Origin of the sequence: Exiguobacterium sp. H66 (assembly GCF_018618705.1) — a bacterium.
Classification (GTDB): Bacteria; Bacillota; Bacilli; order Exiguobacteriales; family Exiguobacteriaceae; genus Exiguobacterium_A; species Exiguobacterium_A oxidotolerans.
Genome location: NZ_JACSMQ010000004.1, coordinates 57,672 through 265,030 on the forward strand (window position 1 = coordinate 57,672; position 207,359 = coordinate 265,030).

Here is a 207,359-nt window from a genome sequence, read left to right on the forward strand (position 1 = left end):
GGTCATTACGATTTTAGGTTTAATTGGTGTCGGGATCGTCTTACTGATCATCGGTTTCCAAACCGATTCAGGTCCTGTAACCGTCAGTAATTTGTGGCAACACGGCGGAATGTTCCCGAACGGTGTGACCGGCTTCCTGTTGTCCTTCCAGATGGTCGTCTTCGCCTATGTCGGAGTTGAATTAATCGGGGTCTCAGCAGCGGAAACAGCCGATCCGAAAAAGAACATTCCATCTGCCATTAACAAGATTCCGTTACGGATTCTGTTCTTCTACGTCGGGGCGTTACTGGTTCTCCTGATGATCAATCCGTGGACGGGACTAAATGCGACGGAAAGTCCGTTCGTCAAAACGTTCAGCTTGATTGGAATCCCGCTTGCTGCCGGCGTCATCAACTTCGTTGTCTTGACGTCTGCTGCCTCGGCCTGTAACAGCGGAATGTTCTCGACGAGTCGGATTCTGTACAACTTAGGGAATCAAAAACAAGCACCCGCTAATTTTTCGAAGCTCAACAAAAACCATGTCCCGGCAAACGCCTTGTTCATCTCGACACTCGTCGTGTCGGGCGGAGCGTTACTCAGTAAATTGATTCCGGGACAGGCCTTCAGCATCGTCACGACGATCAGCGCAATCTGTTTCATCTGGGTCTGGGGTGTGATTCTCGTCTGTCACTTGAAATATAAGAAAACACAACCGGAACTGCATGCGGCGTCAACGTTCAAGGCACCGTGGACACCGCTCGTCAACTACCTCGTCCTCGGATTGTTCGGACTGATCCTCGTCGTTATGCTCGTCGCGGATGAAACCCGTCCGGCCTTACTCCTGACACCGGTTTGGTTTATCGGATTGTTTGTCCTGTATCAGTTGAGGATGAAAAAGCATCAAAAAGCAGAACGGCATAGTGCGTAAAAATGAGGCGCTTTTCTTCTATATAGGAAGAGAGGCGCCTTTCTTTTTCGTTGCAGCAATTCGGATGATTTTTTTAGGGACAAACACCCAATATTTTAATATATGAACGACCTGTGATAGGGTTATAATGGAAAGGTAAGTTGTCGTCATGAGAGCGCTCTATTTTTCATGGCAGGTCCATAATATCAACGGGGATAGGAAGGATATCATGAGCAGTATGCCTAAACAAACAGACGTAATATTGATTGGTGCAGGAGTCATGAGTGCGACGCTAGGGGTCTTATTAAAAGAGCTTGCGCCTGACATGACAATTAAAGTGTTCGAGAAGTTACCGAGCGCAGGGGAAGAAAGTTCGAATGAGTGGAACAATGCGGGCACGGGTCATGCCGCGTTATGTGAACTCAACTATACGACAGAGAATGCAGATGGAACGATCGATATCAGTAAAGCCGTGAAAGTAAATGAACAATTCCAACTGTCACGCCAGTTTTGGTCGCATCTCGTCAAAGAAAACGTCTTACCGAATCCGGAAGAATTCATCATGCCGATTCCGCATATGAGTATGGTTGAAGGAGCGGAAAACGTCGAGTTTCTGAAAAAACGATTGGAAGCGCTATCAGCGAATCCACTCTTTAAAGGGATGGAATTTTCCGATGATCCGGAGCAGTTGAAGCAATGGATTCCGCTCATCATGGAAGGGCGGACGTCACCGGAACCGATCGCTGCAACAAAAATTGATTCGGGGACAGACGTCAACTTCGGTGCGCTGACACGGATTTTATTCACGCACCTCGCAGGACAGGGCGTTGAAATCAATTATGGGCACGGCGTCGAAGACTTGAAACGAGTCGACGGTGGCTGGGAAGTCAAAGTCAAAAACGAACAGGACAACCGGATTGAACATCATACGGCGAAATTCCTCTTTATCGGCGGCGGTGGCGGCAGTCTGCCATTGCTCCAAAAAACAGGGATTCCCGAATCAAAACAAATCGGCGGATTCCCGGTCAGCGGTCTGTTCCTCGTCTGTAAAAATCCGGACATCGCGGAACGGCACCATGCAAAAGTGTACGGGAAGGCGAAAGTCGGAGCACCTCCGATGTCGGTCCCGCATTTGGATACACGGTACATCGATGGGCAGAAATCACTGTTATTCGGACCGTTCGCCGGGTTCTCACCGAAATTCCTTAAGACCGGTTCGAATCTCGATTTGCTCGCGTCCGTCAAACCGAACAATGTCCTGACGATGCTTGCTGCCGGAGCAAAAGAAATGGGCTTAACGAAATATTTGATTGAACAAGTGCTGCTTTCGACAGAACAACGGATGAACGAGCTACGTGAATTCATTCCGAACGCAAAAACTGAAGACTGGGATGTCGTCGTCGCGGGACAACGCGTTCAGGTCATCAAAGATACACCACAAGGAAAAGGGACGCTCCAGTTCGGAACGGAAGTTGTCAGTGCGGCGGATGGGTCCGTTGCGGCCTTACTCGGTGCGTCACCGGGAGCTTCGACCGCTGTACCGGTCATGCTCGAAGTGCTCGAGAAATGTTTCTCGGATCAAATCGACGGTTGGACTGCTAAAATCAAAGAGATGATTCCGTCATACGGAACATCGCTTGTTGCACACCCCGATCTGTTTGACGAAATCCATGCGGAAACGACCGAGACACTTAAATTAACAGCCGCACAACCGATTCATTAAAAACGACAAATGAAAAAGCCCTGTTTCCTAATGTGTTAGGAGACAGGGCTTTTGCTGTCGATTATCCGCGTTGGCGGAAGTAACGTGTTTTCTTCAAAGCGATACCGACCGGAATCGCAACAAGAATTCCGACTACATTCTGAATGAGGTTCCCCGTGATTGAACCGAATGGAGCGACCCAGCTGCTAAAGGCAATTCCTTCGTGAACAAAGTAAACAGCCACCATGACAGGAACCGAAGCGAGCATCCCGATCAAATTGAATGCGACATTCGTTCCTTTTCGACCACCGGACCAAGCGATGTAACCAACGATCAATCCTTGAAGTCCACGAGCGATAATGGTACCAGGGGCCCAAATCGTATAGCCCATCAAAATATCAAATAATCCCATTCCGACGGCGCCGGCAATAAGTGCTGTACGTGGACCGAATAAAATCGCAATCAGGAATAACATGGCTGTTCCCATATGGATCAGTCCACCGTTCGCTGCGATTGGCAATTTGATATTGATGAACATTGTTGCGACAAGAACAAGTGCAATCGACATCGAAGTGATGACGAGTTGCCGGGTACGAGTGCTCGAATACGGTGTTGCGTTTTGCATGAGTCAGACCTTCTTTATGATAGATTTTGAATAGCTTAAATCTATCAAAATACTGGACTAGCTAAAAGTGTCAATATCGAACAATTTATAGGGGTCAGTTTGAATCTTAATCTTTACTAACGAAAGTATAGACGTAAAAGAGGAGTTCCCGTGACTTCTACGGGAAAAGCGTGTTTACACGCTGTCAGAGGCAGGTGAGACCCGGCTTTAAGACCTGTTGGTCGTAAAAGCCGCGGCTTGCGCCTCGCCCGAGAAAAGCACGGGAAAAATCCTCTTTAGTTGATGGAGCTTCTGTTCATACTAGATTTTGCAATCAAAAAACGCCTTGCCGAAGCAAGACGTTTAAACGATTAATTGCGAATCATATGATCGAAGGCACCAAGTGCAGCTGTCGCGCCTGAGCCCATCGAGATGATGATTTGTTTATACACACTGTCGGTACAGTCACCTGCTGCGAATACACCAGGGACATTCGTCGCACCATGACGGTCGACGAGGATTTCACCGAATTTGTTGCGTTCCACCGTATCACCGAGCCAGTCCGTGTTCGGCACGAGACCGATTTGGACGAAGACGCCTTCCAGCTCAACGTGTTGTTCAACGCCTGTTTCACGCTCGACATAGGTGATGCCGTTTACTTTATCCGTCCCCGTGATTTCCTTCGTCTGGGCGTTTGCGACGACCGTGACGTTCGGAAGACTTGCGAGACGTTGCTGTAAAACTGCATCTGCCTTCAGTTCAGGTGCGAACTCAAGGACCGTGACGTGTTTGACGAGACCTGCGAGGTCGATTGCCGCTTCGACACCGGAATTACCGCCGCCGATGACCGCAACGCGTTTTCCTTCGAAGAGTGGACCATCACAGTGTGGGCAGTACGCGACACCTTTGTTCTTAAACTCAAGTTCGCCTGGGACACCGACGTTACGCCAGCGTGCACCTGTCGACAAAATCAACGTTTTCGTTTTGAGGACCGCACCATTCTCAAGTTCCAGCTCAACGAGGTCTTTTTTCTCGAGGCGAGTAGCCCGTTGTAGGTTCATGACATCGATGCCATACTCCTTGACGTGTTCTTCAAGACTCGCGACGAGTTTCGGACCTTCCGTGTACTTCATGCTGATGAAGTTCTCGATGCTCATCGTATCCATGACTTGTCCACCGAAACGTTCTGCGACGATCCCGGTCCGGATGCCTTTACGTGCTGCGTAAATCGCAGCACTTGAACCGGCAGGACCACCACCGACGACAAGGACGTCGTACGGATCTTTGTCAGCAAAATCGGCTGCATCTGTACCCGTACCGAGCTTCGCCAGAATCTCTTCGAGTGACATCCGTCCGTTCCCGAATGCTTCGCCGTTGACGAAGACCGTCGGGACCGCCATGATTTCTTTTTGCTCGACTTCTTCTTTGAACGCGCCACCGTCAATCATCGTGTGACTGATGTTCGGGTTGAGGACGCTCATGACGTTCAAGGCTTGGACGACATCCGGACAGTTGTGACAGCTGAGGCTGATGTACGATTCGAAGTGATACGTCTCTTTGATGCCTTTGATTTGTTCGATGACAGGCGCATCAATCTTCGGCGCACGACCACTGACTTGGAGCAAAGCCAAGACGAGTGACGTGAACTCGTGACCGAGCGGAATTCCTGCGAACGTAATTCCACTTACTTCACCAGCGCGGTTAACGCTGAAGCTCGGTGTCCGGGCAAGCGTCGCCTGTTCGATGCTGATGCGTGGTGACATACTCGCGATTTCTTCGACGAGTTCGCTCATCTCGAGTGAGACGGAGTCCGTCCCGGCGCTGACGGCGAGGACGATGTCTCCTTCTAACAAATCGAGGTATTGAGCGAGTTGTGCTTTAATATCTGCTGCTAAAGCCATCTCAAATCCGCTCCTTAAATTTTCCCTACGAGGTCAAGGCTAGGTGTGAGTGTTGCAGAACCCTCTTCCCATTTCGCCGGGCAAACTTCACCTGGGTTGTTGCGCACGTATTGTGCTGCTTTGATTTTGTTGACGAGTGTACTTGCATCACGGCCGATTCCACCCGCGTTGATTTCAACAGTCTGGATGACGCCGTCCGGATCGATGATGAACGTTCCGCGATCAGCAAGTCCGTCTTGCTCGTTTAAGACTTCGAAGTTACGTGAGATGACGTGTGACGGGTCACCAATCATGACGTACTCGATTTTACCGATTGTTTCTGAAGTTTCGTGCCAAGCTTTATGTGTAAAGTGCGTATCTGTTGAAACGGAGTACACTTCAACGTCAAGCGCTTTGAGTGCTGCGTATTGGTTTTGAAGATCTTCGAGCTCAGTCGGGCAAACGAATGTAAAGTCTGCTGGGTAGAAACAAACGACACTCCATTTTCCACGAAGGTTAGCGTCTGTAAGATCGACGAACTCTCCGTTGTGGAATGCTGATGCACTAAATGGTTTTACTTCACTTCCGATTAAAGACATGATAAAAATCCTCCTGTTGGGTTCTATTTAAGAATCTGTTCTAGTCGTTAAGAATAACTGTACTTATCACACTAGAATAATTCTAATCTAATACTAATTTCATATAAAGCGTCTGTTTTGTCAAGGTATAACCTGTAAATTCTTATTTCAAGAAATGAATTGTGAACAAAAAAAGAGCTCTATCTCCCTAAATGTAACAGGGAGATAGAGCTGTATAAGTCATTGCCACTCAGTATGGAACATTCCTTCGCGATCGGTCCGGGCATACGTATGGGCTCCGAAATAATCACGTTGTGCTTGCAGGATGTTGGCATTTGAATTCGCTGTCCGGTAACTGTCGTAATACGTCAGTGACGTGCTGAGACACGGTGACGCAAGACCTGTGAGCGCACCTTCTGCGACGACTTGGCGGAGCGACGTTTGATACGCCTGTACCTTGTCTGCGAAGTACGGTGCGAGCATCAAGTTGTCGAGAGCTGCGTCCGTTGCAAAAGCCTCGCTGATGACATTGAGGAACTCAGCGCGGATGATACAACCGCCACGGAAAATCAAGGCAATCTCTTCAAGACGTAAGTTCCAGTCATACAGTTCGGATGAAGTCCGGTACTGGGTGAAGCCTTGTGCGTAAGCCGCGATTTTACCCATGTAGAGTGCTTGGCGGATGCGTTCGATCCAGACGTCTTTGTCGAGCGCTGCACGGGCTTCCGGTCCACCGAGGACAGAGGCGGCAGCGACACGTTCTGCTTTGACGGCAGAGAGATAACGGGCGAAGAGTGCCTCCGTAATGATAGAGGAAGCAATCCCATTATCAATGGACTGCAAGCTCGTCCATTTGCCCGTTCCTTTTTGACCGGCTTGATCGAGAATGACGTCGATCAAGGGAAGACCCGTCTCGTCATCTTTTTTCCGTAAAATCTCAGCCGTGATTTCAATCAGATAACTTTTTAACTCGCCGTCGTTCCATGAGGAGAAGATGTCTGCGATTTCTTCGACATCGAGTCCGAGACGGACACGGAGGAAACTGTAAGCTTCTGCAATCAACTGCATGTCAGCGTACTCGATTCCGTTATGGACCATCTTGACGAAGTGTCCGGCCCCTTTAGGTCCGATGTAGACACAACATGGGTCGCCGTTCACTTGTGCTGCAATTTTTGTCAAAATCGGCGCAACTTGATCGTACGCTTCTTTTGTTCCGCCCGGCATGATGGCAGGACCGGTCCGGGCCCCGACTTCCCCACCCGAGACACCGACACCGATGTACTCGATGCCATGCTCGTTTAGTTGGTCGAAGCGACGTTCCGTATCGAGGAAGTGGGAGTTCCCACCGTCCATGATGATATCGCCCGTCTCAAGATGCGGGATAAGCGAATCGATGACGGAATCGATGGCACTTCCCGCCGTGACCATGACGAAAATCTTGCGTGGACGCTCGAGTGAGCGGACGAAGGCTTCGACGTCATAGTACGGATGAAGCGGTAACCCTTCGCGGTTCGCGACGAGTTGTTCCGTTAAGTCTGGCGTGTAGTTATAGATAGCGACGTTTTCATCATGGCTCGCCATGTTCATGGCGATGTTGCGTCCCATGACACCAAGGCCGATGACTCCGATTGAATTTAGCATAGTGTAACGACTCCTTTTTTTAGACGACGAGACTGAGGAGGAGGACGAATCCAAGTCCGAAGACGGAAATGATTGTCTCAAGCAGCGTCCACGTCGCGAAAGTTTCTTTCATAGTTAAACCAAAGTATTCTTTGAACATCCAGAACCCGGCATCGTTGACGTGCGAAGCGATTAAGCTACCAGCACCAGTCGCAAGCACGACGAGGGCGAGGTTGACGTCTGATTGACCGAGGAGCGGGATGACGAGTCCAGCTGTCGTCAGTGAAGCGACCGTCGCCGAACCGAGTGAAATCCGTAAGATCGCGGCAATCAACCACGCGAGTAAAATCGGTGAAAGTGTTGTGTCAGCAAAGAGTTCAGCGACATATTTACCGACGCCTCCATCGATTAAGACTTGTTTGAAGGCACCGCCACCACCGATGATGAGTAACATCATTCCAATTTGTGTGATCGCTGTCGTACATGAATCCATGACGGTTTTGATTGGGATATTACGTGCAAGTCCCATCGTATAGACTGCGACGAGTAACGAAATCAACATTGCTGTGGAAGCATTCCCGATGAACTGGATGGCAGAAAGGACCGCATTGCCGTCCCAGCCGAGTGTTTTTTGTAACAATGTCAAAATCGTGGCGATTGACATCAAGAGTACCGGAAGCATTGCTGTGAACACACTGATTCCGAATCCAGGTGTTTCGCTTAAATCAAATTCTTTTTGTTCGCCGAGTGAGGCGATGTTACCTGTTTTTTTGAATGATTCCGGCACAAGACGTTTTGCTACTTTCGTAAAGAGCGGTCCGGCGATGATGACCGTCGGAACAGCGACTAAGAAACCGTAAAGTAAGACTTGCCCTAAATCTGCCCCGTATTCACCCGCGATGACGGTTGGACCGGGGTGAGGTGGTAAAAAGCCGTGTGTAACAGAAAGTGCTGCGACCATCGGAATCCCGAGATAGAGAATCGAGACGCGAAGCTGACGTGAAATCGCAAAGACGATTGGAATTAATAGAACGAGTCCGACTTCGAAGAATAACGCGATCCCGATGATGAATGAAGCGACGACGACTGCCCATTGAATGTTCTTTTCCCCGAATTTCGCGACGAGTGTCATCGCGATCCGCTGTGCACCACCGGCGTCAGCAATTAATTTCCCGAGCATTGCACCGAGTCCGAAGATCAGCGCAAGGTGACCGAGTGTTCCGCCGAGACCGGCTTCAATCGTCGTGACGATTTGGTCGAGCGGCATTCCAAGTAGTATAGCGACGACGAACGAGACGATGATTAATGAAACGAACGTGTTTAATTTCAACCCCATGATTAAAACGAGTAATGTGATGATCCCAATGGCAACAATGACTAACGGCATGTGACTTCCCCCATAAGATAAATTAGTTTTCTTGCTGAATCAAGCTACGTTGATACTCTGCGATCCGCCGATGATCGGCTGAAAGCGTCCGTGCCAGGCTGATGAAGATCGGTAGCAATTGACGGTATTCGTGCATCGCTTCTTCGTTCGGTACATGACGATGTGTTTCCCCAATCATCTCAGCAGCTACTTCGAATGAATCGACTTCCCCAGTCGCATACAATCCGAGAATACAAGCCCCGAGACATGAACTTTCAAAACTTTCTGGAATGACGACTTCCGATTCAAAGATGTCGGCCATCATCTGACGCCACACTTCAGATCGCGCGAACCCCCCAGTTGCTTGAATCCGTGTGACAGGACCATCCATACATTCAATCAATGCCAGGAAGACGGTGTACAGGTTGTAGATGACACCTTCTAACGCGGCACGAATCATATGTTCTTTTTTATGTGACAACGTCAATCCGAAGAATGAGCCACTGACGTCCGGATTCCAAAGAGGTGCCCGTTCACCCGACAGGTACGGATGGAACAACAGTCCGTCTGAACCCGGACGGACCCGTTCAGCGATTTTCGTCAACACCGCATACGGATCAATCCCGAGTCGTTTCGCCGTCTCAACTTCAGCAGATGCGAGCTCATCGCGAATCCAGCGTAAGACCATCCCGCCGTTGTTGACCGGACCACCGATGACCCAGTGCTTTTCAGTCAGTGCGTAACAGAACGTCCGTCCCTTTTCGTCCGTCTGCGGCCGGTCAATGATCGTCCGGATCGCACCGCTCGTCCCGATCGTGATGGCAATCTCGCCCTTACGGATGGCGTTGACACCGAGGTTTGACAGGACCCCGTCACTGGCACCGATCATGAAAGGTGTTGCCGGATCAAGTCCGATTTGTTTTGAGTATTCCGGATTAATGTCCGAATACTGTGTCGTCGTCGAGACAGGTTCCGACAATTTTGAAGCATCGATGCCGGCGATCTCTAAGGCTTTCGAGTCCCACTTCATGTCGTGGATATTGAACAATCCTGTCGCCGATGCGAGCGAATGATCAATCACGTAACGTCCGAACAGACGCTGGAAGACGAATTCCTTGATTCCGATGTATTTTTTCGTCCGCTCGGCAATCTCCGGCCGGTCTTCGACGAGCCAAAAGATTTTCGCGAGAGGGGACATCGGGTGAATCGGTGTACCGGTCCGGTGGTAGACATCATTTCCGTACTCTTCCTTAATCCGGTTCGACCAGGCTTCGCTCCGACTGTCCGCCCAGGTGATGCAGGCAGTCAAGGGCTGGTCGTCCTCATCGATGGCAATCAAGCTGTGCATCGCACTACTGAAAGCAACGAATTTTAGTTTTTGGTTCGGGTACTGCTTCGTCAGCAGACGAATCGTTTCGAGGACGGCGTGGAAAATTTCTTCCGGATCCTGTTGAGCAGTCGAGCGGTTTGGCGTGTGGAGTGGATAGCCGACGTTCGTCTGACCGACGACTTCTCCTTTTGTCGTAAAGAGGACGGCTTTCGTGCTCGTCGTCCCGATATCGATTCCTAGCATGTATTCAGTCATGTGGTTCGACTCCTTTCGTCATCATCTGTTGCGATTGCCATAAATCTTCGACTTCTTGGACATCGTCGAAGTTCTGGTGTAGAGACGTGACCATCCGTTCACGGTCTCCTGTTTCGATGGCTTCGATATAAAGTGCGTGATTGGCGATGATCCGGTCGAAATCCTCCATCTGTCCTTCGAAGCGAGTCCGCATCGATAAGAGGATGAAGCTTTCCATGACCGGTTTTAAGTTTTGCCAAATCATGCTGACATAACTGTGATCAATCGACCGGATGATCGTCTCGTGGAACAAAACATCTTGATACGAAAATTCGTCGGCATCATTAAACTTGATCGCGACTTTCATCATCTCAAGGATCTTGCTCAGTTCACGGACGAGTTCTTGACGGTCCATCCGGACGATCCGTTCGAAGACGAACGTTTCGATTAACAGGCGGACGTCATAAATCTCGCGGATGTCTTTTTCCGACAAACCAACGACGACGGCACCCATCCGCTCAAGCCGGATGATCCGTTCAGCAGCGAGAACTTTTAGAGCGTCGCGAACGGGCGAGCGACTGACGGAAAAATCCGTCGCTAATTTATTTTCAGAAAGGACGGTCCCTTGCTCAATCTTTCCGGAAATGATACGCATCCGGAGTTCGTGGGCGACACGATCTCCAGTTGATGCTTTTGATAACCATTTAATCGGGTATAAAAAATCAGACATAAAAATCACCTGCTTTGTTTTATGAGTATACTTGTATACAAGTAGTATAAACGACTGAATATAAAATGCAAGCGCTTTAATGAAAACGCTTTATTTCGTTTGGTTTACATTCGCATTACCTTCAGTATGATAGGATGTAGAAAACAATTTTCTGAGAAAAACATGTTGATCTTTAAGACAAAGGAGGATATATGATGAAGATTTTAGTCGTGGGTGCAGGAGCTGTCGGAGGGTACTTCGGGGGACGCCTAGCAGAAAAAGGGGAAGACGTGACGTTTCTTGTCCGTGAGCGTCGGGCAAAGGAGTTAGAGCGAACAGGTCTTGAGATTGACAGTCCGCACGGAGACGTGTCGTTGACGCCGCGTTTAATCCAAGTTGGAACAAAAGAGACGTTTGACCTAGTCATCGTGTCGACGAAAGCGTACCACCTGGAGCATGTCATCGGGGATCTCGAAGGGTTCGTCGGACCTGATACATATGTGTTACCTGTCTTGAACGGGATGCGGCATATCGAACAACTCGTCGCTAAATTTGGCGAGACGCGTGTCCTCGGAGGCTTATGCTTCATTGAATCGACGCTTGACACGAATGGACGCGTCATTCAGACGAGTCCTGCCCATCAACTCGTGTTTGGTCCAAGAACAGGGGACTGGACGGATCGCTTGTTTGAGGTGAAGGAAGCACTTGCAGGGACGAAAGCATCGATTAAAGCATCAGACCACATCATGCAAGATATGTGGCAAAAGTATCTCTTCATTACGACTTTTTCCGGAGTGACTTCGCTATTTCGGGCACCGATCGGTCCGATTCGCGACGACGCAGCCGGGGATCGTGTCATCCGGAATGTCTTACAAGAAGCAAAACAAGCCATGGAAAGTCAAGGGGCAACGTTCGTGCAACATATCGAACAGGAGCAGGAAAAACGGATTCACCAAATGGCACCGGATATGAAGTCGTCGTTGCAACGGGACATGGAAAAACAAGGCATGGTCGAAGCAGACCATCTGTTTGGCAGTTTAATAGAAGGAGCGGAGCCAGCGGTGTACCCGACGTTACGGACGATTCATACGAATTTAAAGATATATGAACGATTGCGGAGTGGAGTTTCCGAATAAGGAATTAGTACGCTGTTTACTATACTGGTAAAATTAAGCGGAGAGAGTAGACTGGAGAGCACAAACGTTCTAGCTGAACTTTAGCTGAATCTCGCGGACATAGCATTGACTTCCTTACTAGAATTCATCTATTCTTAGTAAGATTGAAAAAACCATCAATATATTGTGTAGTACCATTTGGATATAAAACTGAACAACAGATGTGAGAGGGGATTTAATTTACATGAAACGTATTATCATTCGCGCCGGTATGACACCGTTTGAGCAGTTCGACGCTGAGTACATGATGAAAGAAAACTCAATCGGAGGGAACGTCGGGAACTTGATCTATCAGTACAGTATCTTCCGTACATTGATGACAGAAGGAACGACGATCACACCTGACTATTACTACTACGATGAAGAGCGTGCAGACGAGATCAACGAAAACTTCGATCTTTACGTCATTCCACTTGCGGATGCATTCCGTCAAGAGTTCGCACCATCACTTCGTAAGTACACACGTTTGATTAAGAAATTGAAAATTCCGGTCGTCGTCATCGGTGTTGGTCTACGCGCACCATTCGAGCCGGACTTAAAAGGCGGATTCCCGTTCGACGAGGATGTTAAAGCATTCGTCAGCGCAGTCCTCGAACGTTCAAGCATCATCGGACTTCGTGGTGAAATCACATCGAAATACCTGACACGCCTCGGTTTCCGTGAAGGCATCGATCACAAAGTCATCGGTTGCCCATCGATGTATGCATTCGGTCGTGATCTTCACATCCGTGAGACAAACATCACGAAAGATTCGATGATCAGTGTTAACTCGTCACGTCTTTCGCCGAAAAACGTCCTTGATTTCATCACACGTGGAATGGAAGAGTATCCAAATCACTACTTCATCCCGCAATGGATGAAAGAATTGAAATTGACGTACACAGGAACGCATCCGATCGCGGACCTTTCTGTCACGAACTACCCGGTTAAAATGTCTGACCCGATATATATGAACGACCGTGTTCGTTTCTTCTTGAACGCTCAAACTTGGTTCGACTTCCTCAAAGAAGCTGACTTGAGCTTTGGTGCGCGTCTCCACGGAAACATCACAGCGACGCTCGCTGGAACACCAAGTATTTTGATTCCGAAAGATGCACGGATGCGTGAATTGACGGATTACCACCAATTGACGCACATCTGGGCGAACGATATCACGGCAGACACACGTCTTTCAGACATCGTCGAAACAGCTGACTTCCAAAGCCCGGCTCGGATTCAAGCGAAAAACTTCGACAACTTCGTCGATTTCTTGAACACAAACGAATTGGAGCACATCTACCAAGACACGAACTACCCAGAGAACGTGCCGTTTGACCGTGAAATGGCGAAAACAGAACTTCTCCCAGCGGTTAAACCGATCACAGGAATCAGCATGGAAGAAGCAATCGCTCGTTTTGAATCATTCTTCCCGGAAGAAGAGAAAAAAATCGCTGCGATCCAAAAACGCGATAAAGATAAAGATAAAAAGATTAAAACATTACAAGGTAAACTCAACAAGCAGACGAAGATGGTTAAACATCAAGAAGGTACATTGAACCGTAAAGCGGTTCGGATGGCACTTAAGACAGCCGATCTCTTCGCGAAGAAATAAAAATAAGACGTCTCATGCCAATGCGGTGTGAGACGTTTTTTATTGCATAGAAAAAGCTTCATCTCCTAAAAAAGAAGAGATGAAGCTTTTTAATTAACGTTCCCGTAGTTCACGATTAAATTGTTGGAGCAGGCGTCCAAATGCTTCCGTATCATCGCCTGACCAGTCTGTCAGTAAGCGTTCGATGCTCGCGAGGCGTGCCGTCCGGTAAATCGTCAATTCTTCCTGTCCGAATGAAGTGATGTGATAGAAGAAGGCACGGCCATCTGCTTCATCGCGTACTTTTTCGACCAATTTCTTTTGATCGAGCGCTGCCGCTTGCCGGCTGACGGTAGAGACGTCAAGTTGCAATTCGCGTGCCAATGTCTTCACCCCGACTGGACCAGACTCGGACAGTTGACGCAGTAACAAATACGACGCGCGATCTAAATTTCGGTTATCGGCCGTCGCTGTCGTCAAACGACGAATCAGAATCGCAAGTTCTAGTTCAATCACTTCGAGTGCCTGATCAGACATGTTAATCCCCTCTTTTCCTAAGTGCTTCATGTTTCCCATCATTACGCAAGGACTTAGCCCCTGTCAATGAGAGGTCAGGAAACTTGACAGTCCATTAGTTGTATTATACAATCATTTCTGTTATTTAATTGCATCATACAACTTATTTATTCAGAACACACACAAAAGGAGAATTCCGATGAAAGCTTATGAATCGATGAAACAAGAAGTGATCACAGTCCACGAAACAGACGTCATCCGCCATGTCGTCGAACGTTTCATCCAATCCGGAATCAGCGGTGTTCCCGTCATCAATGACGAGAGCGAAGTCGTTGGGTACATCAGTGATGGTGACATCATGCGGGCGATTGGAAAGCACAAAGACATCATCGTCGATACGTTTTTATATGTAGATGTCATCAAAGGGGATGAAGAAGATTATGACGCGCGGGTGCGTCACATTCTGAACCGTCCGGTCATGGAGATGGCACGCCGGAAAGTCGTCACGGCAGATGTTGAAACGGAGATGGAAGAAATCGCAGCGACGCTCGGTTCGAAACGGATTAAAAAATTACCGATTTTAAAACAAGGAAAGCTTGTCGGAATCATCAGTCGGGGCGACGTCATCCGTCACTCCTTTAAACGGTTCTTATAAGAGAAAGAAGGGACAATATGGCACTTGCCAATAAAACAACGACGCTTGCGCCGGAAACGGTGTTAGAAGAAAGCAAGCATGGATTATTCCACCAACCGATTGCCGTGTGGGCAGTATTTTTTGCGAGTATCACGGCATTCATGGGGATGGGGCTCGTCAACCCGGTTTTACCAACGATCGCCGATAATTTAGAAGCCTCAAAAAGTGAAGTCACGCTCTTATTTACAAGTTATAATGCCGTCATGGCATTCGCGATGCTGATCACAGGTGCGATTTCATCACGGATCGGTCAAAAGGGAACATTGATGTTAGGAATTGCCGTCATCGCGCTCGTCGCTGGATTTGCAGCGCAAGCCGATAGCATTTGGACGCTTGTCGCCTTACGTGGCGGCTGGGGGCTTGGGAATGCCTTGTTCGTCGCAACGGCACTTGCGGCCATCGTCTCCCTTTCGTCAGGCGGGACAGCAAAAGCAATCATCTTATATGAAGCAGCTGTCGGTCTCGGGATTTCAATTGGGCCGCTTCTCGGAGGGACACTCGGTTCGATCACATGGCGTGCACCATTCATGGGTGTCGCGACAATCATGGTCATCGCCTTCCTTGTCCTGTTGTTCTTGATGCCGAAACCGGTCGCAACAACGACGGCACCACGGCAAAAAATTTCCTTGCTCGCGCCTTTCCAAGCGATGAAACACCGGTCGCTCTTGACACTCGGGATTGTCGCGGCCTTCTATAACGTCGGTTTCTTTACAATCATGGCCTATGCGCCGTTCGTCATGAAACTGCCGGCACAAGGTCTCGGGTTCGTCTTCCTGGGATGGGGGATGTTGCTCGCCATCACGTCTGTCTTGACGGCACCGAAATTAAAACAATGGCTCGGGACGATTAAAGCGATGGTGTTGATGCTGTTACTGTTCGCCGTTCTCTTATTATTGATGGGGATCTTTACGGAAACACCAGCTGTTGTCATCGTCTGTGTGATTCTTGCCGGGGCGGTACTCGGTAATAACAACACGCTCATTACGACAGCCGTCATGGACGCGGCACCGGTCGAACGTTCGACTGCATCTGCTGCATACAGCTTTTTACGTTTCCTCGGGGCAGCCATCGCGCCATTCATGGCCGGTAAATTGGCTGAAATCTTTAACGAAAACTTGCCGTTTTACGTCGGGAGCGGATTTGTCTTACTCTCTGTCGTCATCATCGGGGTCAATCTCAAACACATCCGTCACATCGATACAATCGATAGCGGTCACTAAACAATCCGCTCTTCTTTCAATTGCTTAAGAAAGAAGAGCGGATTGTTTTTCTTAATCAGGATACGTAGTACGTAAAAAAGTCATAGACTCGACGATAAGGGATTCGATGACAGCCAGATCGACATCTGCTACCGTATTGATATAGACGCATGCCTTTCCACTTTTGTGTTTACCTAACTTGGCGAGCAATGCCTCACGATCAGCCCCGGGAGCGAAATAAAGACTAATGTTTGCTTTGCGAGGTGAAAAACCGACGAGAAAGGCATCTCCTTCATGTCCGGAGGCGTATTTATAATGATAGTGACCAAATCCGATCATTGATTCTCCCCACATGACAGGTGGAGCGTTCGTCGTTTTTTCAAATAGCTGAAGTAATACCTGACAATCTGCGCGCCTTGCAGGGGATTCGATTTGATTTAAAAATTCAGTCACACTGTTTGTGTTGGGTTGCGTTTTTTGTTTGTAAGTCATATGGCGGCTCCTTTCTGAAAACACCTATTGATATTTATGATTTTAGTTCTTCTTTTCCCGATTTTATGTCGATCCACTCAATAAGAATCGAGGTGAGCGTGATGAAGGTCCATAGTATTTACTTTATTGGTTATGAAGGGAAGGTCGAATGGCGTATTTTACGGGTCAATCGTCTGGAAGAAATACTGGAAATCGATGTCGTCCTATCGCAATCGGACAACCAGACCAGTCATCGATTAAATATGTCGTTCGCTGAGTATGATTCCTTTGCGCATGATTTTTTAACGGTCCATGAGCAACTTCGTGGATCTGCGACCTATACGCAAGCAGATTTTCACATGACTTTGACCTATCATCGTCTCGGTCACGTCTCGATTGAACTCGGATGGAAGAGTCAACATACAATGACGTTGCAAAGTGATCAGAGTTATCTCGGACGAGCGCTTGCGAGTATCGGGGTCTATACGTAAAAACCGCTCGAGTCTTCGAAAGAGAAGGCTTGAGCGGTTTTTTTCGTTCAGGCTAGGGGTTCCAGTGCGAGTTGCTTACATAACGCAATCGTCTGGAAATACTCCGACAGGGGAATCGATTCATCGACTTGGTGGGCGAGACGGAAGTCGTGGAACGAAGCGACGGCAATCGGGAAGGTCCGGTTGGCTTGGCTGAACATGGCTCCGTCCGTCCCACCAGGAATCGCAACGCGCCGCGCCGGATGACCCGTGATGGTTTCCATGTGTCGTGCAACCGTTTCGAGGAACGGTGCATTCGCATCCGTCTCACATGAAGGAATCTCTTTGATGACACGCACGGTCATCGCGAACGTCGGATCTTCCTTACGCAGCCGTTGTTCGATCTGCGCAAAAGCTTCTAAAATCTCGAGGCGTCCGAATCCGGGAATCGTCCGGATGTCCATGTAAAAGGAAGCGTTACTCGGGATGACATTCGGACCTTCTCCGCCTTGGATCGACGTGATCGAGGCGACGACAGGTCCGAGTTGCGGGTGGCGATTGTCGGTGATCGTGAAACGGTCCGACTTCACTTCCTGAATGACACGATACAGATCATCGATGGCATTTTTTCCGAGTTGCGGCGCGGAACTATGAGCCCCTTTACCGACGCACGTCACTTCGATTCCGACGACACCTTTTTGAGCATACCCAATCATTCCGCTTGTCGGCTCCGTGATCAACAGCGCATCTAAATCGTCGGCGTCACCACGTTCCGTCAAATGTTTCGCACCGGTCATACCGTTTTCTTCATCAGATGTAATAAGCAGTTTGAGATGATTCGGGCGGTCCGCACAGTCCTTTAACTCAATCATCGCATTGACCATTGCCATCACACCAGACTTCATATCGGACGCCCCGCGACCGTAAATCCGTCCGTCGCTGATTTCACCACCAAAAGGTTGTTTTGTCCAACCGGTCGTTTGGACAGGTACGGTATCAAGATGACCCGAGAAACTGATTGTTTTTGGTTCGGCGGCTACCTCGCTTGCCGGAAGGGTCGCGACGAGACAGATTCGTTTTGGCGCGACCTCAATCCATTCGGTTTCGATTTCGTGAGTGGTCAAGTAGTCATAGACAAAAGTCGCGACGTCTCGTTCCCCGTCGAGCGGATTGACACTCGGAATTTGCAGGCAGTGTTGCAGTGATTCGATTTGTTGTTGTTGCGTCATGCTGATTCCTCCTTGATTTACATTCACTAGAGTATTCCCCGAAAAAAAGCTATCCGAGAGATAAACAAGCGAGGAGAAAATTTAAAATCGCGGTATTTCTTAGAATCAAATGGTCCGTTTTTAAGAGGATGCGTCAAAGGACTGTGGTCAAAAGGCGCAGATTGTTGATTTAATAAGTCGAAGGACATACGAAAAAGAGGAGGACGATTCGAAATCGTCCTCCTCTTTATTTAGATGTTGCGATGTTTCATGCGTCAAATGGATCGTTATTCAGCATCCGTCTTCCATTTATCATCAATCAACATCTCGCCAGGCCATGTGTAGGCCATGATCCCGCCGTCTGCTGTGATGTCTTCACCTGTCACGTAAGAGCTGTCGTCGGAAGCGAGGAAGAGGGCAACCGTTGCCATCTCACGTGGTTTCCCGAGACGACCCATTGGTGTGATCCATGCATTGGCATCACGGAATTGTTTTCCTTGGTCTTCGTCTTTTCCGCCGACGAGCGTGTCGATGAGTGGTGTTTCGATCGTACCTGGTGAGAGCGAGTTGACACGAATGCGGTCACGCGCATAATCGATTGCCATCGCCCGTGTAAAGTTCGTGATCCCGCCTTTTGCTGCGTTGTAACCTGAGCGGTTTAAGTCGGCAGCGCGACCTGACATCGATGACGTATTGATGATCGATCCGCCCTTCTCAAGCATTAAAGGAATCAAGAATTTACTCGTCAAGAATGTACCACGTAAGTCGACCGCGATGATTTGGTCAAACAGTTCAATCGGATATTCATGGACTTTTCCGCCTTGCTGATCAATGCCGGCATTGTTGAACAGGACATCAATCGATCCGTATGTTTCTTTCAGGTGTGTTGAAAGATTTTCGACACTATCGACTTGCGTGACGTCGACGTGAATCGCTTCCGCTTGTCCACCAGCCTGTTTGATTTTTTCGACCGTCTCCTGTGCTTTTTCAAGATTGACGTCAGCACAGACGACTTTCGCCCCTTGTTCGGCAAAGACGAGTGCCGTTGCTTGACCAATTCCTGTTGCTGAACCTGTAATGACTGCTACTTTATTCTCTAATCGACCCATGTGTAATTTCCTCCTTCTAAGTACTCTTGCTCCGAATGTTGTTCACCTTATGAATCATTCCCTCGACTTTGGAGGATAAACCTACTGAACTGTCTAGCAATCCATGAGAACGGGAACAGATGAAAAGTGAAAACCCGACAGGAAAGGAATGAGAACGCTGACATCCGAACAACGTGAATATGCAAAAAAATTACTCGATGAAGCGATTCTGTACCAAATCGAGTTAGAGAAAGATGTATTTAAGGATGAGTTGATTGACCGGACGACACCGGTCTTATGGTTTGGTGACGTAAGCGAGCGTAGCTGGCTTACGATTGCGACGAATCCGTCGGCAGGCCAGTTTTTGAACCGGGATGGCACGTTACGCTATGAGACGACAGGACCATTCGTCCTAAGAGAAGTCGATGCGCCGCTTACGGAGTACCGGACGGACCAACGATTTAATCAAATGATTGATTCCTATAATCGTTATTTCAAACAGCCGGACATTTATAAATCGTGGTTCGGACGGGAGGGGGGAGGAAAATTGGAAGGTTTTCTGAATGGATTCGAAGCTTCTTTTTACGGAACCGGAGAGCCGGTCATCCATGCGGATTTTTTTCCATTTCCGACGAAACGTTACATGGGAACGATCGCTCAGCGACATGAACTGGAAGAAACCGTATTTGGTCAGACGTTCCTTTTGAAATTGATTCGTCTCTTTTCGTTACGCGGCATCATTCTCCTCGGACGGGAACATACGGAACGTTACCGGACAATCGATCAGACGGCTACATGGCAAGCGCCCGAGCCGGTCCCGGGGTATCCGGATGCCGTCTTCGAACTCGGGTATTCGGAACAATTTTCCGTTCCAATCATCGGTCTTCACTTTAAACCGAGTGAGCAGTTCATCGGACTCGGGAATCGGCCGGACTGCCATGGTGTCAGTCATGGCACATACGGGTCAGCGGAAAGCTTACGTAAAATCGGAAAATATATCCGCAGCCGACTCGAAGAAGGGGATTGACACTATTTTTCCAATCCGTAATAATAGATTTGTATTAGCACTCTTATTGTTAGAGTGCTAAAAAAGAACTAGGGGGCATCGGAAATGGAAACGAAACAGTTCAAGGCAGAGTCGAAACGTTTACTCGAAATGATGATTCATTCCATCTACACACATAAGGAAATCTTTTTACGTGAGTTGATTTCGAACGCTAGTGATGCGATAGACAAGATTTATTACAAAGCATTGACGGACGAGACACTGACGTTCGAAAAGGATGCCTATAAGATTACGATTGAACCAAACCAAACGACACGACAGCTCGTCATTCGTGATACGGGAATCGGGATGACGAAAGAGGAGCTCGAAGCGAATCTCGGGACAATCGCGAAGAGTGGGTCACTTGCCTTTAAGGCGGAGAATGCCGCGCAAGACGGACACGATATCATCGGACAGTTCGGTGTCGGCTTTTATTCGGCATTCATGGTCGCGGACGTGGTCACGGTCATCACGAAACCATTCGGTAGCGAAACAGCGTACAAGTGGGAGTCGCACGGTGTCGACGGTTATACGATTGAAGAAGTCGAAAAAGCTGCAGTCGGGACGGAAATCACGCTGCACATCAAAGCGAACGAAGAAGATGAAAATTATGATGAGTATTTAGATACGCATCGTTTGCGGACGATCGTCAAAAAGTATTCCGACTTCATCCGCTATCCGATTGAGATGGAAGAGACGGAACGTCAACCGATCGAAGGATCGGACGAGATGGAAGAAGTGAAGGTCGTCAAGACAATCAACAGCATGGTGCCGATTTGGCGGAAAAATAAACGAGAGTTGACGGACGAGGATTATACGAACTTCTATCAAGAAAAACGATATGGATTTGATACACCAGTCAAGCACATCCATATTAGTGCAGATGGTGCCGTCCGTTATCAATCGATTTTATTCATTCCGGAGCAACCGTCCTTCGACTATTATTCGAAAGAGTTCGAGAAAGGTCTTGAACTGTATGCGAACGGCGTCTTGATCATGGAAAAATGCAGTGACCTCTTGCCGGACCACTTTAGCTTCGTCAAAGGGATGGTCGACTCGGAAGACTTGTCACTCAATATTTCACGTGAGTTGTTGCAGCACGACCGCCAACTCAAATTGATTGCGAAAAACATTCAAAGTAAGATTAAGACGCAACTTGAAGGACTGCTTCGTGACGATCGCGAGAAGTATGAAACCTTTTATCAAGCCTTTGGTCGTCAATTGAAGTTTGGAATTTACAATGATTACGGCATGCATAAAGAGACGGTCAAAGATCTTGTCCTGTTCCACTCGGCAAAAGAGAAGAAGCTGGTCACGCTCGCTGAATACGTCGCGGCGATGCCGGAAGATCAAAAATACATCTACTATGCTTCAGGTGAAAGTACGGACCGTTTAGATAAGTTACCACAGTCGGAGCTTGTCAAAGACAAAGGGTTCGACATTCTGTACTTTACGGAAGAAATCGATGAGTTCGCGATTCAAATGTTGCTCAACTATGAAGGAAAAGAATTTAAATCGGTTACGAGCAGTGATCTTGGGATCGAGCAAGCGGATCAAGCAGAAACGACCGAAACACAAGTCGAGATGTTTACAGCAATGCAGGAAGCGCTCGCTGGGCAAGTCAAAGAAGTCAAAGCTTCGTCACGCTTAAAATCACATCCGGTCTGCTTCGCGACGGATGGTGCCGTTTCGATTGAAATGGAGAAAATTCTTAAGTCGATGCCGAACAACCAAGATGTTTCAGCCGTGAAAATTTTAGAGTTGAACACGTCACATGACGTCTTCGAAGCCATTGAAACGGCCTTTAAAGAAGACCGTCCGAAATTTGAACGCTATACGAAATTAATGTACCAACAAGCGTTGCTCATGGAAGGCTTGCCAATCGAAGATCCAGTTGCGTTTGCAAATGAAGTGTGTGCCTTGATGGTGTAAGAATGATCGCTTCAGCGTGTAGACAAACTCTTATGAAGCGTGAACATGCGATATCGAATTGCAATTCGTTCGTGCTTTCCTGGATTTCTCTCACGGTATTACCTAAAAAGCATCACGTTTCGTTGACTCCTACGGGGAAAAGTGCGTTTTTAACGCACTGTCAGAGGCAGGCAAGACCCTGCTCGTTGTCCGTGAGGATCAAGGAGCAACGGCTTGCGCCTCGCCCGAGGAAAGCAACGAAACAAGACGCTTTTTATTTCTTCATACCATGTTGTCTACAACTTAAAAGAAGGGATTGCACATCACGGTAGATGGCAATCCCTTCTTTTTTTCTCGTCTCGGCTAAGCTGAGCGTTATTTTTTTGTTATTCAGCGCGAAGTTCAGTTGGTACTTTACCGCGTTTCGAGACGACATTCAGGACGACGAGTGCGAGTAAGAAGGCGATGAGTGCACCGATGAAGCCGATGATTGATGAATCGGTTAAACCGAGCACAAGGTAGCCGACTGCCGATGTCGCTGCACCAACCAACGCATACGGAAGTTGTGTCGTGACGTGATCGATATGATGCGAACCGGCACCTGTCGAACTGAGAATCGTCGTATCGGAAATTGGTGAACAGTGGTCTCCGAAGACGGATCCGGCAAGAACGGCAGCGAGCGTCGGAAGTAAGAGATTCGGTTCGACCGCCATGATGAGGTCAGCACCGATCGGCAGCATGATACCGAATGTTCCCCAACTTGTACCTGTCGAGAATGCCATTAAGCTTGCAATCAAGAACAATAAGAAGGGGAGGTACGAAGCAGAAATCGACTTACTGACGAAGCTTGCTAAGTACTCACCTGTTTTCATGTCACCGATAACAGCGATGATTGTCCAAGCGAATAATAAGATGACGACAGCAGGCCACATGGATTTCATCCCAGCCCAGATGCTGTGTCCGTATTCGCGCGCCGGGATTTTCCGACCAATCAACATCAGGAAAGCAACGACTAAACTGATGACGACACCAGCAACGAGTGAACGTGTTACGTCTGTCGCTTCAAATGCACCAATCAACGTAAATGCACGATTGTCAGCAGCGAGTGCCTGAGCACCGGTAAAGAGTAATGCGGAAACTGTTGCAATGACGAGAACGATAATCGGAACGACGAGGTCACGTACTTTTCCACCTTCGTGTTCTTTGACTTCCTCTGCCATCCCCATCGGTGTTCCTTTACTTGCGTCGAAAAGTTCACCTTTTAATGCACGAAGTTCATGCGTCCGCATCGGTCCGACCGCAATCCCTGTGTACGCGATGTAAAGCGTCAGCAATAGAGCGAAAATCGCATAGAAGTTGAGGGGCACGATCATCATGAAAGCACTGAATGCGGAATACTCCGTAATCGAATGTGTCGTTAAGATACCAGCGATGATCGAGATGATGAACGCTCCCCAACTTGAAAGCGGGCTGATGACACAGACTGGAGCAGCCGTCGAGTCAATAATATACGCAAGTTTTGCACGCGAGACGCCACGACGGTCCGTTAACGGACGACTGACATTCCCGACAGCAAGACTGTTGAAATAATCATCGATGAAGATTAAAATACCTAAACCAAATGCTGCGAGGCGAGCGCCGCGCGCTGTCTTGACGTGTGTTGTTGCCCATTCACCGAAGGCATGTGCACCGCCCGATGTTTGGATAAGCGTCGATAGAACACCGAGTAATAGTAAGAAGATGAGTAATAAGACGTTCCATTCATTTAACGCCCCATCCGCCCAAAATAGACTAAAGATGTTTTTGCCGAGATAGACGACCGTATCGATTGGATTAAAGCTATGCAGCAATAAAGCACCAATCAAAATACCGACACCAAGTGAAATAACGACTTTGCGCGTCACGATTGCAAGTGCGATTGCAATGACAGCTGGAATGAGCGCAACGATTGAATCTGAATAATTGACCATTGTGTGGTTCCTCCTCTTTTTTTAGAAGATGAGACCCATTGCATACAAAAAAGCAAGGGCACCGGCAACAAAGCCGACACCCTTGCTGGATGCGTCTTTCTTAGCCGAATTGGAGCGCTCCATACAAAATACGTATGGCAATCGAACGGGTATTTCCCAATTCGACCAGTACCATCAAGTCAGACACTTGACGATACTTCGGCAGCATTACCTTTCCTTGATCGTCCTCGTTGTCATCCTCAGATCAAATACTCATTAAGACCGCGCCTCTACCTCATCGATAGAATAGTCATATTCTTTTAATAAGAAAACCTTATCATATTTCAGAAAAAAGTTTCAAGTCTGTTTTTAAAAAAAAGTAGTAAAGTCTGTTCAAAAGGAACAATGAAGTTATTCGGCGTTCATCCGATTTAAATGGGCAGCACCGATGACACCGGCATTTCCTTCCAATGCAGCTAAGCGGATGATTGTTTTTTGACGTAACGTCGGGTAGAGACGGGCATTGACGGCTTGTAAGAGCTCCTCCCAAAATAAATCGGCGGAAGCCGTAACACCGCCGCCGATGATGACAGCTTCCGGATCAAGTGTATGAATGATGTTCGCGATGCCTGTTGCTAAATGGTTAACGAAGCGAAGTCTTTCCAGTGGATTGCGAAGAAGTGTTGCGACAGAACGCTCGTTCAACAAATCAGCACGTGTCTGAAGTGCCGTCCCGCTTGCTAATCCTTCGAGTGAGCCTTTGTTCAAGACAGGGTGTTCCGGTCCAGAAGCATCGATGATCGTATTTCCGATTTCACCAGCATATCCGTGTGCGCCTCGAATCAACGTCTTTTGATAGACATATCCACCACCGATTCCTGTACTGACTGTCATGTAATAGATGGATGCATAGTCTTGGCCTGCCCCGAACAATGCTTCGCCGAGCGCGGCGGCATTTGCATCATTTTCAAGGGAAACCGGGATGTTAAAGAACTCTTCTAACGGGCGAACCAAATTTACATCGTCCCAACCCGGCAGGTTCGGAGGTGACAATAGCCGACCCGTTGCTGCATCAAGCGGACCAGGCGCTGCGATACCAATTCGTTCGACTTCAAATTCTTCAAGTAGCTTTTGGATGGCTTGTCTTAAATGATTAATTGTATAGTCCGGGCCAGCAGCCGCCTCTGTCAAAAATCGATATTGTTTTACGACATGGTGCTGATTGATTGCGGCAACACGCGTGTGAGTCCCACCAAGATCAATTCCGATGTGAAGTCGTTGTTTCGGTGTTGGATTTGGACCAGTCAATAGAAGTTTCCCCTTTCCAGAAACGGTACAAGTTACTTTTGCCGGAATCAGAACCGTGTCTCCGGCGGTATAACGCAATTGGTTGATGATCAGCGTGCCACTGATGATAGTGATGACTTGGAAGGAAGTTCGTGGTGCAATCGTAATCATGTCATGGATGGCCCATTCCTCGACAAAAAAATAGGCGTTGGTTGTCAGTAGTCTTGAACAAAAAGAGGTCGGTACATAAGGCTCCTCGTACTGGAAATGAGGAAATTGAATGACTTCGAGTGCTTCTTTAAGGTGGAGTTGACGCGGTTTGTTGGTCGAATGGTCAATTCGATCGTAATCGTACAACCGGTACGTGGTATCAGAGTTCTGCTGGATTTCGATGACAAGACACCCTTCGGTTAAAGCATGAACAGTACCTGCTGGAACGTAAAAAAAATCGCCGGGTGAAACAGGCAAATCAATTAAGCCGGAAGTTAAATCGTCTTCACGGACAGCGCGCAACAAATCAGCTTTTGTTTTGAAGTCATGCCCATAAATAATGGTGGCGTCTGCCGGACAATCGACGATATACCAGCATTCATTTTTCCCGTAAGGCTGTCCTTCTAGGCGACAGGCATCATGATCGTCAGGATGGACTTGAACGGACAAATCATCCGCAGCGTCAATCCACTTAATGAGTAAAGGAAAAGCTTCCGTTGTGTCCACCCCAAAGATTTCAGGGTGATTTGACCATAAATCCCGTAGTGCATCACCGGAAAAACGTCCGGCATTCACCTTGGTTTGCCCGTTTTGGTGATCAGCCAAAGTCCAAGCTTCACCGATGTTGTGTTTGCCTAACGTATCAAATCCATATGCACCAAGCTTACATCCACCCCATATCCGCTCCTGTAAAATCGGCTCAAAACAAATCAGTTCTTCCATGATTGTTCCTCCTCCAAGTTGTTTTCGATTACAACACTACACTTTTTAAAAATAAAAATAAACAAAATAAAAATCAAGTATAGACATGAATGTTAAAATCCGTATAATCAAAGTTGTAAGCGATTCCAAAACGCGGAAGGAATGGTTGAAATGAAAAAAATCATGTTGGCGTGTAGTTCAGGAATGTCGACGAGTATTCTCGTCACTAAGATGCAGGAACATGCCCAATCACTTGGTGAAGAGGCGACAATTTGGGCAGTCGGTCAAGACCAAGCTTTAAAAGAAATGGATGGAGCAGATGTTGTATTGATTGGTCCACAAATGCGCTTTTTATTATCAAAATTTCAACAAGCGACAGATAAACCAGTCGAAGTCATCGATATGATGGCGTACGGAATGGCCGACGGAAAAGCGGCCTATGAACAAGCCGTTAAGTTGATGGGGTGAAGAAATGAAAACAAATGAACAGACGATGGAACAAGTAGCGTTCATGATGATTTTGCATAGTGGAAATGCGCGAAGTACGATTCGTGAAGCAATCGAAGTGTACAAGGAAGAATCATTTGAGGCATTTGAGCGGTTATTAACAGATGCCCGAGAACAGTTGCAAGAAGCGCACCAGATTCATTTCGGTCAAGTCCAAAAAGAAGCGAGCGGTGAGGCGACGACATTGTCTTTACTGCTTTTGCATGCAGAAGATCATTTGATGTCGACACAAACGATGCTTGATTTGACGTCAGGATTAGTTGAAATGATGGAACATAAATTTTCTCAAAAATAAGAGGAGGGATTGAAATGGCTGGTAATAGTAAGTGGTTCGATTTGTTGAGTCGTTTCCTGATGCCGATTGCGGCATATTTAAACAATAGCCGCTATCTTCAGACGTTACGTGACGCGTTCATGCTCGCTTTTCCGATTACGATGTTCGGTTCATTAATCGTTGTTATTGCGAATTTACCATTCTTAGATAAATTTATGTCGCCTGGAGTATTGGATGCTTTTAAAACTTCATTAGGAAACGCCCCTTCGGCGACGATGGGAATCATGTCACTATTCGTCGTCTTCGGTATCGGATATTATCTCTCGAAAAGCTATGATGTAGAAGCTGTTTTTGGTGGTGTAATCGCCCTTGTTTCTTTTTTACTTTTAACACCTTTTTTTGTAGCAGTCGAAAATGTTGCTGATCCTGTCGGTAATGTCATTCCACTTGACCGTCTCGGTGCAAAAGGCATGTTCCTTGCAATGATGACAGGGTTCTTAGCAGGAGAAATTTATCGATTTGTCGTTCAAAAAAACTGGACGATTAAAATGCCGGCTGGCGTGCCGACTGCTGTGGCTAAATCATTTTCAGCTCTTGTGCCTGCACTTTTGACACTTTCCATTTTCCTTGGCATTAACATCGCTATCACCTCGCTTTTAGACACGAATCTCCACGATTTAATCTTTAATTTAGTTCAAAAACCACTCGTGAATCTTGGGAACGGTTTAGTTCCGACATTAATCGCCATCTTTTTTGTTCAATTGTTTTGGTTCTTCGGCCTGCATGGTCAAGTTATCGTCAATTCGGTCATGGATCCGATCTGGAACACTCTGTCACTTGAAAACTTAAACGCCTATACGGCGAATGGAGAACTCCCGAATATCATCAGTAAACAGTTCATTGAAATTTATACAGTTGGAATTGGTGGTTCCGGTTCGACACTGGCTGTCGTCGTCGCAATCCTCCTCTTCATGCGCTCAAAACAGTTGAAGCAAATCGGTAAGTTATCAATCGGACCCGGAATCTTTAACGTCAATGAACCAATCATTTTCGGATTACCGATCGTCATGAACCCTCTCATCATGATTCCCTGGATTTTTGCACCGTTGATTACCGTAACCGTTACTTATTTTGCGATGTCGACAGGAATCGTTCCGCCGCCAACAGGAGTTGCTGTGCCTTGGACGGTGCCGATGTTTATCAGTGGCATGATGGCAACGAATTCACTGGCGGGCGGATTGTTACAACTCGTCAACTTCGCCATTATCATGGCAGTGTGGTTCCCTTTCCTAGTCTTCATTGACCGCTTGAATATGAAAAAAGAACGAGAAGAAGCGAATGTTGCCGGAGATGAAAATCAACATGTAGGTTGAATTCAAAAATAGAGATAGGACGTGGATGAGATGAATCAAACGGAAGTTACGACGGCAAAAGAGCAAAAGTATACGTTCCCTGCAGATTTTTGGTGGGGAACAGCAGCTTCAGCGACACAAACGGAAGGTGCAGCATTTGAGGGGGGAAAAGGACCGAACATTTGGGATCATTGGTACGAACAAGAACCGAATCGCTTTTTCGATGGTGTAAGTGCAACGGTAGCCTCTGATTTTTATTATCGTTATGAAGAAGATATTGCGTTGATGAAAGAACTCGGACACAACTCGTTTCGAATATCGATTTCCTGGTCACGTCTTTTTCCTGAGGGGCAGGGGAAAATGAATCCGATTGCCATTGATTTCTATAATCGTGTGATTGACGAATTGATTGCAGCGGACATCGAACCGTTCGTAAATCTATATCACTTTGATATGCCGCTTGCACTGCAAAACATCGGTGGCTGGGAAAGTCGTGCCGTCGTCACCGCCTATACAGAATATGCTAAAACGTGCTTTTCACTATTCGGAGATCGTGTCAGTAAATGGTTTACGCATAATGAGCCAATCGTCCCGGTAGAAGGTGGCTATTTATACGACTTCCACTACCCGAACGTTGTTGATTTCAAGCGTGCCGTTCAAGTGGCCTATCATTCGATTTTATCGAGTGCACTTGCAATACAGGCCTATAAAGAAACAGAGCAGACGGGTGAAATTGGCATCATCTTGAATTTAACGCCATCTTATCCTCGAAGCCAAAATGCTGGGGATGTGAAAGCGGCCCAAGTAGCCGACGTATTGTTCAATCGTTCTTTCTTGGATCCTTCCGTACTCGGAACGTTCCCGGCCGAATTGGTCGATTTATTGGAACAACAAGGTGCTTTGCCCGAGGTCGTTCAAGGTGACCTGGAACTTATCGCGAAAAATACCGTTGATTTACTCGGAATTAATTACTATCAACCACGACGCATCAAAGTAAAAGAGCACCTTCCGCATCCAGATGCACCTTTCATGCCGGAGCATCTGTTCGATTATTACGAGATGCCGGGAAGAAAAATGAATCCATATCGTGGCTGGGAAATCTACGAAAAGGGAATTTACGATATTTTGACGAACCTGCGAGAGAATTACGGGAACATCAAGTGTTTTGTTTCTGAAAATGGAATGGGTGTAGAAGGGGAGGAACGTTACCGGGACGAGGACGGCAGTGTTCAGGACGATTATCGCATCGATTTCATCGCCTCTCACTTGCAATGGATGCATCGTGCGCTGGAGGAAGGATCAAACGTCAAAGGTTATCACTTATGGACGTTCATGGATAACTGGTCTTGGAGCAATGCCTATAAAAACCGTTACGGTTTTGTCGGACTCGATCTCGCGACCCAAAAACGAACGGTCAAGAAAAGCGGCCATTGGTTCAAACAATTGATTGAAGAGCAAGGATTTACGAAATAATTGAAAAGATGATTAGGATGTCTAGTCCTGATCATCTTTTTTTGTTATATTATTTTTATATGTCTATACATGGGGTGAAGTCATGTCTATAAAGAAACAACCGAAATATGAGAAAATTGCTGATGAACTTCGCAAACGAATCCTAAATGGGGGATATGATGTCGATCAGGCGATGCCGGACGAAATCAACTTAGCAGAAGAATTCGAAGTCAGCCGGATGACGATGAAGAGAGCACTTGAGATTCTCGTCTTAGAAGGAATTATTTACCGACAACGGGGACAAGGGACGTTTATTTTACCATCGAATTTTTCACAAGGACGTATTAACGTTCTGAACAAAGAATCGCAAGGATTGACCAAATTGCTTGGGGAACGGGCTGTTAAAAGCGAAGTACTTCAATTTGAGGTGCGCTTTCCGGAGAAGGAAGTCGCACGGCATTTGATGATTGAGCAAACGGATCCGGTCTATGAAATTAGACGTGTCCGCTACGTCGAAGGAGAGGCTTACGTGATTGAGCATACATTCATGCCTTCCTCCTTGATTACAGGTTTAACGAAGGCGATTCTCGATCAATCGATTTACCGCTATATTCAAGAAGAACTTGGTTATACGATTACGAGCTCGCACAAAATGATCCGTGCAGATAAACCGAATGAATGGGATCAAAAATATCTTGGAAATCTCGAAACCGATCCTGTCATCGAAGTGGAACAAGTCGTTTTTTTAGGGAACGGAAAACCATTTGAATATTCATTTTCGCGGCACCGGTATGACAAATTCGTGTTCACATCTGTGCATATCGGCCGATAAGAAGTCCCTGACGTCTCAGCGCGAAGCTGGTACGACAGGGACTCTTTTTTTGATTTAATCCGAACGCGTGAAGTAGTGAATCAATTGTTGGTTGAGGTAGGAACGGTTGTCTTCGAATTGACGTTTACGATGGCCATTGGCACCAGAGGGATGAGGAAAACCCGATAAAAGAAAATGTTTTCGAATCCGTCCTTGATGAAGTAAGGTCCGGACCGTCGCCTCAACGATTCGGCCGAGCGGAATAATCAGGGCAGGTTCATTTAATTGATTCAATTCTGCTGCGAAGTGTTCATACGCATAGTGTCGGAGTAAAGGGATACGATCTATCTTCGGTTGATGACCACTGTAGTTTTTCCCGCGATAGAAAACAGGATGTTTTAAGATGGAGGTCGCATGGAGTAATTCCTGGTGTTCATTAAATAAAGTAGCGGTCGTCGGAATCGACAGCATTGTCGCAAAATCAAGTTCGTCCAGCATCGTTACGAGATTTCGACGCATCACACCGGAAAAGCTAGCTGAATAATTGGCGTTTTTTGCCGCTTCCTCTAACGAAACGCCATGGTGTAAGGCATCGGCCATCTCTTCGAACGCGATTCGCATCTGTTCAAGTCCTGGCGTAATTCCGACGATAATGACTTTTGCGAAAGGATTGATGTAGTCACCGATTGGGGAATAATAGACCGATAACTCATGTTCCGTTTGCAATAAAAAATCTTCTGTACAAATATCTTCTCGTGTCAACGACCGGTCGACAGGCAAATCTCGAATGACTTGTTCAAAAATCGTTAAGGAATCAATCATAATATGTCCTCTCTCTCTAGTATTGGACATATAATAACAATAAATGGAACAATATACAATTTAACCCTTGTTAAATATTGTGAGAGGTTAATTGCAAAATAACGTTTGAAAAATTAAATCCCCGAATCGATTTAAGGATTCGGGGATTTAAGTCGTATCGATTAACGTGTACTTTCTTTTACAGAAGCGACTTCATAGGTGACGATTTCACTGCCGAGCATCGGTGACTCCTGTGCCTCGCCTTCTTGCTGCGCAGGACGCTTATGCGATTCCTTGAAGTCATCACTGTTCCGCCATGCTTCGAAGTGCTTCATGTCTTCCCAGTACATGTTGACGTTCATTTCGTCATGTTCTTCGATATTTTGCGTTAAGAGAACTTCGACACGAATGAATCCGTCCATCGAGTCGAGACCACTCGGGCGTGTGAAGCGAGGTGCTAGTGCAGCAGCCATCCCTTTTTTGACTTTAATCCGGTTCGTTACGACGATCATAAAAACATCCCCTTTTATCGAATTACGTACCTCTTTAGTATAGTACGATGGAGAAAACAATGCTTGAAAGAAGGAAGTTGAACTATGAATGAACAAGAATATGAAACGCGGCTCCACATTAAAACGATTGATGTCCAGCACCTCTACAATGCCTTCAGTCACTATAACCGTTATGAACCGACCCCATATGCAGCCCTGGATGAGCTATGCGCGGTCTATCCGTTTCATTCTGAGGATACGGTGATTGATTTTGGGTGCGGGAAGGGACGCTTGAACTTTTATCTCCACGATCGGTTTGACTGTTCCGTCATCGGAATCGAGATGAACGGTCAGTTTTATGAGGATGCACTGACGAATCAGATGAATTACTTAAAAAAAGTTAAAAAACGGCGCGGGAGTCTTCAATTTGAACATGTCTATGCAGAAAGTTATCCGATTCCGGTAGAAGCGACAAAGTTTTATTTTTTTAACCCTTTTTCCGTTCAAATTTTTATCAAGGTCGTCAACCACATCTTACAGTCGGTCGAGCAGGCGCCACGGACCATCGATTTGATTCTTTATTATCCGGCAGATGAATACCGGTATTTTTTAGAGAACCAGACGGCGTTCGAACAAATCGAGGAAGTCCGGTTACGCGATTTATTCGAAAAAAATCATGATGAACGGTTTGTGATTTATCGATTCGCTACGTCCGACACGATGACAGAACGGGTATAACTAACTGTAGCCATTTCCTAAAAAAGAAATGAGGCGGTTGAAGTGATTCATCTCGAACATGTCACGAAAGCGTTCGCGTCGGGTAAAGGAATATTCGATGTCAGTTTTTCTGTCGAGCCGGGAATGGTCTTTGGTTTCATTGGTCCGAATGGGGCAGGGAAATCAACGGCACTTCGTCAATTGATGGGCTTGATTGCTGCTGACTCCGGTCATGCGACGATTGGTGGATTTGATTGCTGGGTTGAAACAAAAGAAGTGAAACGACTCGTCGGTTATCTGCCGGGAGAAATCAGTTTGCCGGGAGACTTTACGGGAGACCACATCTTACAGTTGATGCAACAATTGCATGGTGGGGACCGGAAGCGTCAAGCGGATTTACTTGAGCGCTTTCCGTTCGATCCGAAAACGAAGGTGCGGAAGATGTCTAAAGGTACAAAACAAAAACTCGCACTCGTCGGATGTTTCATGAAGGACGCACCGGTCTATCTCCTTGATGAGCCGACGAGCGGACTTGATCCATTGATGCAGGAACGATTTCTGACGTGGTTAGAGGAAGAACGTCGCCTCGGAAAAGCAATCTTGATGAGTTCGCACCACTTCCCGGAGATGGAGAAGTCGTGCGACCGGGCAGCGTTGATAAAAGACGGACGAATCATCGTTGAATCCGATATCCATGAACTGATCCGGTCGAGCCGGAAACAGTATACGGTCGAATTCGGTCTTGCTGCACAGGCGGAACAATTTGCGATTCAAGTTGGGGCGACGCAAAAACAACAACGTGTCTCCTTTTTGACAAGTGACCAATTGACACTGAATCAAGTTCTCCGTCTTCTGACTGCGTACGATATTCGCTCGATTCAGACGACGGCTGATGATTTGGAGCATGTCTTTTTGCACTATTACGGGGAGGGTGACGAATCATGAGCGTGGTCGTCTGGTCTTTACTCAAGCAGAACGTCAAACCGATCGTTGCCTATTCACTTGGTACCAGTTTGTACTTATTGTTGCTCGCCGCCTTGTATCCATCGATGATGAAGACCGGTCTGCTCGAGGCAAAACTCGAAGCTCTCCCAAAAGAATTGTTACAGGCATTCCAATATGACAAGGTGACGTTCAATAATTTGCTCGATCTCTTAGCCGGCAATTATTACGGCTTGATTTTTCAAGTTATTGCGACGTTTTATATGTTGTCCCTCGCGGCACGGTTACTTGCCCGTCCGATCGACAATGGCGAATTGATTTTATATATCGCAGCCCCGATCACGCGGATTCAATATACGGCAGCAGCGCTCATCGTCATGCTGATTGCGAGTACCTGTCTCATTCTATTGAATGGGCTCGTTTTACTGATGGCGGACTGGACGATGTCTGGTATCTCGATTGATGGTATGACTTTATTGCGACTGCAAGTCAATGCCTTATTTTTGCTGTATGCGGTTGCTGGTTTCACGTTGTTTATCGCGACACTCTTTGACGATGAGCGTCGTGCCTTTTCCGTCGCTGCCGGTGTCCTCGTCTTCTCGATTGTCTTGACGATTGGAGCGGGCTTAAGTGAAAAAACGGACTGGATGCGTTATGGATCGATCTTCAGTTTGTTTGATACGGGACGATTGCGGCGGGGACAGAACATTTACTGTTGCACATCCTTCTACTTGTGCTAATCTGTCTGATGTTCAGTAGTTTTGCTTTTATCAGTTTTCGAAAACGGAATTTATCGATTTGAGGCATTTTTTTGACAAAACAAAGCGAAACAGCCTTTCGAAATCTACAGAAAGTGAACATTTAGGATTTGAACGTTGCGTAAGTGCCCGATTTTTACTAAGATAAAGGAATGTTATAGTTCTGGAAAAAGAAATGAGGTCTCACTAATGAATAAACCATCCATTTATGGATTAACAATTGAGCAGATGACAGACTGGTTATCGCATCAAGGTCACAAGCCGTTCCGTGCGAAGCAGGTTTGGGATTGGCTTTATCGTAAACGTGTCACTACTTTCGCTGAAATGACGAATGTCAACAAGGATTGCCTTGAGTTGTTAGATCAGAGTTTTGCGATTGGCTCGATGACAGAATCAGTTAAACAAGAATCAGCAGACGGAACAATCAAGTTCCTCTTCAAGTTGTATGACGGCAGTTTGATTGAAACAGTCCTCATGCGTCACAAATACGGACTCTCTGTCTGTGTGACGACACAAGTCGGTTGTAACATCGGCTGCAGCTTCTGCGCGAGTGGATTGATTAAGAAGAGCCGCGATTTGTCAGCTGGTGAAATCGTCGAACAAATCATGAACGTCCAACATCACCTCGATGCTGTCGGTAAAGAAGAACGTGTCAGCCACGTCGTCGTCATGGGTATCGGTGAGCCGTTTGATAACTTCGACAACATGGTCGACTTCTTGAACGTCATCAAAGATCACAACGGTCTTGCGATCGGTGCACGTCACATCACTGTTTCGACAAGTGGTCTTGCTGATAAAATCTACAAATTCGCAGATTTAAAACTTCAAGTGAACTTGGCGATTTCATTGCACGCACCAAACAACGAGTTGCGCACACAAATCATGAAAATCAACCGTGCGATTCCACTTGAAAAATTGATGCCTGCCATCGATTATTACGTGAAGACGACGAATCGTAAAATTACGATCGAGTACATCTTACTTCGTGGAGTCAATGACCAAAAAGCACAAGCAATCGAACTTGCGAAATTATTCGAAGACAAACGTCACTTGACGTATGTCAACTTGATTCCGTACAACCCGGTTGATGAGCATGGTCAATATCAACGGAGTACGTCAGAAGATATCTCGACATTCTACGATACGTTGAAAAAGAACGGTCTCAACTGTGGTGTTCGTCTCGAGCACGGGACAGACATCGACGCAGCATGTGGACAGTTACGCAGTAAACAAATCAAAAAAGATAAAGTCGCAGCAAAATAAGCAAGTGGAGCTTCCTGTCACTCTGACGGGAAGCTCTTTTGACGTCCTGCGGAAAGTAGCGCATAATGAGAGGTCATGAGATGTACGGTCAATTCGAAACTATATAATAAATGAGGGATTCACATGCCAAAAAAACCATTCACTGATTTTCAACTCAGTTCACCAATTTTAGAAGCGATTGAACAACTTGGTTACCATACGCCGACGGATGTCCAACAAGCCGTCATTCCGGTCGCCTTGTCTGAAAAAGATATCATCGTCAAATCACGCACAGGAAGCGGGAAAACGGCATCGTTCGGCATTCCACTCTGTGAACTCGTCGAGTGGGAAGAAAATAAACCACAAGCGCTAATTTTGACACCGACGCGTGAACTGGCGCTGCAAGTCACGGAAGACGTGATGAACATCGGGCGTTACAAGCGGATTAAAGCGACAGCCGTTTTCGGAAAACAGCCGTTCCGTGGTCAGGTCACGGAATTAAAACAGAAGACCCATATCGTCGTCGGAACACCAGGTCGTGTGCTCGATCACCTCGAGCGAGGGACACTTTCGCTTGAAAAGGTCAAATACCTTGTCCTGGATGAAGCGGATGAGATGCTGAACATGGGCTTCCTCGAGCAAGTCGATACGATTTTAAAACAACTGCCGACACAACGGACGACGATGTTGTTCTCAGCGACGTTCCCGCAAGACATCCACAAGCTGAGCGAACGTTACATGCAGTCGCCGAAAGAAGTCGAAATCACGACAAATGCAACCGAAATCGCTCAAATCGATCACAGTTATATTTCTGTAACCGATAAGACGAAATTCGCAATCCTGAAAGACGTCACGGTCGTCGAAAATCCGGACCGTTGTATGATTTTCTGCCGGACGAAAGAACATGTCGATTTCGTCGCCCAAGGACTGACGGCGATGGAGTATCCGGTCGAGAAAATTCACGGCGGGATGGAACAGGACGAGCGCCTTGCGGTCATGAAGGCATTCCGTGCAGGCGAATTCCGTTACTTGGTCGCGACAGACGTCGCAGCACGTGGAATTGACATCGAAAATATCACCCACGTCATCCAGTACGACATGCCGGTCGAAAAAGAAAGTTATGTGCACCGGACGGGTCGGACAGGGCGTGCGGGCGCAATGGGGAAAGCAATCAGCCTCGTGACGGAAGCGGATATGCGCCGTCTTCGTGAAGTCGAACAGTACCGTGGCGAAGCAATCGAAAAACGTCAAGCACCGACGGAACGTGAATTGATTCGGACGGCAGATGCGTTCGAAGAGAAAATCACGACGACGGATGTCCGCACATCAAAAACACAACAACTGAACGCTGACATCATGAAGCTCTATTTCAATGGCGGGAAGAAAAAGAAACTTCGGGCCGTTGATTTTGTCGGAACGATTGCGAAAATCGAAGGGATGACTGCTCAGGATATCGGGATCATCACGATTCAAGATACGGTAACGTATGTCGAGATTCTGAACGGTAAAGGGCCACTCGTCTTACGCGCGATGAAGACGACGAAGGTCAAAGGGAAACAACTGAAAGTATATGAAGCATTTAAAAAATAAGAACTGAATGAAAAACAGCCGTTTTGAGAGAGCTTTACTCTCCCGAAACGGCTGTTTTTTGCTGTAAGACTTGTCCGAGGTGGAGACCGCTCGCCGCTGCTTGCGAAAGCGAATGGGTCGCGCCGGAACAATCCCCGATTGCATACAGTCCCGTGATGTCTGTTTCGAAGTCGCGGGAGGTCGCGAGGACCGGAGCGTAAAACTTCCCGTCCATTCCGTAAAGCAATGTATCAGGGGAGAGCGGAGTTTCGAGCAAACGTTCGAGCCGCTCGAAAAATCCGAGTAACACGGTGAGATCTGTGTCCGGGACCTCGTCGAGCAGGTTTCCTGGTGTTGCTTCGAGCGTCGGGACGACTTGATTGTGAGCGATTCCGGTTGCTGTAGAAGCTACACCGGCAAGCAAGTCACCGAGACGTTGGACGACAATCCGGTCCGACCCCTGGTTGATTTGTCCGATGACTGAAGTCGCAAATTGATTCGCTGCGGTCAACGTATCGAAATAGCGTGGTAAAAACAACGTGAAGTTTAAATTTGCCGTCCCCGTCGTCTGTTCGCGGAAATTTTGTCCGTCCGGCATGACGAGACCTTCTTGATATTTGCGGATGATCCGACCGGTCGGATTCATGCAGTAGGTGACGGCCGTTCCAGCGTCAGATGCGTATGCCAGCTTCGTTTCGAACGTGTCCTGTAATACAGTCCGAAAAGGCGCTTCATCCATTTCAATCCGAATCCCGAGGTCGAGTCGTGTTTTCGTTTGCACCAGACCGAGCTGCTTTAGCTGCTGGCGCATCCAGTCCGTTCCGGAACGTCCGGTCGCAAGCACGACTCGTCGGCTCGAGAACGTCTCTGACGCTGTTTTGAGTGTGAATGTAGTATCCGCTTGTTTCTGTATCTGTTCGACTTGCGTCGAAAAGCGGAACGTGACCGTCTGCATCAACATGTCCTCCAGTCGGGCGAGCACCTGTTTCGTAAGTGAAGTTCCGAGATGACGGACGGACGTCTCGATTGTATGTAAACCAGCGTCTTCAGCACGCGCCGCAAATGACGCATTATGAGTGGAATACAAAGGGACCTCCAGTGCTCCGTACTGACACAGGACGGCATCGACTTGTTGCATTAAGCGAAGTGTCGTTTCCGGACCTAACTTTTGTTCGAGTTCGCCCCCGAACTCTGTTGAATAATTGTATTTTCCTTCTGATTTACCGAGTCCGCCAAAGCCGAGGTAAGCGTCTGTCACGGTTCTTTCGGCTAACGGTTTTCCGGCGTCAATCACTAAGACGGATTGTCCGTCCTGTACGAGTTCGTGTGCCAGAAAAATTCCGGCGACACCTGCGCCGATGATCGTTACGTCATACACCTGCATCCGCTCCTTTTTCGTTCAGTATACAAAAGGATTGAGCCGAACTGAATTTAAATGCAAAGGAGGGACAGGAAATGCAGCAAAAAAAGTACCCCGTAAAACGGGATGCTCCAGGCTGTAGACAACGTGCTATCGGGAGATCAAGCGTCTTTTTTCGTTGCTTTCCTCGGGCGAGGCACAAGCCGTTGCTCCTTGGTCCTCACGGACAATGAGCAGGGTCTTGCCTGCCTCTGACAGCGCGTTAAAAACGCACTTTTCCCCGTAGGAGTCAACGAAAACGACGCTTTTTAGGCAATAGCGTAGGAAAAGACAAGTCGTACAGCCGCTCTTTGAAGACGGGACAGGGAAGCGAAGCGGCGCGATGTTTGCCACAGGAAGACGATTAGGAAGGAAAGAGCAAAAAAAGATGGAAAATCACATTTACGTGACCTTCCATCTAGTTTGTCTACAGTCGGAGCACCCCGTTAAAACGAGGTGCTCTCTTCATCGTGCGGATTGCTTACTTCCAATCTGTGATGTCGTTGATTGGAAGACGGACTGATGGATATCCTGCGTCAACGGCTTTCCCGATTGAAAGGAGCATGACAGGGAGGTAACGGTCTTTATCCATACCGAATGCTTCCGCGATTTGGTCTTTTTCGTAACCACCGATTGGGTTCGTATCGTAACCATGTGCACGGGCGACGAGCATCAATTGCATCGAAACAAGACCGGAGTCGATCAAGATGCTGTCACGAAGTGTGTCTGTATCTTCTGGGCGGTAGAATCCTTTGATTGCCGGAACTTGGCGATCGCGGACTTCTTGCGGCATAAGCCCTTTTTCAACAGCCATGTCGTAGATTGTATCGATGCTATCGACCGCATTCATGTCGCCGAACACAGCGATGACAGCAGATGATGTCTCGACTTGGACTTGGTTGAACTTCGCGAGTGGAGCGAGTGTCGCTTTTCCTTCTTCGCTGTCGATGACGAGGAAACGCCATGGTTGCATGTTGACGGAAGATGGTGCGAGTGTTGCTTCTTCAAGAATTTGTGTCATTTCTTCTTTTGAGATTTTTACATCCGTGTCGTAGTTGCGGATTGAGCGACGGCCTTTTACGATTTCCATAAAGTCAGTAGTTGTTTGTGTTGTCATAGTATTCAATCTCCCTTGTTGTGTTCTCTATTTTTTGATGAAGCGAATCGAACTTATTTCCAGTCTGCGATATCGTTGATTGGAAGACGGACTGATGGATATCCTGCGTCAACGGCTTTCCCGATTGAAAGGAGCATGACTGGTACATAACGATTTTTATCCATGCCGAAAGCTTCAGCGATTTGATCTTTTTCGTATCCACCGATCGGATTCGTATCGTAACCGTGTGCACGAGCGACGAGCATCAATTGCATGGAAACAAGACCTGAATCGATCAAGATGCTGTCTTTAAGTGCGCTAGCAGGAACGTTTTCATACATACCTTTGATTGCCGGAACTTGACGGTCGCGGACTTCTTGCGGCATAAGTCCTTGTGCGACAGCTGTATCGTAAATGTTTTCAAGTTGATCGATCGCATTCATGTCACCGAAGACCGCGATGACAGCAGATGATGTCTCGACTTGGACTTGGTTGAACTTCGCGAGTGGAGCGAGTGTCGCTTTTCCTTCTTCGCTGTCGATAACGAGGAAACGCCATGGTTGCATGTTGACGGAAGACGGTGCGAGTGTTGCTTCTTCAAGAATTTGTGTCATTTCTTCTTTTGAGATTTTTACGTCCGTGTCGTAGTTGCGGATTGAACGACGGCCTTTTACGATTTCCATAAAGTCAGTAGATGTTTGTGTTGTCATGAGTAAGCTCTCCTTTTTTTATCAAAAATAGACGAGAATACGCCCACTTCTAAACGTTCAGGGTGAAGCCCTAGTCCAAGTGGGGGATGAATCGTCTTCGGACAAGGCGTGTCTTCCGACACGTAAATTGTCCGACGCTCTTAGTTTGAAGACAATTAAAATCAGGAATAATTAAAATGTCACGTTCTTTGGAAACTGAAGATATAGGGTTGTGACAGGAAGTTCGTCTGTCACGTAAAATCTTCAACGTCCACCTTGCGGATGACCGAAGTAGCGAAAACCAAGCAGAGTAGGCATCCGCGCAAAAGAAACGGGCAAGATTAACGTTCAACCGTCGGGACGACGGGGTTAGCCTGATAAATTTTCGGCCGTTAGGTCGAATAACTCAGGAATCCTCCACCTCTTAGCGAAGCGTAGGTGGAGGTAGTTCAACGTGCAGTAGTTTTAGGTAATGTTAACGCGTTATCTTCAATACGCTGAATCATTTGTGCGAGTTGATCTTGTTCTTCTTCAGTAAAGCCGGTTAACAGCCTTTCCAAGAAGTCATCTTTTTGCTGGCGCAATTGTGTGATACGTGTGGCACCCTCTGCAGTTAATGAGACGAGGATGACACGGTTATCGCTCTCAGAACGGACACGTTGAATCATTCCGTTCGTTTCGAGATGTTTTAAATGTCGCGTCACGGCAGCGTTGTCGACATTGACGCGTTGTTGCAATTCTTTTTGACTAATCGTCTTTCCGACCTCGAGTTGGGCTAGTAAGTCCATCCGAGTCTGACTGAAGCCATCTGTACATAAATCAAATTTTTGCGCGATCGTCTTATTGACCGAGACGAGTGCATAAATGAGGCGTCCTTTTTCCGTACAAGAAATACTCAAATCATCACATCCTTCCCTTCGTTCCAAGAAACCTTTGACGTATCAAAGATTGATATGTAAACGAATATAACGTGTATTTTTTCTAGGTGCAACTAATCTGCTTCATCCACGAAAAAAAGATACCATTTCTTTCGAAACGATATCGAGTCAGGCGGCTCAGCTGATTTTTTGTTCGTTCGGTCGAACGACCCCAGCATCGATTGCGGCAATCATCCGCCGGAAATAGACTAACCAAAATTGAAGAAACGGTCCAATCAAAAAGATTGAGAGGATGGTCCCGAAAAAGACGGGGCCACCGAGTAACCAACCAAGACCACATGCCGTTATCTCCATGATTGTCCGCATCATCCGGATTGAGGTTCCGAAACGATCCGCTAACGTCAAGGTCAATCCGTCACGTGGACCGGCGCCGTATCCGACGGCGACGTATAGCCCTGCCCCCATGCCGATGATGAAAATACCGAAGATGAGCCATAAGGCGTTTAGCCAGACAGCTGAGAACGATGGAAGCAAATGAGAACCAAGTACGAGGTTCATGAAGACACCGACGAAAATTGCATTGACGAGTGTCCCGACTTGCGGTCGAATCCGGTCGAGTAAGTATTTGACGAGGACGAGCAGCAGACCGACGAGAAGAATGACCGTCCCGACTGACAAAGGTGTTTTGTTTTGAAGACCGAGATGCAGGACATCCCACGTCGAGACACCGAGGTTAGCGGTGATCATGATGGAGGAACCGACGGCGAGTAAAAAGAGACCGCTTAAAAATAAGAACCACTTCAACGTTGCGCGCAGCAACCAGGACGTATGGAAACGTTTGAACATCGTTGCGTGTCACCTCGATTCAATAAGATACGTATTCGTTAACTGTATCACGTTCGTGGACTAAAGCAGAAGCAACAAATTGTCGAATGTCCAACTTGAGAAGGAGGGAGGTACGGCGAACGTCTCGTATACTTAAAGAAAGAAGAGGAGGGACGTCGATGCGATTGATCCGCCATCTCATCCGTTTTACATATCTTGAAGCACTCTGTTGTGTCTTTCCAGTCGCCATCTTTGCTGCACTCGCCTTATCACGTTATTTGCCGAGTGAACCGATTGCCCGTTATGACATCCTGTTACTGTGGTGTCTGTTCGTCCAAGTCGCCTTACTCGTGACCCGTTATGAAACGAAAGAAGAGTTCAAGCTGATTCTTATTTTTCACGTCATTGGATTAGGACTTGAGCTGTTTAAAGTCCACGTCGGTTCATGGAGTTATCCGGAAGACGCATTTTCGAAGGTGCTGGGTGTTCCGCTCTATGCGGGCTTCATGTATGCCAGTGTCGCGAGTTACATCTGTCAGGCATTTCGGCGACTTGATCTTCGGTTTACGTCCTTTCCACGTCCGACCCTCGCACTTGCTGTCGGGAGTTTGATTTACTTAAACTTTTTTACGCACCACTGGATGCTCGATTTACGGTGGTTCTTGATGGGACTCGTCATCGTCGTCTTCTTTAAATCGTGGGTCTACTTCCGACTAGAGGATACGGTTTACCGTCTCCCGCTTGTCTTATCATTTTTACTAATTGCCTGGTTCATTTGGCTGGCGGAAAACATCGTCACCTTTTTTAAGGGCTGGGTCTATCCGCATCAGCAAGAGGGGTGGGCACTTGTCGATTTTGGCAAATTATCGTCTTGGTTCTTACTCGTCATCATTACCGTCTTGATTGTCGTCGTCGAAAAATACCGAAGTGACGACTCCGCAGTCGAAGTTAAATCGTAACCCATAACAAAAAAATACCAGGTTGTTTTTTTGCGCGGGTGAAGCATCATGACCTTGCTATAGTTGGAAAAAATAGCAAAGGGGTTTTTAACATGATGCATCACGTAATCGAACGAGCGAAGGAGTTAGTTACAAGCAAACTGAACATCGTCGAGACAGCAGACGACTGGGGTTTGTTACTTGAAGAAATCAACGGAATCGATGAATGGGTCCAGCTGTCGCAGTACTACGCGCCACGTCAAACAACGACGAAACTAGTAGAACGTCCGGAAACACCATCTAGCCTCCCGATCAAAATGATTCAGGAACGGAAGGAAGAAGTTGAACGGACTGTCGAACAACGGTATTCCTATACGTTTGAACGGCAATTAAAGGGTGGCTCGTTACGGGAATGGCCAAACAGTCATGTCTCAGAAAAAGAAATCCGTGACTGGAACCTGGAGCATGGGATGGAAGTCCGTGTCCAAGTCCTACATCAAGATGAGCGCCGGACGTCGCTTGAAATCTTAGCCGTCGTCGCGACGGATCAAGTAAAACCACTTGCAGAGCGAATCGTTTTTGAAAAGTGTATCGTCAAGAACCATGGCATCATCGAAGCGACGATTGACGGTCCACTGCAAGAGGAGACGGGAAAACCGTTCTATTACACGACACCACTCGAAGACATGCGGTTCTTCCAACTGAAAGCAGGTCAACTCGTCGACCTCGTCATGTGGAAAGGTCATCCGGAGACATTGACGATTGTCTGGAAACACGCATTTCATTACGAAGTACCGACCATGACGGAATTACCGGCACGCGACGTATCGAGTGGTTCGCCCGAGTCCGTCACTGCGTCACCTGCAAACAAACAGACGAAAACAGGACGCTACGACAAGATGATGCAACGGAAACCGAAGGCGAAGAAAGTCAAAAAAGAGCGGCGCCTCCGGGAAAAGAAAGTCCAGCAACTCGAACGTCTCGATACGACGACATTACCCGGTCAACCAATCGAATTCGTCGATAAAACGGCACTCGATTTTGCTTCCTACGACGGCATGCGTCTCGTCATCGTCGGTAATGAGCAACAGCGCGCCGTCTACCGCGACTTCTTTGCGGAGACAGGGATTGAATTAATCCATCTTGGCGGTGACGCCCAAGCTGCGAAAAAAATTGCCTGTCTCGCGAAAAAGACAGATGCGATCGTCGTCATCAAAAGTCGCGTCTCCCACGCAGCAGCGGCACATGTTCTCGTGCAAGCAAAAAAGCACGATATTCCGTTTGCGATTGAACGACTCGATGGACGACGCTCTTTGTATACGGCGTGCCAGCAACAACTTGAGAAAGCAATGGTCCAACGTTTACTAAAAGACAAGCGTTAAAAAGTGAAACCTCCTCAAAAATAAACCGTAAAGAAAGGTAGCACTTATTTTTGAGGAGGATCTTTCGATGTCAAAACAATTAAAATTAGCAGCGCGCGAGTCGTTGCAGGGACGATGGGGCTTCATGGCATTAATGATGTTGTTGTTCTTAATCATTCAAGGCGTTCCGAACGGATTTGCGTCCTCACCCGAAGAGGATTTCCAATTTATCGACCTGATTGGTATGCTCTTGACGGTGTTGACCTTACCGGTTGCAATGGGATGGTCATGGCTCGCCCTATCCGTTGCCCGAGACGAGCAGACGAAAGTCGCAGATTTGTTTGAGCCGTACAAAATGTTCTTGAAAGCCATTGGAGTGTCAATCGTCCAAACCTTTTTCTTAGGGCTATGGTTCTTACTTTTCATCATTCCAGGAATCATTAAGTCATTCTCTTACATGTTGACGTATTACATCATTCGGGACGAACCATCGATTGGCATCCTTGATGCCATTACGCGTTCACGCCAAATGATGGATGGACACAAAAAAGAGGCGTTTTTCCTCGTCCTTTCGTTCATCGGTTGGTTCTTGCTCGGAATCATTACGCTCGGAATCGGTTTCCTCTGGATTGGCCCGTACTTCAGCGTCACAATCGCGAAGTTCTATGATCGCGTGCGTGGGGAAGAAGTTTCGACGACTGGTCACCGGACAGCCATGATGGATGCAAATCACAATGACTCACCGTTCGTATCACCAGAATGAATTGATTTTGAACAGCACCATACAAAACAGGGATTGCCATCTTAAACCGATGCGCAATCCCTGTTTTTAGCTTCTAGACAAAGAAGTATCAAGAAACAGAGTGATTTTCCAAATGTTTTTTTAATTCCGATAGGAAAAGAAGGTTTAAAGGTTGCTTTACTCTGCTAAAAGATGTACGCTAATTTCAATTATTCTTATCACGAGAAGTCGAGGGACTGGCCCGACGACACTTCAGCAACCCCGCATGAGCGGAAGGTGCTACTTCCAAGAGGAATTTATTCCTTTGAAGATAAGAGCCGACAGTAGACATTCGTCGCTCTTTTCTAAACGAAAAGAGCGATTTTTTATGCAAAAAGGGGGCAAAGGGGATGGAATACGGATTTTGGTTACCAATCTTCGGAGGTTGGTTACGAAACGTCGAGGATGAACAAATGCCAGCGACATTCGATTATGCGAAACAAGTCGCACAGACGGCAGAACGGATTGGCTTTTCTACGACATTGATTGCAGAATTGAATTTAAACGACATTAAAGGAATAGCCGAACCGAGTCTTGAGGCGTGGACGACGGCAGCGGCGATTGCGGCGACAACGGAACGTTTGGAAATCATGACAGCCGTCCGGCCCGGTTTTCATAATCCGGCGACGACAGCGAAAATGGCGGCGAACCTCGATCAGTTGAGTAACGGACGTTTTACGCTCAACGTCGTTTCGGCCTGGTGGGAGGAAGAAGCCCGTCAATACAATGGGATATTTACAGCCCATGACGAACGATATGCCCGGACGGAAGAATTCGTGACGGTCATGAAAGGATTATGGGCGGACGCATCACCCTACAGTTTTGACGGAGACTACTATCAGCTGGAACGGGCAGAGCTTCACCCGAAACCCGTTCAGCGTCCCGGAATCAAGCTCTACGCTGGTGGTGAGAGTGAGACGGGGAAACAGACGATCGTCAATCACTGTGATGCCTATGTCATGCATGGGGGAACGGTTGATGAAGTCGCGACGAAAATTACGGATATGAAAATCCGCCGCGCGGCGACCGGGAAGCAGCCGCTTGCGAGTTTCGGACTGGCAGCCTATATCATCTGTCGCGAGACGGAAGAAGCAGCGCTCGAAGAATGGCGCCGGATTACGAACGTCAAAGAAGATGGTGCCGGATATGCCGGATATGACGACTTCGTCAGTAAATCGCAACTCGAACAACAGGTCAAACGAAATGATTACTCCGTCTCAAACCGTGGACTGCGTCCGAATCTGATTGGGACGCCGGATCAAATCGCAGAACGGATTCTTGAATTTGAAGCGGTCGGGGTGACGTTGCTCTTGCTCCAATTTTCTCCGCAACTCGAAGAAATGGAACGCTTTGCCCGCGAGGTCATGCCACGCGTCGAAGCGAAACGAAAGGTAGGTCAACTAAAATGACGAAAATTCATATTTTACACGAAAATCAGGAATGGACGGATCATTTAATCAAGCGACTCGAGGAACTCAACTTACCGTATGAACAGTGGCACCTCAACGAAGGGGTCGTCCCGCTCGACGAAACACCACCGGAAGGCGTTTTTTACAGCCGGATGAGTGCCTCGTCCCATACACGCGGACACCGGTATGCACCAGAATTGACGGAAGGGGTCCTCGCTTGGCTCGAAGAACATGATCGGACCGTTTTCAACGGAACCCGTGCGTTACGACTCGAGGTCAGTAAGATCAACCAATACACCGCCTTACGCAAAGCAGGTATCCGTGTTCCGAAAACGACGGCAGCCGTCGGACGTGATCAAATCGTCCAAGCCGCTCAAAACATCGGAGTGTCGTCGTTCATCACGAAACACAATCGTGCCGGTAAAGGACTCGGCGTTCAATTGTTCCACTCGATTGAAGCACTCGAGACGTATCTTGACGGACCGACATTCGATGAGCCGGTCGACGGCATCACGTTGATTCAAGAGTACATTCAAGCACCTGAACCGTATATTACGCGTTGTGAATTCGTTGGTGGTAAGTTCGTCTATGCGGTCCGTGTCGATACGTCGGAAGGATTCGAGCTCTGCCCCGCGGATGCTTGTGTCATCGATGATTTGTTCTGCCCGGTTGGGGAAGAGGCGGCAGAGACACCGATGAAATTCCAAGTTGTCGATGGGTTCGATGACCCAATCATCGCTCAGTATGAAGCGTTCTTGCAGGAAAATAAAATTGCGGTCGCCGGGATTGAGTTCATCAAGGATGCGGACGGGACGATTTATACGTATGACGTCAACACGAATACGAATTACAATTCGGACGCTGAAGCGGCAGCTGGGAAGTTTGGGATGCTGGAACTCGCCAAATTCCTCGGTCATGTGTTAGAACGTCAAACCGTGAAGTGAACATCAAAATCCACTTGAAGTAAGAAAAATACCCTGATTGTGCCGTAGTCGAGCGTTAGAACGACGGACATCAGGGTATTTTTAAACTAAAAGGAGGTGGTGTCATGGTGACGTGGCGTGAAGAAAAAGTACTTGCGATTCCAATCGAACAGGCGTGGCATTTGTTTGATCACGATCGACTGCAACGACTCATTCCGGGGGTAGTCCAACATGAGGTGATTGAACGTAAGCCGGGCGTCGTCGGATCGACGTACCGCCAAACCTACATGCAAGGGAATCGTCTTGAAACCTACATCGTGACCGATCTCGCTTATACGAATGAACCGGACTATAAACAAAATACGATTGGTTTTACGTTAGCGAAGATGTTTCGCCTTGAGATGTCGTTTGCGCTGAAGCGAATCGATGCGACGAACTGTCGTTTGATTTACACGGGGAAAAATGAAGGCGTCAACTTCGTCGGTCGCAGTCTCTTATCGTTAGGCGGAGAACGTGAAAACGAGAAAATTGTCAAAGGATTTCTCGAGCGGCTCGAAACAGAGGTTAAACAAATCCAAAACTAAAAACAGGTGTCTTCCCTTCCGGTCATGACGGAAACGGGGAGACACCTGTTTTAGTGAAGAACGACGCAGTCGGTCATTGTTCTACTTAATGGTGGTGCGAGTATGATTTTGTGCCTGTCGGAAGACCGGAGAGGTAGCCGACACCACCTGTTTTTTGGATGCCGATGCCATCTTGCATCGCTTGTTCAAGTTCTTTCGGGTCAACTGCTGTGATCTGCTTGCCGTCAAGACCTTCACCTGGGTGTTGGTAGTTGCTGAGCAAGTAGCTATAGCCACCGACACGATCGAGCGAACGGAGTCCAGTTGCTTCTGCACCGACGGGAACCGATAGGATACGTGAGAGTTTCTTCGTTTTCAAGTCGTATGCCCAGACGAAGTTATTCGTGTGCAGTGAGCTGTCCTCACCGATGAACAACGTATTCGATGCAGCAGAGTAAGCGAGGTTATCCGGGTTTGCGACGAGGTTCGGATTCGCTGTGTTTCCGTAAGCATCCGGTTGCGCTAAATCTTCACCGATGACAAGGGCGTTCATCCGTGTTGGAACATAAGAGCTGTCGATTTTTTTAGCACGACCGAGATTGAGTTCATACGTCACGCCAGATTCACGTTTTTCGAACTGGATGTCATCTTGGACGGCACCGGCTTGTTTTTCTGTGCTACCTGACACGTATGACAGCGCGATGTATGCTTTCTTGTCTTTTTCGTTGACCGTGATGCCTTCCATCTTGTTGAACTCAGATGTCGCACCGAGTATCACACCATAACGACGTGATTCGAGGAAAGCAGCTGCTTTCTCCATGCCTGGTTTCACTTTCAAGTACTCGACGTTTTTGCTTGCTGCCGTTTTGACTGCTGTGAAACCTGGTGTCGGTTCAGTCGCCGTTTCGAAGATGTCGCTGAACGTCGTCCCGTTGTCGATGATCTTTTTGACAGCAGCATCTGACGAATGGCCGAGTTTAATCCATTCGAGTTTACCGGCGCCGCCTTCAGTTGCCTTCGTCTGGTTGAACTTCGCTGCGTAAAGTGTTCCTTTTGAGAAGTCTTTTTTCTTATCCGCGACGTACATGAACATCATCGTGTTATTGCCGTCATCTCCGAAGATTGCCGTTTTTTGGTCAGGTAAGACTTGCATCATCTCGTGTGAGAAACGACCTGTACTGTAGTGCTTGACGACAGACGATTGTCCTTTACGGTCGACTGAAATTTCAGGTGTGAAACCGTAGAAGTATGGGTTGGCTTTACTTGCGTCACCGAAGTAACGTTCTGCGAATGCAGAGACTTCTTTATACGCGGATGAATTTGAATCGGCTTCGAACGCACGCGCATCCGGCTCGTATTCTTCAGAACCAAGGTGTGTTCCCCATGGCGTCGTTGATCCGTTACATGGTGTCCACAGTCCATTGACGTTTTTGAAGTCGATTTTGCTCGATTTTTTGACCGCCAGTTTACCGGTCTTTTTATCCTGTGTGACTTCTGTCAATGTCATCGACGCCGGGAGTCCGCGGACGGCGTTGCCTGCATTGTCGATTGAATCGTATTCGAAGTGCGAGACCAAGTACTTCTTACCGTGGACTTCGAGTAAGCTGTTCGAGTCCGGTGCGTCCGAGACGAATGCTTCCGGCTTATCAGGAACACTGCGATCGATGATTGGATCACCATTGACATCGATCGGTGTACCGGCTGCGATTTTTTGTCCTTTGTTGTCGACGATTTTATCTTGCGACAAGAACAATTGGTTGTAATCGAGTGCTTTTACTTCTGTTTTACCATTCTTATATGTGATTTTAACTTTAGCATCTGTATATGTTTTAACCATTTGATCAATCGTCTTTGGTGCATGCATCGATAAAAATTCAATGTGTTTGATGGCTTGATGTGAACGATGTTCGTTTGATTTAGCATCTGCGAGTGTTGGAATCAGACTCGATGATAAAAGTGCTGCCGATAGACCGACCATAAGTGTACGTTTCATGTATGTTTCCCCCCATGTTGTTTTAAACTCGTGTTGTGGCTACGTTCTTAATTAAAACAAGCGATTGTGTAGGCGGTGTAAAGGAAGCGAGACAGTCTGGTGTCGGAAGGTTAAGAATGGATTTACAAAAAAAGACTGTCCTTTATGTAAAGGACAGTCGGCAGATCAATGTGCGTATAACGCAGTCAATTGTTGTTGAATCGAGTCGTTGTTGAGGTACTCGTCGTACGTCGTTTCTTTATCGACGATTCCGTTTGGTGTGAGTTCGATGATCCGGTTCGCAATTGTTTCGACGAACTGATGGTCATGCGAGCTGAAGAGCATCGCACCTTTGTAAGCAATCAAGCCATCGTTGAGTGCTGTGATTGATTCGAGGTCTAAGTGATTCGTCGGATCGTCAAGGACGAGGACGTTTGAACCACTGAGCATCGCTTTCGATAACATACAACGGACTTTTTCTCCCCCAGAGAGGACTGACGCTTTTTTCATGACTTCTTCTCCGGAGAAGAGCATCCGACCGAGGAAACCACGGAGGAATGTGTCACTTTCATCAGCTGGTGAGTATTGGCGCAACCAATCGAGAATCGTTTTGTCAGACCCTTCGAAGAACTCCGAGTTGTCTTTTGGCAAGTACGATTGTGACGTCGTAACACCCCATTTGAATGTCCCGCTGTCTGCTTCCATTTCACCCATTAAAATTTTAAACAGTGTTGTGATGGCGATATCGCTTTGGCTGATGAATGCCACTTTGTCTGTTTTATTTAATGAGAAACGGACGTTGTCAAGGACTTTGACGCCATCGATTGTCTTCGAGAGACCTTCAACCGTCAACAAATCGTTTCCGATTTCACGTTCCGGTGAGAAACCGACGAACGGATAGCGGCGTGATGACGGACGGATGTCGTCAAGTGTGATTTTATCGAGCAACTTCTTCCGTGACGTCGCTTGTTTCGCTTTTGAAGCATTCGAGCTGAAACGCGCGATGAAGGCTTGAAGTTCTTTAATTTTTTCTTCTTTTTTCTTGTTTTGGTCGCCAGCCATCCGTGAAGCGAGTTGGCTTGACTCATACCAGAAATCATAGTTCCCGATATAGAGTTGAATTTTCCCGTAGTCGAGATCGGCCATGTGCGTACAGACGTTGTTGAGGAAGTGACGGTCGTGGGAAATAACGATGACCGTGTTCTCAAACCCGATCAGGAATTCTTCGAGCCATTTGACGGCTTTCAAATCAAGACCATTGGTCGGCTCATCGAGTAACAGAATATCCGGCTTACCGAACAACGCTTGCGCGAGCAAGACTTTAACTTTTTCTCCACCTGTTAATTCAGCCATTGTTTTTGTGTGCAGGCTTTCTTTGATTCCGAGACCTTGAAGGAGCATCGCAGCTTCAGACTCAGCTTCCCAACCATTCATTTCTGCGAATTCTCCTTCGAGTTCAGCGGCACGCATGCCGTCTTCATCCGAGAAGTTTTCTTTCATATAAATTGCATCTTTTTCTTTCATGACTTCATACAGACGTTTGTGTCCCATCATGACGGTTTCGATGACTTGGAACTCTTCATATTCATAATGATTCTGACGGAGTACGCCAAGACGCTCACCCGGTGTGATGATGACATCGCCTTGTTGTGCTTCGATGTCTCCTGCAAGAATTTTGAGGAAAGTCGATTTACCGGCGCCGTTCGCACCAATCAGACCGTAACAGTTACCTGGTGTGAACTTGATGTTGACGTCTTCGAATAATTTGCGGTCCGCAAAGCGGAGGCCGACGTTTTGTACTGTAATCATATAGAGATGAACCCTCGTTTCTAGTGTGTGATGTGCTGTTACGAGTGTACCACAAAATGATACGGCTCGTTTCAAGGACAAAGTTTTTTACATGTTAAGACAGATTCTAAAAATAAGCAACCATGGTCATGAAACATTTTCTGAAATCAACCGTATAAGTTAAAGAGACAGGATGAAGGAGGGATGAGAAATCATGGCAACATTGTTTACCTTACTGTTTTTCGCACTCATCGCCTTGTTAGGAATCGAACTGTATAAATATATCCAAGACAAAATTGACAAAGGGGACTCATAATGAGAAAAATCAAACCAAAGAAAAGAATTAACCCAGCGATGATCATCGCCGGTGTCATCGTCGTTGCACTCCTTGCCATGACACCGTTCATCGTCGAACAGATTGAACCGGGGCAAGTCGGTGTCGTCTACAAACCGTCAAGCGGTGTCCAGGACGAAACACTTTCGCAAGGGTGGCACGTCGTTTCACCGATCACACGTGTGACAGAGTATCCGATTCGGACACAAACGAAGTCGCTCGACAACATGACACTCGCGACAAAAGACGGGAAGAACATCGTTGTCGACTTTACGTACAGTTTTGCAGTCTCTCCCGATCAAGTCACGAAAGTATTCAATAAGTTCGGACCGATCGAAATCGATGAAATCGCAGATGGCTATTTGAAACAACGTTTATATGATGCGTCACGAGAGCAAATTTCGAAAGTAACTGTACTCGAATTGTTCGGTGAAGAGTCAGGAAATGTTTCAACGAGCATCCAAACGCAATTTGCAGAAGACGTTAAAAAAATCGGTTTCATCATTGAGGACGTTGCACTCGGTGCTCCGAAACCAGATGAAAAAACACAAGAAGCCATCGATTCTCGTGTTAAAGCCTCACAAGAGCTAGATAAGAAGAAAACGGATCTCGCGATTGCCAAAGCTGAAGCAGAACGACTTCGTGTCGAAGCACAAGGGGAAGCAGATGCGCGTTTGATTGAGGCGCAAGGTCTGGCGAAAGCACAGAAGGAACTTCAAAAAACGTTGACTGCCGAAATGATTCAATATGAAGCTGTCAAGAAGTGGGACGGGAAGTCACCACTTGTGAGCGGGTCGGGCAGCATGGTTCAGTTACCACTTCCAGATCAAGAAACAGAGAAGAAATAAGTAATGAAAGTACACCTTCAGACGAGAAGGTGTATTTTTTTATGGTTTTTTTAAGTAGTAAATTATAATTTTGATAAAATGAAACGATCTAATAAATGAGTTATATCAAGCAAATAAACATATTTCAGGAAAAAAATAAGAAAGATACCTCTTTTTAATTGTAAAATAATTGGTTTATTTTAGTATTTATAAGGTAATTATTGAAGTGAGTCATGAATGAGTTAATTGTAATCGGTCGTTAGGAGGGGGAGGTAGTGGTTGATAAAAAAATCTCCAATCCAATCTATCCCAACAATACTAGTGCTTAGTATTTTCTTGTCAGGCACACACGCTTTAGCGAATGCAACTTCGACTACGATTAAAGGTAATCTGACGTTAAAAGAATGTGTAAGCATTCTCGAAGCACAACCGTCACCTGACCAAAATGCAATCGATTATTGTGAAAACACCTTGAAGGAAGCAGAAAATGAATTTATCGAAGAAACAAAAAAGGAAGGAGACGATAGGGCAAAAGATGAGGATCAAGCGGTCGTGCCACCAGAAAACGACGAACTTGATCACATGGAGCCTGCGTCACCGGAAGCATCTTCAACACCCGAGACTGAAATACCCCCGACACCAGAACCTCAAGCACCAGAAGAGGAAGAGTCCCCAACACCCGAGACTGACATACCCCTGACACCAGAACCTCAAGCACCAGAAGAGGAAGAGTCCCCAACATCCGAGACTGAAATACCCCCGACACTAGAACCTCAAGTACCTGAAGAGAAAGAATCACTAGTATCCGAGGATGAATCATCAACTGCACCAAAGTCACAAAATCCTGCATTAGAGGATAAGGAAATACTTGTCGACGAAGGAGCGGAAAAAGCAGAACAAAGAGGAGCACTCGATGTCGCGTTGGTAGGATCGGTCAACCTGACCGCCGCCTATGAAGCAGCGCAAAGGAAAATTACGTTGACTGCGGATATGCAATCCGTTTTGAGTTTAGGATTAGGAAGCAAATACGTGATTTTTCAACTCCCACAGGAAGTGATGCAATCGATTCAGGCAGGGACAATCAGTTTGAGCTATTCCTATACAGGAGTGCTGGGCGCGAAGGTTGCAAATGTACCGGCCAGTTCGATTCAACAAAACGGCAATCAAATTTATGCAGAAGTCGGTTCTTTGCTTGCACTCTCACTTTTATCAAAAGATATCTTTACGTTAAGTTTCAAAGTCAATCCACTTCCGGTCGGAACAAATTCAGTTTATACATTTGAAAGTTCATTGACGAGTAGTGTAGTCGATTTGGATGTTTTAAATAGTGGTCTTGGAACGGCGACTTTAACAATCGGTCCCGTATTTCACCTTAAAGTACCTGAAGTCCTCGATTTTGGAACACAGGAAATCGAAGGGAGAGAGGGTGTAATCAATCGAAAAACAACGATGACGATTGAAATCTCGCATCAAAATGCTTTGAATTATGATTGGAAACTTCGCGCTAGGTTGACGGCACCACTCTCGAGCGAGGGAGGTGATGTACTAGATGACGTGCTGCTTTTTAAAGTCGGTGCGACAAATCAAACGTTACAAACCATTGATAGCGAAATTGCATCCGGGAAAATGGGAGCGACATCAACGATTTTGACGTATGGACCAAGTGAAGGAATCATTCTCGATTTGACAGGGAAACGACCACGAGCTACTACGTATCAGACGCAAATTCAATGGACATTAGTCAATGCACCATGAGAAGGGGAGATTTGAATGAAAAAACAGTCAATCGTTACTTCATTGTTTGCTAGTGCACTACTACTAGGTGGACCGTCCCTCGTATTTGCAGAAACGTCTTCAGGAAGTTCAACCGCGACCATCACTTTTGAGACGAATAAAGCACCCGACATTCTGGATCCAGCCAATCCCGATGATTCGTACACACCTGATCCAGGTAAGGGTGAAAACACACCGACCGGTAATACAGGACCGTTGACACTAGATTATGCCCCGAACTTTAACTTTGGGACACATGAAATTCTTGGAAGTGATGCTATTTTTGAATCGATTGACGAAAAACCCTTTCTACAAGTGACAGACCGGCGTGTCGTGTTGTCTGAATGGACGGTTACTGCCAAGCTGAATACGTTCACGAGTGGAGGGGAAAACACATTGCCTGGAGCATCATTATCGATAGCGGAAGGCATCGTGAATACGCCTACCTATAACGTCGGGGCGGCGGCACCCGTGACAAGCGCGATTGAATTGCTTGCGGGTGGTGAAGCAGTAGATATTTTAACGTCGACAGCTGGATCGCCTTACTCTTGGTTACTATCTTGGTTGGGTACTGATGTATCACCTGAGACGGACGGATCACTTTGGTCGAATGCCAACATTACATTGAATGTTCCATTGAATCAGCAAATCAAAGGAACGCACGTCGCGACAATCGACTGGGTATTAACGGATTCGATTCCTTGATTAAGGAGGGGATGGGTTGATTAAACGTGGTATACAGTATCTTGTTGGAGTAAGTGGAGTCATCTATCTACTCATGACCGGAGTAGTTGTCAGTGCCGAGAGTAACGTCAATTTTTCGGTTGAAGCGATACCGAATGAATTTCAAGTGGATTCCGGTGTCACGTATTTCGATTTAAGGATACCTCCGGAACAACGAACTGATATGAAAATTCGGATTTATAATCACGGATCAGACGATCAGTCCTATCTTGTCTCGCTCCGAAATGCGACGACGAACGGGAACGGATTGATTGTATATGAAGAGAAAGAACCATTGAGGCTCGCGGAAGTGTCGCTATCCGAGTTAGCTCGCGTCTCGGAAAAGCCGATTACAATTAAAGCAGGGGAGTCGAAAATCGTTTCGTTGAAGCTGAATTTGCCGAAACGAGCGATTGAAGGGGTCCTGCTCGCAGGTATTGAAATCAAGAAACAGGACAAACCCGAAGAGGCATCCGCAGAAGTCGGTGTTCAAAGTCGCCAAGCGTACGTCATTGGTGTAAAGGTTCGATCATCAATCCGGGAGATTGAACCGGATTTGCTGTTCGAGGGAGTAAAAGCAACTTCCTATCTGTCTCGTCCGAGCGTCCTCGTCACCCTCGCGAACCAAGCACCTGCCATCAGTGAAAAATTTCAGGTGGAAGCTGTCGTCAAAAAAGGTGGAAAGGTCATCGTTCGTAAAGAAATGACGGCTCAATTCGCTCCGACGACATACATGACGTTCCCACTTACATCAATGGGAATTTTGAAGCCGGGAACATATCAACTCGATGTTAAAGTGATTGGGAAAGAAAAAAACTGGACGTGGCAGGATGATTTTACAATTAGTGAAAAACAAGTGGAACGGATGAAAAAAACGGTTCCTGACGTCGAACAACATCCGAATTCGTTCCTTGGAGAAACATCGAAAATGTTGATGATTGTTTCGCTTTCCATCATCGTTCTTTTACTCGGTTACATTTATCACTTGAAACGAAAAGCATCTTCCGAATGATAAACAAGCGGCCCTGCTGAATCAGCAGGGCCGCACGTGTGAAGGTACTTATTTTTTTTCGGCGAACCCGTTTGCGATGGCGACGATGACTTCTGTCGCCTTCACCATGTTGTCGACAGAAATGAATTCGAATTTCCCGTGATAATTTTCGCCACCTGTGAAGATGTTCGGTGTCGGTAATCCCATGTAGGACAGCTGCGAACCGTCCGTTCCGCCACGGATCGGCTTGATGATTGGTGTGATACCACGCGACTCCATTGCAGCATGCGCGATGTCAATGATGTGCATGTGCGGTTCGATTTTCTCCCGCATGTTGTAGTATTGATCATTTAATTCCATTTCGACACTACCGGCGCCGTACTTTTTGTTCCATTCCTCGACGAGCGCCGTTAAGAAGTGTTTTCGTGCCTCGAAGTTATGGCGATCAAAGTCACGGACGATGTAGTGGACGATCGTCTTTTCGACGGATCCATCAAAGGAAATTAAATGATAGAAACCCTCGAACCCTTCCGTGAACTCGGGCGCTTCATCACCCGGTAAGCGATTTTGGAAGGCCATCGCGTGTTTTTGTGAATTGACCATCTTATCTTTTGCTGTACCTGGATGGACGTTCGTTCCATGGAACGTGATTTTAGCACCTGCCGCGTTGAAACTCTCATATTCGAGTTCACCGAGTGGTCCACCGTCGACGGTATAAGCAAACTGGGCATCAAATGCTTCGACATCAAAATGATGCGGTCCGCGACCGATTTCTTCGTCAGGCGTGAAGGCGACACGAATCCGTCCGTGTTTTACTTCCGGATGGGCAATCAAGTAAGCCATCGCCGTCATGATTTCGGCAATCCCGGCTTTATTGTCGGCGCCGAGTAATGTTGTCCCGTCCGTTGTCATCAGAGTATGCCCGACGTAGTTCGTCAAGGATGGGAAATCGCTCGGTGACAGTACGACGGGAATCGCGTCATTTAAGACAATCGGTCCTCCGTCATATGCATCGACGAGCTGCGGATTGACGTTCGTTCCTGTAAAATCCGTCGCCGTATCGAGATGGGCGAGAAAACCGATCGTCGGAATGTCGGCGTCTGTATTCGCAGGGAGTGTCGCCATGACGTAACCATTGGCGTCGACCGTGACATCCGTCATGCCGATTTCTTTTAATTCTTCGACGAGAAGACGAGCGAGTGTCCACTGTCCTTCCGTCGTCGGGACGGTCGTGCTTTCATAGCTGGATTGTGTGTCGATTTTTGCATATGTAGTCAATCGACGAATCAAATCTTGTTTCAATGAAAAAACGTCCTTTCTGAGTTGAGTTACGTTCATCATATCATGAAGCGATAATATTCGAGTATTCTGAACCATGATAAAATGGGAAAGAAAAAAGGGGGAGTACAGATGAAAGCATTTGTTGTCGATCAGTATGGGACAGACGCTACGTTAACAGAAAAAGACGTCACACTCGCTGAAACGGGGGAAAACGAATTACGTGTACGTGTTACGGGGACGAGCTTAAATCCACTTGATACGAAGATGTTTTTCGGTCATGTGGCAGCAGCTCCGACAACTGGAATTCTCCAGGGCGATGTAACGGGGGAAATCATCGAAATTGGATCGAGTGTGACGACTTTTTCTGTCGGCGATCACGTCATCGCCTTCGGAGGCGGATTAGGCGAACGATCCGGTGCACTCGCGGAAGAGATGCTTGTCCCGGAAAGCATGGCCGTCTTAAAACCAGCAGCACTGCGTTCGGAAATTGCCGGATGCCTGCCCGTGATTGGTTTAACGGCGATGGAGGCTTTAAAAGAACGGGCTATGGTTCAACCCGGTATGTGCCTGTATGTCGTCGGTGGAACAGGTGGGGTTGGTCATCTCGTCGTTCAGCTTGCAAAACATTATGGATGCGACGTGACGGCGAGTGCCGCGAACGATGAAAAAGCGAACTGGCTAGAAGGACATGGGATACAAGTCCATCGGTATCGCGACGAAACGAGTGAAGCGCTACTCGAACGTGTTGCGCCTGACGGTTTCGACGTCGTCATCGATACGGTGGGCGGTGATCATTTACAAGAGTCGTTCGTCTTAGCGAAGGAACGCGGGAAAATCATCTCAATCGCGACACGGACGACACAAGATTTGACGCAAATGCATAGTAAGGCATTGACGCTTGAAGCCTTATTCGTCGCATTGCCGTTGTTAAAAGGAAAAGCAGATGAGATGCGCCGCCAACAAGAACACCTTACGGAAGTCGCCGGTTTAGTCGCCGACGGAACGATTGAACTTCGAATCGATTCGCGTGTCCCGCGCCAAGTAGAAGCGTTAAACGAAGCGTATAAAACCTTCGACCAACACTCGCATTTCGGAAAGGTTAGCGTATATGATGTTTAATCAGAATATCGATTAACCTAAAAGATTCGGCGTTTGGTTTATTTTTCCTTTTAATACAAAAAATAATTCTGCTAATCGATAGAAGATTAGCAGAATTATTTATTTTGAGCTTATTTACGGCGGACAAGAACGGCTTTACGTTCCGCTTCTTTCATCGAAGGATGCTCTGGAAAGTCTTCAAGCGAGGAACTTTCCCAAATGATTTCGTACGTTTGACGAAGTTTTTTGAAAGCTTGTTCGACCATTTTCATGAAGCGCTGTTGATCAAATAGCTGACAATCCGTCGTAATCAACAACAGTCCACCGCGATGCGTCATATGAATCGTTTGTTGGATTAAAGCGGGCAAATCGACTTCGGCACGGAAGTGGCGTGCTTGTGTTTTGACGAGTGCCGGTGGATGGACGATGACAAAATCAAAACGTGTTTTCTTATCAGCTTGATCGATATAATCAAACGCATCTTGGACGAGGATCGTTTGCGCCGCTGGATCAAGCTGATGCAGTTCAAGTTGTTCAATCGTCTTGTTCCGGCTCCGGGTCGAGAAATCGACGCTCGTCGTCTCAAGTGCCCCACCAAGTAGCGCAGCGGCTGTCAACGTCCCTGTATCGGAAAACAGGTTCAAGACAGTTCGCCCTGTCGCATGTTGTTTGACGATGGCACGAAGGTCGCGTTGGTTAATGTCGAGACCCGTCCGCATGCCGGTGTCCAGGTGATAGAGAAGCGGAAGACTGTTCTCCTCGAGGACTTCCGGGAAATCTCCCCGTTCACCGGCTAAGAAATCATCGCCTTTGACGGGTTGACCATCAATTTGGAAGGCACGTTTTTCGTAGATGCTCTTAAAGTGGATTAACGACTCAAGGGCAGAGACGATTTCCTGCTTAAATGAATAGATGCCTTCATTTTCGAACGTGATCAAGTAGTGGTGATCAAAACAATCGATTGTCAAACCACCGATGCCGTCACCTGAACCATTGAAGACACGGAACGTATCGATGAGTTCGTTCTCAAAAAAAGCATCGCGCCGGTCGAGAGCAACCTCGATTTTTTCTTTAAAGAAGACGTCATCGATTTCTTGAATCTCGTCCGTCGAGAGCAACCAGCCGAGTCCTTTTTCTTGCTTGCCAAAATAGCCGGTCGCAAGGTATTCTTTATCTTCTGTAGTCAGCCGGAGTAACGCACCGGCTTCTTTGAGGTGGTTACTTTTTTGGAACAGTTCTTTATAAAGTAAAGGCTGACTATTTTTGATTTGTTCGATAGCCGTCGCTTTGACGACGACAGGATAGATTTCGCGTGGCACGTGAGTTCCTCATTTCTAGTTGTGGATAAGTAGTCAAATTATAGCATAGGAAAAGTTGTCCACATGTGGATAATTCAAATTGATAGATATTTAACATGTCCTTCGTCGGTTTCTGTGGATAAGTCAAGATGATTCAGGTGGAGATAATTTAAGTGAACGTTCTTCAATCGAACCATCTCTTTCCATGCGTGTCGAGTGAAGGAAAGGTTCTTCTTTGAAAACAAACTTTTTACTTGAATTCGCGATAGATTTCTAAATTCAAAAAACAGTTCTGGCCTTTTCGATAAGAGTCCGATATAGTGAGAATAGGTACTTTAACCGTGAGGTGAAATCGATGAAAATTAATGAACGTGGAAGAGGGAAATTTCGTCCTCTTAAGAGTTATGAAAACAGTGATGTGAAGAATATTCTGTTTGAAAAAATCTACGAAGAAACAAACTTAATCATTGAAAACAATGAAGAAGAAACTTTTTTTAATACAATCAAGCGATCAACGACTTCCCATAGTGTGATTAGTCTTTTTTCAGGTGCTGGTGGTTTAGATTTAGGTCTTGAACTAGCCAGTTTAGTGAGTCTTCATGGAGAGGATGTTGTTCAAAAGGCATTTCACTCTAAAGAAAAATTTAAGCAGTTGATTGCTAAAGGAACAGTTACAGAAACTATCTATTCCAATGATATTTTTAAGGAATCTGCTATCACATATAAGACTAATTTTTCGAATCATGTGATTCAGGATGAACGTGATATTCGAAAAATCAAATATTTTCCTGATTGTGATTTGATATTAGGGGGATTCCCATGTCCGGGTTTTAGTTCAGCAGGTCCGAGATTGATTGATGATGAACGAAATTTTTTATATATCCACTTTATTCGTGCAATCATTCAAACAAGACCAAAAGTATTTGTTGCAGAAAATGTTAAAGGATTATTGACCTTAGGAAACGGTGAAGTGGCCAAGCAAATCATCGAGGACTTTGCTTCTGCTGGATATAACATCAAATATCAATTAGTAAACGCCCGAGATTATGGTGTACCGCAATTACGAGAACGAGTTTTTATCGTTGGAGTACGCGAGGATATTGATTTTGAATATGAATTTCCAGAGCCTACACATGGTCCTTCACGCCAGTATGAATATGTTACCTTAGCAGATGCGATTTCCGATTTGCATCCCAATCCTTCTGATGTCTACAGCGGTGGATTCTCTTCGATGTATTTATCGAGAAATCGTAAAAAAGAATGGGGAGATCAAGCTTTTACGATTCAAGCTTCGGGAAGACAAGCCCAACTTTGGCCTGGCGGAGACAGAATGATGAAAATCGGAAAAGATGAATGGAAATTGGTTGGCGAAAATCGAAGAATGAGTGTGAGGGAATCAGCTAGAATTCAAACGTTCCCTGATTGGTGGGAATTTTATGATGGTGGCAATATGAGTACACAATTAAATAATCGTTTGGATAAACAATATAAGCAGATTGGGAATGCGGTACCTGTATTACTTGCACTTCGAATTCTTCAACCGATTACAGACTGGTTAAAAAACGAAGATATCATTAAAATGGAGTCTAACAAACAACTTGAATTGTTTTGACGATAAGCAAGAAGTTGATACACAACGTAGCTTCGCACATGTCGTCACGCTTCCTTCACTCGCTTTCCTCAGGCGAGACACAAGCCAACCGCTCTGTCCGAGGGGACAAAGCGGTTGGTCTTGTTCGTCTCTGACAGCGCAAGTAATCTTGCGCTTTTTCCTGTAGGAGTCGCGTGAAGCGCGTGACTTTGTCTAGAAGGTCAAGGAAGGGATTGCCGTCTTAAATCGATGGCAATCCCTTCTTTTTTAGCGTTGCGTTCAAAATTAACTAGACGTACCCTAAGTTCTTTTTTGATAATACGAAATTTAAAAAATAGGTCGTTCACAAGCTAGCTTTAAGGAAGACCAACCGTGAGTCGCACCTTCACTAAATTTGACACGTAGTCGAATTTCTTCTTGATTGTCATCCCAAGATAACCGTGTTGTTGTAGGCGTTTTTTGTTCGACACAAATCTGTCCATTCACTTGGATATGCGAATGAATGCTGCAGGTATTTTGTTGGTAAAACGATATGACAGAAGTGTTTGTACCAATCATATTCTTTAGACCAAGTTCGAGTGAGTGTTGGTTTGCATTCATGAGATGCGCTGTGACTTGACTTGACACGATAGTGAGTACTTCTTTTCTAGTCAACCTTCCAGCAGAATAATCTTCTTTTATACGAGCGATAAATAACTGCATATCGTCATAAATATCGAAGTAACTATAGGATAAGATGCTTCCGATTCCAGGATTCTTCAAAGTCATCATCGTATTTTTCTTTTTTAATGCTTTTAAAGAGAATGGAATTTCAACATAGTTATCTGAATGAAGAACAGTTATGACGATATCGGCCGTTTCAAGATTATTAAAAATGTAATTCCCGGCAACAAGTTGAATTTGTTGGATGTCGTAGTGTGTATCAAAGTGTTGGTCTAAGAATTCTAAGATCGTGAAGTATGTGGTACTTGAGCAAATGAACAATTCGTTGAGAGTAGTGGGACTGACATCATGAAAGTACTTATCGAAGGTCTCTCTTACTAAGTCGGCATCTACGATATCAATCGAGGGGCGATGCTTAACGAATTGATAAATGAGAAGTGTCTCATTACATCTTCCGATTGCATTACTACTATTTTTTTTGGGTCGAGATGCGTGTGTTGCAATTAAATTCTCAAATGAATCTAGCCAGAAAGAATTCGAACGCATCCGTTGCTTTTGGAGATCCTTAGGTGAATGCTCGTTTTCAACTAATTTGGTTGCCAATTTAATCGATGAAAATAGTGAAGACTCAAACTTAAATCGTAATTCTAAATCAAAGTCATCGATGGTTAGATGAATGGAAGAATTATTTTTCTTTAAGATATTGATTGTTTTAAATGTATCGAGAAAAGTCTGTTGAAGAACGATATCGGCGACATCCATTTTGTCTTGAGTCAAGACGACTTTGTATTCTTCAATCATCGAGAGTTGCTTGAATCCTTCGAAAATCGAAGTTTGGTTATGATTCATCGCCTCAAGAAGGATGGAGTAACAATGATCGCGAATACGTTCTAAGAACATTAACCGATATTGTTTGATATCGTTTTCTTCGAGCGTTAGCCCACGAACTACTTTTTTTAATTCCGCATCCGACAAATACAAATGAGGGAATCTATTTTGTAAAAGAATATGTTCATATAAAAATCGTTGTTCTTGAGAGATGAGAGAATTTAACTGTTCTTGCGCTTCGGGAAAAGCAAAGTACTTATGTAAAAATGATTTGGCACCCGGATTTTTCAGTTGAATTTTTCCGTTTTTTTTGATGGAGAATAGATGAACGGGAACAGTTTTATTTTCAAGATAAAGGTACAAATCTGGATGATGATCTGGGCGTGAGAAATCGAACTTCGATTTTACGTCTTTTAGATTAGGAAAATTCATGTATAGAAATTTAGCGACCATCAAATCAGGATCATTATGATGTTGTGCTTGAGGATGTTCTTGAATTAATTCTTTTAAGTAAAGGGAAGTATTCCTGGTATGTGTATTACCAGATGACTTCTGTTTATTAGCCATGAGTAGTTATCCTCCATTTTTAAAGAAAGTAGGTAAGGTATAGATGACTCAACAAGATAATGTACAAAAAATGAAAAAAATGATGAGAGAATGGCTTATTGAATTTACTAATGAACATAACATACCACTAAAAAAAGAACGTAATAAATTAATTCTAAGTGAAGTAAAGTTTGGGATACGAGGATCCGCAGGTGGAACAACAAACAATCATTATGGACTACGCGATACAAAGGAAAGTGAATATGATTACTTGATCTTTTGTGTAACAAATGTTGATAATCTAACTTCAAGTAAAGATATCCAATTTGTATTATTAGATAGTCAACAACTAGTAAAGTTAAAATTAATTTTAGGTACTTCAGATAAATCGTTCAAAATGAACAAATATCATACTTTTATCGATTTTTTTGAATTTGAAAGTGAAATGAAAAAAATATTACAACTGAAAAAAGAATATTTTGTCGATGAAATTGACCGATTAAATTCAGTAATCGAAGAAGAATTGATGAAGTATGAGAGTGAAGGATACGACGAAGGTACCAAAAAAATGATGGTACATTATTTAGCAGAACGAAATGCGACTGTTGTAAGAAAAGCCAAAGAACTATTTGAACTTAAAAATGGTCACTTATTCTGTGACATCTGCAAATTTGATTACTTCGAAGCTTACGGAACGCTTGGGAATGGTTACATAGAAGCACATCACAAAAAGCCGTTAAGTTTAAATGGCCAAACTACTACTGAAATAGAAGACCTTGCATTATTATGTGCAAGCTGCCACCGCATGATACACAAACTTATGAAAATACAGCTAAATGATTCATATGAAGAGTTGAAGAGATCTTTAAAGGAACGCATGGATGCTAAGTAAGAAAAGAAGATAGAGCAAGGTCTCGCAGGGGATAGACACATTGAATCTTTAAAGTGTATAGAGACTTCTCATTTTAAATGAGCAGAAGTGAGTAATAAAATTATTCTATGTTCAGTCGCTATTTTCAATCGAATCGCTTCCTAGTGGAAAGCAAGCAAGAGCGACCCTGCAACGAAGTGAAGCGGCGCGATGCTTGCCACAGGAAGACGATTCGAGAAGGAAAATAGCGACTAGAAGAATGAACATCAGATTCATATGATCTACTATTAAGGTTTATCTGCAGTTAACTTCCTATCATTTTTCGACTTCAATCATCGCTTCAAGCGAGACTTTTACATTTCCTGCAAGCGCACGGGTAATCATGCACGAACCTTCCGCTTTTTCCGCGAGGCGACGTGCCATCTTGACCATTGCCTCTGTCGTATCGGCAGGTAAAATCAATGTGGGACGATGAATGATTTGATCATACGTAAAGACGCCGTTCGTCACATCGACGATGCCTTCAGACTCCATCGTCAGCGATACTTTTTTGATGTTGCTGCGCTCGAGCATCGCGGCAAGCGTGATGATGTAGCAGGTCGCGGCTGCGCCAAGTAACATTTCGTCCGGATTCGTTCCGACGCCAGGACCGTCCATCGCTTCCGGAATCGAAATCTTCGTTTTTAAGTCACCGGTCTCGATGTCGCCGATGTCATTTCGGTTTCCCGGCCAGTCTGCTGTTAAGTGAAAATGATGTTTCATTTCAAAATCGCCTCCTCTGTTGTTATCATACGTGTTGTCTTTTTGATTTTCGCGCTATTTGCTCATGAACAAGCCCCCGGTCATCTTGCGACCGAGGGCTTGCATGGCGTTAACTAAAGATTTGATCGATTTTTTTAATGTCTGCATCCGTCAGCTCGACTTCAATCGTTCGGAGCGTATCCGTTACTTGATCGGCACGTTTTGCACCGGGAATGATGGCATCGATGCCATCTTGCGCAAGGTACCAAGCGAGGACGACATGCGCGACGTCAACCTCTTTTTCTTTTGCAATCGGGCGAAGTAGCTCGACTTTTGCTAAGTTGTCTTTGAAGACATCTTCTTGGAAAAGGGGATCCTTCGCACGTAAATCATCGAACTTCGTATTTTCATCATATTTTCCGGCAAGTAATCCGGCAGCGAGCGGGAAGTACGGAACAAATGAAATCCCGTGTTCGCGGATATAAGGCAGGATTTCTTTTTCTGCATCCCGCTTGAACAAGTTGTACTCGCCTTGATAGACGTCGACGTGCCCGTCTTTATTGGCTTCTTTTAATTGTTCGAGTGAGAAGTTCGAGACACCGATCGCTCGGATTTTTCCTTGTTCCTTTAATTCGGCAAGTGCAGCGACCGCTTGATCTTTCGGTGTCGCTTCATCTGGGAAGTGGATGTAGAACAAGTCGATGTAATCCGTTTTTAAACGCTTCAGGCTCTCTTCGACCGACTGTTTCAAAAACTCGGGTGAGTTATCGATGACGACCTCGTCGTCGACGATTTTGTGCGCGCCTTTCGTTGCGAGGATGACGTCTTTGCGTTCGACCGTATCGCTCCACGTTTCACCAACGAGTTCTTCTGAACGTTCTGGTCCGTAAATAAAGGCCGTATCTAAAAAGTTGATGCCGTTCATCAAGGCGACACGGACTAAATCGCGTCCTGCTTGTTCATCGAGATTCGGGTAAAGGTTATGCCCCCCGACGGCATTTGTTCCGAGACCGATCGGGTGAACCATGAGATCTGATTTTCCGAGTTTGACTTTCGTATCCATAAGCAAATTCCTCCTTAGACGATATCGAGCGATTCTTTTTTAGTTGGAGCAGGGAATGCTTCATCAAGTGCTGCGAATTCTTCGTCAGTTAGTTGTAAGAGTGCGGCGCGACCATTTTCTTCGACGTGCTTCGCCTGACCGGCTTTCGGAATGGCGATGACATCACCACTCCGCACGACGAAGGCGAGTAAGATTTGTGCCGGGTCGACACCATGTATTTCAGCAAGGCGTTCAACGGTCGGGTGATCAAGCAGCTTCTCCCGGAGACTCCCGCCTTCTGCTAATGGGCAGTACGCCATGACTGGAATGCCGTGCTCTTTTAAGAGCGGCATCAATTCGTATTCAATCCCGCGTGAGCCAAGGTGATAAAGTACTTGGTTGACGGCACATTGATCACCGTTTTCTAACGCGAGTAACTCTTTCATATCTGCGACGTCAAAGTTCGACACACCCCAGCGGCGAATTTTTCCTTCTGCCTTCAACTGCTCGAGACCATCGATCGTCTCTTGAAGCGGGATGTCACCGCGCCAGTGGAGTAAGTAAAGATCGAGATAATCCGTCTTCAGGTTACGTAACGAACGTTCACATGCTTCGCGTAACTTGTCTCCGCCAGCATTATGAGGATAAACCTTCGAGACGAGAAACACTTCTTCACGTCGTCCTTCGATTGCTTCACCGATTAATTGTTCTGATGCCCCTTCACCGTACATTTCTGCGGTATCAATTAATTCCATTCCACTGTCGAGTCCGACGTTCAAAGCTTCGATTTCCGCTTGTCGTTTTGTCGGTTCTTCACCCATGTGCCACGTTCCTTGACCGAATGCCCGAACGTGTGTTGAATCGGGAAATGCTACCGTCTGTTGTTTTAACGCGGCAAGTAGAATCGTCCGTTCTGTCTCATTCATTCTCGCTTCCTCCTCCAAAATTCACAATAATAGGCTTTACCACGGATGGATAAGAAAAAAACGTCAATCGTTTGTTTACCAATGCTCAAGCAAAGGACCTGACTGGCCATAAACGGGGTCGGTCGATGGACGCTCGACGCGTTCAATCCGCTCGAGATTACCCGGTCGTTCGCAGGATTCACCTGTCAACGTATCGTAGTCTTGACCATTTGGATAGGCACCAACCACTTTGAAGCGACGACTCGTATCAAGCGCTTTATGTCCGGTTCCGGCAGGTAAGACGATGACATCCCCAGCAGTCAGCGTAAACGTTTTCCCGAGCGGTCCTCCAATCTGAATGCTGGCGTGTCCCTCGAGAATACCGATGACTTCATGAGCGACACTATGGTAATGATGGAAATCAAAAATACCGTCGACCCAGCTGTTTTGCCAATTGTTCGCACGGAAGGTTTTTTCGATGGCAGAAGGGTCTTCGAAGACATGACGATAAATCAAAACCGGGTAACGTGGATTATTTGGAATCACACCATCGTCCTCGAAACGAAAAAGCTCGATACTCATCATGTGTGCTCCTCTCTGGTGTCAAAAAAGATACATTTTTTTACCCGAAATCGAATTAAATTAATCTTCTAAGCATCTTTATAGCACTTGCATAATCGAGGTGCTAAACTATGTAAGTTAACGAAAGTTGAAGGAGGAATTTACATGATCGCAATCGAAGCAAAATTAGAAGTTCAACCAGCAAAACGTACTGAATTTTTGGAGGCTACTAAAGCATTGATCGACGGTTCACGCTTAGAAGCAGGAAACGTCAGCTATGACCTGTTCCAAAGCACAGAAGACGTAAATGTCTTCATGATGATTGAGAAATGGGAAGATCAAGCAGCAATCGAATCACACAACACGAGTGCGCATTTCGGACAGTTCGTTGCATTTGCACAAACTGCTCTTGCTAAACCACTTGATGTTCAAACATTCACTGCATAAGTAGGAGGAAAGTCTGGCAATTGTCAGGCTTTTTTTTTATGTTTAAATCGAACGAAAGTTCTCTTTTTTGTTACAAAAAAATTAAAAGACCTCGAATGCCTGTTATTTTTTCCAAAAATAGGGCATTATCTTAAGAGTAGCTAGATTCAGACTTAAGAGGAGGCAACTAAATGAACGAACGTAAAGTCCAGGAAGATCCGTCTTCACGCTCTTTCTTTAAAATGCCTCATACATATGCCATTATCATGGGGATTTTACTGATTTCAGTTATCTTGACGTATACGTTACCAGCAGGTCAATTTGATCGTGAGAAACAAGATGGACAGACGGTCGTCATCGATGGTACATACCGGGCAGTCGAGTCGGCACCCGTTAATTTGTTTGGATTGTTTGAAGCGATACCAAAAGGCATGGAAGCGGGTGCTGGCATCATCTTCTATATCTTTCTCGTCGGTGGTGTCTTCGGCATTATCCGTGAGACGGGAGCGATCGAATCCGGAATCAATCAATTGATTAATCGATTTGGTCAAAAGGGTCATATCATGATTCCGATGACGATGTTTGTCTTTTCGGTTGCTGGAGCGACGATCGGCATGGCAGAAGAAACGATTATTTTCGTCCCGATCGGTATCATGCTCGCCCGGGCACTCGGTTACGATGCGATGACGGGCGCAGCCATCGTCAGTCTCGGGGCAGCGGTCGGTTTTGCCGGCGGGATGCTCAATCCGTTTACGGTTGGTGTTGCACAGTCGATTGCCGAAGTGCCATTGTTCAGTGGGATTGGTTACCGGACCGCAATCTACTTAGCCTTTTTACTCGTGACGATTTTATATGTCATGAACTATGCCCAAAAGGTTAAAAAAAACCCGGAGCGCAGCTTAGTCTATGACTTAGAGAAACATCGGAAAGAAGAAGTAACGACAACATTTTCGCGGTTTTCGAAGAAGCATGCGTTCGTCCTCATCGTTTTGATTGGTGGCATCACACTGAACGTTATTGGAATCTTTGAGTGGGGTTGGTACTTAACGGAGTTGACGGCATCGTTCCTCATCATCGGAATGCTTGCCGGAATCGCGACGCTCGGTGTCAATCGGACGTTCGAAAGTTTGATTGACGGGGCGAAAGCGGTGACGTTCGGTGCGTTAATCGTCGGCTTCGCACGTGCGATCGTCGTCATCTTGGAAGACGGCCGTGTCATCGACACAGTCATCTATGGTTTATCGAACGCGGTCGGACATTTACCGACGTCGCTTGCCGTCATCGGCATGTACATCGTCCAGTTGATTACGAACTTCTTCATTCCATCCGGGAGTGGACAAGCAGCGACGACGATGCCAATCATGGCTCCGCTCGCTGATCTATTAGGGATCGAACGACAAGTCGCAGTCCTCGCCTTCCAGTATGGGGATGGGTTGACGAATATGATTTTCCCGACGAGTGCCCATTTGATGGCGTTCCTTGCAATTGCCGGCATCCCGTATGAAAAATGGTTACGATTCGTCTGGAAGTTGTTTGCGATTTGGGTGACACTTGCTTGCGTCGCCTTGCTTCTCGCCGTCACATTAGGGATTCAATGAACGTCGACCTTCCGTGCAATGGGCGCGGAAGGTTTTTCCCGTGCAGGAATCGGGAACTTCTAAGACGAACGTTAGTTATAAGTTCATAAGGGGGATTTCAACATGACATATTCAATCGTTGGCTATTGTGAAAAAGAACAAGCATGGGGAGTCGCTGTTCAATCGAAGTTTCTCGCGGTCGGGAGCGCCGTCCCGTTTGCAAAAGCAGGTGTCGGGGCAATCGCGACCCAATCATTTGCGAATACGACATATGGTCCGGAAGGGTTACGGATGATTTCTGAAGGGAAGTCGGCGGAAGAAGTCTTAAAATTGTTGACCGAGGCGGACGAAGGACGGGCAGAGCGGCAAGTCGGAATCGTTGACGCAGCTGGGCGGAGCGCAACTTTCACAGGAGACGCCTGTAACGACTGGGCAGGTGGAATCGCCGGTAAACATTTTGCCGCGCAAGGGAATATTTTAGTCGACGGCAACACGGTCAAAGAGATGGCCCGTGTGTTCGAGGCGACGGACGGACCGCTCGGTGAACGGTTGTTACGTGCCCTCGCTGCCGGACAAGCAGCAGGCGGTGACTCACGCGGAATGCAGTCGGCTGCGCTCCTCGTCGTCAAGGAAAACGGTGGATATGGTGGTTTCAATGACCGCTACATCGATTTGCGTGTCGACGATCACCCGAGTCCGATTCAAGAGCTCGAGCGGATTTATCAACTTCACACCCTTTACCTGCAACCAAGTAAACCGGAAGAAATCAAGCCGATTGATGATGCGCTTGAATCGGAAGTGATGGATAAATTACTCGAACTCGGTTACCGGGGATCGTTCGAAGAAGCTTTCCGGACGTACCTGCATACGGAGAATTTCGAGATGCGTGAGCATCAGGACCGTACAATCGATACACGTGTCCTTGCTTATCTCCGCGCCCAATGAGAAAAAGCTCTGCACTGACCGAGGTCAGGCAGAGCTTCTTTTATGCGGACGGATGGGTCCGGACAGGCACTTGATAACCGGTTGCGATGAAGCGTTCAAGCTCCGGTTCGGATTTAGCATTCAATCCGACCGTCCCGTTCCCTTTGATCGCGACGTTCATCAAACGGATGCGCTCAATGTGGGGGCCGATCGTAATCCCGTGGCGTGCGGAATCTTCAATCCGGACATCGACGAGCCGGACGTCGTCTGCCCCATTTTCACCACCGAAGACTTGAATGTCCGTTTTAGCCTGACGGAATCCCGTCATCTTGACTTGGCTCAAGGTGACGTTTTTCGCCTTGTACTGGATTCCGATCACCGGCTGTTCCTGGTAATCATAGTTCGGGTCACCGAGGACGGTGAAGTCGTGAATGACGACGTTCCGATACGCCGAGACGACGAGTGCCCGCGGTTTTGAGTTTGCATAGAGCGGTGTGTATTGAGGCGTCTGCGCGACGAGCCGTGTCGCGATGATGTTATAGGCAGTTTGTGACGTCGGGTCCGTTGCTTGATGATGGCCGATATGGCGGAAGTTGAACGAGCGATGATCATCGATTGAGAGGTGCCCGACGATTTTGACGGTCGAAGCAGCGGACGATGTCGCATGTGCCTTGATTTCAAGCCCACCGAAACAACGGGACGTCGCATTGTTGAACAACCAGACATCGCGCGAGCCATCATCGATTTCAATCCCATTCGAATTCGAAAAACCGACGGCGTGGGCTCGCCCGCTCGGGTCATGCATGAAGCAGTTCGAGATGAATAAGTGATCGCTATGATGCGTCGTGATGCCATCGTCGCCGAATCCGGATCCTGTCAAGCCGTCGAACCAAATGAAGGAACTACTTAAATTCGCCCGTGCGCCGTCCCCGTTGTAATTGTAGTAAGGTGTCGAAATGTCGAAACAATGGAGCCCGGGATCGACTGCCTCGACGTCGAAGACCCAGCCGTACGTCACATGGGCGTAGGTCAGACAACTCGAATGGTTGCCCCATGTACTGCTCTTTTTAGCATCACCGATTCGTGCGATGTTCCAGTCGAGGGTCATCTTCTCGACAAGGAGATGATGATTACCGAGTAAGTAGTTCTGATTCGTGATCAACCGGCGTCCTTTTGGGGCATCATCATGTAATTTTATAATCGTCCGGCCTTTCCCGTCGCCCGTCAAAATCGTAAAGTTCGGGAGCCGGATCCCGCGGACGATGTATGTGCCCGCAGGGACGTGGACTTGCCGATGTCCGTCAGCAAGTGCTTCCTTGAAAGCAAGCGTATCATCGGTCTTTCCGTCACCGACAGCCCCGTACGTCCGGACATCGACTTTTTCGACCTGACAGGCCAGTTGTTCGAATTCATAGGTGAGTCGACCGAACCAGCTCGGCCGGACCTCATCCTGTTCACTGACGAATGCTTTTGTCAGAGGCAAGATATGTTTAGCGCGGTCCGTTAAAAAAAGCGGCGAAATCAACGACCGTAAGTAGCGGCTCGGATGCGGCGCACGCCGAGGCGCGACGAACGGACTTTCGTTCATCAATTGTTCAGCATGGGTAATGGCAGCGAGGTTCGTGTTACTTTCCGTATATTCAGCAATCAATCGCCCGTTTTGATAGGGATCGTGTGTAGTTTCTAATATGACCATGATTGAACTCCTCTCTAAAAATCACTACATTCCTTTTCCCATCCCGTCTGTTGTTCAAGCTCTTTTAAAGTAAAATCAAAAAATTCCGTTAATTAGGCTTGAATCATTATATAATGGATAAAAATGACATTAAAGAGGTGGGAGCATGCGATTTCGAAGTCGATTACTGTTGATGATGGGTATAGTTTTGTTGGCACTTGGGATCATGAAACCGTTAGTCGAGACGGGTTATCAAGCACTGCGTGATGTCGAGGTTTTTCCGGCGACGGCGACGGCGCAACAGTGCAGAGAAGATTGTGAAAGCAAGCCGCTCGACTGGTGGTGGCTGAAGTTACTTTGGAAGAAAGAACCGAAACCTGAGGGTGTGATTTATGGTTACGAGACGGATGAAAAAGGTGAAATGGGAGGAAAACTCAACGATAAATTAAAATTCATCTCACTTGGATTTAAACATGCTGAAAAAGGTGTGGGAATCGAAGAGGACGGAGGCTTTCCTTACTTCTTACTCGGGTTTAGTGGAGCGGCTGTCCTCTTGCTTGTCCTGCTCGTCCGTCGCTTCCGAAAACGCCGTGGTCGGCCAAAAGATGCGCTCGAAGACGAAGTGACGCCACCGCAGCAATATCGACAGACTAAGGTGAATTCAGAGGAAACGTTCCCGCCATTGCCGGTCGAACAAGTTCGGCAACAGGTCGTTTTGTTCAATCGTCAGTTGCCGGCGCGGCTGAAACGCCGAGAGACGGAGTCGTTCAGCGAGTGGTTCGGACGGATCGGTTTTCATCCGTCAACCGAACTGCAGCATCTATATGAGGTAATCCGGTATGATTCAAAACAATCAATTCAAGTGCCATCGACCGCGCTGACAGACATCAAACATGATTTTTCAAATTATCTCAACCGATTCCGATGAAACCTTTTAGAAAGTCCCGACGTATCATGGAACAGAAGGTCAGGAAACGGGGGACTGAAGAATGTACTTAGCAGACGCAGTGAAACTAAAAAGTATCTTACGGAAACAATTGGAGCAACTAGTCGAAGAGATGGAGCGTATTGCATTCATCGACCTTGAAAAAGGGGATGCCCTACCGACTGGTCAAGAACGGACGTTACTCGATGTCGAGTCGGCGATGGATGCAGTCAGGCGTGATATGCGGACACTCGATCGGCTGGTCTATGCAGCAAACTTGTCAACGACCATCGAGACGACAGAAGGAGCAATTCCGCTCGTCGAAGCGATTGAACTGGCGACTCAATTACGGGCAAAAGCGACACAGTTCCAAGAACTCGCCGCACGTCCGAAACGCGAATTCCAGTATGGATTTGAAGGAACGACGGTCATCCGGCATGCTTTGTACGATCCTGAGGCATACCGGATCAAGGCACAAGAGATGGAGCGGGCTGCTCACCGAATCTCGAATGCGATCAATGCCGCGAATTACCGAACGGAAATTGATTTTGACGGTCACCGTTATATGTAAGCCTTGATCAGGTGAGACTCCTGATCAAGGATGGCATTTCTGACTCTCAAACGCTTCCACAAGGGAATCACAACGGCCACGGCACACCTATGACCACGGACCGATGACATGTTTACCTGTCACTTTTGACTACCTGCGGAAAAGACTTTTTCCGTCAGATGCCAAAAAACCGCGATTGCTTCGGCATCGCGGTTTTTTATGCATAACATCTTGTTATTCCTTAAAAAAAGGTAGACCACTACTTTAGTTCGGGTATAGGCTAGGGGAATAGTAAATCTTGAAGGAGGAATTGATATGAAAAATTCATTTAAAGCATTCGTCGTACGTGAGGAAGAAGGACAATTCGTCGGGGCACTCGAACAAAAACAAGTCGACGACTTACCAGCAGGTGATGTGTTGATTCGTGTCGCCTATTCGTGCATCAACTATAAAGATGCGTTATCGGTCACAGGAAATCGAGGGGTGACGAAAAATTACCCACATACACCAGGCGTCGACGCGGCAGGTCATGTCGTAACATCATCTGATGAACGCTTCAGCGAAGGACAAGCGGTCGTCGTCAACGGCTTTGATTTCGGAATGAATACATCGGGTGGTTTCCAGGAGTATATCCGCGTGCCGGCGGACTGGATTACGCCGCTACCGAACGGCATCACGACGCTTGAAGCGATGAGTTACGGAACAGCTGGTCTGACAGCTGCCCAGTCGATTGATGAACTCGTTCAACGTGTCGCACCGCAAGATGGTCCGGTCCTCGTGACGGGAGCGACGGGCGGCGTCGGCAGTGTCGCGGTCGCGCTCCTCGTGAAACTCGGGTTTACAGTCCATGCCGTGACCGGGAAAGAAGCCGAGCATGATCGCTTGAAGCAAGCAGGTGTCGCAGAAGTCATCTCACGCCAGTCACTTCTGGAAGAAACAACGCGACCTTTGAAAAAAGGACTGTATGCCGGTATTATCGACACGGTCGGTGGTCCGCTACTTGCTTCAGTCATCCGTTACGTGCAATATGGGGGTCTCGTCACGACGTGTGGTAACGTCGGTGGTGCTGAACTGACGATGACCGTCTATCCGTTCATCTTACGTGGTGTTCGTTTGATTGGAATCGATGCTGTTCAGTTACCAATCACAGAGCGTGAGCGTTTATGGAATCATCTCGCGAACGACTGGCATTTATCGATTGCCGAGATGGTCCAAATGAAAGCGTTGAGTGATGTTCCGGCAGTCGTCAAGTCGTTGCTTGAAGGGACACATCAAGGCAGAACTGTCATCGAAATTTAAACAATTTGGTTCTGGATTAGATGGTATAGTGAATGAAACATCACTCGGTCAATTCAGGAGGAACCAAATATGAGTCAACAGGAACAAGAGCACGATCAGGCACGGCAATCGCGTCACATGCGTCGGAAACAAAAGCGCAACCGGCGTGGCATTGCGTTCGGTGGTCTATTGGCGACGGCTTTGATCGTCGGCGGATGGGGCTATATGGTCGCGCATAACGATCCTTCGCAAGCGACGTCGACGGTCGAAACACCGAAAACAGATGCTTCGGCCAAAGAAACGTCAAAGGATAAAGAAAAAGATTCGGCCGATCAAGCGAAGAAAAAAGAGTCGAAGAAATCGAAAAAAGAAGCAGCACCTGAGATTAGTTCAGCAGCATGGATCAAACGACCGTTTGCGGATGTCTATCAAGATGCAAATCGGACCAGTGTCATCTATAAGGCGGACTTAGGGGATGTCTATGAAGTACTCGACGCGAAGGATGGGATGGTTCACTTGAAGTTGAGTGATGCAGTCGAAGGGTACATTCCGGAAGCGGACGTTCAGATGGAGGCACCGGCTGGTTTAAAGGATGAGAAACTCCTTTCGACACTCGGACAAGTCGTCGCGAATCAGCCGATTGACAAGCCGGAACAATACCTCGGGAAACCGCTTGAAACGTTTGAGGCGAAGTATGGCAAGCTCGGCAACACACAAAAAGATGCCGTCAATACGTACCATTTCTCGAACGCCGGGTACTTGCTCGTCGTATCAGATGGAGTAGTCGAAGCAATTGACTGGATGAATGTCTCAGCGTCAGGTTTAACAGCACTTGGTGATCCGGTCGTAAAGACGGATTACGGCACATGGTACGAGGGTGAGAAATTACAGCTCAAGGCATTCCCGGATAACGGTTCGACGCGCTTGCGTCTCGCACGTGATCTTGGGAAATGAATCGATTGAGACTGAAGCTAGTCAGGTTCTCTAGTCAAAAGCCGGACATGGCGAGTTGGATTTGAACGCAACGGCAAAAAAGACAGGATCGTCATCTCACAAAGATGCACAGTCCTATCTTTCATTTTATCTAAAGTCTGAAGCACGTTCATTCCGTCAAGTGAACGTGCTTTTTTGCGTTGGATCCACAATAAAAAACCTCCCGAGTCATCGACTCGAGAGGAAAGAGAAAATCCTTGGGAGGAGGTTTTCTTAGTAGACGCCAACTGCATCAAATGATTTTGCTGCAGCGGCTGCTTCAGCACTTGAAGAACCGTAAAGGTCTTTTGCCGATTGAACGACTGCTGCGCGGAGGTAGCTGAAGTTCGAAGTCGGAGTCAAGTAGACGTTAAGGGCACGGTAGTAGATGGCACCAAGTTTCGGTACGCCGACGCCTGGTACAGTGACACCGTAATGTGTACCACCGTTACCTAAGAGGTAAGCGGCTTTGTTGACGATACCAGAGTTCGTGTGGACACCACCGTTATCAGCCGTACCTGTGTAACGTTTTGAGTAGTGGTCTGGATCACCGTAAGCGGCAGGGTTAGACATTGAACGAAGAGCATCGCCACTTACACCTGGTGTGTAGATGTCTTCACCGACGAGCCAGTCGAAGTTTGATCCGACTGAGTACTCTGCAACTGTTCCCATGATATCCGAAACAGCCTCATTGATCGCACCCGATTCGTTTTGGTAAACGAGTCCTGCTGTGTATTCCGTGACAGCGTGCGTCAATTCGTGAGCGACTACATCAAGTGCGCCAGAAAGGTATGTGAATGTCGAACCGTCTCCGTCACCGTAGACCATTTTTGATCCATCCCAGAACGCATTGTTGTAGCGTGAAGAATAGTGAACCGTTGAATTGAGTGCTGCACCCGCATTATCGTAACTGTTGCGGCCATATGTGTTTTTGTAGAAGTCATATGTTTTCACTGCATTGACTTGTGCGCTGACAGCGGCACGGTCATAAGTAGCATTGAGAACGTTGTCGGCATCCGCCCAAAGTGATCCTGGAAGTGATGTCCGGTTTTTTGCATCGTACGTCGAGATGCCTTTACCGCGTGTTGAATCTTGAAGGTAGTAGTAAGAACCATTTTTCGTTGTGTTGAATGTAGCACTTGTTCCAAGAACCGTCGTACCTGAACCGACTGTCGTTGTTCCGGTGATTGTCGTAACTGGTTTCGCATGTGCCAGTTGGTCATATTTGTTGATGACCTTACCAGAGTTTGCATCGATGAAGTATGTCCAGCGTGACGGCTCGTCGCCGGCTAAGACAGTCGATGTGATTTTATAAGCATAGACAGCATCGTCTTTGACTGGATAGACAACGAGTTCACTCGTTGGAGCCACTTCGAATTCTGTTGCTTTGATTGATTTTTTATACAACTTTAAAGCTTTCTTTTCAGAGATTGCAATTTTCTTATCAAGACCTGGTTTCCCTTTGACCTTGACTGCATCATTGACGATTGCTTTTAAAGTACCGTCTTTCGCAACGTTACCGACGACGACACTACCGAAGACCGGGACGCCATCCACTTCTTGTTGGAGACGTACGATGTGAGATGATCCATCTTTTTGAACATCTTGTACAGAGAAGTCACCTTTACCTTCGACATACTCTTTAACGATTGATGCAGCTGGCTCGGACGATGCTTTCGTCAACTTACCAGATTGAAGACCTTCTGCGCCTACGACTGTAGGAACGACAAGTACACTTGCGACAAGCGATGTAGCGAGAAACTTTTTCAAAATAAATCGCCTCCTTGTTTGGGTTGAGTCTAACTATGCCAAACAAAATAGAGAACGAGAATAAGGCATTCGGATTAAATAGAATTTTCTGAAAATAGGTATTTAGTACCCGTACTGAACAATTTAGTCATTGAGACAAATCGAGTGAAGAAATACTCTTCTAGCACTCCCATCCCTGAAGCAACGGGCTTTCTGGCCTTAAATTCTGTGAGTAGTCCTCAAACTGTAGACAACGAACTATCGGTAGATGAAGCGTCTTTTCCCGTAGCAGTCAACGAAACGTGACGCTTTGTAGGTAATACCAGGAGGGAAAAGTCGGGCATGCAGACGGTTTAGAGCACAATCCGTCTCGATATCGTAAGTTCACGCTAGAGTTTGTCTACACGCGGAAAAGACTACTCATTTGAGTAGTCCTTAGAGAATTCGTTGATATAAGTGATGCGTGCCTTCGCGTGTCTCATCGATTTTAAAATCAAGCGGATCAAGTTCAATCCCTTGTTTGTGTGCAAAACGTTGAATCTTTTCAAACGACTTCCAAATCTCGATGTCTGGTCCTTCATGTCTCCAAAAGACATAGCGAGCGGGAGGAAGATGGTATCCTTTCATTCCCTTAGGAACCCGTTCGAGTGAAGAGACAGGTAAGCCGACGCATTGCGTATAGGTCGTTCCGCGATGGGCAAGCGAAACATCTAACGGAAAACTGTCCGGTACGACTGCCGGAATTTCATGCGCCCGACGTGAAAATTCACGCCATAGTTCAGGCATCAATGTATGGAGTTCATTTTCTTCGCACGTCATGCTGAGTCCGATTACATAAAGCTCGTGACGTTCAACAATTTTAGGATGCATTTGAGACTCCTTTCGTCAGAAATCAAGAAGCAGTAGTCAAGTTCCGTCGTTTTAAGTCTAAGAAAAGTTTAGTAAAAGTTGCGTCCCACTGCGTGCCGCTTCCTTCTTCAAGAATCGACAATGCTCGTTCAGCGGGCATCCCCTTTCGATAGGGGCGATCGGAAGTCATGGCATCATAGGCGTCGGCAATTGCCATGATTCGTCCGAAAAGCGGAATCGCGTCGCCGGTCAAGCCTTCCGGATAGCCTTTGCCATCATAACGCTCGTGATGGTACTTTACCCCAGGAAGAATCGGTTGTAACGTCTCTGGTAAATCAACTTGCGATAAAATATGGACACCGATTACCGGATGGCGTTTGATTTCATCGAATTCTTCTTCCGTTAACCGTCCTTCCTTCAAAAGAACGGCATCTCGGATACCGATTTTACCGATATCGTGAAGAAGAGCAGACTTTCGTAATAACTCGATTTGTTCATCAGGTAAGTCAGCGGCACGGGCGATTTCAACGGAATATTCCGCTACCCGTAAAGAATGCCCTGCCGTATAAGGATCGCGAGCATCTAAAGTCGCGGCAAACAACGTAAATAAACTATTTAAAAGGCGTTCATTTTCTAAATCGCGTCCTTCGATTCCTTCAACCATCAAATTAAATCCGCCAATCAAGTGTGCGAATTCATCGGAGTAGGGATTGGAAATCGTATTCAATTGACCCGACTCGATTTGAGCAACTCCTTCTTGCAAAGCAAGAATCGGTTTTTTGATGTTTTCATATAGTAGAAGACTGCAAAATGTCGCAAGGCAGAGGATGACAATCAAAATTAACGTTGCCCAACTCCAATAAGACTGAAGACTTTCGTTTTCCGTTAACTGAACGGCAGAAGCGAGGACGAACAGTAAGATTGGAAATACACCGATGACGAGTGTACTAATCAACATTTTTTGGCGCAAGCTGACCATATGTTGTTTCTTTAAGACGATGTCGCCGTAACCTGCCGCCTGAGATCGTTTCGTCAACTCGAGCAACATCGGTTCCGTGACCCGGTAAGTGAGGAAAAATTCAATCAGAGCATGAAGAATCGCGACGAGAATCGCCCCGAAACAAGCGAGACCAATCAAATAGTAGGGCATGTCGAGCCAACCACGGTATATGGCGAAAGCTGTCAAGGTAGAAGAAGGAAGTGATAATCCGAGAAAGTGTGGACCGAGAATACGTTGCATCGTCAAAACCGGGAAGCGATGCGTCGTCTGAAAAGCAATTGTCAATTCGTCAGCAGTGGGCTGTTTTGATTGAAATACTATATAAAGGGACCGAACGTGTCGGCGATAGATTGTATATTCCAAGCTGAACATCAGGGTGACAGATCCTGCCATGATACCAAGCAAGAGCATCCGCTCTTGTGGACTGAAGGTCAGTGTTTCGAAGATGAACAAACTGCCGACACCGAAAACGGCAACGAATGAGCCGATTAAATAGTTCGTTAAGACTTGTCGCTCAAAACGTTTTAAAGGTTGCATGGAATTCCTCCTCTTCTTAATCAAAGCGTGCAGCAAAGAATTTTTCTAGTACTATATAATGGTCTATCTTATTAATATCGGCACGATGTAAGAATATTAAACTAAATTCCAAAAATAGGTATAGTTATAAAGTCCTAATTATACAAAAACTAATTGATTAACGAACTAAAATAACATATGATTTGAATATTCAGAAAAGTATATTAAAAGTGTGCTTTTCACTACTACATAGGGGGTAAGTTCACGTGGGGAAAAAGAAACAGCTTAGCTTAGCCGTTTTATCTGGAATCACGGCAGCTGCATTCGCAGTTAGTCCGGTTTTACCTGGTGGGAAGGTAAAATCTGTTGATGCTGCTGAAAAAGCAGCAGTAGGAGCGCCGATGGACTTGAACACAGTTGATCAGGAACGTCTCTTAAAAGTATTGCAGGATCGTGGGGTCGTCTCAAAAGCATCATCTGCAGCTGAGAAACAAAAGGCTGTCCAAAAGTATTTGGATAAAAAGTCGAATGGTAAACCAGCAGCTGAACATGAGTCAGAAAAAGCGAAAGAATTCGATCAAAAAACAAAAGACTTTTTGACGAAACAAAAAGATCAACTCGCAAAACAGTTGAACAAGAAGCACAATAATTATAAAAAAGGTAAAAAAGATGGGTTTGTCAAAGTCGACAAAGCTAAACAAGCAAAATACAACGGTGATACACGGACAGATAAAGTCCTTGTTTTACTCGTTGAGTACAGTGACTTTAAGCATAACAATGTTGTGCAAGAAGATGGATACATGTATTCGAATGACTTCAACCAAAAGCATTATCAAGATTTAATGTTTGGTAATAAAGAGTTCGAACTCTTTAACGGAGACAAGGTCAAGACGTTTAAACAGTATTATGAAGAACAGTCGGGCGGAAGCTACACGGTTGATGGTAAGGTCTCGAACTGGTTAACAGTTCCAGGTACAGCCAAAGACTACGGTTCGGATAATCCAGCGGGCGGAAACGATAACCTTCCAGGCGCTAAGGGTCCACGTGGTCTCGTCAAAGATTCGTTGAATGCTGCAGTAAAATCAGGCATCAACTTAGCAGAGTACGATCAATTCGACCAATACGATATGGATGGAGACGGCGACTTGAACGAGCCGGACGGCCTCGTCGATCACTTGATGATCATCCATGCAGGAACAGGACAAGAAGCTGGGGGCGGAACGCTCGGAGATGACGCAATCTGGTCACACCGTTGGACACTCGGCAACGTATATCCTGTTGCTGACTCGGTAGCGAAAGTAAACTATTGGGGCGGTAAAATGGCTGCCTACGATTACACGGTTCAACCTGAAGACGGCGCGGTCGGTGTTTTCGCACACGAATTCGGTCATGACTTAGGTCTTCCAGATGAGTACGACACACAGTACACAGGTCAAGGCGAGCCGGTCGCATCATGGTCAATCATGAGTGGCGGTAGCTGGAACGGGAAAGTTGCCGGAACAGAACCAACAAGTTTCTCACCACAAAATAAAGAATTCTTCCAAAACGTGATGGGTGGAAACTGGGCGAATATCGAGACAATCGATTTTGATTCGTTATCAAAAGCAGGAACTGCTTCTTATATCGATCAAAGTGTTACAAAATCGAAAAACCCAGGAATCATCAAAGTAGACTTACCGAAAAAACCGGTCAAAGGAATTTCACCGGCGTTCGGTAAAAAATACTACTACAGCACAAAAGGAAACGATCTTCATACGTCAATGACGTCACCAGAATTCGATTTGACAGCTGCTAAAGCTGCTAAATTTGATTACAAAGCGTACTTTGATGTCGAGTTCGATTATGACTTCTTGACAGTTACGGCAACAGCTGGTGGAGTAGAAAAAGTCATCGACGTCATCGGTGACGAAGATACTGATGGTGATCAACGTGCTGAGTCTTCAAAAGGTGCATGGGTCGATAAATCATACGACCTCAGCGAATTTGCAGGCAAAAAAGTAACACTTAAATTTGATTACACAGCTGATGCTGGTCTTGCACTCGACGGTTTCGCACTTGATAACGCGAAATTGACAGTCGACGGTAAAGTCGTCTTCGAAGATGATGCAGAAGGTACACCGAAGTTTAAACTCGACGGTTTCATCGCGTCTGACGGCTTCAGCTATGCAGACAATGCGTACTACCTCGAATGGCGTAACTACGCAGGCTCAGATAAAGCACTTGAGCATGCGCGTGGTGTGAAATACAACACAGGTCTCGTCGTTTGGTACGCAGATTCTAGCTTCACAGATAACTGGGTCGGTGTTCACCCGGGTGAAGGATTCCTCGGTGTCGTCGATTCACACCCTGAGGCAATCGTTGGTACGCTTAAAGGCAAGCCAGTCGTATCAGGTAGCACACGTTACCAAGTTGCGGATGCTGCATTCAGCTACGATAAAGCACCTTCTTGGTTGATCGATTCACCAACACGTGGTCTTTACGACTACAAAGGTCTCTCAGGTGTAACGAAATTCGATGATTCTAAATCGTATATCAACCAATTGATTCCGGATGCAGGGAAACTTCTTCCGAACAATGGTCTTAAAATTCAAGTCATCGGTGAAGCGAAAGATAACTCTGCTGGAGCTGTCTGGATCCACCGTTAAGAACAAAACAGATCTGGGAAACCAGGTCTGTTTTTCTTTTGAAAAGTGGAATCAATTGGAAAAAATATTGGTCAGACAACTTGACTTTTAAAGCGCATCCATACTATACTGACGTTAGCTTAATATTGTTATTGTCACTACTGATTCACATTGCGTCACGAACAATCTTTTCGTCGCTCCATGTATTTCGGGACAATAATGAATTTCTTTCATATGCATCGTCATATGTATTAAGTAATTTATTTTTGGAGGTTGTTCCCATGAACACAGGTAAAGTAAAATGGTTTAACGCAGAAAAAGGTTTCGGTTTCATCGAAGTTGAAGGCGGAGAAGACGTATTCGTACATTTCTCAGCAATCACTGGTGAAGGTTTCAAATCACTTGACGAAGGTCAAGAAGTTGAATTCGAAATCACTGAAGGCGCACGTGGAGCACAAGCTGCTAACGTCGTAAAACTTTAATTTCAACTATTCAATCGCTCTTCTTCAGAAGAGCGGTTTTTTTATTGTCTTAATATCTTGAATTTAAGATATCTGTGCGCTATGCTTTGCATATAATCAAATTCAAAAGGGAGTGGCAAAGATGGAATTACTCGGTATTCATCATGTTTCAATTTTGACCGGGATGGCGGAACGGAACTATCAATTTTACACGCAAGTCCTTGGAATGCGCTTAATTAAGAAAACAGTGAACCAAGACGACACGACGTCGTATCATTTATTTTATGGGGACGCGGAAGGAAATCCGGGGACTGATCTGACGTTCTTCGACATTCCGCATCTTGGGACAGGTGTACCGGGAGCCTCGAGCATCTCTTCGACATCCCTGCGTGTGAAAACAACAGCATCGCTCAAGTTTTGGGAACAGCGATTTGAGCAAAAAGAGATTGATCATGATTCAATCATCGAACGGGCAGGGCGACAAACGCTTGCCTTTCGTGATCAAGAAGGAACACGTCTGATTCTCGTCGCAGAAGATGGGGAACTAGGCGTCCCGGGTGGCGTGCCGTGGAAACACGACGAGATTCCAGCAGAACATGCAATCGTCGGCTTAGGTGCCGTGACATTGACCGTTAACGACCCGGGACCAACAGCGCTCGTTTTGACGGAAGTCCTCGGTTTTAAAAAAATCGGCAGTTATCCGTCGCTTGCGGGTGAGTTTGCGGATATTGAAGTGTATGCAACGGGTCAAGGAGGAATCGGAGCCGAAGTCCACCTCGAAGCGCGACCGGATCTCGATCGAGAACGTCTTGGTCGCGGCGGTGTCCACCATGTCGCGTTCCGCGTACCGAACAGTGCGGAATATGATCTATGGGTCGAGCGTTTAAACCACTACCGTCTTCCGAACTCCGGAAAAGTTGATCGCCATTACTTCCAAGCCTTGTATTTTCGGGAACCGAATCATATTTTATTCGAGCTTTCGACGGATACACCGGGATTTGCGACAGATGAATCGATTGAGGAGTTAGGCGAGACACTCGCACTACCACCATTTTTAGAACCACAACGTGAGCAGATTGAAGCACGTCTTCGTCCACTCGAAATCTGACAATCCTGTGACACGGGTCACAGATACGTCGACGTCCCGTATACTAAAAGAAGGAATCACGAAAAGGAGTGACGGGATGTTAAGAACTACGTTAGGTCAATTTCGGTTAATTGCGATTGTAGAAGGAATTTCATTTTTAGTATTGTTGCTGATTGCGATGCCGTTAAAATATATGGCAGGAATTCCTGAGGCAGTCTCGGTCGTTGGAGCCATGCACGGTGTGTTGTTTGTCATGTATGCGTTATGGCTTGTCGTCGTTAAATTTAAATACCGCTGGTCGTTTGTCAAAGCAGGTATCGCCTTTATCGCATCCTTCATTCCGTTTGGTACGTTTGTACTCGATCGAAAGCTAAAACAGGAAGCAACAAACGCGTAAATTGTGTATACTAGTAAAAGCACGGCTGTGGATAACTGTTTTTGTCTATGCGAAGCAGGTTATCCACAGCTTTTTTCTGTGGATAATTTTTAGGAGGATACTATGTCAACATTCGAAACATTAAACATTCAAGAACTGTGGATAAAAAAACTACAAAAACAAGGCATCAAACAACCGACACCGATTCAAGAACAAGCTATTCCGCATTTGCTTGCGGGACGTGATTTAATAGGAAAAGCACAAACAGGTACAGGGAAGACACTTGCCTTCTTGTTACCGATTCTCGAGCAAATCGATTTAGAGAGTAAAACGGTTCAAGCATTGATCGTCGCACCGACACGTGAACTTGCGCGTCAGATTGCCGACGAAACACATAAGTTGATTCGGAATATGGAAGACATTCGGGCACTTGCTGTATACGGCGGACAAGATGTCTTTAAACAAATCCAACGTCTCGGACGGATGCCGCAAATCATCATCGGGACACCTGGACGAATTTTAGACCATGTCGGACGGGGAACACTCGATTTGAGCGCGCTGAAGACACTCGTCTTAGATGAAGCCGATCAGATGCTTCAAATTGGTTTCTTACCGGAAATCGAAGATATCATCGCAGCAGCACCGGTCGATCGTCAATTCGTCATGTTATCTGCGACGATGCCACCAAAAGTCGAGCAACTCGCGAAAACGTACCTTCGTGACCCGATTGAAATTCAAGTCGAAGCTGAAAAAGTAACGGTCGATGCGATTGAACAATTCGTCGTCGAAACGACGGATCGTCGTAAGCAAGCGACACTTCGGACGATGCTCGACGAAATGCGCCCGTATGCCGCAATCATTTTCTGTCGGACGCAACGTCGCGTAACGAAATTAAACGAAGAATTGCAAATGCAAGGTTATCCGACGGACGAGTTACACGGTGGATTGACGCAAGGAAAACGTGAAAAGGCGATGTCGAAGTTCTATCAAGGGAAAACACCATTCTTGATTGCGACCGATGTTGCGTCACGCGGACTGGATGTCACAGGTGTCACACACGTCTTCAACTATGACTTGCCGGACGATGCAGAAAGCTATGTCCACCGGATTGGGCGGACGGGACGTGCCGGGAACGACGGCGTCGCGATTTCAATCGTCACACCGAAAGACGGTCGGAGTTTCCGTGACATGGAACGCGAACTTGGGGTCGAAGTTACACCAATCGTCGTCGAATTGTCAGATGAAATGATTCGGGCACAGCATGACCAGAGTAAAGGCACGAAAAAGCCGACAACGGAAGGCCGTGGCAATACACGCCGGTCGAATAATCGTCGCCCAGGACGGACACACCGGAAGTAAGCAAATCAATCTACAGAAAAATCCCGTTTCCATTCATCGGAAACGGGATTTTTTATCGTTGAAGAGACGCTTTACTGGTCTGTGTTATTTATAGACTATCTGTCCGCCGAGATGACCGGCATAAGCAAGTAATCCACTACCAATCACAGCGACGATTAGACTGAAGATAAGAAGCATTTTTTTATTTGATCGATAATTGAAAATCAACAATACAAAGGAAATACCGAAAGCAATCAGACTGTAAAGCGCAAAGTGTTCATGATCTTCAATCGCAGCCCGTGTCGCATTGAACGTCGAACGGGCATAGTCTTTTGTCTCATCTCCGGATAGATACGCAGCGACCCCTGCGAGGAGACCGGTGAATAGGGTAATTAGAGCAAACAATTTCAATTGAACCCATTTTAAACTAAAGAATAGTAGTAGTGTAGCGAACAGTAACAGACCGATTGGAGCATGGACGAGTAAGGGGTGGAGCGGAACACCGAATAGCATGATAAATCCTCCTTAAGTAATGAGTGTATGACTATTCATTACTTTACCCCTGCTACCTGATAGTTAGCTGACGGCTTTACTTAATGAGGGAAATGAATCGTAAACCGTGTTCCTTCATTTGGACTGGAGTCGACCTCGATGCTCGCGTTATGGGCATCAGCAATCGAGCTAGCGATTGCGAGGCCGAGACCGGTCCCTGTTCCGTGGCGAGCGTGGTCCCCGCGATAGAAGCGTTCGAAGATTTTTGCCTGATCACTTTTCGGGATACCGATTCCCTCATCAGCGATTGTCAGCTGAACTTCGCCAGGGGCTTTTGACAAGCGGACCTTGATTGGTCCGTCACTGTAGACGGAAGCATTTTCTAGAAAGACCATTAATAAGCGCGTCAATTGGTTAGCGTCCCCTTTAATTAAGAGGTTCGGTTCAATCTCGATTCGCAGTGTCCGGTTGGATAATGTATGGGCGAACCGTTCAGCGGTCTTTGAGACGAGCGTACTGAAATCAACGGATTGCAGGGTCATGGATTGACCCCCGCGGGCAAGCAACAGCAAGTCCGCGACGAGTAATTGCATCGAAGTCGTCTCGGCTTTCAAATCGTCGAGAATCGTCTGTCCCTCACGACTGAGCGGTTCAGCTTCAAGCAATTCGATTCCGCTATATAAAATCGTCAGCGGTGTGCGTAGTTCATGGGAGGCGTCCGACGTGAAGCGACGTTGCCGGTCGAAAGCTTGTTGGACGGGCTGGACGGCTCGACCGGCGAGAACATAACTGAGTCCCATCAAAATCAACGTCGATAAGACGGCGATTCCAGATAAGACAGCGATTAAACGTTGGAGTGTATCGCGTGTAGCGGACGTTTCTTTTAAAAGAACGATGGAGCCTTCGTTCGTGTCGCGTTTGTACAATAAAAAATGGTGATCCTCGACAGTCACTTTTTCAGTTTCTTGAGCAGAGGATACGAAACGCTGAACGGTCTCTTCCGTTAAATCATCCGGAAGACTCGAATACTGTTCTTCACCCGTTTCGTCCAGCACTTGAAAATAAATCGGATTAGGTGTCAAGCGATCTTCACCATGTTCGATTCGTTCGAAGACGTCACGGTTCGAGATGTTTTTTAATTGATTGAGCTCTGTCTGGTCGAGTAACCGTGCCGTCGTAAAATAGACGCCAACGAGTATGAGGATTAATAACAGTAAGAAGGTCCCACTGAATAAAAGGGTCAGCCGTTTTCGGATCACTTCAAGCATGGTGGTCACCAAGACGATACCCGAAACCGCGGACGGTCTTGATGAGTGGTGGAGCGCCAACCGCCTCTAATTTTTTGCGGACGAGACGGACCAAGGCATCGAGAGCGTTGTCCGTAACGTCGGCACCAATTCCCCAGACGACTTCGATGATCAGTTCGCGACCCATCACTTGTTCCGGTCGACGTAATAAGAGTGATAGAAATTCAAATTCACGACGTGTCAATTCAAGTGGATGATGATTATAGGAAATCATTTGCGATGAAACATCGAGTTCAAGTCCTTGAAAAGATACCGTATCGACGAAGGCCTTTTTTTGTCGACGACTTAATGCGCGGAGACGGGCAAGCAATTCATTCGATTGAAACGGTTTGACGAGATAGTCGTCGGCACCACTATCGAGACCATGGACGAGGTCGATTTCTGTATCACGTGCCGTCAACATTAAAATACCACCTTCAAAACGATTTTTTCTAAGTTCAGCTGCGACCTCAACCCCACTTTTATGAGGCATCATCCAATCAAGAACAAGCAAATCGTAACGAAATGTCTGGCATTGATTGAGTGCATCGACACCATCGTGTGCGACATCGACTTGGTAGCCGGCACGTTCGAGATGGAGTCGAAGCATTTTTGCGAGCCGCTGATCGTCTTCTGCAATCAATACACGCATGAATTTTCCCCCCCGCGTTCATTTTTTCTTATTATCCCATAGTTGCCGTCAGCTAGTTATCAGTTTTTAGCGCTACAGTAAAGATAACAACAAACGAGAGAGGATGAAGGAAGATGAAACCAAAGCCGTTTGCAAAATGGATGGTCGGTTTAAGTAGTACGGTGTTTATCGGTCTAGCGATTGGTCAATTAAGTGTCAGCTCAGATGGACAATCGACAACACCGGTCAGTACAGGGGATACGTATTCGAATGAAACGAATTTCCCGAGTCAACCGACGCAAGGGGATTCTTATGGTGACGAGGAGTCAGACGATGATGGCGGATATTATGATGATGATGAGGGATGGTCAGGAGAGGATTCTTCCGGATTCAGCCAGCCGAGCGGAAATAGCGACGGACGCTCGAGTCACTCGAAATAGGAGGTCAAGTGATGGAACGACAACTCTATTCGATGCATAATACGATTCGATTCGTGACGGAAAATCAGATTCCTGAAGAAGAATGGCAGGAGATTGAACGATTTTTCAGCTACGTTGATCGAGAGTGGTCACGGTTTGCTGAAGCGAGTGAAGTGAATCGGTTGAATCGCCTTCGAATCGGTGAAACCTTATCGATTTCGTTACCACTCGCTCGGTTACTAAAGCGTTCGATTCGTTATTTTGAACAGACGGAGCACTATTTTTCTCCGTTTCTTCTTGAACAACAACAGGCGAACGGATACCGGGATTCCTTTCCGTTTCACTATGCGACTGAGTCGGAGCGGGTTGTTCCCCCAGAGATTACACCCTTCATTCTCGAAGGACTTGAAGTGACACGTGTCGGTGGAGGAGCAATTGACTTAGGTGGAATCGGGAAAGGTGCAGCAGCAATGATGGTGGCGCAACGGCTTCGGAAAGAACGACGACGCGGATTGATTGAAGCTGGCGGTGATGTCGTCGTCTGGTCGGACGAAACACCATGGAAGATTGGCATTACACATCCGCATACAGACGAAGAAATCGCGGAAATCAGCCTTCGACAAGGGGCAATCGCAACCTCGAATCGAATTTATCGCTCCTGGCATGTCGGCGAACGGATGAATCATCACTTACTTGACGGTAAAACGGGGCGACCGATTGAGACACCGCTCATTCAAGTGACGGCTTCTGCTCCACAGCTGTATGAAGCAGAAGTAATGACGAAACTTGCTTTTCAGATGACAGAACAGGAACGGCAAGAGAAGTTATTCAAATGGTTTCCGAATGGACGATTATTGTTACTCGACGCGTCAGGTGAAATCCTATCCGAGAAGAAAGGGGAGTGTGCACTATGGACTGGTTGAAATGGATGTTTTCGACCTGGACGATGATTCGTCTCAGTGGGCTAGCGGGTCACTTTTTGATGACATTATCCGTATTAGCTGGATTACTAGGCTCGTTTCTGAATCTCCGAAAACAAAAAGCACGACTTCATAACATCCACCTCTATGGCGGATGGGCCGGACTGCTCGCGATTGTCCTCCACGCGACGTTGATTATCGTGGATACGTATGCACCGCTATCCATCCTCGAGATTTTGATACCGGGCAACGCTTCTTACGAACCACTGTGGAATGCCTTTGGAACAATCAGTCTTTATCTCTTCGGTTTTGTCCTGATCACGTCGGACTTCCTAAAAGAGACGCTCGGAAAAACCTTATGGAAATTAACGCACTGGCTTGTCTTACCGGCTTGGGGGTTGATGACGCTCCATGGTCTCTTCATCGGGACAGATACGGGAACGTTGTTTACGACAATCTGGTACGCGACTTCGACACTGACATTCATCGTACTGATTCTTTACCGGATGCGTCTGCGTCCTAAAACAAAAGTTCAAATAAAACCGGAATCCTCGACGTCTTAAGAGGATTCCGGTTTTATTCATTGTTGCTCGAGCCACTTCGTCCACGCGACAAAAGCGTCTTCCCGATTTTCGATGTAGTTGTGATCACTGTCGACGACCAGTTCTTCGAAATAACCGGCGTTTTGAAGGAGGTCGTGGTGGAGCGCTTTGACAGATGTTTCATCCCGTTCAGATGTGACGAGCAATGCCGAGCGGTTCTTTAGTTCTTCCTTGAGCGCAAGAAGGTTCCAACTCGCATGGTTAGCTTTTAACTCCTCGAGTAACGTGTCACCGTCAGTCGCTGTAAGGAAAGACGCACCGCGGCTGAGAACACCGCGTAAGGCGTCCTCGTGTTCCGGGTAGTCGAGGATCAGTTGACCGATTAGACCGAAGTTGAACGGAGAAATTCCGATGTAGTGTTTGATGTGCGGAACAGCAGCAAACGCGTGTAGACCAGCAAATCCACCCATGCTGTGACCGACAATCGTAATTTGGTCGCCGAGCACATCATGCTGTTCTGTAAAGGTCGGAGAAGCGACGTGCTCCATGATCGCTGTCGCATCTTCCAGGACATGACGAAAACGGAACGCACCCGGGCTGCCGATGCTGCCGCGGTAAGAGGTCACGAGGACATGGTAGCCGATTTCTTGGAGACGGACCGCCCAGTCCATGTTCAATTGTTTCCCGGGAAACCCGTGGAAGAGGACGATTAACGGAGCGGGACCTGTACTTGCCGGAGAATATAGACGACAAAATAGCGCTTCGTTCCCTCCGCTCGGTATGGCAATTAAAGAAAGACTAGCTTTGTTCGTGATTGTTTCCATCTCATTCGCTCCTTTAAAAAGTTTCGTATGTTTCATAGTGTGATACAAGTTAGGAAGCAAAGCAATCGTTAAGTCTATGAACAAAAAATAAAGTAAGAAAAGAACGTTTTGCGCTCCGCCGTTTGAGAGCTGGGATAGAGGTGTGCTTGAAATCGACTAGCTTGTAGTCTGCCGCGCGTCTCCACCTTGTCTCGTCTCCGAGCGGCGGGCGTCCACGCCGCTTCACTGCGTTGCAGGGTCGCGGACGCCCGCTGTTCGCTGCGGAAGCGATCCAAGTCGGCATGCGCTTCAAGATATTCGCGTTACATGTCGTGCTTCTTAGGGAAATCTTAAAAAAGCTTCGCTTTTCCGTTGACTCCTACGGGATAAGGCGCGTTTTAACGCGCTGTCAGAGGCAGGCGAGACCCTGCTTCTTGTCCTTACGGGACAAGAAGCAACGGCTTGCGCCTCGCCCGAGGAAAGCAATGGAAAGGAAGAAGCTTTGAATCACGTACCACTGTGCCGTTCATCCAAGGGACCTGACAAGTCATGCGCTTGAGGAAAGCAACGGAAAGAAAGAAGCTTTGAATCACTACCGTTCACCCAAAGGAGCTGACAAGTCATGCGCTTGAGAAAAGCAACGGAAAGGAAGAAGCTTTGAATCACGTACAACTGCGCCGTTCATCCAAAGGACCTGACAAAATCCGCATTACTGCCATTCTCTTTTTCGATAAAAAACAAAAAGAGCCGCCCCAATCAACAGGGCGGCTCAAATCATCGTTCTTAAAAGAGTAAGAGGCAATCAATCAAAAGACTTTTGTCGTCCATGATTCACAGTTCCATAAGTCAGTTGCGACTGCTTCATAAAATTCAGGTTCGTGTGAAATCAAGAGGACCGTTCCTTTATATTCTTGCAAGGCCCGTTTCAATTCCTCTTTCGCTTCGACGTCCAAGTGGTTCGTCGGCTCATCGAGAACCAGAATGTTTGATTCCGTGTTCATCAGCTTACAAAGACGGACTTTCGCCTTCTCTCCACCGCTGAGTACTTCGATTTTAGATTCGATGTGTTTTGTCATCAAACCACATTTCGCGAGCATCGCCCGGACTTGTTGTTGCGTCAAGGATGGGAACGTCCCCCAAATTTCTTCGATACACGTGTTCGAATTCTTCTCTTTGATTTCTTGTTCGAAATAGCCGATGTGCAAGTTTTCACCGCGATCGACCATCCCTGAAACAGCGGGAATCTCACCGAGTAAGCTTTTCAGTAATGTCGACTTCCCGATTCCGTTCGCACCATGCAAGGCAATCTTTTGACCCCGTTCGATCGTTAAATCAAGCGGGCGTGAGAGCGGTTCGTCGTAGCCGATGACAAGACCTTTTGCTTCGAACATCAGCTTGCTTGGTGTCCGAGCCGTCTGGAAATGGAATTCCGGTTGCGGACGTTCTTGTGCAAGCTCGATGACATCCATCTTGTCGAGTTTTTTCTGACGGGACATCGCCATGTTTCGTGTCGAGACACGCGCCTTGTTACGGGCGACGAAATCTTTAAGTTCAGAAATTTCTTGCTGTTGGCGCTTAAAGGCAGACTCCAGCTGTTTCTTTTTCGCTTCATGGACCGTCAAGAAATTATCATAGTCACCAACATAACGGCTCAAGCCTTGATTTTCCATATGGTAAATCAAGTTGATGACGCTGTTTAAGAATGGAATATCATGCGAAATCAAAATGAATGCATTCTCGTAATCGTTGAGATACCGTTTCAGCCATTCGATGTGTTGCACATCAAGATAGTTGGTCGGCTCATCCAGTAACAAGATATCTGGTTTTTCAAGTAAGAGCTTCGCAAGTAAGATTTTTGTACGCTGACCGCCACTCAATTCATGGACATCACGGTCTAAGCCGATTTCATCGAGACCAAGTCCGCGGGCGATTTCTTCGACTTTTGCGTCGATCGTATAAAAATCATTATTCGTTAAAATGTCTTGTAAGACACCGACTTCCTCAAGCATCTTTTCGAGTTCTTCGGGCTCGACTTCACCCATCTTCGCATACAGGTCATTGATTTCTTGTTCGATATCGAACAAGTATTGGAATGCCCCTTTTAGCGCATCACGAATCGATAAACCTTTTGCAAGGACGGCATGTTGATCGAGATAACCGACACGAACGTGTTTCGCCCATTCGACTTTCCCTTCATCCGGTTCGAGCTGAGAAGTGATGATGTTCATGAAGGTTGATTTTCCTTCGCCGTTTGCTCCGACGAGGCCGATGTGTTCACCCTTTAACAGGCGGAACGAGACATCTTCGAAAATCGCACGATCACCAAAGCCGTGGCTTAAGTTTGATACCGTTAAAATACTCATAACTACTCCCTTATTTCATGAATTCAACGCTGTGATTAGACACCTGTACGTTTTTTCTGGTTGTTCGTCTTTTTCGTCTTCTGGCTCGTCATTTGTTTCGTTTCCGTTCCACGAAGACCAGTCGGACGTTTTGTTTGTGATTGTTTTTTTGCTTTCAATTGTTCAATCATCGCTTCTTGAAGTGATAATTTTTTTGGTTGTTCGCTCATGTGTGTTCACCTCGATTAATTCGTTCTTATCTTATAGTATGCCAAAAAAAACGCTTTTTGAAAACGAACTCTACTTAATTCATCCTTTTAACGGACAACCTGACCGAGATAAATGACATAACAATTCCGGTCGATGTCGATTTCGCAGCTGTCACGTTCAAAGGTTCCATGCTCTGGCACAGTCACCTTATCCTTAATTAAATAGCGCATCGCTTGGACGTGGTTCGGGACGGTCATCGTTTTGATAAGTGGTGATGTACTGCTTGGCATGTACCGGCGAAACTCGATGTGAATTTGATGAGGCGGATAAATCCGGTCCTCTGCATCGAGCGGAGAGGCTTCGACGTGATTGACAATCAGCTGATCGTACTCGCCCTCCATTTCGTTGGAGCGTAATTCATACAGTTGGCCTTCGATGATATGAAATTCACATAATTGATGAGCGATGATTTCATCCGGTTCGATTGCGAAACGACTGTATTGATAAATCGACTTATATTCATCTTGATCTTCGACATAATAAGCAAGTGACATCGTGATTCCTCCTTGTAACGGCATGATATGTTCTACTCGGACGATCAGAAAAAAGTTCCGGTACGACAAGGAAACTTTTTTAAGAGAAAAAGCGTATACTTAGAATAACAAATTGTTAAGAAAGGGGTATGAATCGTGAGATGGATGAAACAAGCATCACTTGCGGCGACGCTTTTGATTGGAACGACACTCAGTGGTTGCGGTGCAGACGATGCGCAAGCCGAACGTCCGGATGATCCGGATTGTGACGATTATGAATATGATAATGAAGAAGGCGTCTGGTATTGTGATGATGCAACATCGACCCATTCTGGTTTTTATTACTGGGGAGGCAGTTATTTTGCATCCCGTGCCCTGATGCATAGTGCGATGCGGACGAAAGGCTATACGCCGAAGTCGAACGCAGTCAAAAGTTATAATGCGAAGACAAAAGGATTCGGGACGGGATCGTCGTCTGGTTTCTTTGGCGGATGAGTGAACGAGAGGATTTATATGGTGACATTGAGTCGTTTTGGGATGAATTGGATGGTGAAATCTATGCGTTGACTGATGTTTTAACGGTTTCGTCGCGGACGCTGGAGCGCTTACGGGTAGCTGCCCGAGACGTGTATCTGATTTTTGAGAAAGTCGCACCGATTCTACGAACGATGGAAGACGATGCGTTACTCGAGCTCGGGTATCCAAAACAAGCACTTCCCTTTCTCCGTCTAGAGACGATGCGCCCCTTATCAATCATCAGTCGGCTCGACTTCATCGTGACGGATGATCGGATTTCCGTCATGGAGTGGAATGCCGATACGCCGACGTTCATTAAAGAATCGTTTGACGTCAATGACCGGATTGCACAAAAACGCCACATGATGGCAGTGAACCCGGATGAAGCGGCGAAATTAGCGACAAGCGTCCGTCGCGCCGTTGCAGCAGCGACACATCGAACGAAGCAACGCCCGCATATCGTCTTTACGTCACATGGGGACAATATCGAGGATCGTCTGACGACAGAATACTTGCAAGGGTTCGTGGACGGGGCAGCGTATTGCCCGCTTAACGCCCTTGAAATTCGACCGGAAGATGGATTGTACGACCAGGACGGACGACGGATTGATATTTTATACCGTCAGACCTTTCCGATTGAAATGGCGCTTCTCGATCGCGATGACACGGGACGTGAACTCGGTGTCTTATTGTTACAACTCGTCGAACAAGGATTGCTCGAGATCATCAATCCACCATCGGCGTTTCTGATGCAGGCAAAGTCCGTTCTTGCAGTGATTTGGGCACTGCATGAAGCAGACCACGCTTATTTAACAGGACGTGATCGTCAAATCATAGACCGTTATTTTTTACCAACGTATCTTGAACCAGATGTATTTCTTGAACAGCGACACGCCTTTGTCGAGAAACCGGTTTTTGGCAGAGAAGGTGATACGGTAACAATCTATCAAGCAGATGGTCGTATCCTGTTATCGAATGAACAGCGTTCCTTTAGTGACCAAGCATCGGTTTATCAGCAGTATCAAGAATTGCCGACGCATGTACTTAGTAATGGAGTGGAAGTGGCCTATATGTTTGGCGTGTTCGTTCTCGGTGGTCGGGCAAGTGCGATTGCTGTCCGAGCAGGCGAACGAATCACCGGAAATCGTTCTTACTTTTTACCGATTGGGCGATTGCAAGATTGAGAGGAGGAGACAAGATGAAAGCAGCCATTTTAGGAGCAAGCGGTTTAGTTGGACAAGAGTTAGTCGATCAATTATTAGCGAATGATGCGTATGAGGAAGTTCATGTGCTCGTTCGTCGACCCATGAACCGGTTTCATCAAAAGCTGGAAGAATGGGTGATTGACTTTGATCGCGTGACGGAAATCGAATTGCCGACAGTGGATCACGTCTATTGCGCGCTCGGAACGACGATTAAACAAGCAGGATCGCAAGAGGCATTTCGTCAGGTCGACTACACGTATCCGATTGAAGTCGGACGTGAATTGCTCGATTTAGGCGCGACACGCTTCGCGCTCATTTCAGCGCTCGGCGCACATCCGAATGCAAAAACGTTCTACAATCGTGTCAAAGGAGACACAGAGAACGGACTACGGGTTCTTGGCTACGAAGCTTTATTGATTTTCCGTCCATCGCTCTTGTTAGGGGAGCGAGAAGAGTTCCGGTTTGGCGAACAGGCGGCGGCTCGTGTCTCGACGGTTCTTCGCCCGTTATTAAAACGGAGTCCTTATGCCCCGATTGAAGCGAGTAAAGTCGCGAAAGCGATGATGGAGCAAACACTCCATGCGCCCCCGGGTATTACCATCGTTGAATCAAAAGACATGCAAAAATGAGCGAACGGATTCCGTTACGCTCTTTTTTTTGCTTAAAATTAATATTTGACTAGTCAAATGATTTGCGGTTGAATGATAAGGTGCTGTCTCCTATATAAAAAGAAGTGAGACAATTCAGTTAAAAACGTGTAAATCTTTTAATCGGTTACGAGACGCTTATCATTTGGGGAAAGCGGGAAAAAAGGTTTTAGATTATGCACGAATACAATGGTAGACGAAAGGAGCCTTCATTATGGCAGATTTTGATCGCGATCAGGTCTACAAGACTGTTCCGCAAAAAGGGTTCTTCGGAAACCCGAAAGGATTGTTCACACTCTTCTTCACAGAGTTCTGGGAACGATTCTCCTACTACGGGATGCGCGCCATCCTTATATTCTACATGTACGACTCTGTTGCGAACGGTGGACTCGGAATTGATAAAACGACTGCCGCTTCCATCATGGCCGTATATGGTTCACTTGTCTACATGTCTGGAATCATCGGAGGATGGGTCTCCGACCGTCTGTTAGGGACATCACGGACCGTCTTTTATGGTGGTATTCTCATCATGCTCGGACATATCGTGTTAGCTCTACCAGCCGGAATCACGGCATTATTCATCTCGATGGGCTTAATCGTCATCGGGACGGGATTCTTAAAACCGAACGTATCGAACATCGTCGGAGATTTGTACAGCAAAACGGATAACCGCCGTGATGCTGGATTCAGTATCTTCTATATGGGAATCAATGCCGGTGCATTTTTAGCACCACTCGTCGTCGGTAAAGTTTCAGATACGGCAGGATACCATGCTGGTTTCGCACTCGCTGCGGTCGGGATGTTCGCCGGTCTTGTTGTGTTCATATTGACGAAGAAAAAGAATTTAGGTCAAGCCGGAACATACGTCTTGAATCCGCTAGAAGGCGAGGAACGGAAACGTTTCTTTAAAATTGCGACAGTTGTCGTCATTGCGCTAGCAGTTCTCGGAACGATTGCCGCATTGACAGGTTTACTAACGATCGACCGCTTTACGTTGATGGTGACGTTCCTCGGAATCTTGATTCCGATTGCGTATTTCACATTCATGTTACGCAGTCCGAAAATTACAGATGATGAGCGTTCGCGTTTATTCGCCTACATCCCACTCTTTATCGCAGCAGCTGTTTTCTGGGCGATTCAAGAGCAAGGGTCATATGTCTTATCAATCTTTGCAGATGAACGGACAGACTTATCTTTCTTAGGCTTTGAGATTCAGCCTGCGTTCTTCCAGTCATTGAATCCATTGTTCATCATCGTGCTTGCACCAGTCTTTGCAAGCTTTTGGGTCCGACTCGGTGATCGTCAGCCGACGACGATGCAAAAATTCTCGTTCGGTCTGATTTTCGCAGGACTTTCGTTCATCGTCATGATGTTGCCTGGACTATTGTTTGGTACAGACACAATCGTTAGTCCGCTCTGGCTCGCACTCAGTTTCTTCCTCGTCGTGATTGGTGAGTTGTTACTATCACCAGTCGGTTTATCGGCAACGACGAAACTGGCGCCAGCGGCTTTCTCGGCACAGACAATGAGTCTTTGGTTCTTAACGAATGCAACGGGACAAGCCGTCAATGCACAGATCGTTAAATACTACGGGAAAGAAACAGAAGTCGCGTACTTCGGAATTACAGGTGTCGTCGCGATTGCACTCGGACTTCTCTTGTTTGCTTTTGCACCAAGGCTCCAAAAATATATGCGTGGTATTCGCTAAGCTCGAATCCACAAAAAAAAGGCAGGAACTCGGATTCTTTTTCCGAGTTACCTGTCTTTTTGTTAGTCATTTGTCCGAATATGGCGTAATGATTCTGCAAACAGGGCAACAAGCGTCCCGAGCACCAGTCCATTCGACATCAGTGTCGTGACGAGTGGAGGGAGATCGGCTGTTGCACCTTTCGGTAAGAGTAAGGCACCGATTCCGACGAGGACCGGTAACCCGACCGTAATCATTGCCGTTTGCCGATTTAAGTCGCGTGCTGCTTCCGTGACGCCGATGATGGCCATTCCGGCAACAATCGGGGCAACCATCGCATAACCGACGGCAACCGGAATTTTTGCAATCAAACCGACGAATGGCGTGACGATACTTAAGAATAAGCAAATGACGTTCGCAATCGCAAACGATTTACGATCCGTGTTATCCGTCGAAGCGATGAATCCGGCTGTTCCGGAAATCGCGACGGGACCAACCGTACCGAACATACCGGCAAAAATCTGTCCGACACCAGCAGTGACACCGGCTGTTCCGACTTGTCCTTTGACGTGTTCGCCACGTTTCGCACTGATGATGCGCTCGATGACTTTGATGTTCGCGAGCACGTTCGTCATCAACAGTAAAGAGATGATTAAGGCTGTCGGGAGTAATGTCCAGTCCAGATGAATGCCGCCGAACGGGAATAAATCAGGAAGTGTAAAGAATGGACCATCGAAGCTCGGCATCTCGGCGCGTCCAATCAAGGCAAACATGCTCCAACCGACGAGCAGCGTGATGAGTAAGGCATACTGACGCAACCGATCGCTACGTTCGAGATAAAGTGAGATGATGACGGTCAATACGGAAATGACGGCAGGTAACACTTGAATCTTACCGTTTTCCAGGTTGAGTAGCCCTTTCATAACGGAGCCTGACAGTTGGGCAGACAACAGGAGCATATAAACGCCGATGACTTGTGGCGTGAACAAGGGAACGAGTCGTCGTAAAATACCCGTTACTGTCAAAATGATACAGATGATGCCACTTAAGATGAGGAGAAAACCAAGTGATTGGAGTGTGTTCGAGTAACTCCCGTACAATGTAATGCCGATTGAGGAGTAGAGGGCGAAGACACCCCACCAAATCCCGGCCGGTCCTTCCATGATCGGTAGACGGTGACCGAGGAACACTTGGAATAAACTTAAAATCGCAAAAACGAACAGACAACGAGATAGGAAAGCCAATGTGTCCGCGCTCGATAGTTCAAACGATGCGGCAATGGCGAGTGGCGGGGCGATGTTAGTACAGATAATAAACAAAAACCACTGAATCGTGGAGACTACGGTACGTGGCAAAACAAATGATTCCCCTTTCAAAAGAAACGATACTTTTTTCATCTTAAACCAATTATTGAAAAAGCGATAGATACGCTTACATTGACTGAAAATTTAGAAAATAATTTTCATATGTGATTTTTCACATGAGATGGGGTAGGAGTTAAGAGGGAGGAATGAATATGAAAAAGTGGCTCAAGCGAATCAGCATCGGTTTCATCATACTCATCGGGCTTGTCATCGGAGCCTTCATGGTCTGGGCGCAATTTGATTATGATCCGTCAAAAGAAGCAAACACATATGTTGAACAACAGATCGGACAGGATTATCAGTTTGGTGACCCGGAGAGTGAAGTCGGATTTGTGTTTTATCAAGGGGCGAAGGTCGATCCGGGTGCCTACAGTTATATCGGGAGTCAGTTAGCGAAGAACGGACATTTCGTCGTCATCCCGAAATTACCGTTTAATATCGCATTACTCGACGCAAACGCGGCCTTACCGATCATCGATGCGAATCCGAAAATCAAACGATGGTATGTGATGGGACATTCGTTAGGTGGAAGTGCCGCTTCGACAGTCCTTGAGGAGAATTCGAAGATTAAAGGAATCATCTTTCTCGCGTCCTATCCGATTGATGCCATCGATACACCGTCCTTGACGGTCTACGGCGGACGGGATGGCGTCTTACCTGTAGCGGACATCGAAGCAAGTAAAAAAAATCTTCGATCGGACGCGACATTCCATTTCATCGAAGAGGGCAATCACGCGAATTTCGGGATGTACGGCGCACAAAAGGGCGACAACACGAGCCCGTTAACACCAAAAGCACAACAAGATGAGACGATTGAAGCAATTGAGTCATTCCTTTCATCGAATTAAAAAAGCCTTTCCGTCTAGCCATTTTACAAAGCTAGACGGAAAGGTTTTTTACGTTTTAGTCGAGACGACGTGATACCTCGTCGAGTGTCGGTAAAGCAGCCATCGCCCCTTTGACGGACGCGGCAAGCCCGCCGGAAATCGCGGCAAATCGCCCGATGTCCTGCAGTTCATCTTCATCCCAATCGAATGCAAAGGACCGCGTCGCACACTGGTGTAGCAAACCAGACATAAAGGCGTCACCTGCTCCGGTCGTATCGACGGCATCCACCGAAATCGCGTTGATTTCTGCCATCGCACGATTCGTATAGAGTAAGGATCCCTCGCTGCCCCGTGTAACGGCGAGCAACTGGATCGGGTATTCAGCGAGCAGTTCGGCTGCCCCTTCATCCAGGTTCGTTTGGCCGGTCAAGAAGGTCAATTCCTCTTCTGCTAACTTAACGATTTGCGCGTCAGGCAGGACGGACTGAATCGTCGTCCGGGCGACATCGAGATTCGACCATAACGATTCGCGGAGGTTCGGGTCGTAAGAAATCGGGACCTGATGTTCTTTTGCGAGCGCGATGGCACGACGTGTTGCTGCGACGGCATCACCGGAGATTAAGGAAATCGAACCGATGTGAAGTAAATCGGCTTCCGCCAGTGCGTCCGGAACATCTTGTTCATGAAAGCTCATATCGGCACGATACGTATTGATGAATTCAAAGGACCGTTCGCCGTTTTTAGCATTTGTGACGAGGACAAGCCCCGTTTTATTCGTTGCGTCAAGAACGATGTGATCCGTCTTGACCCCATAGTGGTGGAGTGTATCTTTCAAGAAATGTCCCATCGAGTCATCCCCGACAGCACCGAGAAAATAACTGTCGGCGCCAAGGCGGGCAAGTCCGACGGCGACATTGGCGGGAGCACCGCCGGGATTTTTTTGGAACGTCGTATTGCTGTCGTCGAGTGGAATCAAATCGATTAATGCTTCTCCAAGACTAAAAATTTTCATCATAGTTCGCTCCTTTCTAAATCCGGTCGAATCCGTTCGACATGAAGTGCCATATAGCCGACTTCAGAGTCGGGGACGGTCGTTTTTAATTCCTGTTCGAGCCAAGCGGCCATACTTTCTGCACAACGAAACGCATCCGCATAACGTGTTTTGACAGCAGATAAAATGACATCATCCATATCGTGGAGTGTCTGCCCCTGCTCAATCCGGGCGAGGACAAGTTTCATATGTGTGAAGAATCGGTAATACGTCATGGAAGTCGTTTCGATCGTTTGACCAAAGAAACTCTCGATTTGTTCACGTAATTCGTTCAACAGAGTAGCAGTTTGTAGTGCCGTCGCCATATTCGGATGCTGTTGGCGGGCGTTAAAGAGGTGAAGTGCGATGTTCGCGGCTTCCTCCTTTGGTAATACAACAGCAAGTGTCTGTTCGATTTGCGCAACCGCCCATTCACCGATTTTGTACTCGGCTGTATATAACAAGCGAATTTCTTCCGCGAGCCGATTGTGGACGACAAGATTTTCACGTGCTAAGCGAACGGCGTGGGCGAGGTGATCCGTCAGACTGACATGGATATAATCATGAAAGGGTGTCTGAAGTTCGCCTTCCGCATAAGAAATGATTTGTTCGGACAAATCAATGATTTCTAATGGGGTCGTCGTTAAGATTTCTTTAAACAGTTCAGCATTTTCGAACGAGGGAATGAACATCTTTTCGATTTTCGAGGGATCGACGGGGTCTTTTTTCTTTTTACCGAAAGCGATCCCCGGTCCCATGATGATGCGTTCTTGTCCTTGTTCTTTTGTGACGATGGCATTGTTGTTGAGTACTTTATGAATAATCAGTCTGACTCCTCCCTTCTCCCTTTATTATACGGGTAACGGTGCTCAGAACAAAACCGACAAATGCGACCCGACGAGTATACTCGAGAGGGTCGCATGTCTTTTTTACTTAAGCGGCTAAATCGGTTTGTTTTTGTTTTCGTGCATCAATACGCATGAGGATGACAGTCGCGATGAACGCTGTCGAGACAGCAATCGCAAAACCGACAAGGTAGTTGATTAAGTTCGAAGCACCAAGTGGAGCGACGATTGCAATCATCGGTATGCCCGTCAAACCATAAGCGTTTGCAGCGACTTGCGTCAAGACGACGTAGCCACCGCCGATTGCGCCACCGATCGCACCACCGATGAACGGTTTACCGAGTCGGAGATTCACCCCGTAGATGATCGGTTCCGTAATACCGAGAAATGCCGAGAAGGCAGAGGGTAAAGCGAGCGTTTTTAATTTAACGTTTTTCGTCATGAAGTAGACAGCAAGACCTGCTCCGCCTTGAGCAACGTTCGCCATCGACCAGATGGGTAACAGGAAGTTTTTCCCGATGCTCTTATCAGCAATAAGTCCCGCTTCAATCGCATGGAAACTATGGTGCATTCCTGTGATGACAATCGTTGAGTAGAGACCACCGAACAAGAGACCGGCGACGACCGAGAATTGTTCATAGAAGAAGACGAGTACGAATGAAATTCCTTTACCGAGCAATGTACCAAGTGGTCCGATGACGATGAGGGCAAGGAATCCTGTGACGAGAATCGTCACGAACGGTGTGACTAACAAATCAAGTGTTTCCGGTGTCCGTTTACGTACTTGCTGCTCAATTTTCGCCATGACCCAAACTGTTAAGAGGACAGGGAAGACCGTCCCCTGATAACCAATCAGTTCGATGTTCATCCCAAGGAAGTGCATCACTTCCGGTTCACTGTTTCCGAGTGTCCAAGGGTTGAGCAGAGAAGGGTGCGTCATGATTCCACCGATGACCGCACCGAGATATGGATTGGCACCGAACTCACGCGCGGCAGAGAAACCGATCAAAATCGGTAAGATGATGAAAGCGGAAGACGAGAACATGTCAAGCAGTTGGACGATCGGTGAAGCCCCGTCGACCCAACCGAAGGCTTTAATCATTCCGAGTAAGCCCATCAAAAGACCGGCGGCGACAATTGCCGGAATCAATGGTACGAAGACATTTGAAAGCGACCGGGCAAGGCGCGCGAACGGATTTAATTTTTGGGAAGCTGCTTTCTTCACGTCGACTGATTCTTCACCATTGACGTTGACACCAGCGAGGGGAGCGAACTCCGCGAATACTTTGTTGACGGTCCCGGTCCCAAAAATGATTTGATATTGACCTGAACTCGAGAAAGCACCACTGACGCCGTCAAGATCTTCGAGTGCCGCTTGATCGACCTTCGATTCGTCATGAAGGACGAGACGGAGACGTGTCGCACAATGCGCTGCTGTGATAATATTTTCACGACCACCGACAAGGGTAAGGACCTGCGCAGCTGTTTTTTTGTAATCCATTTGAATTCCTCCTTTTAGGAAAGGTGTGCGACTGGTCAGCCCACAAAAAAAGGCAAGACCGAACAACACCTAAACGTTCTAGGTGTTGCATCGGTCTTGCCAGCCGTACTGTCACAATCCGCACTATTTGCTTGTTGGCTTTATCATAAAGCAAAAAAGAAAGCGTTATCAACAGTCAAATTGGATCTTTTTGAATCGCGATATCGAATTCGACACCAAAGTGATCGGAAACGATTGGCGCCAGTACTCCGTCAAACGTCACACCGACACGCGCGACATCAATTTTGCGATTCGAGAGCACTAAATCAATCCGTAAGCCATGCTGGTTCTCTTCCCAACCGTCAATCTTACCTTCGACGGTTTCGACACCAACCGTCTCTTCCGCTAGAAGGAACAGGTCATGGAGACCTCGTTCAACCATATAATCGTAACCGGTCTCCCGTTCAAAGGCATCATTGTTGAAGTCACCTAAGAAGAGGGTCCATTCGAGTGGATCCATCCGAGCAATCAAATGATTGAACTGCTCGCTGAACGGTTCGTCGGCATCTTCCCACCAACCGAGATGACAAGAGTTGAACGTAATTTGGGTTCCATCGACATCAATCGTCGCGCGGACGATTTTGCGTGACTTCCAGTCCATCGTATCTTGGCTTCGGCTGACATAGTACGAATCGGATTTCAAAATCGGATGTTTCGTCAAGAGGGCGAGTCCCTCTTCGTACGCATCGTATCCGATGTGCGAGAAGTCCCAAACGAATTCATAGTCATGCCCACGTTCTTTAAGTGCTTGTTGAATCATGTAGACGAAATTATCTTCACGGATTGCACCATAAACGATTGGTGTATCCATTAATTGGCTTACTTCTTGTAAGGCGACGACATCATAATCCTGTTGGATGATTTGAGCGACGATTTGATTAATTTTTTCAAGCTGCTGTTCTTCTTGCCAGGAATGGCAATTGAGTGTGAGTAGGCGCATCTGTCGTTCCTCCTGAGTGTTGATTCTGAATAAAGAAAGGTGAAACTCACGGATGAGCTCCACCTTTTTTTATTTACCCTAATTCGTCTGGTTTATGCGCCAATCCGGTCTTGGATATCAGACTTCAAGACATCCGCTTTCGGACCATAGATGGCTTGCACGCCGTTATTTTTTAGGATAAGACCAAGTGCGCCATTCGCTTTCCAGTCTTGTTCTTTCGCGACGAGGCTTGAATCTTTGACCGTGACGCGTAAACGTGTCATGCAGGCATCGACGTCTTCGATGTTTTGTTGACCACCGAGCAGTTCGATGATGCGTGCTGCTTGCGAACCGTCAGCGACGACAGTTGCAGCGACTTCACTTGTCCCGTCCTCTTTGACGACGATGTCATCGAGGTAGTTTCCGTTACGACCTGGTGTCGCGTAGTTAAACTTCTTGATGACGAAGCGGAACGTAAAGAAGTTGAGGAAGAAGAAGAACACGCAGACTCCGATGAAACGTAACAAATCACCGATCAGACCAGCTTTCGCGATCAATGGAATCCGAGTCAAGAGTTCAATTGCCCCGAATGCATGGATCCGAAGGTGCATGACGTCAGCAAGTGCGAACGCGACACCCGTCAAGACAGCGTAGACGACGTACAGGACAGGTGCGATGAACATGAACATGAATTCGATTGGCTCCGTGACGCCTGTCAAGAACACAGCGAGACCGGCAGACAGGAAGACGGGTTTGTATGCTTTCTTTTTATCTTCGTCAACCGACATATACATCGCGACTGCGACACCAATCAAAGAAGCAAGTGACGTGACGACCTGTCCTTCTTTGAAGCGGGCAGGCACGACGCTGTTGAGTAAGTCGTTATAGCCTTGTGTGTTACCGGCTTGCTTTAAGTTGACGAGATCGGTCACCCAGGCGAGCCAAAGTGGATCTTGCCCGGCTACTGTCGAGCCTTGTGCAGCACCCGTCAGAATTTTATACGTTCCGCCGAGTTCCGTATAGTTCATCGGCACAGTCAACATATGGTGAAGACCGAATGGCAGTAGGAGACGTTCGAGCGTTCCGTAAACGAATGGGGCGATGATTGGGGCTGTATCACGTGACGTTGCAATCCAACGACCGAAATCGTTTAGGAGACCTTGGACGAACGGCCAGACGAGCGATAAAACAAATGCTGCGACGACGGAACCACCGATGACGACGAATGGGACGAACCGTTTTCCGTTGAAAAAGGCCAGTGCATCCGGTAATTTGCTGAAGTTATAAAACTTATTAAAAAGAACGGCACCGAGGAAACCAGAAATGATTCCGACGAAAACGCCCATATTGAGAGCGGGTGCACCGAGTACAGAAGTGAAATAATCTTTTACGATTAAGTCTGATCCGAGTAATGAACTGACCGTTGCTTTCGGGTCAGCGAGCATCGTTGAATTGACACCGAAGATTGCACCCGTTACGCGGTTGACTAAAATGAACGCGAGTAATGCGGCAAAGGCACCACCGGCACGTTCTTTAGCCCATGAACCACCGATCGCGACGGCGAAGAGGACGTGGAGATTCGTAATGATGGCCCAACCGAGATCTTCAACGATTCTTGCAATCGTTTGCACAATTGTGATATCGCCACCGTACATCCCGATTAATTTTCCGATTGAAATCATGATTCCGGCAGCTGGCATAACTGCAATGACAACCATTAAAGCTTTTCCGAGCTTTTGCCAAAAGTCGAATGAAATTGTTTTACGCATGTTTTCTCACTCCTCAGACAAACTATTTTCTCTTTGTTGTGCAAATATGTAAGCGATTAATGCAACCGCTTGCATTTAAAATTGTAAGCGATAACCTTTTAAAAAGCTAGTCTTTTTTAGTGAATAATTTGAAATTATATTTCACATGGTGAAAATCATTAAACTAAAATGTGTTTTGAAAATGAAAAGCGGGAATAAACTAAAAGTAGCATCGGGTAGGAGTAGCTGGGAGACGATAAAGGAGACTGAAAACTCATGAATCAAGCGATGAATCCACTTGCGAATTATGGAGAGCGTATCCAAACATTACGTGAGCGACAGAACATCGACCAAGAAAAACTTGCGCTTATGACGGAAACAACGTTTGAGATGATTCAACGGATTGAGTCAAGTATCGCACATCCGTCCGTTTCGATGATTGATCGCTTAGCGAAGGCGCTAGGCGTTCCTTATGAGCACCTCTTACGACATATTTGGTCAGCAGAAGCGATTCATGCTCAGGCAGAACGACAAAAAATCGTGGATTTACCGTCGAGCTGACGTTCATACACAGTCGATTAGATAGAAGAAAAGCCAAATTCCCGTGAAATGATCACGTCAGGAATTCGGCTTTTTTTGATGGTTTTCGGATTAACGGTTATCGACCGTTTCTGGATAAAGATCATGGTTGAACAAACGGTGTTCTGCCATTCTTTCATATTTTGTACCGGGTTTTCCGTAGTTATAGTACGGATCAATCGAGATGCCACCGCGTGGTGTAAATTTCCCCCAGACTTCAAGGTAGCGCGGCTCCATCAACTTAACGAGGTCTTTTCCGATGACATTGATGCAGTTCTCATGGAAATCCCCGTGATTACGATAGCTGAAGAGATAAAGCTTCAATGATTTCGACTCGACAAGTTTTTCGTCAGGAATGTACGAAATATAGATGGTCGCAAAGTCCGGTTGATTCGTGATCGGGCAAAGGCTCGTGAATTCCGGTGCATTGAACTTAACGAAGTAGTCATTCTCCGGGTGACGGTTCGGGAACGCTTCGAGCACTTCCGGTTGATATTCAAAAATATAAGGGACGGCCTTTTGACCGAGTAAAGATAAGTCGTTTAAATCTTCTGGACGCATGAATAGGACTCCTTCTTAAACGCCACGGTCGTTCGCGAAAACGAGGGCGTGCAGTTGTGGTAGAACACGGGCATGGTTAAAGCGTTCATCTTGCGCGACGCGTTCCCATAAAGTTTTTAAGTCGGACAACATCCGCGGAGCAATCGTGCCTTCTTCCGCCGGGTCCGGATTACCGAGTGATAGATACAGTGTTTTTAACGCATATCGTTCAGAAATCGCTGCTGCGAAGTCGAGGTCCGCTTCGTCGAAGATGACGATTTTGACAGCACGTTGCAGTTCAGGGAGTCGTTTGAAGAAGACGTCGAGCCGATCGTAATCGACCGTCATGCCGCTTGACGGCGGCTTCGGACTGATGGTGACGTCTTCGATATCGAGTAACCAGTTTTGCCAATACGAACCCTGTGTTTCGACGGACATCGTGATGCCACGTGCCTTCAAGGCGTCGACGAGCGTACCGATCGATGCGTGGAGCAACGGATTCCCCCCGGAGATCGTCACGTGCCCATATGAACCGAGCGCATCGAGACGCGTCAGGATATCTTCTGCCGTCAGGAGGTCTGGTTTTTCTGATCCGTCCCAGGTAAAGGCAGAATCACACCAGGCACATGAATAGTCGCATCCGCCTGTCCGGACGAACATTGTTTTTTGTCCGATCGAACGACCTTCTCCTTGAAACGTTGGACCAAAAATTTCAAGAACGGGAATCTTTGGTATTTTTTTCAGTTGACTCATGCTTCATTCATCCATTCGCGACGGACTTCAGCGAATGCAGTCGGTGTCTCATATAATTTGACGAATTCGACACGAAGACCGCGTTCGTCCGGTAGATGCTGTCCGAGCGTTTCAAAAATCCATGCCGACATGTTTTCAGCCGTCGTATTCATATAGGGAAGCGATTCGTTTAAATAACGGTGATCGAGCAACGGTTCGAGATGTTCTTTGAAAATTTTTTTCAAATCGCCAAAGTCGAGTGTCATCCCGCGGTGGTCCAGGAATCCACTGATTCCGAGATCGACGTGATACGTATGACCGTGTAAGGCACGACATTTTCCATCGTAGTCATACAGGTGATGGGCAGCATCAAACGTCAATTTTTTGACGATCATGACGCGTGATTTTGTATAGATGAGCGAGTCGCCGGTCGGGCGCTCGACAGTTTCAGGTGCTTCATAGTTGAATTTCATGGGTAGTCCCCTCCTCGATGTAGGCGTCTAAGCCTTTTTTCCGTAATTCACAAGCTGGGCAGTCGCCGCAACCATCTCCGATAATGCCGTTGTAACACGTCAGTGTCCGTTCACGGACGAAATCAAAAGCATCTAGCGAATCGGCTAGCGCCCATGTTTCTTTTTTATCGAGCCACATCAGTGGCGTGTGAATGACGAATGGATAATCCATCGCGAGGTTGAGTGTCACGTTGAGTGACTTGATGAAGGAGTCACGACAATCCGGGTATCCGGAGAAATCGGTTTCGCATACACCCGTGATGATATGGCGGATGCCACGTCCCTTAGCAAGGACGGCTGCGAAAGATAAGAACAGATGGTTCCGACCATCTACGAATGTAGAGGGGAGTCCATCTTCGTTCGTCGTGATTGTTTGAGTATGATCGGTCAACGAATTGCTTGTGAGTTGACTGAGGAGTGAGAGATCGAGCTCATGGTGTTTGACACCAAGTTCTGCTGCAATCGTTCGCGCGACTTCGAGTTCCTCGGCATGACGCTGTCCGTAGTTGAAGGTAACGACTTCGACTTCGGAATAGTTCGCGAGTGCCTGAAACAGACAAGTCGTCGAGTCTTGGCCGCCGCTGAAGACGACAAGAGCACGTTCATTTTTCATAGTTTACACTTCCATTCCTAGTTTTTGTGACGGAGGAGGTTACGAACTCCGGAGACACAGTCTCAACTATTCACACTAGCAGACGGGAGAAAAAAAGTCGACTGTTTCTCGCGTCGATCGTTGCGGGCTTCAAAAGATTCAGCCTCCTGTGACGCCTGCAGGGAAAAGTGCGCAGAGTCAACGTCGTGCGAATCATTTAATCTACGAAAAAAAAACCTCGAACGACGTCGGAGTCGTTTCGAGGTTCTTCATCATAATGGATAGTGGTAATAGCGTTCTTTGACAAGGAGATCCCGGATGTTCGAGTCTTCCGAGATGACCTTCATCAGTCCACCTGTTTGAGAAGCGTGGGCTTCAAGTGCGGCAACTTTTTGATCCGTATATGCACTGACGTCATGAATGAACGTACCTTCGCCAAGTTCGTCTTTTGTGTTGTTCGCAAAAGCGACGGCAAGAAATTCAGGACGATCGGCTTCGTCGATTGCGCGAAGGGCACGAACGACAGCACGTGCTGTTGCTTCGTGGTCCGGATGGACGGCATAGCCCGGATAAAATGAAATCACGCGAGTCGGACGTGTTTTTTGAATCAACTGTCCAATCCGTTCAGCGAGTGCTGCTTCATCTTCGAATTCGACCGTCTTATCCCGTAATCCCCACATTTGAAGATCGGTAATCTGCATTTTTTCAGCTGCTGCGATTAATTCACGTTTGCGGATCGTTGCGAGTTGTTCCCGGTTCGTAAAGACGGGACGTCCCATGTTGCGTCCCATTTCACCGAGCGTCAAACAGGCGTACGTGACAGGTCCGCGGTTCGTTGCATGCTCGATGATTGTCCCGGCCGAGCTGAATGCTTCATCGTCCGGGTGAGGGAAGATGACGAGCAGGTGATCGTGTTCATTGTAAGCCATCATTCTACCTCCTCTGCGCCTTGAGCGAATGGTGTCGGGCTGAGCTCGAAAGCAATCGCGAGACGTCCTTCGATATCATGTCCCGCGATCAAGAGTTGCTCTCCCGCGAATTCATAATCGGTTAATCCTTCACCGTATAGCCATCCGTGGGCAAGTTTAAGACCAATCCGGTATGGACCGTTTCCTGTGATCAAGCCGCGTTCGTATGTGATTTCCGCATTGCGGAAAAACATCCCCGCACTGTGGAACGTCGGGTCTTGGTGCGTCGCATAGGCACCGTTCGTTGTTTCGACGTGGACGTAGAGTGGTGTGTTCGCATGATCGTCAATGTACTGTTGAACGACCTTTAAATCAAGTGTTTGCAATAGTATCTCTCCCTTCGAATACAGAAAGAAGCCCGCGAATCACTGCGCGGACTTCCTGAACGTGTTAAGACTTAACTGTACGATGTGCAGCATGATCAGTCGGCCCGACGTATTCATTCAAACGGAATGAGTTACGAATCGCCGCTGTGATAAACGATTTGGCAGTTCGGACGGCTTCTTCGACCGAAGCGCCTTTAGCGAGTTCTGCTGTAATCGCTGCAGAATACGTACATCCTGCCCCGTGCGTATATGGTGTCTCAATGCGTTCATCCTCAATTAGGATAAACTCTTTTCCATCATAAAGCACGTCAACTGCTCGAGGGTGATCAATCTTGCTGCCACCCTTAACGAGGACATATTGTGCACCTTTTTCATGAATCCGTGCTGCTGCAAGTTTCATCTCGTCAATCGTCGAAGGTGTTTTTCCAAGACCAGACAATTGTCCCGCTTCGAAAACGTTTGGTGTGACGACTGTCGCGAGCGGTGTCAAAATGTCGCGTAAGGCATTCGCTGTATCCGGGTTGAGGACTTCATCTTCACCCTTACAGACCATGACCGGATCGATGACGACGTTTTTAACGCCTGATGCTTTAATTTTTTCAGCAATGACTTCGATGATTTCGACAGTCGGAAGCATCCCCGTCTTCATTGCATCAACACCGATTCCTCCAAGGACGGTATGGATTTGTGTCCGGACGAGTTCTGCATCGATTGGATAGACCGCATGGTGCCAAGCTTGGTCAGGGTCTTGCGCGACGATGACCGTCAGCGCGTTCATACCGTAGACTTCAAGCTCTTGGAACGTTTTTAAGTCTGCTTGAATACCGGCTCCACCACTCGTGTCAGAACCAGCAATCGTTAATGCTTTACGTTTTGTCATTTGGAATTCCTCCTAATAAATTAGCGCTACTTCTTTTCATCATCATAGCGAATTATAGACAAGGCGACAACTGCGGCAACTTATGGAGTGTAAGCAAAACCCCCACCTCAAATGAACGAGTGGGGGACGAGATTATTTGACGAGATTATTTAATGAAAAGAAAATCAAGAATCGTATAAATCAGAGCGGCGAATGCCATTGAAATTGGTAATGTGATGACCCATGTGATCAACATTCGTTTAGCCGTACCCCATTTAACACCTTTTTTACGATGCGATGTTCCGACACCCATGATGGCAGAGGAAATCACATGCGTTGTTGATACAGGAAGGTGAATCGCTGTCGCACCAAAGATGATCGCAGCAGATGTCAAGTCAGCCGCTACGCCGTTGACAGGACGAATTTTCATGATTTGACCACCAACTGTTTTGATGATCCGCCATCCACCGACAGATGTCCCGAGTCCCATCGCGATGGCACAAGAGAGTTTTACCCAAAGAGCCACATCATGATCGGTCTGGAAACCGGAAGAAATCAAGGCGAGGGTGATGATCCCCATCGCTTTTTGTGCATCATTCGTTCCGTGTGTATATGATTGAAGGGCTGCAGTCGCAATCTGCATATGACGGAAGCGACGATTCGTCTTCGCCAAGTTCCCTTTTTTGAAAACTACTTTAAAAATGCCGTAGACGAGAAAACCGAGTGTAAAAGCAAGGATTGGCGAAATCAATAAGGCTTGGACGATTTTTAAGAAGCCTTTTGTTTCAATACCGCCGAATCCGACTGAAGCAACCGCAGCACCGGCAATCGAACCAATCAACGTATGCGAAGAACTGGACGGAATACCGAAGTACCACGTCAATAGATTCCAAGCAATCGCAGAGAGGAGAGCAGCGATGACGACATAACTTCCGTGTTCTAGTGTCGACGGGTCAACAATGTCCCCGGAAATCGTCTTAGCGACTCCAGTAAATGTGATTGCCCCTAAAAAGTTCATCGTCGCAGCAAGGACAATGGCGTGACGTGGTTTCAATGCACGAGTCGACACTGAAGTCGCAATCGAGTTCGCCGTATCGTGGAAACCATTAATGAAATCGAAGCCAAGTGCGAGAATCACGATTATAGCGGTGATGATAAACAGACTATCCATCTCGTTAGCTCCTCACTTATGCGTTTTTCATGATGATCGTTTCAATGACGTTTGCTGCGTCTTGGCAGTAATCGGCGATTGATTCGAGCGATTCATAGATTTCTTTATATTGAATGATTTTAATTGGATCAGTTTCAGTCGCGAACAATGCTTTGATTGATTTACGACGTAAGTCATCACAAATCGTTTCTTGTTCTTTTACTTTGATGACATGTTCACGCATCGGTTGAAGCTTACGTGCGACAAGAAGGTCCATCGCTAAAGCGAGTTCGTTGACGGCGATATGAATCTCATCGACGAATTTAATCATATGTTCGTCGGCAAGGACGATGTTATAAATCTCAAAAATCGCGGAACATTCTTCAAATCCATCGAGTACATCATCCAGTGAGTTCGCGAGTGCAAGCAAGTCTTCGCGATCAATCGGTGTGATGAACGCATTGTTCAAGTCGATAATCAGTTGGTGCATCAAGTCGTCACCAGCGGTTTCAAAGTCTTTGACTTTATGCGCGAATTCTTTAACGTCCGCAATACCATTGATTTTAAAATCAACGAAAAACTGTGACGTCTGTTGCAAGTGTCCTGCAATCTCGGATAATTTCACTGCGAATGGATCTTGTTTTTTACTAAACATTTCTTCTGCCTCCATATTAAGAACAAGAATAGAATAGTGAAGTAACTTCACGAGTTCGATTGTATCAGACGTTATTGTAAAAGAATACAACTATGTACCGCGTTTACGAAAACTTAATAAAACTTAAAATTAATAGGGTTGATAAATTAATAAATAGTCTGAATAAACATTTTTTAAGGTTATTTTCTTTGGATTCAATGGGTTTCACCTTTGTTTTTGTTATTGTAATAGTAGGGAATAGAAGAGAAGCAGGAAAAATGGATAACAGAACGAATAAGTACAAAAGATGAAGAAGTAGGTTACAACACAAAGTGAAATAGAGGAGGACGTTTTGTATGCTCGTGCAAAGTTTATGTATACCAAAACACCAATGTATCAAGATTTCAGAGACGGCAACGCTTCGTGAAGCGTTAAAGACGTTAGAAGATACAGGATATCGTTGCGTACCTGTACTCGACCAGTCAGGTCAAGAATTTAAAGGGAATATCTATAAAATGCATATTTATCGCCATGGGATGAATGGTGGCAGTTTAGATGACAATGTCATGACACTCATTAAGAACACATCAAAATTCATCTATACAGCAAGCAATTTCTTTGAAGTCTTCTTTTCGATCAAAGAATTACCATACATCGCCGTACTAAATGATGACGGTCAATTCTTTGGTATTTTACCGCACGGGAAAATGCTTGGGATGTTAGAAGAGGCATGGAATCGTGATTCAGGAAGCTACGTGTTGACGGTCGCACTGAGTGAACAAAAAGGTGCTCTTGAAAAAATCGCAAAAATCGTCAACAAGTACTCGACGGTTGCTAGTCTTATGACACTTGATGCCAAAAGTAGTGTCATGCGTCGTGTTCTCATTACCCTTCCGCTTGATTGTGATGAGAAAACAAAAAATAAAATCGTGAAGAAATTGAACGAAAAAGGGCTTCGTGTCGTCGCTGTCGAAGACTTGGAACTTCGTGTATAATTAAAAAGGAAAATACGAAAAGGACCTGGCACAACAGGTCCTTTTTTGTTGTGGGAGGAACGGTATGAACATTTTAATGGTTGGTGCAGGATCGATGAGTGAATCGTTGGTCAAAGGATGGATTGATTCGGGAATTGCGCCCGAATCAATTACGATGACGAATCGTGCAGATCGTAAGCGTTTATCAGAGCTCGCTAATGAACATGGTGTTCAAATCATTGAAGAAGAGAATATCGAGTCATTCGATATCGTCGTCTTAGCCATGCAACCTGACGGCGTACTGGAATACGTAGAGCGTCATGAGTGGACGAATCAACTGCTTGTTTCTGTCGCAGCACATATCACACCGGATGAAATTGAACAGATATCAGGTTGCGGTGCGGTCTGTGCGATGCCGAATACACCGGTTGCTTTTCGGACAGGGATGACAGGACTTTGGTTCGGTCATCAAGTAGTGATGGAACACAAACAATTGGCGAAGGAACTTTTTCTACGCGTCGGTGAGGTAGTAGAAACGGATGAAACGACTATGCCGTTTTTAATGGCAGCAGCTGGCTGCAGTCCGGCTTTCTTCTATGAAATTGTGGGCGCAATGACTCCTGTTTTGACGGAAGCCGGATTTGAAACACAACAGGCGCGTCGTATCATCGCCCAAGCAATGAAAGGGTCGGCCGAACTTTTGCTTCAAGACGATCGACCGACTGAGGCATTGATTGATGATGTCGCTGCGGAGGGTGGACCAACTGATCGTGGGGTTCAAGTGTTACGTACGCATGAATTGAAGAAAATAATGCGAGCGGCACTAAGTGAGAGTGCACGCGAAGCGTAAATCGAACGACTTTAGGCATATTCCGTCACGGTTCAGACGAGAATGTGTCTTTTTTCGTAAAAATTGAAAACGTTTCACGTGAAACATGCATTGACGGTTGCATTATTAAATGAAAATTCGTATAGTGAAGAAAGAAACCGTCTGGACGGTACAGTAAAAAGGGAGGAGGTAACATATGGTTAGTGCGAAAGCGTTAGAAACGAGACGACGAATCACTGACGCGACTGTTCAAGTCATGATGAGCCGTGGGTTTCCGCAATTGACGTTAGAAGAAGTCGCGAAACAAGCGAATGTTTCTAAGGGTGGCTTATTGTACCATTTTGCTTCTAAAGAAGAGCTGCTGATGGGTGTGATTGAAGAGCAAGAAGCCCGTCAGTTTAAGCAGTATCAAGAATATCTGGATCAAGGTTTAGGTCAGATGGAAGCGTTCGTCACGTTACAAGCGAATCACGAGGAAGAGTTTCACTTGGATATCGATACAGTCTTGTTTTTGTTATCGTTCTTGAAAGAAAATGAAGCGTTTGTCGAAGAACGAAAAAAGCAAGTTAATCAGTTCTTTAATCAATTGATGGAGAGCGCTGATCCGGTCGAAGCGATGATGATTCGATTCGTATTAGATGGATTGAAAATGTCGGAGCACTTTAAGTTCGCTCAGCCGTCAAAAGCAGAGCGTCAACAATTGGTCGAGCGTCTATTAAAGCGGGCGCGCGAAATCGACCAAGCTTCAGATAAAGAGTAAACATGAAATAAAAAACAGAGAGAAGGCGAATAATTACCATGAAGCGTATCATTCAATTTTCAGTGAATAATAAATTTGCTCTTTGGTTGCTGACGATCATCATCACCGTCGCTGGGATTTATGCAGGAACGACGATGAAACTCGAAACGCTACCAGACATTACGACACCGACTGTTTCGGTAACGACGATTTATCCAGGGGCGACGCCTGAACAAGTCCTTGATGAAGTCAGTCGAGAACTCGAAAGTAAGGTCGAAAATCTAGGAGGCGTCGAGACGGTCCGATCGACATCTTTCCAAAACGCCTCAAATCTACAAATCGACTACAGCTTCAGTACGGATATGGATGAAGCAGAACAACAAGTCAAAGAAGCATTAGCGAATGTTGAATTACCAGAAGGCGCGCAAGAACCAAATGTCTCACGGATTTCATTCGATGCTTTCCCCGTTGTCGGTTTCGCAGTATCAGATGAAAAACGTTCACTCTCCGAGTTGACGAAGCTCGTCGAGACAGAACTTCAACCGAAACTTGAAGGAATCGAAGGCGCTCAAACGGTTCAAATCGCTGGACAAGAGATTCGTCGGATTGAAATTCGATTCGATGATGAAAAGCTACAGCAATATGGATTGACAGAAGATAACGTCAAGCAACTGATTCAAGCGAATGATTCGCGTTTAGCACTCGGCTTATACGAGCTTGGTGATAAAGAGCAAGCTGTTGTGCTTGATGGAAAAGCTACGACGGTCACAGAATTAAAAAATCTTCGTTTGCCTTATACGCCGCAACAGGCAGCGAGCGATACACCGGCAGCTCCTTCACAAGCTCCGACGATGCCTCAAGCGCCAACAGAAGGACAAGCACCAACAGAAGGACAAGCGCCAACACCAACACAAGTCCCGACTGTTAAATTGTCTGAGCTCGCAAAAGTAGAAGATAAAGGAATCGAAGAATCGATTTCGCGGTCAAACGGTGAACGTTCAATCGGAATTCAAGTGACGAAATCACAGGATGCGAATACCGTCGATGTCGTCACTGCCGTCAAAGAAACGATTCAAGATTTTGAAAAAGAAAACGGATCGGTCAAAACGTCAGTCACACTCGACCAAGGAAAACCGATTGAAGAGTCTGTCTCAACGATGATCAGTAAAGCGTTGATTGGTGCATTATTTGCGATCATCATCATCCTTTTATTCTTACGCAACTTTAAATCGACAATCATCGCAGTCATTTCGATTCCGTTGTCGTTACTGATGGCGATTCTTGTCTTGAAACAGATGGACATCTCGTTGAACATCATGACACTTGGTGCGATGACGGTCGCAATCGGTCGTGTCGTCGATGATTCGATTGTCGTCATCGAAAATATTTACCGTCGCTTAACGGATCCCGGCGAAAAACTTAAAGGTAAAGCCTTAATCATCGATGCAACCCGTGAAGTGTTCATTCCGGTCGCATCATCGACAATCGTGACGATTGCTGTTTTCTTACCACTCGGGTTCGTAACAGGATTTGTTGGTGAATTGTTCCTGCCGTTCGCACTGACAGTTGTCTTTGCATTATTCGCATCGCTGATTGTTGCCGTAACAGTCGTACCGATGTTTGCTGACTCACTGTTCAAACGTGGGAAAGCACCGAAACCGGAAAAAGAAGATGGCGGGAAATTAGCGAGCTGGTACCGTGGCGTGTTGAACTGGTCCTTGAACCATAAATTAATCGTCTTCGGTCTTGCAGTCTTGATGCTTGTCGGAAGCTTTGCTCTCGTACCGGCGATTGGGGTCAACTTCTTGAATCAAGAGAGTGAAAAAACGTTTTATGTGACGTATAATCCGAAGCCAGGTCAAACACTTGATGACTCGCTCGAGGCAGCGGATCAAGCAGAAGCTTATTTCGATAAACAAAAGAATATCGACAATCTCCAGTTCACGGTCGGAGGCGAAAATCCACTTAATCCGGGAAATACGAAACAAGCGGTCTTCATCGCCCAGTATGATCCAGATACAGAGGACTTCGCAGACGTGAAGCAACAGGCAGTGAAAGACTTGAATGAAGCCATCCCGACTGGAGAATGGAAAGAACAAGACTTCAGTGGTGGTGCCGGTTCATCGGGTGTTTCGTATTCAGTCTTCGCGAATTCAATCGAAGATCTAGAAACGATCACACCGAAGTTCGTTAAAGCAATCGAAGGTGAATCAAAATACGTTCGGAAGGTAACGACCGACTTAAAAGATTCATATACGCAGTACACGTTTGAAGTCGACCAACAAAAAGCTGCCGAGTTCGGTGTGTCGACAGCTCAGCTCGCGCAAGGAATCGCTAACGTGCAAGGTGTCGAAAAACCACTTTCTACTATAAAAGTAGATGGTAAAGAATTGGACGTCATCGTACCGAACGAACAAACGACGTACGACTCGATTGATGACTTAGAAGCAGCTGATATCACGACGCCGCTCGGTGTTAAAAAGTTATCTGATTTCGTTTCTGCCAAAAAAGGCACGACACCGGACTCGTTAAATGAACGAGACGGGAAACTCGTCACAACCGTGACAGCAGAACTGAAAACAGATAAAGCGACGGAAGCATCACAAGCAATTGACGATGCAGTCAAAAAAATTGACCTTCCGACAGGTGTTTCTTACAAAGTCGGCGGGGTGACGGAGCAGATTCAAGAATCGTTCACACAACTTGGTCTTGCGATGGCAGCAGCAGTCGCAATCGTCTATCTCGTTCTTGTCGTGACATTCGGTGGAGCATTGACGCCGCTCGTCATCTTGTTCTCACTTCCGTTCGCAATCATCGGTGGTTTACTCGCCCTCTTGATTACTGGCGAAACGATCTCGGTTTCATCACTAATCGGAGCCTTGATGTTGATCGGAATCGTTGTCACGAATGCAATCGTCCTGATTGACCGTGTCATTCATAAGGAAAATGAAGGTCTGGCGACACGTGAGGCCCTGCTCGATGCAGCAGGCACACGACTTCGTCCTATCTTGATGACGGCACTCGCAACAATTGGTGCCTTATCACCACTCGCCCTCGGTCTAGAAGGAGGCGCGTTGATTTCGAAAGGACTTGGGGTCACGGTCATTGGTGGATTAACGAGTTCGACGTTACTCACACTTCTCATCGTCCCGATTGTCTATGAGTTCTTAGCACGTTTTCGGAAAAAGAAGTCAATCGATTAATTGATTTCAAGCAAAAATCTCTCTGAAACAGGAATTATAGAATGGCTTCATAAAGCCGTTCTATAACCTGTTTTTTTATTTTATTACAAAAGTATTACAGGAAGGTGTTCCTGTCAATAAACTGTAACACGAGCGATGGAATCAAAATGATAGGATAAAAACAGAAATTATCTGACAATTTAATTCGTTTTACATAACCGTCAACTTTACTTAGAAGGGGATTAGTAAAAGATGAAAGTATCGCTCTGGATCCGTTTATTTATACTCGTGACATTAGTCGTTAGCAGTTGGAGTGCCGTCCCACAAGCAACCAAAGCAGCATCGGCAAAAAAAGTAGTCGTCTCAGTCGATGTGTTGAATATCCGTTCGAAAGCCACGGTCAGTGGGAAGAAACTCGGTCAGCTGAAGCTCGGCCAGTCAGTCACTGTCACGAGCAAAACCTCAAACAACTGGTATCGGTTGCGTTATCAAGGTAAGACAGCGTACATCGCTGCGATGTACACGAAGAGCTACAATAAAAAAGCAACAGCGGGACTCTCAAAAACAGGTGCGACGATTGTATCTGTCGCTGAAGGGTTGAAAGGACGTCCATATGTCTTTGGTGCAACAGGTCCGACGAGCTTTGATTGTTCTGGATTCACAAGTTACGTTTACCGTGCGCTCGGTAAATCTTTACCACGTACGGCAGCCTCACAATATGCAGCAACGAAACGGACGGCACCAGCAGCCGGAGATCTCGTGTTCTTCACGCATGGCGGTGGCATCCAGCACGTCGGTATTGCAATCGATGGTTCGACGATGATCAATGCTAACTCGTATTATGGTCAAGTCGTCAAAGAATCATTCCGCGGTGGGTATTGGGGATCGCGTTACGTCGCGGCAGGAACTTTATAAGAACAAGACAAACACCCGCTCTTGTGCGAGACAAGAAGCGGGTGTTTTAGTTCTCATTCTCAATCAGCAAAGGGAAGCTGTGCCGCAGTATTCCCCATCCGAAGGGTTGCCGGGATTTCGATTTGTAACGGTTGTTTCGTGACATCACGCGTTACGAGCGAAAAAGCTTGTTGACCAATTAACGTATAAGGAATCGCGATCGTTGTCAAATCGAGCACTTCTGCGAGGTCACTGCCATCGAACCCGATAACAGATAGGTCCTCCGGGATACGGTACCCTCGTTTTCTGAGCGCGATGATCAGTCCGGCAGCGACGTGGTCACTCGTCGTCATGATAGCGGAAGGGCGCTGTTTCTGACTGAGCCAATGTTCGGCGACACGGGTGCCATCTTCAATCGTCAACGTTTGCTCATATACCCAATCATTCGAATTAGGTTCGACGAGATCATGATAGGCTTGCTTGCGGGCGCGGCTATTCGTACTATCAGCCCGTCCAAGGCAAATACCAATCTGGTGGTGACCGAGTTGCTGGAGTACCGTCAAGCCTTTACAAAACGCAGTGTAATGATTGATATAGACGGATGAGACATATTCATGCAACTCGCAAAAGACAATTGGACCGTATTGTTCGTACGAAAGAATTTCAGAGACGGCAAGACTGTGTGAGACGATGATTAAACCATCGACTTCCCGTTGCGCAAGCGCGCGTAAAACAGTTCGTTCATGTTCTTCGAAATAGTTCGTTTGCCACGTTAAAAAACGATAGGCGTCCTCGAAGGCACTTTTAGCGATTCCTTGAAGAATCGCGGCATGATAGGGATGGTCGACGAACGGTAGCATGACGCCAATCGTTTTCGTCCGTCCAGTCGAGAGATGGACAGCTGTCTGATTTCTGATGTAGCCGAGCTTTAAAATGGCTTCTTTGACGGCACGCCGCTTTTCTTCAGCGACATAAGGATGATCGTTGAGGACGCGTGAAACCGTCGTCACGGAAACGTTTGCTTCGTGAGCCAAGTCACGAATGTTCGTCATTCAAAATCCCTCCCATCCTTAGCTAGATAGTTGTTGTTCGAGTTGAATCCAGTGTTGCTTCGTGATCGGTCCAGACGACGAATCAGAGCGTTCGATTTGCTCCGTAATTCTTTCGAGAAGCTTCATTTTTTCAGCCGGTGTTAAATGGGGATATTGTTCAATCAAGGTATGTTTGCAAAGGTAATAACCGGTCGGCGTCCCGAGCTGCTCAATCGCAAGTTCGAAGGCGACGTTCCATTTGTAGAGACGTTTTAGTCGTGTATGAAGCGACATATAGAAGACCTCCTTAGTAGTGTATACCATGACGATAGACTATGGAACGCGTTCCACGGCAAGAACAATTTCAAGAAGAAGAAGTCATGAGAATTTCGACCGCAATTGACCAATGTAAAAAAGAGGACTATGATTATTTGCGAATCAAGATAAAGAGGGGCGAACGTAAAATGGAAGCGACAGATTCGAAACTAGCACTAAAATTGCTCGTAGTCTTATCGCGAACGATGCATGCTGTGACGGAACAAGTAAAAGCAGACATCAAGACCCATCAATTGAATCCTTCAGAGTTTGGTGTGCTTGAGTTGTTGTATCATAAAGGCGATACACCGCTCCAGCAAATCGGCGACAAGATTTTATTGACGAGTGGAAGTGTCACTTACGTAGTAGATAAACTTGAAAATCGTGGACTACTAGCACGAAAATCTTGCCCGACAGACCGTCGCGTCACATTCGGTACGTTGACTGAGGCAGGTCAAGCATTGATGGAAGAAACGTTCCCGAAACATGAAGCATTTTTGACGGACTTATTCAGCGACTTGACGGTTAGCGAAAAAGAACAATTGATCGATCAACTCAAACGAATCGGGTACCGGGCAGATAATTATACGCATTCTGAAAAAGCGTAATGCCAGCCGATCCATTCAATCTAGATGGAATGTCACCGAAAGGTGGGATTGCATCTTTTTTGTTTATCTTTGATCCGTTAATACTTTGAAATCAAACTAATTGACAAATGAAAATGATGTTGGTATGTTTAGTTACAGAAATTACTTTAAATAAAAAGGGGAAATAAAAATGACTAAATTACTTTATGTAACTGTAAACCCGAAATCTACGGAACACTCGTTCAGTCTTCAAACAGGTGAAGCGTTCCTTGAAAGCTATAAAGCAGCAAACCCGAATGCAGAAGTAGAAGTACTTAACCTCTACAGCGAAGACGTCCAAGAAATCGATACAGACGTATTAAGCGCATGGGGCAAATTCGCGACAGGCGAAGAGCTTTCAGAAGTTGAAATCGCTAAAGTCGGGACAATGACGAAACACCTCGAGCAGTTCATGGCAGCTGACGAGTATGTTTTCGTTACACCAATGTGGAACTTCTCATTCCCGGCACGACTCAAAATGTACATCGACAGCGTCCTTCTTGCTGGAAAAACATTTGCCTACACAGCTGAAGGTCCAAAAGGATTGATGGAAGGCAAAAAAGCACTCCACATCCAAGCAACAGGCGGCGTTTACACAGGTTCTGGTTTGAACTTCGGTGACGATTATCTCCGTCAAGCACTCGCATTCACAGGTGTGACTGAATACGACGCGCTCTTCATCGAAGGTATGGCGATGAACCCAGAAAAAGCAGAAGAAATCAAAGAAGAAGCAATCGCAAAAGCGAAAGAACTAGGTCGTTCGTTCTCAACGGTCAACGCGTAAGTTTCAAAAAATCCCTTCGTCCGAATGACTGGACGAAGGGATTTTTTTGATTAGATGTGTGATTTTTTACGTAGAACAAGCAATGCAAACAAAACGAGGTCCTTTAGTTTCTCGAAACCGCGAGGGTGTGTCGAAATACGGTAAAGCCATTCTAGTTTTAGTTTGCGGAACACTTTAGGGGCTCGTTTGCTATGACCGGACCAAACATCGAAGGCACCACCGACCCCGATGAAGATGCCGCGATCGACGAGATCATAAACGGAAGCAATCCATTGCTCCTGCTTGGGTGCTCCGAGCGCGACAAGGATTAAATCAGCCTGTGCAGAGCGAATGGCGTCAGCAGCTTCCTGATCCTTACCGAATCCATGAAACGTCCCGACGAACTGGATATTCGGAAAACGAATCGCTAATTGTTTAATCAACGATTTCATGACTTCCGGGCGACCTCCGAGTAAGAAGACACGTTTGTGTAAATTGTCAGCCGTTCGCAACAATTCCCGTGCCGTTTCAATTCCAGGAAGCGTCGCCTGCAATGGGTTGCCTAGACGTTTACTGGCTGCAGTCACACCGATGCCGTCTGGTGTGATGAACGTCGCCCTCTTCAGGATGGCGTTGTATTCCGGATCACGCAAAGAGCGGAGAACGAGCTCGGGATTTGCCGTCACAAGAAAAGCTTTTTCATTGTCGTGTAAGACTGTTTTAATATGGGTATACCATGTCGATGGTGTGGCATTGACGAACGGTAACCCGAAGAGTTCTGTTGTTTGAATCATTGTTAATCCACCTCATTTTCCATCATAGCAGAACCCATCTAAACAAACAGGGTCCTAAGACCGAAAAAGGAGTGAAGTTGCATGCATCCTGCTTGGCAAACGATTTTAAAAGAAGAAAAAGAAAAAGAATATTTTCAACAACTTTGGTCGTTCGTTCAATCGGCCTATCAAGAGACAACGGTTTATCCGGAGAAGGATCGGATTTTTCATGCGTTTGATGCGGTCGCACCGTCAGCCGTTCGATGCGTCATTTTAGGACAGGACCCTTATCATGGACCTAATCAAGCGAACGGATTAAGCTTTTCCGTGAACGACGGGGTCAAGATTCCACCGTCGTTACGAAACATGTATAAAGAACTTGTAACCGATTTAGGATGCACGCAACCAACGACTGGAAATCTCGAAAAGTGGTCGGATCAAGGGGTGTTCCTCTTGAATACATCGTTGACGGTCGAAGATGGGAAGGCCGGATCCCATGCTAAAAAGGGCTGGGAGGCCTTTACTGACCGAGTGATCGAAGTACTCAGTGCACAGGAGGAACCGATTGCGTTTATTCTTTGGGGAAATCATGCAAAAAGTAAGAAAGTATTAATTGATACCTCGCGTCATCTGATAGTGGAGTCGGTCCATCCGAGCCCGTTATCGGCGAACCGTGGTTTTTTTGGGAGTCGGCCTTACTCGCGTGTCAATCGGTGGCTCGAAGAACAAGGGCGCCAACCGATTGATTGGTGTATCTCATGAAACAGAGAATATTCTAAACGGGATTAGACGGTTGACAAACGAACAGGAAATTCTGTTTTAGGTAGGAGGTTCACTACAAAAAGCCGAATGATTTCCCCTTTTTAAGTGCGGGAAGACATTCGGCTTTTTGTAGTTAGCGCATCGTCATTTGAAAACTCAATCCATCATGAATTGTTCGATGACGAGTGCGATGCCGTCTTCATCGTTTGAAGCCGTCATATGCTGAGCGCGCTCTTTGACGGTATCGGCAGCATTTGCCATCGCAACACCGAGACCTGCCCATTCAATCATCGATAAGTCGTTGTTGCCGTCCCCGCAGGCGATGACGTCTGCTTGTTTAATACCGAGGTGACGAGCGAGAAGTTCCAAACTCGTACCTTTCGTCACACCAGCTTCTGTGAACTCAAGGAAGAAAGGTTTAGAACGTGCGACTGCGAGTTGACCCGCAAGTTCGACTTGGAGTTGTTGTTCGACTTCCGCTAAGCGTTGTTCTTCAGCAAGCATCAGACATTTGACGACCGGCTCTGTTACGGAAGCTTTAAAGTCCGGTACCGTAATGACGTCCATTCCCGTCAATTGACCTTCGAGCGTCGTATACTCGTTCGGTGTCTCCGTAAAAATTTCGTGACCGACGTACGTATGGATATAGATGCCTTCACGACGACTTAAATCGTAAAGCCCATGAACCGTTTCCGGGCTGAGTGTGCTCGAAAACAGTGATTCGTTTGTCTGACAGTTGATGATGGATGCACCGTTGAAACTAAGGATGAAACTTCCGTAACGTTCGAGTTCAAGTTCCTTCGCTAAATCAGTCATCGCATAAGTAGGTCGTCCGCTCGCGAGGACGACTTTTTTTCCGCGACGTTGTACGTCGAGTAGTGCCTGTTTCGTTTTTTTGGAAATCGTATGGTCGCTCGTCAACAATGTATCATCAAGATCGAGCACAATCATTTCGTAAGCCATTCAGTGTAAGCCCCTTTCAATTATCTGTTCTATCGTATCAAGTTGCCTCCTATTCGACAATATACTCTCCTTAGGAAGAGTATGATACAGTTTGATTAGAGCACGAATGGAAAGGATTCAACCACTATGAGATATGTTGCCATTATTTTATCGACCCTATATTTAGCAGGATGTGGCCTGAGCCTGCCGCACCCTGCGACCTTACTACAGCATCCGGCCCTACCGAAATGGGAGACTGCATTAAAGGAAAAAATTGAGCACGACCTCCCGGAACGAGCAGAAATCATCGCCCCCCGAAACCAGTCGATATCACGGTTATATGAATTGATCGACCTGAATCAGGACGGTCATCAAGAAGCGGTCACCTTTTATCGGACTGAAGTGAACGGAGACTTCCAAATTCATTTATTGGTTCACGAGCGTAAACAAGAGAGTTGGTCATTAAAGGTACGACGACCGATTGCAGAAGGAAAGGCAATCGACCAACTGCATGTTGTGTTGAATCCGATGAAAACGTCTAATCAATTAGTGATTGGTATATCGAATCTTGAGACGAACACGGTTTATCTCTTAAAAAATCTCCTTCAACCAACGGCAGACATTACGAAGGTAGATACATACGATCGAGTCACGATTGCTGACTTAAATCAAGATCAGCAACAAGATATGCTTCTTTTGAAAAAAGGGCGACCGGCAAAAGTGATGTACTACAAGGATGTGTTAAATCCATCTGACCGCCAAGCGATGTCTTTGACGACAAAAGAGGGTGACTTGTTCGCGGATCATGATTTGTTTGAAGTTGATTCGATTGATGTGTCTAAAAAAAGAGGATTGCTCATTTCTTTTACACGTGATGCCGCGATGCATGTAGCGCTGTTTCAACTGGACGAAGGTCGGCTTGTGCAGCATACATTCGGCGATCAAGCAGAAATCATCGAACCGATGTATACGTATCCGAAAGACGTTGATAAAGATGGAATCGTAGAGTTTGCACACCAGTACACACCAAAAAACAGCAGTGGTCCGATTGGTGAGGATAAACCGCGTATCACGGCCTATTACACATGGAACGGCTTGGACGTGGCGCCTTTTCTCGAATCGGGATTTGAACTCCGAGAAGAACAATACATCGATTTAGAATACAATTTCGTCATGCGCTTCCCGGCGCGCTGGGCGACGCGAGAGACGATTGATAAAAAAGATAATCGAATCCGCTTCATCAATCAGGAGACGAACGGGATCGATTTCGAAATCGAAGTGATTCCGAAAAATCAGTACATTGCCAGTCCACAAAAAAAGAAAATCAAAGAAGGCATTGACTACGTTTATGTCGTGGATGTCACAAAATCATATGAAGAGTACGCAGCGAACGTAACGCTCGTCGAATAGAGTCGAAGTAGGAGGAAGCGAACATGACAAAAATATTAGTGGCTGAGGATGAACACGCGATTCGAAGTTTCATCGTCATTAATTTAAAACGGGCAGGGTATGAAGTGAGTGAAGCGGAAAATGGCCGAGAAGCGTTAGAACAATTTAAACAAGAGACATTCGATATTATGTTACTCGATATCATGATGCCTGAAGTCGATGGATTTGCTGTATGCGAGCAAGCACGGGCGCAAGATGAAGTCGTCGGGATCATCATGTTGACAGCACGGACACGTGAGGAAGACAAAGTCATGGGGCTCAGTGTCGGGGCGGACGATTACATCGCGAAGCCGTTTAGCCCGGCCGAATTACTGGCTCGGATTCAATCGTTGTTACGACGCGTCGAAACGTTACGTCGTCGGAAGCAACCACGCGAGCTGATTTCAGGACCATTCCGGATTGATCTTGGCGCGAAACGTGTCCAAAAAGGAGGCGTCGATGTCGAAGTGACGCCGACAGAGTACGATTTACTTTGTCATTTCATTAAAAATGAAGATCAAGTCATGTCACGGGATGAATTGCTTGATGCCGTCTGGGGAGAAAACTATTTCGGCGATCGAAAAACCGTCGATGTCAACATTCGTCGTCTTCGTCAAAAAATTGAAGAAAACCCGGCTGAACCACAGTTTATCGAAACGTTGTGGGGACATGGCTACAAGTGGCGTAACGAAAAATGAAACGACAGATATTGATGCGGTTCATGACGATTATTACGGTGACCGTTCTGCTCGTCATCGGGATTTTATCGTTTGTGACCTATAACTATTATTATGTGACGGCGACAGACGTCTTGAAGCGGCATGCGAATGCGAGCGCTGTCCTATTCGCAAATAGTGGCTTGGCATATGACTACATGGATTCAGATGCGACGATTCATGACGTCCTCGATTCCTATGCGTATGAAGATGCTGAGATTGAGGTGCTGGATGCGAAGGGCGTCCCCCGCTATTCGTCGACCGGCTTCATCTCAAAACGAAAATTAGTGAACGAAGAGATTACACAACTCCAAGCTGGGGAAACAATAACGAAGCGTTATGATGATGCTGCAACGGATGAACATCTGCTTGAAGTGACAGAACCCGTCGTCTCGTTCGGACAGACGACAGGGGCGTTACGTTATACGACGTCACTCAATCAAATCGATCAACGGGTGATGGAGATTTGTTTAGCAATCCTTTTGCTCGGAATCCTCATTTGGGGGCTCGCCTATATTTATTCTTCCCGACTCGTCTCCTCGATCGTCCGACCGATTCAAGAAGTCATCGGGGCGTCAGATCAAATCGCGAAGCAACATTACGACGTTAAAGTGAATGAGGCCTACACGTTCGAACTGGGAGAACTTGCGCGGACGATCAACTACATGGGACAACAGATCAAGCAACAAGAAACGTTGAAAGATGAATTTATTTCTGGGATATCACATGAGTTACGGACACCGCTGACTTCAATCAAAGGATGGAGTGAGACATTGCTCGCAGAGAAAGAGCGTCTACCGGAAGAAGCCTCGCTCGGTATGGGCATCATCCACTCGGAGACGGAACGACTGATTTCACTCGTTGAACAGTTACTCGACTTTTCGAAGCTTGAGACGAGTCGCCTCGTCTTATACCGTCAGGAAGTCAACTTGACGGAAATCATCGAAGCCGTCACGGCCCAACTGCGTCAAAAGGTCGAAGAAAAAGAAGTCACCATCGTGCGGAAGTTACCAGCACAAGTCATCGGTCTCTACGACGAGAATCGACTGAAACAAGTCTTCTTGAACCTCTTAGATAATGCGATTCGTTTTTCACCCGTAGGTGGCGAAATTACAATCCGTCTCGTCCGTTCAGAACGCGTGCTCTTTTTATCCTTTAGTGACGAAGGACCAGGAATCCCGAAAGAACATTTACGTCATGTCACGGAGAAATTTTATCAAGTCCAAAAAGGAAAAGGTGGGACCGGGCTGGGTCTATCGATTTGCCGTGAACTCGTTGAAGCACATGAAGGAAAACTATTTATCGATAATCAACCAGAAGGTGGTGCTATCGCGACAATCTTGCTTCCGGTGACGAAAGCATAACGGGGGAGTCGAATGAGAAGCGCTTTCGAAATCGAACTGGTAAAGTAAAATGGGAATAGTATTTATTTTTTTCAAGAAATGAAACGGAGGAATCAGACATGGCACTTGGCGTCTCAAATGGAGCATTAAGTCCGCTAAACGGAAAACCGAACGCGGTATCGACACAAACGGATCAACAAGCGTTAAAGATGGACCCATTACCGTTCAAAGGTACGATGAAAGATTCGAAATTCCAAGTCATGCGGATTTTACAAAGTCTCGACCGAGTTAAAATCGTGAAAGAAACACCAGACTATATCCATGCTGTCTTCTCGAGTAAGTTTTTCCACTTCAAGGATGATGTCGAATTTTATTTGGATCAGTCGACTCATCTCGTCCATTTCCGGTCTGCCTCACGCGTCGGTTACTCCGACTGGGGCGTCAATCGAAAGCGGATGGAAGATATCGCTAACCGTTATCAGAAGGAGGAGACACAATGAAAAGTTATCAACTCGTCGTTATCGGTGGTGGAGCAGCAGGCATGACTATTGCAGCTGGTGCTGCAAGTCTTGGTGCGCACGTCGCTTTGATTGAACGTCATACGCATCTCGGTGGAGATTGTTTACACTACGGGTGTGTCCCGTCAAAAGCGTTGATTGAAGCAGCACACGATGTCTATGTCATGAAGCAGACTGCTGAAAAATATAATGTCACATTAAATGGTGACGCGGTCTACTCGAAAACGAAAGCAAGCGTCGACCGGGCACGAAACATCATTCAATCCCATGACGGAACAAAACGGTTCGAAGACTTAGGCGTAGATGTCTATATCGGTGAAGCGAGTTTCCTCAGTGCAAACGAAGTCGAGGTAGCAGGACAACTTGTTGTCGGGGAAAAATTTGCAATTTCGACAGGCTCGCAACCAATCATTCCGCCAATCGATGGTCTTGATACGGTTCCGTATTTGACGAACGAAACGATTTTTGAACAGACGGAGCGTCCGGAACGTCTGCTCGTCATCGGGGGCGGCGCAATCGGGATGGAGCTGTCACAAGCCTACGCGCATCTCGGAACAGAAGTGACGGTCATTGAAGGTGCAAAATCACTGATGCCGAAAGAAGATAAAGGCATGGTTGAAGTCTTGCAACGTCAAATTGAGCAAGAGCTTGTGTTGCATCTGAACACGACGGTGACGCAAGTTCGAAAAGCGTCAGGTGGGATTGAAGTCACGGTCGAAACGGATGGAGAATCACGTGTCATCGAAACGGATGCCGTACTCGTCGCTGTCGGACGTAAACCGCGGATTGAAGCCTTACGCCTCGATCGCGCCGGTGTTGATGTGCAAAAAGGGTACGTGCAAGTCGACGCATCACTTCGGACGAGTCAACGGCACATCTTTGCTGTCGGTGATACGATTCAATCGTTACCATTCACACACGTCGCAGGTCTTGAAGGTAAGACGGTCGTTACGAACGCCTTATTCGGTTTACGGACGAAGCCCGATTACCGTGCCGTCCCGTGGGTCACATTCACGACGCCTGAGCTGTTCCATCTTGGATTGACCGAAGAAGAAGCACGCGAAAAATATGACGAAATCAAGGTTTATCAAACAGGCCTCGATGAAGTCGATCGTTTCGTCATCAATGGTCGGACAGAAGGACGCGTCAAATTGATTGCGAACAAACGTGGTAAACTAATTGGTGCTCATGCGATTGGGGAGCAAGCTGGCGAGTGGATGCAAGAAGTCGTTTATGCGATGGCTCGTAAAGATAAAGTCGGTCAATTGTCACGTGTCGTCCACCCGTATCCGATTCGTGGTGCGGCTGTGCAACGTGCGGCTGATCTTTACTGGCGTGAGCGTCTCTTTGATGGTCCATTGCCGAAATGGTTGAAACGATACTTTGACTGGAAACAAGGAGAATGATTCATGCAAGAACCTGCTAAACGGCGTAATTTTGTGCCGGTCGTCATTATTTTGACGCTCGTCATCAACTTACTTGTCGCCTTACTTTTTTTCGCGCCACCGCTTCAGGTGAGTGATGGCTTTGATTGGACGTTGTTACCGTTTTTCAATGCGATTTTTAACAGTTTTACGTTCATGCTCCTACTTGGAGCATGGATTTCGATTCGTCGTGGAAACCGGATCAATCACCGCCGTTTCATCGGTGGTGCCATGACGACGACGACACTCTTTTTAGTTTCTTACGTGACGTATCACGCCGTGAGTGAGTCGACGAAGTTTGGCGGCGAAGGATTCGTTCGCCCGGTCTATTTCTTTATTTTGATTTCGCATATCATTTTGGCAGCGGTCATTGTCCCGCTCGTCTTGATGTCGCTCGCACATGCGCTCAATCAAAATTTCGAGAAACATAAAAAATGGACACGTTTTACGATGCCGCTCTGGCTGTATGTCAGTCTGACGGGTGTCATCGTCTACATCATGATTCGTCCATATTACTAAAAATGAATGTTCGAGTTAAGTGGGTCTTCACGCAGCTTGTCTGTGTTTGGGGACTCACTTTTTTGTTTCGCACTTAGTGCAATGTGAATTGCTTCTTTGAAGACAAGGCGAGAAAATTGACATTATTCCTGCAGCATGTTCACGCTTCATAAAAAGGTTTTTACAGTCTAAAGGGATTGCGCATCAATGTTAGATGGCAATCCCTTCGTGTGTATCTTCATCTTCGAAATTAGTTGTTTCTTACGGTTTGACCGTTGTTTCGTCTAGCAAATTCGCTGCTTTGATATCAAGTAACGGGCGGACGAGGACTTCGACGCGCCGATTTTGACTTCGTCCGCTTTCTGTTTGATTCGAAGCGATGGGTTGGTATTCGCCGTATCCTGTGACGGTGAACCGTTTTGGTTCTAACTTTGGATTTTTTTGCAACGCACGCATGAAACTGATGGCGCGTTCCGTACTGAGTTCCCAGTTCGACGGGTATTGTGCCGTACGAATGGGGATGTTATCTGTATGACCAGACACTTGAATTTGGCGTTGTCCAGATTTGACGAGTAAGTTACTCATCCCTTGAGCAATTTGGATGGCGTCGCCTTTGACTTCAGCTTGCGCAGGAGAAAATAGAGCGCGATCTCGAATCGTGAAGACGAGACCTTCATTCGTGATTTCGACTTTAATATCTTTTTCGAGCTTTTCTTTTTTGATATAGTCGGATGCTTGGGCTTTAATTTTTTCGAGCTCTGAGATTTCAAAACTTTGTGCTTTCGTCCGAGCATCCGTCTTTTTTTCGTCCTCTTCTTCTTGTGAAGTCGCGAGCGAGCTATTGGTAATCATGCCGGAGCCGCCATTGAAGACGGAACTGAATGATTGAGACATCGCTTTTAGTTTGACGGCATCGACGTTACTCGAAGCAAAAAGGACGATGAAAAGCGCAAGTAACAGAGTCAAAAGATCGGCATACGGAATCAGCCAACCTTCCGAGATGTGTTCATCATGCGGCTTCTTTTTCCGCTTCATAAGTTTCACGCTCCTTCGGCGTCAGATACACGAGTAGCTTATCCTCCAAGTTTTTTGGGGATTCCCCGTTTTGAATCGAAAGAATTCCTTCAATGATCATTTCATAGAGTTGAATTTCACTTGCTGATTTTTGTTTGAGTTTCGTCGCGAATGGAAACCATAAAACATACCCGGTGAAAATCCCGAATAATGTGGCGATGAAGGCACCCGAGATTGCGTGTCCGAGCTTCTCGATATCCGACAGGTCGGATAGGGCGGCGACTAGACCGATGACGGCCCCTAAAACACCGAGGGTCGGAGCATATGTACCAGCTTGTGTGAAAATGTTCGCGTTCGCATGGTGGCGTTCTGTCATGTTTTCGAGGTCGCGTGTCATGACATCTTCCACATATTCAGAAGGTTGACCATCAATGACCATCATGACACCACGTTTCATGAACGCGTTGTCGACTTCTTCAATCGCTGTTTCGAGCGATAAGAGACCTTCTTTACGCGCTTGCGTCGATAGTGTCAAAAATTGAAGCATGAGATTTTGTTTGGTCATTAAATTTTGTTCGAAGAAGATGACTTTGAACAGGGCTGGAATCAATTTGAGCCGTTCCTTCGGGAAGGAAATCATGATGGCTGCTGCTGTACCTGCAAAGATGATGACGAGTGCTGCAGGGTTCAGTAAGGCGATTGGAGGAGCACCTTTTAGAATCATTCCTCCGACGAGCGTGATGAGTCCAAGAATAATACCGATTATCGACACGATATCCATTGTTAATTGTGCCACCTTTCCACATGTTGTTAGGGTCGTGAACGAAAAAATAAAAAGAGCAGAAGACGCATCTTCTGCTCGGAAATCCAAAAACCGAGAATTAAGCGCCGTTTTCGTCGATCAGCAATTGAATGCTTTCGTTTCGTTCGTCACGCTCTATATCGGTTAATACGTCGTATTTTTTTAATACATTATACAATTCATTTAGAATCGGTTGTTCCAGATGTAACGATAATAATTCCTCGAATTGATAATATAACTGTGCGGGCATCCATTGTGATTGTCGTTCTAGCCTTCGCGAGACATCCTCAATCGAATGGTCAGCCGTCCTAGGGTCCACTGTTTCCCTCAACCTCCTTTAAAGTTAACACGTCTGCTTTTATCTATTTTACCAAAAAAAAACGAAAACGTTTAGTTGATTGCAAATTTCGATAGAACTAATGTTTTCGAGAGAGTATGATAGATGCAATTGAGTAATCTCATCTAGGAGGAGTCAACGCATGTTTTCGCATAAAAGACATACACGTTTAGCGAAATTTGGAGATTTTGGAGAACGAACGTATCATCAATTATTTGATAAACCAGCCCGTTTCATCGCGACTGGATTCACATTGACGATTTTGCTCGGAGGATTATTGTTGTGGATTCCCTGGTTTCAACAAAGCGATAGCCACGTTGCATTAATTGATTGTCTGTTCGTCGCGACATCGGCTGCGACGGTGACGGGGCTTTCGCCGATTAACATCGCAGAGTCCTATAATTTGTGGGGGCAACTGATTTTAATGATTTTAATTCAAATCGGTGGTCTCGGATTCATGACGATTGCACTTGTTCTACTTAGTGTCACAGGTCGAAAAATCGGGATTCGTCAACGGATCATCATTCAAGAGATGTTCAACTTAGATAGTCCGGGAGGAACGATTCGACTCGTCCGGAACATTCTCTTGACGACCGTCATCCTGGAGTTGATTGGGATGATCTTACTTGCTCTCGATCTGTTCATCCAATACAAATATACGCTCTCAAAATCACTGTATTATGGTCTGTTCCATGCGGTCTCCGCCTTTAATAATGCCGGTTTTGCGTTATGGGGAGACAGTTTGACGTCCTTCCAACAAGATACGACATTCATTTTTACGATTTCTGCTCTATTGATGATTGGGGGATTGGGCTTCACGGTCATCGCTGATGTTTCGGCTAACCGCAGCTTCAAGAAAATTTCATTACATTCGAAATTAATGATTTTATCATTACTCGTCATCAACGGTATCGGGACGGTCGCGATGATGGTCTATGAGTGGGTCTCCCATCTCGGTTCCCTTCAAAATTATTCGTTCTTTCAAGCACTACATATCGTTTTCTTCCAAGTCGTGACGACCCGGACGGCAGGGTTCCAGACGATTGATTTGACGACGATGGTGCCACTTTCGATCGGTTTGATGATGGTTTTGATGTATATCGGAGCGGGGTCGGCGTCGACGGGATCAGGCATTAAAGTCACGACAGCAGCCGTCATCTTAAAAAACGTCTGGACGTATCTACGGGGACAACGAGAAACGGTCCTGATGCGTCGGACCGTCCAGGCGCAGGCCGTATCAAAAGCTTATGCGATTGCTATTTTCAGTATTTTATTCATCGGTGTCATCACAACACTCTTGGCACTGTCGCAACCGAATATCTCGTTTACGGGGCTCTTCTTCGAAACGGTTTCCGCATTCGGGACGGTCGGACTTTCATTAAATGTGACATCGGAGTTGAATGGTTTTGGGAAAGGGTTAATCATGTTCATGATGTTGCTTGGACGTGTCGGTTCCTTAACGATTCTCTTCACCGTCGCGACACAACACAATCGCTTGATTCGTTATCCGAAAGAAAATATGCTGATTGGTTGATTGACTGTCAGTAGCAGATGTCTCCTAAAAAGTGCCTCACCGTTCGATAACGTATCGAATGGTGAGGCACTTTTTTTACATAAATGATAATCGGTCTGAGATTGGGGCAATGGTCACCCGAGGATCCTTCATTCGATCATCACGCTGGATTGTATTATCTTCTTCGATTTTCCATTTCGAACCGTGGTATACATTTAATGCTGTAGCGATTTCAAAAAAGGAATGGGTCGGATTTCCATTGGCAAGATAAAGGCCAGGTGTTTGAGTCGTCAAGATTGTATAGAGCGTTTGCGCCGTATCTTCCAAAAAAGAGCAAGCGGGATACCAGTTTTTACTTGCCAGAATGGGACCCGTTGAGGCATGCCGTTCTAAATAATCAATCATATTATTTGATCCAGCAACCTGACCGATTTGCCAGCCGATCCGGACGATGTAGGCGTCAGGATTGACTGCTTGGATAAGTCGTTCGCATGTTCGTTTATAAAAACCGTAGTCATCGTCTGCTTCCGGAAGTACAGATGGATCATGCGGTCCCTGTTGATGATTTGCGTAGACAGAAGCCGTGCTCGTAAAGAGAAAGGGAATGTTACGCTCAAAAGATAGCCGTGCCAACGATTCTGCAAATTCAGCAGAACCCATTCCGATGTGTAAGAGTAGATCAGGTTGGACCTGATCAATAAAAGCTTCCATGATTGCGGAATCAGTCGTCGAGACAACCGATCGATCCCAAGCTGTAACTTCATACTGATGCACGCGTAAGACGTCTGCGAGTACAGGTGCGACTGTACCATTCATACCGGTAACAAGAGCATTCATTGTGTTTTCTCCATTTCGGGATGTTGAATTTTATAGTAATCGACAAGTCGTGGAAGAAACTCAGCAAGATCAGGACACACAATACCAGTTCCGTCTAAATCACGAAGTGTGTTCGTCGTATCGTAGTGAACAGGGTGAACAAAGTAATCAAGCGTCTGCCGCTGCATCTGTAAGCGCGTAGCGATACGCGGGGTCAACAGGGACGTCACGAGGCGAAACGGGACGACGCCCCGCGGAGCGCAATTGTAGTAGGCGCTGTGTAACATTTTATAAATCGTCCGTGCGCCGTGTGGAAATGGATCGGTCAGGTGATACGTTTGACGGACGCCGCTTGGTGCATGACTTAAATAAGTCGTCGCAGCGATGGCGTAATCGTATGGGACGAGATTGACGAGGGCATTGGCTCTGCCGGCATACGGAAGCGGAGCAACGTTGTTTAGCAGACGCAGGGCGTTTAAGACGAAATAGACCCCATCCCACTTAGGGGTCTCACCCGTCTCGGAATGCCCGACGACGATTCCCGGACGAATGATCGTGTAAGGAAGCGAACCGACTTCTTCGTGCAAGCGAACTTCTGCCAGGTACTTCGTTTCTTCGTACGCATTTTTGAATGATGCGGCATGTTTGAGGTCCTGTTCAAGAACCGTCCCGGTCCGGAGCCCGGATACATAGGCGGTGCTGAAGTAGATATAGCGTTCAAGATAATGCAACGTATGAGCAAACTGCGTCACGTTCGATGTTCCGATGACGTTAATTCGAAAAGCGGCATCAAACGGCGTCGCCAAGTCATACAGAGCTGCCAGGTGAAAGAGATGCGTCACTTCAGTCGACAGTCGTTGCTTCATCTCTGTGTTCAATCCTAATCCGGGTGTTGTGATATCACCTTCTAATAAAACGAGTTGTGCTTCTTCGAGACGCGTGTGGTCGAGCAACGATTCCTTTTTTGCTAAGGCACTTGTTCGTTCGCTCGGTAGATGGAGCAAATAAAACCGGTCAATTTGCTCCGGCACAAGAGCGAGACGTTCAATTAATTTGGTGGCAAGGAATCCGGGGAATCCTGTCATGAAATAAGTCCGTTTCATTTTGCGTAATCCTTTCTTGAATCTAAATCGAGTACAACCGTGAAAGTCGACCCTTGATGGAGCTCCGACTCGACGGAAATCGCCCCACCATGTGATTCGATGATTTCTTTACAGATTGCAAGACCGAGGCCGGTTCCGCCAATCTTACGGACGGCTGAATTATCGACACGGTAAAATTTCGTGAAGAGCTTATCGAATGCATTTTGAGGAATTCCGAGACCATGATCGGTCACAGTAATGATGGCTTGCTCGCCTTGTGTGTGTAGACTGACCGTGATGTGGTCGGCGGATGGTGAATATTTGATTGCATTCGAGAGTAAGTTCAAAACGACTTGTTTAATTTTATTTTCATCGGCAACGATCATGACAGGATCTTCCTTTACATCAAGCACGATGCGATGGGTTTCGGCCGTTTCACCAAAAGCGTCCGTTGTATCGAGGAGCAGTTGACGTAAAGAGAATGATTTAAAATCGTACGGTTGTTTGCCGCCTTCCATCCGTTGAATGTCTAAAAATTCATTGAGGAGCGTCGTTAACCGCTTGGCTTCTTCGTGCATGATTTCGACATAGCGTTGTGTTTTTTCAGGTGTGAGCTGACGATAGCGCAACAACTCCAAATAACCGAGGATCGATGAGAGGGGTGTTCGGAGCTCATGCGATACGGTACTGATGAGTTCATCTTTGACTTGGTCCATTTTTTGCTCCTCTGTCCGGTCGCGGAAGACGAACAAAAAACCATGACGGGAGATGCGACTACGTTCCTTCTTAATTGAAGTCGCATAAAACTCGAAGTAAAGATGATTGGATTCATTCGGACGTTGTAGCGTAAACCGAAATGACAGTTCAGAATGCTTGCCGGCAAGGAGTTCTTCGACTTGTTGTAGCATCTCATAGCGGGTCGCGAGATCGAGATTCGGAATCATACTGATCCGCTCTTGAATCTTGCTCGGTGCAATCCCTGGAACATCGAGCAGTTTTCGGGCTTTGACGTTCATGAAGATGAAGCTGCCATCTTCTTCTGTCAGTAAAAACCCTTCGTTTGAAGCTTGCAGAATCGATTGGGTGATATCGCGTTGACGCATGATGGCATTTTTTTCACGTTCTAACATGCTCTCGATTTTTTTACGCTCACTGATATCCCGAATGACGGCGACACGCATCCGTGTTTTTTCGTACATGATTTCGCGCGGGAAAATTTCAATTTCGACAGGTGTCCCGTCTGCCCGTCGCCCGGTGACCTCGTACGGATCATTACGGTGGAGTTCGATACGCCGGCTGACCTCTTCATGAAAGTCAGGATGGATGAAATCCAAGGCATTGCGTCCCTTGATCTGCTCAAGTTTTGTACGGAAAATCACTTCAGCTGCTCGGTTCGCGTCGAGAATGGTACCACGGTCGTGGAAGATGACCGCTTCGACGATTGATTCGGAAAACAGACGGAAACGGCGTTCACTTTTCGTCAGATGTGACTCGATTTGTTTTTGGGCACTCATATCAACGATGAACAAGAAAAATTGTCCGTCTGCTAAACGGGTCATATACAACCGACCATGGAAGGTCGAGCCGTCTTTACGGTGATACACCCATTCGTTTTCCGCATCACGCCCGTGCAACAACAAGATCTCGGCTGGAGACAAGTCTTTTAAATTCAACTGCTCCAAGTGTCGCTTCCGCTCATCAAACTCTGCGTGATCGTGTAAGTCATCAGGACATCTTCCGATCAGCTCGTGTTCTTCGTAACCGAACAAGGTACCCGCTGTTTCATTAAACGCGGTAATATGGAAGTCTGCGTCTGTGACGAGTAGGGCAGCATCTAATGTCGATTCGAGCAAGCGGTCGATTGCGAGCGATTTAACGGAAACGACGAAAAGGGAAGTCTGCGCAATCGGTGAGACGATGAGTTCGTAAGGGATTACCCGGAAGTGGACCGAATCAGATAATGGAAGAGACTGTTCGTCGAGTGAGAAAAGTGAAAACAGTGACTTGTCATTGGAGTGGGTAGGGAATTGGGCGTGAAAGGTATCATTCACAAAGTCAATTCGGCCCATCCGATCCACTAAAGCGAGCGGTTCTGAGACGGCACGTAAGGTCGCACGGATAAGTGCTTCTGCGGATGTGGATGAGTGTTCAGTCATAAGCGACCTCCTTTCAAAAAATAAAGTCCGGTGCATAGTGATTATTAAAAAACGTAATCTGCTCTCAACACTTATTCTCCATCTGCGTTGTTCGTTCCTTTCGAGGAAGCGAACCGAAAGAGAATTTAGTATATTAATTTTAAAGAAACCGATTGAATTCGAGTCAACTCAGAGTGAAGGAGAATCAAGTCATGCAAATACGTACGAAACGCAGAATAATCGCACTACTGTTCGCAGTGCTCGGAGTCGGCGGAACTTATTTTTTTTCGAGTTCCTGGGAACTTTTAATTGTCGGAATCAGTATAGTAGGATGTATCGTTTTTTTATTACTTTCCTTCTTTACCCCGTCACTTGCGAATCGAATTGACCGGATGGAAGGCAGGGAGTTTGAAGAGTGGCTCGTCGAACTATTTGAAGGTGCCGGCTATCGTGTTGAACTGACACCGGCCTCAAGAGATTTTGGGGCGGATTTATTGATTGAAGACGCACAAGGGTATAGAATAGCGATTCAAGCAAAACGTTATGGTGGACCGGTTGGATTAGAAGCGGTCCAACAAGTCGCCGCGGCAGTACCTTTTTACGACATGGATGAAGGATGGGTCGTGACGAATTCGACGTATACGGACGCCGCATTTCGCTTGGCAGAACCGAATCGGGTGCGCTTGATTGATCGAGCAGAATTGCTTGAGTTTGCACGAGAAATTGGCTTTCGCTGATGTTGTCGAATGATTGTCGACAAAAGGGGGTTGTCAATTTGTTCAAACGGTGCAATAATCATTTTCGTTAACGAAATATCATAGAGATAAAGAAAGTTAAACTATTCAGGATGTCTAAATATACTGGGGACGAAATACCAGCACTTTTTAGCAGTGAGAGGAGAATTTCTGTTGCGCAAAGTTGTCTATGTGCAGGGTTGCGTTTTTTCGCAAGGTCATGCCGCGATTTATGATGAAGCACACCAAATGATCGGTGCGGTTCAACACGACGAGACAGGTCGTGTTCAAGTAATGAATGGTGAAGGTAGAGGGGTAGCGTTTGGAAAGTTCATCCCGACATGTAAGAAATGGGTCGTGATGAACCATGATGGTCAAGAGGTAGGTCAAATGCGTGAGAAGTTTTCACTCTTCTCGAAGAAATGTGAATATAACGTGTACGAACGAGGCACGTATGTCATTTCCTTCGACCTGACAAAAGGGAAATTCTCAGTCCGAAGTGCGGCAGGCGAAGTCGTCGCAGAATTGCTGCAAGACGGCGATGAATATCGTCTCGTAAAAGATGCCGACAAACTCTCGATGTACGAACTGCTGTCCGTCTTAAAAAGCTTGACGAACTCCGTCAACTATAAATCACTTACAGCTGTATAAAAAAAGATGTCCTTCAGTTTATTCTGGAGGGCATCTTTTTACTTCAAGATTGTAAAACTTGCTGGAGACGCTGTTTTGCTTCATGCGTCAGGTGCGAAATACGACGGGCGTACAGACAGAGCTGTAAGACGTGGACCGTCTCAGGGCGATAGGCATGGATACGCTCTAAAGAGCGTCTCAGACGCTTCTCCGTCAGTTCGATGGGTCCGCTCGTCTCTGCATGCTGTGTATAGACGAGATAAAAGTCGAGCGGACTGATTAAATCATCTTCATCGATATTCGGGTTCTTAAAAACGATCGTCAATAATTCACGTGTTTCTTCTAAAGAAAAGAGATGCTTTAAGTCATCAAGTAAGTAGATGATGGCTGCCTGATTGATCGAATATTTTTTCCCGCGATGCGGAACACCGATGATGTCGCGGACTTCACGCTTCGTCCAATTTTGAATCGTCGTCGCAGACATGTGTTCTCCAATCAAGGCATTCGCGAGATGGACGATTTCGTTAATCGATAAACCATTTTTCGTCGCATCAAATTGTTTGAGGCGATGGATGACTTTCGGAAGGTCCGATTCATCCTCGGAAACGAGTGTGCCAATCCCTTTTCCTTCTTTCAAATGTGATAGGCAGTTAGATAACGTTTGCACGGCTTGAGCATCATACATTCAGAATACTTCCTCTCTAGGACGTCATTTGACCTTATGTTATCAAATGAAGGTTCGAAAGAGCAAACGGCAATCAGACAAAGTACAATAGAATGGAGCAAAAGAAGGAGGATTCATATGGAATGGGTTGCTGCTGTTGGAACAATCGTCATCATTGGACTCATCTTGTTCTTGTTGGAAGCGATTGGTCGACGCGTGGGAGCAGAGCCGGAAACGGTTCGGAAATGGATTCATATCGCAGTCGGGCATTGGGTCTTTCTAGCGCTTGCCTGGATCGATCATTGGTACATTGCAATCGTCCCGTTATTATTTTTCACGGTCGTTAATCTGCTGACCTTAAAACGCGGGACGGGTCAAATGAATCAAGTGGAACGCATATCTTACGGGACGGTCTACTACCCGATTTCTTTACTGATTCTAGTCGGACTCTTTTTTGAACGAGAACCAATGGCACTCGTCGCCGGAAGCATGGTGCTCGCGTGGGGCGACGGAATGGCTGCTTTAGTAGGTCGACGCTACGGAAAGACGTTCTATACACGTGGGGCGATTAAACGATCATTTGAAGGAAGCATCGCGATGTTTTTATTCTCGTTCCTCGTCCTGACTTCCACATTTCTTATATATGCATTACCGGCTTGGATTGCAATCAGTTACGGTTTTTTGCTTGCGAATATTGCTGCCTTGATTGAAGCCGTGTCCTATCGCGATTTAGATAATGTTTTCATCCCGCTTTCAATCGGTGCACTCGTTGCGTTTGCGCTTTAATAGATGTTGCTACTTGCCAGGTAAAAACAAAAAAGCAGCAGGTTTCTTCTATAAAGAAGAAACCTGCTGCTTTTTCGCTGTTTTCTATTAAGCGTGAAGGTGCAATACATCTTCAACGGATTTATACGTGTAACCGAGGTCGCGCGCGACTGCTTCGTACGTCACGAATCCTTGCGCGACGTTGAGACCTTTTTCAAGCGAAGTATTTTCAGCAAGTGCACGGTGTGTGCCTTTGTTCGCGAGTTCGAGAACGTAAGGAAGTGTTGCGTTCGTAAGCGCGAGTGTCGACGTCCGTGGAACAGCACCCGGCATATTCGCGACGGCATAGTGAACGACACCGAATTTTTCATACGTTGGATCATCATGTGTCGAAATACGGTCAACGGTTTCGAAAATTCCGCCTTGGTCAATCGCGACATCGACGATGACAGCACCTGGCTTCATTCGTTCAACCATCTCTGCTGTCACGAGCTTCGGTGCTTTCGCTCCTGGAATCAAGACGGCACCAATAACGAGGTCACTTTCAGCGACGGCTTCTGCAATCGTATACGGATTCGAAATCAACGTGTTGATTGAGTTACCAAAAATATCATCAAGTTGACGAAGGCGCTCAGGACTGACGTCGATGATCGTCACGTCAGCACCAAGACCGACTGCGAGTTTTGCTGCGTTCGTCCCAACGACACCACCACCGATGACAGTAACTTTTCCGCGGCGCACACCAGGGACGCCTGCAAGTAGAATCCCCATTCCACCATGCGGTTTTTCAAGGAACTGTGCACCGATTTGTGAAGCCATCCGACCAGCGACTTCACTCATTGGTGTCAGAAGTGGCAATGTCCGATTTTTTTCGACCGTTTCATAAGCGATTGCCGTAATCTTCGAGTCAACAAGTGCCCGTGTAAGTTCTGGCTCCGCTGCAAGGTGTAGATAAGTGAACAAGGTTAAGTCGGGACGGAAGTATTGATATTCTGAAGCGATGGGTTCTTTGACCTTCAACGCAAGCTCAGCAGTCGCCCAAACTTCTGCCGCTGTTTCGATGATTTGTGCACCAACTTCGATATACTCTTCGTTTGTAAAGCCGCTCCCCATACCAGCAGATGTTTCGACGATGACTTGATGTCCATGAATCGTTAACGCTGCTACCCCGGCAGGTGTTAACGCAACACGGTTTTCGTTGTTTTTAATTTCTTTTAATACTCCAATGATCATAAGAGCGATCCCCTTTCGCAAATGAACAACCAATAACCCTTTAACTACTTACTTCTCCCTCAGTATACGAGAAATGAAAGCGTACGACTTTATCGGTGTTTTCAAAAAATAAGAGGATTGTTTGTGAGAAATCACAAAAGGTAACGGTCGGCTTTCAAGTAAAGATAAAGTAACGAACGTTCAGGTAATGATTCCATCCGAATGCCGGCTTCTTCTTCGATGCGCCGCATGCGGTATAAGATCGTATTCGGATGGACGTGAAGGTGGGCGGCGACTTGTTTGACATTTCCGTCGTAATGCAAAAACCACTCGAGCGTTTCGCATAAAGAAGCTGTGTGTTTCAAATCGTAAGCGCGAAGACGTTCGATTTCTTCCAGTCGAACCGTCCGTCTCCGTAAGCGTTCTGAAAAGATGGGTAATAATTGGAATAGTCCGAGTCGCTCGTATCGCGTCACATTTTGAAGTTCGAAAGGATAGGCGTCTTTGAGACGTAAGACGATCCCTGCTTCTTCGTAACGTTCTGGAATCGACTGCACACCGGTGAAAACTTCACTGCTCGATACAACAAATTCTGTATAAGAAAACCGTTCGGCGAGTAGTTGGCGGAATGACTGGATGAAAGCATCGAACTGAATGCGTTCATGCTGAATGTCACGATCGTTTGTGCTGATCCACAAAATAAAATCTGTCGTGTCGTATGCATACAGCAGGGGGCGTACCGTCTGTTGAATTGTCAATAAATAACGGAGGCGATCGGCTAGACGCGGCGTAATGGCTTCCGGGAAACGGATGACCATTAAGCGACTGATTCCCGGCGGAGCGAGATGAAGTTTTGAGAACGTCTTTAGGATTTCGCTTTCGGGTAACTCTTCATGGAGTAACTCAAAAAAGAATTGCTCCGTCTGTTCTTCTTGCCGTTTTTTTTGCATGTCGATTGCAAGCAACTGTCGTTGTGCAAGCATGGCACCTTTTTTTAAATCGCCTAGCTCTGAAGCCGTGAAGGGAGTGTTGCGAGCGATTGACCAAATGTAACCGAGAATCTCCATATCTTGTTTAATGGCAATGGCGACGCGGTCGTTCAAACCAACGCTCGTCCGGGCAGTGATGACGAGTGGATCATCTTGAGCCGCTAAGCTTTGGATGACCTCATCTTTCCAAAGTTGATCGATGACGGATTCAGGGACACGGCGGCCGATGATGGTAGCGACACGGGCAGGATCTGTATCAGTCGTATGCGTACTGTAGGCGAGCAGACGATGATTGCGGTCTTCAATCGTTATCGGTGCATTGAGTGCGAGGCCGATCGCTTCTGCTAAATCATCGAGGGAATGGTACGTTGCTTCTAACATAAATGAAGTTCCTTCTTTCTCTATCGTATTCCTTATATTTAGTATACAACCGTTTGTGTATAACCACAAAAACAATCGATTCATATTGTAGGAATAAACAAAAATATGCTAAGGTGAGCGGCAGAGTCAACTGAGATAGAGATAGAGAGGATTTGGAGTGCGATGGAAGTGTTACAAATGATTTCATCATGGATTTGGGGAATCCCGAGCATGGTGTTATTGGTCGGGACGGGCTTATATTTTACGGTTCGTCTTCGAGGATTACAGTTTCGCCGGTTAAAACAAGCGTTTCAACTTGCATTGACGAAAACGGGGCATGGTGAAGGGGAAATCAGTAGCTTTCAAATGCTGATGACGTCACTTGCTGCGACAATCGGGAATGGGAACATCGCCGGAATTGCCGTCGCTTTGACGATGGGGGGGCCAGGTGCAATCTTTTGGATGTGGGTGATTGGTCTCGTCGGGATGGCGACGAAGTATGCTGAGAGTTTGTTAGCGATTTTATTTCGTCAGCGAAACGATCGTGGTGAAATTGTCAGTGGACCGATGTACTACATCGAGAAAGGTCTTGGAAAAAGTTTTAAGCCGTTAGCGGTTGCGTTTGCCTTGTTTGGTCTGATTGCTTCTTTTGGCGTCGGAAATACGGTCCAGGCGAATGCGATGTCGACGGTATTGAAGCAGACGTTTCACATTCCGTTACTTGCTTTTGGAGTTGTACTAGCCGTCGCTGTCTATTTCTCGATTCGTGGTGGGCTTGAGCGTGTCAGTTCAATCTCGACGATTTTTGTACCGGTGATGAGTTTGCTCTACATCGTGGCGGCACTCATTATTTTAGTTCTTCAAGCGAACCAAATCATTCCCGCGTTAGGGCTGATTGTACAATATGCGTTTCAGCCGTTGGCACCAGTCGGCGCATTTGCGGGTGTTTCCATCATGGTTGCCATGCAGGTTGGTGTCGCACGTGGTATTTTTACGAACGAAGCCGGACTGGGAACAGCTGCTTTAATTGCCGGGTCTGCTAAAAGTGAACGACCTGCAGAACAAGGATTGATTTCGATGACGAGTACGTTTATCGTGACGTTAATCGTTTGTACGATGACGGCACTCGTTTTAATGACGACTGGATTTTGGGATCCGACGGGAGGAACGTTATCAGGTGTCACACATGACGGCTCATTGACAGGAGCGGCACTTACATCGGCCGCATTTGCCAGTGTACTTGGACCACTGGGTCAATGGACGGTTGCCTTCTCAGTTTTCTTTTTTGGGTATTCGACGATTATCGGGTGGTATGTCTATGGTGAGAAATGTCTTGAATATTTAAGTGGTGCGACGAAATTCAACCGCCTCTACCAAGTCATCTTTGCATTAGCAGCCTGTTATGGAGCAATCGCAAATTTAGAATTGTTGTGGCTGGTCGCTGATATTGCGAACGGTCTGATGATGATTCCGAATTTAATCGGAATGTTATTATTATCGAAAATCGTCATTGATCATACAAAAGAGTACGAAGCCGGTACGATTCGAAAAGTTGCTTAACAAGAAACAGAAAAAAATAGCCGTCCCCTTTTTAACGGGGGACGGCTATTACAGACTGTAGACAACTTGCTGTCGGGAGAGAAAGCGTCTTTTTTCGTTGCTTTCCTCGGGCGAGGCGCAAGCCGTTACTCCTTGGTCCTCACGGACAACGAGCAGGGTCTTGCTTGCTTCTGGAAAGCCGCGTTAAAAACGCACTTTTTCCTGTAGGAGTCAACGAAACGTGACGCTTTTTAGGTGATATCGTGACAGAAATCCGCGCATGCAGGCGGTTTAGAGCACAATCCGTCTCGATATCACATGTGTACGCTTCGTAAGAGTGTGTCTACACGCTGAAATAGCCGTCTCCTTTAGCAGGGGACGGCTATTAATATGAGAAACAGTTAAGAGGATGCTGAACGTTTACGGCTGTACACGAGTAACGTCACTAAGAAGACGAGGCTAAGGGTCACTAAGACGATTAACGAAGCTGTATTAAAGCCTAACACTTCAAGCAGCACACTTGTCGCGACCGTTAAGTAAAAAATCCCTAAATACTTTTTGACGAACGGACTTTCGAAGTGTCCCAATTGTTTTGCGCCGATCGGTGCACCGAGTAAGGCGCCGATAATTAACATGACACCGACGAGCAAATCGACATCCGTACTCGCCACCGTATAGTTGACGAGTCCAGATAGGACAATCAATAAGGCAGAGGCGATACTTGTCCCGACCGCTCGTTTCAGTTCATAACCGACGATTCCGACGAGTAGTGGCGTGATGATGAAGCCCCCGCTGACACCGAGTAGCGACGATACGAAACCAGCGAACAGACCGGTAAAGGCGAGAGCGACGTAACGATTACGCCATCCGTCTTGCGAACCGTTCGTCGACTTTGGACGAAGGAACTTATTCGCGAAATAGAGTAATAAAGCAATGTAAACAATCGAGATGACGAGGTGTGCCCCGTTGACTTCTTCGAGTCGAAGGACGAGGGGCGTTGCAATCGTCGAACCGATAATCCCGACACCACCGATGACGAGGCTATCACGCCAAACAACGTTTTTTAGACGAAGATGAGAGAGTGTTCCGGAAACGGTTGAACCAAGTGTCAACATGAGGCTTGTCGCGATGGCGACACTCGGGGTAAATCCAAGAATCAACAAGAGGGGCGTCAAAATGATTCCGCCCCCGATTCCGAAGAAGCCAGAGATAATGCCAATAAAAAATCCAAGCGGTAAAAAATAATAAAATTCCATGCAGGTCCATCCCTTCACAATCCATAGTACGTTAAGTATCGCAAGGGCGGAGTGGAAAGTAAAAGGGAACGGCTCCTTCAAGGGGGTTGAAGGAGCCGTTAAGGGGATTATTCTGTTGATGGAGTGACAGGTGCCGCTCCATCGATTCCGGTACAAAAACTACGTACGCTCAATGATACCGGTGACATTGAACGAGGGCGCAAGAGAGACGATGCTCGGACTTGCTGACGAGAGGAATACCCGTCTTAGGGAGTCGATGAATCGTAAATATAGATTCATTATAGGAATGAAGAAGTTGGAAAATCCATCCTATTTTATTGAGTCGAAACGTGAACATTATTCTGATATTGGTCTTACCAATTAAATGTAAGCGTTATCAATAATGTCTAATGTGTGATCGGTATTTTTATATAATTATAGCAAATAAAAATGGTTCAAAAGACCTAGTATTAATCGTAAGTCGATTTAGGCGTAGTTCAGGTATCGTTCTTTCATGAACTAAAATAACATCTGATTCATAAAGAAGGGTGGCATAACCAAAAAAAGATGGAACATCACATGTAAGCGATCTTCCATCCGGATAGTGAAATAAATTAAACACTTGGGTCAGTCATGTGTTTTTGAGAGAATTGTTTATTTGTTCTTACCTTCAATTACATTTTCTAGTTCACGTAAGTTTTTCGTACGACGTGCGAGTGCCCGGCGTTTAATCCATTCTTCCATACCGCGACTGATTCCCCAAATCGCAAGTAGGATCAGGAAAAGAAACAGTAGACGAATAGGTCTTTCTAAAAAACTTGACCACTCTTTGCCGATCAAAGAAAACAAAATGACGACAATCAGGCGGCCGGCGCCAGCCGCGATTAAATACGTACGGAGTGATAACTGAATCATCGCCGAGATGGATGTAATGATAAAGGCCGGCATGAACGGGAGCGAAAAGAAAAATCCGAGTGAAATCGGACTCATGTGACGAACGCGTTCAATCCAGTGTTGTGCTGCCTTATGATTTTCAAGCCACCGGGTGACTGGACGGCGAAATAAATAGCGGATACAAGCAAACACGACGAGTGAACCTAACATGCTGCCGACCCAAGATACGAGCACTCCCATCCAAAAACCATAGGTCGCCGCGTTCGCGGAGATGATCAGGACGAGTGGGAGGAATGGGAATAGTGATTCTAAGAAGGGTGCAATCAATCCGGTCGAAGCTCCACCCGGAAGATCTTGTAGAAATACAATCATGTGCTCGATCCATTGACGGATAGTTTGGAGCATTCGGAATCCTCCTTACAAATTAAACTGCTAATTTCTATTTTACCTCTTTCCTCATCAGAAAGGGAATTGAATTACGACGTAAGTGTCATGGATTTGTCGATTGTACAATTGAATCGGAGTTGGTATTATACTTAAATGGGTGCGTTTTGCAGGCGTTCCCAGCTAGCTATTAGCTATGACGCTTCGTTCGCCAACGTTCGTTTTACTGCAAAAAACTGACATGGGGGCCAATGAGGATTATGAAACCTTATCGCGTACTATTATTTTATAAGTATGTTCCGATTGAAAATGCGGAACAGGTAACAAAAGAGCACCTTGCCTACTGTAAGGAACTCGGAATCAAAGGAAGAATCTTGATTGCACCAGAAGGCATCAACGGAACACTTTCTGGAACGATCGAACAAACAGAACAGTATATGCAAGATTTATTAGCGGATCCGCGCTTTAGCGACATCGAATTTAAAATCGATGAAGTCGAAGAGCATACATTCAAAAAAATCTTCGTCCGTTACAAGAAAGAGCTCGTCACATGGCGTTTTGAAGATGAGTTTAATGTCCCGAAAGAAAATGCAGCCTACCTTGAGCCTGCTGAGTGGAAAGAGATGATGCAAAATGAAGACGTCGTCATCTTAGACGTCCGAAACAACTACGAATACGATCTCGGTCATTTCAAGAATGCCGTCAAGGTCGACGTTGCGGCGTCACGTGATTTCCCAGAGTGGCTCGATGAAAATGAGCATTTGTTCGAAGGGAAAAAAGTCTTGACGTATTGTACGGGTGGCGTACGTTGTGAGAAGTTCACGGCTTATTTCCGTAAACGTCAAAACAGCGACGACATCTTCCATCTGAAAGGTGGCGTCGTCATGTACGGAAAAGATGAAGTCACGCGTGGAGAAGACTGGGAAGGGGAGCTGTACGTGTTCGATGAACGCGTTCAAGTACCTGTCAATGAAGTCAATCCGACTGTCGTATCCGAGTGTTACTACTGTGGTAAGGCAGAAACACGTTATGTTAATTGTGCGAACCCGGAATGTAATCGTCAGCATTTCTGCTGTGAAGAATGTGAACCAAAAGTGATGCGTTCATGTTCCGACGAATGCCGGGAACACCCGCGGAATCGTTATGAAAAAGAACTGACTGAAGAGCTCGTGAAATAAGATGAAAAAGGATGATGTGTGCTCGTTAGAGCGTACATCATCCTTTTTAGGTTGTACCACTGAAAAAGACGTGTCACGCAGATGATTCAAATGCGTTAACACTTAATTCTTATGAAAAGAGAAATCGGAGCACGTCCGGCATACGTTTCGCCCACGCTGTCTCATGGTGAATACCGTCTGCGATGACGGTGTATCGCATCTGCTCGACTTTTTGACGTACTGCCGCCGAGATGACATCATTCGTGTGCAAATAATCTTCTTCTGTCATCGGACCGCTGACTTCTTTTGTCCCGATATCCATGTAGCAACGGTGCGCGTCAGACAGTGGGAGACTTCGCTCGATGAATTCAAGTAAAGAAGAGAAGTTCGCCCATCCGGCTGTCGATAAGGCGGCGGCACGCGTGATCACTTCCGGATAAGCAAATAGGCCATATAAGGAAATCACGCCGCCCATCGAGCTGCCAATCATCGTTGTATCAGTCGGAATCGTCGCATAGTGCGAATCGATGTACGGTTTCAAGTCATAAATAATCCATTCCATATACGCTTTCCCGTTTCCGCCGATCGTCGTCCGGTGTGACGGATATGCGGTTCGCATCAATAACGCGTCATCCGTCCAAGGCGCATATTCATCGTACCGGTCCATCGGGTCATCCGGGCTATCGATGGCGACGATCATTGCCTGTAGACCGACTTCGTGGAGGGCGAGATGAACATCCCACCCTTTACCGAAGGAAGCACTCGCACCACTGAAGACATTTTGTCCGTCATGCATATAGATGACGGGTAATGCAACATCCGTCGCGACCTCAGGGGGACGATAAATCCGCAATGTCCGCCGTTGTTGATTCATCGGAAGCGATAACTCAATTTCAGTAATAGACACGTTAAACACAACCTTTCAAAGATTAGCGTAGTGGGCTGTACAATTTCGACCATTGTGTTTTCCGCCGACATACAGTGCGTGATCTGCCTGACGTAATGATTCTTCAAATGTGCGTTGGTAAGGATGTTCTACTGTATCGACGCCAAGACTGACGGTAATAGAGAGATGGTGATCGTCGACAATGAAGGGGCGATCGAGAACGGCGTGACGAATTTCTTCAGCAATGGAGATTGCTTGGTCTTGTAAGCAATCCGCAATCAAAACAACGAATTCCTCCCCCCCATAACGTGCCGCGAAGACGGAATCGTTTCGGTGGATGACGTATTTAATCCGTCTTCCGAGCTCACGTAAGACGAGATCCCCGACTTTATGTCCGTACGTATCATTGACGTGTTTAAAGTGGTCGATATCAAACAGGATGATCGACAGCGGAAAGTGTTCGGAAGCAAACTGGCGTGCTCCCTCTTCATAAAAAGCACGACTGTTCGGGAGTTCGGTCAAGGCATCCGTCCGGCTTTCGGCATACAATTGAAAGTTTTCTTGGGAACGCTCGAGTACGCGGCAAAATGTCCGAAGCAGGCGAGAAATTTCATCCGCTTTTGCTTCATCATAAGCATCAGCGATTTGATGAAATAAAACGATTGAGACATCGACTTCTCCACTTGTGATGGAAGGAATCGCGAGCATCGAATGCCGATCGACGGGAAGCGAGAGTTGGACATCATTTCCCCAGTCGAACCGAAGGCCATAGAGAATCGGAGTCCGCAGATCATTCGCTGATAGCGTATGAAATAAAGGTAAGACATCAACTGTCTTTTTTGTCCGAATGTCATAGATGATTTGTTTTCGTTGCTGCTGAATAGAAAGCCAGCCGTCGGAGAAATCAATTAGATGAGGTAAATCAATCAGTAAGGATTCAATCGCTTCCCGTTCAAAGCGTGAAACGAGCAACCGTTCCTTCGCATCGTCGAACCGTTTAGCGTTGTGTGTAGCTTGTAAGGATGCGCCACGCTGTTGTAGGAGTTGCTTGAATAAGAATAAAATTAAAGTCGAGACAGTCGCAGCAACTAACGGGTTTTCATCATAAAACCAAATCCCGAGAAGCGCGCTTAAAATACTGATTCCGTAAACGAGTGTCTGAAGTCGGATGAGGCGGGTCCAGTCATACTTTAAGTTTAAGAAACGATTGACGAATCGGCATTGAAGATAGGAAATAAGAAAGACACCCACCAGATAACCGACAAACGGGATAAGTGATTCGGTATAAGTAAAGCCCGGGCCGGTCGGACCTCCAAGTAGCAAGTAAGCGGAGGCGGGAACTGAGATATAGACGATGTCGAATAAGACGTTGACGGGGTACAGGTAGATGAATCGTTTTATCCGAATTTCTTTTTTATGCGAAAATAATTGGAAAATCAGGACGCCGAGTTGACTCAAAATGACGGCAATCAATAAACCGTAATTAAGAAAAATGAATAAAATAATACCTTCTTGAAATGTATAATAAATCCCACCACGGCGGATGTTATCGAATTGGAAGAGGAGGACTAAAATGAGAAGATAACTTGCATTTCCAAGCGATATCGCTGGGTTCATATGGACGGGAAAGGCAAGCGATGCAAGAAACAGCAAAACAACAGTAAGTGCTAAAGTGATCCAGCTCATACGTGCTACTTTTCGATAGTAAACCATAGCGGAATAGACCCCTCTCTGTGGCGATCCTTCTGTATCTATACCCGATTTGTGGAAATTATGATAAGTGATTTACAAAAAAATAAGGTTGAGAGAAATCGAGTCATTGCGTATAATGTGAAAGATATCAAATCGTCGATGACGAAGAAAGTAACGGTTTTATCTTGTCAGCCAGCGAATCAGGAAACGGTGGAAGCCTGAATGGACAAAGAAATCGTGAAACGCACTTCAGAGACGCTATCCGAATCGTAACGATCAGGCGTAGCCGGGGGAACCCCGTTATCCCCAATTAAGGTGGGTGTCGAAAACGACACCAAGAAGAGTGGTACCGCGGTCATTCCGTCTCTTTGCGAGTTGCGCAAAGGGCGTTTTTTATTGGAAAAAATAAACTGTTGGAGGTAATACAATGAGCTACAAACAACAATATGCTGAAGTTTTACAAGGAGTCATCGGAGACGCATTGACACTTGAACAAATTGAGCAACTGATTGAACAACCGAAACATGAAGACCACGGAGATCTCGCATTCCCTTGCTTCTTGTTGGCGAAAGCATTCCGCAAAGCACCCAACATGATTGCAGTAGATGTCGCTGAAAAAATCGATAATCCACTCTTTGCGAACGTTCAACCAGTCGGACCATATGTCAACGTCTTCTTGAACCGTGAGGTCGTCTCGCAAGAAATCGTCAATCGTGTCTTAAACGAAAAAGCGGACTACGGATCAAGTGAGTCGAATGGGAAGACGATTGTCACTGACTTCTCTTCACCAAACATCGCAAAACCGTTCTCGATGGGACATTTGCGTTCGACGGTCATTGGAAATGCATTAAACCAAATTTCACGTAAAAAAGGATATGAGGTCGTTGGGATCAACCACTTAGGTGATTGGGGCACGCAGTTTGGTAAATTGATGGTGGCTTACAACATGTGGGGTAAAGAAGAAGATGTCCGGGCTGAGCCAATCAAAGAACTATTGAAACTCTATGTCCGGTTCCATGAAGAAGCAGAAAGTAAGCCGGAACTTGAAGATGAAGGTCGGGCCTGGTTCAAAAAACTCGAGCAAGGTGACGAACAGGCAACCGTTCTTTGGAAATGGTTCCGTGAAGTCTCACTCGTCGAATTCAGCCGTGTTTACGACATGCTTGGTGTACAGTTCGACAGCCTGAACGGAGAAGCCTTCTATAATGACAAAATGCAGCATGTCATTGACTTATTAGAAGAAAAAGAACTGCTCGTCGAGTCTGAAGGCGCGATGGTCGTTGATCTTGAAGCAGAAGGTATGCCACCCGCGCTGATCAAGAAAAAAGATGGCGCGACGCTTTACGCGACACGCGACTTGGCAGCGGCTGTCTATCGCCTCGAAACGTATCGTTTCGAACAAGCATTTTATGTCGTCGGCGGAGAACAAGCGCTCCATTTCAAACAGTTGTTTGCAGTTTTGAAAAAGCTTGGTTTTGATAATGTTGACGGCATGCACCATGTACCATTCGGGCTTATCATGAAAGATGGCAAAAAGATGTCGACGCGTAAAGGGCGGATCGTCTTGCTTGAGGAAGTCCTTCAAGATGCAATCAACGTCGCAAAACAAAATATCGCCGAGAAAAATCCGAACCTTGCGAATGCCGACCAAACAGCACAACAAGTCGGCGTCGGCGCAGTCATCTTCCATGACCTTAAAAATGAACGCATGAACAATATCGAGTTCGATCTCGAGCAGATGTTGAAATTCGAAGGGGAGACGGGTCCATACGTTCAGTACACAAATGCCCGTGCCAACTCGTTACTCCGTAAAGGCGGCTATGATGGTGCAGCCTTCGACGGAAGTGCTGACGATTATGCCTGGGGGGTCGTCTCGATGCTTAACCAATTCTCGGCAGTCATTGACCGGGCGTTCGTGCGTCGTGAACCATCCATCATCAGCCGTTATGTCCTCGATCTCGCGCAAAGCTTTAATAAATATTATGGTCAAGTACGTGTCCTTGAAGAGGATGCGGCAAAACAATCTCGCCTTGCACTCGTGAAATCGGTTACGATTGTATTGACGGAAGGTCTACGCCTCCTAGGTGTCGGCGCTCCAGAAGAAATGTAATAAAATCAAATTAAAGATGGGGTTAGCATATGAATAAAGAAACAAACGAACGGTTGCAGCAGGCAGCAGAACGAATCAAGAACGAAGACATGAAAGAAGCGATTGCGTTCATCGCTGATTTTCACGGGAGAGTGGCAACGTGGTTGCCTGGAGAGTCTGTCGACTTCATCTTTGATGTCGTGACAGCACCAGGTGCGGATTTAATCGCACCTGTTAGTGGAGATGCACTCGAAACGAAAGTGAACTTCGAATTTTTCATGGGTAAAAAACAAACGCGTAAAAAATTAGGTGAACTTTTAGCGCTTTGGAAAGCACCACGTTCGAAGGAAACACTCAGTGAAATCGATGCGATTGGTCTTAAAAAATGGTTGGCCCGGAATGAATTCCGGTCGGAAGACAAGCCATGGGACTATCTCAACCGTCTCCACGTCTTATTGTTCCTCGATTCGATGACAACCGTCATCGATGATCATCAATTGACGACGTTATACGAACAACTTGTCGGCAAAACACCGGTCCCGACAAGCTTCGTCCGTCGTCAAGGAGAAGTACGTCGTGTCGTCGATAAATTCGTCGAGAAACATGAATTAACGCAGGTCGATTTAGTGAAAGCTTCACTCGTCCGTTACCTGTAATCAGAAAAGACCCTCGGATGAAAGCATGGAGATGACTCCAGCTTTTAACCCGAGGGTCTTTTTATCATGCTTGGTGGTAGACGATGGATTCTTCCTGTGTGTCGTAGAGCAACCATTCTCGCTCGACGAGAACAGGACCGACATTGACAGCATACCGTTCTTGTTTGATGGAAATCGGAACGTCCAGTTGCGTCGACAACCGGCGTCCGTCGCGAAACAAACCACGTTGATGACTATGACCGAAAAACAATAGTCGTTGTTCGAATTGGGAGGTGTTCGGTATTAACGTATAACTCCACTCGAACTGATCACCGTGTAAAAACAGGACATCGTGACCCACTTGCTTTGTCCGGGGGACCGACCGGAGTCGGTCAAGCAGTCCGGATACGCCGGTTGGGACGATTGAAAAAATCCGTTCTTCTTGGTTCCCGAGTAATGTTTCGAAATCAAGTAGCGCAACATAGTCGAAATCAAGCGTCACGACATCAGAGATGGACTCAAAAATATGACGACGCGCTCTCTTTTTGCCGATATGGCACTCATGGACGTCGCCGAGCGAAAAAATCGTCGCTTGTGGAGCACGTTTACGGATATCCTGTAGCACGGCGCGCGTATCTGAAAATGAACTATGCAAATCGGCAATCAGTGCATATTGCATCTAGCATCTCTCCCTTGTAATAGGATTATACCCTGCCAGATGCATCGTTCATCCTCCGTTCGCTTAGTCCGTTTCGACAGTGATACCACGTTCTGCGAAAACAGTTTTTGCGACTTCAAGGGCATTTAAGACACGCGGGAAACCTGTATAGGGCACGAGGTGCATGATGGCTTCGACGATTTCATTTCCTGAGAGACCGGCTGTTAACCCCGTGTTGATGTGTAAGGCAAGTTGCGGTTCTGTTCCTTGTGTGACGAGCGTCGAGATTGTGACGAGTGCACGGTCACGGTTCCCGAGTCCAGTGCGACTATACACTTCACCGTAAGCAAAATCTGTAATCCATTCGCCGACGGCAGGTGCGATGTCTTTTAATGACTCTGAGATTTTATCATGTGTGGATTGAGCTGAATTCGCATCTGTGAACTCACTTAATTTTTTGAGACCGACTTCGTGACGTGTTTCATGCGTTGACATAGTAAATAACTTCCTTTCTGAAGTAACGATACATCCCATCATAACGAAAGAAAAACCATGCTACAAATACATGGTTTTTATACATATCATTCTTTTTGTGAATAAGAATCTTGGACGAAACGAATCCACTCCCGTGTGACATACGACTGATAACGTCCGGTCGGGACAGCGACACCTAATTGCCAGGGTACGCGTGTTTCTAACGGAACTGTTTTGACCCCGTTGACTTGAATCCGGTTTGCGAGCGAACGGGGGAGAAGTGTCACGGCATTTTCTTCTGCGACGAGCAGACAAAGGAAATCCCACTGCGAACTGACATGTGTAACAGTCGGTTCAAAACCAGCCGTTCGGCAGGCGTTTAAAACGACGTTATGGAGAGAGAAGGTTTCATTAAACAAAACGAACGGCATCTGTGAAACTTCTTCTAACGCGATGGAAGCGCGTGAAGCGAGCGGATGGTGTTCCGGTAAAAAAAGGTGCAGCTCTTCTTCCATAAAGGGGTAAACGGTTAAGTTTTCATCTGCAGGAAAGACGGTCGCAATTAAATCGACGTCACCCGCGACGACGGCTTTCTCTAAGGCGTGACCGCCGGCCTCGACGATGTCGATTGTTACCATCGGGTACTGTTCTGAAAATTGATGCAACAGACGGGGGAAAAAGAGTGAACCGATTAACGGAGGAAGGCCAATCCGGATGGTTCCTTTTGTTAAGTGCATTACGTCATAGAGATGAGAGGGGAGATCAGAAAGTTGACGTAAGATTTTTTCACCTTCAAGAAGGAGTGTTTCACCAGCGTCTGTCAACACGATTTGTCGTTTACTGCGATCAAATAGTGCAATATCGAGTTCTTCTTCAAGGCTGCGGACCATCTTACTTAAAGTCGGTTGCGTGACATGAAGATAATCGGCAGCACGCGTGAAACTTTTAAACCGGGCGACTTCAGTAAAATATTCGAGTTGTCGAAAATCCATCGTATTTCCTCCTATTCCTAATGGTTATACATAGCATAATAAGGATTCATTTTTATTATTGTTTTTGCAAGCGTACAGTAAAAGAAGTGAAACCGTAAAGAAGGAGTAGATAACAATGAAACAACTTGAAGGAAAAGTAGCGTTAATTACTGGAGCAGCAAGTGGAATCGGTCTTGAAATTGCTGAAGAATTTGCGGCGGAAGGTGCCAAAGTCGTCATCGTCGACTTGCAGGAGCAGGCAGCAAAAAGTGCAGCAGAAGCACTGACGAATAAAGGTTTTGACGCTTTTGCGGTCGCGGGTGACGTAACGAGTGAAGCGGCGATTAAATCGAGTATCGAACAGACGATGGCGCATTACGGAAAAATTGATATCGTCATCAATAACGCCGGCATGCAACACGTCTCACCCATCGAAGACTTCTCGACAGAGACGTTTGATTTGATGCAGAGCATCATGTTACGGGCACCATTTCTCTATACGAAATACGTGTTCCCGATTATGAAAAAACAAGAATTCGGACGGATTCTTAACATGTCATCCATTAATGGTTTGATTGGCTTCGCCGGGAAAGCTGCATACAACAGTGCGAAACATGGCGTGATTGGCTTAACGAAAGTAGCAGCACTTGAAGGTGCGACATCCGGTATTACGGTCAATGCGATTTGCCCGGGTTACGTCGATACACCACTCGTCCAAAAACAATTGTCTTCACTCGCTGAAACGCGGAACGTACCACTTGAGTCTGTCTTAGAAGAAGTCATCTACCCGCTCGTCCCACAACAGCGTTTGTTGCAAGTGAAAGAAATCGCAGATTATGCAATTTTCTTATCAAGTGATAAAGCAGCTGGCGTGACAGGTCAAGCCGTCGTCCTTGATGGTGGATATACAGCGCAATGAGCATAAGTAAATCCCTTCCTCCGACTTGGAGAAAGGGATTTTTGCTGCTTAACGGAAATTGATGAACTGGACGTCGACAGATAATGGTAACTCACGGACGATCTGCATGACTTGTTGCAAGTCATCACGCGATTTAGCCGTGACACGGATTTGGTCATCTTGAATTTGCGTTTTGACTTTTAATTTGGATTCTTTGACGGCATTGTTGATTTTTTTCGCATCATCACGGTCGATTCCACTCTTTAGGATGACACGTTGACGGACTGTGTTCCCGGCTGCCTGTTCGACTTTTTCATACTGTAAGTTCTTTGTCGGGACTTCGCGTTTAATCAACTTCGTCGTCAAGACGTCTTTGACTTGATCGAGTTTAAAGTCGTCATCCGAGATGAGGATTAAATCCTCTTTCTCAAGTTTCATGTCACTCTTCGAACCTTTAAAATCAAAGCGGTTCGTAATTTCCTTCAGTGCGACTTGCATCGCGTTTTTGACTTCCTCGATGTTGATTTGTGACACGATATCAAATGAATTATCTTTTGCTGCCATATGGCATCTCCCCTTTCGTTCTATTCTCTATTTTAGAGAGGAACAGCGGAAGCGTCCACCACTTTGAAATTTTGTTATAATGAATACCATGAAATGAAAGGGGTGCATGGCTTTGAAACAAACAGCAGATATGTTGACGCTCACGCCAAAGGAGATGGATGAGCGTTATGCCTATAGAGGAATGGACTTGGGTGCGACTTTTGAAGAGACGACGATTCGTGTTCGATTGTGGGCACCGACGGCGGAACGTGTGGTCATCCGTCTGTACCGGACGCTGCGTGCAAGAAAAGTAGAGGAAGTCGAACTGTCAGCCGCTGAACGGGGGACATTCGTCGCAGAACTCGATCGTGCTGTGTATGAAGGTTATTTTTATACATTTCAAGCCATCGTCGACGGTCAGAAAGTCGAAGCGGTCGACCCTTATGCAAAAGCAGTCGGAACGAACGGAAAGCGTGGTGCATTAATCGATCCGTCCAACGTACAACCGGACCGTTGGATTGAGGAGCGACCGATGTTCCATTCGTCACAAGATGCTGTCATTTATGAGTTGCACGTTCGCGACGCGACAAGTCATCCGGCGAGTGGTGTGGTCGAACGAGGTACGTTCCGCGGATTGACGGAAGCAGGTACGCGGACGAAAAATGGTGGATTGACGGGACTCGACTACTTAGCTGATTTAGGTGTGACGCACGTTCAATTACTTCCTATCTATGATTTCGGTTCGGTCAACGAAGCAGCACCAAACGATCCGGATAATTACAATTGGGGATACGATCCGGTCAATTTCTTTGCACCGGAAGGTTCCTATTCATCAAACGCAGATGATCCGAAAGCACGCATCCGTGAGCTCAAAGAATTGGTCCAGGCGCTGCATGACCGTGGCATCCGAGTCATCATGGATGTCGTCTTCAACCATACCTATGAAGCAGAAAAGGTTCCGCTTGGTCAGTTCGTTCCGGGTTATTTTTACCGTCAAGCGGCAGACGGAACGCTTTCGAATGGTAGTTTCTGTGGCAATGACACAGCTTCTGAGCGTTTCATGATGCGGAAATTCATCATCGATTGCGTGACGTACTGGGCAAAAGAGTATCATCTCGACGGATTCCGGTTCGACTTGATGGGACTCCACGATATCGAAACGATGAACCAAGTTCGTCATGCACTCGATCGAATCGACCCGTCGATTTTAATCATCGGTGAAGGCTGGGATCTTGATACACCGTTACCGCTCGACCAAAAAGCGAACTATTTCAATGCCCCGCAGATGCCGGGGATTGCACACTTCAATAACGGCTTGCGTGACGGGTTAAAAGGTGATGTCCAAACACCGGAGAACCGCGGCTTTATCAGTGGGGCGTTCGATCGGACGAATGAAGTCAAGCGCGGGATTGCTGGGAACGTTTCATCGCAAGGCTTTGCGGATGAGCCGAACCAAGTCGTCTCCTATGTCGAAGCGCATGACGACTTAACAGTTTGGGACAAGCTCTCTGTCTCACGCCCGGAGGATACGGATGAAGTACGACGCAAGCGCCAAATGCTTGCCAATGCAATCATTTTGACGGGACAAGGGATTCCGTTCCTCCACGCGGGTCAAGAGTTCTTCCGGACGAAGGATGGGATTCGTGATAGTTTCAATGCGGGAGAAGTCGTGAATCGGCTTGATTATGAACGGGCAGAGACATTCAGTTCTTCCGTTGAATATGTCAAAGGGTTGATAGCGATGCGTCGTCAATATCCGATGTTCCGCCTTGAAAATACAGCGATGATTCGCAAACATCTCCGCTTCCTAGAAGAAGGGGAAGGCATCATTGCATATGAGCTGAAGCGGACATATGAAGGTTACGTCGAGCGGCAACGCGTCTATCATAATGCGACAGATGAAGACGTAACGATTGAATTGCCAAGTGGTGAGTTCGAAGTGCTTGTCGAAAACGGATCAGTCAAAATTCATGCGCCTCGTCTGCACGAGGAACGGGAATTATTAGTTCCGGCACTGACGACGACCGTAGTGGCCGAGCGAAAAGCTGACTATAAAAAGTACGCGGTCGCGGGTGGTGCGGCATTGACGATCATCGGTCTCTTATATGCAGCAAACAAACGTCGAAAAAAAGAGTAACCTAGTATGGCAGTCGCGTTGCGGCTGTCATCTTTTCGTATTAATTCTTTTTAGATAATCCAGTTTTAATTCATCTGATGCGGGAAAATAGATTAAGTAGTATTTAGAGGATTAGTTTTCTGAAAGGGAGCGTCAGCATGTTTGGATTTGATGATATCTGGAAATTTTTCTTATCGTTTTTTCTGTTATTACCGATTGTGACATTAATTCATGAAATGGGGCATTATTTCTTCGCACGATTGTTCGGAGGAAATATGGAAATCAATATTGGGTCAGGCAAGTCATTGGTACGTGTCGGACCGATTCGTTTGAATCGAATTTACTTTTGGGATGGCTGGTGCCAGTATGAGGCACTCCGGCATGAAAATAAATTTACGAACATCATGGTGTACTTGGGTGGTTCGTTAGCGAACGTTGCAGGTATTTTAATCGTCAACGGATTGATTTATGCCGGAGTGTTCGAAGCATCGATCTTTACGTATCAGTTCGCTTATTTCTCCTTCTACTTTGTTTTCTTTTCACTCTTTCCGATTGATCATCCGAATGGATATCCGAGTGATGGGAAAGCAATCGTCAATGTCTTTCGGTACGGCAAGTCGGAGTATAATCCGCAAGCGTAAAAAAAGAGGCCTAGTGCCTCTTTTTTCGTAGGGATTGGAGTGCTGCTTGTCAGAAGTGGAGCTTAGTTTGTCTCCTCATCACTTGATTCAGTTGCAGCATCCGCTTGTTCGCTCTCGAGTTCGACTAACTTTTGGATTAAGATGTGACGCGGCATATGCATCAATTGTTCGAGTGGTACATTCAGACGCTTCGCGAGCTCGACTGCCGTGTCAGCAGAAAGTTGTAATGGTTTCATGAAAGATCCTCCTTTTGATGATTGGTTCTAGTATACAAGACATACAACGCGAGCGCATCGACAGTAGCTAGAAATCAAGAAGGTTGATACCGTAGGAGGTAGGAAGTGATGTATATGTATAAACCAGCGGCTGAGCTGTTGCTCCATGAATCGGTATCGTTATTTGAACGAGTAGGAGAGGAATTCGTCTTGTTTCGAGAGCAAGGAGGATTTACGAAATGCGATGCAGATTTAAAAATAGTTTGGGAAACAGCCTGTGCTTATGTTCCATTCACGTGGTACCTCGAACCGAATGGAAGTCGTGCGTTCATCGTCTTCGAAGAAACGATTGTCTTCGGATTACTTGATTTAAAGAATGGTCAGATAACATATATGAATCGCCCGGATATCTGGGCGGATGCTTGGTTTAGTAACCTGTATGAGTGGAGTGGCAATCAACTGTTCTTATACGCAGCGGAAACGGATATCGTCCGCTTTGATTTGATGACGGAAGCAGGAACTTTTTCAGACTATGACGAAGCCCCTTTATTAGGGCGCATCGTCGAGCGTGGATACAATGAACAGTTGACGTTCGAACGATTTATTGCGCCGGCGACGATCATCTCATACGATCCCGATCAGACGCGATACGTCATTTGGGATGCGGTCAAGCAAGAAGAACAAGTCATCCCGTTCTCGGACTATGAAGAATATTCACTCGTCGATAGTCAGAAACAATTGTTTTCTGTCACGGATGCGACACGATTTTACCTCTATGAGGACAAACAATTAAAGTTTAAATTTGAAGGGTGTCAGTCGTCCGTATTGTTAAAAAGTCTGTTGCTTGACGAACAGGCAAGACGACTAGCAATCGTTTCGACGTCACCGAATTTCGGAAACACGTGGGTTCAAATTTTTCACAAGACGTAAACACATCCTTTGTCGATCGTACGAAGGATGTTTTTGCTGTCTAAGTAGAAAAAAGGAGGAGTCGACAGATGGAACGTCTTGGTCAGAAGATTGTTCGTTTTCGAAAAAGCATCAGTCTCGTCTGGTTGATTGCACTGATTGTCCTTGGGTATTTCGCCCTTCAATTACCCGATCAATTGAAAGGGAACGGCTTCACCCGTGACGGGGAATTTCAACAAGTGGAGCAGGTGTTAGAACAAGAATTTAAGCAAGACCCCCATCAAATCATCGTCTTGTTTGAAGGGGATGAACAAACGATTCGCAAAGAAATGACGCGGCATGTCACGGTGTTTCGTGACATCGAGGGAATCGGTCAAGTCGTTGGACCCGTCGAAAACAAGCAAGCGATTCGCGACGGAAAAGGATATCTTTCGGTCGGGACTCCGGATATTGAGCAGAAGTGGACGAACGCCATCGAAAATAAACTAGATGTTCCGGAGGACGTGTCTGTCCGGTTGACCGGCGAACCACTGATCGTCGACGACTTGAACACGGCCTCGAAAAACGACTTGGTTCGTGCTGAATTGATTGGTGTTCCAGCGGCTTTACTTGTCTTACTTATCGTCTTCGGGACACCCTTGGCAGCTGTCTTACCGCTCATCATGGGACTCGTTACGTTCATCTTCGGTGCCGGGATTCTCTATTTTGTCGCGGGACAACAAGAGTTATCCATTTTCGTTCTAAACGCCGTCGCGATGATCTCACTCGCGCTCGGAATCGATTTTTCACTGCTTTACGTCAATCGTTTTCGAGAGGAACAGGGCAAAGGGTATTCGATTGCGCGGGCAGCAGAAGTCTCTGTCGCGACAGCCGGTCGTTCGATTTTATTTTCTGGGATTTGCGTCTTTGTCGGGCTCGCTGGTCTGTTAGTCATCGATGTCGATGTCTTTCAAGCGGTCGCAATCGGGACGCTCGTCTCGGTACTGGGTGCCGTCATTAGTGCCATCACGTTACTACCCGCCTTACTCGCACTGTTCGGTGCAGGATTAGAAAAAGGACGGATCTTTAAGTCCGGCTCGGATCGTGGTGAGCAACGCTGGCGGAATCTGGCGCGCTTCGTCATGAAGCGTCCTGTGGCGATTACGATTTTTTCGCTGATGTTACTCGTCCCGTGCTTGATTCCTTTACGTGACTTGGAGTTGAACATTCCGCAAGCGAGTGCCCTGCCGGAAGATTATGCATCAAGGCTTGCTTTTGAGTCATGGGAAAAAACGTTTGGGGATGACGGGACCGACGCAGTCGTGTTAGTCGAGGGGGACTTTTCGTCTGAAGCAGGACTCAGTCGTCTCGAGGACGCGACACGACAGTTTCAAGCAGATAGCGGTGTGAAAGAAGTAATTTCCGGCGCGACCTTAGCCGAGCAGAACGGACTCGATTTGCAGCAAGCCGTTCAAATCGAGCAGGCGAAACAACAGTTGATCCCTTGGATTGCGTTTGACGCGGACGTCGCCCGGGTGAACGTCAATTTAGCCGGTGACCCCGGTGATCAAGCCTCGCAGGACTGGGTCAGGAAAGTCCGGGAAATGGGCTTTACGATTGGTGGTCCTGCCGCATTCAATCAAGAAATCTACGATGAGATTTATGACAAGATGCCGCTTGCGCTCAGTGTCGTGTTACTCGCGACGTTCTTGATTTTATTGATTGCGTTTCGCTCGATCTTAATTCCGATTAAAGCGATTTTGATGAACTTACTCAGTCTCGGTGCGACATTCGGATTGCTCGTCATTTTATTTGAATCAGGACTCGTTTTTCCGGCAGAAACGATTGGCATTTTGACGCCGGTCTTTATCTTCTCGCTCGTATTCGGTCTATCGATGGACTATGAAGTATTCTTAGTTTCACGGATGGAAGAATATTATGACGAGACGGGTGACAATGACGTCGCGACGGAAATGGGGCTTGCGAAGACAAGTAAAATCATCACATCGGCTGCCTTGATCATGATCGTCGTCACGGGAGCGTTTGCCTTCACGGGTGTCAGCCCGATTAAGCAACTCGGTGTCGGGATTGCGCTCGCGATCTTCATCGATGCGACGATTGTTCGGATGCTGTTAGTTCCAGCCTTGATGAAGTTATTCGGACACTGGAACTGGTGGTGGCCGGGCGGTCGACGGAAACGTCAAACGAAGCTCCACTAAACAAGCGAGCAGATTGGCTAGGCACATCATTAGGCATTTTGAAAAGTCCGAGCGTATACTGACGATATTCAAGTTAAGATTTCAGAGGAGGATATGTTTCAATGGCTAATGAAAAGATGTTTGATACGTTTACACTTCCAAACGGAGTGACACTGAAAAACCGTGTCATGATGGCGCCGATGACAAACTATGCGGCAGAAGAGAATGGTGAAGTTTCGGAAGCGGAACTCGCTTATTATGCAGCACGTTCAGGTGGCGTCGGTGCAGTCATCACAGCTTGTGCCAACGTCACAGCGGATGGACAAGGTTTCCCGAATGAATTCGGCGCAGAGCGTGATGAACTCATTCCAAGCTTAAAACGTCTTGCAACAACGATCCAAGACAAAGGCGCAAAAGCCATTCTTCAAATTTTCCACGCAGGCCGGATGGCACCACCAGAACTCGTCGGCGGACAGACAGTCAGCGCGAGTGCTGTAGCGCCAGAACGTGAAGGTGCCATGACACCACGTGCACTCGAAGCAGAAGAAGTCGAAGCCATCATCGAAGCATTCGGTCAAGCGACGCGTCGTGCGATGGAAGCTGGATTTGATGGTGTTGAAATTCATGGTGCAAATACGTACCTGATTCAACAATTCGTCTCACCACACTCAAACCGTCGTGATGACAAATGGGGTGGCAGCCTTGAAAAACGTTTGGCATTCCCACTTGCTGTCGTCGATGCAGTCGAAGCGGTCGCAAAACAAGACCCATCGTTCATCGTCGGATATCGCTTCTCACCAGAAGAAATCGAAAACCCGGGGATTACACTAGAAGACACAATGCAGCTCGTTGATGTGCTCGCTAAAAAAGACTTAGACTACCTGCACGTCTCCGTCATGGACTTCTTTGCTGGTTCGATTCGTGATGAAAACGAAACACGTTCACCAATCACACTCGTTCAAGAGCGTGTGGGACAACAGGTTCCAGTCATCGGTGTCGGATCACTCCACACACCAGAAGAAGTCGAACGTGCCTTAACAGAAGTGCCACTCGTCGCACTTGGTCGTGAATTAATCATGGAACCGAACTGGGTCGAAAAAGTCGAAGCAGGAGACGTCGCGTCGATTCGGACAGAACTTGATCCAACAACACAAGCAGAACTCGTGATGCCAGATGCACTGTGGCAAGGAATTATTAGCCGTCCAGGCTGGTTCCCGATTAAACAAACAACAAACTAAACAACGCGCTTAAAAAAAGGAGGATTCGACGATGTAGTCGAGTCCTCCTTTTAGCATGCAGACGTTTTTAAGCGCGTTCCGTCGTGGATCGCTTCCAAAGCGAAAAGCAACCATGAGCGTCATCTTATTGTATCCGAACAAATCGCCTATGAAACAAGAATTAATAAGCGACTTGTCCCATTCGTACACCACAAAATTCGTGGAGGGTGACGGGATGATCAAGATTTGTCCGGTCGAGCATATCGTTTAGCAACAATGCGCAAATGTAGGCATCTTCCTTTGCATCGTGGTGTTTAAACGATACACCTAAAAAATCGGCCATCGTGTTCAATTTATGATTCGGCAGCCACGGATAAAGTTTACGGGATAGCTTGACGGTGCAGCCATATCGAAATGCGGGGATTTGATACAAGTCATACTTTTGAATTGCTTTTTGCAGAGCACCCATGTCAAATGCTGCATTGTGTGCAACAATCAGTTCGGCACCGGCAATCAAATCATATAAGCCGTGTTGTTCCATCGCTTCCGGTAAAGCAGGTTCGTTCCAAACGTCACTCGGACGGATGCCATGGACCCGAATATTTCCGGCATCGAACTCTTCTTCTGGATTGATCAAGACTTGATTACTCGTAACGACCTGACCGTTCGCGAGGACAGACCAACCGAATGCACAAATACTGCGACTGTTTCGATTCGCTGTTTCAAAGTCGATGGCTAATGTATAGGGTTGTACCATAATCATCACTCCTTTTCTTAGAGCATACCGTATTCAGACTTAGAATGCATGTTCGTATTTCGGCCCGAGCATCTTTTTTTCCTCAAGAAACCCGCCCACATGACATGTGAACGGGACGGCGATGATAATTATTTAGCTTGAACGGCTTCAGGTGCTGGGTCTGTATATTCTTGGGGCTTAAAGAGCATGACCCGGTCGCGATAAGCAAAGACACTCGCAGTCAGGACTGCCATCAAGTCAGCAATCGGAAAGGCGAACCAGACACCGCTGACGCCGAAGAACATCGGTAAAATCAACACGAGTGGAATCGTGTAAAGTGTTTGACGTGATAAAGAAAGGAAAAGCGCGACACGGGCTTTCGCGAGTGATTGATACATGCCGTTAATGATCATCTGAATCCCATAGACAAATGAGACGGCGAAAAGAATCCGCATCGCGGTCGAACCATCATCGAGCAGTGCTGTATCATTCGTGAACATTCCGACCCAGAAGCGTGGGAAGAGTTGAATCAATAACCAAAGTGTAATCGATAATGACAGACCGTACCGCATCGCAAGTTTGATGGCGAGCGACATGCGGTCGAATTGTTTCGAACCAAAGTTGTAGCCGACGATTGGCTGCATCCCTTGGACGATTCCCATGATGGGCATCCCGACGAGCGCCATGAACTTGTTGATGACGGCGAAGGTCGCAAGTTCCGTCGTCCCCCCGTATCGGACGAGCATATGGTTGACGGTGATGAACAAAACGGATTGGGAGACTTGCATGATGAAGGACGACGAACCGATTTGCGACATCCGGACAACGAGCTTTGGTTCAAAACAGAAGGCTTCACGGTCTAATAGGAGACTTGTCTTTTTCTGTTTCGTAAAGAAGAACCGGAAAATCAAGATGGAACCGACGATTTGAGCGACGACGGTCCCGAGTGCCGCCCCTTTAATGCCCCAATCGAATCCGAAGATGAATAAAGGAGTCAAAATCGTATTGATGGCGACAGTTGTCAACATGACACGCATTTGGTAGTTGGCGCGTCCTTCCGCCCGTAACATCGCACTTGATGCCATCGTCAACATGAAGAATGGGGAACCGAACAGCAAAACACGCAAGAAATCGATGCTGTACGGCATGATTTCATCGGTTGCTCCAAAGACACGCAACAATGGCTCGACGAAGATGAAGGCGGAGACGATGGCGAGCATACTGACGACGAACACGACCATCAAAACATTTGCATATGCGCGACTGGCTCCGATTAAATTTTTTTGACCGAGTCGTTGGGAGGCAATCGCGGCGCCGCCGATTCCAAGTGAATTAGCAATCGCCATCAAAACGAGTTGGACGGGAAACGCGATTCCGACGGCAGCGACAGCAATCGTCCCAATTCCTTGGGCGACAAAAATCGTATCGACGATGTTATAGAGCGCAGTGACGAGCATACCAATCATCGCCGGGAGCGATAATCCAATCAATAATTTATTGATGGGTGCATCTCCCAGTTGGGCAGTATTCTTATTCATCGGTAGGAGAGCCTCCTTTAAGGTAAGTACGTTGGCTTTTACTCAGACTAGTCGCTTGGGTCGGCAGATGCAAGAAATCACTCCAGGCAATGTGCAAAGAGGAACTGTTCTATCCTTGTGACGAATCGGTATGAAAACAAAAACACTCCGACAACAGTACAGTGACGGAGTGTTTGCGCGTTAAGAGGGTAACGGTAAATAGCCTTTTGAGTATTCGAAAGCGAGGAAGAGAATCGCTCCGAGTGCCAAATAGGCAACTAACGTAATCGCTTGTTGTTTTTTCGGCATCTGGTGGTACTCAACCGATTTTTCCGCTTCAAGCAACGGTTCGATGCGTTGGTCGAGTCGACGCAGCAAGGCATCGTAATCATTCGCCGAATCATATTGATAGCGTAAAAGTTCGTCAGCAGCTGGTTTTGCTTCTTCCGGACTTGCACTCCGCAGACTTTGCAAGTCATGGCGTAAAGTCCATGCAATCGGATCATAGCTCGATGTAGCGGAGACTGTAGTCTCACCTGAGTCGAGTTGATCGCTCTCAGCCGGTTCAGTGATTGGCTGTTGTTCCTGTTCCGCTTTTGCTTGTAAAACACGGTTGCGGGCTGCCCGGTACAACATCAGGACGGATTGATTGTCTTCGTATTGTTTCGCAAAACGGTACCGTTTCCAGACGGCACTGCCGCCGAGGAAAGCGATCAACAATAAGATGATGCTGAAATGGGTGAGACCGTAGGCAATCAGGGCAGCGAGTCCTGCAATCCAGACGACGATCGGCAGACCAGCTAAAATCCGTCCGCCATCGAGTGGACTGACCGGGAGTAAATTGAATAGATTGAGCAGGGCACCTAAGTGGAAGATAACGAGCCAAAAATCATTTCCTGTCACGGCATATCCAATCAAAAGCGGGATAAGGGAGAGCAGTCCGGCGAGCGGACCCCCGTAGGCTAAGATTGCTTCTTGTTTCGGCGTTCGGAATGTATCTTTGATCCCGATGACGGCCCCCATGAACGGAACGAAAATCGCTGGTCCCGTCTTAAAACCCAGGCGTTTTGCAGCAGCTAAATGTCCCATCTCATGAATGAACAATAGGTAAAGCAAACCAACACCAAACCAAACACCAAAAATTTGGGCATAAAAGAGAAGCGAAATACCGAACGAAATCAGCGTTCCTCCGAACTTCGAAAATTTTAAGAGTGCAAGGACGACCTTTCCTTTCGAGAGCAAAAATGCTCCGGCGACGGCAAGGCCTCCCCAACGTTTTTTATCCATCATGAATTCCTTCTTCCATAAATATGACGTTCTGTCTCTAGTGTACGCCAAATTAAGAAAAAAAGTTTCATTTGCCGCCGGTTCAGTCTGTTTCCCACATCAAATCGTTTTGAGGATTTTAGCAGGATTTCCACCCACGACCGTATTCGCAGGGACATCTTTAACGACGACGCTCCCGGAAGCGATGACCGCATTATCACCAATCGTCACACCGGGATTAATGACAGCTCGTCCGCCGATCCAGACGTTATCCCCGATGACGACGGGTTTGCCGAATTCATACCCACTATTTCGTTCGACAGGATCTAGCGGATGCGTCGCTGTATAAATGTGGACGCCCGGAGCAAGCATACAGTTGTCACCGATCGTAATCGGGCAAATGTCGAGCAGCACACAATCGTAATTAGCATAAAACCGGGCACCAAGCGTGATGTTGTAGCCATAATCACATTTAAAAGACGGTTCGATGTAAAAATCCGTTTGTTCCGTCCATAAAAGTTGTTGCAGGAGCGATTTTCGGTCGGGCAGCTCTTCGATGCTCAGTTGGTTGAATCGATGACAAAGCATCTGGGCCCGTTTCCGGTCCGCCACGAGCTCCGCATCCCCGGCTAAGTACAACTGACCTTGAATCATCTTTTCTTTTTCTGTCACATGAATCATCTCCTATCATATGTATACCTTCATTAGACTAAACCGGACGGGGAGAAGCAACTGATACCAAAAAAAAGCGGTTTTGATGTCGCCATCAAAACCGCTTTTTATTCTAGCATTCAATTAAGCGAGTTCAATTCCGCCTGTCACACCATAAATTTGTGCCGTGACATAACTGGCATCGTCAGACGCGAGGAAGACATAGACGCTCGAAAGTTCGACCGGTTGACCACTTCGTTTGAGTGGTGTTTCTTGTCCGAATTCCGGAATGTTTTCGCTCGGTTGACCACCTGAGATTTGAAGTGGTGTCCAAATTGGACCCGGCGCGACCGAATTGACGCGGATGCCTTTTGGCGCAATTTGTTTCGCGAGGCCGCGTGTGAATCCATTGATGGCAAATTTCGTTGAGGCGTAATCAAGTAAGTTCTCACTCGGATTGTATCCTTGAACAGAAGTTGTCGTGATGATCGAAGCACCTTCTTTTAGAAGTGGGAGAGCGGCTTTAACGACCCAAAACAGCGAGAAGACATTAATTTCATATGTTTTCCGGAGTTGTTCTGTTGACAGATCCATGATGTCCTCGACAGCTTGTTGTTTTCCGGCGACGAGTGCAAGGATGTCGAGTCCGCCAAGTGAATCATGTGCCTCTTTGACAAGTTGCTGACAGAACGATTCGTCACTTAAATCACCTGCGAGTAAGTACGCTTTTTGACCAGCTGCTTCGACAAGTGCTTTTACTTCTTCTGCATCTTGTTGTTCTTCCGGGAGATAGTTCAGGAAGACATCTGCTCCTTCACGGGCATAAGCAATCGCAGCAGCACGTCCGATTCCTGAATCACCGCCTGTAATCAACGCTTTCTTACCTTTTAGTTTACCTGAACCTTTGTAGCTTTCTTCTCCACAATCCGGAACGGGTTCCATTTTTGCCTGGACAGCCGGTGGCTCCTGATACTGTTTTGGGAAATCATCGTTGAAGTGTTGTGTAAGTGGATTTTTAGACTGTGACATGAACTGATTCCTCCTAGGTAGTGGTTTGATTTGCATAAGAAGTATGTTCCCTGTCATTTCACGTTTAAACGTCAACTTATTAACCAAGTGAAGTTTTTATTAGAGCGAAAAGGCTACTCGATAAGGCTATAGCAACAAATAACTGAATGCGAACGAAGGGCGAATAAAAAAATCGGAGTCCACAGGTGTGAACTCCGATTTTTACTAAAGATAAGGTGGATGAGCAATCAGACGCGTTCTGCTGTCAGCTCTTTCATCCCTTGTAGAGCTGCTTGATTCAGTAAGTTCCACGGCTTGTTGTAGTGCGGTTGGAAGAAGAAGTCGACGAAGGCCAGTTCTTCAAGCGTCATTTCATTTTGAATCGCGACCGATAACGTATTCATCGCTTGCGTCAAATCGACCTTCGAAATAATTTGGGCACCGACGACGCGATGAGAGTTTTGTTCAAAAACAAGTTTGAGTTGGACGTCTTCTGCAGTCGGCATAAATTCAGGTCGATACGCATCTGTGACGGTCGTACTCATGACTTCTAGTCCAAAGAATGGAGCAGCATCTTCCGTGACGCCGGTCGACGCGATATTTAAGTCATATAACCGGAGACCGGACGTCCCTTGCGTCCCTTGGTAACGAATCGTCGGGGCAAGTAAGTTTTTCCCGACGAGCGTTCCCATACGGACGGCATTCGTCGCGAGTGGAATATAGGCATATGTCCGGGCCGGATTGTAGTAGACGGCACAGCTGTCACCGGCAGCAAAGATATTCGGATTACTGGTCCGCATATAGTCGTCGACGATGATGGCACCGTTCGGTAACATATCGATTTGTCCTTTTAAAAGCTCCGTACTCGGACGGAAACCGACACAAAGAATGACGAGATCGGTCTCGAACGTTCCTTTGTCCGTGACGACTTGTGTGACGTTGCCGTCTACGCCGGTAAAGCTTTGAACAGTCTGGTTCAACTCGAGCTGAATGCCGCGATCTGTCAATTCACTTTCAATGATATCCGTGAATGAACGATCCAAGTATTTATTTAAAATCCGGTCGGCACTGTCGATGAACGTCACTTCTTTTCCGTATGCTTCAAACGCTTCAACGAGTTCAGCACCGATGTAGCCGGCACCGACAACTGTAATCCGCTCGGCATCCGTTGCTTTTTTGATGATGGTTTGAGCATGGTGGTAGTTTTTACAAAGTTCGATTTGATTCAGTTCAATGCCCGGTAACATCGGAATGATTGGCCATGAACCTGTTGTCATGATTAATTTGTCGTACGTATCGTGAACGGTTTCACCCGTCAGAAGATTTTTCGCAAGAATCGTTTGGTTCGTACTATCGATTTCAAGGACATCATGTTTCAAGCGCATCGTTGCTCCGAGGTCAGCCAGCTCGTCAGGTGAAGAGTAGAAGAGTGACTCGGCATGCTCAACGACACCACCGACGTGAAGGGCAATCCCGCAAGAGAGAAATGAGACGTTATCGTTTCGTTCATAGACTGTGATTTCAAGGTTTTCGTTCGTTGCCGTAAGCTCTTTGACTGCTGCTGTTCCTGCATGTGTACAACCGATGACTGCTACTTTCATGAGTAAAGTCCCCTTTTTGTTTGATTGTGATATTAATCACATTCAATTTGATAACCTTAGTGTAATACTTCACAATATCGGTTTCAAGTAGTTTGTTCATAATTGAGCATAGTTTTGTCTGAATTGTGAATTTGTGAACAAAGAGGTAATGACTTATAACGTTTTTGTTAAAAGTCCGTAAAAATGTTTTAGTTTCTGAAGTTCGGGTTATAATAAGATGGAGAACTAAATGAAAGGGTGGAAACCGATGGATACCGAGAGGACCGATCATCTATTTAGCTTACCTGATTTTTAGCATCGCTGGTCTTACGTAAACAAGACAGTAATGGTTAAAAAAATCAGGGAGAGCGAAAATAGATGAATACCCAAACGGCAACAATAAAACCTCTCCCATGGAAGATACGGGAGAGGACAATAAAACATGAAACGAATCGCAACCATCTTAGCAGGAACGTTACTTATGGCGTTCGGCTACTATACTTTGAATGAACAGTTTGGATTAGCAGAAGGCGGATTTATCGGGTTATCTTTATTAGGACGGTATTTCTTTGATATCAATCCATCGATTTCGATGATCGTGCTCGACATTCCATTCTTTATTGGAGCACTTTATTTTAAAGGAAAACGCTTTGTCAGTGAGGCACTTGTCTCAGCAGGTGCACTATCGCTCTTTTATGAGATGTGGCATCAGCTCGATTTGTTCCATTTCCCGGAACAGGCCTGGCCGGCAACGTTAATCGCCGCCATTGCGAGTGGAATCATCACGGGATACGGACTTGGTCTTGTGTTGAAGAGTGGTGCTGCGACCGGCGGTGACGACCTTTTATCAATGGGCCTTAGCAAAGTGACAGGTTTATCGATCGGGACGATTTTATTTAGTCTCGATGCAATTGTTCTTGTCATTTCACTCGTCTACTTGCCAGTCAGTTTGACGCTTTATACGTTACTTGCAGTTGCCATCGCGGGACGCGTCGTCTCAGTCATGACACGCGAACCGGTTACTGTACCAGTAGTTAGACCAGCGCCACAACTGAAATAAATAAAATCCTTCCTGACATCAGGAGGGATTTTGTTTTAGGATAAAAAGAGATAACGAGAAGGGGGCTACCCAATGATTAGACAAGCGACTGCGGAAGACGCCGATCAAATCGCACCATTGATTGAACAGGCGATTCATGAAATTGCCGAGACACTGACCGGAACGCAGGAGAAGGAATTGATTTTGGAACGGCTTGCGCTGTTTGTGACGCAAACGGGAAACCGGTTAAGTCACGAGAACATTCTCGTCAAGGAGCTCGATGGGCGCGTCGTCGGCATCGTCATCGCATATGCGGGAGTGGATGCAGCGCAGTTGGATGAACCGATTAAACGTCAGCTCCTCGCGTGGACAGGTCAAGAGATACAAATTGATCAAGAGACGGAAGGAAACGTCTTTTATCTCGATACATTGTCGGTCGATCCGGCATATGGCGGAAGAGGAATCGGGTCTGAGCTGTTGCAGGCAGCAGCGGACGAAGGAGAGAAGCGTGGATTACGCGCGTTTACGTTAAATGCCGATCAGACGAATGCTGGGGCGCAACGTCTCTATCGACGTCTTGGATTCGTCCCGGTCAAGACGATTGAAATCAGTGGCGGACAATTTGATTACATGGAACGACCGTATGCGACTTGAATCATGAGGGAAGTACTTTGAATTCATTTCAAGATTCGTTGATACGCAGACAAGACTTCGCTTTCCGCGGGCGAAACGTGAGCCTCCGCGTCGCCTGCGCGACTTACGGGGTCTCACCTGTTCCGCTTTTCCCGTAGGAGTCTTCGTCTTGTCTGCTTCTCAACGACGTTTTGTTAAGCTGTTAAAATCCATCCATCAGGAATCTGAAATCAAAAAATCACTCGCTTCACGCGACTCCTACAGGAAAAAGCGCAAGACGACTTGCGCTGTCAGAGACAAACAAGACCCGATTTTCTGCCTCATGGAGGCAGGAAAACTGGCTTGTGTCTCGCCTGAGGAAAGCACGTGGAAAAGAGTGATTTTTTACGTTTACTTCAACTAATAGGTTAAGAAGCAATTATTTTCTAATCATCTGAAAAAAATAGTAAAAAAAGAATCTTTATCTCGGAGCTTCTTCATTCAAGTTTAACCGGTACAACCGCGCCTCCGCATCCTCCGGTTCAAACCGGGGGTCACTCGTGAAGCGGAAAACCTCCGTCACTTCAATCGATACATCTGCCACCCGCAACTGTTTGAGTAATCGTCCGGTCAGGTAAACTTCCGCTGATTTAGGCTCCGCCCGCCATTTGCTGACAGATCCAATCGGAACGATCGTAGCGTCAGGACGTGCCATCAAAAACTGGCGGTCTTCTTCATCCGTAAAGATGGTCGCTGACGCCGGTAAACCGGTAATGGCATCCGCCAACTGGATAGTTGCCGGTTCAATTGTCGCTTGGCGGTACAAGGCGATACTTCCCATCACCAATTGAATACATAAAAATGGGACGAGCCAACGCACTGACAGATGGCGAACAAGCAGGAAGACGAGCAGTAAGACGAGAGGTAAAACATGGCGTGGTTTATCAATGTTTTGGGCCAACCAGACCCAAAGGAAATAACCAGTACCGGTGACGCTCCACCAAAGTGGCAGCGGACGGATTCGTTGGCAGAACAAGAATAGCCCTGAAGCAAGACCGAGCCAACTTGTAAATCCTAAACCATGCCAAACGATTTGTTTGAGTGTCAATCCAAGTCGTTCAATCAACGAGGCTTCGTCCGTTTGTGCCGTACCGCCCCAGTCCGAAAAGTGACCCGTCACGAAACTGAGTGACAATTGAGCGAAGGACGCGGGTCCCCCGACCGAGAAGGCGACCGGTAACAGCCAGGCAAGTTGTGCCAGGAGTAACGTCGCCAGTTCGGACAGGAGTTGCCAGTAGTCTTTTCGGGTTTGCCAAAGTAAAAAGAGTAACACGATTCCGAACGGCGCATAGGATAATCGTGTTGCCATCAACAGTCCGAATAAGAGGTACGGCAAAAGGCGGAAATGACCGTGCCGAGCACGTTCGACACTCCACATGAACCAACAGAGGACACCAAGTGCAAGACCATCCGACATCCCGGTCGCAGAGATGACGACGAGTGAAGCAACCGAGATGACAGTGAAAGCAGCTAGTAAACGTGCCGTATCAAACGACTGACGTTTTAACAGCAAATATAACGGAATCAGTCCGCTCGTGAAGCCAAGCGTCGAGACGATGCCAAGCGCACGGACGGGTTCAAGCCCGAGTCGTGTGAGACCTGTCGCGAGTAAGATGAAAAACGGGTACCCCGGAAAATGTGGCTGCAAATTCGCCAAATCATACTGTCCAACCGCTAACGTAAAGTTGGCGATGTCGTAGCTTGCGACAAACGGGCTGACCAGATAAAGATGAACACCCAGCAATAGTGAGATGGCAAAACAGAGCGTGAAAAAAAGCGATCGTCCAAGTAGACGATCGCTCCGAACGGTCAAGAAACCTCCTGAAGTTTTTTGGCTGCTTTTGGTGTTCGATTTTGACGCATCAGCATGAAACCGGCAAACGCGAAGTAGCCCCACCAGGCGATCACTTGCTCAAGTGATGGATTATGGCTGTAGCCGAACATCGCACCCATAAACGTACCGATTTGTCCGCTGATTAATGTCGGATTGCCTGTATCGCGCAAATATTGAATTTGGTCGATGTAGTGTTCCGGCATAAACCCGACAATGTTATACAAGGCTGCCGGTGTTCCATCGGCATTCGTCAACAGGCTTCCGAGCAGTCCAAGGTCTTGGAAACGTCCAATCGTTTGGACGAGCATGCCGGAAGCAATAAACAGAATCAGGATGCCTGTCACTTGGAAGAAACGTTTGACTGGAATCTTCATCGTTCCGGAAACGAACAGGTAACCGAAGATTAAGGCGAGCAAGAGACCGGAGACGGCACCATAACTCGTCAAGACTTTCTCGATTTCACCGCCGGAAATGGCAGCGAAGAAGAAAACCGTCTCGATGCCTTCTCGGACGATGACGAGGAACGAATGGATGATCATCGTGATGGCACTGCCTGTCGAGACCGCCGCCGCGACTTTTGCCTGCGAGGCCTGTTGGTTTTCTTTCGCCTCTTTCCCCATCCAGAGCACCATGTGTGTCAGTAAGATGACGGAGATCATCATGATACCAAGACGTAAGTACGTGTCGCTACCGAAGCTTGCGAAACTCGTAAAGACGACTTGGAATAAAAAGGCGACACCGAGGCTCGCGAGCAGCGCAAGTCCGACTCCGGCATAGACCCATTTTTTATATTGCGGTGCGTTGAGTCGATCGAGATAGCCGAGAATCAAACCGACGATCAAGACAGCTTCGAGACATTCACGAAGCGTAATTAAAAACGCTTGAAAATCCATCGTCCTTCCTCCCTAATCAGTGATTTTGACGTTTCTTTTTTCGTTGACCGATTATGACGATGATGATTAGAACGATGACAAGACCAATCGCAATCGTTTTCCAAATCTCATCTGTTCCGAAGGATTGTCCGAAAATCGAATCCTCTTCTTCAAATAAACCGGTTTTTTCTTCTCCGGGTAAAACGAATAGTGGTGTAATTGTATCTTCGATTAATGCAATGTTTTGATCAAATGTTTCTTTATCACTCGCTTTTTTCCCGACTCCGAACAGTCCGGGGTTCCCGAGCGCAGTAAGTGCATCGTCAAACGCAGTATACAATGCATCGGACGTTTTTGCATCTGTGCTTTCTTTGACATAAGGAGCAAGTACATCATATGTGCCACGTGCTTTCGCAAGTAACAGCTTCGCCTGTCCGAAGTCTTCGAACTGCTCATCCGCAAAATGAAGACGACGTTCGATGTTTTGACGTAAGGCAACGCGATACGCCTGTTTGGCATTCTCTGCGTCTTCTTCCGCTAACGCAGCATCAATTTTCTCCTTCGCTTCAGGGAAGTAAAGTTTAAATTCTTTATCATACGCGTCAATCGTTTCCTTCGCAAGTACATAATCTTTTTGATCGAGCTGTTCCTCAAATTGTTTATAAGCTTCCGCAAAAGCTTCTTTGCCCGGGTCACCATAGCTGTAAGCAAACGCCGATAAAGGAGTCGCGAGGAGACAGAAGAAAACAACGACCGGAAGGACTAAACGTTTTATCATCCGAGATGCTCCTTTCGTTCAAAACGTTCTTCAATCGGTAGTGCAACGATTGGTCGACGCCACTCTTTGTAAATGGCAGGGACCACATGTTGAATATAGTTCAAGCGGATAAAAGATTTTCCTGATTCACGTACCCGGTAACGAATCGGTACTTCTTTCAGACGGAATCCTTTACGGACGAGGTTCAACGTCAAGACTTGCGCGTAGTTGTAATCGTGGATGATTTCCGCGTGTTTGCAAGCAGCACGTGAGAAAGCACGCATCCCGCTTTGTCCGTCATGAATTTTTCGTTTCAGTAAAACACATTGAAGCCACGTAAAGACGTGATTCCCAATATAGCGATAGAGGCGCATTCCGTCAATCGTCCCGAGGAATCGTGATCCGAAGACATAATCCGCATCGTTCGCTAAGATTGGTCGAACGACGTCCGGAATTTGATCGGCCGGGTACTCGTTGTCCGCATCAATCATCACGGCGACGGTCGCATCATGGTCATAAGCGCGATACAATCCTTCGCGGACCGCAGCGCCAAGACCACGATTTTGTTCGAACCGGTAGACTTGAGCACCGTTCAGGGTTGCGACGGTCGATGTAGCATCGGTCGATCCATCATCGATGACAATCGTTTCGACGGGGATTCCGTCAATCTCATCCGGGATTCGTTTTAAGACGAGCGGGAGAGAGGTTTCTTCATTGTGAGCCGGAAGGAAGACGACGATTTTCTTCATGAGCGTTCCTCCTTAAAGGATTCCGTCAACAATACGCCACGACTGTCGTGCGGGATATCGGCACCAAGCAACTTCGTAATCGTTGGTCCAAGCGACAGGATATGCCGGTGTGTATCGACCTTGCGACCAGCATGAATGTGTTTGCCATACATCCAAAATGGGACGAAACGTTCTCCTTCGTCGAGGTGACCATGCCCGCCGATTCCGTCGGCTTGACCATGATCGGCCATGACGATCAGTGTCGCATCGTCTAACTTACCGAGACGATCGAGTTCTTCACAAAACTCTGCGAGTAGCGCATCGGCTTCCTCGATTTTTTGAATGTATTCCGAGTAGAGCGTCCCGCGACTATGACCGGTTTGATCTGTTCCGATTAATTGGATTGCAAGCAAATCCGGATCTTCTTCGTGAACGATTTGCTTGGCCCGTTCGATGATGTTGCGGTCGGCGACATCATTATGCATGACGGCTGTCACGGTACTGACGTCGGTCGAACCGAACGCATCGACGAGGTGGGCAATCCCGAGAATCTTGCCGGATTTATTGACGGCACGCAACCGGTCGAAGACGGTATCCGTTTTGACACCGGTCGTATTCCAAACCATGTTGGAATGAATTCCGTGATCTTCCGGACGTGCTCCCGTGAACATCGAGCTGAAGCAGACGACTGTCCGGGCCGGGTAGACGGTCTCCATATTCGTATATTCCGTTCCTTCTTGACGCAATCGCTCGAGAAACGGAGTGTTCGCAGCCATGTATCGGTCTTTTCGCATCCCGTCGACAATCAAGACGTAGACTTTGTCTGAAGTCGGCAAGCTGACGTCTTTTGTCGGCTCAGTCGGAAGTTTCGGTTTCCAGTCGAAGAGATAATGGTGGAGAATCCAAGCAAATAGTAACAATCCGGCAGGGAACAAGACGTACGACCAGTCAAAGGTCGGATTGATTGACGCTGTTTGCCAGTAGGCAAGTAAGAGTGCGACTTTCGGTAGTTGTTCTTGCGCGTTACCACTCGTCGAGTCACTGTTCTTGAGGACGAGTTTCCAAAAACGCGTGAAGTTGAGCCAGTCCGTTCCAATCCGTAAATGGTAATAAATCGTTCCCCAGAAGAAGACCGTGAAGAAGAAATAAAGACCTGCGCCGTAAGCGAATAGGGGCAGGAGCCGTGAATCCGTTCCTTCGAGGAACAACCAGACGATGACAGGCATCCATAAATAATTACGAAGGAACAGCGGGAAATCAAATTTCCAGTACAGTACGAATAAAGGCAACGTCACTAAAAATCCGAAGCCGGCACCGCTCAGTGTCTGTTGAAGCAAAAGGCAGTAGCTGAGGAAGACACCGACTGTAAAAATCGGGGTGAATGGTTTTCCTTCATTCAACAGATTCCACATACGGGCTGCGACTTTTTCAAAACGTGAAGCACTTTTCATGAAGATCCTCCTTTCTGTTGATTCTTGAATTGGCGAAACAGTAATGTGACACTACGGTGATGTCTGACCAAAAAATACAAAGGTGCGATGAAGGCGAACGCATATTTGAACGTGTGCGTCATCAAGGCAAGTTCATAAGGATGGTCGACGCCTGCCGTCTGTAGAACCGTTCCCATGGCGAGCTCATACGTCCCGAGACCACCTGGGGTGAATTGAGCAATTCCGGACAAGACACCGGCACTCATCGCGATTAAGACGAGGGGGAAGGGAAGGATAGCGTTCACGCCTAAGAATAAGCAGTAAACGGCGCCCGCTTCCAAACACCAAGCGAGTGTGCCATACCCGATTAATGCGTACATCGTCCGTAAAAAAGGGCGGACGACGACTAAGGCGAGTACACCGAGCACAATCGCGATACCTGCAGGAAGAGCTGTTTTCGTCGCGAGCAAGCCGAGCGAGACGAAGAGTCCGAGGACGACCAAATCAATGCCGCGCTGTGCGACAAGGATTGCCGTTGTCCGTTTTAAGGGACTAGCGATGGCACGTGCCGTCAGCAGGCGAACACCTTCGCCGAGTTTGACCGGTGACAAGTGATTGACGGCGAGCCCGAGGTAGAGGCTCGTCAAATAGATTGGCAAGGGTGCCTGCCGCTGATCAGCCACGCGCCAGGCGACAGCGCGGACATAAAAAGCACCTGCATACAACAAGCTTGCGAGTAGCGTCCAGTAAGAGCGTGAAAGGGTGCGCAAGTAATCATAGAGGACAGGTAACTCGAGCACGAACCGAATTAATAAAAAAACAACCGCAAGCGTCAAGAGGACGCTTGCGGTTGTACGGATTACATGCGCCCGAGATGCCATGTAATCATCCGCTCGAGTCCTTCATTCAAGGTAACGGAGGGCGTGTAGCCGAATGCTTGTCGTGCAGCTTCCGTATTACTCCATGTCATCGAGACATCTCCTTCTCTTTGCTCGGTGAACGTTACCGGAACACCGTATCGCTCACTGAGGGACCTGGCAATCGCTCGGACCGACTCCGGTCGATTCGCCCCTAAATTATAAGTCCCGATTGCGCGCGCTTGAAGTGCTTGTTCCATCCCGCGTGTAATGTCATCGATGTACGTGAAGTCGCGTACCGGGTCACCGAACACGACAAGTTCTTGACCACGAAGCGCTTGTTCGATGAAGCGGTAAAGCACCATATCCGGGCGTCCGGATGGTCCGTAGACCGTAAAGAAGCGGAAGATCGTAACCTGTAATCCATACAGGTTTTGATAGGCATTACAGAACGTCTCGGCACTATACTTCGCCGCGGCGTATGGACTGACGACTTGACCGGTTGCCTGCTGTTCGTTCAACGGACCTGTCTGCTCCCCGTAAACCGAAGAAGAAGAGGCAAACAAGACTTGCTGAATCTGATGTTGTTTTGCCGCTTCGAGGACGGTCACCGTCATATCGATATCTTCTTTGATGTAGCGATGCGGCTCACGTAAAGATCCGGGAACGCCAGGTAAAGCAGCAAGATGGAACAGGGCATCGAATTGACCGGATGAACACCAGGCATCGAGTCCGACGTGGACATCTGCTTCACAGATGTTTACGCCGAGTCGTGTCAGCTCCGCTGCCCGTTCGCGTTTCAAGTCGCTTGCATAATAATCGGTGAAGGCATCGATGATCGATACGGTATGACCACTAGTACGCAAACGAGTTGCAAGTGCAGCACCGATGAAGCCAGCGCCACCCGTAATTCCGATGTTCAAAGGAAGTTCCTCCAATCGTCTTGCTTAGTTGAACGTATCGAGCGCATCGACGATTTTTTTGCTCACCGTTTCCGCTTCTGCGTCATTTTTTTCGATGAGATCGTACCATGTGTTAGCGTCAGCAAGAACAGCGTCTGCCTCTTCTTTACCGAGACGATTTTCGAGGGTCGGCTTCATCGCGATGACGAACATGTTCGCTTCCATCGCTTCGACACGTGCTGTATCGACATCTTTCGCTTCGAGTGCTTCCATTGCTTCTTCATGATAACCGACGACTTTCTTCGTCAATGCTTTGGCGAAGAGTCCTTCGATCTCTTCATAAGAGACGTCTGCTGGTTTTGTTTTTGAGAAGTCGTATTGTTCTTTTAGTTTTGCGACGGCGGCTTCATCGCCACCGGCAAGTGATTCCTCGATTGCGAGTAAGAATCCGTAGCCTTCTGCTTGTTCCATTTGTAACTCTTGTTCGTCGGCACCGGATTTAGCGCCATCCTCGATTTTTTGTGCATAACCGAGTGCTGCGAGATAGAATGAACGGTAAATCGACTTATCCGTCAACTGTTTTGCGACTTTAAAGTCAGCGACGTTTTCAGCCGAGATGGCGTCTTCTTGTGCTGCGAGACCGGACGTGATCGCTTGTGCGATGGCTTCTTCGTTTTTGAAGTCATAACTCGCATCGCGCTTTTCAGCTGTCGGGATGAAGACAGTTTCCGCCATGTTTTTAATATTTCCTAACGTCGCCATGGCGTCATCCGTTTTTCCGGCCGCGACTGCTTCTTCTGCTGTTGCTTGCATTGATTTTTGGAGTTTATAGAAGTAAGACTGAAGTCCTTTATCGACAAGCTGACGGGCAATGTTCTCATCCAAATCCTTTGATTCGACGCCTGCGAGGGCAGAAGTGACGACTTGTTCGATTTCAGGAGCGGCAGTTGCGACGCCACCTTTTAACTTCGATTCATAACTCGTCTGGACCATCTTCCAGTCGATGGCTTGTCCTTCTTTTGCCTTATCAAGTTCTGTCTTGATCGAGCTGAAGATTGTCAATTCATCCGTTAATGTCGTTGCGGCGATTCCGGCATTCGTATTTTTATCAGACGTTTGCTCCGTTTTGTCTTCTTTTGGAGCTGTCGTTGTTTCTTTTTCATCCGTTCCGCAAGCTGCGAGTAATCCGGCTACCATAAAGAGTGACGCTACTTTAAATCGTTTTTTCATCTGTCTCATTCCCCCAGGAAAAATAAAATTATCTACAAAATGATGTCGTTTTCACAATTCTCACTATAACGAGAATAATTCTCATTGTCAATTGAACTTAAAACAAAAAAATGGCTCCAGAGAAATCTCCGGAGCCATTTTTTTTAAATATAAATTATTGAATTTGGTCATACAATTTCGTTAAATACGCGTACACTTCGTCAGAGGCTTGGAACATCATGACCGAGTGGCCGAAGATGGCAGCCGGGTTGAAGCCGTGATCTAAGTCGATTGTTGAAGCAATCGTTACGTCGCGATCGCTATCGAGGACGACGCGGAAGTACTTGAACTCTTGGTTGAAGTCATTGATTGCGTTTAAGATAGGAAGATCTTCGACACCGTCTGGAACGTGCGTAACGGTACGAGCGAATAACTCAACGTCCGTCGTCGTTTTACTGAAGACGATCATCATCATCGGCTCAGCGCCAGCTGGTGTTTTTTCTTGTGTCATAAAGAAGACGTGTGTTTCATTTTCACGTGCTTCCATTGGAATGCCTTTTTCGACTAAGAACGCTTGGAATGCTTCCAAGTGTTGTTGTTGAACTTCCGTTACCCCGTTTTCGTTTGTTTCTTCTTGATTACGTTCTGGGTGAAGCGGTGTGACCTTGTTGTCCTCATTCGTTTCGTTCGAGTTACGGTCCTGGTCCATTTTAAATCCCCCTTATAGATACTGTAATCTCAGTTTCAAGCATTTTAAGAGGAATTGCAACTAATGTCCGTTATCATTTAAAGAAGAAACAGTTTGAAAATAAGACAAGTATGTGAAATGTAGAGCAAACAACTTGAAACTACATACCTTAATGGGTATATTGTAAAGCATAGAGAGTACGATTCGATTTAGGAGGAAAACAGACATGAAAACAATCATTGTTGGTGGAGTAGCAGGTGGAGCGACCGCTGCAGCACGATTACGCCGGTTGGATGAAACGGCGGAAATCATTTTGTTAGAACGTGGAAAAGAGATTTCGTTCGCGAACTGTGGATTACCGTACTATATCGGGGATGTCATCAAAGACCGGAACAAGCTACTCGTCCAAACACCTGAGGGGATGCATGCCCGGTTTAACTTGGATGTTCGAAATCTGTCGGAAGCGATTCAAATCAATCGTGAACAAAAAACGGTCACAATCCGTAAAGTCGATACAGGTGAAGAATATGAGGAGTCATATGACAACTTAATTCTTTCACCAGGAGCAAAACCAATGCGTCCATCAATTCCTGGTATCGAAGAAGCGACGAACATCTTTACGTTACGTAACATTCCGGATACGGACCGGATGCGTCAATATGTCGATGAGAACCGTCCCGCACGTGCCGTCGTCATCGGTGGCGGGTTCATTGGACTCGAAATGGCAGAAAACTTAGTCGAACGCGGTGCGAAGGTGACATTGGTTGAAATGATGGATCAAGTCATGGCACCGGTCGATCCGGAAATGGCAGCCATCGTTCATGAACATTTACGTGCAAAAGGGGTCGAGTTGATTTTATCGGATGGTGTCGCCCGCTTTGAAGAGGCAGGGAAACGTGTTGTCTTGGCAAGCGGCAAGACGATCGAAACGGAAATGAACATCCTGTCGATTGGTGTCATGCCGGAAAGTAACCTTGCGGCGGAAGCAAAACTTGAGTTGGGAATCAAGAATACAATCAAAGTCGATGACACGTTACGGACATCTGATCCATCGATCTTTGCGATTGGTGACGCCATCGAAGTGAAAGATTACGTGACAGGAGAGGCGATGCACGTTCCACTCGCGTGGCCGGCGAATCGTCAAGGGCGTCTCGTTGCAGACATCATCGCCGGACGCGACGTCAAGTATACAGGTGCGCTCGGTACAGCCGTCGCAAAAGTATTCGATATGACGGTCGCTTCGACCGGAAATAACGAAAAACGGTTGAAACAGTCTGGTCGCCGCTATGAAGCGGTTCATCTCCATCCGGGTTCGCACGCCGGTTATTATCCGGGTGCCAGTCCAATCTCAATGAAGCTCTTGTTTGATCCGATTGACGGAACGATTTACGGCGCGCAAGCGATTGGGATGACGGGTGTCGAAAAACGGATTGATGTCTTAGCGACGGCAATCAAAGGCGGCTTGACGGTCCTCGACTTGCCAGATCTTGAATTATCATACGCACCGCCGTATAGCTCGGCGAAAGATCCCGTCAACATGGCAGGATACATCGCTTCGAACATCGTGTTAGGGGACAGCGAAAACGTCCATTGGCATGAAATTGATCAAATCGTCGCAGCCGGCGGATTGTTACTCGATGTCCGTGAACCGTCTGAAAATGAACTCGGTTCGATTCCGGGCTCGGTCAATATCTCATTACCGACGCTTCGCACGTCACTCGACGAGCTACCGAAGGATCAGCCGATCTACGTGACATGCCAAGTCGGATTACGGGGATATGTCGCGAGTCAGCTCCTCAAACAAAACGGCTTTGAGGTGAAGAATTTGAGCGGCGGATATAAAACATGGGCGACGGTCAATCGCGATCAAGAAGCGCGAAACCAAGCACGGGAGGAAACAGCAGTGACGACAATTAAAAGTGAGCCGAAACAAGCCGTGAAAGCAGAGCAAATCACGCTGCTCGATACATGTGGATTACAGTGCCCGGGACCAATCGTTGAATTAAAAACAAAGATTGATCAACTGCAGGACGGAGACCAAGTCTTCATTAAAGCATCGGACCCTGGTTTCTTACCGGACGTCCAGGCATGGGCAACAAAGCTCGGACATACCGTCCATACGGCAGAAATGAATCAGGGAATTGTCGAAGTCTTACTTGAAAAAGGGCAAGGACAAACGGAGCAACACGTGACATCGGCACCTGTCGCAAAAGCAGATGACGCGACGATGGTCGTCTTCAGTGGTGATCTTGATAAAGCACTTGCTTCATTCGTCATCGCACAAGGTGCACAAGCGATGGGCAAACAAGTCACGATGTTCTTCACGTTCTGGGGACTGAATGTCATTCGTAAGCCGGATGCACCAGCCGTCGACAAAGCACCGATGGAACGCATGATGGGGATGATGATGCCGAAACATGCCGGTGATCTTCCATTATCCAACATGAACATGGCAGGCGCCGGTCAAAAAATGATGAAAAAAGTCATGAAGGACAAACAAGTCGATGCGCTAGAGACGATGATGGCAAAAGCGCAAGCAGCAGGCGTCCGAATGATTGCGTGTACGATGTCGATGGACATCATGGGGATAAAAAAAGAAGAATTGTTAGATGATATCGATTATGGTGGGGTCGCAAGTTATCTTGGTGCGACAGACGATGCCAACTTAAATCTATTCATCTAATAAAGAATCGAAAAGAGCCCTTCCGCGAAAAGTGGAGGGGCTCTAAGTGTTTGTCTAAAGATGGAGGGGGTGACTAATTCAGATGAACATCCATCCTTGTGACGGACGTTTCCTTGTCCCATAGGAGTTGAGGATGAACGTTTCCGTCCTCCGTTAATCGAATGGCCGATGATTCCACTTCCACGGAATCATCGGCCATTTCGATGTAAATGCTTCTTTTTCACGATGGCTTAGTGTGTATTTGGGACACGCATGAAAAAGTCCTGATTCCGTTTAATTGGTAGCCGTCCCTCCTTTTGAGTGAGGCCGTTCTTTTTTGGTTCGTAAACGAAAAACCTTACATCTAATGTGAGGAAATGGATAGAAATGCCTCGTAATCAGAAATTGACTGATACAACTGTATTTGATTTTTCAAAAAAACTTTCGTATTATAGAACACATGTGAAGAAATGTTACATAAGAGAGAAGTGGGGGAGCCTGTATGGAGAAACAACTGATGGATATCGTAACGAATATTAGTGATGTATTATGGTCGAGCGTCCTGATCATCTTACTTGTTGGCTTAGGCATTTATTTTACGATTCGCATGGGATTCGTCCAATTCCGGATGTTACCTGAAATGTTACGGTTACTGTTCCAGGGAACAGATAAAGGAAAGGATGGCGTCTCACCATTCCAAGCGTTCGCGATCAGTACGGCGGCACGTGTCGGGACCGGGAACATTGCCGGTGTTGCGACAGCCATCGCACTAGGTGGGCCTGGTGCCGTCTTTTGGATGTGGCTGATTGCCTTGATCGGTTCAGCGTCAGCATTCGTCGAAAGTACACTTGCTCAAATTTATAAAGTCCGTGATGAGAAGGCATGGCGTGGGGGCCCTGCCTACTACATGGAAAAGGCGCTTGGTCAACGGTGGCTCGGAATCGTCTTCAGTATCTTGATTACAATCTCGTTCGGGTTTGTCTTTAACTCGGTTCAATCGAATACGATTTCATTGTCACTTCAAAGTCAGTATGGCATCGATAAGATGTGGATCACGATTGCACTCGTTTTATTAACATCACTCGTGATTTTCGGTGGAGTGCGCAGTATTGCGACGGTCTCTGCATTCCTTGTTCCAATCATGGCGGGCGGATACATTTTAATCGCCCTCTTCATTATGATTACGAATCTTGAATTGTTGCCGAACGTCTTCGGCTTGATTTTCCAAGAAGGACTTTTAGAGTTCAAGACGCTTGCTGGCGGAGCAATTGGTGCTGCAGTTCTTAACGGAATTCGTCGTGGTCTGTTCTCGAATGAAGCCGGTATGGGTTCTGCTCCGAATGCTGCTGCGACGGCTGAAGTGTCACACCCCGTCAAGCAAGGTTTGATTCAATCATTCGGTGTATTTGTTGATACGTTACTCATTTGTTCGTCAACAGCGATGATCATCCTCGTCAGTGATGTCGCGACGAAAGACGCGAACGGAAAAGCAGTTGCCGGAATCGAACTCGCGCAAAACGCACTCTCGACTCAGGTCGGAGTGTTTGCGACGACGTTCATGGCGCTTGCGATCTTCTTGTTCGCATTTAGTTCAATCATCGGAAACTATTATTACGGTGAATCGAACATCAGCTTCATTAATGACAATAAAACACTGATGATGGCTTACCGTGTCATCGTACTCGGGATGATTGTCTTCGGTTCAGTCGTACAGACGGCAGGTCTTGTCTGGGCGCTTGCTGATATTTTCATGGGCTTGATGGCAGTCGTCAACTTGTATGCGATTTTCCGCTTATCTAAAATCGCGAAACTCGCACTGGATGATTACCTCGAACAACGAAAAGCCGGAAAAGATCCGCGCTTTTATGCGAATTCGATTCCGAACTTACCAGGTAAAGAATCTCTTGAGGCTTGGGAAACGGACGAATCAAAAGAAAAAGCGATTTAATCAAAAAAGAACCGGCATTTTGCTGGTTCTTTTTGCATGTAGACAACGTGCTATCAGAAGGTGAGAGCGTTTTTTTTCGTTGCTTTTTAGTACGCAGATTCTAAAAAAATTACTAAAGCATCGAAAAAATGGGAATAGCTATTAAAGAAACGAAGAGAGGAGAGGGAGGATGGAAAACGTACATTACGTTCGTGTCGCGGATGCCGTTTGGGATTCGTTTGGTGACGACCCGCATATCATCATGGACTGGATTCTTTTTATCCATGAGACGCAGCCGGATTATGAACAGCTATTTGCTCTGGAAGACACGGCAGCCCTCTATCACTTGATGAATCAAATCGATATCTATATCGATCAAGAGACCCATTACAACTTAGGTCGAGCGATTGTCGGTGAAGAGTTGATTGTCAACGAAACACAAGCAGCAATTGTCGGGATTCTCCCTCTTCCGTTAATCATCATCTCAGCAGAAGTCATGCGAAATTTTGATCGTCGGTCACTAGAGACGATTTATGATGAAGCGGGGCAACATGGAGAATTCGACGACGTGTGGGAACAGTTTGCTGATTTACGCGCATACTTCAGCAAGGCTGAAACGACAGAAGAGACGATTCTTATTTATTACGCTTAAAAAAAGACTGCTACGGGATAGGTCCCGTCAGCAGTCTTTCGTGTATCGGTCAATGGATTAAAAGTCAATTTCGTCAGGGTCCGGTCCGAGGCGGACTTCTGTCGCGAGACGGTCAATTTTTTCGAGGTCGTCTGCATCGAGTTGGAAATCAAACACATCGAAGTTTTCAGCAATCCGTTCTGGTGTGACTGATTTCGGAAGCGCAACGATTCCGTTATCGAGGTGCCAACGTAGAACGACTTGTGATGGGCTCTTACCATGTTTTTCAGCAATCTCTTTGAAATCATTGATTTCAAGGAACTTACCTTGCATGAGTGGGCTCCATGCTTCGACTTGAATGCTGTGATCCTGCAAGTATTCATGCAATTCATGCTGTGGAAGTTGTGGGTGAAGCTCGACTTGGTTAATCATCGGCGTCATGAGTCCTTCTTCAGCAAGCGTATCGAGATGATGTTCTTTAAAGTTCGAAACACCAATTGCTTTAATTTTACCTGCTTCGTACAGCTCGACCATGGCTTTCCATGCTTCGACATAACCTTCGACAGGCCAGTGAATGAGATAAAGATCGAGATAATCTGTTTCTAGTCGCTCAAGTGACTCAGCGAAAGCCTCTTTCGTCCGTCCGGCACGAATGTCATCGTTCCAAACTTTAGACGTCAAGAAGAGTTCTTCACGTTTCACGCCGCTTTCTTTGATTCCTTTTGCGACACCACGTTCGTTTTTGTAGACGGCAGCCGTATCGATATGACGGTAACCGACGCGAAGTGCTTCTGCGACGGCAGCCGGTGCTTCCGTCTCTTCATCGACTTGCCAGACACCGAACCCGATCTGTGGAATCGTGATACCATTTGAAAGTTTTGCGTATTGCATGTATATACTCCTCCTTCAATGAAACTAGAATATGGATTTGCCTGTTCAGTTTAGCATGAACTTAGCGGAACATCTGTTTTGATGCTCATAAGCAGGGAATATAGACTGGGAAAGAGAAGAAAGTCTACTGATGCATAAACGAAGAGAGGTGTAATATCATGGTGAAATCGATTAAAAAAGTACCAAAAGGAGTCTGGACAAGCATCGCAGCACTATTAGGTGCTCAAGCCACGTTCCTCTTCCTTGGTGCCCGCAAGACAGGACGCAATCCGTGGGTATGGGGTGGAGCAGGACTCGTTCAATTTCCGCTTCCGGCGATTGCCTATTTCATTTTGAATCGTCAAGAAAAACAGAAATAAAGTGAACCCCCCGTCGCAGACGAAGCGACGGGGGTTGTTTGTTTTACGACATGTTGTTTTTCTGTGCGGCATCGCTCTTCCGGCGTGGGAAGCCGAAGAAGATTGCCAGTGATCCACAAACGAACAGTAAAAATGGATAGAACAAATAAGGAATCAGTTCGGGTGACGCCGTTTTCGTCAATTCAGCGGCAATCAAAAGTTGCGCTCCGTACGGGATGATTCCTTGAACACCACAGGAAAAGAGGTCGAGGATACTGGCTGACTTTTTCCGGTCGATGTCATACGTATCCGCGATTTCAGCAGCGAGCGGACCGGCGACAAGAATCGAAATCGTATTATTTGCTGTTGCGAGATTCGTTGCACTGACGAGGGCAGCCATACTGAACTCAGCTCCCCGGCGTTTCGAAATCTTTCGTGTCAGCGTTTCTTTGAGATAAGCAATTCCACCGTTATAGGTGATCAGGCTGACGAGTCCACCCATCAGCAACGTCAAGATTGAGATTTCTGCCATCCCCATCAATCCGTCAGACATCGCGAGGACAAACCCACTTACTCCGAAACTACCGTCGATCATTCCGATGATGCCTGTCAATAACGTCCCGCCGAGTAAGACGAGAATGACGTTGACACCAAAGAGGGCGAGCACGATGACGGAAAGATACGGAATCAGCTTATAAAATTCAAATGCTTTCGCTTCGACGACATCTCCGGAACCTGACACGAAAGCGAGTAAGATGACAGTGATGACGGCAGCAGGCAAGACGATTAAAAAGTTCGTTCTGAATTTATCACGCATGTTCGTTTTTTGTGTCCGGACAGCGGCGATTGTCGTATCTGAGATAAACGATAAGTTATCACCGAACATTGCTCCACCGACGACGGCAGCAGCGGCGAGTGCGACATTGACGCCCGTCGCGTCATGAATCCCGAGTGCGATCGGTGCAAGGGCAGCGATTGTGCCGGTCGAAGTTCCCATCGCCATCGAGATGAAAGCGGCAATGATGAACAATCCACTCATTAAAAGAGACTGGGGTAGGAAACTGAGTGCAGCGTTGACGGTCGCATCAATGGCTCCGATTGCATTCGCTGTTCCAGAAAATGTGCCGGCGAGTAAAAAGATGAAGACCATGATCATGATGTCCGGATTTCCGGCACCGCGGGCAATCCGCTCGACGGTCTGGTTGATGTCTCCCTTAGATGTCGCAGCAGCAAAAATCAAGGCGATTAAAGCTGCAATTAAAATTGGGAATTTGTAAAAGTCGTTATAGAAGATTCCTGCACCGATGAATAATACAAGGAAAACGAACAAGGGCAACAACGCCCATTTGTTCGGCGTAACCGTTTCGTTCATGTGAATCACTCCATTTCTTCAGCATACAAAAAAAGACCCCTTCGCAAGAAAGAAGGAGGTCTTTACTGAAAAAGACGCTCTTCTTATCTCTCAAGCCATAGCTTGCTGGATTTGGCACAGTACGAATCAATCGTCCGCTGCCGAAACATCATTGGGCCAGTCCCTCCGTTTCTCGCGATAAAAAGAAGTCATTTAGTTGTTTAGTCGTTGTTTAAAACACGTTTATTACCCTAACGTATCTTTTAATGCTTGTCAACTGTACCTTACTGCAGTGCTTGTTTGAGCGTCGTCACGTTTTCGTTCATCAAATCAAAGTACGATTTATCTTGTTGATCTTTTGCGACGGACTCGAGGTTATGAATCGTAATCGATTCGGCACCGATTTCTTTTTGGATGACACGGGCGACCTTTGGCGACACCGTCTCTTCGAAGGCGATATAGTTTAAGTCATGCATCTCTGCTTCCTTGACGATGGCAGCCAGCTGTTTTTGGGACGGTTCGTCAGACGGCGAGATACCGGCAATCGGCAGTTGCGTGAAACCGTAACGTTCCGCCAAGTACCCGTATGCGGCATGCGTGACGAGAAGCTCCTTTTTCGAACCGGAGTCAACAGCTTTTTGTAAATTTTGGTCGAGTTCATCTGCTTGTTTGTTAAAGAGTGCGAGGTTTTTATCAAACGTTTCCTTCCGGTCAGGTGCTTCCTTTGCTAACGCGGTCGTAATCGAGTCAGCCATTTTCTTGGCGTTGTTCGGGTCGAGCCAAACATGCGGATCGTATTGTCCATGATCGTGCGACTCTTCTTCAGCCTCGTGATCATCATGGTCATCGTGTGCGTCTTCTTCGTGCGTATGAAGCGAAGCGGAAGCCTCGAGTAAGTCGATATTTTTACTTGTCTCGACAAAACGAATGGAATTACCGGCTAAACTTTCCTTAATCTTTTCAGAGTACGGCTCAAGGGTTGTGCCGGTAAGTAAAAATAGATCGCCTTTCGCAATCGTCGTCAATTGCTTCGGAGTCGGCTCATACGAATGCGGGTCGGCGCCAGGGGGAACGATTAATTCGACCTGGACGTCTGTGCCGCCGATTTCTTTTGCAATTGCCGCAGTCGCGAATGTCGACGTATAAATTTGCAATTTACCGTCTTCTTCTGAATTTGAAGTCGATGAGCCGCATGCGGCGAGCAGACTGGCAGTTACTGTCGCGATGGTTAACGCTGGAATGATTTTTTTCATATGTGAACCCTCCAAGATAATTAAAACGTAATTGTTCCGATTTGGACTTTCTAACTATATCCGACGGAAATTAAAGCGTCAAGTCGGAATGTTGTGAAGTTCTAGTTCAAAATAAATCGGGTAAGAGAAGAATAGAAGTGAAATCGGAATGAGCCTTGGAGGTGATGAGGTGAAACGTGAAACAGCATGGTTGATGGGTGGCGCCGCTATTTTGACGACGGCTGCTGCTGGTGCGAGCATTTGGAATAATTATGGAGCCTTACTCAGATGGACGGAGCCGGTCTTGCCGCTTACCGAAAAGCAATTAGCACCACGAAATCTTTTATACAAGACGGTCAATCAGCAGGACTTGACGTTAGATATCTATTATCCGCCGGGAGAAGGGCCGTTTCCGGTCGCGATTTATGCTCATGGCGGCGCATTCGTTCGTGGAAACCGTGATGATGTGTTTAGTTTTGCTCCAATCATCGACCGGTTTTTAGAACTCGGGATTGCCGTTTGCAGCATCGACTATCGTTTATTTGAGGATGGCAGCTATTTTCCGGACAACCTTGAAGATGTTCGAGATGCCTTATGTTTTTTAAATCAACAAGCGGATGAGTTACGTATCGCGCGCGGTCGCATGCTTTTATGGGGTGATTCAGCAGGTGGAGCCCTAATGTTGACGACGGCGCTTGCCCCGACTGAATTTATCGGCGAACAGGCGGAGGCGCATCTTCCTTTAATCAGTGGAGTCATCGCCTTGTATCCGCCGACGAATTTTCTGTTATTTAAATTCATTCAAACCTGGATTGCCCATATCAAGTTTTATGGGGGTGGACGTGAAGAATGGCGACAGTTGATGATGCGTGTCTCCCCGGCGACACATTTAAGTTCCGACTCGCCGCCGATCATGTTGCTGCACGGAAAAAAGGATCCGATTGTCCCGTTTGCTCAAGCACTCCACTTTGTTGAGAAGGGGGCGGATGTCGGGGCGGATGTTCGATTATTCTCTTTCCCGAATGGTACACATTCGCTGGCGAGCTTTGCCCAAACTGAAAATCCACTCAAAATTGAACGTTTGCTCGAACGAATCGAAGCCTTCAGTTGTCAAGTGCTTGTCTTACCGAAACGAGAGGCGCTTCATTAGGAAACATGATACAATCAGTCATATTTCTTTAGAAGGAGACTGCAATATGACGGAAATTTGTTTAGTACGACACGGTCAAACGGACTGGAACTTAAACGAGCGGATTCAAGGACGTGAAGATATACCGCTTAACGAGACCGGTAGAAAACAGGCGGCTCTCAGTGCTGCCTACCTGGCAGAAGAACAGTGGGACGTCTTGATTTCAAGTCCGCTATCGCGAGCTGTCGAAACTGCTGAAATCATTGGTCAATCGATCGGTCTAAGCTTGACGGAAACGGATGAACGGCTTGTCGAGCGCGAATTTGGAACGGCTTCCGGTGAACCGATCGCCGGAATTTACGAAGCAGTGCAGGCAAATGATGCAGAGCGCGTCCCGGGGCTTGAAACGGAAGCGGAAATTCAACAGCGTGTCTTCAGCGCGGTTGAAGAACTGACAGAAAAATATCGAGGAAAACGCCTCTTAGTCGTCTGCCATTCGCATACGATTAAAGCGGCACTCTCCTCGATTGATGAGACATTCAGTTACCGGACGCCGTTAAAAAATGCATGTGCGAATTACATTCGTTTTTCCGACCGTTATGAGATTGAGCGGATTAATGTAGCGGACCATATCACAATTTGAACATCATCCTTCGACGGGTGCCGGATGTTCTTGTAAGTACTGTTTAAACGTTTCTTTCGCGATGCTCGTGATATGAGCACCACGTTTAGAGCGTCGGTCTTTATATTCTTGAATCAGCTCTTCGCCAGTAAAGTTGTCTTCGACGACTTCACGCAAAATCGATTCGGATAAATCATTTTTCATCATGACCATCTTACCGGTAAAGAGGTAAGAGACGCCTTCGCTCAATTGCGTACTTTCATAAGGGGTGACGATCATGGCGGCGGGGTCATTGTCCGGCCGTGAAATCGTGATTTCAATCAAAGCGCGCAGCTTTTTCTCGAACAGTTCTTTCAAAATCGGTTGATCGGTGTCGGTGACGACGATTTCAGCGACCCACTGGGCGGTTTGGTCGGTACTCACCGTCAGCCCATCTTTAATCTGAACGGGGATTGTCGTATCTCGCCCTGATTCATCCATGAGAATACGTAATGTACACAATTTAAAGGTTTTCAAAAAGAACTCCTCCTTTTGTTGTTCGTACGTGATTTTCTTCAGTATAACGTGAGTCTGTCGCCTGCGCGAAACTTTTCGTAACGTCTTCGAGTCGAACTATGTTTAAATGGAACTAGAAATCAGAAACAGGAGGACCGTTTATTATGCCGCAAGCACTTATAGGAATATTAGGAATCGTGGGGATTATCTTACTTGCCCATCACATCATCATGTATTGGCATGCTGAGCCAAAAGATCGCCCGACGCTTGCGTACCGCATAGCGCTCCTGATCGCCTGTTTGCTTCTTATCAGTGGAAGTGATCATTTAATTAGTATCTTTTACGCCGATTCTCTTGCTGAGTTCGGTCAACGGATTACCTATATCGTCTTCATCGGAGGTGCGCTTGGTTTTGCGTGGTACTTTCGTCAACAAATGGAACAAGCGACAGCCAAAATGACTGCTCACCCAAACGAAACAGCCCACTTCAGTTGAAGGGGCTGTTTTTAGCGTATAGAAAAATGAGAGGGAGATGAAAAGGTAGCCTTTCAAGACGTCCGTCAAGAAGCTTGATTCTTGAGGCTGCTTGATTTTGTTATTTTACACCACTTGCGAGGCGTGTTTTCCGAATCATGTCGAGTTTCAGTTTCCAGAGACGGTCGCTGAACGTGACGGCATAGATTTCAGGTAGACGTAGACGTTTGTACTCTTCCCACAGGCGTCCGATTTGCTGTTCGTGGAACTGACGACTTTCTTCAATCGTCGGAACGGTATACACGAGTTCACCGTCCTTAAAGATCGGTGCAAGTAACCGTTCAACCTTAAAGTTTTCAATCCGGTTCCGGAACGACGGGTCACGGACGTCAATCAAATCGACGAAGTCGAGTTGACTCGGATCTTCATCGAGTAACGTGATGTAGTCGCCTTTGAACTTGTTCGTTTCCGGGTCGACGATGCGGTATGCTTCCTTGATATGCGGTGTCGTCGTCTTCGCTTTTGAAGACGAAACTTTGATGACGGGTGCAAGTTCGCCGTCAATTTCGCGGGCGACGAGTTTATAGACCATGCCGAGCGCCGGTTGTTCGTACGCCGTGATGCCGCGTGTTCCGACGAGGAAGGTGTTTGCCTGTGCCCCTTGGATGCGAAGGTCTTGAATGACATATTCGTCTAAATCACCAGACAGGACAATTTCGACGTCGAGTAAGCCGGCTTCATCAAGCATCTTACGAGCGCGTTTTGATAGGTAGGATAAGTCGCCGGAATCGATTCGAATCCCGCGTAACTTATGTCCGTCTGCTGCGAGTTCTTTTGCGACCGTGATCGCATTCGGGAGTCCGCTTTTAAGCGTATCGTACGTATCGACGAGCAGCGTCGCCTGATCCGGATAATGCGATGCGAACGTCCGGAAAGCCGTCAACTCATCATCATGGAACTGGATATCTGCATGCTCCATCGTTCCACCGCATGGGATACCAAAGTCGCGGCCGGCCGACGCGAGACTTGTCACGTCGAACCCGGCTAAATAAGAGGCACGTGTTCCGAAGTAAGCAGCATCGATTCCTTGGGCGCGGCGTGAACCGGCTTCGAGGAATTTCGCGCCTGGTGCCGACTGCCGGATGCGCGCATATTTCGTCGCGATCAACGATTCGTGATTGGCGATGTTCAAGATGGCCGTTTGCAGTAACTTCGCCTCAAAAATCCGTGCTTCGATCCGGACTAATGGTTCGTTCGGGAAGACGATTTCGCCTTCTTTGACACTCGAGAGGGAACCATTGAATTTAAAGTTACGTAACTCATCCTTGAATTCATCCGGGAACCCGATCATCGTTTGAAGATACGTAATGTCTTCTTCTGTGAAGTGGAGTGTCTGGATATATTCGATGATATTTTCAAGACCGGCGAAGACGACATAACCACCTTCGAATGGATTGCTGCGGTAATAGACGTCAAAAACAGCACGTTCATTATGGCGCCCTTCCTTCCAGTAGATATACATCCATCTCGGAAGATAGAGGTCAGTATGAAGTGCAAGATTACGTTGTAACATGAAGACAGATCCCTTCTTATTCGCCGACGACTTCTGCGCCGATCGATTGTTTAAAGTGTGTGAGTGCCCAGTCGTGGCCGGCCGCATTGAAGCTGGCGACGGCGTCAGCATGGACGACGATTTTATAGCCGAGATTGTACGCGTCGACAGCGGTGTGCAAGATGCAGATGTCTGTACAAACGCCGACGAGGTGAACTTCTGTGATATGCCGTTCACGAAGACGTAAATCTAGGTCCGTCCCAGCAAAGGCGCTATAGCGCGTCTTGTCGATGACATGATCCGCAACACGTGCCATCTCTGCGACCTGTCCGAATAAGTCCCGTCCGTGTGTTCCCCGAATATTATGAGGTGGGAAGAGGACGGTTTCCGGATGGAATGTGTCGCCTTCTTCATGAAGGTCGTTTGCAATGACGACATAATCGTTCGTCGAAAATTCATCCATGAGCGATGCGATGCGTCCTTCGATGAGTTGACCCGGTTTACCGCAAGTCAGCTTACCTTCATCGGCGACGAAATCAAACGTATAATCAATAACGATAAGAGCGCGCATGAGCGATAGCCCCTTTCCTGAATGGGATATAGTGTTCTCTTTCACATTGTACTCTATCTCACTTCGAAGGCAAAAGGAAGAAATCGAACGAGTAGAGGTATAAGAAGTAAGGAAAGTAGGGTATAAGGTATAGGACGAAAACGATAGTAGAGGAGGAGAATGGAATGGAACGGTTGAATGAGTATGAGGTAGAAGAACGTTTAGAAGGTCTGAATGACTGGAGCGTCGTCGATGACGAAATCGTACGCATCTACACATTGGATTCTTTTCCGGCGGCACTTGATTTTGTTCAAGAGGTCGGTTCTTTAGCGGAACACTTGAATCATCACCCGCGGATCATGATTGATTATAAACAGGTGACGCTCGCCGTGACGACACATGATGCTGGCGGATTGACTGGGAAAGACTTCGAACTCGCGGAGGCCTGTGATGCCATCTAAACTATTCATTACATTCGGTAGCGGTAACTTTGTCGACCAAATTCGCTCGCGTGATGCTCAAATTCGGGCAGCGGGTGGAAGCGGAGAAGCATTACTCTGGATTGAAACGGACGGAAAGTCACCGTTTCAAAGCGGGAACAGCTATACACTCCTCGAAACGCGTGGTAATTTTGATGAGAAGGGGACGATTTTTTACTGGTCGATTCCGGCAGATCAAAATAGCGGCGATCTTTTCATCCATCAGGTCATGTCGGACCCGAAAGTACTCGGGGCAGAATATGGCAGTTTCCAAGCCTTACGGATTGCCCGGGTCGAGCGGGCGACGGATCTCGTGTTGTTGATTCAATTCAAGGACGAAGGAGATGCGTCACGTTACGCAAAATCAGTTGAACGCTTGACGGTTGATCAGTATGCTGAAGAGGCAGGGAAGTCGTTTGCGCCTTCTCCAATTATGAAACGTTATCAACTTGTACCACCATTACATTAAAATGACACAGGGGGAAGAACCAGATGAAAAAGAATTATTTTGTACTCGCAACAGTAGGTGGCGCACTAATCGGAGCAACACTCTCATTACTTCATAAAGATACACGCCAAGCACAAATCGAAGCGACGAAGCGTGCGTTTGGCGGAGCCGGCACACAACTTTCGGCAGTCAAACAAGATCCGAAAGGACGTTTTGAAGAAATTCGTGCCCTCTACACAGATAATCAAGAAACCATCCATAATCTGATTGACGATGTGAAGGATCTTGCGGAATCTTTCCGGAAGTAAGAATAAGAAAAAAGCGCCGAGTCTGTTTTCCGTAGTACGGAATCAGACAAGGCGCTTTTTTTGTAGATTAGATGAATCGCGCGAGTAGACCGAAAACGGCAAAGGCAACGATGACATAAAACACGATGCGTCCCGTTTGACCGGATCCTGTCGAGTGAACGACATGACCACCGAACGTCGCCCGTTGACCCGTATTAAACGGACGTGTGAACGGAACAGCGCTTTTTCCGAAGATGAATCCAGCCAGGAATCCGAGGAGGAAACCATACAAGTGACCGAAGACGGAAACGTTCGAGCCGATCAGTGTAAAGACGGCCGTGATGGCACTAAAGATGTAGACGAGTCGTGCATCTTCGACAGAAATGATCGTCCGACGAAAACGACCGAGATAAACGTAAAAGCCAAGCAAACCTAAGATGGCTCCAGATGCTCCCGCCTGTCCATAAAATAAGTTATCGCTCAACGTGACATACGTCAACACGTTAGCGAGCGTTCCGACAAGCAAGTAAAAGATGGCAAATTTCACATGCCCGATCATCCGCTCGAGCGCAGGAGCGAAAATAATCAACGCAAACGTATTAAAGGCAATGTGCCAAAAATCGTAGTGTAAAAATGTCGCCGTGACGACACGCCACCATTCGCCATTCGCGATGAATAAATTAATCGCTGAACCATAACTGAGTGGAGAGAAACCAAAGCCGAGTAACTGATTCAACTGCTCGATGACAAACAGAGCGACTTGGATTAAAATGAACAACGAAACGACCGGATAAGAACGTGTGAACGTTTGTAGATTTTCCGTTCGACTAAACATGACAACACCTCGCTTCACTTTCATTCTATATGAAGTGGACGAAGAATAGAACTGTGGAGGCGTAGGGAATGATTTATGGTATCGGTCTTGACTTGATTGAATTAGAACGCGTTCGTCTGACACTCGAACGTCAACCCCGGATGCTGACACGTATTTTGACGGATCGTGAACAAGCGCGGTATGAAACATTGGCGGACGGACGCCGACTTGAATATCTCGCAGGACGGTTCGCTGCAAAAGAAGCGTTTGTCAAAGCACTCGGCACGGGGATTGGGCGAGAAGTGTCTTGGCGCGATCTTGAAGTACTAAATGAAACATCAGGTCGCCCTATCATGACGGGGCCGTTTGACGGTATGATTCATGTATCGATTACGCATTCCGATCATTATGCGGCAGCACAAGTCTTATTAGAAAAGAGGGATGGCGATGTACCGACCGACGTGGATTGAAATTGATCGTGCTGCGATTGCACATAATGTACGCGAGATAAAGGCAAGAATCGGCGACCAATCGATGATGGCCGTCGTCAAAGCGGATGGCTACGGACACGGTGCGATCACTGTGGCAGAAATTGCATTGGAAAACGGGGCTGACTTACTTGCCGTCGCTCTTCTTGAAGAAGCAATCGAGCTGCGTGAAGCAGGTATCCAGGCACCGATTCTCATGCTCGAGACGTTATTGCCGGAGCATGTCTCCGTCGCTTCGAATTATGATGTGGCGGTTCCTGTGTTTTCAGCCGAGTGGTTACGGCAAGCAAAACAACATCTGACGGAAATCGATTCGCTTCGGATTCATATTAAGGTCGATAGTGGGATGGGGCGGCTCGGTCTGCAAACGATGGAAGAACTGGATGAACTTTTAATGGAGCTCGATTCTGATTTGCTTGAGCTCGAAGGAATTTATACACATTTCGCGACAGCGGATGAACTGTCGAGCCGTCTGTTCGAACAGCAACAGACGACGTTTCTCGGCTTCGTCGAACGCGTACCGCACGTGCGATATATCCATGCGGCGAATTCTGCTGCTGCGATTCGACTCGCAGGTCAGGATGACCCGTTTAATATCGTCCGCATCGGGATTGCCCTTTACGGCGCGATGCCGTCTGACGAGATGATTCCATATTATGATTTCCTTCAGCCGGCATTTTCGTTGAAGAGTCAGCTGATGCAAGTCAAGTGCGTCGAACCCGGACAGACGATCAGTTATGGGGCGACGTACACGGCACCGACGGACGAATGGATCGGGACCGTCCCGATCGGCTACGCCGATGGGTGGTCGCGACGTTTTCAAGGGTACTCACTCATCGTCGATGGTCAACCGTGTGAAATCGTCGGTCGTGTCTGTATGGACCGGTTAATGATTCGTTTACCGCAGGAATATCCTGTCGGCACAGAAGTAACGTTAATTGGAACGGGCGCGCCGATTGATGAAGCAGCACACTGGTTAGGGACGATTAACTATGAAGTCCTTTGTCAATTTTCAAAACGTGTGCCGCGAAAATAAATTTAAAAAACCATCAATATGATGGCAAAAAAATGTTATTTCTTTGAATTTTGATTGTATTTTCTGAATTCGACTGATATATTGAAGTAGAAAGTGAGTCGTTCGTTAAGGTTTCAGTGAATCTGGAGGTGCCATTATCTTGGTCCAACAACGGGAAAAGCAGTTTGTTGAGCGAAATGTAGCGAAGGAGACGATTGGGATGAAGTCGAACCATACGACCGAAGAACGCAAGCGTCAGCTACGTGAGGAATTGAAGCGTGGTTACGAAGAAATGGCAGCAATCAATTTATCAATCGTTGGTGAAATGTTCCAGATTGAAACGGAGGCGGAGTTCTCGCTCCTACGTCAAGTAAGCGGGGTGTAAGCTTTGATAGTCAAACGTGGCGACGTGTTTTATGCAAATTTGTCACCTGTGGTCGGATCGGAACAAGGAGGAGTACGTCCTGTCCTTGTCCTACAAAATGATATTGGTAACCGATTCAGCCCTACTGTTATCGTGGCTGCGATCACGGCACAGATCGACAAAGCCAAACTACCGACCCATGTGGAAGTATATCGAGAGCGACACGGATTAGAACGTGATTCGGTCATCCTACTTGAGCAGGTCCGTACGATCGATAAGCGCCGTCTGACGGATAAGGTGACACACCTGGATCCTGAGACGATGATGAAAGTGAATAGTGCCGTTGCAATCAGCTTAGGCTTGATTGATTTTTAGGCACCTACATAGAAGCACGAGAAGAGTCGATACATTTGTATGCGACTTTTTTTGACTAATTTTTAAAAATAGGTTTAGAAGTGTTTTAATGCGGGAAATATACTTAAGTGACTTTTTTTAAGGAGCCACTTTATTTACAATCAACTGATGAAACAGAGAGAAATCATATAGCATATTTCCTTGAGGAGGAACTTGAAGATGGATTTAACAATTAGAACAGAGCAACTAGATGGTCAGACGCATCTCTATATCGTAGGAGAGATTGATACGTATACGGCACCAAAACTTCGTCAAGAACTCGTTCCCGCTGTAGAAGCAAATGATGTCGTCGTTCACTTGGATGAAATTCATTACATGGATTCGACAGGTCTCGGTGTATTCGTCGGAGCGCTTAAAGCATCGAAGAAAAACGGTACATCGTTTACGCTTGTTGGTGTTTCAGAACGTATTCGTCGTCTTTTTGAAATTACAGGTCTTTCAAGCATCATTACAATCGACAGTGGTGTACGAGGTGGTACGCAATGAAAAACGAACAACTTGAAATGACACTACCTGCAAAACCTGAATACGTGGCAATCGCGCGTTTGACGGTTTCAGGTGTCGCAAACCGCATGGGCTATACGTATGATGATATCGAAGACATCAAAATTGCTGTTTCTGAAGCATGTGCGAATGCTGTTCAACATGCTTATGAAGACCAGCAAGACGGATCAATGGGCTTAACATGTAACGTTTACCCGGACGATCGTCTTGAAATCATCGTCAAAGACAACGGTGTGACATTTGATAAAGATAGCGTCAAACGCCAAAGTGAACCAATTACGGATTCGCACGATCTAGACTCACTGCATGAGGGGGGACTAGGGATCTTGATGATTGAGGCATTGATGGATCAAGTCACGATCGAAAAAGCAAACGGCGTCACTGTCCATATGACAAAATATATGAATAGAGATGAGGTGGGTCAAAGTGCCAGCAAAGTCTCAACAACGCCATCACAGTGATGACGAAGTCCTTCGACTGATTGATCTGTATCAACAAGATGACCAAGATGAAGAAGTCCATGCCGCGCTACTCGCCCGTTACTCGGATCTCGTCGAGGCGCTCGCCCGTAAATTCTCACGTGGCCGTCCGATTCATGATGATCTCGTTCAAGTCGGGATGATTGGATTGCTTGCCGCGCTTCGTCGTTTCGATAAAGAGTTTGGACGAAGTTTCGAATCGTTCGCTGTCCCGACAATCATCGGCGAAATCAAGCGATTCATTCGCGATAAAACATGGAGCGTCCATGTTCCGCGTCGAATTAAAGAGCTAGGTCCGAAGATTAAGAAAGCTGTCGAAGAATTGACGACTGAACTACAACGTTCACCGCGAATCGACGAAATCGCTGCGCGTCTTGAAGTGTCAGAGGAGGAAGTGCTCGAAACACTCGAAATGGGTAAAAGTTATCAAGCGTTATCCGTTGATAGCTCGATTGAAGCAGATCAAGAGGGCAGCACGGTCACTTTACTTGATTTAGTCGGTAACCAGGAAAATGGTTATGACTCGGTCGACCAAAAGCTGATTCTTGAAAAAGCGTTTGCTGTACTGACAGACCGTGAGCGTTCGATTCTTGAATGTGCGTATTACCGCAACATGAGCCAAAAAGAAACGGGAGAACTTCTCGGTATTTCGCAAATGCACGTTTCGCGTTTACAACGCCGGGCGTTGCAGAAATTACGAGAAGCGATCAAAGTAGAACCGAATGAAGTATTCTCGAAAGACTGATGCCGTGGCGTCAGTCTTTTTTTCTGTCGATTCTTCGGTATAATGAGGGGGAGGTGAGGAAAAATGGAGAAGAGAATCGCAACAGAATTGAATTTACGACCCCAGCAAGTGAAAGCCGTCTTACAGTTGACGGAAGATGGAGGAACAATTCCATTCATCGCACGTTATCGTAAAGAGCAAACTGGTGAGCTCGACGAAGTCGAAATCAAGGCGATCCTCGATCGACATAAAAGCATCACGCAACTCGAAACTAAACGTGACGATGTCCTTCGGAAAATCGAAGAGCAGGGTGTTATGACCGAGGCATTGAATCAAGCGTTGCGTGAAGCGACGACGTTACAACAGATTGAAGACCTATACTTACCGTTCCGTCCGAAACGACGGACGAAAGCGGAAATTGCACGAGAGGCAGGGCTCGCGCCACTCGCAGAGTGGCTCCGTTCGCCGAAACCCTATGAAGAAGCGGGCTTCAAAAAATTGTTCGCAGGGCTTGAAGAAGCAGAGGCAGTCGCTGGTGCAGAAGCAATCATCGCGGAAGAGTGGGGCGAACAAGCAACTGTCCGCGATTACATTCGTCAAGTGACACACCGTGCGGCAGAAATCGTGACGAAACAAAAAAAGGATGCCGTCGATGAGAAAAAGGTCTTTGCCCAGTACTATGAGTACAACGAGCGGGTCCGCCAAATCGTGCCGCACCGGATTTTAGCAATCAACCGAGCAGAAGCCTTGAAAATCGTGTCCGTGAAAGTCGTGTTAGACGAGCAGCAAGTATTGCCATACTTACTTCGTCCTTTTAATCGGTTGCCCGAACAAAAGCGCCAGCTTGTTGAAGAAGCAGTCAAAACAGGATATAAAAAATCTGTTTTCCCGGCAATTGAGCGTGAAATCCGAAATGAATTGACGGAGAAGGCGGAGAACCAAGCGATTGAAGTCTTTGGTAAAAACTTGCGCCAACTCTATATGCAACCACCGATGAAAGGGAAAGTCATGTTAGGACTCGACCCGGCTTACCGGACGGGATGTAAGTGGGCAGTCATTGATCCGACTGGTGAATTAAAAGAAGTCGGCGTTATTTACGTCACGATGTCTGAACAAAAAGCGAAGGAAGCCCGTACTAAATTATCAGAACTGGTGAAGAAATATGGTGTCGAGCTGATAGCGATTGGCAACGGGACGGCATCCCGTGAAACCGAATCCTTTGTAGCGGACTGGATTAAAGGGCATACGGAAGTCGCTTTTACGATCGTCGACGAGGCGGGCGCAAGTATTTACTCGGCTTCAGAAATCGCACGGACGGAGTTCCCGGACCTCCAAGTCGAGCAACGTTCAGCGATCTCGATTGCCCGTCGTCTTCAAGATCCGTTAGCTGAACTTGTTAAAGTCGATCCTCAATCAGTCGGGGTCGGTCAGTATCAGCATGACGTGACACAAGTGAAATTAAAGGAGACACTCGACTTTGTCGTTGAGACCGTCGTTAACCAAGTCGGTGTCGATGTGAATACGGCGTCTGAGTCCTTGCTCGGATATGTAGCGGGAATCACGAAGGCGACAGCGAAAAAAATCGTCGAACGCCGTTCCGAACTCGGGGCATTTGCTTCACGAAAAGAACTGTTAAAAGTGCCGCGTCTCGGAGCGAAAGCATACGAGCAGGCAGCAGGTTTCCTTCGTATTCCTGAAGGGACGCATCCGCTGGACCGGACACCGATTCACCCGGAACAGTATAAAACTGTCGAACAACTGTTTAAGCAGCTTCAGTTAGCGCTGACGACCGTCGGGACGGAAGAACTCCGCACGAAGTTAGCGGAACTTCCAGTGAAGGATACGGCAGAGCAACTCGAGATTGGTGAACCGACGCTCCGAGATATCATTGAAGCCTTGCAGCGTCCGGAGCGTGATCCGCGGGAGGCACTGGATAAACCGATTTTACGACAAGATGTTTTATCGTTAGACATGATCCAGGTTGGGATGGAGTTCCAAGGGACCGTCCGGAACGTGCTCGACTTTGGAGCATTCGTCGACATCGGTGTAAAGGAAAGTGGACTCGTCCACATCTCGAAGTTAAGTAAACGACGCGTCAAACACCCGCTCGACGTAATCGCCGTCGGAGAAATCGTGACGGTCTGGGTGACGAGTGTCGAACCGGAACGTGGCAGAATCGGTTTAACGATGGTCAGTCCATCATGACGAACGAACAATTACAGCAATACGTCGAGCAGCTTTCGCTCGACGTGTTTGCTTTACCGTTTAGACACAAGGCCGTTTTTAATGAAAGACTACGCACGACAGGTGGCCGTTATTTTTTGACGGATCATCATCTTGACTTTAATCGACGCTATGTAACGGACGCCAAAACCTTTCGTGGCATCGTAGTTCATGAACTTTGTCACTATCATCTTCACCTCGCAGGACGGGGACATCGTCATCAAGATCAAGACTTTAAAGACTGGTTGATGAAGTATGGTGGCTTACGGTACAGTCCGCGATTAGACGGAGACGAAAAAAAATCGCATCAATACGAATGTCATAAATGCGGTACATTATATAGAAGGAAAAGAAAGATGAATCCGGAGAAGTACCGCTGTGGGAAGTGTCGTGGAAAGATTTTTTACAAAAGTAGTTGACGTTCATTTCGGAGCGTGATAAATTATAGAAGTCGTCAAAACGACAGCAACTAAACAACTTATCGTCACTAAAAACTTTTTTAAAAAAGCATTGACGGCAAGAAAGAAAGTTGCTACTATATAAAAGTGCTCCGAAACGAACACAACATTCCGCAATAGCTCAGTGGTAGAGCAACCGGCTGTTAACCGGTAGGTCGTAGGTTCAAATCCTACTTGCGGAGCCATTATCTTTTGGAGATGTACCCAAGTGGCTATAAGGGGCGCCCCTGCTAAGGGTGTAGGCCGGGAAACTGGTGCGAGGGTTCGAATCCCTCCATCTCCGCCAGACCTCTTATGTGAAAATGTTACTTGAGAATAATTATTGCATATTTTATGGCCCGTTGGTCAAGCGGTTAAGACACCGCCCTTTCACGGCGGTATCACGGGTTCGATTCCCGTACGGGTCACCATAATGGAGGATTAGCTCAGCTGGGAGAGCATCTGCCTTACAAGCAGAGGGTCGGCGGTTCGATCCCGTCATCCTCCACCATTTTCAATTTCATACTTAACGTAACAAAAATGTGGTCCTGTGGTGTAGCGGTTAACATGCCTGCCTGTCACGCAGGAGATCGCGGGTTCGAATCCCGTCAGGACCGCCATTTTTGGGCTGTGGCCAAGTGGTAAGGCACTGGATTTTGATTCCAGCATGCGAAGGTTCGATCCCTTCCAGCCCAGTTTTCTCGTGTCATTAGCTCAGTTGGTAGAGCATCTGACTTTTAATCAGAGGGTCGCAGGTTCGAATCCTGCATGACACACCATTTTAAATTTTAATATTGCGGTCGTGGCGGAATGGTAGACGCGCTAGGTTGAGGGCCTAGTGGTGGCAACACTGTGGAGGTTCAAGTCCTCTCGACCGCACCATATCGCACCCTTAGCTCAGCTGGATAGAGTACTTGACTACGAATCAAGGGGTCGGGAGTTCGAATCTCTCAGGGTGCACCATATTTTGTTTGCTTTTGACGGGCCTATAGCTCAGCTGGTTAGAGCGCACGCCTGATAAGCGTGAGGTCGGTGGTTCGAGTCCACTTAGGCCCACCATTTTTCAAAACAAACGATGACGAACTTTGAAAACTGAACGATGAGGCAAAAAACGTATCTTCGGATACAAACAATGAATGAAGCGCAAGCTTCGTCAACGTGACTTTTAGTCACACAAACGAGCAAGTCAAACACTTTATGGAGA

Annotated in this window: 201 protein-coding genes, 10 tRNA genes, 3 riboswitches and 1 other annotated feature (1 of these 215 only partly in view); of the genes, 112 read left to right on the forward strand and 99 right to left on the reverse strand. The window is 46.8% G+C overall.

What is annotated here, in order from left to right:
* On the forward strand, positions 1–907 hold the 3' portion of the coding sequence (locus tag KNP88_RS08235; protein WP_214893192.1) for an amino acid permease. The gene continues 464 nt to the left of window position 1, outside the view; the window shows 907 of its 1,371 coding nt (coding positions 465–1,371); its start codon lies beyond the left edge, outside the window; it ends in the stop codon at positions 905–907.
* Positions 908–1,115: 208 nt separating this feature from the next.
* Entirely contained in the window at positions 1,116–2,609 is a 1,494-nt protein-coding gene (locus tag KNP88_RS08240) for a malate:quinone oxidoreductase (protein WP_214893194.1), read from the forward strand.
* A gap of 61 nt (positions 2,610–2,670) precedes the next feature.
* On the opposite strand, the gene KNP88_RS08245 is transcribed toward KNP88_RS08240, so the two are convergent.
* The 7 genes from KNP88_RS08245 to KNP88_RS08275 form a co-directional block, all read right to left on the reverse strand.
* Positions 2,671–3,213 (reverse strand): ECF transporter S component, encoded by a 543-nt coding sequence (locus KNP88_RS08245; RefSeq protein ID WP_214893196.1) that lies wholly within the window; start codon positions 3,211–3,213, stop codon positions 2,671–2,673.
* 350 nt (positions 3,214–3,563) lie between these two features.
* A complete protein-coding gene (gene ahpF / locus KNP88_RS08250; protein ID WP_088838267.1) occupies positions 3,564–5,093 on the reverse strand; it encodes an alkyl hydroperoxide reductase subunit F in 1,530 nt (509 codons plus the stop codon).
* Between the two features lie 14 nt (positions 5,094–5,107).
* Complete coding sequence (gene ahpC / locus KNP88_RS08255) at positions 5,108–5,671, reverse strand: alkyl hydroperoxide reductase subunit C (protein WP_028105377.1); 564 nt, start codon at positions 5,669–5,671, stop codon at positions 5,108–5,110.
* 219 nt (positions 5,672–5,890) lie between these two features.
* Positions 5,891–7,291 carry a decarboxylating NADP(+)-dependent phosphogluconate dehydrogenase gene (gnd, locus tag KNP88_RS08260; RefSeq protein ID WP_214893198.1) on the reverse strand — a complete coding sequence of 467 codons (1,401 nt, stop codon included), beginning with the start codon at positions 7,289–7,291 and terminating at the stop codon, positions 5,891–5,893.
* A gap of 19 nt (positions 7,292–7,310) precedes the next feature.
* Positions 7,311–8,657, reverse strand: a complete 1,347-nt coding sequence (locus tag KNP88_RS08265; protein ID WP_029332123.1) for a GntP family permease — start codon at positions 8,655–8,657, stop codon at positions 7,311–7,313.
* Between the two features lie 22 nt (positions 8,658–8,679).
* Positions 8,680–10,221 (reverse strand): gluconokinase, encoded by a 1,542-nt coding sequence (gntK, locus tag KNP88_RS08270; protein ID WP_214893200.1) that lies wholly within the window; start codon positions 10,219–10,221, stop codon positions 8,680–8,682.
* Positions 10,214–10,930 carry a GntR family transcriptional regulator gene (locus KNP88_RS08275; RefSeq protein WP_088838264.1) on the reverse strand — a complete coding sequence of 239 codons (717 nt, stop codon included), beginning with the start codon at positions 10,928–10,930 and terminating at the stop codon, positions 10,214–10,216. The genes gntK and KNP88_RS08275 overlap by 8 nt, the downstream gene beginning before the upstream one ends.
* Positions 10,931–11,124: 194 nt before the next feature.
* Between KNP88_RS08275 and KNP88_RS08280 the strand changes: the two genes are divergently transcribed.
* The gene (locus KNP88_RS08280) at positions 11,125–12,045 is read left to right on the forward strand and encodes a ketopantoate reductase family protein (protein WP_214893202.1); all 921 of its coding nucleotides are present in this window, start codon (positions 11,125–11,127) and stop codon (positions 12,043–12,045) included.
* Positions 12,046–12,268: 223 nt separating this feature from the next.
* Positions 12,269–13,675, forward strand: coding sequence for a polysaccharide pyruvyl transferase family protein (locus tag KNP88_RS08285; RefSeq protein ID WP_214893204.1), 1,407 nt, complete (start codon positions 12,269–12,271; stop codon positions 13,673–13,675).
* A gap of 93 nt (positions 13,676–13,768) precedes the next feature.
* Here KNP88_RS08285 and KNP88_RS08290 read toward each other — a convergent pair whose 3' ends face one another.
* Positions 13,769–14,191 (reverse strand): MarR family winged helix-turn-helix transcriptional regulator, encoded by a 423-nt coding sequence (locus KNP88_RS08290; RefSeq protein WP_088838261.1) that lies wholly within the window; start codon positions 14,189–14,191, stop codon positions 13,769–13,771.
* 178 nt (positions 14,192–14,369) lie between these two features.
* On the opposite strand from KNP88_RS08290, the gene KNP88_RS08295 reads away from it, so the two are divergent.
* Both KNP88_RS08295 and KNP88_RS08300 read left to right on the forward strand, forming a co-directional pair.
* Positions 14,370–14,825 (forward strand): CBS domain-containing protein, encoded by a 456-nt coding sequence (locus tag KNP88_RS08295; RefSeq protein ID WP_029332115.1) that lies wholly within the window; start codon positions 14,370–14,372, stop codon positions 14,823–14,825.
* Between the two features lie 17 nt (positions 14,826–14,842).
* Positions 14,843–16,084, forward strand: coding sequence for an MFS transporter (locus KNP88_RS08300; protein ID WP_214893206.1), 1,242 nt, complete (start codon positions 14,843–14,845; stop codon positions 16,082–16,084).
* Positions 16,085–16,135: 51 nt separating this feature from the next.
* Here the strand turns inward: KNP88_RS08300 and KNP88_RS08305 are convergent, their stop codons facing one another.
* A complete protein-coding gene (locus KNP88_RS08305) occupies positions 16,136–16,555 on the reverse strand; it encodes a DUF1801 domain-containing protein (protein WP_214766284.1) in 420 nt (139 codons plus the stop codon).
* A 101-nt stretch (positions 16,556–16,656) separates the two neighbouring features.
* Here KNP88_RS08305 and KNP88_RS08310 point away from each other — a divergent pair, with 101 nt between their 5' ends.
* Positions 16,657–17,025 carry a hypothetical protein gene (locus tag KNP88_RS08310; RefSeq protein ID WP_214893208.1) on the forward strand — a complete coding sequence of 123 codons (369 nt, stop codon included), beginning with the start codon at positions 16,657–16,659 and terminating at the stop codon, positions 17,023–17,025.
* 47 nt (positions 17,026–17,072) lie between these two features.
* On the opposite strand, the gene KNP88_RS08315 is transcribed toward KNP88_RS08310, so the two are convergent.
* Together KNP88_RS08315 and KNP88_RS08320 are read right to left on the reverse strand one after the other, a co-directional pair.
* Positions 17,073–18,233 carry an ArgE/DapE family deacylase gene (locus KNP88_RS08315; RefSeq protein ID WP_214893210.1) on the reverse strand — a complete coding sequence of 387 codons (1,161 nt, stop codon included), beginning with the start codon at positions 18,231–18,233 and terminating at the stop codon, positions 17,073–17,075.
* Between the two features lie 266 nt (positions 18,234–18,499).
* Positions 18,500–19,321 (reverse strand): SDR family oxidoreductase, encoded by an 822-nt coding sequence (locus KNP88_RS08320; RefSeq protein WP_159173186.1) that lies wholly within the window; start codon positions 19,319–19,321, stop codon positions 18,500–18,502.
* A 148-nt stretch (positions 19,322–19,469) separates the two neighbouring features.
* On the opposite strand from KNP88_RS08320, the gene KNP88_RS08325 reads away from it, so the two are divergent.
* On the forward strand, positions 19,470–20,327 hold the full coding sequence (locus tag KNP88_RS08325; protein ID WP_214893212.1) for a hypothetical protein: 858 nt from the start codon (positions 19,470–19,472) through the stop codon (positions 20,325–20,327).
* Positions 20,328–20,411: 84 nt separating this feature from the next.
* Positions 20,412–22,277 (forward strand): molecular chaperone HtpG, encoded by a 1,866-nt coding sequence (htpG, locus tag KNP88_RS08330; protein ID WP_214893214.1) that lies wholly within the window; start codon positions 20,412–20,414, stop codon positions 22,275–22,277.
* Between the two features lie 365 nt (positions 22,278–22,642).
* On the opposite strand, the gene KNP88_RS08335 is transcribed toward htpG, so the two are convergent.
* Complete coding sequence (locus KNP88_RS08335; protein WP_088838252.1) at positions 22,643–24,226, reverse strand: Na+/H+ antiporter NhaC family protein; 1,584 nt, start codon at positions 24,224–24,226, stop codon at positions 22,643–22,645.
* Between the two features lie 104 nt (positions 24,227–24,330).
* Positions 24,331–24,506, reverse strand: a riboswitch (Lysine riboswitch).
* A gap of 110 nt (positions 24,507–24,616) precedes the next feature.
* Complete coding sequence (locus tag KNP88_RS08340; protein ID WP_214893216.1) at positions 24,617–26,425, reverse strand: type I phosphomannose isomerase catalytic subunit; 1,809 nt, start codon at positions 26,423–26,425, stop codon at positions 24,617–24,619.
* A gap of 150 nt (positions 26,426–26,575) precedes the next feature.
* On the opposite strand from KNP88_RS08340, the gene KNP88_RS08345 reads away from it, so the two are divergent.
* From KNP88_RS08345 to KNP88_RS08365, 5 genes are all read left to right on the forward strand, one after another.
* Complete coding sequence (locus KNP88_RS08345; RefSeq protein ID WP_088838250.1) at positions 26,576–26,872, forward strand: PTS sugar transporter subunit IIB; 297 nt, start codon at positions 26,576–26,578, stop codon at positions 26,870–26,872.
* Between the two features lie 4 nt (positions 26,873–26,876).
* Positions 26,877–27,206: a PTS sugar transporter subunit IIA gene (locus tag KNP88_RS08350; RefSeq protein ID WP_214893218.1), complete on the forward strand. Its 330-nt coding sequence runs from the start codon at positions 26,877–26,879 to the stop codon at positions 27,204–27,206.
* A 14-nt stretch (positions 27,207–27,220) separates the two neighbouring features.
* Positions 27,221–28,558 (forward strand): PTS cellobiose transporter subunit IIC, encoded by a 1,338-nt coding sequence (gene celB, locus KNP88_RS08355; RefSeq protein ID WP_088838248.1) that lies wholly within the window; start codon positions 27,221–27,223, stop codon positions 28,556–28,558.
* Positions 28,559–28,588: 30 nt separating this feature from the next.
* A complete protein-coding gene (locus KNP88_RS08360) occupies positions 28,589–30,010 on the forward strand; it encodes a glycoside hydrolase family 1 protein (protein WP_214893220.1) in 1,422 nt (473 codons plus the stop codon).
* 82 nt (positions 30,011–30,092) lie between these two features.
* Positions 30,093–30,821, forward strand: a complete 729-nt coding sequence (locus KNP88_RS08365) for a GntR family transcriptional regulator (RefSeq protein ID WP_088838246.1) — start codon at positions 30,093–30,095, stop codon at positions 30,819–30,821.
* A gap of 54 nt (positions 30,822–30,875) precedes the next feature.
* Here the strand turns inward: KNP88_RS08365 and KNP88_RS08370 are convergent, their stop codons facing one another.
* Positions 30,876–31,622: a uracil-DNA glycosylase family protein gene (locus KNP88_RS08370; protein ID WP_214805343.1), complete on the reverse strand. Its 747-nt coding sequence runs from the start codon at positions 31,620–31,622 to the stop codon at positions 30,876–30,878.
* 161 nt (positions 31,623–31,783) lie between these two features.
* On the reverse strand, positions 31,784–32,113 hold the full coding sequence (locus KNP88_RS08375; RefSeq protein ID WP_214893222.1) for a heme oxygenase: 330 nt from the start codon (positions 32,111–32,113) through the stop codon (positions 31,784–31,786).
* An 84-nt stretch (positions 32,114–32,197) separates the two neighbouring features.
* Here KNP88_RS08375 and KNP88_RS08380 point away from each other — a divergent pair, with 84 nt between their 5' ends.
* From KNP88_RS08380 to KNP88_RS08400, 5 genes are all read left to right on the forward strand, one after another.
* Entirely contained in the window at positions 32,198–32,830 is a 633-nt protein-coding gene (locus KNP88_RS08380) for a methyltransferase (RefSeq protein ID WP_214893224.1), read from the forward strand.
* Positions 32,831–32,872: 42 nt separating this feature from the next.
* Entirely contained in the window at positions 32,873–33,754 is an 882-nt protein-coding gene (locus KNP88_RS08385; protein ID WP_214893226.1) for an ABC transporter ATP-binding protein, read from the forward strand.
* Complete coding sequence (locus KNP88_RS08390) at positions 33,751–34,491, forward strand: ABC transporter permease subunit (RefSeq protein ID WP_251137172.1); 741 nt, start codon at positions 33,751–33,753, stop codon at positions 34,489–34,491. The genes KNP88_RS08385 and KNP88_RS08390 overlap by 4 nt, the downstream gene beginning before the upstream one ends.
* Positions 34,492–34,698: 207 nt before the next feature.
* The gene (gene rlmN / locus KNP88_RS08395; RefSeq protein WP_088838241.1) at positions 34,699–35,772 is read left to right on the forward strand and encodes a dual-specificity RNA methyltransferase RlmN; all 1,074 of its coding nucleotides are present in this window, start codon (positions 34,699–34,701) and stop codon (positions 35,770–35,772) included.
* Positions 35,773–35,895: 123 nt separating this feature from the next.
* Entirely contained in the window at positions 35,896–37,341 is a 1,446-nt protein-coding gene (locus KNP88_RS08400) for a DEAD/DEAH box helicase (RefSeq protein ID WP_214770247.1), read from the forward strand.
* 34 nt (positions 37,342–37,375) lie between these two features.
* Here the strand turns inward: KNP88_RS08400 and KNP88_RS08405 are convergent, their stop codons facing one another.
* The 5 genes from KNP88_RS08405 to KNP88_RS08425 form a co-directional block, all read right to left on the reverse strand.
* Entirely contained in the window at positions 37,376–38,698 is a 1,323-nt protein-coding gene (locus KNP88_RS08405) for an NAD(P)/FAD-dependent oxidoreductase (RefSeq protein WP_214893228.1), read from the reverse strand.
* A 502-nt stretch (positions 38,699–39,200) separates the two neighbouring features.
* Positions 39,201–39,836 (reverse strand): nitroreductase family protein, encoded by a 636-nt coding sequence (locus KNP88_RS08410; RefSeq protein ID WP_214805337.1) that lies wholly within the window; start codon positions 39,834–39,836, stop codon positions 39,201–39,203.
* Between the two features lie 53 nt (positions 39,837–39,889).
* The gene (locus KNP88_RS08415; protein ID WP_214893230.1) at positions 39,890–40,525 is read right to left on the reverse strand and encodes a nitroreductase family protein; all 636 of its coding nucleotides are present in this window, start codon (positions 40,523–40,525) and stop codon (positions 39,890–39,892) included.
* A gap of 428 nt (positions 40,526–40,953) precedes the next feature.
* Positions 40,954–41,403 (reverse strand): MarR family winged helix-turn-helix transcriptional regulator, encoded by a 450-nt coding sequence (locus KNP88_RS08420; RefSeq protein ID WP_251137173.1) that lies wholly within the window; start codon positions 41,401–41,403, stop codon positions 40,954–40,956.
* Between the two features lie 156 nt (positions 41,404–41,559).
* Complete coding sequence (locus tag KNP88_RS08425; RefSeq protein ID WP_214808467.1) at positions 41,560–42,228, reverse strand: YczE/YyaS/YitT family protein; 669 nt, start codon at positions 42,226–42,228, stop codon at positions 41,560–41,562.
* A gap of 158 nt (positions 42,229–42,386) precedes the next feature.
* Between KNP88_RS08425 and KNP88_RS08430 the strand changes: the two genes are divergently transcribed.
* The 6 genes from KNP88_RS08430 to KNP88_RS08455 all read left to right on the forward strand — a co-directional run bounded on the left by KNP88_RS08430 (position 42,387) and on the right by KNP88_RS08455 (position 48,203).
* Positions 42,387–43,166 (forward strand): DUF817 domain-containing protein, encoded by a 780-nt coding sequence (locus tag KNP88_RS08430; protein ID WP_214893234.1) that lies wholly within the window; start codon positions 42,387–42,389, stop codon positions 43,164–43,166.
* A 92-nt stretch (positions 43,167–43,258) separates the two neighbouring features.
* The gene (locus KNP88_RS08435) at positions 43,259–44,527 is read left to right on the forward strand and encodes a DUF2325 domain-containing protein (RefSeq protein ID WP_214893236.1); all 1,269 of its coding nucleotides are present in this window, start codon (positions 43,259–43,261) and stop codon (positions 44,525–44,527) included.
* A gap of 67 nt (positions 44,528–44,594) precedes the next feature.
* On the forward strand, positions 44,595–45,269 hold the full coding sequence (locus KNP88_RS08440; protein ID WP_214893238.1) for a DUF975 family protein: 675 nt from the start codon (positions 44,595–44,597) through the stop codon (positions 45,267–45,269).
* Positions 45,270–45,460: 191 nt separating this feature from the next.
* Positions 45,461–45,565: riboswitch (SAM riboswitch) on the forward strand.
* Positions 45,566–45,637: 72 nt separating this feature from the next.
* Positions 45,638–46,696, forward strand: a complete 1,059-nt coding sequence (locus KNP88_RS08445) for an LLM class flavin-dependent oxidoreductase (RefSeq protein ID WP_214893240.1) — start codon at positions 45,638–45,640, stop codon at positions 46,694–46,696.
* Positions 46,693–47,640 carry an ATP-grasp domain-containing protein gene (locus KNP88_RS08450; RefSeq protein WP_214893242.1) on the forward strand — a complete coding sequence of 316 codons (948 nt, stop codon included), beginning with the start codon at positions 46,693–46,695 and terminating at the stop codon, positions 47,638–47,640. The genes KNP88_RS08445 and KNP88_RS08450 overlap by 4 nt, the downstream gene beginning before the upstream one ends.
* A gap of 104 nt (positions 47,641–47,744) precedes the next feature.
* The gene (locus tag KNP88_RS08455; protein WP_214893244.1) at positions 47,745–48,203 is read left to right on the forward strand and encodes an SRPBCC family protein; all 459 of its coding nucleotides are present in this window, start codon (positions 47,745–47,747) and stop codon (positions 48,201–48,203) included.
* Positions 48,204–48,288: 85 nt separating this feature from the next.
* Here the strand turns inward: KNP88_RS08455 and KNP88_RS08460 are convergent, their stop codons facing one another.
* Complete coding sequence (locus KNP88_RS08460; RefSeq protein ID WP_214893246.1) at positions 48,289–50,175, reverse strand: PhoX family protein; 1,887 nt, start codon at positions 50,173–50,175, stop codon at positions 48,289–48,291.
* A 165-nt stretch (positions 50,176–50,340) separates the two neighbouring features.
* Positions 50,341–51,963: an ABC-F family ATP-binding cassette domain-containing protein gene (locus tag KNP88_RS08465; RefSeq protein ID WP_088838229.1), complete on the reverse strand. Its 1,623-nt coding sequence runs from the start codon at positions 51,961–51,963 to the stop codon at positions 50,341–50,343.
* 294 nt (positions 51,964–52,257) lie between these two features.
* Here KNP88_RS08465 and KNP88_RS08470 point away from each other — a divergent pair, with 294 nt between their 5' ends.
* The 4 genes from KNP88_RS08470 to KNP88_RS08485 all read left to right on the forward strand — a co-directional run bounded on the left by KNP88_RS08470 (position 52,258) and on the right by KNP88_RS08485 (position 56,611).
* Positions 52,258–53,124 carry a prohibitin family protein gene (locus KNP88_RS08470; protein WP_214893248.1) on the forward strand — a complete coding sequence of 289 codons (867 nt, stop codon included), beginning with the start codon at positions 52,258–52,260 and terminating at the stop codon, positions 53,122–53,124.
* A 258-nt stretch (positions 53,125–53,382) separates the two neighbouring features.
* Entirely contained in the window at positions 53,383–54,858 is a 1,476-nt protein-coding gene (locus KNP88_RS08475; protein ID WP_214893250.1) for a hypothetical protein, read from the forward strand.
* Between the two features lie 15 nt (positions 54,859–54,873).
* The gene (locus tag KNP88_RS08480; RefSeq protein ID WP_214893252.1) at positions 54,874–55,581 is read left to right on the forward strand and encodes a WxL domain-containing protein; all 708 of its coding nucleotides are present in this window, start codon (positions 54,874–54,876) and stop codon (positions 55,579–55,581) included.
* A gap of 16 nt (positions 55,582–55,597) precedes the next feature.
* Positions 55,598–56,611 carry a WxLIP family cell surface protein gene (locus KNP88_RS08485; protein ID WP_214893254.1) on the forward strand — a complete coding sequence of 338 codons (1,014 nt, stop codon included), beginning with the start codon at positions 55,598–55,600 and terminating at the stop codon, positions 56,609–56,611.
* Positions 56,612–56,659: 48 nt separating this feature from the next.
* Here KNP88_RS08485 and pepT read toward each other — a convergent pair whose 3' ends face one another.
* Entirely contained in the window at positions 56,660–57,892 is a 1,233-nt protein-coding gene (gene pepT, locus KNP88_RS08490; protein ID WP_214893256.1) for a peptidase T, read from the reverse strand.
* A 108-nt stretch (positions 57,893–58,000) separates the two neighbouring features.
* Here pepT and KNP88_RS08495 point away from each other — a divergent pair, with 108 nt between their 5' ends.
* Positions 58,001–58,990 (forward strand): zinc-binding dehydrogenase, encoded by a 990-nt coding sequence (locus KNP88_RS08495; RefSeq protein WP_214893259.1) that lies wholly within the window; start codon positions 58,001–58,003, stop codon positions 58,988–58,990.
* Between the two features lie 110 nt (positions 58,991–59,100).
* Here the strand turns inward: KNP88_RS08495 and KNP88_RS08500 are convergent, their stop codons facing one another.
* Complete coding sequence (locus tag KNP88_RS08500) at positions 59,101–60,288, reverse strand: class I SAM-dependent rRNA methyltransferase (protein WP_214893261.1); 1,188 nt, start codon at positions 60,286–60,288, stop codon at positions 59,101–59,103.
* Between the two features lie 334 nt (positions 60,289–60,622).
* Between KNP88_RS08500 and KNP88_RS08505 the strand changes: the two genes are divergently transcribed.
* Entirely contained in the window at positions 60,623–61,879 is a 1,257-nt protein-coding gene (locus KNP88_RS08505) for a DNA cytosine methyltransferase (protein ID WP_214893263.1), read from the forward strand.
* A 306-nt stretch (positions 61,880–62,185) separates the two neighbouring features.
* Here the strand turns inward: KNP88_RS08505 and KNP88_RS08510 are convergent, their stop codons facing one another.
* Positions 62,186–63,916, reverse strand: a complete 1,731-nt coding sequence (locus KNP88_RS08510) for a hypothetical protein (RefSeq protein WP_214893265.1) — start codon at positions 63,914–63,916, stop codon at positions 62,186–62,188.
* A gap of 43 nt (positions 63,917–63,959) precedes the next feature.
* Here KNP88_RS08510 and KNP88_RS08515 point away from each other — a divergent pair, with 43 nt between their 5' ends.
* Positions 63,960–64,787, forward strand: coding sequence for an HNH endonuclease (locus KNP88_RS08515; protein WP_214893268.1), 828 nt, complete (start codon positions 63,960–63,962; stop codon positions 64,785–64,787).
* A 294-nt stretch (positions 64,788–65,081) separates the two neighbouring features.
* Here KNP88_RS08515 and KNP88_RS08520 read toward each other — a convergent pair whose 3' ends face one another.
* The 4 genes from KNP88_RS08520 to KNP88_RS08535 form a co-directional block, all read right to left on the reverse strand.
* Positions 65,082–65,528, reverse strand: coding sequence for an OsmC family protein (locus KNP88_RS08520; RefSeq protein ID WP_214893270.1), 447 nt, complete (start codon positions 65,526–65,528; stop codon positions 65,082–65,084).
* Between the two features lie 109 nt (positions 65,529–65,637).
* Positions 65,638–66,570, reverse strand: coding sequence for an aldo/keto reductase (locus tag KNP88_RS08525; protein ID WP_214893272.1), 933 nt, complete (start codon positions 66,568–66,570; stop codon positions 65,638–65,640).
* 14 nt (positions 66,571–66,584) lie between these two features.
* Complete coding sequence (locus KNP88_RS08530) at positions 66,585–67,475, reverse strand: aldo/keto reductase (protein WP_214893274.1); 891 nt, start codon at positions 67,473–67,475, stop codon at positions 66,585–66,587.
* A 75-nt stretch (positions 67,476–67,550) separates the two neighbouring features.
* Complete coding sequence (locus tag KNP88_RS08535) at positions 67,551–68,036, reverse strand: cupin domain-containing protein (protein ID WP_214893276.1); 486 nt, start codon at positions 68,034–68,036, stop codon at positions 67,551–67,553.
* A gap of 144 nt (positions 68,037–68,180) precedes the next feature.
* On the opposite strand from KNP88_RS08535, the gene KNP88_RS08540 reads away from it, so the two are divergent.
* The 3 genes from KNP88_RS08540 to KNP88_RS08550 all read left to right on the forward strand — a co-directional run bounded on the left by KNP88_RS08540 (position 68,181) and on the right by KNP88_RS08550 (position 70,963).
* Entirely contained in the window at positions 68,181–68,462 is a 282-nt protein-coding gene (locus tag KNP88_RS08540) for a putative quinol monooxygenase (RefSeq protein ID WP_214893278.1), read from the forward strand.
* Between the two features lie 170 nt (positions 68,463–68,632).
* Positions 68,633–70,039 carry a YfcC family protein gene (locus tag KNP88_RS08545; protein WP_214893280.1) on the forward strand — a complete coding sequence of 469 codons (1,407 nt, stop codon included), beginning with the start codon at positions 68,633–68,635 and terminating at the stop codon, positions 70,037–70,039.
* Positions 70,040–70,141: 102 nt separating this feature from the next.
* Complete coding sequence (locus KNP88_RS08550; RefSeq protein WP_159173221.1) at positions 70,142–70,963, forward strand: DUF1028 domain-containing protein; 822 nt, start codon at positions 70,142–70,144, stop codon at positions 70,961–70,963.
* A gap of 40 nt (positions 70,964–71,003) precedes the next feature.
* Here the strand turns inward: KNP88_RS08550 and KNP88_RS08555 are convergent, their stop codons facing one another.
* Positions 71,004–72,638, reverse strand: coding sequence for a glycoside hydrolase family 55 protein (locus KNP88_RS08555; RefSeq protein WP_214893282.1), 1,635 nt, complete (start codon positions 72,636–72,638; stop codon positions 71,004–71,006).
* A gap of 145 nt (positions 72,639–72,783) precedes the next feature.
* Here KNP88_RS08555 and KNP88_RS08560 point away from each other — a divergent pair, with 145 nt between their 5' ends.
* From KNP88_RS08560 to KNP88_RS08575, 4 genes are all read left to right on the forward strand, one after another.
* Positions 72,784–73,545: a hypothetical protein gene (locus tag KNP88_RS08560; protein ID WP_214893284.1), complete on the forward strand. Its 762-nt coding sequence runs from the start codon at positions 72,784–72,786 to the stop codon at positions 73,543–73,545.
* Positions 73,546–73,606: 61 nt separating this feature from the next.
* Positions 73,607–74,113 (forward strand): hypothetical protein, encoded by a 507-nt coding sequence (locus KNP88_RS08565; RefSeq protein ID WP_214893286.1) that lies wholly within the window; start codon positions 73,607–73,609, stop codon positions 74,111–74,113.
* 294 nt (positions 74,114–74,407) lie between these two features.
* Complete coding sequence (locus tag KNP88_RS08570; protein ID WP_159173224.1) at positions 74,408–75,391, forward strand: YhdH/YhfP family quinone oxidoreductase; 984 nt, start codon at positions 74,408–74,410, stop codon at positions 75,389–75,391.
* 69 nt (positions 75,392–75,460) lie between these two features.
* Complete coding sequence (locus KNP88_RS08575; RefSeq protein ID WP_214766340.1) at positions 75,461–76,324, forward strand: hypothetical protein; 864 nt, start codon at positions 75,461–75,463, stop codon at positions 76,322–76,324.
* Between the two features lie 252 nt (positions 76,325–76,576).
* Here the strand turns inward: KNP88_RS08575 and KNP88_RS08580 are convergent, their stop codons facing one another.
* The 3 genes from KNP88_RS08580 to KNP88_RS08590 form a co-directional block, all read right to left on the reverse strand.
* Positions 76,577–78,112, reverse strand: coding sequence for a M4 family metallopeptidase (locus KNP88_RS08580; RefSeq protein WP_088838206.1), 1,536 nt, complete (start codon positions 78,110–78,112; stop codon positions 76,577–76,579).
* A 414-nt stretch (positions 78,113–78,526) separates the two neighbouring features.
* Positions 78,527–78,961, reverse strand: a complete 435-nt coding sequence (locus KNP88_RS08585) for a GyrI-like domain-containing protein (RefSeq protein ID WP_088838205.1) — start codon at positions 78,959–78,961, stop codon at positions 78,527–78,529.
* A gap of 22 nt (positions 78,962–78,983) precedes the next feature.
* The gene (locus KNP88_RS08590; RefSeq protein ID WP_214893288.1) at positions 78,984–80,477 is read right to left on the reverse strand and encodes an HD-GYP domain-containing protein; all 1,494 of its coding nucleotides are present in this window, start codon (positions 80,475–80,477) and stop codon (positions 78,984–78,986) included.
* A gap of 245 nt (positions 80,478–80,722) precedes the next feature.
* On the opposite strand from KNP88_RS08590, the gene KNP88_RS08595 reads away from it, so the two are divergent.
* The 5 genes from KNP88_RS08595 to KNP88_RS08615 all read left to right on the forward strand — a co-directional run bounded on the left by KNP88_RS08595 (position 80,723) and on the right by KNP88_RS08615 (position 86,363).
* Positions 80,723–83,101: an immune inhibitor A domain-containing protein gene (locus KNP88_RS08595; protein ID WP_214893290.1), complete on the forward strand. Its 2,379-nt coding sequence runs from the start codon at positions 80,723–80,725 to the stop codon at positions 83,099–83,101.
* Between the two features lie 260 nt (positions 83,102–83,361).
* Positions 83,362–83,562 (forward strand): cold-shock protein, encoded by a 201-nt coding sequence (locus tag KNP88_RS08600; protein ID WP_012371797.1) that lies wholly within the window; start codon positions 83,362–83,364, stop codon positions 83,560–83,562.
* 121 nt (positions 83,563–83,683) lie between these two features.
* Complete coding sequence (locus tag KNP88_RS08605) at positions 83,684–84,649, forward strand: ring-cleaving dioxygenase (protein WP_214893292.1); 966 nt, start codon at positions 83,684–83,686, stop codon at positions 84,647–84,649.
* Positions 84,650–84,725: 76 nt separating this feature from the next.
* Positions 84,726–85,025, forward strand: a complete 300-nt coding sequence (locus tag KNP88_RS08610; RefSeq protein ID WP_088838201.1) for a DUF3817 domain-containing protein — start codon at positions 84,726–84,728, stop codon at positions 85,023–85,025.
* A gap of 102 nt (positions 85,026–85,127) precedes the next feature.
* The gene (locus KNP88_RS08615; RefSeq protein ID WP_088838200.1) at positions 85,128–86,363 is read left to right on the forward strand and encodes a DEAD/DEAH box helicase; all 1,236 of its coding nucleotides are present in this window, start codon (positions 85,128–85,130) and stop codon (positions 86,361–86,363) included.
* Positions 86,364–86,447: 84 nt separating this feature from the next.
* On the opposite strand, the gene KNP88_RS08620 is transcribed toward KNP88_RS08615, so the two are convergent.
* The 3 genes from KNP88_RS08620 to KNP88_RS08630 all read right to left on the reverse strand — a co-directional run bounded on the left by KNP88_RS08620 (position 86,448) and on the right by KNP88_RS08630 (position 88,772).
* A complete protein-coding gene (locus KNP88_RS08620) occupies positions 86,448–86,855 on the reverse strand; it encodes a DUF2231 domain-containing protein (protein ID WP_214893294.1) in 408 nt (135 codons plus the stop codon).
* A gap of 80 nt (positions 86,856–86,935) precedes the next feature.
* Positions 86,936–88,102 (reverse strand): sensor histidine kinase, encoded by a 1,167-nt coding sequence (locus tag KNP88_RS08625; RefSeq protein WP_214766346.1) that lies wholly within the window; start codon positions 88,100–88,102, stop codon positions 86,936–86,938.
* Positions 88,095–88,772 (reverse strand): response regulator transcription factor, encoded by a 678-nt coding sequence (locus KNP88_RS08630; protein ID WP_088838197.1) that lies wholly within the window; start codon positions 88,770–88,772, stop codon positions 88,095–88,097. Before KNP88_RS08630 ends, KNP88_RS08625 begins: the two co-directional genes overlap by 8 nt.
* 113 nt (positions 88,773–88,885) lie before the next feature.
* On the opposite strand from KNP88_RS08630, the gene KNP88_RS08635 reads away from it, so the two are divergent.
* From KNP88_RS08635 to KNP88_RS08645, 3 genes are read left to right on the forward strand one after another with little or no spacing between them, the layout of a single operon-like run.
* Positions 88,886–89,191, forward strand: a complete 306-nt coding sequence (locus KNP88_RS08635; RefSeq protein ID WP_214770178.1) for a hypothetical protein — start codon at positions 88,886–88,888, stop codon at positions 89,189–89,191.
* Between the two features lie 11 nt (positions 89,192–89,202).
* Complete coding sequence (locus KNP88_RS08640) at positions 89,203–90,093, forward strand: FAD:protein FMN transferase (protein WP_214893296.1); 891 nt, start codon at positions 89,203–89,205, stop codon at positions 90,091–90,093.
* Positions 90,081–90,653 (forward strand): ferric reductase-like transmembrane domain-containing protein, encoded by a 573-nt coding sequence (locus tag KNP88_RS08645; protein WP_214893298.1) that lies wholly within the window; start codon positions 90,081–90,083, stop codon positions 90,651–90,653. The genes KNP88_RS08640 and KNP88_RS08645 overlap by 13 nt, the downstream gene beginning before the upstream one ends.
* Positions 90,654–90,670: 17 nt before the next feature.
* Here KNP88_RS08645 and KNP88_RS08650 read toward each other — a convergent pair whose 3' ends face one another.
* The 4 genes from KNP88_RS08650 to KNP88_RS08665 all read right to left on the reverse strand — a co-directional run bounded on the left by KNP88_RS08650 (position 90,671) and on the right by KNP88_RS08665 (position 94,541).
* A complete protein-coding gene (locus tag KNP88_RS08650) occupies positions 90,671–91,456 on the reverse strand; it encodes an alpha/beta hydrolase family protein (RefSeq protein WP_088838193.1) in 786 nt (261 codons plus the stop codon).
* 785 nt (positions 91,457–92,241) lie between these two features.
* Entirely contained in the window at positions 92,242–93,798 is a 1,557-nt protein-coding gene (locus KNP88_RS08655) for an ABC-F family ATP-binding cassette domain-containing protein (RefSeq protein ID WP_029332048.1), read from the reverse strand.
* A gap of 35 nt (positions 93,799–93,833) precedes the next feature.
* The gene (locus KNP88_RS08660; RefSeq protein WP_012371785.1) at positions 93,834–94,007 is read right to left on the reverse strand and encodes a hypothetical protein; all 174 of its coding nucleotides are present in this window, start codon (positions 94,005–94,007) and stop codon (positions 93,834–93,836) included.
* A gap of 87 nt (positions 94,008–94,094) precedes the next feature.
* Entirely contained in the window at positions 94,095–94,541 is a 447-nt protein-coding gene (locus KNP88_RS08665; protein WP_214893299.1) for a hypothetical protein, read from the reverse strand.
* Between the two features lie 144 nt (positions 94,542–94,685).
* Here KNP88_RS08665 and KNP88_RS08670 point away from each other — a divergent pair, with 144 nt between their 5' ends.
* The 4 genes from KNP88_RS08670 to KNP88_RS08685 all read left to right on the forward strand — a co-directional run bounded on the left by KNP88_RS08670 (position 94,686) and on the right by KNP88_RS08685 (position 98,596).
* On the forward strand, positions 94,686–95,015 hold the full coding sequence (locus KNP88_RS08670; RefSeq protein WP_029332046.1) for a hypothetical protein: 330 nt from the start codon (positions 94,686–94,688) through the stop codon (positions 95,013–95,015).
* The gene (locus KNP88_RS08675; RefSeq protein ID WP_214893301.1) at positions 95,012–96,220 is read left to right on the forward strand and encodes a glutathionylspermidine synthase family protein; all 1,209 of its coding nucleotides are present in this window, start codon (positions 95,012–95,014) and stop codon (positions 96,218–96,220) included. The genes KNP88_RS08670 and KNP88_RS08675 overlap by 4 nt, the downstream gene beginning before the upstream one ends.
* A 14-nt stretch (positions 96,221–96,234) precedes the next feature.
* Positions 96,235–96,870 carry an NAD-dependent epimerase/dehydratase family protein gene (locus KNP88_RS08680; RefSeq protein WP_214893303.1) on the forward strand — a complete coding sequence of 212 codons (636 nt, stop codon included), beginning with the start codon at positions 96,235–96,237 and terminating at the stop codon, positions 96,868–96,870.
* 232 nt (positions 96,871–97,102) lie between these two features.
* Entirely contained in the window at positions 97,103–98,596 is a 1,494-nt protein-coding gene (locus KNP88_RS08685; protein ID WP_088838189.1) for a peptide MFS transporter, read from the forward strand.
* Between the two features lie 62 nt (positions 98,597–98,658).
* On the opposite strand, the gene KNP88_RS08690 is transcribed toward KNP88_RS08685, so the two are convergent.
* Entirely contained in the window at positions 98,659–99,930 is a 1,272-nt protein-coding gene (locus KNP88_RS08690) for a purine/pyrimidine permease (protein WP_029332042.1), read from the reverse strand.
* A 161-nt stretch (positions 99,931–100,091) separates the two neighbouring features.
* Here KNP88_RS08690 and KNP88_RS08695 point away from each other — a divergent pair, with 161 nt between their 5' ends.
* On the forward strand, positions 100,092–100,787 hold the full coding sequence (locus tag KNP88_RS08695; protein WP_214893305.1) for an alpha/beta hydrolase: 696 nt from the start codon (positions 100,092–100,094) through the stop codon (positions 100,785–100,787).
* A 55-nt stretch (positions 100,788–100,842) separates the two neighbouring features.
* Here the strand turns inward: KNP88_RS08695 and KNP88_RS08700 are convergent, their stop codons facing one another.
* The 5 genes from KNP88_RS08700 to KNP88_RS08720 form a co-directional block, all read right to left on the reverse strand.
* Entirely contained in the window at positions 100,843–101,778 is a 936-nt protein-coding gene (locus tag KNP88_RS08700; protein WP_214808399.1) for a carbohydrate kinase family protein, read from the reverse strand.
* On the reverse strand, positions 101,778–102,623 hold the full coding sequence (locus KNP88_RS08705; RefSeq protein ID WP_214893397.1) for a PRD domain-containing protein: 846 nt from the start codon (positions 102,621–102,623) through the stop codon (positions 101,778–101,780). Before KNP88_RS08705 ends, KNP88_RS08700 begins: the two co-directional genes overlap by 1 nt.
* A 106-nt stretch (positions 102,624–102,729) precedes the next feature.
* Entirely contained in the window at positions 102,730–104,142 is a 1,413-nt protein-coding gene (locus tag KNP88_RS08710; protein ID WP_214893307.1) for a sucrose-specific PTS transporter subunit IIBC, read from the reverse strand.
* Positions 104,143–104,317: 175 nt separating this feature from the next.
* A complete protein-coding gene (locus tag KNP88_RS08715; RefSeq protein ID WP_214893309.1) occupies positions 104,318–105,121 on the reverse strand; it encodes an endonuclease/exonuclease/phosphatase family protein in 804 nt (267 codons plus the stop codon).
* Positions 105,122–105,213: 92 nt separating this feature from the next.
* Positions 105,214–106,869, reverse strand: a complete 1,656-nt coding sequence (locus tag KNP88_RS08720) for a PTS transporter subunit IIBC (RefSeq protein WP_214893311.1) — start codon at positions 106,867–106,869, stop codon at positions 105,214–105,216.
* Between the two features lie 255 nt (positions 106,870–107,124).
* Between KNP88_RS08720 and KNP88_RS08725 the strand changes: the two genes are divergently transcribed.
* Entirely contained in the window at positions 107,125–107,409 is a 285-nt protein-coding gene (locus tag KNP88_RS08725; RefSeq protein ID WP_214802259.1) for a helix-turn-helix domain-containing protein, read from the forward strand.
* Positions 107,410–107,499: 90 nt separating this feature from the next.
* Here the strand turns inward: KNP88_RS08725 and queF are convergent, their stop codons facing one another.
* The 9 genes from queF to KNP88_RS08770 all read right to left on the reverse strand — a co-directional run bounded on the left by queF (position 107,500) and on the right by KNP88_RS08770 (position 113,761).
* Entirely contained in the window at positions 107,500–107,988 is a 489-nt protein-coding gene (gene queF, locus KNP88_RS08730) for a preQ(1) synthase (protein WP_029332033.1), read from the reverse strand.
* 15 nt (positions 107,989–108,003) lie between these two features.
* Entirely contained in the window at positions 108,004–108,720 is a 717-nt protein-coding gene (gene queE, locus KNP88_RS08735) for a 7-carboxy-7-deazaguanine synthase QueE (RefSeq protein WP_034801026.1), read from the reverse strand.
* Positions 108,717–109,172 (reverse strand): 6-carboxytetrahydropterin synthase QueD, encoded by a 456-nt coding sequence (gene queD, locus KNP88_RS08740; RefSeq protein WP_029332031.1) that lies wholly within the window; start codon positions 109,170–109,172, stop codon positions 108,717–108,719. Before queD ends, queE begins: the two co-directional genes overlap by 4 nt.
* Positions 109,156–109,824 carry a 7-cyano-7-deazaguanine synthase QueC gene (queC, locus tag KNP88_RS08745; protein WP_088838180.1) on the reverse strand — a complete coding sequence of 223 codons (669 nt, stop codon included), beginning with the start codon at positions 109,822–109,824 and terminating at the stop codon, positions 109,156–109,158. Before queC ends, queD begins: the two co-directional genes overlap by 17 nt.
* Positions 109,825–110,075: 251 nt before the next feature.
* The gene (gene bshB2 / locus KNP88_RS08750; protein ID WP_353048339.1) at positions 110,076–110,732 is read right to left on the reverse strand and encodes a bacillithiol biosynthesis deacetylase BshB2; all 657 of its coding nucleotides are present in this window, start codon (positions 110,730–110,732) and stop codon (positions 110,076–110,078) included.
* Positions 110,732–111,097 carry a YojF family protein gene (locus KNP88_RS08755; protein ID WP_029332027.1) on the reverse strand — a complete coding sequence of 122 codons (366 nt, stop codon included), beginning with the start codon at positions 111,095–111,097 and terminating at the stop codon, positions 110,732–110,734. Before KNP88_RS08755 ends, bshB2 begins: the two co-directional genes overlap by 1 nt.
* 64 nt (positions 111,098–111,161) lie before the next feature.
* Entirely contained in the window at positions 111,162–111,977 is an 816-nt protein-coding gene (locus tag KNP88_RS08760; RefSeq protein WP_029332026.1) for a bifunctional hydroxymethylpyrimidine kinase/phosphomethylpyrimidine kinase, read from the reverse strand.
* Positions 111,978–112,122: 145 nt separating this feature from the next.
* On the reverse strand, positions 112,123–113,127 hold the full coding sequence (locus tag KNP88_RS08765; RefSeq protein ID WP_214893313.1) for an inorganic phosphate transporter: 1,005 nt from the start codon (positions 113,125–113,127) through the stop codon (positions 112,123–112,125).
* Between the two features lie 16 nt (positions 113,128–113,143).
* Entirely contained in the window at positions 113,144–113,761 is a 618-nt protein-coding gene (locus tag KNP88_RS08770; protein WP_214893315.1) for a DUF47 domain-containing protein, read from the reverse strand.
* 335 nt (positions 113,762–114,096) lie between these two features.
* Here KNP88_RS08770 and cbpA point away from each other — a divergent pair, with 335 nt between their 5' ends.
* The 5 genes from cbpA to KNP88_RS08795 all read left to right on the forward strand — a co-directional run bounded on the left by cbpA (position 114,097) and on the right by KNP88_RS08795 (position 120,379).
* Complete coding sequence (gene cbpA / locus KNP88_RS08775; protein WP_214893317.1) at positions 114,097–114,735, forward strand: cyclic di-AMP binding protein CbpA; 639 nt, start codon at positions 114,097–114,099, stop codon at positions 114,733–114,735.
* 64 nt (positions 114,736–114,799) lie between these two features.
* A complete protein-coding gene (locus tag KNP88_RS08780) occupies positions 114,800–115,564 on the forward strand; it encodes a pyrroline-5-carboxylate reductase family protein (protein WP_214893319.1) in 765 nt (254 codons plus the stop codon).
* A 175-nt stretch (positions 115,565–115,739) separates the two neighbouring features.
* Positions 115,740–116,303 (forward strand): TetR/AcrR family transcriptional regulator, encoded by a 564-nt coding sequence (locus tag KNP88_RS08785; protein WP_214893321.1) that lies wholly within the window; start codon positions 115,740–115,742, stop codon positions 116,301–116,303.
* 38 nt (positions 116,304–116,341) lie between these two features.
* Positions 116,342–119,485 (forward strand): efflux RND transporter permease subunit, encoded by a 3,144-nt coding sequence (locus KNP88_RS08790; RefSeq protein ID WP_214893323.1) that lies wholly within the window; start codon positions 116,342–116,344, stop codon positions 119,483–119,485.
* 231 nt (positions 119,486–119,716) lie between these two features.
* Positions 119,717–120,379 (forward strand): C40 family peptidase, encoded by a 663-nt coding sequence (locus KNP88_RS08795; RefSeq protein ID WP_214893325.1) that lies wholly within the window; start codon positions 119,717–119,719, stop codon positions 120,377–120,379.
* A gap of 59 nt (positions 120,380–120,438) precedes the next feature.
* Here the strand turns inward: KNP88_RS08795 and KNP88_RS08800 are convergent, their stop codons facing one another.
* Positions 120,439–121,410 carry a LacI family DNA-binding transcriptional regulator gene (locus KNP88_RS08800; protein ID WP_214893327.1) on the reverse strand — a complete coding sequence of 324 codons (972 nt, stop codon included), beginning with the start codon at positions 121,408–121,410 and terminating at the stop codon, positions 120,439–120,441.
* A gap of 18 nt (positions 121,411–121,428) precedes the next feature.
* Complete coding sequence (locus KNP88_RS08805; protein WP_088838169.1) at positions 121,429–121,683, reverse strand: hypothetical protein; 255 nt, start codon at positions 121,681–121,683, stop codon at positions 121,429–121,431.
* A 170-nt stretch (positions 121,684–121,853) separates the two neighbouring features.
* Between KNP88_RS08805 and KNP88_RS08810 the strand changes: the two genes are divergently transcribed.
* A complete protein-coding gene (locus tag KNP88_RS08810) occupies positions 121,854–122,312 on the forward strand; it encodes a MarR family winged helix-turn-helix transcriptional regulator (RefSeq protein ID WP_214893399.1) in 459 nt (152 codons plus the stop codon).
* Positions 122,313–122,481: 169 nt separating this feature from the next.
* Positions 122,482–123,114 (forward strand): NAD(P)H-dependent oxidoreductase, encoded by a 633-nt coding sequence (locus KNP88_RS08815; RefSeq protein WP_214848265.1) that lies wholly within the window; start codon positions 122,482–122,484, stop codon positions 123,112–123,114.
* 50 nt (positions 123,115–123,164) lie between these two features.
* On the opposite strand, the gene KNP88_RS08820 is transcribed toward KNP88_RS08815, so the two are convergent.
* A complete protein-coding gene (locus tag KNP88_RS08820; protein WP_214893329.1) occupies positions 123,165–123,887 on the reverse strand; it encodes a WecB/TagA/CpsF family glycosyltransferase in 723 nt (240 codons plus the stop codon).
* 81 nt (positions 123,888–123,968) lie between these two features.
* Here KNP88_RS08820 and KNP88_RS08825 point away from each other — a divergent pair, with 81 nt between their 5' ends.
* Positions 123,969–124,628, forward strand: coding sequence for a uracil-DNA glycosylase (locus tag KNP88_RS08825; protein WP_214893331.1), 660 nt, complete (start codon positions 123,969–123,971; stop codon positions 124,626–124,628).
* 156 nt (positions 124,629–124,784) lie between these two features.
* Here the strand turns inward: KNP88_RS08825 and KNP88_RS08830 are convergent, their stop codons facing one another.
* On the reverse strand, positions 124,785–125,591 hold the full coding sequence (locus KNP88_RS08830; RefSeq protein ID WP_214766381.1) for a Cof-type HAD-IIB family hydrolase: 807 nt from the start codon (positions 125,589–125,591) through the stop codon (positions 124,785–124,787).
* Positions 125,592–125,717: 126 nt separating this feature from the next.
* Here KNP88_RS08830 and KNP88_RS08835 point away from each other — a divergent pair, with 126 nt between their 5' ends.
* From KNP88_RS08835 to KNP88_RS08860, 6 genes are all read left to right on the forward strand, one after another.
* Positions 125,718–126,980, forward strand: a complete 1,263-nt coding sequence (locus tag KNP88_RS08835) for a hypothetical protein (protein WP_214893333.1) — start codon at positions 125,718–125,720, stop codon at positions 126,978–126,980.
* A gap of 23 nt (positions 126,981–127,003) precedes the next feature.
* Complete coding sequence (locus KNP88_RS08840; RefSeq protein WP_088838164.1) at positions 127,004–127,696, forward strand: response regulator transcription factor; 693 nt, start codon at positions 127,004–127,006, stop codon at positions 127,694–127,696.
* Positions 127,693–129,078: a sensor histidine kinase gene (locus KNP88_RS08845; RefSeq protein WP_088838163.1), complete on the forward strand. Its 1,386-nt coding sequence runs from the start codon at positions 127,693–127,695 to the stop codon at positions 129,076–129,078. Before KNP88_RS08840 ends, KNP88_RS08845 begins: the two co-directional genes overlap by 4 nt.
* 98 nt (positions 129,079–129,176) lie before the next feature.
* Positions 129,177–129,557 (forward strand): DUF1499 domain-containing protein, encoded by a 381-nt coding sequence (locus tag KNP88_RS08850; protein WP_214893335.1) that lies wholly within the window; start codon positions 129,177–129,179, stop codon positions 129,555–129,557.
* Complete coding sequence (locus KNP88_RS08855) at positions 129,554–130,981, forward strand: dihydrolipoyl dehydrogenase family protein (RefSeq protein WP_029332004.1); 1,428 nt, start codon at positions 129,554–129,556, stop codon at positions 130,979–130,981. The genes KNP88_RS08850 and KNP88_RS08855 overlap by 4 nt, the downstream gene beginning before the upstream one ends.
* Positions 130,982–130,984: 3 nt before the next feature.
* Positions 130,985–131,518: a DUF420 domain-containing protein gene (locus tag KNP88_RS08860; protein WP_088838161.1), complete on the forward strand. Its 534-nt coding sequence runs from the start codon at positions 130,985–130,987 to the stop codon at positions 131,516–131,518.
* A gap of 240 nt (positions 131,519–131,758) precedes the next feature.
* Here KNP88_RS08860 and KNP88_RS08865 read toward each other — a convergent pair whose 3' ends face one another.
* The 3 genes from KNP88_RS08865 to KNP88_RS08875 all read right to left on the reverse strand — a co-directional run bounded on the left by KNP88_RS08865 (position 131,759) and on the right by KNP88_RS08875 (position 133,632).
* Entirely contained in the window at positions 131,759–132,532 is a 774-nt protein-coding gene (locus tag KNP88_RS08865) for a flagellar motor protein MotB (protein WP_029332000.1), read from the reverse strand.
* A complete protein-coding gene (motA, locus tag KNP88_RS08870) occupies positions 132,507–133,292 on the reverse strand; it encodes a flagellar motor stator protein MotA (RefSeq protein WP_214893401.1) in 786 nt (261 codons plus the stop codon). Before motA ends, KNP88_RS08865 begins: the two co-directional genes overlap by 26 nt.
* 100 nt (positions 133,293–133,392) lie before the next feature.
* Entirely contained in the window at positions 133,393–133,632 is a 240-nt protein-coding gene (locus tag KNP88_RS08875; RefSeq protein ID WP_029331998.1) for a hypothetical protein, read from the reverse strand.
* A gap of 160 nt (positions 133,633–133,792) precedes the next feature.
* On the opposite strand from KNP88_RS08875, the gene KNP88_RS08880 reads away from it, so the two are divergent.
* Complete coding sequence (locus KNP88_RS08880) at positions 133,793–135,184, forward strand: TrkH family potassium uptake protein (protein ID WP_214893337.1); 1,392 nt, start codon at positions 133,793–133,795, stop codon at positions 135,182–135,184.
* A gap of 75 nt (positions 135,185–135,259) precedes the next feature.
* Here the strand turns inward: KNP88_RS08880 and KNP88_RS08885 are convergent, their stop codons facing one another.
* The 3 genes from KNP88_RS08885 to KNP88_RS08895 are packed head-to-tail and all read right to left on the reverse strand — an operon-like array spanning position 135,260 to position 139,217.
* The gene (locus KNP88_RS08885) at positions 135,260–136,000 is read right to left on the reverse strand and encodes a sugar nucleotide-binding protein (protein ID WP_214893339.1); all 741 of its coding nucleotides are present in this window, start codon (positions 135,998–136,000) and stop codon (positions 135,260–135,262) included.
* Complete coding sequence (locus tag KNP88_RS08890) at positions 135,997–137,082, reverse strand: SDR family oxidoreductase (RefSeq protein WP_214893341.1); 1,086 nt, start codon at positions 137,080–137,082, stop codon at positions 135,997–135,999. Before KNP88_RS08890 ends, KNP88_RS08885 begins: the two co-directional genes overlap by 4 nt.
* Positions 137,079–139,217 (reverse strand): PAS domain-containing sensor histidine kinase, encoded by a 2,139-nt coding sequence (locus KNP88_RS08895; RefSeq protein ID WP_214893343.1) that lies wholly within the window; start codon positions 139,215–139,217, stop codon positions 137,079–137,081. The genes KNP88_RS08890 and KNP88_RS08895 overlap by 4 nt, the downstream gene beginning before the upstream one ends.
* 191 nt (positions 139,218–139,408) lie before the next feature.
* On the opposite strand from KNP88_RS08895, the gene KNP88_RS08900 reads away from it, so the two are divergent.
* The gene (locus KNP88_RS08900) at positions 139,409–139,933 is read left to right on the forward strand and encodes a restriction endonuclease (RefSeq protein ID WP_214893345.1); all 525 of its coding nucleotides are present in this window, start codon (positions 139,409–139,411) and stop codon (positions 139,931–139,933) included.
* Positions 139,934–140,104: 171 nt separating this feature from the next.
* Entirely contained in the window at positions 140,105–140,581 is a 477-nt protein-coding gene (locus KNP88_RS08905; RefSeq protein WP_029331989.1) for an LURP-one-related family protein, read from the forward strand.
* A 43-nt stretch (positions 140,582–140,624) separates the two neighbouring features.
* Here KNP88_RS08905 and KNP88_RS08910 read toward each other — a convergent pair whose 3' ends face one another.
* Positions 140,625–141,245 (reverse strand): DUF1836 domain-containing protein, encoded by a 621-nt coding sequence (locus KNP88_RS08910; protein WP_088838149.1) that lies wholly within the window; start codon positions 141,243–141,245, stop codon positions 140,625–140,627.
* A 117-nt stretch (positions 141,246–141,362) separates the two neighbouring features.
* Here KNP88_RS08910 and KNP88_RS08915 point away from each other — a divergent pair, with 117 nt between their 5' ends.
* Positions 141,363–142,010, forward strand: coding sequence for a diacylglycerol/polyprenol kinase family protein (locus tag KNP88_RS08915; RefSeq protein WP_214766390.1), 648 nt, complete (start codon positions 141,363–141,365; stop codon positions 142,008–142,010).
* 87 nt (positions 142,011–142,097) lie between these two features.
* Here the strand turns inward: KNP88_RS08915 and ald are convergent, their stop codons facing one another.
* On the reverse strand, positions 142,098–143,222 hold the full coding sequence (ald, locus tag KNP88_RS08920; RefSeq protein WP_088838147.1) for an alanine dehydrogenase: 1,125 nt from the start codon (positions 143,220–143,222) through the stop codon (positions 142,098–142,100).
* A 131-nt stretch (positions 143,223–143,353) separates the two neighbouring features.
* Positions 143,354–144,571, reverse strand: a complete 1,218-nt coding sequence (locus KNP88_RS08925; protein WP_029331984.1) for a PucR family transcriptional regulator — start codon at positions 144,569–144,571, stop codon at positions 143,354–143,356.
* Between the two features lie 162 nt (positions 144,572–144,733).
* Between KNP88_RS08925 and KNP88_RS08930 the strand changes: the two genes are divergently transcribed.
* Positions 144,734–146,110 carry an alanine/glycine:cation symporter family protein gene (locus KNP88_RS08930; RefSeq protein WP_214893347.1) on the forward strand — a complete coding sequence of 459 codons (1,377 nt, stop codon included), beginning with the start codon at positions 144,734–144,736 and terminating at the stop codon, positions 146,108–146,110.
* Positions 146,111–146,490: 380 nt separating this feature from the next.
* Here the strand turns inward: KNP88_RS08930 and KNP88_RS08935 are convergent, their stop codons facing one another.
* Entirely contained in the window at positions 146,491–147,345 is an 855-nt protein-coding gene (locus KNP88_RS08935; protein WP_214893349.1) for a sulfite exporter TauE/SafE family protein, read from the reverse strand.
* A gap of 633 nt (positions 147,346–147,978) precedes the next feature.
* The gene (locus tag KNP88_RS08940) at positions 147,979–148,623 is read right to left on the reverse strand and encodes a TVP38/TMEM64 family protein (RefSeq protein WP_214893351.1); all 645 of its coding nucleotides are present in this window, start codon (positions 148,621–148,623) and stop codon (positions 147,979–147,981) included.
* A gap of 239 nt (positions 148,624–148,862) precedes the next feature.
* Between KNP88_RS08940 and trhO the strand changes: the two genes are divergently transcribed.
* Complete coding sequence (trhO, locus tag KNP88_RS08945) at positions 148,863–149,780, forward strand: oxygen-dependent tRNA uridine(34) hydroxylase TrhO (RefSeq protein WP_214893353.1); 918 nt, start codon at positions 148,863–148,865, stop codon at positions 149,778–149,780.
* Between the two features lie 109 nt (positions 149,781–149,889).
* Here trhO and KNP88_RS08950 read toward each other — a convergent pair whose 3' ends face one another.
* Together KNP88_RS08950 and KNP88_RS08955 are read right to left on the reverse strand one after the other, a co-directional pair.
* A complete protein-coding gene (locus KNP88_RS08950) occupies positions 149,890–150,666 on the reverse strand; it encodes an alpha/beta hydrolase (RefSeq protein WP_214893354.1) in 777 nt (258 codons plus the stop codon).
* A gap of 15 nt (positions 150,667–150,681) precedes the next feature.
* Positions 150,682–152,358, reverse strand: coding sequence for a GGDEF domain-containing protein (locus KNP88_RS08955; protein ID WP_214893355.1), 1,677 nt, complete (start codon positions 152,356–152,358; stop codon positions 150,682–150,684).
* A 129-nt stretch (positions 152,359–152,487) separates the two neighbouring features.
* Positions 152,488–152,708, forward strand: a binding site (T-box leader).
* 56 nt (positions 152,709–152,764) lie between these two features.
* Here KNP88_RS08955 and argS point away from each other — a divergent pair.
* Together argS and KNP88_RS08965 are read left to right on the forward strand one after the other, a co-directional pair.
* A complete protein-coding gene (argS, locus tag KNP88_RS08960; RefSeq protein WP_088838135.1) occupies positions 152,765–154,447 on the forward strand; it encodes an arginine--tRNA ligase in 1,683 nt (560 codons plus the stop codon).
* Positions 154,448–154,476: 29 nt separating this feature from the next.
* Positions 154,477–155,082, forward strand: coding sequence for a hypothetical protein (locus tag KNP88_RS08965; protein ID WP_088838133.1), 606 nt, complete (start codon positions 154,477–154,479; stop codon positions 155,080–155,082).
* A 64-nt stretch (positions 155,083–155,146) separates the two neighbouring features.
* Here KNP88_RS08965 and KNP88_RS08970 read toward each other — a convergent pair whose 3' ends face one another.
* The 3 genes from KNP88_RS08970 to KNP88_RS08980 all read right to left on the reverse strand — a co-directional run bounded on the left by KNP88_RS08970 (position 155,147) and on the right by KNP88_RS08980 (position 157,185).
* The gene (locus KNP88_RS08970) at positions 155,147–155,740 is read right to left on the reverse strand and encodes a metallophosphoesterase family protein (protein WP_214893356.1); all 594 of its coding nucleotides are present in this window, start codon (positions 155,738–155,740) and stop codon (positions 155,147–155,149) included.
* Positions 155,741–155,803: 63 nt separating this feature from the next.
* Positions 155,804–156,214 (reverse strand): carboxymuconolactone decarboxylase family protein, encoded by a 411-nt coding sequence (locus tag KNP88_RS08975; protein ID WP_088838130.1) that lies wholly within the window; start codon positions 156,212–156,214, stop codon positions 155,804–155,806.
* Positions 156,215–156,300: 86 nt separating this feature from the next.
* Positions 156,301–157,185 (reverse strand): LysR family transcriptional regulator, encoded by an 885-nt coding sequence (locus tag KNP88_RS08980; protein WP_214771705.1) that lies wholly within the window; start codon positions 157,183–157,185, stop codon positions 156,301–156,303.
* 115 nt (positions 157,186–157,300) lie between these two features.
* Here KNP88_RS08980 and KNP88_RS08985 point away from each other — a divergent pair, with 115 nt between their 5' ends.
* Complete coding sequence (locus KNP88_RS08985; protein ID WP_214893357.1) at positions 157,301–158,083, forward strand: 3-hydroxybutyrate dehydrogenase; 783 nt, start codon at positions 157,301–157,303, stop codon at positions 158,081–158,083.
* A 48-nt stretch (positions 158,084–158,131) separates the two neighbouring features.
* On the opposite strand, the gene KNP88_RS08990 is transcribed toward KNP88_RS08985, so the two are convergent.
* Positions 158,132–158,626: a YajQ family cyclic di-GMP-binding protein gene (locus KNP88_RS08990; protein ID WP_029331969.1), complete on the reverse strand. Its 495-nt coding sequence runs from the start codon at positions 158,624–158,626 to the stop codon at positions 158,132–158,134.
* A 106-nt stretch (positions 158,627–158,732) separates the two neighbouring features.
* Between KNP88_RS08990 and pulA the strand changes: the two genes are divergently transcribed.
* Together pulA and KNP88_RS09000 are read left to right on the forward strand one after the other, a co-directional pair.
* Positions 158,733–160,742: a type I pullulanase gene (pulA, locus tag KNP88_RS08995; RefSeq protein ID WP_214893358.1), complete on the forward strand. Its 2,010-nt coding sequence runs from the start codon at positions 158,733–158,735 to the stop codon at positions 160,740–160,742.
* A gap of 137 nt (positions 160,743–160,879) precedes the next feature.
* Positions 160,880–161,362, forward strand: a complete 483-nt coding sequence (locus tag KNP88_RS09000; protein WP_029331967.1) for a hypothetical protein — start codon at positions 160,880–160,882, stop codon at positions 161,360–161,362.
* A gap of 62 nt (positions 161,363–161,424) precedes the next feature.
* Here KNP88_RS09000 and KNP88_RS09005 read toward each other — a convergent pair whose 3' ends face one another.
* Positions 161,425–161,598, reverse strand: coding sequence for a YycC family protein (locus KNP88_RS09005; RefSeq protein ID WP_088838124.1), 174 nt, complete (start codon positions 161,596–161,598; stop codon positions 161,425–161,427).
* A gap of 108 nt (positions 161,599–161,706) precedes the next feature.
* Here KNP88_RS09005 and KNP88_RS09010 point away from each other — a divergent pair, with 108 nt between their 5' ends.
* The 3 genes from KNP88_RS09010 to KNP88_RS09020 all read left to right on the forward strand — a co-directional run bounded on the left by KNP88_RS09010 (position 161,707) and on the right by KNP88_RS09020 (position 165,901).
* On the forward strand, positions 161,707–162,507 hold the full coding sequence (locus KNP88_RS09010) for a hypothetical protein (protein ID WP_214766404.1): 801 nt from the start codon (positions 161,707–161,709) through the stop codon (positions 162,505–162,507).
* 68 nt (positions 162,508–162,575) lie between these two features.
* Positions 162,576–164,684: an MMPL family transporter gene (locus tag KNP88_RS09015; protein ID WP_214893360.1), complete on the forward strand. Its 2,109-nt coding sequence runs from the start codon at positions 162,576–162,578 to the stop codon at positions 164,682–164,684.
* Positions 164,685–164,785: 101 nt separating this feature from the next.
* On the forward strand, positions 164,786–165,901 hold the full coding sequence (locus KNP88_RS09020) for an NADH-dependent flavin oxidoreductase (RefSeq protein ID WP_214810984.1): 1,116 nt from the start codon (positions 164,786–164,788) through the stop codon (positions 165,899–165,901).
* A gap of 160 nt (positions 165,902–166,061) precedes the next feature.
* Here the strand turns inward: KNP88_RS09020 and KNP88_RS09025 are convergent, their stop codons facing one another.
* The 6 genes from KNP88_RS09025 to KNP88_RS09050 all read right to left on the reverse strand — a co-directional run bounded on the left by KNP88_RS09025 (position 166,062) and on the right by KNP88_RS09050 (position 172,659).
* Entirely contained in the window at positions 166,062–166,637 is a 576-nt protein-coding gene (locus KNP88_RS09025) for a 3'-5' exonuclease (RefSeq protein WP_088838117.1), read from the reverse strand.
* 128 nt (positions 166,638–166,765) lie between these two features.
* The gene (locus KNP88_RS09030) at positions 166,766–168,154 is read right to left on the reverse strand and encodes an MATE family efflux transporter (RefSeq protein ID WP_214893362.1); all 1,389 of its coding nucleotides are present in this window, start codon (positions 168,152–168,154) and stop codon (positions 166,766–166,768) included.
* A gap of 180 nt (positions 168,155–168,334) precedes the next feature.
* Positions 168,335–169,420, reverse strand: a complete 1,086-nt coding sequence (locus KNP88_RS09035; protein WP_214893364.1) for a site-2 protease family protein — start codon at positions 169,418–169,420, stop codon at positions 168,335–168,337.
* Between the two features lie 99 nt (positions 169,421–169,519).
* Positions 169,520–170,071: a maltose acetyltransferase domain-containing protein gene (locus KNP88_RS09040; RefSeq protein ID WP_483297877.1), complete on the reverse strand. Its 552-nt coding sequence runs from the start codon at positions 170,069–170,071 to the stop codon at positions 169,520–169,522.
* 123 nt (positions 170,072–170,194) lie between these two features.
* On the reverse strand, positions 170,195–171,079 hold the full coding sequence (locus KNP88_RS09045) for an SDR family oxidoreductase (protein WP_214893368.1): 885 nt from the start codon (positions 171,077–171,079) through the stop codon (positions 170,195–170,197).
* Positions 171,080–171,306: 227 nt separating this feature from the next.
* Positions 171,307–172,659 (reverse strand): FAD-dependent oxidoreductase, encoded by a 1,353-nt coding sequence (locus tag KNP88_RS09050; RefSeq protein WP_214893370.1) that lies wholly within the window; start codon positions 172,657–172,659, stop codon positions 171,307–171,309.
* Between the two features lie 421 nt (positions 172,660–173,080).
* Between KNP88_RS09050 and KNP88_RS09055 the strand changes: the two genes are divergently transcribed.
* Entirely contained in the window at positions 173,081–173,698 is a 618-nt protein-coding gene (locus KNP88_RS09055; protein WP_088838108.1) for a YitT family protein, read from the forward strand.
* A 72-nt stretch (positions 173,699–173,770) separates the two neighbouring features.
* Complete coding sequence (locus tag KNP88_RS09060; protein WP_088838107.1) at positions 173,771–174,331, forward strand: GNAT family N-acetyltransferase; 561 nt, start codon at positions 173,771–173,773, stop codon at positions 174,329–174,331.
* 439 nt (positions 174,332–174,770) lie between these two features.
* Here KNP88_RS09060 and KNP88_RS09065 read toward each other — a convergent pair whose 3' ends face one another.
* From KNP88_RS09065 to KNP88_RS09105, 9 genes are all read right to left on the reverse strand, one after another.
* Positions 174,771–176,162, reverse strand: a complete 1,392-nt coding sequence (locus tag KNP88_RS09065; RefSeq protein ID WP_214893372.1) for a hypothetical protein — start codon at positions 176,160–176,162, stop codon at positions 174,771–174,773.
* A complete protein-coding gene (locus tag KNP88_RS09070) occupies positions 176,159–177,076 on the reverse strand; it encodes an FTR1 family iron permease (protein WP_214893374.1) in 918 nt (305 codons plus the stop codon). Before KNP88_RS09070 ends, KNP88_RS09065 begins: the two co-directional genes overlap by 4 nt.
* Before the next feature lie 16 nt (positions 177,077–177,092).
* Positions 177,093–177,833 carry a hypothetical protein gene (locus KNP88_RS09075; RefSeq protein ID WP_214893376.1) on the reverse strand — a complete coding sequence of 247 codons (741 nt, stop codon included), beginning with the start codon at positions 177,831–177,833 and terminating at the stop codon, positions 177,093–177,095.
* Positions 177,830–178,561 (reverse strand): glycosyltransferase family 2 protein, encoded by a 732-nt coding sequence (locus KNP88_RS09080; protein WP_214893378.1) that lies wholly within the window; start codon positions 178,559–178,561, stop codon positions 177,830–177,832. Before KNP88_RS09080 ends, KNP88_RS09075 begins: the two co-directional genes overlap by 4 nt.
* Positions 178,558–179,991, reverse strand: a complete 1,434-nt coding sequence (locus KNP88_RS09085) for an alkaline phosphatase family protein (RefSeq protein ID WP_214893380.1) — start codon at positions 179,989–179,991, stop codon at positions 178,558–178,560. Before KNP88_RS09085 ends, KNP88_RS09080 begins: the two co-directional genes overlap by 4 nt.
* Entirely contained in the window at positions 179,988–180,851 is an 864-nt protein-coding gene (locus tag KNP88_RS09090) for a lysylphosphatidylglycerol synthase domain-containing protein (protein ID WP_214893381.1), read from the reverse strand. The genes KNP88_RS09085 and KNP88_RS09090 overlap by 4 nt, the downstream gene beginning before the upstream one ends.
* On the reverse strand, positions 180,830–181,750 hold the full coding sequence (locus tag KNP88_RS09095) for an NAD-dependent epimerase/dehydratase family protein (RefSeq protein WP_214893382.1): 921 nt from the start codon (positions 181,748–181,750) through the stop codon (positions 180,830–180,832). The genes KNP88_RS09090 and KNP88_RS09095 overlap by 22 nt, the downstream gene beginning before the upstream one ends.
* Positions 181,751–181,774: 24 nt before the next feature.
* On the reverse strand, positions 181,775–182,959 hold the full coding sequence (locus KNP88_RS09100; RefSeq protein WP_214893383.1) for a hypothetical protein: 1,185 nt from the start codon (positions 182,957–182,959) through the stop codon (positions 181,775–181,777).
* A 154-nt stretch (positions 182,960–183,113) separates the two neighbouring features.
* Entirely contained in the window at positions 183,114–183,647 is a 534-nt protein-coding gene (locus KNP88_RS09105; RefSeq protein WP_029331941.1) for a type III secretion system chaperone family protein, read from the reverse strand.
* Between the two features lie 205 nt (positions 183,648–183,852).
* Here KNP88_RS09105 and KNP88_RS09110 point away from each other — a divergent pair, with 205 nt between their 5' ends.
* The 3 genes from KNP88_RS09110 to KNP88_RS09120 all read left to right on the forward strand — a co-directional run bounded on the left by KNP88_RS09110 (position 183,853) and on the right by KNP88_RS09120 (position 188,867).
* On the forward strand, positions 183,853–186,309 hold the full coding sequence (locus KNP88_RS09110) for a CoA-disulfide reductase (protein ID WP_214893384.1): 2,457 nt from the start codon (positions 183,853–183,855) through the stop codon (positions 186,307–186,309).
* Between the two features lie 481 nt (positions 186,310–186,790).
* Positions 186,791–188,236 (forward strand): alanine/glycine:cation symporter family protein, encoded by a 1,446-nt coding sequence (locus KNP88_RS09115; RefSeq protein ID WP_214808349.1) that lies wholly within the window; start codon positions 186,791–186,793, stop codon positions 188,234–188,236.
* A 169-nt stretch (positions 188,237–188,405) separates the two neighbouring features.
* A complete protein-coding gene (locus KNP88_RS09120) occupies positions 188,406–188,867 on the forward strand; it encodes a hypothetical protein (protein WP_088838083.1) in 462 nt (153 codons plus the stop codon).
* Between the two features lie 57 nt (positions 188,868–188,924).
* Here the strand turns inward: KNP88_RS09120 and KNP88_RS09125 are convergent, their stop codons facing one another.
* On the reverse strand, positions 188,925–189,737 hold the full coding sequence (locus KNP88_RS09125) for an aldo/keto reductase (RefSeq protein ID WP_214893385.1): 813 nt from the start codon (positions 189,735–189,737) through the stop codon (positions 188,925–188,927).
* Between the two features lie 158 nt (positions 189,738–189,895).
* On the opposite strand from KNP88_RS09125, the gene KNP88_RS09130 reads away from it, so the two are divergent.
* Complete coding sequence (locus KNP88_RS09130) at positions 189,896–190,096, forward strand: hypothetical protein (RefSeq protein ID WP_088838080.1); 201 nt, start codon at positions 189,896–189,898, stop codon at positions 190,094–190,096.
* Between the two features lie 43 nt (positions 190,097–190,139).
* Here the strand turns inward: KNP88_RS09130 and KNP88_RS09135 are convergent, their stop codons facing one another.
* Together KNP88_RS09135 and KNP88_RS09140 are read right to left on the reverse strand one after the other, a co-directional pair.
* The gene (locus KNP88_RS09135; protein ID WP_214893386.1) at positions 190,140–191,447 is read right to left on the reverse strand and encodes a Na+/H+ antiporter NhaC family protein; all 1,308 of its coding nucleotides are present in this window, start codon (positions 191,445–191,447) and stop codon (positions 190,140–190,142) included.
* An 80-nt stretch (positions 191,448–191,527) separates the two neighbouring features.
* A riboswitch (SAM riboswitch) is annotated at positions 191,528–191,631 on the reverse strand.
* 79 nt (positions 191,632–191,710) lie between these two features.
* Positions 191,711–192,679 carry a metal ABC transporter solute-binding protein, Zn/Mn family gene (locus tag KNP88_RS09140; RefSeq protein WP_214893388.1) on the reverse strand — a complete coding sequence of 323 codons (969 nt, stop codon included), beginning with the start codon at positions 192,677–192,679 and terminating at the stop codon, positions 191,711–191,713.
* 169 nt (positions 192,680–192,848) lie between these two features.
* Between KNP88_RS09140 and KNP88_RS09145 the strand changes: the two genes are divergently transcribed.
* Positions 192,849–193,808 (forward strand): alpha/beta hydrolase, encoded by a 960-nt coding sequence (locus KNP88_RS09145; protein ID WP_088838074.1) that lies wholly within the window; start codon positions 192,849–192,851, stop codon positions 193,806–193,808.
* 46 nt (positions 193,809–193,854) lie between these two features.
* A complete protein-coding gene (locus tag KNP88_RS09150; RefSeq protein ID WP_214893390.1) occupies positions 193,855–194,430 on the forward strand; it encodes a histidine phosphatase family protein in 576 nt (191 codons plus the stop codon).
* Between the two features lie 3 nt (positions 194,431–194,433).
* Here KNP88_RS09150 and KNP88_RS09155 read toward each other — a convergent pair whose 3' ends face one another.
* Positions 194,434–194,925, reverse strand: coding sequence for a YwpF family protein (locus KNP88_RS09155; protein WP_214802193.1), 492 nt, complete (start codon positions 194,923–194,925; stop codon positions 194,434–194,436).
* Between the two features lie 143 nt (positions 194,926–195,068).
* Between KNP88_RS09155 and KNP88_RS09160 the strand changes: the two genes are divergently transcribed.
* A complete protein-coding gene (locus tag KNP88_RS09160; RefSeq protein WP_088838070.1) occupies positions 195,069–195,398 on the forward strand; it encodes a hypothetical protein in 330 nt (109 codons plus the stop codon).
* A 100-nt stretch (positions 195,399–195,498) separates the two neighbouring features.
* Here the strand turns inward: KNP88_RS09160 and KNP88_RS09165 are convergent, their stop codons facing one another.
* Both KNP88_RS09165 and KNP88_RS09170 read right to left on the reverse strand, forming a co-directional pair.
* Positions 195,499–196,950 carry a nicotinate phosphoribosyltransferase gene (locus tag KNP88_RS09165; RefSeq protein ID WP_088838068.1) on the reverse strand — a complete coding sequence of 484 codons (1,452 nt, stop codon included), beginning with the start codon at positions 196,948–196,950 and terminating at the stop codon, positions 195,499–195,501.
* Between the two features lie 16 nt (positions 196,951–196,966).
* A complete protein-coding gene (locus tag KNP88_RS09170) occupies positions 196,967–197,500 on the reverse strand; it encodes a cysteine hydrolase family protein (protein WP_029331926.1) in 534 nt (177 codons plus the stop codon).
* Positions 197,501–197,664: 164 nt separating this feature from the next.
* On the opposite strand from KNP88_RS09170, the gene KNP88_RS09175 reads away from it, so the two are divergent.
* Genes KNP88_RS09175 through KNP88_RS09185 form a run of 3 tightly spaced genes read left to right on the forward strand, consistent with a single transcriptional unit; the run spans position 197,665 to position 198,714 of the window.
* Entirely contained in the window at positions 197,665–197,940 is a 276-nt protein-coding gene (locus KNP88_RS09175; RefSeq protein WP_029331924.1) for a 4a-hydroxytetrahydrobiopterin dehydratase, read from the forward strand.
* Positions 197,930–198,427, forward strand: coding sequence for a hypothetical protein (locus KNP88_RS09180; protein WP_214766433.1), 498 nt, complete (start codon positions 197,930–197,932; stop codon positions 198,425–198,427). The genes KNP88_RS09175 and KNP88_RS09180 overlap by 11 nt, the downstream gene beginning before the upstream one ends.
* A gap of 23 nt (positions 198,428–198,450) precedes the next feature.
* Positions 198,451–198,714: a hypothetical protein gene (locus KNP88_RS09185; RefSeq protein ID WP_088838065.1), complete on the forward strand. Its 264-nt coding sequence runs from the start codon at positions 198,451–198,453 to the stop codon at positions 198,712–198,714.
* A 67-nt stretch (positions 198,715–198,781) separates the two neighbouring features.
* Here the strand turns inward: KNP88_RS09185 and KNP88_RS09190 are convergent, their stop codons facing one another.
* Positions 198,782–199,528 (reverse strand): rhomboid family intramembrane serine protease, encoded by a 747-nt coding sequence (locus tag KNP88_RS09190; RefSeq protein WP_159172340.1) that lies wholly within the window; start codon positions 199,526–199,528, stop codon positions 198,782–198,784.
* Positions 199,529–199,596: 68 nt separating this feature from the next.
* Here KNP88_RS09190 and acpS point away from each other — a divergent pair, with 68 nt between their 5' ends.
* The 19 genes from acpS to KNP88_RS09285 all read left to right on the forward strand — a co-directional run bounded on the left by acpS (position 199,597) and on the right by KNP88_RS09285 (position 207,214).
* On the forward strand, positions 199,597–199,977 hold the full coding sequence (acpS, locus tag KNP88_RS09195; protein ID WP_029331917.1) for a holo-ACP synthase: 381 nt from the start codon (positions 199,597–199,599) through the stop codon (positions 199,975–199,977).
* The gene (gene alr / locus KNP88_RS09200) at positions 199,955–201,031 is read left to right on the forward strand and encodes an alanine racemase (RefSeq protein ID WP_214893392.1); all 1,077 of its coding nucleotides are present in this window, start codon (positions 199,955–199,957) and stop codon (positions 201,029–201,031) included. The genes acpS and alr overlap by 23 nt, the downstream gene beginning before the upstream one ends.
* A 139-nt stretch (positions 201,032–201,170) precedes the next feature.
* Complete coding sequence (locus KNP88_RS09205) at positions 201,171–201,395, forward strand: hypothetical protein (RefSeq protein WP_012371670.1); 225 nt, start codon at positions 201,171–201,173, stop codon at positions 201,393–201,395.
* Positions 201,396–201,398: 3 nt separating this feature from the next.
* A complete protein-coding gene (locus tag KNP88_RS09210; protein WP_029331914.1) occupies positions 201,399–201,749 on the forward strand; it encodes a type II toxin-antitoxin system PemK/MazF family toxin in 351 nt (116 codons plus the stop codon).
* Positions 201,750–201,947: 198 nt separating this feature from the next.
* Positions 201,948–202,274: an STAS domain-containing protein gene (locus KNP88_RS09215; RefSeq protein ID WP_088838058.1), complete on the forward strand. Its 327-nt coding sequence runs from the start codon at positions 201,948–201,950 to the stop codon at positions 202,272–202,274.
* Positions 202,271–202,753, forward strand: a complete 483-nt coding sequence (gene rsbW, locus KNP88_RS09220; RefSeq protein WP_029331912.1) for an anti-sigma B factor RsbW — start codon at positions 202,271–202,273, stop codon at positions 202,751–202,753. Before KNP88_RS09215 ends, rsbW begins: the two co-directional genes overlap by 4 nt.
* The gene (sigB, locus tag KNP88_RS09225; protein ID WP_012371666.1) at positions 202,719–203,516 is read left to right on the forward strand and encodes an RNA polymerase sigma factor SigB; all 798 of its coding nucleotides are present in this window, start codon (positions 202,719–202,721) and stop codon (positions 203,514–203,516) included. The genes rsbW and sigB overlap by 35 nt, the downstream gene beginning before the upstream one ends.
* A 63-nt stretch (positions 203,517–203,579) precedes the next feature.
* Positions 203,580–205,700 carry a Tex family protein gene (locus KNP88_RS09230; RefSeq protein ID WP_214893394.1) on the forward strand — a complete coding sequence of 707 codons (2,121 nt, stop codon included), beginning with the start codon at positions 203,580–203,582 and terminating at the stop codon, positions 205,698–205,700.
* On the forward strand, positions 205,697–206,137 hold the full coding sequence (locus tag KNP88_RS09235) for a SprT family protein (protein ID WP_088838056.1): 441 nt from the start codon (positions 205,697–205,699) through the stop codon (positions 206,135–206,137). The genes KNP88_RS09230 and KNP88_RS09235 overlap by 4 nt, the downstream gene beginning before the upstream one ends.
* 149 nt (positions 206,138–206,286) lie before the next feature.
* Positions 206,287–206,361, forward strand: a tRNA-Asn gene (locus KNP88_RS09240).
* Positions 206,362–206,370: 9 nt separating this feature from the next.
* Positions 206,371–206,462: transfer RNA gene (locus tag KNP88_RS09245), tRNA-Ser, on the forward strand.
* A gap of 49 nt (positions 206,463–206,511) precedes the next feature.
* Positions 206,512–206,586: transfer RNA gene (locus KNP88_RS09250), tRNA-Glu, on the forward strand.
* 4 nt (positions 206,587–206,590) lie between these two features.
* Positions 206,591–206,666, forward strand: a tRNA-Val gene (locus tag KNP88_RS09255).
* Between the two features lie 33 nt (positions 206,667–206,699).
* Positions 206,700–206,775: transfer RNA gene (locus KNP88_RS09260), tRNA-Asp, on the forward strand.
* A gap of 4 nt (positions 206,776–206,779) precedes the next feature.
* A tRNA-Gln gene (locus KNP88_RS09265) sits at positions 206,780–206,851 on the forward strand.
* A gap of 7 nt (positions 206,852–206,858) precedes the next feature.
* Positions 206,859–206,934 (forward strand) — tRNA-Lys (locus KNP88_RS09270).
* Positions 206,935–206,951: 17 nt separating this feature from the next.
* Positions 206,952–207,037 (forward strand) — tRNA-Leu (locus KNP88_RS09275).
* Between the two features lie 4 nt (positions 207,038–207,041).
* Positions 207,042–207,118 (forward strand) — tRNA-Arg (locus tag KNP88_RS09280).
* 19 nt (positions 207,119–207,137) lie between these two features.
* Positions 207,138–207,214 (forward strand) — tRNA-Ile (locus tag KNP88_RS09285).
* The last annotated feature ends 145 nt before the right edge of the window (positions 207,215–207,359 follow it).

Bases quoted from the DNA above. Each gene is read 5' to 3' on its own strand.
- KNP88_RS08620 (WP_214893294.1), bottom strand. From the start codon at position 86,855: ATGCTATTCGGTGTTCCGCTCCACCCCTTACTCGTCCATGCTCCAATC.
- queE (WP_034801026.1), bottom strand. From the start codon at position 108,720: ATGAGTCAACTGAAAAAAATACCAAAGATTCCCGTTCTTGAAATTTTT.
- KNP88_RS08290 (WP_088838261.1), bottom strand. From the start codon at position 14,191: ATGTCTGATCAGGCACTCGAAGTGATTGAACTAGAACTTGCGATTCTG.
- KNP88_RS08570 (WP_159173224.1), top strand. From the start codon at position 74,408: ATGAAAAATTCATTTAAAGCATTCGTCGTACGTGAGGAAGAAGGACAA.
- KNP88_RS08370 (WP_214805343.1), bottom strand. From the start codon at position 31,622: ATGATTGATTCCTTAACGATTTTTGAACAAGTCATTCGAGATTTGCCT.
- KNP88_RS08685 (WP_088838189.1), top strand. From the start codon at position 97,103: ATGGCAGATTTTGATCGCGATCAGGTCTACAAGACTGTTCCGCAAAAA.
- KNP88_RS08850 (WP_214893335.1), top strand. From the start codon at position 129,177: ATGGCACTTGGCGTCTCAAATGGAGCATTAAGTCCGCTAAACGGAAAA.
- KNP88_RS08390 (WP_251137172.1), top strand. From the start codon at position 33,751: ATGAGCGTGGTCGTCTGGTCTTTACTCAAGCAGAACGTCAAACCGATC.
- KNP88_RS08555 (WP_214893282.1), bottom strand. From the start codon at position 72,638: ATGGTCATATTAGAAACTACACACGATCCCTATCAAAACGGGCGATTG.
- KNP88_RS08700 (WP_214808399.1), bottom strand. From the start codon at position 101,778: ATGAAAATTTTTAGTCTTGGAGAAGCATTAATCGATTTGATTCCACTC.
- KNP88_RS08840 (WP_088838164.1), top strand. From the start codon at position 127,004: ATGACAAAAATATTAGTGGCTGAGGATGAACACGCGATTCGAAGTTTC.
- KNP88_RS08365 (WP_088838246.1), top strand. From the start codon at position 30,093: ATGTCTATAAAGAAACAACCGAAATATGAGAAAATTGCTGATGAACTT.
- KNP88_RS08265 (WP_029332123.1), bottom strand. From the start codon at position 8,657: ATGCCGTTAGTCATTGTTGCCATTGGGATCATCACATTACTCGTTTTA.
- KNP88_RS08770 (WP_214893315.1), bottom strand. From the start codon at position 113,761: ATGTTTAGTAAAAAACAAGATCCATTCGCAGTGAAATTATCCGAGATT.
- KNP88_RS09125 (WP_214893385.1), bottom strand. From the start codon at position 189,737: ATGCAATACGCAAAACTTTCAAATGGTATCACGATTCCACAGATCGGG.
- KNP88_RS08360 (WP_214893220.1), top strand. From the start codon at position 28,589: ATGAATCAAACGGAAGTTACGACGGCAAAAGAGCAAAAGTATACGTTC.
- KNP88_RS08425 (WP_214808467.1), bottom strand. From the start codon at position 42,228: ATGTTCAAACGTTTCCATACGTCCTGGTTGCTGCGCGCAACGTTGAAG.
- KNP88_RS09180 (WP_214766433.1), top strand. From the start codon at position 197,930: ATGCCATCTAAACTATTCATTACATTCGGTAGCGGTAACTTTGTCGAC.
- cbpA (WP_214893317.1), top strand. From the start codon at position 114,097: ATGCTCGTGCAAAGTTTATGTATACCAAAACACCAATGTATCAAGATT.
- KNP88_RS09090 (WP_214893381.1), bottom strand. From the start codon at position 180,851: ATGGCATCTCGGGCGCATGTAATCCGTACAACCGCAAGCGTCCTCTTG.
- KNP88_RS08895 (WP_214893343.1), bottom strand. From the start codon at position 139,217: ATGACTGAACACTCATCCACATCCGCAGAAGCACTTATCCGTGCGACC.
- KNP88_RS08335 (WP_088838252.1), bottom strand. From the start codon at position 24,226: ATGGTCAATTATTCAGATTCAATCGTTGCGCTCATTCCAGCTGTCATT.
- KNP88_RS08300 (WP_214893206.1), top strand. From the start codon at position 14,843: ATGGCACTTGCCAATAAAACAACGACGCTTGCGCCGGAAACGGTGTTA.
- KNP88_RS08285 (WP_214893204.1), top strand. From the start codon at position 12,269: ATGAAACGTATTATCATTCGCGCCGGTATGACACCGTTTGAGCAGTTC.
- KNP88_RS08625 (WP_214766346.1), bottom strand. From the start codon at position 88,102: ATGCTTGAAGTGATCCGAAAACGGCTGACCCTTTTATTCAGTGGGACC.
- KNP88_RS09115 (WP_214808349.1), top strand. From the start codon at position 186,791: ATGGAGAAACAACTGATGGATATCGTAACGAATATTAGTGATGTATTA.
- KNP88_RS08890 (WP_214893341.1), bottom strand. From the start codon at position 137,082: ATGAAACGGACTTATTTCATGACAGGATTCCCCGGATTCCTTGCCACC.
- KNP88_RS09110 (WP_214893384.1), top strand. From the start codon at position 183,853: ATGAAAACAATCATTGTTGGTGGAGTAGCAGGTGGAGCGACCGCTGCA.
- queF (WP_029332033.1), bottom strand. From the start codon at position 107,988: ATGCGTCCAGAAGATTTAAACGACTTATCTTTACTCGGTCAAAAGGCC.
- motA (WP_214893401.1), bottom strand. From the start codon at position 133,292: ATGGATATCGTGTCGATAATCGGTATTATTCTTGGACTCATCACGCTC.
- KNP88_RS08925 (WP_029331984.1), bottom strand. From the start codon at position 144,571: ATGTTAGAAGCAACGTACCATTCCCTCGATGATTTAGCAGAAGCGATC.
- KNP88_RS09215 (WP_088838058.1), top strand. From the start codon at position 201,948: ATGGATTTAACAATTAGAACAGAGCAACTAGATGGTCAGACGCATCTC.
- KNP88_RS08520 (WP_214893270.1), bottom strand. From the start codon at position 65,528: ATGAAACATCATTTTCACTTAACAGCAGACTGGCCGGGAAACCGAAAT.
- KNP88_RS09020 (WP_214810984.1), top strand. From the start codon at position 164,786: ATGGCTAATGAAAAGATGTTTGATACGTTTACACTTCCAAACGGAGTG.
- KNP88_RS08910 (WP_088838149.1), bottom strand. From the start codon at position 141,245: ATGTATGATGCTCAAGCCGTGCAAACGTTATCTAACTGCCTATCACAT.
- ahpF (WP_088838267.1), bottom strand. From the start codon at position 5,093: ATGGCTTTAGCAGCAGATATTAAAGCACAACTCGCTCAATACCTCGAT.
- KNP88_RS08985 (WP_214893357.1), top strand. From the start codon at position 157,301: ATGAAACAACTTGAAGGAAAAGTAGCGTTAATTACTGGAGCAGCAAGT.
- KNP88_RS08600 (WP_012371797.1), top strand. From the start codon at position 83,362: ATGAACACAGGTAAAGTAAAATGGTTTAACGCAGAAAAAGGTTTCGGT.
- queD (WP_029332031.1), bottom strand. From the start codon at position 109,172: ATGAAATTCAACTATGAAGCACCTGAAACTGTCGAGCGCCCGACCGGC.
- KNP88_RS08720 (WP_214893311.1), bottom strand. From the start codon at position 106,869: ATGCGTAAAACAATTTCATTCGACTTTTGGCAAAAGCTCGGAAAAGCT.
- KNP88_RS08845 (WP_088838163.1), top strand. From the start codon at position 127,693: ATGAAACGACAGATATTGATGCGGTTCATGACGATTATTACGGTGACC.
- KNP88_RS08615 (WP_088838200.1), top strand. From the start codon at position 85,128: ATGTCAACATTCGAAACATTAAACATTCAAGAACTGTGGATAAAAAAA.
- KNP88_RS08240 (WP_214893194.1), top strand. From the start codon at position 1,116: ATGAGCAGTATGCCTAAACAAACAGACGTAATATTGATTGGTGCAGGA.
- KNP88_RS08655 (WP_029332048.1), bottom strand. From the start codon at position 93,798: ATGAGTATTTTAACGGTATCAAACTTAAGCCACGGCTTTGGTGATCGT.
- KNP88_RS08480 (WP_214893252.1), top strand. From the start codon at position 54,874: ATGAAAAAACAGTCAATCGTTACTTCATTGTTTGCTAGTGCACTACTA.
- KNP88_RS09130 (WP_088838080.1), top strand. From the start codon at position 189,896: ATGGTGAAATCGATTAAAAAAGTACCAAAAGGAGTCTGGACAAGCATC.
- KNP88_RS09010 (WP_214766404.1), top strand. From the start codon at position 161,707: ATGTATATGTATAAACCAGCGGCTGAGCTGTTGCTCCATGAATCGGTA.
- KNP88_RS08415 (WP_214893230.1), bottom strand. From the start codon at position 40,525: ATGACAACACAAACATCTACTGACTTTATGGAAATCGTAAAAGGCCGT.
- argS (WP_088838135.1), top strand. From the start codon at position 152,765: ATGAGCTACAAACAACAATATGCTGAAGTTTTACAAGGAGTCATCGGA.
- KNP88_RS08915 (WP_214766390.1), top strand. From the start codon at position 141,363: ATGGAATGGGTTGCTGCTGTTGGAACAATCGTCATCATTGGACTCATC.
- KNP88_RS09100 (WP_214893383.1), bottom strand. From the start codon at position 182,959: ATGAAAAAACGATTTAAAGTAGCGTCACTCTTTATGGTAGCCGGATTA.
- KNP88_RS08495 (WP_214893259.1), top strand. From the start codon at position 58,001: ATGAAAGCATTTGTTGTCGATCAGTATGGGACAGACGCTACGTTAACA.
- gnd (WP_214893198.1), bottom strand. From the start codon at position 7,291: ATGCTAAATTCAATCGGAGTCATCGGCCTTGGTGTCATGGGACGCAAC.
- KNP88_RS08320 (WP_159173186.1), bottom strand. From the start codon at position 19,321: ATGGGTCGATTAGAGAATAAAGTAGCAGTCATTACAGGTTCAGCAACA.
- KNP88_RS09015 (WP_214893360.1), top strand. From the start codon at position 162,576: ATGGAACGTCTTGGTCAGAAGATTGTTCGTTTTCGAAAAAGCATCAGT.
- KNP88_RS08965 (WP_088838133.1), top strand. From the start codon at position 154,477: ATGAATAAAGAAACAAACGAACGGTTGCAGCAGGCAGCAGAACGAATC.
- KNP88_RS09235 (WP_088838056.1), top strand. From the start codon at position 205,697: ATGACGAACGAACAATTACAGCAATACGTCGAGCAGCTTTCGCTCGAC.
- KNP88_RS08805 (WP_088838169.1), bottom strand. From the start codon at position 121,683: ATGTCGCTTCATACACGACTAAAACGTCTCTACAAATGGAACGTCGCC.
- KNP88_RS09140 (WP_214893388.1), bottom strand. From the start codon at position 192,679: ATGAAAAAAATCATTCCAGCGTTAACCATCGCGACAGTAACTGCCAGT.
- KNP88_RS08610 (WP_088838201.1), top strand. From the start codon at position 84,726: ATGTTAAGAACTACGTTAGGTCAATTTCGGTTAATTGCGATTGTAGAA.
- KNP88_RS08410 (WP_214805337.1), bottom strand. From the start codon at position 39,836: ATGACAACACAAACAACTACTGACTTTATGGAAATCGTAAAAGGCCGT.
- KNP88_RS08345 (WP_088838250.1), top strand. From the start codon at position 26,576: ATGAAAAAAATCATGTTGGCGTGTAGTTCAGGAATGTCGACGAGTATT.
- KNP88_RS09085 (WP_214893380.1), bottom strand. From the start codon at position 179,991: ATGAAAAGTGCTTCACGTTTTGAAAAAGTCGCAGCCCGTATGTGGAAT.
- KNP88_RS09230 (WP_214893394.1), top strand. From the start codon at position 203,580: ATGGAGAAGAGAATCGCAACAGAATTGAATTTACGACCCCAGCAAGTG.
- KNP88_RS09055 (WP_088838108.1), top strand. From the start codon at position 173,081: ATGAAACGAATCGCAACCATCTTAGCAGGAACGTTACTTATGGCGTTC.
- KNP88_RS08930 (WP_214893347.1), top strand. From the start codon at position 144,734: ATGGAAGTGTTACAAATGATTTCATCATGGATTTGGGGAATCCCGAGC.
- KNP88_RS08545 (WP_214893280.1), top strand. From the start codon at position 68,633: ATGAACGAACGTAAAGTCCAGGAAGATCCGTCTTCACGCTCTTTCTTT.
- KNP88_RS08515 (WP_214893268.1), top strand. From the start codon at position 63,960: ATGACTCAACAAGATAATGTACAAAAAATGAAAAAAATGATGAGAGAA.
- KNP88_RS08350 (WP_214893218.1), top strand. From the start codon at position 26,877: ATGAAAACAAATGAACAGACGATGGAACAAGTAGCGTTCATGATGATT.
- KNP88_RS09135 (WP_214893386.1), bottom strand. From the start codon at position 191,447: ATGAACGAAACGGTTACGCCGAACAAATGGGCGTTGTTGCCCTTGTTC.
- KNP88_RS08835 (WP_214893333.1), top strand. From the start codon at position 125,718: ATGAGATATGTTGCCATTATTTTATCGACCCTATATTTAGCAGGATGT.
- KNP88_RS08970 (WP_214893356.1), bottom strand. From the start codon at position 155,740: ATGCAATATGCACTGATTGCCGATTTGCATAGTTCATTTTCAGATACG.
- KNP88_RS09005 (WP_088838124.1), bottom strand. From the start codon at position 161,598: ATGAAACCATTACAACTTTCTGCTGACACGGCAGTCGAGCTCGCGAAG.
- KNP88_RS08315 (WP_214893210.1), bottom strand. From the start codon at position 18,233: ATGACGCAACAACAACAAATCGAATCACTGCAACACTGCCTGCAAATT.
- KNP88_RS08665 (WP_214893299.1), bottom strand. From the start codon at position 94,541: ATGTCACTTGCTTATTATGTCGAAGATCAAGATGAATATAAGTCGATT.
- KNP88_RS08400 (WP_214770247.1), top strand. From the start codon at position 35,896: ATGCCAAAAAAACCATTCACTGATTTTCAACTCAGTTCACCAATTTTA.
- KNP88_RS08605 (WP_214893292.1), top strand. From the start codon at position 83,684: ATGGAATTACTCGGTATTCATCATGTTTCAATTTTGACCGGGATGGCG.
- KNP88_RS08565 (WP_214893286.1), top strand. From the start codon at position 73,607: ATGTACTTAGCAGACGCAGTGAAACTAAAAAGTATCTTACGGAAACAA.
- KNP88_RS08760 (WP_029332026.1), bottom strand. From the start codon at position 111,977: ATGACAAAACGTAAAGCATTAACGATTGCTGGTTCTGACACGAGTGGT.
- KNP88_RS08430 (WP_214893234.1), top strand. From the start codon at position 42,387: ATGCGATTGATCCGCCATCTCATCCGTTTTACATATCTTGAAGCACTC.
- KNP88_RS09080 (WP_214893378.1), bottom strand. From the start codon at position 178,561: ATGAAGAAAATCGTCGTCTTCCTTCCGGCTCACAATGAAGAAACCTCT.
- KNP88_RS08725 (WP_214802259.1), top strand. From the start codon at position 107,125: ATGAATCAAGCGATGAATCCACTTGCGAATTATGGAGAGCGTATCCAA.
- KNP88_RS09160 (WP_088838070.1), top strand. From the start codon at position 195,069: ATGCCGCAAGCACTTATAGGAATATTAGGAATCGTGGGGATTATCTTA.
- KNP88_RS09070 (WP_214893374.1), bottom strand. From the start codon at position 177,076: ATGGATTTTCAAGCGTTTTTAATTACGCTTCGTGAATGTCTCGAAGCT.
- KNP88_RS08445 (WP_214893240.1), top strand. From the start codon at position 45,638: ATGGAATACGGATTTTGGTTACCAATCTTCGGAGGTTGGTTACGAAAC.
- KNP88_RS09170 (WP_029331926.1), bottom strand. From the start codon at position 197,500: ATGCGCGCTCTTATCGTTATTGATTATACGTTTGATTTCGTCGCCGAT.
- KNP88_RS08865 (WP_029332000.1), bottom strand. From the start codon at position 132,532: ATGAAGCGGAAAAAGAAGCCGCATGATGAACACATCTCGGAAGGTTGG.
- KNP88_RS08645 (WP_214893298.1), top strand. From the start codon at position 90,081: ATGGACTGGTTGAAATGGATGTTTTCGACCTGGACGATGATTCGTCTC.
- KNP88_RS08660 (WP_012371785.1), bottom strand. From the start codon at position 94,007: ATGAGCGAACAACCAAAAAAATTATCACTTCAAGAAGCGATGATTGAA.
- celB (WP_088838248.1), top strand. From the start codon at position 27,221: ATGGCTGGTAATAGTAAGTGGTTCGATTTGTTGAGTCGTTTCCTGATG.
- KNP88_RS08525 (WP_214893272.1), bottom strand. From the start codon at position 66,570: ATGGATACGAAAGTCAAACTCGGAAAATCAGATCTCATGGTTCACCCG.
- KNP88_RS08695 (WP_214893305.1), top strand. From the start codon at position 100,092: ATGAAAAAGTGGCTCAAGCGAATCAGCATCGGTTTCATCATACTCATC.
- KNP88_RS08630 (WP_088838197.1), bottom strand. From the start codon at position 88,772: ATGCGTGTATTGATTGCAGAAGACGATCAGCGGCTCGCAAAAATGCTT.
- KNP88_RS08295 (WP_029332115.1), top strand. From the start codon at position 14,370: ATGAAAGCTTATGAATCGATGAAACAAGAAGTGATCACAGTCCACGAA.
- KNP88_RS08650 (WP_088838193.1), bottom strand. From the start codon at position 91,456: ATGGAAACAATCACGAACAAAGCTAGTCTTTCTTTAATTGCCATACCG.
- KNP88_RS08510 (WP_214893265.1), bottom strand. From the start codon at position 63,916: ATGGCTAATAAACAGAAGTCATCTGGTAATACACATACCAGGAATACT.
- KNP88_RS08310 (WP_214893208.1), top strand. From the start codon at position 16,657: ATGAAGGTCCATAGTATTTACTTTATTGGTTATGAAGGGAAGGTCGAA.
- KNP88_RS08640 (WP_214893296.1), top strand. From the start codon at position 89,203: ATGGAACGACAACTCTATTCGATGCATAATACGATTCGATTCGTGACG.
- KNP88_RS08275 (WP_088838264.1), bottom strand. From the start codon at position 10,930: ATGTCTGATTTTTTATACCCGATTAAATGGTTATCAAAAGCATCAACT.
- KNP88_RS08440 (WP_214893238.1), top strand. From the start codon at position 44,595: ATGTCAAAACAATTAAAATTAGCAGCGCGCGAGTCGTTGCAGGGACGA.
- KNP88_RS08780 (WP_214893319.1), top strand. From the start codon at position 114,800: ATGAACATTTTAATGGTTGGTGCAGGATCGATGAGTGAATCGTTGGTC.
- KNP88_RS09120 (WP_088838083.1), top strand. From the start codon at position 188,406: ATGGAAAACGTACATTACGTTCGTGTCGCGGATGCCGTTTGGGATTCG.
- KNP88_RS08450 (WP_214893242.1), top strand. From the start codon at position 46,693: ATGACGAAAATTCATATTTTACACGAAAATCAGGAATGGACGGATCAT.
- KNP88_RS08790 (WP_214893323.1), top strand. From the start codon at position 116,342: ATGAAGCGTATCATTCAATTTTCAGTGAATAATAAATTTGCTCTTTGG.
- rsbW (WP_029331912.1), top strand. From the start codon at position 202,271: ATGAAAAACGAACAACTTGAAATGACACTACCTGCAAAACCTGAATAC.
- KNP88_RS08590 (WP_214893288.1), bottom strand. From the start codon at position 80,477: ATGCAACCTTTAAAACGTTTTGAGCGACAAGTCTTAACGAACTATTTA.
- KNP88_RS09165 (WP_088838068.1), bottom strand. From the start codon at position 196,950: ATGTTACAACGTAATCTTGCACTTCATACTGACCTCTATCTTCCGAGA.
- KNP88_RS08860 (WP_088838161.1), top strand. From the start codon at position 130,985: ATGCAAGAACCTGCTAAACGGCGTAATTTTGTGCCGGTCGTCATTATT.
- rlmN (WP_088838241.1), top strand. From the start codon at position 34,699: ATGAATAAACCATCCATTTATGGATTAACAATTGAGCAGATGACAGAC.
- KNP88_RS08455 (WP_214893244.1), top strand. From the start codon at position 47,745: ATGGTGACGTGGCGTGAAGAAAAAGTACTTGCGATTCCAATCGAACAG.
- KNP88_RS08765 (WP_214893313.1), bottom strand. From the start codon at position 113,127: ATGGATAGTCTGTTTATCATCACCGCTATAATCGTGATTCTCGCACTT.
- KNP88_RS08585 (WP_088838205.1), bottom strand. From the start codon at position 78,961: ATGCATCCTAAAATTGTTGAACGTCACGAGCTTTATGTAATCGGACTC.
- KNP88_RS08375 (WP_214893222.1), bottom strand. From the start codon at position 32,113: ATGATCGTCGTAACGAACCGGATTAAAGTCAAAAAAGGGATGGCTGCT.
- KNP88_RS08800 (WP_214893327.1), bottom strand. From the start codon at position 121,410: ATGACGAACATTCGTGACTTGGCTCACGAAGCAAACGTTTCCGTGACG.
- KNP88_RS08795 (WP_214893325.1), top strand. From the start codon at position 119,717: ATGAAAGTATCGCTCTGGATCCGTTTATTTATACTCGTGACATTAGTC.
- KNP88_RS09175 (WP_029331924.1), top strand. From the start codon at position 197,665: ATGGAACGGTTGAATGAGTATGAGGTAGAAGAACGTTTAGAAGGTCTG.
- KNP88_RS09060 (WP_088838107.1), top strand. From the start codon at position 173,771: ATGATTAGACAAGCGACTGCGGAAGACGCCGATCAAATCGCACCATTG.
- KNP88_RS08710 (WP_214893307.1), bottom strand. From the start codon at position 104,142: ATGGATTACAAAAAAACAGCTGCGCAGGTCCTTACCCTTGTCGGTGGT.
- KNP88_RS08380 (WP_214893224.1), top strand. From the start codon at position 32,198: ATGAATGAACAAGAATATGAAACGCGGCTCCACATTAAAACGATTGAT.
- alr (WP_214893392.1), top strand. From the start codon at position 199,955: ATGTACCGACCGACGTGGATTGAAATTGATCGTGCTGCGATTGCACAT.
- KNP88_RS08340 (WP_214893216.1), bottom strand. From the start codon at position 26,425: ATGGAAGAACTGATTTGTTTTGAGCCGATTTTACAGGAGCGGATATGG.
- KNP88_RS08820 (WP_214893329.1), bottom strand. From the start codon at position 123,887: ATGATTCAAACAACAGAACTCTTCGGGTTACCGTTCGTCAATGCCACA.
- KNP88_RS09050 (WP_214893370.1), bottom strand. From the start codon at position 172,659: ATGAAAGTAGCAGTCATCGGTTGTACACATGCAGGAACAGCAGCAGTC.
- KNP88_RS08635 (WP_214770178.1), top strand. From the start codon at position 88,886: ATGAAACCAAAGCCGTTTGCAAAATGGATGGTCGGTTTAAGTAGTACG.
- KNP88_RS08940 (WP_214893351.1), bottom strand. From the start codon at position 148,623: ATGCTCCAAACTATCCGTCAATGGATCGAGCACATGATTGTATTTCTA.
- KNP88_RS08560 (WP_214893284.1), top strand. From the start codon at position 72,784: ATGCGATTTCGAAGTCGATTACTGTTGATGATGGGTATAGTTTTGTTG.
- queC (WP_088838180.1), bottom strand. From the start codon at position 109,824: ATGAAAAATGAACGTGCTCTTGTCGTCTTCAGCGGCGGCCAAGACTCG.
- KNP88_RS09045 (WP_214893368.1), bottom strand. From the start codon at position 171,079: ATGTCACAGTCTAAAAATCCACTTACACAACACTTCAACGATGATTTC.
- KNP88_RS08305 (WP_214766284.1), bottom strand. From the start codon at position 16,555: ATGACTTACAAACAAAAAACGCAACCCAACACAAACAGTGTGACTGAA.
- KNP88_RS08460 (WP_214893246.1), bottom strand. From the start codon at position 50,175: ATGAAACGTACACTTATGGTCGGTCTATCGGCAGCACTTTTATCATCG.
- KNP88_RS08715 (WP_214893309.1), bottom strand. From the start codon at position 105,121: ATGCGCCTACTCACACTCAATTGCCATTCCTGGCAAGAAGAACAGCAG.
- KNP88_RS08470 (WP_214893248.1), top strand. From the start codon at position 52,258: ATGAGAAAAATCAAACCAAAGAAAAGAATTAACCCAGCGATGATCATC.
- KNP88_RS08530 (WP_214893274.1), bottom strand. From the start codon at position 67,475: ATGAATGAGACAGAACGGACGATTCTACTTGCCGCGTTAAAACAACAG.
- KNP88_RS08280 (WP_214893202.1), top strand. From the start codon at position 11,125: ATGAAGATTTTAGTCGTGGGTGCAGGAGCTGTCGGAGGGTACTTCGGG.
- KNP88_RS08980 (WP_214771705.1), bottom strand. From the start codon at position 157,185: ATGGATTTTCGACAACTCGAATATTTTACTGAAGTCGCCCGGTTTAAA.
- acpS (WP_029331917.1), top strand. From the start codon at position 199,597: ATGATTTATGGTATCGGTCTTGACTTGATTGAATTAGAACGCGTTCGT.
- KNP88_RS08435 (WP_214893236.1), top strand. From the start codon at position 43,259: ATGATGCATCACGTAATCGAACGAGCGAAGGAGTTAGTTACAAGCAAA.
- KNP88_RS09025 (WP_088838117.1), bottom strand. From the start codon at position 166,637: ATGGTACAACCCTATACATTAGCCATCGACTTTGAAACAGCGAATCGA.
- KNP88_RS08550 (WP_159173221.1), top strand. From the start codon at position 70,142: ATGACATATTCAATCGTTGGCTATTGTGAAAAAGAACAAGCATGGGGA.
- KNP88_RS08680 (WP_214893303.1), top strand. From the start codon at position 96,235: ATGAAAGCAGCCATTTTAGGAGCAAGCGGTTTAGTTGGACAAGAGTTA.
- KNP88_RS08990 (WP_029331969.1), bottom strand. From the start codon at position 158,626: ATGGCAGCAAAAGATAATTCATTTGATATCGTGTCACAAATCAACATC.
- KNP88_RS08825 (WP_214893331.1), top strand. From the start codon at position 123,969: ATGCATCCTGCTTGGCAAACGATTTTAAAAGAAGAAAAAGAAAAAGAA.
- KNP88_RS08880 (WP_214893337.1), top strand. From the start codon at position 133,793: ATGTTTTCGCATAAAAGACATACACGTTTAGCGAAATTTGGAGATTTT.
- KNP88_RS08675 (WP_214893301.1), top strand. From the start codon at position 95,012: ATGAGTGAACGAGAGGATTTATATGGTGACATTGAGTCGTTTTGGGAT.
- trhO (WP_214893353.1), top strand. From the start codon at position 148,863: ATGAAACCTTATCGCGTACTATTATTTTATAAGTATGTTCCGATTGAA.
- KNP88_RS08855 (WP_029332004.1), top strand. From the start codon at position 129,554: ATGAAAAGTTATCAACTCGTCGTTATCGGTGGTGGAGCAGCAGGCATG.
- KNP88_RS09030 (WP_214893362.1), bottom strand. From the start codon at position 168,154: ATGAATAAGAATACTGCCCAACTGGGAGATGCACCCATCAATAAATTA.
- KNP88_RS08670 (WP_029332046.1), top strand. From the start codon at position 94,686: ATGAAACAAGCATCACTTGCGGCGACGCTTTTGATTGGAACGACACTC.
- KNP88_RS09000 (WP_029331967.1), top strand. From the start codon at position 160,880: ATGTTTGGATTTGATGATATCTGGAAATTTTTCTTATCGTTTTTTCTG.
- KNP88_RS08505 (WP_214893263.1), top strand. From the start codon at position 60,623: ATGAAAATTAATGAACGTGGAAGAGGGAAATTTCGTCCTCTTAAGAGT.
- bshB2 (WP_353048339.1), bottom strand. From the start codon at position 110,732: ATGGCTTACAATGAACACGATCACCTGCTCGTCATCTTCCCTCACCCG.
- KNP88_RS09185 (WP_088838065.1), top strand. From the start codon at position 198,451: ATGAAAAAGAATTATTTTGTACTCGCAACAGTAGGTGGCGCACTAATC.
- KNP88_RS08955 (WP_214893355.1), bottom strand. From the start codon at position 152,358: ATGGTTTACTATCGAAAAGTAGCACGTATGAGCTGGATCACTTTAGCA.
- KNP88_RS08815 (WP_214848265.1), top strand. From the start codon at position 122,482: ATGACTAAATTACTTTATGTAACTGTAAACCCGAAATCTACGGAACAC.
- KNP88_RS08785 (WP_214893321.1), top strand. From the start codon at position 115,740: ATGGTTAGTGCGAAAGCGTTAGAAACGAGACGACGAATCACTGACGCG.
- KNP88_RS08975 (WP_088838130.1), bottom strand. From the start codon at position 156,214: ATGTCAACGCATGAAACACGTCACGAAGTCGGTCTCAAAAAATTAAGT.
- KNP88_RS08935 (WP_214893349.1), bottom strand. From the start codon at position 147,345: ATGGAATTTTATTATTTTTTACCGCTTGGATTTTTTATTGGCATTATC.
- KNP88_RS08535 (WP_214893276.1), bottom strand. From the start codon at position 68,036: ATGAGTATCGAGCTTTTTCGTTTCGAGGACGATGGTGTGATTCCAAAT.
- KNP88_RS09190 (WP_159172340.1), bottom strand. From the start codon at position 199,528: ATGTTTAGTCGAACGGAAAATCTACAAACGTTCACACGTTCTTATCCG.
- htpG (WP_214893214.1), top strand. From the start codon at position 20,412: ATGGAAACGAAACAGTTCAAGGCAGAGTCGAAACGTTTACTCGAAATG.
- KNP88_RS09035 (WP_214893364.1), bottom strand. From the start codon at position 169,420: ATGGATAAAAAACGTTGGGGAGGCCTTGCCGTCGCCGGAGCATTTTTG.
- KNP88_RS08540 (WP_214893278.1), top strand. From the start codon at position 68,181: ATGATCGCAATCGAAGCAAAATTAGAAGTTCAACCAGCAAAACGTACT.
- KNP88_RS08325 (WP_214893212.1), top strand. From the start codon at position 19,470: ATGAGAACGCTGACATCCGAACAACGTGAATATGCAAAAAAATTACTC.
- KNP88_RS08810 (WP_214893399.1), top strand. From the start codon at position 121,854: ATGGAAGCGACAGATTCGAAACTAGCACTAAAATTGCTCGTAGTCTTA.
- gntK (WP_214893200.1), bottom strand. From the start codon at position 10,221: ATGACTGAATACATGCTAGGAATCGATATCGGGACGACGAGCACGAAA.
- KNP88_RS08830 (WP_214766381.1), bottom strand. From the start codon at position 125,591: ATGGCTTACGAAATGATTGTGCTCGATCTTGATGATACATTGTTGACG.
- KNP88_RS08900 (WP_214893345.1), top strand. From the start codon at position 139,409: ATGCAAATACGTACGAAACGCAGAATAATCGCACTACTGTTCGCAGTG.
- KNP88_RS08465 (WP_088838229.1), bottom strand. From the start codon at position 51,963: ATGATTACAGTACAAAACGTCGGCCTCCGCTTTGCGGACCGCAAATTA.
- KNP88_RS08245 (WP_214893196.1), bottom strand. From the start codon at position 3,213: ATGCAAAACGCAACACCGTATTCGAGCACTCGTACCCGGCAACTCGTC.
- ahpC (WP_028105377.1), bottom strand. From the start codon at position 5,671: ATGTCTTTAATCGGAAGTGAAGTAAAACCATTTAGTGCATCAGCATTC.
- pulA (WP_214893358.1), top strand. From the start codon at position 158,733: ATGGCTTTGAAACAAACAGCAGATATGTTGACGCTCACGCCAAAGGAG.
- KNP88_RS09150 (WP_214893390.1), top strand. From the start codon at position 193,855: ATGACGGAAATTTGTTTAGTACGACACGGTCAAACGGACTGGAACTTA.
- KNP88_RS09075 (WP_214893376.1), bottom strand. From the start codon at position 177,833: ATGATAAAACGTTTAGTCCTTCCGGTCGTTGTTTTCTTCTGTCTCCTC.
- KNP88_RS08575 (WP_214766340.1), top strand. From the start codon at position 75,461: ATGAGTCAACAGGAACAAGAGCACGATCAGGCACGGCAATCGCGTCAC.
- KNP88_RS09105 (WP_029331941.1), bottom strand. From the start codon at position 183,647: ATGGACCAGGACCGTAACTCGAACGAAACGAATGAGGACAACAAGGTC.
- KNP88_RS08885 (WP_214893339.1), bottom strand. From the start codon at position 136,000: ATGAATGCTCTTGTTACCGGTATGAATGGTACAGTCGCACCTGTACTC.
- ald (WP_088838147.1), bottom strand. From the start codon at position 143,222: ATGATCATTGGAGTATTAAAAGAAATTAAAAACAACGAAAACCGTGTT.